This window comes from Aerococcus kribbianus (assembly GCF_026805545.1).
Lineage (GTDB): Bacteria > Bacillota > Bacilli > Lactobacillales > Aerococcaceae > Aerococcus > Aerococcus kribbianus.
On record NZ_JAPRFR010000001.1, the window covers coordinates 57,672 to 288,357 of the forward strand.

At 39.7% G+C, this 230,686-nt stretch carries 193 protein-coding genes, 2 tRNA genes, 1 riboswitch and 2 other annotated features (1 of these 198 running past the window's edge); of the genes, 93 read left to right on the top strand and 102 right to left on the bottom strand.

All coding sequences use genetic code 11. The features are described 5' to 3' along the window. The 5 genes from tig to rpoD all read left to right on the top strand — a co-directional run. Positions 1 to 956, top strand: partial view of a trigger factor gene (gene tig, locus OW157_RS00380; protein ID WP_268751346.1) — the 3' portion only. It extends 325 nt beyond the left edge of the window; only the last 956 of its 1,281 coding nucleotides appear in the window; the start codon falls outside the window, past its left edge; the stop codon is at positions 954 to 956. Between the two features lie 125 nt (positions 957 to 1,081). After that, positions 1,082 to 2,338, top strand: a complete 1,257-nt coding sequence (clpX, locus tag OW157_RS00385) for an ATP-dependent Clp protease ATP-binding subunit ClpX (protein ID WP_268751348.1) — start codon at positions 1,082 to 1,084, stop codon at positions 2,336 to 2,338. A 130-nt stretch (positions 2,339 to 2,468) separates the two neighbouring features. Beyond that, entirely contained in the window at positions 2,469 to 3,068 is a 600-nt protein-coding gene (yihA, locus tag OW157_RS00390; RefSeq protein ID WP_268751349.1) for a ribosome biogenesis GTP-binding protein YihA/YsxC, read from the top strand. A gap of 76 nt (positions 3,069 to 3,144) precedes the next feature. Next, positions 3,145 to 5,001 carry a DNA primase gene (gene dnaG / locus OW157_RS00395; protein ID WP_268751350.1) on the top strand — a complete coding sequence of 619 codons (1,857 nt, stop codon included), beginning with the start codon at positions 3,145 to 3,147 and terminating at the stop codon, positions 4,999 to 5,001. Between the two features lie 12 nt (positions 5,002 to 5,013). Then, positions 5,014 to 6,114 carry an RNA polymerase sigma factor RpoD gene (rpoD, locus tag OW157_RS00400; protein WP_268751351.1) on the top strand — a complete coding sequence of 367 codons (1,101 nt, stop codon included), beginning with the start codon at positions 5,014 to 5,016 and terminating at the stop codon, positions 6,112 to 6,114. A 40-nt stretch (positions 6,115 to 6,154) separates the two neighbouring features. Here the strand turns inward: rpoD and OW157_RS00405 are convergent, their stop codons facing one another. Then, positions 6,155 to 6,433, bottom strand: a complete 279-nt coding sequence (locus tag OW157_RS00405) for a hypothetical protein (RefSeq protein ID WP_268751352.1) — start codon at positions 6,431 to 6,433, stop codon at positions 6,155 to 6,157. A gap of 143 nt (positions 6,434 to 6,576) precedes the next feature. Between OW157_RS00405 and OW157_RS00410 the strand changes: the two genes are divergently transcribed. The 5 genes from OW157_RS00410 to OW157_RS00430 all read left to right on the top strand — a co-directional run bounded on the left by OW157_RS00410 (position 6,577) and on the right by OW157_RS00430 (position 9,700). Beyond that, positions 6,577 to 7,203, top strand: coding sequence for a deoxynucleoside kinase (locus OW157_RS00410; protein WP_268751353.1), 627 nt, complete (start codon positions 6,577 to 6,579; stop codon positions 7,201 to 7,203). 639 nt (positions 7,204 to 7,842) lie between these two features. After that, positions 7,843 to 8,361 (top strand): hypothetical protein, encoded by a 519-nt coding sequence (locus tag OW157_RS00415; RefSeq protein WP_268751354.1) that lies wholly within the window; start codon positions 7,843 to 7,845, stop codon positions 8,359 to 8,361. 20 nt (positions 8,362 to 8,381) lie between these two features. After that, positions 8,382 to 8,570, top strand: coding sequence for a hypothetical protein (locus tag OW157_RS00420; RefSeq protein ID WP_268751355.1), 189 nt, complete (start codon positions 8,382 to 8,384; stop codon positions 8,568 to 8,570). Positions 8,571 to 8,868: 298 nt separating this feature from the next. Then, complete coding sequence (locus tag OW157_RS00425) at positions 8,869 to 9,183, top strand: hypothetical protein (RefSeq protein ID WP_268751356.1); 315 nt, start codon at positions 8,869 to 8,871, stop codon at positions 9,181 to 9,183. A gap of 235 nt (positions 9,184 to 9,418) precedes the next feature. Then, positions 9,419 to 9,700 carry a hypothetical protein gene (locus OW157_RS00430; protein ID WP_268751358.1) on the top strand — a complete coding sequence of 94 codons (282 nt, stop codon included), beginning with the start codon at positions 9,419 to 9,421 and terminating at the stop codon, positions 9,698 to 9,700. Positions 9,701 to 10,284: 584 nt separating this feature from the next. Here the strand turns inward: OW157_RS00430 and OW157_RS00435 are convergent. Continuing rightward, positions 10,285 to 10,482 (bottom strand): hypothetical protein, encoded by a 198-nt coding sequence (locus OW157_RS00435; RefSeq protein ID WP_268751359.1) that lies wholly within the window; start codon positions 10,480 to 10,482, stop codon positions 10,285 to 10,287. A 526-nt stretch (positions 10,483 to 11,008) separates the two neighbouring features. After that, positions 11,009 to 11,081 (bottom strand) — tRNA-Thr (locus tag OW157_RS00440). Positions 11,082 to 11,223: 142 nt separating this feature from the next. Here OW157_RS00440 and OW157_RS00445 point away from each other — a divergent pair. The 31 genes from OW157_RS00445 to rbfA all read left to right on the top strand — a co-directional run bounded on the left by OW157_RS00445 (position 11,224) and on the right by rbfA (position 53,674). After that, positions 11,224 to 11,931, top strand: coding sequence for a tRNA (adenine(22)-N(1))-methyltransferase (locus OW157_RS00445; RefSeq protein WP_268751360.1), 708 nt, complete (start codon positions 11,224 to 11,226; stop codon positions 11,929 to 11,931). 2 nt (positions 11,932 to 11,933) lie between these two features. After that, positions 11,934 to 13,058, top strand: a complete 1,125-nt coding sequence (locus OW157_RS00450) for a Nif3-like dinuclear metal center hexameric protein (protein ID WP_268751361.1) — start codon at positions 11,934 to 11,936, stop codon at positions 13,056 to 13,058. A gap of 12 nt (positions 13,059 to 13,070) precedes the next feature. Then, the gene (gene pepT / locus OW157_RS00455) at positions 13,071 to 14,327 is read left to right on the top strand and encodes a peptidase T (protein ID WP_268751362.1); all 1,257 of its coding nucleotides are present in this window, start codon (positions 13,071 to 13,073) and stop codon (positions 14,325 to 14,327) included. 40 nt (positions 14,328 to 14,367) lie between these two features. After that, the gene (locus OW157_RS00460) at positions 14,368 to 17,925 is read left to right on the top strand and encodes a PD-(D/E)XK nuclease family protein (RefSeq protein ID WP_268752761.1); all 3,558 of its coding nucleotides are present in this window, start codon (positions 14,368 to 14,370) and stop codon (positions 17,923 to 17,925) included. Continuing rightward, the gene (addA, locus tag OW157_RS00465; protein ID WP_268751364.1) at positions 17,915 to 21,658 is read left to right on the top strand and encodes a helicase-exonuclease AddAB subunit AddA; all 3,744 of its coding nucleotides are present in this window, start codon (positions 17,915 to 17,917) and stop codon (positions 21,656 to 21,658) included. The genes OW157_RS00460 and addA overlap by 11 nt, the downstream gene beginning before the upstream one ends. 66 nt (positions 21,659 to 21,724) lie before the next feature. Further along, positions 21,725 to 21,795, top strand: a tRNA-Gly gene (locus tag OW157_RS00470). A gap of 72 nt (positions 21,796 to 21,867) precedes the next feature. After that, entirely contained in the window at positions 21,868 to 22,473 is a 606-nt protein-coding gene (locus OW157_RS00475) for a ribonuclease H family protein (protein ID WP_268751365.1), read from the top strand. A gap of 22 nt (positions 22,474 to 22,495) precedes the next feature. Continuing rightward, positions 22,496 to 22,948 carry a signal peptidase II gene (lspA, locus tag OW157_RS00480; RefSeq protein ID WP_268751366.1) on the top strand — a complete coding sequence of 151 codons (453 nt, stop codon included), beginning with the start codon at positions 22,496 to 22,498 and terminating at the stop codon, positions 22,946 to 22,948. An 11-nt stretch (positions 22,949 to 22,959) separates the two neighbouring features. Beyond that, positions 22,960 to 23,895 (top strand): RluA family pseudouridine synthase, encoded by a 936-nt coding sequence (locus tag OW157_RS00485; RefSeq protein ID WP_268751367.1) that lies wholly within the window; start codon positions 22,960 to 22,962, stop codon positions 23,893 to 23,895. Positions 23,896 to 23,963: 68 nt separating this feature from the next. Continuing rightward, positions 23,964 to 24,191: a YneF family protein gene (locus OW157_RS00490; RefSeq protein ID WP_268751368.1), complete on the top strand. Its 228-nt coding sequence runs from the start codon at positions 23,964 to 23,966 to the stop codon at positions 24,189 to 24,191. Between the two features lie 350 nt (positions 24,192 to 24,541). Beyond that, the gene (locus OW157_RS00495; protein WP_268751369.1) at positions 24,542 to 26,311 is read left to right on the top strand and encodes an ABC transporter ATP-binding protein; all 1,770 of its coding nucleotides are present in this window, start codon (positions 24,542 to 24,544) and stop codon (positions 26,309 to 26,311) included. Continuing rightward, complete coding sequence (locus OW157_RS00500) at positions 26,299 to 28,086, top strand: ABC transporter ATP-binding protein (protein ID WP_268751370.1); 1,788 nt, start codon at positions 26,299 to 26,301, stop codon at positions 28,084 to 28,086. The genes OW157_RS00495 and OW157_RS00500 overlap by 13 nt, the downstream gene beginning before the upstream one ends. Positions 28,087 to 28,093: 7 nt before the next feature. After that, positions 28,094 to 28,774, top strand: coding sequence for a lysophospholipid acyltransferase family protein (locus OW157_RS00505; RefSeq protein ID WP_268751371.1), 681 nt, complete (start codon positions 28,094 to 28,096; stop codon positions 28,772 to 28,774). Between the two features lie 71 nt (positions 28,775 to 28,845). After that, positions 28,846 to 31,608: an ABC transporter ATP-binding protein/permease gene (locus OW157_RS00510; protein WP_268751372.1), complete on the top strand. Its 2,763-nt coding sequence runs from the start codon at positions 28,846 to 28,848 to the stop codon at positions 31,606 to 31,608. A 350-nt stretch (positions 31,609 to 31,958) separates the two neighbouring features. After that, positions 31,959 to 35,138, top strand: coding sequence for an SNF2-related protein (locus OW157_RS00515; RefSeq protein WP_268751373.1), 3,180 nt, complete (start codon positions 31,959 to 31,961; stop codon positions 35,136 to 35,138). A gap of 155 nt (positions 35,139 to 35,293) precedes the next feature. After that, positions 35,294 to 36,058 (top strand): 30S ribosomal protein S2, encoded by a 765-nt coding sequence (gene rpsB, locus OW157_RS00520; protein WP_268751374.1) that lies wholly within the window; start codon positions 35,294 to 35,296, stop codon positions 36,056 to 36,058. A 147-nt stretch (positions 36,059 to 36,205) separates the two neighbouring features. After that, positions 36,206 to 37,081, top strand: a complete 876-nt coding sequence (gene tsf, locus OW157_RS00525) for a translation elongation factor Ts (protein WP_268751375.1) — start codon at positions 36,206 to 36,208, stop codon at positions 37,079 to 37,081. A gap of 94 nt (positions 37,082 to 37,175) precedes the next feature. Next, on the top strand, positions 37,176 to 37,904 hold the full coding sequence (pyrH, locus tag OW157_RS00530; RefSeq protein ID WP_268751376.1) for a UMP kinase: 729 nt from the start codon (positions 37,176 to 37,178) through the stop codon (positions 37,902 to 37,904). Positions 37,905 to 37,906: 2 nt separating this feature from the next. Further along, the gene (gene frr / locus OW157_RS00535; RefSeq protein ID WP_268751377.1) at positions 37,907 to 38,467 is read left to right on the top strand and encodes a ribosome recycling factor; all 561 of its coding nucleotides are present in this window, start codon (positions 37,907 to 37,909) and stop codon (positions 38,465 to 38,467) included. A gap of 132 nt (positions 38,468 to 38,599) precedes the next feature. Then, positions 38,600 to 39,358 carry an isoprenyl transferase gene (locus tag OW157_RS00540; protein ID WP_268751378.1) on the top strand — a complete coding sequence of 253 codons (759 nt, stop codon included), beginning with the start codon at positions 38,600 to 38,602 and terminating at the stop codon, positions 39,356 to 39,358. Positions 39,359 to 39,373: 15 nt separating this feature from the next. Then, positions 39,374 to 40,165, top strand: a complete 792-nt coding sequence (locus tag OW157_RS00545) for a phosphatidate cytidylyltransferase (RefSeq protein ID WP_268751379.1) — start codon at positions 39,374 to 39,376, stop codon at positions 40,163 to 40,165. A gap of 18 nt (positions 40,166 to 40,183) precedes the next feature. After that, entirely contained in the window at positions 40,184 to 41,449 is a 1,266-nt protein-coding gene (gene rseP, locus OW157_RS00550) for an RIP metalloprotease RseP (RefSeq protein ID WP_268751380.1), read from the top strand. 35 nt (positions 41,450 to 41,484) lie between these two features. Next, positions 41,485 to 45,810: a PolC-type DNA polymerase III gene (locus OW157_RS00555; RefSeq protein ID WP_268751381.1), complete on the top strand. Its 4,326-nt coding sequence runs from the start codon at positions 41,485 to 41,487 to the stop codon at positions 45,808 to 45,810. Between the two features lie 487 nt (positions 45,811 to 46,297). After that, positions 46,298 to 47,767 carry a DUF1538 domain-containing protein gene (locus OW157_RS00560; protein ID WP_268751382.1) on the top strand — a complete coding sequence of 490 codons (1,470 nt, stop codon included), beginning with the start codon at positions 46,298 to 46,300 and terminating at the stop codon, positions 47,765 to 47,767. A gap of 16 nt (positions 47,768 to 47,783) precedes the next feature. After that, the gene (locus OW157_RS00565; RefSeq protein ID WP_268751383.1) at positions 47,784 to 48,437 is read left to right on the top strand and encodes a P-II family nitrogen regulator; all 654 of its coding nucleotides are present in this window, start codon (positions 47,784 to 47,786) and stop codon (positions 48,435 to 48,437) included. Positions 48,438 to 48,582: 145 nt separating this feature from the next. Continuing rightward, positions 48,583 to 49,062, top strand: coding sequence for a ribosome maturation factor RimP (gene rimP / locus OW157_RS00570; RefSeq protein WP_268751384.1), 480 nt, complete (start codon positions 48,583 to 48,585; stop codon positions 49,060 to 49,062). Between the two features lie 14 nt (positions 49,063 to 49,076). Next, complete coding sequence (gene nusA / locus OW157_RS00575) at positions 49,077 to 50,456, top strand: transcription termination factor NusA (RefSeq protein WP_268751385.1); 1,380 nt, start codon at positions 49,077 to 49,079, stop codon at positions 50,454 to 50,456. A gap of 11 nt (positions 50,457 to 50,467) precedes the next feature. After that, positions 50,468 to 50,767 (top strand): RNase P modulator RnpM, encoded by a 300-nt coding sequence (gene rnpM, locus OW157_RS00580; RefSeq protein WP_268751386.1) that lies wholly within the window; start codon positions 50,468 to 50,470, stop codon positions 50,765 to 50,767. Beyond that, positions 50,757 to 51,041, top strand: coding sequence for a YlxQ-related RNA-binding protein (locus OW157_RS00585; RefSeq protein ID WP_268751387.1), 285 nt, complete (start codon positions 50,757 to 50,759; stop codon positions 51,039 to 51,041). Before rnpM ends, OW157_RS00585 begins: the two co-directional genes overlap by 11 nt. A 66-nt stretch (positions 51,042 to 51,107) precedes the next feature. Then, the gene (gene infB / locus OW157_RS00590; protein ID WP_268751388.1) at positions 51,108 to 53,300 is read left to right on the top strand and encodes a translation initiation factor IF-2; all 2,193 of its coding nucleotides are present in this window, start codon (positions 51,108 to 51,110) and stop codon (positions 53,298 to 53,300) included. Between the two features lie 14 nt (positions 53,301 to 53,314). Then, positions 53,315 to 53,674 (top strand): 30S ribosome-binding factor RbfA, encoded by a 360-nt coding sequence (gene rbfA / locus OW157_RS00595; protein ID WP_268751389.1) that lies wholly within the window; start codon positions 53,315 to 53,317, stop codon positions 53,672 to 53,674. A gap of 272 nt (positions 53,675 to 53,946) precedes the next feature. Here rbfA and OW157_RS00600 read toward each other — a convergent pair whose 3' ends face one another. Then, positions 53,947 to 54,948, bottom strand: coding sequence for an MsnO8 family LLM class oxidoreductase (locus tag OW157_RS00600; protein WP_268751390.1), 1,002 nt, complete (start codon positions 54,946 to 54,948; stop codon positions 53,947 to 53,949). Between the two features lie 145 nt (positions 54,949 to 55,093). Here OW157_RS00600 and truB point away from each other — a divergent pair, with 145 nt between their 5' ends. From truB to lepA, 7 genes are all read left to right on the top strand, one after another. Next, positions 55,094 to 56,005, top strand: a complete 912-nt coding sequence (gene truB, locus OW157_RS00605) for a tRNA pseudouridine(55) synthase TruB (RefSeq protein ID WP_268751391.1) — start codon at positions 55,094 to 55,096, stop codon at positions 56,003 to 56,005. A gap of 15 nt (positions 56,006 to 56,020) precedes the next feature. Beyond that, entirely contained in the window at positions 56,021 to 56,983 is a 963-nt protein-coding gene (gene ribF / locus OW157_RS00610) for a riboflavin biosynthesis protein RibF (protein WP_268751392.1), read from the top strand. A gap of 173 nt (positions 56,984 to 57,156) precedes the next feature. Further along, a complete protein-coding gene (hrcA, locus tag OW157_RS00615) occupies positions 57,157 to 58,191 on the top strand; it encodes a heat-inducible transcriptional repressor HrcA (protein WP_268751393.1) in 1,035 nt (344 codons plus the stop codon). 12 nt (positions 58,192 to 58,203) lie between these two features. Next, a complete protein-coding gene (grpE, locus tag OW157_RS00620) occupies positions 58,204 to 58,794 on the top strand; it encodes a nucleotide exchange factor GrpE (RefSeq protein WP_268751394.1) in 591 nt (196 codons plus the stop codon). Between the two features lie 66 nt (positions 58,795 to 58,860). Further along, positions 58,861 to 60,693 (top strand): molecular chaperone DnaK, encoded by a 1,833-nt coding sequence (dnaK, locus tag OW157_RS00625; protein WP_268751395.1) that lies wholly within the window; start codon positions 58,861 to 58,863, stop codon positions 60,691 to 60,693. A 130-nt stretch (positions 60,694 to 60,823) separates the two neighbouring features. Further along, positions 60,824 to 61,984, top strand: a complete 1,161-nt coding sequence (gene dnaJ, locus OW157_RS00630; RefSeq protein WP_268751396.1) for a molecular chaperone DnaJ — start codon at positions 60,824 to 60,826, stop codon at positions 61,982 to 61,984. Positions 61,985 to 62,258: 274 nt separating this feature from the next. Then, complete coding sequence (lepA, locus tag OW157_RS00635) at positions 62,259 to 64,085, top strand: translation elongation factor 4 (protein WP_268751397.1); 1,827 nt, start codon at positions 62,259 to 62,261, stop codon at positions 64,083 to 64,085. 186 nt (positions 64,086 to 64,271) lie between these two features. Here lepA and OW157_RS00640 read toward each other — a convergent pair whose 3' ends face one another. Next, complete coding sequence (locus tag OW157_RS00640) at positions 64,272 to 65,210, bottom strand: aldo/keto reductase (RefSeq protein ID WP_268751398.1); 939 nt, start codon at positions 65,208 to 65,210, stop codon at positions 64,272 to 64,274. 142 nt (positions 65,211 to 65,352) lie between these two features. Further along, positions 65,353 to 65,594, top strand: a binding site (T-box leader). Positions 65,595 to 65,645: 51 nt separating this feature from the next. Here OW157_RS00640 and serS point away from each other — a divergent pair. The 16 genes from serS (at position 65,646) to OW157_RS00720 (ending at position 81,629) form a co-directional block, all read left to right on the top strand. Beyond that, positions 65,646 to 66,941 carry a serine--tRNA ligase gene (gene serS / locus OW157_RS00645; protein WP_268752762.1) on the top strand — a complete coding sequence of 432 codons (1,296 nt, stop codon included), beginning with the start codon at positions 65,646 to 65,648 and terminating at the stop codon, positions 66,939 to 66,941. A gap of 36 nt (positions 66,942 to 66,977) precedes the next feature. Next, positions 66,978 to 67,496 carry a dCTP deaminase gene (dcd, locus tag OW157_RS00650; RefSeq protein WP_268751400.1) on the top strand — a complete coding sequence of 173 codons (519 nt, stop codon included), beginning with the start codon at positions 66,978 to 66,980 and terminating at the stop codon, positions 67,494 to 67,496. Positions 67,497 to 67,624: 128 nt separating this feature from the next. Then, the gene (locus OW157_RS00655; RefSeq protein WP_268751401.1) at positions 67,625 to 69,553 is read left to right on the top strand and encodes an ABC-F family ATP-binding cassette domain-containing protein; all 1,929 of its coding nucleotides are present in this window, start codon (positions 67,625 to 67,627) and stop codon (positions 69,551 to 69,553) included. Positions 69,554 to 69,562: 9 nt separating this feature from the next. Further along, the gene (locus OW157_RS00660; protein ID WP_268751402.1) at positions 69,563 to 70,510 is read left to right on the top strand and encodes a thymidylate synthase; all 948 of its coding nucleotides are present in this window, start codon (positions 69,563 to 69,565) and stop codon (positions 70,508 to 70,510) included. Positions 70,511 to 70,521: 11 nt separating this feature from the next. Continuing rightward, entirely contained in the window at positions 70,522 to 71,025 is a 504-nt protein-coding gene (locus tag OW157_RS00665) for a dihydrofolate reductase (RefSeq protein WP_268751403.1), read from the top strand. Beyond that, positions 71,026 to 71,637, top strand: coding sequence for a DUF2140 family protein (locus tag OW157_RS00670; protein WP_268751404.1), 612 nt, complete (start codon positions 71,026 to 71,028; stop codon positions 71,635 to 71,637). A 4-nt stretch (positions 71,638 to 71,641) separates the two neighbouring features. After that, positions 71,642 to 71,860 carry a YozE family protein gene (locus OW157_RS00675; RefSeq protein ID WP_268751405.1) on the top strand — a complete coding sequence of 73 codons (219 nt, stop codon included), beginning with the start codon at positions 71,642 to 71,644 and terminating at the stop codon, positions 71,858 to 71,860. A gap of 34 nt (positions 71,861 to 71,894) precedes the next feature. Then, the gene (locus OW157_RS00680) at positions 71,895 to 73,442 is read left to right on the top strand and encodes a S41 family peptidase (protein WP_268751406.1); all 1,548 of its coding nucleotides are present in this window, start codon (positions 71,895 to 71,897) and stop codon (positions 73,440 to 73,442) included. Between the two features lie 77 nt (positions 73,443 to 73,519). Then, on the top strand, positions 73,520 to 74,074 hold the full coding sequence (gene lepB / locus OW157_RS00685; RefSeq protein WP_268751408.1) for a signal peptidase I: 555 nt from the start codon (positions 73,520 to 73,522) through the stop codon (positions 74,072 to 74,074). A 134-nt stretch (positions 74,075 to 74,208) separates the two neighbouring features. Next, entirely contained in the window at positions 74,209 to 75,018 is an 810-nt protein-coding gene (locus OW157_RS00690) for a glycosyltransferase family 8 protein (protein WP_268751409.1), read from the top strand. 16 nt (positions 75,019 to 75,034) lie between these two features. Continuing rightward, positions 75,035 to 75,907 (top strand): ribosome biogenesis GTPase YlqF, encoded by an 873-nt coding sequence (gene ylqF, locus OW157_RS00695; protein ID WP_268751410.1) that lies wholly within the window; start codon positions 75,035 to 75,037, stop codon positions 75,905 to 75,907. Further along, on the top strand, positions 75,900 to 76,682 hold the full coding sequence (locus tag OW157_RS00700; RefSeq protein ID WP_268751411.1) for a ribonuclease HII: 783 nt from the start codon (positions 75,900 to 75,902) through the stop codon (positions 76,680 to 76,682). The genes ylqF and OW157_RS00700 overlap by 8 nt, the downstream gene beginning before the upstream one ends. Positions 76,683 to 76,737: 55 nt before the next feature. Continuing rightward, on the top strand, positions 76,738 to 77,598 hold the full coding sequence (dprA, locus tag OW157_RS00705) for a DNA-processing protein DprA (RefSeq protein WP_268751412.1): 861 nt from the start codon (positions 76,738 to 76,740) through the stop codon (positions 77,596 to 77,598). 104 nt (positions 77,599 to 77,702) lie between these two features. Continuing rightward, entirely contained in the window at positions 77,703 to 79,775 is a 2,073-nt protein-coding gene (topA, locus tag OW157_RS00710) for a type I DNA topoisomerase (RefSeq protein WP_268751413.1), read from the top strand. 116 nt (positions 79,776 to 79,891) lie between these two features. After that, positions 79,892 to 80,827 carry a tyrosine recombinase XerC gene (xerC, locus tag OW157_RS00715; protein ID WP_268751414.1) on the top strand — a complete coding sequence of 312 codons (936 nt, stop codon included), beginning with the start codon at positions 79,892 to 79,894 and terminating at the stop codon, positions 80,825 to 80,827. After that, entirely contained in the window at positions 80,817 to 81,629 is an 813-nt protein-coding gene (locus tag OW157_RS00720; protein ID WP_268751415.1) for an HTH domain-containing protein, read from the top strand. Before xerC ends, OW157_RS00720 begins: the two co-directional genes overlap by 11 nt. 157 nt (positions 81,630 to 81,786) lie before the next feature. Here OW157_RS00720 and plsY read toward each other — a convergent pair whose 3' ends face one another. After that, positions 81,787 to 82,383, bottom strand: a complete 597-nt coding sequence (plsY, locus tag OW157_RS00725) for a glycerol-3-phosphate 1-O-acyltransferase PlsY (protein WP_268751416.1) — start codon at positions 82,381 to 82,383, stop codon at positions 81,787 to 81,789. A 128-nt stretch (positions 82,384 to 82,511) separates the two neighbouring features. Here plsY and parE point away from each other — a divergent pair, with 128 nt between their 5' ends. The 10 genes from parE (at position 82,512) to OW157_RS00775 (ending at position 97,257) form a co-directional block, all read left to right on the top strand. After that, positions 82,512 to 84,578 (top strand): DNA topoisomerase IV subunit B, encoded by a 2,067-nt coding sequence (gene parE, locus OW157_RS00730; RefSeq protein WP_268751417.1) that lies wholly within the window; start codon positions 82,512 to 82,514, stop codon positions 84,576 to 84,578. After that, positions 84,572 to 87,028 (top strand): DNA topoisomerase IV subunit A, encoded by a 2,457-nt coding sequence (parC, locus tag OW157_RS00735; RefSeq protein WP_268751418.1) that lies wholly within the window; start codon positions 84,572 to 84,574, stop codon positions 87,026 to 87,028. Before parE ends, parC begins: the two co-directional genes overlap by 7 nt. 104 nt (positions 87,029 to 87,132) lie before the next feature. Continuing rightward, positions 87,133 to 87,984: an aldo/keto reductase gene (locus tag OW157_RS00740; protein WP_268751419.1), complete on the top strand. Its 852-nt coding sequence runs from the start codon at positions 87,133 to 87,135 to the stop codon at positions 87,982 to 87,984. Between the two features lie 56 nt (positions 87,985 to 88,040). After that, positions 88,041 to 88,979, top strand: a complete 939-nt coding sequence (locus tag OW157_RS00745) for a manganese-dependent inorganic pyrophosphatase (RefSeq protein ID WP_268751420.1) — start codon at positions 88,041 to 88,043, stop codon at positions 88,977 to 88,979. A 165-nt stretch (positions 88,980 to 89,144) separates the two neighbouring features. Beyond that, entirely contained in the window at positions 89,145 to 90,512 is a 1,368-nt protein-coding gene (gene trkA / locus OW157_RS00750; protein WP_268751421.1) for a Trk system potassium transporter TrkA, read from the top strand. Beyond that, positions 90,513 to 91,964 (top strand): TrkH family potassium uptake protein, encoded by a 1,452-nt coding sequence (locus OW157_RS00755; RefSeq protein ID WP_268751422.1) that lies wholly within the window; start codon positions 90,513 to 90,515, stop codon positions 91,962 to 91,964. 475 nt (positions 91,965 to 92,439) lie between these two features. After that, complete coding sequence (gene glpK, locus OW157_RS00760) at positions 92,440 to 93,966, top strand: glycerol kinase GlpK (protein ID WP_268752763.1); 1,527 nt, start codon at positions 92,440 to 92,442, stop codon at positions 93,964 to 93,966. A gap of 17 nt (positions 93,967 to 93,983) precedes the next feature. Then, on the top strand, positions 93,984 to 95,822 hold the full coding sequence (gene glpO, locus OW157_RS00765; protein WP_268751424.1) for a type 1 glycerol-3-phosphate oxidase: 1,839 nt from the start codon (positions 93,984 to 93,986) through the stop codon (positions 95,820 to 95,822). A gap of 19 nt (positions 95,823 to 95,841) precedes the next feature. After that, positions 95,842 to 96,546, top strand: a complete 705-nt coding sequence (locus OW157_RS00770) for an MIP/aquaporin family protein (RefSeq protein ID WP_268751425.1) — start codon at positions 95,842 to 95,844, stop codon at positions 96,544 to 96,546. Between the two features lie 78 nt (positions 96,547 to 96,624). Beyond that, positions 96,625 to 97,257 (top strand): DNA-3-methyladenine glycosylase, encoded by a 633-nt coding sequence (locus OW157_RS00775; RefSeq protein WP_268751426.1) that lies wholly within the window; start codon positions 96,625 to 96,627, stop codon positions 97,255 to 97,257. Between the two features lie 5 nt (positions 97,258 to 97,262). On the opposite strand, the gene OW157_RS00780 is transcribed toward OW157_RS00775, so the two are convergent. Then, positions 97,263 to 98,186: an AEC family transporter gene (locus OW157_RS00780; protein ID WP_268751427.1), complete on the bottom strand. Its 924-nt coding sequence runs from the start codon at positions 98,184 to 98,186 to the stop codon at positions 97,263 to 97,265. A 279-nt stretch (positions 98,187 to 98,465) separates the two neighbouring features. Between OW157_RS00780 and OW157_RS00785 the strand changes: the two genes are divergently transcribed. From OW157_RS00785 to OW157_RS00795, 3 genes are all read left to right on the top strand, one after another. Then, positions 98,466 to 99,875: a YfcC family protein gene (locus OW157_RS00785; RefSeq protein ID WP_268751428.1), complete on the top strand. Its 1,410-nt coding sequence runs from the start codon at positions 98,466 to 98,468 to the stop codon at positions 99,873 to 99,875. Positions 99,876 to 99,917: 42 nt separating this feature from the next. Continuing rightward, positions 99,918 to 100,907: an asparaginase gene (locus OW157_RS00790; RefSeq protein ID WP_268751429.1), complete on the top strand. Its 990-nt coding sequence runs from the start codon at positions 99,918 to 99,920 to the stop codon at positions 100,905 to 100,907. 126 nt (positions 100,908 to 101,033) lie between these two features. Next, positions 101,034 to 103,163: a copper-translocating P-type ATPase gene (locus OW157_RS00795; RefSeq protein WP_268751430.1), complete on the top strand. Its 2,130-nt coding sequence runs from the start codon at positions 101,034 to 101,036 to the stop codon at positions 103,161 to 103,163. Between the two features lie 162 nt (positions 103,164 to 103,325). Here the strand turns inward: OW157_RS00795 and OW157_RS00800 are convergent, their stop codons facing one another. The 8 genes from OW157_RS00800 to OW157_RS00835 all read right to left on the bottom strand — a co-directional run bounded on the left by OW157_RS00800 (position 103,326) and on the right by OW157_RS00835 (position 113,725). Then, positions 103,326 to 104,201 (bottom strand): hypothetical protein, encoded by an 876-nt coding sequence (locus OW157_RS00800; protein ID WP_268751431.1) that lies wholly within the window; start codon positions 104,199 to 104,201, stop codon positions 103,326 to 103,328. Positions 104,202 to 104,518: 317 nt separating this feature from the next. Then, entirely contained in the window at positions 104,519 to 105,484 is a 966-nt protein-coding gene (locus OW157_RS00805) for an exonuclease domain-containing protein (protein WP_268751432.1), read from the bottom strand. A gap of 20 nt (positions 105,485 to 105,504) precedes the next feature. Continuing rightward, positions 105,505 to 106,524 carry an Eco57I restriction-modification methylase domain-containing protein gene (locus OW157_RS00810; RefSeq protein WP_268752764.1) on the bottom strand — a complete coding sequence of 340 codons (1,020 nt, stop codon included), beginning with the start codon at positions 106,522 to 106,524 and terminating at the stop codon, positions 105,505 to 105,507. Continuing rightward, positions 106,524 to 109,967 (bottom strand): DEAD/DEAH box helicase, encoded by a 3,444-nt coding sequence (locus tag OW157_RS00815; protein WP_268751434.1) that lies wholly within the window; start codon positions 109,965 to 109,967, stop codon positions 106,524 to 106,526. The genes OW157_RS00810 and OW157_RS00815 overlap by 1 nt, the downstream gene beginning before the upstream one ends. Then, positions 109,957 to 110,703: an N-6 DNA methylase gene (locus OW157_RS00820; RefSeq protein ID WP_268751435.1), complete on the bottom strand. Its 747-nt coding sequence runs from the start codon at positions 110,701 to 110,703 to the stop codon at positions 109,957 to 109,959. The genes OW157_RS00815 and OW157_RS00820 overlap by 11 nt, the downstream gene beginning before the upstream one ends. A 255-nt stretch (positions 110,704 to 110,958) precedes the next feature. Then, on the bottom strand, positions 110,959 to 111,681 hold the full coding sequence (locus tag OW157_RS00825) for an SDR family NAD(P)-dependent oxidoreductase (RefSeq protein ID WP_268751436.1): 723 nt from the start codon (positions 111,679 to 111,681) through the stop codon (positions 110,959 to 110,961). A 161-nt stretch (positions 111,682 to 111,842) separates the two neighbouring features. Then, the gene (locus tag OW157_RS00830) at positions 111,843 to 112,883 is read right to left on the bottom strand and encodes an alpha/beta fold hydrolase (protein WP_268751437.1); all 1,041 of its coding nucleotides are present in this window, start codon (positions 112,881 to 112,883) and stop codon (positions 111,843 to 111,845) included. 308 nt (positions 112,884 to 113,191) lie between these two features. Further along, the gene (locus tag OW157_RS00835) at positions 113,192 to 113,725 is read right to left on the bottom strand and encodes a GNAT family N-acetyltransferase (RefSeq protein WP_268751438.1); all 534 of its coding nucleotides are present in this window, start codon (positions 113,723 to 113,725) and stop codon (positions 113,192 to 113,194) included. Positions 113,726 to 113,986: 261 nt separating this feature from the next. Between OW157_RS00835 and OW157_RS00840 the strand changes: the two genes are divergently transcribed. Further along, positions 113,987 to 115,456: a phosphate:AMP phosphotransferase gene (locus tag OW157_RS00840; RefSeq protein WP_268751439.1), complete on the top strand. Its 1,470-nt coding sequence runs from the start codon at positions 113,987 to 113,989 to the stop codon at positions 115,454 to 115,456. A 105-nt stretch (positions 115,457 to 115,561) separates the two neighbouring features. Here OW157_RS00840 and OW157_RS00845 read toward each other — a convergent pair whose 3' ends face one another. Further along, entirely contained in the window at positions 115,562 to 116,521 is a 960-nt protein-coding gene (locus tag OW157_RS00845) for a 2-keto-3-deoxygluconate permease (RefSeq protein ID WP_268751440.1), read from the bottom strand. Between the two features lie 328 nt (positions 116,522 to 116,849). Between OW157_RS00845 and OW157_RS00850 the strand changes: the two genes are divergently transcribed. Continuing rightward, the gene (locus OW157_RS00850) at positions 116,850 to 117,047 is read left to right on the top strand and encodes a hypothetical protein (RefSeq protein WP_268751441.1); all 198 of its coding nucleotides are present in this window, start codon (positions 116,850 to 116,852) and stop codon (positions 117,045 to 117,047) included. Beyond that, complete coding sequence (locus OW157_RS00855) at positions 117,047 to 118,384, top strand: FAD-dependent oxidoreductase (protein ID WP_268751442.1); 1,338 nt, start codon at positions 117,047 to 117,049, stop codon at positions 118,382 to 118,384. The genes OW157_RS00850 and OW157_RS00855 overlap by 1 nt, the downstream gene beginning before the upstream one ends. 247 nt (positions 118,385 to 118,631) lie before the next feature. Here OW157_RS00855 and codA read toward each other — a convergent pair whose 3' ends face one another. The 8 genes from codA to OW157_RS00895 all read right to left on the bottom strand — a co-directional run bounded on the left by codA (position 118,632) and on the right by OW157_RS00895 (position 125,842). Then, positions 118,632 to 119,867 (bottom strand): cytosine deaminase, encoded by a 1,236-nt coding sequence (gene codA, locus OW157_RS00860; RefSeq protein ID WP_268751443.1) that lies wholly within the window; start codon positions 119,865 to 119,867, stop codon positions 118,632 to 118,634. A gap of 6 nt (positions 119,868 to 119,873) precedes the next feature. Then, entirely contained in the window at positions 119,874 to 121,166 is a 1,293-nt protein-coding gene (gene codB / locus OW157_RS00865) for a cytosine permease (protein ID WP_268751444.1), read from the bottom strand. 183 nt (positions 121,167 to 121,349) lie between these two features. Then, a complete protein-coding gene (locus OW157_RS00870) occupies positions 121,350 to 122,471 on the bottom strand; it encodes a GerMN domain-containing protein (protein WP_268751445.1) in 1,122 nt (373 codons plus the stop codon). A 30-nt stretch (positions 122,472 to 122,501) separates the two neighbouring features. Next, positions 122,502 to 123,191 carry a DUF554 domain-containing protein gene (locus OW157_RS00875; protein ID WP_268751446.1) on the bottom strand — a complete coding sequence of 230 codons (690 nt, stop codon included), beginning with the start codon at positions 123,189 to 123,191 and terminating at the stop codon, positions 122,502 to 122,504. A 102-nt stretch (positions 123,192 to 123,293) separates the two neighbouring features. Next, positions 123,294 to 124,055 (bottom strand): SDR family NAD(P)-dependent oxidoreductase, encoded by a 762-nt coding sequence (locus OW157_RS00880; protein WP_268752765.1) that lies wholly within the window; start codon positions 124,053 to 124,055, stop codon positions 123,294 to 123,296. Positions 124,056 to 124,076: 21 nt separating this feature from the next. Then, complete coding sequence (locus OW157_RS00885; RefSeq protein WP_268751448.1) at positions 124,077 to 124,505, bottom strand: lipocalin-like domain-containing protein; 429 nt, start codon at positions 124,503 to 124,505, stop codon at positions 124,077 to 124,079. Between the two features lie 91 nt (positions 124,506 to 124,596). Continuing rightward, the gene (locus tag OW157_RS00890; protein WP_268751449.1) at positions 124,597 to 125,343 is read right to left on the bottom strand and encodes a TraX family protein; all 747 of its coding nucleotides are present in this window, start codon (positions 125,341 to 125,343) and stop codon (positions 124,597 to 124,599) included. A 154-nt stretch (positions 125,344 to 125,497) separates the two neighbouring features. Further along, positions 125,498 to 125,842, bottom strand: coding sequence for a nucleotide pyrophosphohydrolase (locus OW157_RS00895; RefSeq protein WP_268751450.1), 345 nt, complete (start codon positions 125,840 to 125,842; stop codon positions 125,498 to 125,500). Positions 125,843 to 126,015: 173 nt separating this feature from the next. On the opposite strand from OW157_RS00895, the gene OW157_RS00900 reads away from it, so the two are divergent. From OW157_RS00900 to OW157_RS00910, 3 genes are all read left to right on the top strand, one after another. Then, the gene (locus OW157_RS00900) at positions 126,016 to 126,996 is read left to right on the top strand and encodes a LacI family DNA-binding transcriptional regulator (protein WP_268751451.1); all 981 of its coding nucleotides are present in this window, start codon (positions 126,016 to 126,018) and stop codon (positions 126,994 to 126,996) included. Between the two features lie 70 nt (positions 126,997 to 127,066). After that, positions 127,067 to 128,758, top strand: coding sequence for an alpha-glucosidase (locus OW157_RS00905; RefSeq protein WP_268752766.1), 1,692 nt, complete (start codon positions 127,067 to 127,069; stop codon positions 128,756 to 128,758). Beyond that, positions 128,755 to 130,176: a PTS transporter subunit EIIC gene (locus OW157_RS00910; protein WP_268751453.1), complete on the top strand. Its 1,422-nt coding sequence runs from the start codon at positions 128,755 to 128,757 to the stop codon at positions 130,174 to 130,176. Before OW157_RS00905 ends, OW157_RS00910 begins: the two co-directional genes overlap by 4 nt. Before the next feature lie 44 nt (positions 130,177 to 130,220). Here the strand turns inward: OW157_RS00910 and OW157_RS00915 are convergent, their stop codons facing one another. The 8 genes from OW157_RS00915 to OW157_RS00950 form a co-directional block, all read right to left on the bottom strand. Continuing rightward, the gene (locus tag OW157_RS00915) at positions 130,221 to 130,844 is read right to left on the bottom strand and encodes a GNAT family N-acetyltransferase (protein WP_268751454.1); all 624 of its coding nucleotides are present in this window, start codon (positions 130,842 to 130,844) and stop codon (positions 130,221 to 130,223) included. A gap of 184 nt (positions 130,845 to 131,028) precedes the next feature. Beyond that, entirely contained in the window at positions 131,029 to 132,393 is a 1,365-nt protein-coding gene (gene mgtE, locus OW157_RS00920) for a magnesium transporter (protein WP_268751455.1), read from the bottom strand. 169 nt (positions 132,394 to 132,562) lie between these two features. Next, positions 132,563 to 132,718: riboswitch (M-box (ykoK) riboswitch) on the bottom strand. Between the two features lie 77 nt (positions 132,719 to 132,795). After that, entirely contained in the window at positions 132,796 to 134,346 is a 1,551-nt protein-coding gene (locus tag OW157_RS00925; RefSeq protein ID WP_268751456.1) for a bifunctional metallophosphatase/5'-nucleotidase, read from the bottom strand. Positions 134,347 to 134,419: 73 nt separating this feature from the next. Further along, positions 134,420 to 135,697: an MBL fold metallo-hydrolase gene (locus tag OW157_RS00930; RefSeq protein ID WP_268751457.1), complete on the bottom strand. Its 1,278-nt coding sequence runs from the start codon at positions 135,695 to 135,697 to the stop codon at positions 134,420 to 134,422. A gap of 79 nt (positions 135,698 to 135,776) precedes the next feature. Further along, a complete protein-coding gene (locus OW157_RS00935) occupies positions 135,777 to 137,123 on the bottom strand; it encodes an ABC transporter substrate-binding protein (protein ID WP_268751458.1) in 1,347 nt (448 codons plus the stop codon). Positions 137,124 to 137,129: 6 nt separating this feature from the next. Further along, positions 137,130 to 137,951, bottom strand: a complete 822-nt coding sequence (locus tag OW157_RS00940; RefSeq protein WP_268751459.1) for a carbohydrate ABC transporter permease — start codon at positions 137,949 to 137,951, stop codon at positions 137,130 to 137,132. A gap of 2 nt (positions 137,952 to 137,953) precedes the next feature. Then, on the bottom strand, positions 137,954 to 138,856 hold the full coding sequence (locus tag OW157_RS00945; protein WP_268751460.1) for a carbohydrate ABC transporter permease: 903 nt from the start codon (positions 138,854 to 138,856) through the stop codon (positions 137,954 to 137,956). After that, positions 138,846 to 139,898: an ABC transporter ATP-binding protein gene (locus OW157_RS00950; protein WP_268751461.1), complete on the bottom strand. Its 1,053-nt coding sequence runs from the start codon at positions 139,896 to 139,898 to the stop codon at positions 138,846 to 138,848. Before OW157_RS00950 ends, OW157_RS00945 begins: the two co-directional genes overlap by 11 nt. 422 nt (positions 139,899 to 140,320) lie before the next feature. Between OW157_RS00950 and OW157_RS00955 the strand changes: the two genes are divergently transcribed. After that, the gene (locus OW157_RS00955; protein WP_268751462.1) at positions 140,321 to 141,514 is read left to right on the top strand and encodes a coenzyme F420-0:L-glutamate ligase; all 1,194 of its coding nucleotides are present in this window, start codon (positions 140,321 to 140,323) and stop codon (positions 141,512 to 141,514) included. A 118-nt stretch (positions 141,515 to 141,632) separates the two neighbouring features. On the opposite strand, the gene OW157_RS00960 is transcribed toward OW157_RS00955, so the two are convergent. From OW157_RS00960 to OW157_RS00985, 6 genes are all read right to left on the bottom strand, one after another. Then, positions 141,633 to 143,705: a glycoside hydrolase family 3 protein gene (locus OW157_RS00960; protein WP_268751463.1), complete on the bottom strand. Its 2,073-nt coding sequence runs from the start codon at positions 143,703 to 143,705 to the stop codon at positions 141,633 to 141,635. Positions 143,706 to 144,101: 396 nt separating this feature from the next. Next, positions 144,102 to 145,196 (bottom strand): DUF871 domain-containing protein, encoded by a 1,095-nt coding sequence (locus OW157_RS00965; protein WP_268751464.1) that lies wholly within the window; start codon positions 145,194 to 145,196, stop codon positions 144,102 to 144,104. A gap of 18 nt (positions 145,197 to 145,214) precedes the next feature. Next, positions 145,215 to 146,561 carry a PTS sugar transporter subunit IIC gene (locus tag OW157_RS00970; RefSeq protein ID WP_268752230.1) on the bottom strand — a complete coding sequence of 449 codons (1,347 nt, stop codon included), beginning with the start codon at positions 146,559 to 146,561 and terminating at the stop codon, positions 145,215 to 145,217. Positions 146,562 to 146,576: 15 nt separating this feature from the next. Beyond that, positions 146,577 to 146,891 carry a PTS sugar transporter subunit IIB gene (locus OW157_RS00975; protein WP_268751465.1) on the bottom strand — a complete coding sequence of 105 codons (315 nt, stop codon included), beginning with the start codon at positions 146,889 to 146,891 and terminating at the stop codon, positions 146,577 to 146,579. 13 nt (positions 146,892 to 146,904) lie between these two features. After that, entirely contained in the window at positions 146,905 to 147,234 is a 330-nt protein-coding gene (locus tag OW157_RS00980; protein ID WP_268751466.1) for a PTS lactose/cellobiose transporter subunit IIA, read from the bottom strand. Positions 147,235 to 147,407: 173 nt separating this feature from the next. Next, positions 147,408 to 147,902, bottom strand: a complete 495-nt coding sequence (locus OW157_RS00985) for a nucleoside 2-deoxyribosyltransferase (protein WP_268751467.1) — start codon at positions 147,900 to 147,902, stop codon at positions 147,408 to 147,410. A 174-nt stretch (positions 147,903 to 148,076) separates the two neighbouring features. Between OW157_RS00985 and OW157_RS00990 the strand changes: the two genes are divergently transcribed. Further along, positions 148,077 to 149,579, top strand: coding sequence for an amidase family protein (locus OW157_RS00990; RefSeq protein ID WP_268751468.1), 1,503 nt, complete (start codon positions 148,077 to 148,079; stop codon positions 149,577 to 149,579). 111 nt (positions 149,580 to 149,690) lie between these two features. On the opposite strand, the gene OW157_RS00995 is transcribed toward OW157_RS00990, so the two are convergent. The 7 genes from OW157_RS00995 to OW157_RS01025 all read right to left on the bottom strand — a co-directional run bounded on the left by OW157_RS00995 (position 149,691) and on the right by OW157_RS01025 (position 158,465). Continuing rightward, positions 149,691 to 150,821, bottom strand: a complete 1,131-nt coding sequence (locus OW157_RS00995; RefSeq protein WP_268751469.1) for an ABC transporter substrate-binding protein — start codon at positions 150,819 to 150,821, stop codon at positions 149,691 to 149,693. A 31-nt stretch (positions 150,822 to 150,852) separates the two neighbouring features. Next, a complete protein-coding gene (locus tag OW157_RS01000) occupies positions 150,853 to 151,590 on the bottom strand; it encodes an ABC transporter ATP-binding protein (protein WP_268751470.1) in 738 nt (245 codons plus the stop codon). Beyond that, positions 151,590 to 152,618 carry an ABC transporter permease gene (locus tag OW157_RS01005; protein ID WP_268751471.1) on the bottom strand — a complete coding sequence of 343 codons (1,029 nt, stop codon included), beginning with the start codon at positions 152,616 to 152,618 and terminating at the stop codon, positions 151,590 to 151,592. The genes OW157_RS01000 and OW157_RS01005 overlap by 1 nt, the downstream gene beginning before the upstream one ends. 28 nt (positions 152,619 to 152,646) lie before the next feature. Then, entirely contained in the window at positions 152,647 to 153,414 is a 768-nt protein-coding gene (locus OW157_RS01010; RefSeq protein WP_268751472.1) for a gamma-glutamyl-gamma-aminobutyrate hydrolase family protein, read from the bottom strand. 61 nt (positions 153,415 to 153,475) lie between these two features. Continuing rightward, positions 153,476 to 153,705, bottom strand: a binding site (T-box leader). 279 nt (positions 153,706 to 153,984) lie between these two features. Continuing rightward, on the bottom strand, positions 153,985 to 155,760 hold the full coding sequence (gene spxB / locus OW157_RS01015; RefSeq protein ID WP_268751473.1) for a pyruvate oxidase: 1,776 nt from the start codon (positions 155,758 to 155,760) through the stop codon (positions 153,985 to 153,987). A 350-nt stretch (positions 155,761 to 156,110) separates the two neighbouring features. Continuing rightward, positions 156,111 to 157,586, bottom strand: a complete 1,476-nt coding sequence (locus OW157_RS01020; protein ID WP_268751474.1) for an amidase family protein — start codon at positions 157,584 to 157,586, stop codon at positions 156,111 to 156,113. Continuing rightward, positions 157,587 to 158,465 carry a MetQ/NlpA family ABC transporter substrate-binding protein gene (locus OW157_RS01025; RefSeq protein WP_268751475.1) on the bottom strand — a complete coding sequence of 293 codons (879 nt, stop codon included), beginning with the start codon at positions 158,463 to 158,465 and terminating at the stop codon, positions 157,587 to 157,589. It abuts the gene before it with no gap. A 260-nt stretch (positions 158,466 to 158,725) separates the two neighbouring features. Between OW157_RS01025 and OW157_RS01030 the strand changes: the two genes are divergently transcribed. Next, positions 158,726 to 159,628 carry a LysR family transcriptional regulator gene (locus OW157_RS01030; RefSeq protein WP_268751476.1) on the top strand — a complete coding sequence of 301 codons (903 nt, stop codon included), beginning with the start codon at positions 158,726 to 158,728 and terminating at the stop codon, positions 159,626 to 159,628. A 6-nt stretch (positions 159,629 to 159,634) separates the two neighbouring features. On the opposite strand, the gene pnuC is transcribed toward OW157_RS01030, so the two are convergent. The 20 genes from pnuC to OW157_RS01130 all read right to left on the bottom strand — a co-directional run bounded on the left by pnuC (position 159,635) and on the right by OW157_RS01130 (position 183,167). Further along, positions 159,635 to 160,327, bottom strand: a complete 693-nt coding sequence (pnuC, locus tag OW157_RS01035) for a nicotinamide riboside transporter PnuC (protein WP_268751477.1) — start codon at positions 160,325 to 160,327, stop codon at positions 159,635 to 159,637. Positions 160,328 to 160,458: 131 nt separating this feature from the next. Continuing rightward, positions 160,459 to 161,292, bottom strand: coding sequence for an endonuclease/exonuclease/phosphatase family protein (locus OW157_RS01040; RefSeq protein WP_268751478.1), 834 nt, complete (start codon positions 161,290 to 161,292; stop codon positions 160,459 to 160,461). Position 161,293: 1 nt separating this feature from the next. Continuing rightward, positions 161,294 to 163,480, bottom strand: coding sequence for a PTS transporter subunit IIBC (locus OW157_RS01045; RefSeq protein WP_268751479.1), 2,187 nt, complete (start codon positions 163,478 to 163,480; stop codon positions 161,294 to 161,296). Between the two features lie 12 nt (positions 163,481 to 163,492). Beyond that, positions 163,493 to 165,766, bottom strand: coding sequence for a glycogen/starch/alpha-glucan family phosphorylase (gene glgP / locus OW157_RS01050; protein ID WP_268751480.1), 2,274 nt, complete (start codon positions 165,764 to 165,766; stop codon positions 163,493 to 163,495). A gap of 19 nt (positions 165,767 to 165,785) precedes the next feature. Then, on the bottom strand, positions 165,786 to 167,288 hold the full coding sequence (gene malQ, locus OW157_RS01055; RefSeq protein WP_268751481.1) for a 4-alpha-glucanotransferase: 1,503 nt from the start codon (positions 167,286 to 167,288) through the stop codon (positions 165,786 to 165,788). 142 nt (positions 167,289 to 167,430) lie between these two features. Continuing rightward, a complete protein-coding gene (locus tag OW157_RS01060) occupies positions 167,431 to 168,843 on the bottom strand; it encodes an MFS transporter (protein ID WP_268751482.1) in 1,413 nt (470 codons plus the stop codon). Positions 168,844 to 169,263: 420 nt separating this feature from the next. Continuing rightward, entirely contained in the window at positions 169,264 to 169,443 is a 180-nt protein-coding gene (gene rpmF / locus OW157_RS01065) for a 50S ribosomal protein L32 (protein ID WP_268751483.1), read from the bottom strand. A 137-nt stretch (positions 169,444 to 169,580) separates the two neighbouring features. Then, complete coding sequence (locus OW157_RS01070) at positions 169,581 to 170,168, bottom strand: xanthine phosphoribosyltransferase (RefSeq protein WP_268751484.1); 588 nt, start codon at positions 170,166 to 170,168, stop codon at positions 169,581 to 169,583. Positions 170,169 to 170,264: 96 nt separating this feature from the next. Next, positions 170,265 to 171,581 carry a uracil-xanthine permease family protein gene (locus OW157_RS01075; RefSeq protein WP_268751485.1) on the bottom strand — a complete coding sequence of 439 codons (1,317 nt, stop codon included), beginning with the start codon at positions 171,579 to 171,581 and terminating at the stop codon, positions 170,265 to 170,267. Between the two features lie 121 nt (positions 171,582 to 171,702). Further along, complete coding sequence (locus OW157_RS01080) at positions 171,703 to 172,542, bottom strand: metal ABC transporter permease (protein ID WP_268751486.1); 840 nt, start codon at positions 172,540 to 172,542, stop codon at positions 171,703 to 171,705. Then, positions 172,536 to 173,477 carry a metal ABC transporter permease gene (locus OW157_RS01085; RefSeq protein WP_268751487.1) on the bottom strand — a complete coding sequence of 314 codons (942 nt, stop codon included), beginning with the start codon at positions 173,475 to 173,477 and terminating at the stop codon, positions 172,536 to 172,538. The genes OW157_RS01080 and OW157_RS01085 overlap by 7 nt, the downstream gene beginning before the upstream one ends. Continuing rightward, positions 173,474 to 174,241: a metal ABC transporter ATP-binding protein gene (locus OW157_RS01090; RefSeq protein ID WP_268751488.1), complete on the bottom strand. Its 768-nt coding sequence runs from the start codon at positions 174,239 to 174,241 to the stop codon at positions 173,474 to 173,476. Before OW157_RS01090 ends, OW157_RS01085 begins: the two co-directional genes overlap by 4 nt. Positions 174,242 to 174,257: 16 nt before the next feature. Continuing rightward, positions 174,258 to 175,205, bottom strand: a complete 948-nt coding sequence (locus OW157_RS01095) for a metal ABC transporter solute-binding protein, Zn/Mn family (RefSeq protein WP_268751489.1) — start codon at positions 175,203 to 175,205, stop codon at positions 174,258 to 174,260. Between the two features lie 179 nt (positions 175,206 to 175,384). Then, entirely contained in the window at positions 175,385 to 176,653 is a 1,269-nt protein-coding gene (gene uvsE / locus OW157_RS01100; RefSeq protein ID WP_268751490.1) for a UV DNA damage repair endonuclease UvsE, read from the bottom strand. A 13-nt stretch (positions 176,654 to 176,666) separates the two neighbouring features. Further along, the gene (locus OW157_RS01105) at positions 176,667 to 177,212 is read right to left on the bottom strand and encodes a DUF924 family protein (protein WP_268751491.1); all 546 of its coding nucleotides are present in this window, start codon (positions 177,210 to 177,212) and stop codon (positions 176,667 to 176,669) included. Positions 177,213 to 177,296: 84 nt separating this feature from the next. Beyond that, positions 177,297 to 179,732, bottom strand: a complete 2,436-nt coding sequence (locus OW157_RS01110) for a flavocytochrome c (protein WP_268751492.1) — start codon at positions 179,730 to 179,732, stop codon at positions 177,297 to 177,299. Continuing rightward, positions 179,732 to 180,361 (bottom strand): NADPH-dependent FMN reductase, encoded by a 630-nt coding sequence (locus OW157_RS01115; protein WP_268751493.1) that lies wholly within the window; start codon positions 180,359 to 180,361, stop codon positions 179,732 to 179,734. Before OW157_RS01115 ends, OW157_RS01110 begins: the two co-directional genes overlap by 1 nt. 133 nt (positions 180,362 to 180,494) lie before the next feature. Next, the gene (locus tag OW157_RS01120; RefSeq protein ID WP_268752231.1) at positions 180,495 to 181,460 is read right to left on the bottom strand and encodes a tRNA dihydrouridine synthase; all 966 of its coding nucleotides are present in this window, start codon (positions 181,458 to 181,460) and stop codon (positions 180,495 to 180,497) included. Positions 181,461 to 181,559: 99 nt separating this feature from the next. Next, positions 181,560 to 182,021: a CopY/TcrY family copper transport repressor gene (locus OW157_RS01125; RefSeq protein ID WP_268751494.1), complete on the bottom strand. Its 462-nt coding sequence runs from the start codon at positions 182,019 to 182,021 to the stop codon at positions 181,560 to 181,562. A 129-nt stretch (positions 182,022 to 182,150) separates the two neighbouring features. Then, entirely contained in the window at positions 182,151 to 183,167 is a 1,017-nt protein-coding gene (locus tag OW157_RS01130) for a LysM peptidoglycan-binding domain-containing protein (protein ID WP_268751495.1), read from the bottom strand. Between the two features lie 271 nt (positions 183,168 to 183,438). Here OW157_RS01130 and OW157_RS01135 point away from each other — a divergent pair, with 271 nt between their 5' ends. Then, a complete protein-coding gene (locus OW157_RS01135; protein ID WP_268751496.1) occupies positions 183,439 to 184,443 on the top strand; it encodes an ornithine cyclodeaminase family protein in 1,005 nt (334 codons plus the stop codon). Between the two features lie 64 nt (positions 184,444 to 184,507). On the opposite strand, the gene OW157_RS01140 is transcribed toward OW157_RS01135, so the two are convergent. From OW157_RS01140 to pyrF, 3 genes are all read right to left on the bottom strand, one after another. After that, a complete protein-coding gene (locus OW157_RS01140) occupies positions 184,508 to 185,722 on the bottom strand; it encodes an MFS transporter (RefSeq protein WP_268751497.1) in 1,215 nt (404 codons plus the stop codon). A 73-nt stretch (positions 185,723 to 185,795) separates the two neighbouring features. Next, complete coding sequence (pyrE, locus tag OW157_RS01145) at positions 185,796 to 186,413, bottom strand: orotate phosphoribosyltransferase (protein ID WP_326938040.1); 618 nt, start codon at positions 186,411 to 186,413, stop codon at positions 185,796 to 185,798. A gap of 32 nt (positions 186,414 to 186,445) precedes the next feature. Beyond that, on the bottom strand, positions 186,446 to 187,141 hold the full coding sequence (gene pyrF, locus OW157_RS01150) for an orotidine-5'-phosphate decarboxylase (RefSeq protein WP_268751499.1): 696 nt from the start codon (positions 187,139 to 187,141) through the stop codon (positions 186,446 to 186,448). A gap of 288 nt (positions 187,142 to 187,429) precedes the next feature. Here pyrF and OW157_RS01155 point away from each other — a divergent pair, with 288 nt between their 5' ends. Next, the gene (locus tag OW157_RS01155; RefSeq protein ID WP_268751500.1) at positions 187,430 to 188,032 is read left to right on the top strand and encodes a hypothetical protein; all 603 of its coding nucleotides are present in this window, start codon (positions 187,430 to 187,432) and stop codon (positions 188,030 to 188,032) included. A gap of 60 nt (positions 188,033 to 188,092) precedes the next feature. Here the strand turns inward: OW157_RS01155 and OW157_RS01160 are convergent, their stop codons facing one another. The 11 genes from OW157_RS01160 to ppdK all read right to left on the bottom strand — a co-directional run bounded on the left by OW157_RS01160 (position 188,093) and on the right by ppdK (position 201,901). Further along, positions 188,093 to 188,965, bottom strand: coding sequence for an ROK family protein (locus tag OW157_RS01160; protein WP_268751501.1), 873 nt, complete (start codon positions 188,963 to 188,965; stop codon positions 188,093 to 188,095). 2 nt (positions 188,966 to 188,967) lie between these two features. Continuing rightward, positions 188,968 to 190,389 (bottom strand): glycoside hydrolase family 32 protein, encoded by a 1,422-nt coding sequence (locus tag OW157_RS01165; protein ID WP_268751502.1) that lies wholly within the window; start codon positions 190,387 to 190,389, stop codon positions 188,968 to 188,970. A 9-nt stretch (positions 190,390 to 190,398) separates the two neighbouring features. Then, positions 190,399 to 191,823, bottom strand: a complete 1,425-nt coding sequence (locus tag OW157_RS01170) for a PTS transporter subunit EIIC (RefSeq protein WP_268751503.1) — start codon at positions 191,821 to 191,823, stop codon at positions 190,399 to 190,401. 107 nt (positions 191,824 to 191,930) lie between these two features. Further along, entirely contained in the window at positions 191,931 to 192,911 is a 981-nt protein-coding gene (locus OW157_RS01175) for a LacI family DNA-binding transcriptional regulator (RefSeq protein ID WP_268751504.1), read from the bottom strand. Positions 192,912 to 193,100: 189 nt separating this feature from the next. Then, positions 193,101 to 195,086, bottom strand: a complete 1,986-nt coding sequence (locus OW157_RS01180; RefSeq protein WP_268751505.1) for a PTS fructose transporter subunit IIABC — start codon at positions 195,084 to 195,086, stop codon at positions 193,101 to 193,103. A gap of 4 nt (positions 195,087 to 195,090) precedes the next feature. Then, positions 195,091 to 196,017, bottom strand: coding sequence for a 1-phosphofructokinase (gene pfkB, locus OW157_RS01185; protein ID WP_268751506.1), 927 nt, complete (start codon positions 196,015 to 196,017; stop codon positions 195,091 to 195,093). Continuing rightward, on the bottom strand, positions 196,017 to 196,766 hold the full coding sequence (locus tag OW157_RS01190) for a DeoR/GlpR family DNA-binding transcription regulator (RefSeq protein ID WP_268751507.1): 750 nt from the start codon (positions 196,764 to 196,766) through the stop codon (positions 196,017 to 196,019). Before OW157_RS01190 ends, pfkB begins: the two co-directional genes overlap by 1 nt. A gap of 127 nt (positions 196,767 to 196,893) precedes the next feature. Continuing rightward, positions 196,894 to 197,694, bottom strand: coding sequence for a purine-nucleoside phosphorylase (locus OW157_RS01195; protein ID WP_268752232.1), 801 nt, complete (start codon positions 197,692 to 197,694; stop codon positions 196,894 to 196,896). Between the two features lie 117 nt (positions 197,695 to 197,811). Then, positions 197,812 to 198,621, bottom strand: coding sequence for a pyruvate, water dikinase regulatory protein (locus tag OW157_RS01200; protein ID WP_268751508.1), 810 nt, complete (start codon positions 198,619 to 198,621; stop codon positions 197,812 to 197,814). 20 nt (positions 198,622 to 198,641) lie between these two features. Then, positions 198,642 to 199,259 (bottom strand): CBS domain-containing protein, encoded by a 618-nt coding sequence (locus OW157_RS01205; RefSeq protein WP_268751509.1) that lies wholly within the window; start codon positions 199,257 to 199,259, stop codon positions 198,642 to 198,644. Positions 199,260 to 199,279: 20 nt separating this feature from the next. Further along, a complete protein-coding gene (ppdK, locus tag OW157_RS01210; RefSeq protein WP_268751510.1) occupies positions 199,280 to 201,901 on the bottom strand; it encodes a pyruvate, phosphate dikinase in 2,622 nt (873 codons plus the stop codon). A 204-nt stretch (positions 201,902 to 202,105) separates the two neighbouring features. On the opposite strand from ppdK, the gene OW157_RS01215 reads away from it, so the two are divergent. Both OW157_RS01215 and OW157_RS01220 read left to right on the top strand, forming a co-directional pair. Further along, positions 202,106 to 203,068 carry a nucleoside hydrolase gene (locus OW157_RS01215; RefSeq protein WP_470207173.1) on the top strand — a complete coding sequence of 321 codons (963 nt, stop codon included), beginning with the start codon at positions 202,106 to 202,108 and terminating at the stop codon, positions 203,066 to 203,068. Then, a complete protein-coding gene (locus tag OW157_RS01220; protein ID WP_268751511.1) occupies positions 203,058 to 203,768 on the top strand; it encodes a CBS domain-containing protein in 711 nt (236 codons plus the stop codon). Before OW157_RS01215 ends, OW157_RS01220 begins: the two co-directional genes overlap by 11 nt. Positions 203,769 to 203,823: 55 nt before the next feature. Here the strand turns inward: OW157_RS01220 and OW157_RS01225 are convergent, their stop codons facing one another. From OW157_RS01225 to gdhA, 4 genes are all read right to left on the bottom strand, one after another. Beyond that, complete coding sequence (locus tag OW157_RS01225; protein ID WP_268751512.1) at positions 203,824 to 204,873, bottom strand: YkvI family membrane protein; 1,050 nt, start codon at positions 204,871 to 204,873, stop codon at positions 203,824 to 203,826. 2 nt (positions 204,874 to 204,875) lie between these two features. Beyond that, entirely contained in the window at positions 204,876 to 206,213 is a 1,338-nt protein-coding gene (locus OW157_RS01230) for an aspartate aminotransferase family protein (protein ID WP_268751513.1), read from the bottom strand. Positions 206,214 to 206,418: 205 nt separating this feature from the next. After that, positions 206,419 to 207,270, bottom strand: a complete 852-nt coding sequence (locus tag OW157_RS01235; protein WP_268751514.1) for an NAD(P)H-hydrate dehydratase — start codon at positions 207,268 to 207,270, stop codon at positions 206,419 to 206,421. A gap of 39 nt (positions 207,271 to 207,309) precedes the next feature. Further along, positions 207,310 to 208,656 (bottom strand): NADP-specific glutamate dehydrogenase, encoded by a 1,347-nt coding sequence (gene gdhA / locus OW157_RS01240; RefSeq protein ID WP_417882744.1) that lies wholly within the window; start codon positions 208,654 to 208,656, stop codon positions 207,310 to 207,312. Positions 208,657 to 208,864: 208 nt separating this feature from the next. On the opposite strand from gdhA, the gene nrdH reads away from it, so the two are divergent. Continuing rightward, entirely contained in the window at positions 208,865 to 209,086 is a 222-nt protein-coding gene (nrdH, locus tag OW157_RS01245) for a glutaredoxin-like protein NrdH (protein ID WP_268751516.1), read from the top strand. A 59-nt stretch (positions 209,087 to 209,145) separates the two neighbouring features. On the opposite strand, the gene OW157_RS01250 is transcribed toward nrdH, so the two are convergent. The 3 genes from OW157_RS01250 to trpX are packed head-to-tail and all read right to left on the bottom strand — an operon-like array spanning position 209,146 to position 211,851. Then, the gene (locus OW157_RS01250; RefSeq protein WP_268751517.1) at positions 209,146 to 209,910 is read right to left on the bottom strand and encodes an ABC transporter ATP-binding protein; all 765 of its coding nucleotides are present in this window, start codon (positions 209,908 to 209,910) and stop codon (positions 209,146 to 209,148) included. Next, entirely contained in the window at positions 209,910 to 210,800 is an 891-nt protein-coding gene (locus OW157_RS01255) for an ABC transporter permease (RefSeq protein ID WP_268751518.1), read from the bottom strand. The genes OW157_RS01250 and OW157_RS01255 overlap by 1 nt, the downstream gene beginning before the upstream one ends. Before the next feature lies 1 nt (position 210,801). Further along, complete coding sequence (trpX, locus tag OW157_RS01260) at positions 210,802 to 211,851, bottom strand: tryptophan ABC transporter substrate-binding protein (RefSeq protein ID WP_268751519.1); 1,050 nt, start codon at positions 211,849 to 211,851, stop codon at positions 210,802 to 210,804. A gap of 366 nt (positions 211,852 to 212,217) precedes the next feature. Here trpX and OW157_RS01265 point away from each other — a divergent pair, with 366 nt between their 5' ends. Then, positions 212,218 to 213,888: an Rqc2 family fibronectin-binding protein gene (locus OW157_RS01265; RefSeq protein ID WP_268751520.1), complete on the top strand. Its 1,671-nt coding sequence runs from the start codon at positions 212,218 to 212,220 to the stop codon at positions 213,886 to 213,888. 212 nt (positions 213,889 to 214,100) lie between these two features. On the opposite strand, the gene OW157_RS01270 is transcribed toward OW157_RS01265, so the two are convergent. Continuing rightward, positions 214,101 to 215,021: a diacylglycerol/lipid kinase family protein gene (locus OW157_RS01270; protein ID WP_268751521.1), complete on the bottom strand. Its 921-nt coding sequence runs from the start codon at positions 215,019 to 215,021 to the stop codon at positions 214,101 to 214,103. A gap of 115 nt (positions 215,022 to 215,136) precedes the next feature. On the opposite strand from OW157_RS01270, the gene lexA reads away from it, so the two are divergent. Further along, the gene (gene lexA / locus OW157_RS01275) at positions 215,137 to 215,748 is read left to right on the top strand and encodes a transcriptional repressor LexA (RefSeq protein WP_268751522.1); all 612 of its coding nucleotides are present in this window, start codon (positions 215,137 to 215,139) and stop codon (positions 215,746 to 215,748) included. 64 nt (positions 215,749 to 215,812) lie between these two features. Here lexA and OW157_RS01280 read toward each other — a convergent pair whose 3' ends face one another. From OW157_RS01280 to OW157_RS01350, 15 genes are all read right to left on the bottom strand, one after another. Further along, a complete protein-coding gene (locus tag OW157_RS01280; RefSeq protein WP_268751523.1) occupies positions 215,813 to 216,325 on the bottom strand; it encodes an adenine phosphoribosyltransferase in 513 nt (170 codons plus the stop codon). 2 nt (positions 216,326 to 216,327) lie between these two features. Next, complete coding sequence (gene recJ, locus OW157_RS01285; protein WP_268751524.1) at positions 216,328 to 218,646, bottom strand: single-stranded-DNA-specific exonuclease RecJ; 2,319 nt, start codon at positions 218,644 to 218,646, stop codon at positions 216,328 to 216,330. A gap of 64 nt (positions 218,647 to 218,710) precedes the next feature. Next, a complete protein-coding gene (locus OW157_RS01290; RefSeq protein WP_268751525.1) occupies positions 218,711 to 219,505 on the bottom strand; it encodes an SDR family NAD(P)-dependent oxidoreductase in 795 nt (264 codons plus the stop codon). 9 nt (positions 219,506 to 219,514) lie between these two features. Then, complete coding sequence (gene rnz, locus OW157_RS01295) at positions 219,515 to 220,435, bottom strand: ribonuclease Z (protein ID WP_268751526.1); 921 nt, start codon at positions 220,433 to 220,435, stop codon at positions 219,515 to 219,517. A 112-nt stretch (positions 220,436 to 220,547) separates the two neighbouring features. Then, positions 220,548 to 221,867, bottom strand: a complete 1,320-nt coding sequence (gene obgE / locus OW157_RS01300) for a GTPase ObgE (protein WP_268751527.1) — start codon at positions 221,865 to 221,867, stop codon at positions 220,548 to 220,550. A gap of 30 nt (positions 221,868 to 221,897) precedes the next feature. Then, positions 221,898 to 223,982, bottom strand: coding sequence for a glycine--tRNA ligase subunit beta (gene glyS, locus OW157_RS01305; RefSeq protein WP_268751528.1), 2,085 nt, complete (start codon positions 223,980 to 223,982; stop codon positions 221,898 to 221,900). Further along, on the bottom strand, positions 223,982 to 224,896 hold the full coding sequence (gene glyQ, locus OW157_RS01310) for a glycine--tRNA ligase subunit alpha (protein WP_268751529.1): 915 nt from the start codon (positions 224,894 to 224,896) through the stop codon (positions 223,982 to 223,984). Before glyQ ends, glyS begins: the two co-directional genes overlap by 1 nt. Before the next feature lie 242 nt (positions 224,897 to 225,138). After that, entirely contained in the window at positions 225,139 to 225,921 is a 783-nt protein-coding gene (gene recO / locus OW157_RS01315) for a DNA repair protein RecO (protein ID WP_268751530.1), read from the bottom strand. Positions 225,922 to 225,937: 16 nt separating this feature from the next. After that, entirely contained in the window at positions 225,938 to 226,846 is a 909-nt protein-coding gene (era, locus tag OW157_RS01320) for a GTPase Era (RefSeq protein WP_268751531.1), read from the bottom strand. Positions 226,847 to 226,855: 9 nt separating this feature from the next. Next, positions 226,856 to 227,257: a diacylglycerol kinase family protein gene (locus OW157_RS01325; protein WP_268751532.1), complete on the bottom strand. Its 402-nt coding sequence runs from the start codon at positions 227,255 to 227,257 to the stop codon at positions 226,856 to 226,858. Then, complete coding sequence (gene ybeY / locus OW157_RS01330; protein WP_268751533.1) at positions 227,232 to 227,708, bottom strand: rRNA maturation RNase YbeY; 477 nt, start codon at positions 227,706 to 227,708, stop codon at positions 227,232 to 227,234. Before ybeY ends, OW157_RS01325 begins: the two co-directional genes overlap by 26 nt. A gap of 3 nt (positions 227,709 to 227,711) precedes the next feature. Next, on the bottom strand, positions 227,712 to 228,677 hold the full coding sequence (locus tag OW157_RS01335) for a PhoH family protein (RefSeq protein WP_268751534.1): 966 nt from the start codon (positions 228,675 to 228,677) through the stop codon (positions 227,712 to 227,714). A 199-nt stretch (positions 228,678 to 228,876) separates the two neighbouring features. Beyond that, entirely contained in the window at positions 228,877 to 229,050 is a 174-nt protein-coding gene (rpsU, locus tag OW157_RS01340) for a 30S ribosomal protein S21 (RefSeq protein ID WP_268751535.1), read from the bottom strand. A gap of 99 nt (positions 229,051 to 229,149) precedes the next feature. Next, positions 229,150 to 229,575: a Fur family transcriptional regulator gene (locus tag OW157_RS01345; RefSeq protein ID WP_268751536.1), complete on the bottom strand. Its 426-nt coding sequence runs from the start codon at positions 229,573 to 229,575 to the stop codon at positions 229,150 to 229,152. A 64-nt stretch (positions 229,576 to 229,639) separates the two neighbouring features. Beyond that, complete coding sequence (locus OW157_RS01350) at positions 229,640 to 230,614, bottom strand: ring-cleaving dioxygenase (RefSeq protein WP_268751537.1); 975 nt, start codon at positions 230,612 to 230,614, stop codon at positions 229,640 to 229,642. Positions 230,615 to 230,686 lie beyond the last annotated feature (72 nt).

Sequence of the window (230,686 nt, forward strand, 5' to 3'; positions counted from 1 at the left end):
AAGTCGCCACTAAACCAGCTGTTAAATTAGGTCAATTTAAAGACCTAGAAGTTAGCAAACAAGACCGTGAAGTCACTGACGAAGAAGTGGACCAACGTTTAGCTGCTGCCCAAAATAAATTAAGTGAACTTGTCCTAAAAGAAGGACCAGCTGAAAAAGGTGACACTGTCGTTATCGACTTTGAAGGGTTTAAAGATGGCGAAGCCTTTGAAGGTGGCGCAGGCCAAAACCACTCACTTGAATTAGGTTCTGATTCCTTCATCCCAGGTTTTGAAGACCAATTAATTGGTGCTAAAGAAGACGATGAAGTTGAAGTTAAGGTGACCTTCCCAGAAGATTACCAAGCAGAAGACTTAGCTGGTCAAGATGCTATCTTCAAGGTTACTGTTCATGAAGTCAAAGCTAAAGAAGTCCCTGAATTGGACGATGAATTTGCTAAAGATGTTGACGAAGAGGTTGACACACTTGATGAATTAACAGCTAAATACCGCAAAGAATTAGAAGAAGCGAAAAACAAACAAGCGGATGAAGCAATGGAAGAAGAAGCTCTTCGTCAAGCGGTAGAAAATGCTGAAATCGATGACTTACCACATGCTATGGTGCATGAAGAAGTTCACCGTCAAATGGATCACTACCTTAACGAAATGCAACGCCAAGGCATTTCACCAGAACTTTACTACCAAATCACTGGAACTAGCGAAGCAGACCTTCACAAACAATTTGAAGAAGATGCGGACGTACGTGTGAAAACTAACTTGATTCTTGAACAAATCGTTAAAGACGAAGAAATCGAAGCAAGTGATGAAGACGTTGAAAACGAAATTCAATCATTGGCGGATAACTATAACATGGATGCTGACCAAGTCCGCAATATCATAACTGAAGATATGCTTAAAAACGATATTGCCTTGAAGAAAGCCATGGAAGTGATTACTGAATCTGCTAAGGAAGTATAAGATAGACCTTGTACCGCAAATAATTGGCACAAATGATTGCTTTACAGAGAACTTGAAGTATTAGAATTGACTTCAAGTTCTCTTTTTGTGAGAATAAGGTGACATGATGAAAGGAGATTGGACCTATGTACAATGATGAAAATAATACTATCCACTGTTCTTTCTGTGGGAAGTCACAAGATCAAGTGGAAAAGATAATCGCTGGTCCTGACGTCTATATCTGTAATGAGTGTGTAGCCTTATGCCAAGAAATTATCAATGAAGAGATTTCTGCTGATGCAGGTGGGAGCCATGAAATGGTGGAGCCCCCTAAACCAACGGAAATTCATCGCATTTTAAATGATTATGTCATTGGTCAAGATATGGCTAAACGGTCGCTTTCAGTAGCGGTCTACAACCATTACAAACGAGTAAACGCTAACCTTAATAAGGAAAGCGATGACCAGGTGGAACTTCAAAAATCGAATATTCTCTTACTAGGGCCGACCGGGTCAGGTAAGACTTACTTAGCCCAAACATTAGCTAAAATTATTGATGTCCCATTTGCTATTGCAGATGCCACAACCTTAACCGAAGCAGGTTATGTCGGGGAAGACGTTGAAAATATTTTAGTGAAATTGATGCAAGCTGCAGATTATGATGTGGAACGAGCTCAACGAGGCATTATTTACGTTGATGAAATTGATAAGATTGCTCGTAAGTCTGAGAATGTTTCTATTACCCGTGATGTTAGTGGTGAAGGGGTCCAACAAGCCCTCCTCAAAATATTAGAAGGAACGGAAGCCAATATTCCTCCTCAAGGGGGACGTAAACATCCTCACCAAGAATTTATTCAATTAAATACGGCAAATATTCTCTTTATCGTCGGTGGGGCCTTCGATGGTATTGAAGACATTATCAAGGAACGTCTAGGTGAACGGGTCATTGGTTTTGGCCAAAAAGCTAGCAATCGTCAATTCGATGATCAAGATGCCATTTTGAGTCAGGTGATTCCGCAAGACTTACAATCTTATGGTCTAATTCCTGAATTTATTGGCCGTTTACCAGTAATGGCAAACCTAAATAAATTAACTAAGGATGACCTTGTTCACATCCTAACAAAACCTAAGAATGCCTTGGTAAAACAATATCAAGAACTCTTAGCCATGGATGATGTGGAATTGGAATTCACTGAAACTGCCTTAGAAGCCATTGCACAAAAGGCTTTAGACTGTAAAACTGGCGCTCGTGGTTTACGCTCAATTATTGAGGAATCGATGTTAGATATCATGTTTGAAATTCCTGAGCGTGAAGACGTTTCTAAGGTAATTATTACCGAAGAAGTCGTTAACGAGAGTCAAGCACCTAATTTACTTGACCAGGATGGCGAGAAAATCGCTTAATTGCTCGATATCGCAATTGATTAAGTGAAAAATAAGTGATGTTAAAGTCATTACGAGTATTGAAGCTGGGGGTGGCCCCAGCTTCATCAGTCTTTATGCAATCGCTTCAGACAGTAAAAGGAGGCCAGTCATGCATATTCAAAATGTTGAATTTCTAATTTCTGCCGTTTCTCCCCAACAATATCCCGAACCCAATTTACCCGAAATTGCTTTGGCAGGACGGTCAAATGTAGGTAAATCATCCTTTATCAATACCATGGTGAATCGTAAGAAAATTGCCCGCACCTCATCAAAACCAGGTAAAACCCAACAACTAAACTACTATCAAGTAGAAGATTGGTTTTACTTGGTGGATGTTCCTGGCTATGGTTATGCTAAGGTTAGCAAAACTGAAAAAGCCAAATGGGCCCAAATGTTAGAAAGCTATTTTTCCGGGCGGTCGAATTTGACCTTAGCCTTACTGATTGTTGATTTCCGCCATGATCCGAGCAAGGATGACCAAGCCATGAAAGCTTTTTTTGACCACTACAATATTCCTTACTTTGTTATTGCGACAAAAACAGACAAAGTCAAAAAAAGCCAATGGAACAAACACCTATCAGCTATTTATAAGGGCTTAGATTTGGAAAGTATTGATCAGATTTTACCGTTCTCCGCCGAGACTAAAGAAGGTCGCGAAGAAGCATGGGAAATTATTGATGCTGTGTTGGCTGGAGAATACGATGAATAAAGGGAAAAACTTGCAAATAGAGGTCTTTTTTACTATAGTGTAAATTGAGTTTTTGTGTGAAAAAGTAGGTGGATAGATGGCAAGGATAATCCCGCAAGAAGTGATTAATGAGTTACAAGATAAGGTAAGTATTGTCGATGTTGTTTCTCCTTATGTCGATATCCAAAAGAAGGGGAAAAATTACTTTGGCCATTGCCCCTTCCATGAAGACAATACGCCGTCTTTTTCGGTGAATGATGAGAAGCAAATTTATCATTGTTTTTCATGTGGCCGGGGCGGAAATATTTATCAATTTTTAATGGATATGGAAGGGTATTCCTTTACCCAAGCGGTTGAAAAAGTCGCTGAATTATCAGGGCAGAATGTTGGCTTTGATTTTAGTGCCATCAACCAGAAGCAAGAGGATCGCTATTATAATGATCACCAAGAACGATTAATTGATCTTCATGAGTCGCTAACTGAACTCTACCATTATTTGCTGACGACAACTAAGTTGGGTCATGATGCCATGGATTATTTACAAGGGCGCGGTCTGGCTAAGGAAACAATCGAAGACTATCAAATTGGTTTAGCCCCTAATGATGGCAATATTGCTAGTCAGCATTTGTTTAATAAGGGTTTCGTTCAGGAAGAATTACTAGACTCTGGTGTCTTTACCGGTGCAAACGATGATTTAAGAGATCGCTTTCGTGGACGTATTATTTTCCCTTTGCGCGATAGGCGAGGCAAGGTAGTGGCCTTTTCTGGGCGTAAATTACCGGGAGCGAATGATGACCAAGCCAAATATTTAAATTCACCAGAAACAGAATTATTCAACAAAAGTCAATTTCTCTTCAACTTAGATATTGCCCAAAATGAGAGTCGTAGGGCCAAGGAATTGGTTCTCTATGAAGGGTTTATGGATGTTATTTCTGCAGCAAATATTGGCCTAAAAAATGGTGTTGCCTCTATGGGAACATCACTCACCCAAGACCAAGCCCATATAATAGGGCGTTACAGCAAACGGCTCTTGTTGGCCTATGATGGCGATAAGGCTGGCTTAGAAGCCATGAAACGCGCATTGGATAATATGCAGACTTGGTCTAGTCGCTTAGATATTGACTTACTCTTATTTCCTAACCAACTGGATCCAGATGAATTTATTCAGACTTATGGCGCTGATGCCTACCGTGAATTTGTTAGCAAGCAACGGGTTTCACCGATTCATTTCTATCGCTTCTATTATCGTCAACATTATTCGCTAAACGATGATCAGGGCAAGTTAAATTATATTCAAGCCATGGCTAAAATCATTAGCCAGACAGATACTGAAGTTGAACAAGCCATTTATATCAAAGAGCTGGCTGAAGACACTGGTTTGAGTCAAGAGGTTTTAACTCGTCAGATTAAACAAGTGCGTCAAACCGAAAAAAAGCAAAGAAGAAATGATAGCAGTGATTACGCACCTATAGGACAAGCAGCTGAAGGTCCTATTCGGTCAGTGCAAAAAGATTACTCGCGTTTGGAGTTGTCGGAAATGGCACTCTTTTATCATCTCTTATACAGCGAAGAAACGGCGATTATTCTACAAGAAGAAGCACCAGGTTTTCACTTTGAAACACCCTTAATGCAGAGTTTATATTTACTTTGGCAAAATTATTGCCAAGAAACAGCTAGTCGTGATACTAGTGGTTTCCTAGCTTCCCTCACTGGACAAGCAGCCCGTAATCAATTGGTTGAAATTATGGCCATGAATTTACCAGCAGAATTAGGTGAGGGGGAGTTAGATGATTTGGTCTTTAATATTTCAACCCAATCGCAACTCCAAGCCCAGATGGCAGCGATTGATGACCAACTCAGTGAAGCGAAATTGCGCGATGATCTCGCCCAAATCAATGACCTACACCGAAAAAAAATCGAAATTCTAAAACAATTAAAACACACTAAAAGATAAGGGGTCTTTTGTATGAGCAAAGAAAAAGTGGACGGCTTAACCTTAAACCAGGCAAGCAAAAAGTTAATTGCCGAGAAGAAAACTTTAGGGCAAATTAACTACAAAGAACTAAGTGATAAAATTGCCCATAAATATAGCCTAGATGATAAAGAAATTGATGATTTGATTGCGAAGTTTGAAGACAAAGGGGTCGCAGTGGTTGACGATGACGGGGGTCCAACCAAACGCCAATTAAATGTTGCCGCTGAGGAAGAAAAGGATGACACCCTCGTTCCATCCGATGTAAAGATTAACGACCCTGTGCGGATGTATCTCAAAGAAATCGGTCGGGTAGACTTATTAACAGCTGATGAAGAAGTGAACTTGGCCAAACGAATCGAAGAAGGCGACCCAGTGGCCAAACAAGAATTGGCAGAAGCTAACTTACGTTTGGTGGTTTCTATTGCTAAACGTTATGTAGGTCGCGGCATGTCTTTCTTAGACCTTATCCAAGAAGGGAATATGGGGCTAATGAAGGCAGTCGAAAAATTCGACTATACCAAGGGATTTAAGTTCTCAACTTATGCCACTTGGTGGATTCGTCAAGCCATTACCCGGGCCATTGCTGACCAAGCACGTACCATCCGGATTCCAGTCCATATGGTGGAAACCATTAATAAATTGGTTCGTATCCAGCGACAATTACTCCAAGACCTAGGTCGGGAACCAACACCAGAAGAAATTGGGGCTGAGATGGACCTACCAACTGAAAAGGTACGTAATATTCTAAAAATCGCCCAAGAACCAGTTTCCTTGGAAACCCCAATTGGAGAAGAAGATGATTCTCACTTAGGAGATTTCATCGAAGACCAAGAAGCGACCAGTCCTGCTGAATACACCTCTCAAGAGCTCTTGAAAGAGCAACTCAGTGAAGTCTTAGATACCTTAACTGATCGGGAAGAAAATGTCTTACGTTTACGCTTTGGACTAGAAGATGGCCAATCCAAAACCTTAGAACAAGTAGGCCAACAATTTGGCGTTACTAGAGAACGGATCCGGCAAATTGAAGCCAAAGCATTACGGAAATTACGCCACCCATCTCGTTCCAAACAATTGAAAGACTTTTTAGATTAAAAATAAAAATGGCCACCAGCTTGTTTCATCTGGGGCCATTTTATTTATCTAGATTAATGATTTGGTAGCCATAACTTGGAAGTGTAGTAAGAATAAGCTCTTTAATTTGAGCTTCGGAAAGAGTGTTTTCTAGACAATCTGTTAAACTAAGGTCCTTATAGTCTTTATTTAAGGCTTGGGCTAAGGCCATATCATAGTCATTTGCCTGGGGGTCAAGAATCCCCTGACTCAAGTCCTCTAATTGTAGCCAAAGGTGTTCATAATTTTTGCCAGTGAAACGAAGACGTTGACCAGCTTTTTCAATTTCTAACTGAGGCATGGACTCCCTCCTTTTTAGTTATTATGCCATAGCGCCATAATATAAACAAGATTTGAGAAATTTACTACCAAATGTAGTATTGAGACGAAAAATGTTATACAATATGATGGTGTGATTAAAATTAGAAAGGGGCGGTTCCTATCGTGATTATACTGGCAGGAATGATCGGTAGTGGCAAAACAACATATACCTTAAAATTATCAGAAGAATTAGGGACAGAACCTTTCTTCGAACCCGTTGATGAAAACCCAATTCTCGATAAGTATTATGAAGATCCCGACCGCTATGGCTTTGCCTTACAAATTTATTTCTTGAACAAGCGTTTCGCCTTGATTAAAGAGGCCTACGCTAATGATAATAATGTATTGGATCGGTCCATTTATGAAGATGCCTTATTTACCAAGGTCAATGTCGAAGATGGTAATATTACTGAAACAGAGTTCGCCATTTATTTGGATTTATTAGATAACATGATGAGTGAACTCGATAGTTTACAGAAATCTTCGCCAGATTTGATGGTTTACCTAGATGGTAGCTTCGACCATATTATGGATAATATCAAGAAGCGCGGCCGGGACTTTGAACAACCAACTGCTGAAAATGGGCTATTAGATTATTACCGACACCTCTATGATTCTTATGGTGATTGGTATGCTAACTATGACAAAGGCCCAAAGATGAGTATCTATACTGATCACTTCGATATCCATAAGGCAGAAGACTGGGAAACTGTTTTTGCCCAGATCAAGAAAGCTATTGAACGGCGGTAGTTAGGGGAGAAGTTTAGTTATTTATAGTTTATTTTTCTCTCTATAATATCAATAAAGATTAGCTTATAAAGCAAATAGGGCTGATGACTTAAAGTATAAATTCATCAGCCCTATTTTAATTATTCATTTTTTAAATGAATATCTAAAAGTGAAGTTTTACATTCCAAATTTAAAAGTTACCAAATTTGTTAGACTAAACAAACTTTTACTTCGAAATGATTAACATTTGTATTATTATCAAATAATTGTCCTTCTAGAAGGTATTGATTAACTCCAGTATTGTGAGTACTGGGTTAAAATAACTAGATTATCTTTTGGCTTCTTTTTATTTTTCTTATTCATTCTCTCCCTCTTTCTATATATCTATTGCACAGTAATGAGTATGTAAGGGTAATAGAATTAAGGGAATTTTTTATAAAAAAAGAGAGGTTAAAAAACCTCTCTTTTTGTGGCTCTACAATAAGAATACAGTAAAAATTTACTAAGAATACGGTGAAAACGGTTTATTAATATCTTTATAATTGTTAATGTAACGATAAGGAGGTAGATAAATATAATTATTTTGACAAAAAATATAGTGAATTTGTAGTATTTTAGAATAATAGAAAGGATTTATATCTCTAGTACAAACTATAAAAAATGATTATTAGTACAATTTCATTTTTAATTTTTGGTTTAGTAGTTATTTCTATAGCAAATATCGAAAGAGTTTCCGCTCAAGAAAACGAAGAAATAGAAACGGTTGTACAATATGATAATCCTTCCGAACATATCTTACATTTGCAATTGCCTCAAGACCACTCTGTAATTATTGACGAAAACGGATTAGCTGATCTCACTAATAACGTAAATGGACAGACACAACGTTTGCCTTATGAGACGACAGATAAAAATGATAATGATGTTACACTTATTTATTTTATACAAGATGACGAGTTATATGTATATGCACAATTAAAATCTGAAGAACGAGGTTGGGGTAAATGTGCTGTAGGGATAGCAGGCGGAGCTATTTCTGGTGGTACAGCTGCTGGACTAAAAGGAGCAGGCTTAGGAACGTTGACTTTACCTGGCATTGGAACTGTCGGTGGAGGTACTGTAGGAGCTGTTGCTGGTGCAGTTGGTGGAGGCCTAACCGGTGGAGCTACTTTTTGTTAAACTGTTAGGAGAAAGATTTTATGAAAAAGAAAATTTATAGTAAACCAGTTCTTACTCTAAGCGCTTTAATTGTTTTTGGATGGTTGGTTGCAGTTAATAAATTTAGTTCCTTAACTCTAGCTGAAGCATTGTTGGTTAATTTACCTATGTTAATATATTATTTTAGTTATATAAGCAAATATTTTGATTATGTTAATCAACAAAGATAATTAAGTGTATATATAATAAAAGAAGCCGGGTACCGCTCCTTTTATTGGACTCAATTTGAGCTTGGCAGTTATTATTAAGAGCAAAAAATAAGACTAATTATAGTTATGAAGATATTAAAAAAGATGATATATTAGTGTTTATAACTATATATTATTTATATTGTATATAGTGTGGGAACAAGTCCAACGTTACTTGGCCTATGAACAAGAAAGAAAACGTCGAGAAGAAGGCAGATGAACTGAAGAAGCAAGGGCATGAGACTTAAAAGTAGAGTATACATATTAGGATTAAAATATAGTGCTAAAAGGAACATCTATTATCCAGCAATATTTTTTGAAACAAAAGAGGATAAATATAATAATTTTCGCAAAACATCAATCAATAAGATTACCTGGTTATGAAAAGAAAAAAAGAGTTACTTCTTTAGATAAGCTACAATGTGAGTTGTTGTCTTTAAAACATAATCCTTCCTACATTCGTATCCATAAGCAGAGTACTGTTAATTCTAGAGATATACATAGTGATTATATTTCAGATTTAAAGAATACACTGCCTGGTTTATACGATGATATTAAGAGAATACATACATTATTTAGCGAGGGATTATTTTAATTTAATTAGTATTTGCGATACTACTTAATATAAGAAAAGAAAAAGGAGCTTAGATGCTCCCTTTTTTATGTATAAAATTAATTCTTGATAAGAATAATAAGAGTTCGCTAAGAATAGTTTGAAAACGGTTTACTTATTATAGTTGGTGTGTTAGGTTGAGTTTGTAGTTAGATTGTAAGAATTAATAAGGAAGACATAATGAAATTAAAAATTCATAATTGCCGGACTAGCTATTTTGACTTTAGCCCCAACAACATCTATAGCATTTGTTAACGAGACTGTACATGCAGCGGAAAGCAATAATGAATTATATTCCGATGAAATGCTTGATCAAAGCTATATTGCTAGTGATGGAACCGTTTATATGAATAATGAAAAAGTTGTACATATTGAAGAATATACACCGAGTCAAGACGTTTTTGATAAGCACAATCAAGTGGATAATAATGACTCTAATATCTCATTAAGAGCTATTACTACTTGGAAACTATTTAATATCGAAAGTTTTATAAATTGAGTGATATTAGGAGCGCACAAGGGTTAAGTATTTCGTTACTAGGATTGTTACTTTTAGCTATCCCACTTCAGTAGTCTTAGGTGTTGCGGGGATTTATCAGACTATTAGATCAATGGGACAAGACGAAGTTTACGTTAAATTAGAACAATTTACTGACGGAAGTAATAGAAGAGAAAAAATATCATTTATTATTATAGTGACGCAAATTATAGTAATAAAATAGATCAAGTAGAATCTATTGATAATTTAAATTAATAAATTTTGTAAGAAGGAATCATTATCATGAAGATTAATAAAAAGGAGTATATTATAAGAGTATTGTTAATTCTTTTCTTTATTTTTTCGATAGCGATTCAAAATAATCATATGATTATTTTAGCTTCGATTTTTCTTATAATTTTCTTCTTAATAGGGTTAATTATTAGAATTTGTAAAAAATAAATAATTATTATAAGGAGAAAAACGTAGTATTTAGAAGAAAAGGGCGCTTAATTGCGTCCCTTTTTTTATATTTAATTTTAAAATTCTAACCATCTACCGTTTTCTGATTTAATACTTCCTGATGTTAACCTAATGTAATTAACTTAAGATTCTTTGGTAGAATCAATGATTTTCATCAATTCCATTGCAGTCAGTAAAGGCATGCGGTCAAATTTGGATTGTTTTGTGCGGTACCTATCATACATCTGTTGTTTGATTTTTCCATTAGTTAGTTTTTCAACTCTGTACCCTGTAATATCAGAGTCAATGAGTTGCTTTATTTTAGCTGTATCAATAAGCATATTTATTCACCTATAAAAATTTTAGTATCATTTGAATGAGATTTAATACAATCAGAATATATAGAAGTATTTCTATTTTTTTATAATTTTCCATGATATAATGAATAAGAATAAGGGCTGAGCTGGTTGCCCAGCCCTATGTGTTATTTAAGAAGCTTTGAAGAAATGTCTAGTAAGGTATTGATTAGCTCCAGTATTGTGAGTACAGGGTTAAAATAACTAGATTATCTTCAGGCTTCTTTTTATTTTTCTTATTCATTCTTTCTCTTTCTATATATCTATTGCACACTAATTAGTGTATAAGCTTAATAGAATTTAGGAAGTATTTCATAACAAAAAGAGAGGTAAAAAAATCCTCTCTTTTTGTTAGCATATTCTGACTAAAAATTATGTGGTTCGTATCCCTCTTGGCACAATAGGGCACGAACTTTTTATTTTCTTTGATGTTGTTTACCTTTCCGTTTGGGAGAGGCGCTATAGTATCAAAGCTTTTGCTATTCTTTGAAGTTTTTATACGTTCTAAAAATGCCGGATGCAGGGATCGAACCTGTGACCTACGCGTTACGAGTGCGTTGCTCTACCAGCTGAGCTAAACCGGCGAATTGACAATGTGATTATTATACGCCTTGATTAAGAAATTGTAAACCGGCTAGTGAAGTTTTTTGTTCATGGTATTGGCTAACACAATAGGGTGACTTTTGTTATAATAATGTATAACTTAAGGAAAATTGGGGGCAAGTGATGAATTCAAAACATTTATCCAAACGTTTAAACAAAGTGGCTGATTACGTACAGGCTGGTGCACGCTTGGCTGATATTGGTTCTGACCATGCTTACCTTCCTGTTTACCTCGTGAAAGAGGGTAAGATTGACTTTGCCATTGCTGGTGAGGTCGTTGATGGGCCTTATCAGTCTGCCGTTCAAGAAGTTGCTAGAGAAGGGGTTGAAGACCAAGTGTTTCCTCGCTTTGGGGACGGGCTTGAAGTAGTTACAGAAGCTGATCAAATAGATACCCTTACTATTTGTGGGATGGGCGGCAAGCTAATCACAGAAATATTAGACCGAGGACTAACTAAGGCACGTTTCCCTAAGCCGCCACAATTGATTCTCCAAGCCAATGTCTATGAAGCGGGTTTGCGGCGGTATTTATTGTCACACCATTATGATATTGTGGCTGAAACTATTGTTGCTGAGGCAGGGAAGTTCTATGAAATTATGCTGGCCCAGTATCGAGACCAAGTGAGTGATTGGTCGGAACAAGAGTTACAATTTGGGCGCTATATTGCCCAGAACCAACCGGATGTCTTTAAGGCGAAATGGCAGAGTGTGCGCCAACGCCATCAAATGGTGCTGGCTGGCTTGGACCAGGCCCAAACGCAGGCAGCTAAGACCAAGCATAAAGAATTTTCCCGTCTGATAGCAGAGATTGATCAAGTATTGGAGGACTAAGCATGAACAAAGCATTGACTGTTGAAGACTTTATTGGTCGTTTTGAAGCCTATGCCCCAAAAACTTATGCCGTTGAGGGTGACCCCATCGGACTGCATTTTGGTTCGTTTAAGCAAGAAATTCATAAGATTATGGTGACTTTGGATGTGCGTCCAGAAGTAGTGGATGAAGCAATAGATGAGGGTGTGGATTTTATCTTTGCCCACCATCCGCCTATCTTCAAAGGGCCTAATGTTCTCACTGAAGACAATAAGCAACAAGCCATGTATGCTAAGATTATTCGCCATGGGATTGCGGTGTATGCGGCACATACCAACTTAGATGCTGCACCTAATGGCATGAATGATTGGTTGGCGGAATTATATGGGTTGGAAAACACCCAAGTACTGAGCCCTCATTACCAAATCAAGTATTACCGGGTGAATGTCTATATCCCTAAGGAAGATGTGGATAGCCTTCACCAAGCAATCGTAGATGAAGGTTTGGCTAGCCATGGGAATTATTCGGGAGTGAATTTCCAAGTCGCCGGCCATGGCCACTTTACTCCGAATGACCAAGCCTCACCACATATTGGTCAAGCAGGTCAAGCCGAAGAGGTTGAAGAAATTCTGTATTCGTTTATTTGTAGTGAAGAAGAAAAGGAAAAAGCCTTAGCTGTTACTAAGAACAATCATCCTTATGAAGTTCCAGTTATCGATGTCTATGCCTTAGATAACCTTAGCCAAGCCATTGGTTTAGGTCGTGTTGGTGACTTAGACCAAGCCATGCCGATAGAGGACTATATTGCGCTAGTCAAGGAGCGTACAGGGATTTCTGGTTTAAGAGCAGTTCTAACTGATTCCCAAGCCATGGTGAAACGGGTCGCTGTTTTGGGTGGCGATGGGGGTAAATTTTATCCAGATGCGCTTAAAGCCGGCGCTGACACCTATATTACGGGTGATATTTATTACCATGTGGGCCATGATATGTTGGCCGATGGGCTGAATGCTATCGATCCAGGGCACCATTTCGAGAGCATTTGTAAAGATAAACTATTGGCTATCTTCTCCCAATGGCAAGAGGAAGATCAGTGGCCTGTCACTATTATTAAGAGCCAACTCAACACTGACCCATTCACATTTTATTAAGGAGTGACCTAAATGACTTATCACATTGATCGTGAGTTTTTATTGGACCGTTTTTTAACTTATGTTAAGGAAGACACCCAGTCGGATGAAGCCTACGCCCACCAAGTGCCATCGACAGCCAAGCAAGTTGACTTTGCTAAGAAGCTCATAGCTTCCTTGGCAGATTTTCCGCTTGAGGATATTTTCTTCAATGACAAAGATGCCTATGTGACTGCGACTTTGCCAAGTAATGATCCGGAAGGCAACTATCCGACCATTGCTTTCTTTGCTCATGTGGACACGGCAGATTTCAATGGGTCTAATGTTTCTCCACAAATTATTGAGGACTATCAGGGGCAAGTGATTGATTTAGGGGAGTCTGGCTATCAGCTAGACCCCGAGGTGTTTCCTTCACTAAATAAATACCATGGCCAAACCTTGATTACGACTGATGGAACAACCCTATTAGGTGCTGATGATAAGGCTGGTATTGCTGAAATCGTGACGGCGATTGCTTATTTAGTGGACCATCCAGAGATCAAACATGGGGACATCAAAATTGCTTTTGGTCCTGATGAAGAAATTGGAGTGGGTGCCGATCGTTTTGATGTGGACCGTTTGGCTGCTGACTTTGCCTATACTATGGATGGGGGTCCTCTAGGTGAGTTGCAATACGAAACCTTTAATGCAGCTGCGGCCAAGGTTAAAATTGCCGGGAAAAATGTTCACCCTGGTACAGCTAAGGACACGATGATTAATGCCTTACAATTAGCTGTCGACTTCCACGCTGCCTTGCCAGAAGATCAACGTCCTGAAACGACTGATGGTCGTGACGGTTTTTATCATTTGATGGGCTTAACAGGTAAGGTCGATGAAGCAGAAATGTCTTATATTATTCGTGATCATGATCGTGAAATTTTTGAAGACCGTAAAGCACAAATGTTAGCTATTGCAGATAAGCTTAATGCTGAATGGGGACATCAAGTGGTTCAAGTTGAACTAAATGATCAATATTATAACATGGGTGATATTTTGCAAGACGACATGCGTCCAATTAAATTGGCCCAAAAAGCCTTCCAAAATGTTGGCATCGAAGCGGAAATTGAAGCCGTTCGTGGTGGGACTGACGGGTCAAAACTAACCTACATGGGTCTGCCAACACCTAATATTTTTGCAGGTGGGGAGAACATGCATGGGCGTTTTGAATATGTGAGTCTACAAACAATGGAAAAAGCCAGCCAAGTCATTGTGGCCATTGCTGCTTTGGCTGGTCAATACCACGACCTATAAAAGACCTGATAACTGAGCGTAAAGTCTTGGGGAGAGAGCGATGCAATTACAATTTACCTTATTAACTGAAAGCCAATCTGATAAAAAGGCAATTTACCAAGATATCGTCGCCTATTTAGCCGCTGACGAGCAAAATCGGGTATTTTATTTGACGCCAAACCATATGAAATTCGATATGGAGATGGCAGTTTTAGATGCTATTGGTCAAGTGACTGATAAGCATGACTATACAGCTATGATGCGACTCTCTGTCGTCAGCTTCCAGCGTTTAGCCTGGTTTCTTGATCAAAAACTTGAGCAAGCACCGCAAAATGACTTGTCCGAAGTAGCTAGGGTCATGTTAATCCAAGAAAGTCTATTAAATTTGTCAGACCAATTAACGATTTACAAAGGACAAGTCAAGCACATTGGTTTTGTGCGTAAACTGAGCCAGTTATTTGAAGAATTGGCTATTGGAAATATTTCCGCTGACGATTTGCTAACGATTGTATCAACAAGTGCCGATGAGTCGATGCTCGACCAAGACAAGGTCCTTGCTAATCAAGTGGCAAAGATAAAAGAACTTAGCCTCATCTATTCTACTTATCAAGATGTTCTGGCTAGTCAAGCGCTTACGACGACTAGTTTATATGATCAATTGCTGGGACAAATTGACAAACTTGATTTAAGTCATGTGCGAGTAGTCATTGATGGCTTTTATCGCTTTAATGCTGGAGAGAAGACGGTAATCACGGCCTTATTAGAGAAGAGTCAGGCTCTTAATGTCGTGATGAGTTTAGACCAGCCTTATCTCAAGCAAAAACCAGACGCTTTTGATCTCTTCTTAGTGACTGGGACGACTTATTATCATCTCTATCATTATGCCAAAGACCATGATATTCCTATCGCCATAGATCAATACGGGCAGGAATTAAAAAACCGCCATGTTGGTATGCCAATCTTAGACCAATATTTAAGACAATCCGACTATGGTCAAAGTGACAAAATCATTAGATCTGAAGACCAAGTAAGAGTCGGGCAATACTTACATCTTGCTAAAGCAGAAACACCTTATGTGGAGTCACAAGCTGTCGCTAACCATATTTATCGCTTAGTGGCTAGTGGGGATTACCGTTACAAGGATATTCAAATTCTAATTCGTGATCAGAAAAATTACCGAGAAAGCTTACTTCCCCAGCTTCAGCGCAATGAAATCCCATATTTTTGGGATGATTCTGATACCATGGAAAATCACCCCCTCTATCGGATGCTGATGGGACTTTACCATATTTACCGTTATCAATGGCGTTATGAAGATATCTTTGATTTTCTTCGTAGCGAACTATTTATTCCTCACTTTATTAGTGAGAGCACAGAAGATGATGAAGAGCAAGCCGCTTATTTCCGTCAGGTCGTTGACCGTACTGAGAATGTCGTCTTAAAGAATGGCTATACTGGACCAGCTTGGTGGCAAAAGCGACGGCATTGGTCCTATCTCTATGTGGATGAAGAAGGGAATAAGGAGGGAAGTGACCAGGATATTGAAACCGAACGTTTGGCTAATCTGCTTAAAAACTACTTGAGTGCGAGTCTAAGTGACTTATTTCAACTTTGGGACCAAGAAGCGACTAGTAAGGAAGTGTTAGCACACTTTTACCAATTTTTGGTGGATTATAAGGTCCAAGACCGTTTAATGATTTGGCGCGATCAGAGAATTGCCCAAGGGGACTTAGGTCAAGCACGCCACCATGAACAAGCCTGGCAAAGTTTTGTGCAAGTTTTAGAAGACTATGTGGCCTTGTTTGCTGATGAAAAATTTTCTCCTGATCGTTTCTTCCAAATTTTGGAAACTGCCTTTCAAGAGGCGTCTTATTCTATTGTGCCGCCAAGCATGGATTCAGTCACTATTACTGGTATTGATAGTCAGCGGGTCAAGCGACCTAAAATTTCTTTTGTGATGGGTTTGACCAAGGGAACATTGCCCAAGCAATACCATGAAGACTCTCTGTTAACCCAAGAAGACCGACAAATGATTAGCAAAGGCCTAAATTGGGATCAAGCTTTTGAGCCTTCTGTCGCCATGAAACAGTCTAATGAACGCTTTATTGCCTACAAGACCTTTTTATCGGCAACAGAAGGGGTCTATTTGTCCTATCCTTATAATGCAGATAAGGCACAAAGTCAGGGCTCACCTTATATCGAACAATTACAAGCAGCTTTTCAATTAAAGGTCAAGAAATATTCTAGCCAAGTAGACTTGGCCGACCTGGGGAATTGGCGCAGTCAATTAGCTGCCTTTATGACAAAAGCACGTACCGCTAGAGACCAAGAATTGCCCTTGGATAATTATTGGCGGCAAATCTATGATCGTTTGTTGGCTAGTGCCAGCATAAAAAGTGAGGTTAAGGGGATTCTCCCCGCTTTGAATGACCATAATTGGGTAGAAAACTTGTCCGAAGATTTGGCCAAACGCTTATATGGTCAACCCTTGGCCGTATCAGTATCACAAATTGAGCTCTATAACCGCGATCCTTTTTCTTATTTCTTGAAGTATGGCTTAAAACTGCGAGAAAGACCGGCCTTTGAACTGGATCCAATCCAAACGGGAAATTATTCCCATGCCTTTCTGGATCAGTTCCATAAAAAATTACATTATGAGGAATTGACCTTAGCGGATTTAGATGACGATCAAATGGCTTATGTTTTCAAGCAAATTAGCCAAGAATTCACTGATTTAGACCAATATCCTGAATTTACGGTTTTTGAGAGTTCTGCTGTTCATCGTCAAGGGAAGCTGCGTCTACAAGAGACGTTAAGAAAACTCTTACTGGCTATGCGCCAACAAGGCCAGCAAGCCGGATTTAAGGCTTATGCTAGTGAAAGTCATTTCAATGAAGACCGGGATAATTTCTTAATGCGGGGTAAAATCGACCGCTGGGATGCTTTCACATGGAAAGGACAGACTTATTATCAAATTATTGACTATAAATCGAGTCAGAGGAAGTTGGGCTTTCGGGAGATTTACTCAGGCCGGCAGTTACAATTACTGGCTTATTTGTCTGTCGCCTTGGATATCAGTAGAAGAGACTCTAGGACCCAGCGAGCCCAAAGCTTGGGGATATTCTATCAAAATATTAAACCCTCCCTACTTAAGATTGACAACCAAGAGGGTTTACAGGCTGATAAATTAGCAGCCAATATTCAAGCCCAATATCGCTTAGAAGGCTATTTCCGCGGGGATGTTGATTTAATGACAGCAATAGATACAGGCTTAGAAAGGGCTAAAAAATCTCAAGTTTACCCAGCCCAGTTAAAGAATGATGGTGGTTTTCATTCGAAAAGTAGTTTTCTAACAGCTGCCGAATGGGACTTGCTCTTAGCCTTTACCCAGAACAAGATTGCAGCCAGTGTTCAAGCGATTGAATCTGGGCGTATTCCCTTAGCGCCTTATGAAGATGATCGTTTCATCCCCTCATTGACTGATCCTTATCGGTCTGTTTCCTTATTTGATGCCACTGATCCGATTAATCGTTACCGAAAAGAAGACAAGAAAATTGATGAAAAGCAATTCTTTAATATGCTTGCTGCAGAGTTAGAAGAGGATGAGAATGATGAGTAAACTGCCCCTACAACCCCCAGAAAGTAAATACACGGTCAATCAATGGCAGGCGATTCATCAAGAAGGGAATAACTTGCTCCTATCTGCTTCTGCCGGTTCAGGTAAAACTAGTGTTCTAGTGCAGCGTATTATGCGTAAACTCCGTCAAGGTCAAAGCATAAAATCATTGCTTGTGGTTACCTTTACCGAGGCAGCTGCCCGGGAAATGAAGGAACGTATTGAGGCCGAATTATTAGTCCTGGTTAACCAAAGTGAGCCAGGCCCCGACCAACGTTTTTTCTTGCAACAAATTCAAGATTTACCTAGCGCCAACATTTCGACCATTGATGCCTTTTGTCGGCAAGTCATCCAACGCTATTATTACCTGATTGACCTGGACCCACTTTATCGTTTGTTGACTGATCAAACTGAACTAAATATGCATAATGAAACGGTTTGGCACGATTTGAAGGAAGGCTACTTGTCCAACCAGGACTCAGATTTTTTACGGGTTCAAGCAAACTTTGTGACTGGGACTTCTGATAAGGCCTTAGATGACATCATTTATCAGCTCTATAATAAGTCACGGTCGCATGCTGATCCAGAAGCTTGGTTGGACCAACTCTTAAGGGTTTATGACCAAGCCTTGCCTTTGGATGCGGATTCCGTTTTTTATCGTGACCACGTGGTAAGGCCAAGCCTAGCGATTGTTAATAACTTGCTTGCCCAATTGCAAACTATTGATAATGAAGCCGCTATGGGTAGTTTAAAAGGCCACAGCAAAGTCAGAGAAGACTTAGATTCGATTATAGCTTTCTATCGGTCGTTTATCGACAAGGCTGAGAACTCTTATCAAGCCGCTTTCGCTTGGGCCAGTCAAGGACCACCCAAACTACGCAATAGAGTAAAACGGGATTTTGAAGGCGATGATGAAGCCTACGAATGGCGTGATGGAGTTAAAACTAAAGTAAATGGTATAAAGGAACGCTTTGAGAAGGATGTGGTGAAGGCCTATTTTGCCTTTGATCTGGATACTCAGACCGCCTTTATGACTAACAGTGGAGCCATAGCGACTAGCCTAGTTAAAGTAGTGAAAGAATTCATTGCCGCTATGAAGCAATACAAAGAAGCCCACAATATTATGGATTTTGCAGATATTGAACTCTATAGTTATCAGATTCTTCAACAGCAGTCTGACCAAGCGGGGAATAACGAAGCGCGGTCTTATTATCAAGAGCGTTTTGCTGAGATTATGATTGATGAATACCAAGACGTCAATGCTCTCCAAGAAGCCATCCTACAAACGATTAGCCGTGAAGCGACTTCGGGCAACCGTTTTATGGTGGGAGATGTTAAACAAAGTATTTATCGTTTTCGTTTTGCTGAGCCGTCTTTATTTATCCGTAAATACCAAGATTATGCTGATGGTCAGTCGGGCCAGCGGATAATTTTAGCGGAAAATTTCCGCAGCCGGGCGAACGTCATCGATTTTACTAACTTTGTTTTCCAACAATTGATGGATAAGGAACTAGGGCAGATCAGTTATGACCGTGATGCCCAGTTAAAAAATGGCTTTAAAGATTTTATGGGTGAGGACCAAGATTTTATTACCGAATTACTTATTTATGATACGAGTGAAGAGCCCGAAGCTAATCTAGGCGATAATGGGGAAGAGACTCTTGATTTCGATGGTCACGGTGGTCAGGTCCATCTCTTAGCGCAGAGAATTCAAGACTTAATAAGTACAGGCTTTGAAATTTATGATAAGAAATTAAAGGCGATGCGACCTGTCCAATACAAAGACATGGTGGTATTAACCAAAAAAAGAAAAGACTATCCGCAGATTGAAACCATCTTTGCTAGTTATGGTATCCCCTTACAATTTGATAAGGCCACCAATTATTTTCAAAGAACTGAGATTATGATCATGATGAATGCCTTACGTTTGGTGGACAATCCTTACCAAGATATTGCCTTGGCTTCTGTTCTTCGTTCGCCTTTAGTCGGTTTATCAGAACCTGAAATGGCAGAAATCCGCTTGGCCAATAAATTCGCTACTTATTATGATGCTTTGTTAGCCTATGTCGATAATAATGATAGCGCAAGCATTTTATGGGATAAGGTTAACCACTTTAAAACTATGCTAGATACTTGGCGGGATTTTGCGCGAGATCATCAAATTGCTGAACTAATTTGGCAAATTTACATGGATACTGGCTACTTAGATTATGCTAGTGGTATGGTGAATGGGGACCAACGTTATCGTAATCTGCATGGACTTTATCAAGAAGCACGTAATTTTGAAGAAACAGCCTTCCGCGGTCTCTTCCAATTTATTCGTTTTATTGAATTAATTTACAAGCAAGATAATGACCTAGAAGCACCGCAAAGTATTGATGATGACCAAAATGCGGTAAGAATTATGACAGTCCATGGCTCTAAGGGCTTAGAGTTTCCCTTGGTCTTTTACTTAAATATCAGTGTCCAATTCAACTTACCGACGCGAAAACGTACTTATATTGCCAATGATGCTATGGGCTTAGGGATTAAGACTGCTGACACAGAGCGTGGGATTTCCCATACGGATTTGATTTACGAAACGGCGCTCACTGCTGATCAACAAGAAAGTCTGGCAGAAGAAATGCGTTTACTCTACGTGGCCTTGACGCGAGCGGAACAGAAGTTATTCCTTATCGGTCAGGTAAAAGATTGGAAAAAGGCCTTGGAATCTGCTGCTAAGGCAGTAGGGGAGGACCGACTCTTAATTACCAGTCAAAGAGAAGACGCAAATTCCATCTTGGATTGGTTGCTGGCTGCTCTAATTCGTCACCCTAATATGGAAGCAGTTAATACGAGTGTTCCTATTTCAAGTCATAGCTGGGAATATCCTGATCAATTATTTACAGTAAGACTTTATAAACAAACTGACATTGAACAAGGTATTTTACAAAGCAATAAACAGTTGCCGAGCCCAAATGATCAAGTGTTAACTTGGCAGGATGAGGCTAATGCACCTGCGCTAGATTTACCGCCTTTAGCGATTGACTATGCCTATCAAGATTCTGTTGTGACCACGTCTTACCAATCGGTGAGTGAATTAAAACGTTTGCAACAAGATCCGGATGAACGCGAACTCGGTCAGTGGCGTCAAGAGCAAGCTAATACAGGCTTTCGTTATACTGAAGATTCCTTTAAAGCACCGCGATTTATAACGACGGCAGCCGAAAACCGGGCCGCTGAATTGGGAACGGCTACCCATTTATTGATGCAAAAGGTTGATTTAAGACAAACACCTAAAAGTCATGATTTAGAGCAAGTCTTTACTGATTTAGCTAAAAAAGGCTTAGTTCAAGCAGATTTAGCTGAATTTATTGATTTCTCCCACTTAGCGGAATTCTTTGAAACAGATATAGGCCACTTATTGGTGCGCGATAGTCACTATGTTCAGCGAGAGGAATCCTTCTCCCTATCCCTACCAGCTCAGGAGGTCTTCCACTCCTTAACAGCGGATGACCGACTCTTGGTGCATGGAACGATTGATGGTTTCCTGCTCTATGATGACCATATTTTATTGTATGATTTTAAAACCGACCGGGTGTCTTACCTAAATGAAGGACAGCAAAAAGATTTATTGCTTGATCGTTACGGTAGTCAGCTTACTCTCTATGCTCAGGCCCTAGAAGCCATTTGGGACCGTCCTGTGCAAGCAAAAATTATTATTGCTTTAGAAAATAATCAAATTTTTTATATTTAGTCCTTGCATTTCATAAGATAAAGGTGTTATAATAGTTTTTGTCGTTAAGAAAACTATATAAGACCTGCGGGTGTAGTTTAGTGGTAAAACTACAGCCTTCCAAGCTGTTGTCGCGAGTTCGATTCTCGTCACCCGCTTATTATGAGACCTAGAAAGGGGTCGGGACGCTAGTCCTGACTCCTTTCTTTTTTTCGAAGGAGGATTAAAACATGGGTAAAATCTATGCTGTGCGTAAGGGCCGAAAAACGGGCTTGTTTCATTCTTGGCCAGAATGCCAAAAACAGGTTAGTGCCTTTCCGGGAGCTGAATTTAAATCGTTCAAGAATCGACAAGACGCGCAAACTTATTTAGACCAGGGGCAGACACAAGCGCCGCAATCGCAAAGCTTAGATCCTAATGTGATGCGGGTTTATGTGGATGGGTCGTTTGATAAGACTTCTCAACGTTATGGTTATGGGGGTGTGGTTCTATATCAAGACCAGGAAAAATATTTCCAAGGGTCAGGCAATTCTGCTGACTTGGCTAAAATGCGCAATGTCGCTGGAGAGATTATGGCTGCCATGCGGGCGGTAAAGGTCGCCCAGACCATGAATGCCAAAACCCTAGAAATATATTATGACTACGCTGGAATTGCTGCCTGGGCCCAAGGAGATTGGCAGGCCAAGCAAACTTATACCCAAGATTATCGAGATTATATGCAGGAACAAAGACAGAATTTAAAAATTTCTTTTCATAAGGTGGCTGCCCATACTGGAGACACCTATAATGAGAAGGCGGATCTATTAGCTAAAGAAGCAGTTGCTAAACAACTCTAAGTGCCTTGGAAAGGATGACATGATGCTAATCTATTATCTATTAATATTAATTTTGGTCATATTCGACCAATTGTCTAAATTTTGGGTGGTCAGTAATTTAGACCTACATGTAACCTATCCGATGGTTGATTCTGTCTTATCGTTGTTTTACCTACACAATGATGGAGCGGCCTGGGGCATCTTAAGTGGTCAAATGTGGCTGTTTTATTTGATTACCGTGGCTGTCTTAGTGGTTCTTGTTTATCTTTTGCATCATGATGGGCGTCAGCATCCTCTAGCAGCTTTGTCTTTTGCCTTAATCATAGCAGGTGCTATTGGTAATTTTATCGATCGCTTACGACTAGGCTATGTGGTTGATATGTTTAAATTAGAGTTTATTGATTTTCCTATTTTTAATTTGGCTGATACCTTTCTAACCATTGGTGTCATCTTATTAATCATCTATACTTTGTTTATCGCTGAAGACAAGCAATAGGGGGTAGCGTGATGAAAACATGGCAAGTGAATTCGACAGGGGAGAATCAGCGTTTGGATCGCTATCTTAGTCAAGAACTTAGTCAAATTAGTCGTACGCAATTAAAAGATTGGATTAAAGCGGGACATGTCTTAGTTAATGGTCAAGTAGAAAAGGCTTCTTATCGTTTACAAGCGGGGGATGCGATTCAAGTCCATCCGCCAGAAATCGAAGCCAAAGTGGTTCCCCCTCAAGCTCAGGCGCTAGCCTTAGATATTGTTTATGAGGATGAAGATCTTATTGTGGTCAATAAAGGCAAGGATATGGTGGTCCATCCTGGTGGCAAGCATAAAGACGGGACTTTAGTTAATGCGCTATTGGCTCATGTCGAAGAAAATGGTGAGTCTTTAGCTGCTAGTCCAGAAGTGTATCGGCCAGGCATTATTCATCGGATTGACAAGGATACTACGGGCTTATTGGTGGTTGCAAAATCTGACTTGGCTTTTGACCACTTGAGTCAACAAGCTTTAAATCATTCCATGGAGCGGATTTATACGGCCTTGGTCTATGGGCAAATTGTGGAAGACCAAGCAAGCATCAATGTTCCAATTCGTCGTCACCCTAAAGACCGTTTGCGCTATGAAGGGCATGAAGAGGGGCGACCTGCTGTGACTCATTTTAAAGTGTATACCCGTTTTCAAGACTACACTCATGTGGGCTTACGTTTGGAAACAGGCCGAACCCACCAAATTCGAGTTCATATGCAGTATATCGGTCACCCCGTAGTCGATGATCCTCTCTATGCTCGGGAACATAAAGACCAATTCTTTACTAAGCAAGGGCAGTTTTTGCACGCTGGGACCTTATCTTTTACTCATCCTAGGACGATGGAACGGTTGACTTTTACAGTGCCTTTACCTAAGCCTTATCAAGAAATTTTGGCTAATTTGCCGAAAAAACCACTATAAGTTTTTGCAAATTGAGCTAACATCTAGTAGAATAGAAAGGTGATAAAAAGAGAGGAGTTATTGTAGAAATGACGACTGGAGCATGGATTTTTGTTGTAGTGATTGCATTACTTGTGGGAATGGTGGCAGGCTTTTTCATCTCGCGGAAGTATATGGTGAAGTATTTTGAAGAAAACCCACCAATTTCTGAAGAAATGATCCGTACCATGATGGCGCAAATGGGGCAAAAGCCTTCTGCTAAGCGCGTACGCCAAATTTCACAATCAATGCGTGGCGCAACAAAAAAACGTAAATAATAATGAGAGCTGGGACCACGGTCCCAGCTTTATTGCTAAGTAGGCTACTTGCTTTGCACTTAGCTAGGAAGTGATTGCGATTGACTCGCATTCTGAGTTGGGGTTCAAAAGCCAGAACAGACTAGCTTTCCCAAAATCTCTCAGATGGCTGTTTGACATCTTTCATGTTTTGGTCCAAGATTCTGTTCTTAATGACTTTTGTCGCACCCTTTTAGTCGAGTTCACAATTGCAGGGCCGGTGTCAATTTCTGGATGAGTCATCAAAATGGGTCCGTCATTTTTTGTCTTCTCTATATGGTGCGTCCCTTACTGCGATTGACTCTCATCCTTTAAATCTTAGGAGGTTTGTTATGTTTTCAATTTTCAAAAAATTAGCATGGTTTTTTAAATTAAGATGGAAGTCCTATCTTTTTGGAGTTTTCGCTTTGATTACCTGTGCTATTTTGACGGCAGCTACGCCGCGAATTGTTGGTAATGTTATTGATCAAATTGCCAATGGCACACTTACGGCTGGCTTATTGTTTAGTCAAATTGCCTTAATTGTTGTGTTTGGCTTAATTATGTATGTGTTGCGTTTTGGTTGGCGGACTGCGATCTTTGGCAATTCTACCTTGTTGGAATCAATTATGCGTAACCGGCTTTTTAAACATTTTACTCAAATGGATGCTAATTTTTTCCATAAATATCGAACTGGGGATTTGATGGCCCATGCGACGAATGACTTAGCCGCCTTACGTTTTGTAGCAGGTGGGGGGATATTAACGCTAACCGATTCAATTTCCATTTCTGCAGTTACCATTTTTTCTATGGTATTTTTGATTGATTGGAAGTTAACCTTATTAACTATCTTGCCTTTTCCTTTGTTAATTATTACCTCTCGCGTCCTGGGCAAGAAGATGAATCAATCCTTCCGCTATTCATTGGAAGCTTTTTCTAAGTTAAATGATCAAGTGCAAGAAAGTATTTCTGGTGTTAAAGTGGTCAAGGCCTTTGGTGAGGAAAAAGACTTCTATCAAGACTACCAAGGCGCTGTTGACCATGTCGTAGAGACAAACCAAAAGGTGTATAAGATAGAGGCGGCTTATAGCCCGGTGATTGAAGTAATTATTGGATTGACCTATGTTTTGACTTTATTTGTGGGAACCTTCTTTGTTCAATCAGGACGGATTTCTATAGGTGATTTGGTGGCTTACTTTTCTTATTTGGCTAATATGACTTGGCCACTCTTGGCAGTGGGTAATTTGGTTAATACTTTAGAACGTGGGAATGCCTCTTGGGACCGAGTGGAAGCGCTCTTAGATGAAACGTCTCATATTGTAGAGAGTGATAAAACAACTTCTAAGCCTCTAGCAGGTCAAATTGATTTTGCTGTGGACGAATTTACCTATCCTGATGAAGACCAAGGGACTAATATTCGTAATGTGCATTTTCGCCTAGAAGATGGTCAAACCTTAGGGATTGCTGGTCGAACAGGTTCGGGTAAGACGACCTTGTTTAAACTCTTGTTGCGAGAATACGATCATTATAAGGGCCATATTCGTTTTAATGATGAAGATATTAAAAACTTCTCGCTTGATTCCTTGTCCCAAGCTTTTGGCTATGTCCCTCAGGATAACTTTTTATTTTCCGATACTATTAGAGAAAATATTCGTTTTGCCAATCCTAAATTAAGCCAAGAAGAAGTGGAAGAATATGCTAAATTGGCTGATATTCACGATGATATAATGTCCTTTCCACTGGGTTACGATACCCAGGTTGGAGAAAAGGGTGTTTCCTTATCAGGAGGGCAAAAGCAACGGATTTCTATTGCTCGCGCTTTGGCTGTTCAACCTGAATATCTTATCTTAGACGACTCCTTGTCTGCAGTCGATGCTCAGACAGAGGAACGTATACTTAATAATCTAAAAAGTTATCGCGCCCATAAAACAACCTTGATTGCGGCTCATCGGCTGTCTTCATTGATGCATGCAGACGAGATATTGGTGATGGATGATGGTCAAGTTATTGAACGTGGCCAGCATCAGCAACTTGTTGCTGCTGGTGGTTGGTATGCAGAAACTTATAGTAAGCAACAATTACAAGCTAAATTAACAGAGGAGGGTGACCAATGGAAAAAATAGCGAATCGTAAAACTTCCTTCTCTCTCAAAGAACAATGGCAAATTTTTACTGGGTTAATGGTTTTTACTAAACCTTATTTGGGTCAATTTGCTTTGGCCTTTATTGCTATGGCAGGGGTATCAGGAATTGCTGCTTACCTGCCTGTGGTCATCCAACAATATATGGACAATTATTTGGCCACACAATCAGTTACAATGACGATTACGATTAAGATGAGTGTTTTTTACTTTATTTTGACTGTTCTCAAAGCTTTATTGCAATACCTGCAACACTATAGTTTCCGAATGGCTTCTGAGAAAACGGTAGCTGATATTCGTAACCGTCTCTACCATCATGTGATTCATCTAGGCATGCGGTATTTTGACCAAGTGCCTAATGGAACAGTTGTGTCGCGGGTGACGAATGATACCGAAACCATTAAACAATTTTGGGATGTTTTCCTTAATCTCTTTAATGGGATTTTTAACCTAGTGGCTATTGGTGTAGCTATGTTTGCCTTAGATTGGCAATTAGCCCTATCATTTATTGCTTTTTTACCGATTCTTTTGTTGCTTGTTTACACCTATCAAAAATATTCGACTATTATTTATGGTCGAATGCGGGAAGCCTTGAGTCGTTTGAACGCGCGTTTGAGTGAATCCATCTCGGGAATTGAAATCATCCAATTATTTGGTCAAGAAGATCGGATGATGGCTGAATTTGATGCCGTCAACCAAGAGTACGTTGTTGCTCGTAAAGCAATGTTTAAAATGGACGCCCTATTATTGATGCCAGCCATTAATCTTATTGAAGCTCTGGCCTTGGCTTTAGTGCTCTATTTATTAGGAAAGCAATTCCTACAAGGTATAGCAGTTGATATTGGGGTAATCTATGCCTTTACTTCTTACTCCAAGTCATTCTTCCATCCATTAGGTCAAATGATTGATTCCTTATCAATCTTCCAAGATGGTATGGTGTCAGGATCTCGGGTCCAAAAACTTTTAGCCTATAATGAAATGGCGCCCCAATCGCTTGAAGGCGCTCAAGGACAAATCGAAGAAGGAGCGATTGAAGTAAACAACTTGTCGTTCTCCTACGATGGGGAAAATGAAGTACTCCATGATATCAACTTCCAATTACCAGCTGGCCAAACTTTGGCCTTAGTGGGACAGACAGGATCAGGCAAGTCGTCAATTATTAATGTCCTTATGCGTTTCTATGATTTTGATCAAGGACAGGTAAAAATTGACGGCCAAGATATCAAAGCAATTCCCATGGCAGAAATTAGAGACAAAATGGGCTTAGTCTTACAAGACAGTTTCATGTTTTATGGCGACATTGCTGATAACATTGCTCTCCATGGGGACTATGATCCTGCCTATGTCCAAGCTGCAGCTGAATTTGTGAAGGCAGATGATTTCATCAATCATTTGGATGGTCAATACCATGCCAAGGTCATTGAAGGAGGTGCAGCCTTCTCTACTGGGCAAAAACAATTATTAAGTTTTGCTCGGACCATTGTGAGGGAACCTAAAATTTTGATTCTAGATGAAGCAACAGCCAATATTGACACCGCTACTGAACAAAAAATCCAAGCTGGTTTGGCTAATATGCGGCGGGGTCGAACGACAATTATTATTGCTCATCGTCTGTCTACCATTAAAGATGCTGACCAAATTCTGGTCTTGCGTCATGGTCAAATTATTGAACGCGGCACCCATGATGAATTGATTGCTAAGGGTGGCACTTACTATGATATGTATCAATTACAAACATTTCAGGAAAGTGAGGTTTAACTAAGACATGCTTTATAGTTTACTAATTCGTCTCGTTTCTGGCTTATTACGTTTAGTGAATGGGAAAGGCCACTATGAGTATCATGAAGATTTCGATGCGGAAAAAACTTATATGGTGGTGGCCCCCCACCGGTCTTGGTTTGATCCTGTTGCGGTGGCTATCGCTCTCTACCCAAAAAAAGTTGCCTTTGTGGCTAAAGAGGAAGTATTTTCTAATGCCTTATTTTCTTGGTTGTTTAATCAATTAGGGGTTATTCCTATCAACCGAGATAAGCCCCAAGCCAAGTCCATCAAAGCAGCTGTCCGGGTCTTAAAGGGAGGAGAGAAACATTTAGGTATCTTTCCCACAGGGTCTCGCTATTCTGATGAAATCAAGCCAGGTGCAGTGGCCATCGCTAAAATGGCCAAAACCGATATTTTACCAGTGGTTTTCCAAGGCCCCATGACTTTAGGGCAAATCTTTAGTCGTAAGCCAGAAAATCGTATCCAGGTTCGAGTAGGGCAGACTATTCCCATGCCGGATGTGAAACGCTTATCTAAAGAACAAAGTCAGGCCTTAGAAACTGCTATGAAGGATGCTTTTACTGAAAATGATGCTATTTTAAATCCTGACTATTTTTATGACTTAGATGCAGCGAAACGTGACCATGATGAGCGCATAGCTAGACGTCAGCAAAAAAAACGTTAAAATAATTGCGAGTAAGCAAAATGTAATGATTTTTTTGGCAAAATATTAAAGAAAGAAGAAAAGGGGACAAGATGTTAGAACTCCAACATATTAATAAGTCATATACTACAGGTGAGTTTACCCAGCATGCCTTGGACGATATCTCACTGGCCTTTAGAGCAAATGAGTTTGTTTCAATATTAGGCGCCTCCGGATCAGGGAAAACGACCCTCTTAAATATTATTGGTGGTCTTGATCGTTATGATAGTGGAGATCTTAAGATTGATGGTCGGTCCACCAAGGATTATTCGGACCGTGATTGGGACACTTACCGTAATTATTCGATTGGTTTTGTCTTCCAATCCTATAATTTGATTGGCCACCAATCGGTATTAAATAATGTTCTCTTAGCATTGAAATTAGGGGGCTTATCCAAGGATGAGCAAGAAGATAAGGCTATCCAAGCCTTAGAAAAGGTGGGCTTAAAAGACCATATCCATAAGAAACCTAATCAGTTATCTGGTGGGCAGATGCAGCGGGTAGCCATTGCTCGGGCCTTGGTTAATGATCCTGAAATTATCCTAGCTGATGAACCCACAGGAGCTTTGGATTCCAAAACCTCTGTGGCTATAATGGATTTGCTCAAAGAAGTCGCCACAGATCGTTTAGTGATTATGGTGACCCATAATCCCGACTTGGCCGAAGAATATTCTAATCGAATTGTGCGTCTGACAGATGGGAAGATTACTTCAGATTCGCGTCCTTATGATATTTCTGAGGCGCAGCAAAGTGGTCAAGCCCCTGCTAAAAAGGCAGGCATGTCATTTTGGACCGCTATGGCCCTTTCCTTTAATAATCTTTGGGACAAGAAAGCCCGTACTTTATTAACTGCTTTTGCGGGGTCGATTGGGATTATTGGGATTGCTCTTATCCTAGCACTAGCAAATGGGGTGAGCGACTATATTAGCCAAGTTCAAGAAGATACTCTAGCATCTTACCCGATAACGATTCGCTCTGAAGAAATGGATTTGGCCAGCCTCTTTGAAATGGGCGAGTCTTTTTCTTCTGAAACTCAAGCAGCCATGGATGGCGACTTTGATGGTTTGAAATTGAATACCATGCAAATGGAAGCGGAAAATACCTTGACAGAAGGAGCCCAAGCCAATGACTTGACTGCTTTCAAAGAATTTTTAGAAAATAATGATCGAGCGCAATCCGCTATTGGTAAAAATGGGATTGACTATAAATACAATTTGAAATTCTCAGCCTATACTGAAGACAGTGAAGGTCAATGGATTAACACCGATGCTGTGGCTGAAGAGCACGACCAGCCAAGCTTTGGTGCCAACTTTTCGTTTTCAGGAGATGAGGATGAAACAGGAGAAAATTTCCAAGAAATGTTGACTGATGACAACCATGCGCCTAGTCCACTGATTAAAAATAATTATGATTTAGTGGCTGGTGACTGGCCTAATCAAGCCAATCAAGTGCTTCTAGTGACCAATCCCGATTATTCTCTGTTCCCTGAAGATGCCTTGTCACTAGGTTTGATTACTCAAGACCAATACGATGATATTCAATCAGCGGTTGAAGCAGGAGAGGAGACTATTGAAACCCCATTTACAGATGATCAAGTTTTAAACAAGACCTACCACCTCTTACCGACTGCTTATAACTATGAACAAGAAGATAATGATACTTTCACTTTATCTGAGGAAGAACCGAGTAAAGATAAGGTCAAAGACCAAGGCTATGAGATTGAGGTTGTGGGAATTATTACCCCAAATAATGAGCAAGCTACTTCTATTTTAAGGGGTCCACTTGTTTATACGGACCAGTTAACCAGTGAACTCGCTGATTTAACCGACCAGAGTCCAGTAGTCAAAGCGCAAAAAAATAACCCGGAAACTAATGTCTTAACGGGTACACCATTCCAAGCAGAAGGTGATGGGGAAAAGATTTCTCAAGCCCAAGACTATTTGAAAAACTTAGCCGATGACGAAAAAGCGATGGCCTTCTTTACTTATGTTGCTGATAATGACCAAAATCAAGCCGGTGCTGACAATGAAGCAGCCAGCGATGATAGCCAAGCCGCGATGCTAATGGGTGGACAAATACCTAATGTTTCAGCTAATGGGGATCAAGACACTAGCCCGATTGTCGGTTTATTTGATCAGTGGTTAGCTAATGATGCTAGCGACGAAGACTTCTTACAAGTTTATGATGATGCTTTAGCTGACTTTAATTATAATGATAATTTAGAAACATTTGGTTTGGTTGACTATGACCATCCAGAAGAAATTAATATTTATACGGATTCCTTTGATCAAAAAGATGAACTCAATCAGTTGATCACTGACTATAATAATGAAGTGGATGCTGAACAACAAATTACCTATACCGACTTTGTTGGCTTACTAACTTCATCAGTCGCTTCGATTATTAATGTAATTACCTATGTATTAGTCGGGTTTGTTTCAGTGTCATTGATTGTTTCGGCTATTATGATTGGAATTATCACCTACATTTCTGTTCAAGAGCGGACCAAGGAAATTGGTGTTTTACGCGCTTTAGGTGCTAGCAAGAACAATACTACAACCATGTTCATTGCAGAAAACTTACTAATTGGTCTAACATCAGGATTAGTGGGAATTGGCGTGTCGTACGCAATAATTCTTATCGCCAATTATGTGATCCATAATGTCTTTGACTGGCCAGATGTCTCTGCTTATCTATCATGGCCAGCTATCATGGCATTGATCCTCTTAGCGACTGTAATTACCGTCTTGGGTGGACTTTACCCAGCACGATCAGCAGCCAAAAAAGATCCAGTCACTGCTCTGCGTACGGAGTAGTGTCAGGATGAGAGGTATTTATGACAAGCTCAATTGCGACGTTAGATTATAAACAAAATAGCAATAGAGCCACTGTTTGAGAGGCTGGGATTTTTATCCCAGCCTTTTTGCTTTTCATCGCATCCTCATAGTCGAGCTCGCAATCGCAGGGCCGGCGTCCATTTCTGAATGAGCCATCAAAATGGCTGTTACCATTTTTTGTCTTTTTCGATATGGTCCGTCCCTTGTTGCGATTGACTTACATCCTGTTATTTCGTGATATTGTTGTGGAAACCCTTCACACTGCAGATTACTTGATTTAATGTTATAATTGAGAAATAGGAAATTGCGAATTCTGCGGGGTGTAAAGCATGAAATGGAGTATTGCTAGTAAAACAATGGAAGAAGGCCGTGAATTGGTCAACCAGGATCGTGTCATTAAACTGGTACCTGATGAAACGGAAACCGTGTGGCGAGCGGAAATCATTGACGACCAAACTTATAAGGTGATTCTAGATGGAACGGCCAAGGAAGAAGACTATTGTTCCTGTGATGCTTTTGCCAAGAAAGGTTATTGCAAGCATACAGTGGCCGCTGAATTATTCTTGCGCGAGTTAGGAATGACCCGGGTATTTAAATTTAATGATGAGTTAAGGCGCTATCCAGAAGTAGAAGATAGTGAGCCTTTGGTGGATACTTTGGTGGAAGAGTTTGACCAAGAATTTCAAGTGAGCAATAATCAGATGAATCAGCGGCCTAGTTTAACTCAACTTGCTATTACTATTGAAATATATAATGAAGCAGTTTCAGCCTTTCAAATTGATTATCATGATTTATTTTATTTACGGTTAAAAATAGGTCACCAAAGACAATATTACGTCACTGATTTGGAACAATTCTTTCACATTTTTAATGAACGAGGTCTATATACCTTGCCAAATCGTGAGCGAGAACAAGTTTTATTAAGTCCTTATTGTTTTGATAAAACGGCTTATGACTTTCTCAATCATTTGGCTAGAAACTATCAGTTTACTAATTTATTAGCCAGTAAGATGCTCCATGCGCCCGAGAGTAAAAACTTGAAACAGCGGTACTTCTTATCGGCTGATGAATTTACAGCATTAATCGCGCCAGATACAGCTAAGGCACTTGATATTAAGCTCATCATTGATCAAGAAGAATTACATCCTCACTTGAGTCAGGAAAAAGCTCAAGTCTTAGCAATCAATGATCAAGGAGAAAATTGGCAATTAAATTTTAACCCTAAAATTAAAATTTTCCAAAATTATGGCATTGCCGCCAGTGACCAAGGCATTATAGGGCTGAATTTATCTGCTAAAGAGTATAGTGCTTTGGATTTAGTTCACCAACAAATTGCTGAAAATGATTTCACCTTAGATTTAGATCAAGAAGATGCTCATGCCTTCCTTGCTTTGTTTGGCTATTTATTGACCAAATTAGGGACCATTAATGGTATAGCTGAGGATAAAATTTCAGCTTTAGCTGATCAACAAATTGTTGAATTAGTCTTTAATGCCCAAGCCAATGCCCTAGAGATTGCCGTCGTCTTTCATTATGGCGACTATCAAATAGGGAAGCGTTTGGGGGAGACAAAATTGCCTGATCAAGCCATTTTGTTTAGGGATTATCTCCAAGAAATCACGGTTGAAAATACTTTGATTTCTCTGGGCTTCTCTCCTCAAGGGGATATTTACCAGTCTGAATTTGCTTCAATCTCCCAAGCTATGGCTTATCTCAAGCGCTTATTGCATATGATGCCTGCTGATTGGGCTTATTCTTATACCGATAAATTAGCTGATTTAGACGCTGAAAATATCAACCCACGTTTACAGGTTAATAGCGATTCAGGGAACCGTTATTTGAGTATTGACTTCACTATTGATGATGTTGAGAGTGAGGAAGTGGACCGTATTCTAGCGGCCATTGTGAATGCCGAAGATTATTATCAAATGGATGATGGTCGAGTGCTCGATGTGCAAAATATTTTAGAAGACCAAGAAACGGACATGCTTAAACATCTCAATCAACAAAATGAGACTTGGCATAATGGGGATGTTGTTCCTATTTATCAAACCTTGCCATATGCCTCCGCCTTAAAAGGTCAAGAGCTCTTCCAACAATTTTATGATGAAGTGATTCATTCCAAAGACCACATGTCGGTTGATTTAAATGGCTTAAAAACCGACTTGGCCGATTACCAATTACAAGCGGTCAAATGGATGCAGGCTTTGGGTAAGTATCAATTAGGAGGGTTACTAGCCGATGAAATGGGGCTAGGGAAAACGGTGCAAACCATTGCCTTTATCTTATCTAGTTGGAACAACGACAAAGCGATACAAGGCTTAGTTTTAGCGCCAGCTTCTGTGCTTTATAACTGGGCCTATGAATTCCGTAAGTTTGCTCCTGACATCAAAGTGTTAGTGATTGATGGGTCAGCCCAAGAGCGAGAAGACTTACGGCAAACCGACCATACTGTGGCGATTACTTCTTATCAGAGTTACCGTAATGACAAGGACGCTTACCAAGAAACGATATACGATATCTTGGTCTTAGACGAAGCTCAGGCCATTAAAAATGAACGAACGATGCTTTATCAGTCTGTCGCAAAACAAGGCGCCTTAATGCGCTTGGCCTTATCAGGAACACCATTAGAAAATAATCTCAATGAATTTTGGGCCTTGATGCAGATTGTTTTACCTGGACTACTTCCAGAAGCTAAAAGCTACCAACAAATGGCTACGGAAGAAATCCGTCGTGTGGTCTCACCTTTCGTTTATCGTCGTACCAAGGAAGAGGTGGCCTTGGACCTACCTAATAAGGAAGTCACTGATCGTTATACCAAGTTGGAACGCGAGCAAAAAAATATCTACTTAGCTTATTTAGAAGATATTAAACATAAACTACAAGCCCATGATAAACAAGCCAATATGCATATGGATCTGTTGGCTGGAATTACCCGTTTGCGGCAAATTTGTTGTCATCCCAAATTGATTAATGCAGATTACCAAGGTGAATCTGGTAAGTTTGAATATTTCAAAGAGTCTTTAGATCGAGCATTAGATGCAGATAAATCGGTATTAGTTTTTTCTCAATTCACCTCTATGCTTAAATTAATGGAAGACCACTTACAAGCCATGGGCATTTCTTATTATTCAATTACCGGGAAGACCAAAAAGCAAGACCGTCAAGCTCAGGTGCAAGCCTTTAACCAAGGAGAGCGTAAAGTGTTCTTAATTTCCTTGCGGGCAGGGGGAGTCGGATTGAACCTAACGGGAGCAGATACTGTCTTCCTTTATGACTTATGGTGGAATCCAGCGGTTGAAGAACAAGCCATTGGTCGGGCCCACCGAATTGGTCAGACTCATGATGTAGAAGTTTATCGTTTTATTACTGAAGGGACCATCGAACAGCGAATTGCCGAATTACAAGAAGAGAAGCGTGTGCTTTTTGATGAACTCTTTGCTGAAGATGGATCAGCCAAACAATCACTTAGTCTTGAAGACTTACAATTCATCTTGGGGATTAATTAAATAACCCTTGTCATTAGAAGAGTAATTTGTTAGAATGATTTGGTGCCTATTGCACAGTAAATTCACACGCTATGGATGAAAACGCGTGGTGCTCAATAACGAGTGGCGTTTTTTAGAAGTAGCGGCGGAAAATAAACCAAATGGAGGAATTATTTATGTCAGTAGTAAGCATGAAACAATTATTAGAAGCTGGTGTACACTTTGGACACCAAACACGTCGTTGGGATCCTAAAATGGCCCCTTACATCTTCACTGAACGTAACGGCATTTACATTATCGATTTACAACAAACTGTGAAATTGATTGATGATGCCCATAACTTTGTACGTTCTGTTGCCCAAGATGATGGTGTGGTATTATTTGTCGGAACTAAGAAACAAGCACAAGATTCAATTGCCGATGAAGCCCAACGTGCAGGACAATACTATGTTAACCATCGTTGGTTAGGTGGTACCTTAACTAACTGGGAAACTATCCAAAAACGAATCGACTACCTAAAAAATATTGACCGTATGGAAGAAGACGGCACATTTGATGTTTTACCTAAGAAAGAAGTTGTTGGCCTTCTTAAAGAACGCGAACGTCTTGAAAAATTCTTGGGTGGTATCAAAGAAATGCCACGTATTCCAGACGTAATGTTTGTTGTTGACCCGCGTAAAGAAGCAATCGCTGTTGCGGAAGCACAAAAATTAAACATCCCTGTAGTAGCTATGGTTGATACTAACTGTGACCCAGATGATGTTGATTACGTAATCCCATCAAACGATGACGCTATCCGTGCCGTTAAATTAATTGCAGCAACTATGGCTGATGCTGTAATCGAAGGCCAACAAGGCGCTCAAGAAGAAGCTGAAGCAGAAATCACTGCTGAAGACTTTGAATCTGACGATGTTTTAGACAACGCTGAAGAAGTTGAATAAGCAAAGTCAAGTCTTGAAGTATCAAACATTATAGCGTAAAATAATGGTTAGAGTAGCTGGCTATCTTATAAGGTGCAAGCGGAAAAAGCTTCTCTTATAAGGTAGCCTTTTATTTAGACATAAATTACTTAGGAGGAATTTATTCAAATGGCAGTAACAGCTAAACAAGTAAAAGAATTACGTGACCGTACTGGTGTAGGTATGATGGATGCCAAGAAAGCATTGGTAGCCGTTGAAGGTGACATGGACAAGGCAGTTGACTACCTACGTGAAAACGGTCTTGCTAAAGCTGATAAAAAAGCAGACCGTATCGCCGCAGAAGGGTTAACTAAAGTTGTTGTTGATGGTAACGACGCTGCAATCGTTGAAGTTAACTCTGAAACAGACTTTGTTGCTAAAAATGACAAATTTATTGAAGTATTAAACAAAGTCGCTGAAAATATTTTAGCTAATAAACCTGCTGACCTTGATGCTGCTTTAAGCATTGATGTTGATGGGGAATCACTAGCAGACTACTTGCGTGAAGCAACTTCTGTCATTGGGGAAAAGATTTCTTTACGTCGTTTTGAAACAGTCACAAAATCCGATGACCAATCTTTCGGTACTTATGTTCACCAAGGTGGTCGTATTTCCGTATTAACCCTAGTTGAAGGTTCTGACCAATCTGTTGCTGAACAAGTAGCAATGCATGTTGGAGGAATGAAACCTCGCTTCCTTAACGAAGAAGACGTGCCTGCTGATGTTCGTGAACACGAAAAAGAAGTGTTAACTGAACAAGCCTTAAAAGAAGGAAAACCTGCTAATATCGTTGAAAAAATGATTGAAGGCCGCTTGAAGAAATTCTTCGCTGAAATTTGCTTAGTTGATCAAAAATTCTTACTAGATGATAGCCAAACTGTTAGCGAATTTGCAGCTGCCCATGATTCTAAAGTACTCTCCTTTGTTCGTTACGAAGTAGGGGAAGGTATGCAAAAACGTGAAGAAAACTTCGCTGATGAAGTAGCAAGCCAAATGGGTAAATAAGAATTCAGTAACGTGATAGAATGAGTTGGTTCATTCGAGAGACAAGGTTGGGAATGACAGCTCATTTCCAACCTTTTTTATAAGGAGCTAAATTATGGTAGAAGCAAAATATAAACGAATTGTTCTAAAACTGAGTGGGGAAGCCTTAGCTGGTAATGATCGTTTTGGCATTGATCCTGAAACAATGAAGAAAATTGCCCAGGAAATCAAAGAAGTACATGCACTGGGTATTGAAATTGCCATCGTTGTAGGTGGTGGTAATATCTGGCGTGGGATTACTGGTGAAGAAATGGGTATGGAACGCGCTCAAGCAGACTACATGGGGATGCTTGCCACAATTATGAATGCTTTAGGCTTACAAGATGTCCTAGAAAATATTGGTGTCCCTACTCGGGTACAAACCTCTATTGAAATGCGCCAAATTGCTGAACCTTACATCAGACGACGGGCTGAACGTCATTTAGAGAAAGGCCGGGTCGTTATCTTTGCGGCTGGAACAGGGAACCCTTACTTCTCAACGGATACTACCTCTGCATTAAGGGCGGCCGAAATCGATGCCGATGTCATCTTAATGGCCAAAAATGGTGTTGATGGGGTGTATTCAGCCGATCCTAAGAAAGACGCCTCAGCTGAAAAATATACCGAATTAACCCATTTAGAAATTATCAACAAGAACCTACAAGTAATGGATTCGACTGCTAGTTCATTAAGCATGGATAACCATATTCCTCTTGTCGTCTTTAACCTCAATGAAAGCGGAAATATTAAGCGCGTTGTTTTAGGCGAAGCCATTGGAACAACAATTTCAGATAAGGAGTCATAATTATGGCAATTGAAAATTTATTAAATGAAACCAAGAAGCGTATGCAGAAAAGTGAAGACTCCCTACAACGGGAACTGAACCGTATTCGGGCAGGTGTGGCTAACGCCTCATTGTTAGACGGGATTAATGTTGATTACTATGGAGCACCAACCCCTCTTAATCAATTAGCCACCATTTCGACTCCCGAGCCTCGGATGTTGATGATTACACCTTATGATAAATCCTCTCTAGGAGAAATCGATAAGGCGATTCAAATGTCAGATATTGGTATCCCGCCAACAAACGATGGTAATGTTATCCGCCTAACTATCCCAGCCTTGACCCAAGAACGTCGGCAAGAATTAGTGAAATTAGTAGGGCGTGACTTAGAGGATGGTAAGATTGCTGTCCGTAATATTCGTCGTGATGCCATGGATGAAGTTAAAAAAGCAGAAAAAAATAATGAACTCACTAAAGATGACGTTCGCAACTATGAAGATGACATTCAAAAATTAACTGATGCCAGTGTTAAAAATATGGAAACTATCGCTGAAAATAAAGAAAGCGAAATTCTTAATGTCTAGTTGGTCAGAATAGCCACTATTCAATGACTCCAGTAAAGTGCTTACACTTTTCTGGAGTTTTTTTAATAACATTTTAGTATTTTTTGTGCCCTATCTTTGATACAATGGGTTAAGTAAGTTCGGGGGGATAGTATGGACCAATTAAATGAAATCAAGGAAACATTACCAATTCCTAACCATGTTGCTGTTATTATGGATGGAAATGGACGTTGGGCCCAAGAGCGCGGTCAAAAACGCACAGAAGGCCATTATGAAGGGTTGATGGCTTTACGACGTGTCGTTATTGCAGCACATAAACTAGGCGTCAAGGTTTTAACGGCCTATGCTTTTTCAACTGAAAATTGGCGGCGTCCAGCCCAAGAGGTCAACTATCTGATGCAATTACCTAAAATATTAAATGATGAAATTTTACCTGATTTAATTAAAAATAATGTTCAGGTACGTTTGTCCGGCGATTTGAGTGCGGCTCCGAAATTGACCCAATCCTATATCAAGAATGCCTTAGAAAAAACCAAAAATAATACTGGTCTTATCTTGAATATCGCCTTTAATTATGGCTCACGTAATGAAATCACCCAAGCTGTCCAGACCATTGCTAAAGAGGTTGAAACTGGGGAACTTAAGCCTAAAGCTATTGATGAAACTGTCATTAGCCAACATTTGATGACGGCTCAATTAGGGGATTATGCTGATCCAGACTTCTTGATTCGTTCCAGCGGCGAAGTCCGGTTAAGTAATTATCTGCTATGGCAGCTAGCTTATGCTGAGCTTTATTTTGTTGATACTAAGTGGCCAGATTTTGATGAGGAAGTTTTTAAGGAGTGTATTCTTGAATACCAACGTCGGCATCGGCGCTTTGGTAAGACTTCAGAACAAATTAACAGTAAATAGGAAGGAGGCAGGGTGATGAGACAAAGAGTGATCACTGCCATCATTGCCTTGGCAGTGTTTTTACCCTTATTGATTATGGGTGGCTGGGCTTTTGAGTGCTTGGTTGTTTTTATGGGTATTGTGACAGTTAGCGAGTTGATCCATATGGCTAAGTTGCCCTTATGGACTATAGAATCTTTTTTGACCATACTGATTACTGTCCTATTGATTTTACCCAGTAAGTATATGGCCAGCTTGCCCAATGATATTGACCAAATGATTGTCTATTATGCGGGCACTGTGCTCTTATTGTATATTTCTGTTTTTGCACCACAAAGAGTCAACTTTCAGACGGTAGGGACCTTATCTTTGAGTGCTTTATATGTCGGTAGGGGCTATCATTTTCTTATCGAAACACGTCATTATGGCTTAATGCCCTTAATTTTTGTCATGGTTTTAGTGTGGGGAAATGATTCCTTTGCCTATATTGTGGGGCGTAAGTTAGGTCATACGCCATTAGCACCAGATATTTCACCTAATAAAACCGTGGAAGGATCTATTGGTGGTATTATTGGCGCCTTTGCCTTATCTTCCTTATTGTTGGCCTTTGATAATTTCTTTGGCATCACGATTTGGCAAAACCTGATTGTAGTGATTTTAATCGGTTTCATTGGTCAATTAGGTGATTTGGTAGAATCCGCGATTAAACGGTATTATGGCGTCAAGGATTCTGGCAAAATCCTTCCTGGTCATGGTGGACTATTAGACCGTTTTGATAATATGTTAATTTCTTTGCCAATGTTTTATTTTATAATTTCATTCTTTTAGTAAAAAGGGGTTAGTCTTATGCAATCTATAGTGGCATTTATTCTTATCTTCTCAATAATTGTCATTTTTCATGAGTTTGGTCATTTTTATTTTGCCAAACGTGCCAATATTTTAGTGAGAGAATTTTCAATTGGTATGGGGCCAAAAATTTACCATTATCAAGGTGATGAAACCACTTATACCTTAAGACTATTGCCTATTGGGGGCTATGTTCGGATGGCTGGTCTAGACGAAATGGCGGAAACAATTGAGCGTGGGATGCAATTAATTTTAGAAACAGATAGTGATGGTCAAGTAGAAACGATTTCTTTAGCCACTGACCAGCAAAACTATAATGGCTTACCGATCGAAGTATTTGCTAGCGATTTAGAGGATGAAATGTTTATCGAAGGAATTCCCTTTGGTCAAACAGACGTAAGACGTTTTCGAGTGAGTCGTACGGCCAATTTAGTTGAAGCAGATGGGACTATTATTAAGGTTGCTCCTAGCGATCGACAATTTCAATCGGCGTCAATTTGGCAACGTATGCTGACTAATTTTGCGGGGCCGATGAATAATTTTATTTTGGCTGTTTTAGCCTTTATTCTATTAGGTTTCTTCCAAGGAGGAGTGCCTACTAATGATCCTGTCATTGGCGATGTGGTTGATTCAAGTCCGGCTGCTGATGCTGGTCTGCAAGCAGGAGATCAAATTACAGAAATTGCTGGCCAATCGATTGATTCTTTTGCCGCGATTGGCGATGCTGTTTCCAATCACCCCAAAGAAGAATTAGACTTGACCTATCAACGCGATGGTAAGGAGCATAGCATTACTGTGACGCCAACAGCTGCTCAAGCTAGTGATGGAAGTCAGATAGGCCAACTGGGCGTGACCCCAAGTCAAAGTATGAACCCATTAACCATTATTGCTGCTGGTTTTCAACGGGCATGGGCTATAATCGCTATGGTGTTTGCTGTTATCGGCTCAATGGTCAAAAATGGCTTCGATATTAATAATTTTGGGGGGCCAGTTTATATGTACCAAGCGACTTCCCAGGTGGTTTCTATGGGATGGTTAGGTTTACTGTCCTGGTTAGGGGCATTGAGTGTTAACTTGGGTATTGTTAATCTCTTACCTATTCCAGCCTTAGATGGTGGGAAACTAGTTTTGAATCTTATTGAATTAGTCCGTGGTAAGCCACTTTCTCATAAGATAGAGGCTTATATCAATATAGTCGGTGTGGTTTTAGTTTTCTTATTAATGATTGCAGTGACTTGGAATGATATTATGCGCTTCTTCGGCTAAATAAGAGTGAAATCGTCAAGTAATGGGAGGCTATTATGACACAAGCAAATCAAGAAAAATTCCAAATTTTATTGAAACAATTAAATTGGTCCCCAACAGATGAAAACTTGCAAGCTGGCGCTATTGAGAATGTGACTCTACACACGCAATCTCGGGTTTGGCAGTTTGATTTAAAATTTCCCCAACGCTTAAGTGCTGGGGTTTTTAAATCCCTAAGCGACAAGCTTGCCAGTGATTTTACACCTGGCTTTGCCCATATGCGTATTAGTGTGGATAATGACCAAGAATACAGCCAAGAAGAGGTCTTGGATTATTGGCCCTTAGTTATTCAGCGGGCGAACATCTCAAATGGCTTAACTCGGCAAATATTCTCGGCCCAGTTGCCAAGTTTTGAAGATGGTCGGTTTATTATCCGTACTGATAATCGCCAGGTCAAAGACTTGGTCGAGGCCAATTACCTTGAAGTGGTTCAGCAAAATTATCGTTTGGTGGGTTTTCCTAAGCTTAGCTTTGCAGTGATTGTAGACCAAGACACTGCTAACGATCGTCAGGAAAATTTCCAATCCCGACAAGAAGCCATTATGCAAGAGCAACAAAAGATTGCTCAAGCGGCCAACAAACGGCAAAAAGAAATGGCGCAAAGTCAAGCGACTAATGATCAAGCAATTAAAGTAGATAAGATTGCCATCGGAAAGCCAGTCCCCGGTGACGATCGCTTACAGGCTATGAATACTTATGTTGAGGAACAACGCCAAGCCGTCATGGAAGGGGTTGTTTTTGCTGTTGAGATTAAGACCTTGAAAACGGGCCGACAAATTTTGAAGATGAAACTCTCTGATTATACTTCAGCCTTTATTGTCCAAATGTTCTCCAAAAATGATCAAGACAAAGCCATATTTGCGGCGATTAAGGAGGGCATGTGGATGCGGGTTCGCGGTGACATTCAAATGGATGACCGCTTCGAACGTGATTTTGTGGTGACGGCTAGAGATTTTGAAGAAGTAAAAAAATCTAAACGTCAGGATTCTGCGCCCGAAGACCAAAAACGGGTGGAACTCCACCTTCATACCAATATGTCGATGCTGGATGCCACTAATTCCATTTCTGATTTAGCTGAACAAGCCAAGGCCTGGGGACATGAAGCCATCGCAGTCACTGATCATTCCGCCTTACAAGCCTTTCCTGAAGCTTCAGCGGTGGCCAAGGAAACCGGTCTAAAAATGATCTATGGGGTGGAAGCCAATATTGTTGATGACGGAGTTCCTATTGCCTATAATCCGCAAGATATTGACCTAGGCGAAGCCACTTATGTTGTTTTTGACGTGGAAACGACTGGACTTTCTGCCGTTTATGACCAAATCATTGAATTAGCAGCAGTTAAAATGCACCGGGGTAATGTCATTGACCAGTTTGAAGAATTTATTAATCCTGGGCATCCCTTATCATCTACCACCATTAATTTAACAGGAATCACTGATGCTATGGTAGCTGATGCCAAGCCTGGACAAGAAGTGATGCAAGCCTTTAAGGACTGGTCAGAGGACACCATTTTAGTGGCGCACAATGCCAGTTTCGACATGGGCTTCTTAAATACGACTTACCGCCGTATGGGGATTGAAGAAGCAGAGAATGCGGTAATTGATACCTTAGAATTATCGCGCTTTTTACACCCACAAATGAAATCACACCGTTTAAATACCTTAGCCAAACACTATAATGTGGCCTTGGAACAACATCACCGCGCAGTTTATGACTCTGAAACGACGGGTGCTCTGTGTTGGATATTCTTGCAAGAAGCGAAGGATAATCATGATATTACTAACCACCAAGATTTAAACAAAAACGTGGGTAGTGGTGATGCTTATAAACGAGCGCGTCCTTTCCATGCCACCATACTGGCAAAAAATCAAACTGGTTTGAAAGATCTCTTCAAATTGATTTCCGCCGCTAATGTTAAATATTACTACCGGACGCCACGTATACCGCGGTCATTGTTAGCTGAACATAGGGAAAACTTGTTGATTGGTTCGGCTTGTTCAGAAGGGGAAGTCTTTGAAGCCATCATGCAAAAAGGTAAGAGTGAGGCTATTGATAAGGCCAAATTTTATGATTATTTAGAAATTATGCCTAAAGGAATTTATCAACCCCTAATCCAAGAAGAGCAAATCCGTGATGAAGCGACCTTAGAAGACATCATGAAAACCTTGCTTGAGGTTGGTCAAGAAGCTGAAAAGATGGTTGTGGCGACTGGCAATGTGCATTATTTGAATCCTGAAGACAAAAAATATCGGGAGATTTTAATTCATTCAGTGAAATCAAATCGGACCCGTTTCTTCCCAGAAGCCCATTTCCGGTCAACCGATGAAATGTTGGCAGACTTCGCCTTTTTAGGGGAAGATGTGGCCCAGCAAATTGTGGTTGAAAATTCCCAAGCCATTGCTGCTGAAATCGAACCGGTTGAACCCTTAAAAGATAAGCTCTATACGCCTTCAATCGAGGGAGCAGAACAACAAATTACCGAAATGTCTTACAACCAAGCCAAGGCTATTTACGGGGAGGATTTACCTGAGATTATCGAAAAACGTTTGGAAAAAGAACTTTCCTCAATTATTGGTAATGGTTTCTCAGTAATCTATTTGATTTCACAAAAATTAGTTAAAAAATCTAATGATGATGGTTATATTGTAGGGAGCCGGGGATCAGTAGGGTCTTCATTTGTGGCTACAATGATGGGAATCACTGAGGTTAATCCCTTATCACCACATTATGTATGCCCGGACTGCCATTACAGCTATTTCTTCACTGATGGGAGTGTAGGGTCAGGTTTTGATCTAGAGGATAAGGCCTGTCCTCAGTGTGGAGCCATGATGAAGAAGGATGGCCAGGATATTCCTTTTGAAACTTTCTTGGGCTTCAAGGGGGATAAGGTGCCTGATATCGATTTAAACTTCTCAGGAGAGTATCAATCGCGTGCCCATGCCTATACCAAGGTCCTTTTTGGGGAGGATAAGGTGTTCCGGGCAGGGACAATCGGTACAGTGGCAGAAAAAACAGCATTTGGTTATGTTTTAGGCTATGATCGGGATAACAATTTAAATCTTCGTAAAACCGAAAAAGAATTCTTTGCCCAAGGTGCTACTGGCGTCAAACGAACCACCGGACAGCACCCAGGTGGGATTATTGTTATTCCTGAATATATGGACGTCTTTGATTTTACACCTATCCAATACCCAGCTGATGACCAATCGGCTGAATGGCGTACCACACACTTTGACTTCCATTCCATTCATGATAATGTCCTCAAACTAGATATTCTAGGCCACGATGATCCGACTATGATTCGTAAACTCCAAGATTTATCAGGAATTGCGCCCACTGATATTCCTGTAGATGATCCTTCTGTTTATGAACTATTCAATGGGACAGAAATCTTAGGTGTGAGTCCAGAACAAATCTACTCTAAGACCGGCACATTAGGCATTCCGGAATTTGGGACCGGCTTTACTCGCCAAATGTTAGAAGCCACCAAACCTACTACCTTTGCGGAATTACTTCAAATTTCTGGTCTTTCTCATGGGACTGACGTATGGCTTGGTAATGCTGAGGTTCTCGTCCGTGAAAAGGGGCTTCCTTTATCAGAAGTGATTGGTTGCCGGGACGATATTATGGTTTATCTTCTACATAAAGGCTTGCCAGAATCTGATGCCTTCCAAATTATGGAAAAAGTGCGTAAAGGGAAAGGCTTATCTGATGAACATAAAGCCATTATGCGTGAGCACGATGTTCCTGAATGGTATTTGGAATCTTGTGAGAAAATTAAGTACATGTTCCCTAAAGCCCACGCTGCAGCTTACGTCTTAAATGCCATGCGAGTCGCTTGGTTTAAGGTCCACCATCCAATCTGGTACTATTGTGCCTTCTTATCTGTACGGGCTCATGACTTTGACTTAGTTGCAATGACTAATGGCTTACAAGCAACCAAGGCGCGTATTAAAGAAATTCACGATAAGGGCAATGAAGCTACTAATAAAGAAAAGGCCACTTTGGTTATTTTGGAAATCGTTAATGAAATGCAAGAGCGGGGCATAGAGATGAAAATGGTTGATATTGACAAATCTGATGCTATGGAATTTGTAATTCTCGATGACCATACCCTATTAGCTCCATTTAGAGCCGTTGATGGTCTAGGTAATAATGTCGCCCGCCAAATCGTTGCGGCCCGAGAAGAATCAGAATTTTTATCCAAAGAAGACCTACAAAAACGCGGTAAAGTTTCCAAAACTCTAATCGAGTACATGAGTGAAAACCACGTCCTCGACGCCTTACCCGACCAAAACCAACTTAGCCTCTTTGACTTTTAAACTAAGGATGTGAGCAAAAGCGGTAAGAGCGAGAGATTTGATCCAATAGGCAAAAGATATGAACTTAAATCTTTTAGCCTATTGGACAAATATCCGAAGCTCTTGCTTTTCAAAGCCCAACTAGCAAATAAAAAATCCTCTATTATAAAAAGGCTGGGAGTTGTCTTCCAGCCTTTTTGCTAAACTAAATTTTCCACTGTTATAAGTCAAATAATATCTGTATTAGGACAGAAAAAGTGAATAAATTCTGGTTTTTCATGCAAATTATTTTACAAGTATGCAAAAATTGTTATAAGATATAAGGTGAGGAGTTTATTTATTTAAAATATTGAGAATTGACCGATTATTCATAAGAGTAGTAAAGGTCAAAAAATGCATAGTCACTAACTTGCTAAATTGCTTTGCCAGTGTTTAGCAAGTTAGTATTATCGTGCTCAAATTTTTGATAAGTAAATATCACAAGAAATCATTTGTAAGGAGGAGTTTAATGGAGTTACTGGCTGATAAATTAAAAGAGATTTTATCATCGGTTTTACCCATTGTTGTTATCGTGGCCATTCTATCCTTGACACTTGTGGATGTGTCGGGAGAAATGATGGCACGTTTTATCATTGGGGCCGTGTTTTTAATCTTTGGATTAACCATTTTCTTATTTGGAGTCGACGTAGGGATGTCGCCAATTGGTGATTTGTTGGGACGTTTTATGACCCAACAATCATCTAACTATATCGCATTGTTTATTGCTTTTGTGATTGGTTTTGGGGTAACGGTCGCCGAACCAGACCTTCTAATATTAGGGAATCAAATTGCAGATGCTACTGGAGGAACTTTTTCTTCTAGTTTTATTGTTGGAATTGTCTCAATAGGTGTCGGGATTATGATAGCATTTGGTGTTTTACGGGTTATTAAATCTTTCTCAGTGAAGTATTTTTTCTTAATTGTCTATGCCGTCATTGCCATCTTGTCCTTATTCGCAACTAATGAATTTATGGCTATGGCTTTTGATGCTTCTGGAGCAACCACTGGGGCTTTAACCACTCCGTTTATTCTAGCAATCGGAGCTAGTGTTTCCCAACGTAAGGGTGGTGCTAAAGCAGAGAATGATTCCTTTGGTTTAGTTGGAGCAATGTCAACAGGACCAATTTTAGCTGTATTAATTTTATCGATTATCCAAGGTGGCCAGTTTGAAGGATCAGGTGAAGCTTACCAATACACAGAGGGAATCTTTGCTCCTTTCATTTATGCTTTTGGGCATACTTTCTTTGAATCGTTATTTGCGTTAATTCCTATTATTTTGGCTTTTGTTTTCATTAATTATCGTTATTTGAAAATCTCCAAGCAAAAATTAGCCGATATTTTCAAAGGGGTCGCCTATACTTTGATTGGTTTAACTCTATTCTTGATTGGGGTAAACCAAGGATTTATGGATATGGGACGTTTTATGGCGACTGACTTAGCTAACAATCACAGTAATCTCTTGCCATGGATTGGTTTAGTGATGGGATTAGTTGTTGTTTTAGCTGAACCAGCTGTCCATGTCTTAGGTGAGCAAGTTGAAGATGTCACTGGTGGTTACGTTAACTCTAATGTCTTATTACTAGCCCTATCAATTGGAGTTGGCCTAGCCCTTGCCTTCTCAATGCTAAGAATTATGTTACCTGCTGTGCAGTTATGGCACTTCCTCTTGCCAGGATTTGCTTTGGCAATTATTTTATCCTTTGTCGTTCCTGACCTCTTTACTGGTATTGCTTTCGATGCTGGCGGAGTGGCTTCAGGGCCTATGACGGCAACCTTTATCCTAGCCTTTTCCCAAGGGGTAGCGGATACTTTGCCACAGGCCAATGTCTTGGTGGATGGCTTCGGAATTATCGCTATGGTGGCTATGATTCCAGTTGTTATGATTCAAATATTAGGCTTGATATTTAAGCTTAGAACACGTAAAGTAGATGCGAACTAAGGGGAAGGAGATGCACATGCAATATCCAGTTGTATTACTAGGTATTTTAAAAGATGGCCAAGGCTCTAAAATGTTGACCGCTTCTAAAGAAGGTGGGTCAACAGGTGGGATTGTCATTCGTGCCCAAGGAACCTTGAGCAATAAAATTATGAATATGTTAGGCTTACATGATCGTAAAAAAGAAATGTTTTTTACGCTAATCCCTAAAGATATGGAAGATAAAATGCACCACTATTTAGATGAGCGTATGAATATGAGTAAAAAAGGACACGGTGTCTTGTTTTCCCTTGATACCTCTAGTGTCATAGGTAACCACGGTCAAGATTATGAATATGAGGAGAGTGAAAGCAATATGACAGGCCATCAATTAATTGTTACCATTGTTGATCGCGAATTTGGAGATGACGTTGTACAAGCAAGTCGTGAGGCTGGTGCTCATGGGGCAACTATTCTCCATGGACGAGGAACAGGTACTGGCGAATTTTCGAAATTATTTAATGCCCATATTGAACCCGAAAAAGAAGTGGTTGTTATGGTTGTAGATGGTGACAAATGTAAACAAATATCTGACAAGATTGTTGAAGAGTTAGATATTCGCGCCCAAGGTAAGGGCTTATTATTCTCAGTGAATGTTAGCCAAGCGACAGGCTTATTTGAAGCCGATGAGTGATAAAAGGCTTGAACTAGGCCTTCGCTTGTCAAGTAATGGAAATTATGTTATATTACTAGTGTAGTTTATTGACTAGTATTGGAGTGAGCGGGAACGCTCACTCTTTTTCATGAAATCATGATTTTCGCTGGAAATGGAGGATAAGATGGCAAAAATTACCGATCAAGTATCTAAATTAGCGCAACCGATTTTAGCAGACTTAGGTTTTGAATTATACGATGTTGAGTATGTTAAGGAAGGCAAAGCATGGTTCTTGCGTGTTTATATTGATAAGCCGGAAGAGGGAGGGATCTCTCTTGATGACTGTGTCTTAGCTAGTGAGCATCTTTCCCAAGCCATTGACCAAGAAGGCGATGATTTCATCAAAGGAACTTACTATCTAGAGGTATCTTCACCGGGTGCCGAGCGTCCTTTGAAAACTGAAGAACAAGTCAACCAAGCCATTGGTGAATGGGTATATGCGTCTTTCTATCAAGCCATTGATGGTGAAAAAGATATCCAAGGACGTCTCTTGGCCAATGAAGAAGACCATTATATCATTGAGAAAAAAGTTAAAACTAGACGCCAAGAAGTAAGCGTACCTAAAGACAAGGTCTCCTTGTTGCGTTTAGCCATCGAATTTTAGAAAGAGGGAAGATAATGAGTAAAGAATTACTAAATGCTCTATCTGTGCTTGAAGAAGAAAAAGGAATAAAACCTGAAGTAGTGATTGATGCCCTAGAAACGGCCTTAATTACTGCTTATAAACGAAACTACCAACAAGCGCAAAACGTGGAAGTCTCCTTCGATGAGAAGAAAGGGAACTTTAAGATTTATGCGATCAAAGAGGTCGTCGATATGGTCTTAGACTCTCAGTTAGAAGTTTCTTTAGAAGATGCCCATAAAATTAATACGGCTTATGAAGTGGGGGACACCATTAAATTTGAAGTGACCCCATCTGACTTTGGTCGTATTGCGGCCCAAACGGCGAAGCAAGTGGTTATGCAACGGGTTCGGGAAGCAGAACGTAGTATTATTTATGATGAATTTATTGATTATGAAGATGATTTAATTTCTGGTGTGGTGGAACGGCAGGATCGACGTTATGTCTATGTTAACTTGGATAAAATTGAAGCGGTCTTAACACCAGAAGGACAAATTCCTGGCGAAAGTTTCCAAGCTCATGACCGTATCCAAGTTTATATTGAACGGGTAGAAAATACGACTAAGGGACCGCAAATCTATGTGTCTCGCAGCCATCCCAACTTGTTGAAACGTTTGTTTGAACAAGAAGTACCAGAAATCTATGATGGCACTGTTGAAATCAAAGCCATTGCCCGTGAAGCGGGTGACCGGTCTAAATTAGCGGTTTACTCTGTTGATCCTAATATCGATCCAGTGGGAACTTGTGTAGGCCCTCGCGGACAACGGGTCCAAGCAGTGGTCAATGAACTTAAAAATGAGAACATGGATATCATCCAATGGAGTGAAGACCCGGCGGAATTTATTGCCAATGCTTTGAATCCATCTGAAGTCTTGGCTGTGCACTTTGTTCCTGGTGAGCAATCTTGTATCGTGGTTGTGCCTGATAATCACTTATCATTAGCTATTGGTAAACGTGGCCAAAATGCTCGTTTAGCGGCTAAATTAACCAACCATAAAATTGATATTAAGTCTGAAAGTGACTTTGCTGAATACGAACAAAGTGATGAATATCAAGAACGCTTCTTCCCAAAAACAAATGAAGCTGAAGATATTCTAGACGATGGGTCAGACCAGGGCATTGAACCAAGTGAAGAAGAATTAATCGCTGAAGCAGCTGATTTAGAGGCATTGAGCGATGAAGACTTAAGTGCGGATGACTTTTTAGAAGAACAAAATGTCGCAGAAGGTAATATGGGTCCTGAAGATGTGGAAGAGGCCATTGATGAAATCGACCATGATCCTGAGCAGTCTTATGATGATTTGTTAGACGCTCAAGACCAAGAAACACCTGCTGATGAAGCAGCCAAAGCCACTGACGACTTAGATTTAGAATAGGGGGCATAAGCATGAAACAAAGGAAAATTCCAATGCGTAAGTGTGTTGTTTCCAATGAAATGTTTCCTAAGAAAGAATTGGTGCGTATTGTTCGTACTCCTGACCAAGAAGTCGTCATTGACCCGACTGGTAAGCAAAATGGTCGTGGCGCTTATGTGTCATTAGGTCCAGAGATTGTGCAAAAAGCTTGGGACAAGCATCTCTTGGACCGCCATCTCAATGTTAAGGTGTCTGATGATTTCTATGCAGAATTAAAAGAATATGTGGCACACCAAAAGGCCCGTAAGGAATTATTTGCTGATGAATCCTAAACTCAATAGTTTGGGTTTGGCCCAAGTCGCTGGTAAACTAGTTTCTGGGGAAGCATTAGTCATTAAAGCAATCCAGAGACAGGAAGCCAAGCTGGTATTTTTGGCAAATGACTGTAGCCCAACGACCAAGAAAAAAATAAAGAATAAAAGTTCATATTATGACGTCCCACTCGTTGAAGAGTATACAACGATGGAAATTAGCCAGGCTTTAGGTAAAAAACGCTCATTGGTTGCTTTAACCGATCAGGGTTTTGCTAAACGTTTTATCCATTAAATATCAGACGATCAGGAGAGAAAAATGATATGAGAAATTAGAGAATAGATTAAGGACGGTGATGGCATGTCAAAAAAACGTGTCTATGAATTTGCGAAAGAATTAGAGCTTTCAAGTAAAGAAGTATTGGATATCGCTCAAGAGGCTGGATTAGATTTCTCTAGTCACATGGCTAGTATGGATGCTGACCAAGAAGCAAGCCTCAAAAATTATATGAAGAAAAAACAAGCTGACCAAGAAAAGTCTGCCGACCAAGCCAAGGCTGATAAAGACTCTGCTAACAAGCAAGCATCAGGCAAATCTGCTAAGGGTAAAGCCGATAAAGGGCAAAACCAACATAAAGCAGGCAAAAACTCAGACGAACATGCAGATAAAAAGGGCAAGAAAGCAGACAAGAATAAAAATAAAAAAGACAACAAAAAGCAAAAGGGAGCCAAAAATAAAAACAAAAACCACAATCAAAATAACCAAGCGCCAGCACGTCCTAAAAAAGAAAAGGCCTTGCCAGAAAAAGTGGTCTATAAAGAAGGTATCACCGTTGCAGAATTAGCTAAGAAATTACACCGTGAACCTGCTAAACTGGTAAAAGACCTCTTTATGATGGGGGTTCCTACCAATCAAAACCAATCACTTGGTAGTGATGAAGTTGAAATTATTCTTGCAGAATATGGTGTCGAGGCAGAACAAGAAGTGGTTGTTGACCCATCTGATTTTGACCATTATTTTGAAGAAGCAGAAGCAAGCCAAGATGGTTTAGTGAGTCGGCCACCAGTTGTCACGATTATGGGACACGTCGACCATGGTAAAACAACCTTATTAGACTACTTGCGTAAGGCTAATGTCACTGAAGGTGAAGCAGGCGGAATTACCCAACATATTGGTGCCTACCAAGTGAAGTCAGATGACCGCCTAGTGACCTTCCTTGACACACCAGGTCATGCGGCCTTTACAACCATGCGTGCGCGAGGTGCGGATGTTACTGATATTGTCGTGATTGTTGTAGCAGCTGATGATGGAGTAATGCCTCAAACAGTGGAAGCCATTAACCATGCTAAGGCTGCTGAAGTGCCAATTATTGTGGCAGTCAACAAGATTGATAAACCAACTGCAAATCCGCAACGGGTGATGCAAGAATTATCTGAATACGGTTTAATTTCTGAAGACTGGGGTGGCGACACTATCTTTGTCGAAATCTCAGCAAAATTCGGTCAAAACGTTGATGAACTATTAGAAATGATCTTGTTAGTGGCTGATGTTGAAGAATATCAGGCTAGCTCTGATCGCTTAGCTTTAGGTTCCGTTATTGAAGCACGTTTAGATTCTTCTAAAGGACCAATTGCTACATTGCTTGTTCAACATGGGACCTTACATACCGGTGATTCCTTAGTTGTAGGAGATACCCATGGCCGTGTACGGGTTATGGCTGATGACTCTGGACGCCGGATTAAAACAGCTGGACCATCTACGCCGGTGGAAATTACAGGTTTACAAGCCAGTCCAGAAGCTGGTGACCGTTTCGTTGTCTTTGAAGATGAAAAAACGGCTCGTGCGATTGGTGAAGAACGGGCTTCACGGGCTCAAGAACGTCGGCGTCAAGTCACCCATCATGTGACTCTAGACAACTTATTTGAAACTCTGCAAGAAGGCGAACTCAAATCCGTTTCGGTTATTATCAAAGCAGACGTACAAGGATCCGCAGAAGCCTTATCAGCTAGTTTACAAAAAATTGAAGTTGAAGGTGTTAAGGTAGACATCGTTCACTCTGCTGTTGGGGCTATCAATGAGGCTGATATTTCCTTGGCCCAAGCTTCAGGTGCCATTGTTGTTGGATTCAACGTCCGTCCTACCCCTCAAGCGCGTGAACAAGCGAGTCAAGATGGTGTTGATATTCGTCTACATAATGTGATTTACAATGCCATTGATGAAATTGAAACAGCCATGAAGGGCTTACTTGATCCAGAGTACGTTGAAGAAGTCACTGGTATGGTACAAATTCGTGAAACTTATAAAGTATCTAAAGTAGGGACCATTGGTGGGGCTTACGTAATGGACGGCTATATCGAACGGCATTCAGGTGTTCGTGTCATTCGTGATAACATCGTCATTTATGAAGGTGAACTTGCTTCCCTTAAACGTTTCAAAGACGATGCCAAACGCGTTGATAAAGGTTATGAATGTGGTTTAATGATTGAAAACTATAATGATATTCAAGTCGATGATATGATTGAAGCCTATCATATGGTTGAAGTAAAAGGATAAGGTGAAGAATTAGGATGCCAAAATTTAGAGCAGAGCGTGTCGCTCAAGAAATTTTACGAGATATCAATGATATCTTGCAAAAGAAAGTACGTGACCCTCGTGTGGAAGGCGTCACTATCACAGATGTTGAAGTAACTGGTGACTTACAACAAGCCACCATCTACTATTCTGTCTTATCTGATAAAGCCTCTGACCAAGAAGCCGCTCAAACCGGTCTTGAAAAAGCTTCTGGACTAATGCGGTCGGAAATTGGCAGTCGCTTACAGATTTATAAAACACCAGAATTATACTTCGAGCGTGATAAATCAATTGAATATGGTAATCGTATTGACGAATTAATTGCTCAACTCCATAAAGATGAGCAAGAACGTTAAAATTTGGTTCTATAAAATAGGACGATGACTTAAAATAAAAAGTCACCGTCCTGTTTTTATTTCTAATTTTGGAACCAAAAAAGAAGATTTCTCTTTTCATTAAGTCGACCGAAACAAAAAAGAAAGTAAATCCTCGCATGACTAATGTCATCAATATTACCCTGCAATAGCAAAATAAAATTATTGGTTTTATTAATAGTCGCGCTGATGTAGTGACAATTAAGTAGAAAAGCCAACCTTCCTATATCGGAAAGCTGGTCTTTAGTTTGTTTTTAGCTTAGTACTTCCATTAATAATTTATAGTTTCTAGCCCGCGCCTTATTATCAAAGATAGGCGCATAAATCATAAGTTCATCAAAGCCATATGCTTTTTCTTCGTTAGTTAATTGTTCAGCAACTTGGTCGGGTAGGCCCTTGACAAAGATACCGGCTGTTTTTTTCTCTTTAAGGAAGGCAAGCTGGCTATCAGTAAATTTAAAGTCTTTGACTGTTTCAGGATCTTCAATGGCTTTAAATTGACCAGCGGCTTGCCGTAATTGGGCAATTTCTAAAGGTTTAGCCAAATAATCTAATTCTTCTTGATTGTCAGCGGTAACCACTTGGTAGGTTGAAATCACGTGAGGCTGACTTAAAAATTGGCTAGGTTGGAAATAGCGTCGATAATCAGTAAAAATCTCTGGATCAGCACTAAGCCCAAAAAAGCGAGCAAAATTATAGCCGAGTCCCATGTTTCCAGCTTCCACTGCCGAATTTCCGCTAGAACCTAAGAGATAGGCCTGGGGAAGGGTAGCTAAATCTTTGGGTTGGGCAGAAACGCTTTGATGGTAGCTTTCCTGAGGACGGTCATCAGGTATTAAGGCTAAAATCTCTCGTATTTTTTTATATAGGTCGGAATAATCAGCCGCTTGATTTTGGGCTAAAGCGCGCATGGCATGGTGGTCACCACCTGGGGCCCGGCCTATACCGAAATCAATCCGATCTGGTGCTAAGGCTGCCATCGTTTTAAATTGTTCAGCAATTTTTAAGGGAGCGTAGTGCATAATCATCGTTCCCCCAGTGCCTAAACGTAAGGACTTAGTGTAAGCAGACATGTAAGTTGCTAAAATTTCTGGTGCTGAACTGGAATGGCTAGGGCTGTTATGGTGTTCAGCAAACCATAAGCGTTGGTAGCCCAGTCGATCTAAATTTTGTGCCAAATCCTTAGCTCGGATAAATGTGTCTTCCGTTGTTTCGCCTCGATTGCGGGTTAATAAATCTAATGCGGATAGTTTCATCTTTCAACCACCTTTCTCTTTTATAATAACAGATGTCTAACAAATTCCTATTGCCCGTGCTTATAAAATAATCTTGCGCTATCCGTGCGTTAAGACATGAAAAATGATATTCTATTAGGGAAAGTACGTAGAATTAGGTGATAAAATGGATGGAATCTTGCCATTATGGAAAGAAAAAGGGATGACCAGTCATGATTGTGTTTTTAAGTTAAGGAAAATTTTAGGAATGAAAAAAATTGGTCACACGGGTACTTTAGACCCCAATGTGGACGGAGTCTTACCAATATGTTTGGGTAAAGGGACCAAGCTAGTTGATCTGTTAATGGATAAAAGTAAATTATATACTGGTGAAATCACTTTGGGTTTTGCAACTGATACTGAAGATTTAGATGGACAAATTATTGATCAAGCGCCATTGACTAAGGAAATTTTAGCAGACAAAATTGACCAAGCGATGCTCACTTTGCAAGGAGATATTGAGCAAATTCCACCAATGTATTCAGCAGTTAAGGTGAATGGGCGCCGACTTTATGATTATGCCCGTAATAATGAAGAAGTTGAACGACCTGTCCGTCACGTACGAATCGACTACTTTAATCGAACATCAGCGGTCAATTTTGACAAAGACAGTGGTTATGAACGTTTTAATTTTGCAGTGAAATGTGGTAAAGGGACTTATATTCGCACCTTAGCCACTGATTTAGGTAGAAGCTTAGGCCTGCCAGCTACTATGACGCAATTGACTCGGCAGGGCTCAAGTCCTTTTGTTAGTGAAGACTGTTTGACCTTAGCCCAAGTGCAAGTGGCTTTTGATCAAGGTGATATAGATAAATATCTATGGTCGATTGACCAAGCCTTAAGTCAGTATCCTAAATGGGAAGTTAGCGAAAATCTTGTCCACCTTGTCGAAAATGGAGCGGTCCTGGCGGCTACACAATTTCCACTTGAATTACGAGATAGCCGGGCCTTTGTTTTAATGATAAAGGGTCAAGTCAAAGCGCTGTATGGGCCGCATCCTACTAAGACAGGCCAAATGAAACCAATAAAAATGTTTTAAAGAAGGGTAGAATTCATGGAAATTATTAACTTACATCATCCAATTGACACCAAAGCCATCCACCAAGGACCGATTGTTTTAGCCTTAGGGTTTTTTGATGGCGTTCATAAAGGTCATCAAAAAGTTCTTAAAGCCGCTCGTCAAGAGGCGAGTAAACGCAATATACCGCTAGCAGCGATGACCTTTAATATGTCTGCGCGCTTTATGTTCCAAGAAGAACACCCTAAAGAATTGCGTTATTTAACGACTTTGCCTGAAAAGAAACGCCTCATGCAACACTTTGGGGTGGAGATTTTGTATATTGTTCAAATGACTTCCGCCTTTGCTAAATTAGCCCCACAATTATTTGTCGACCAATACATTGTAGGCCTACAAGCAAAAACAGTAGTGGCTGGTTTTGATTATACTTATGGGAAAAAGGATATTGCCAATATGGCTAATCTTGGTGATTACGGACAAGGGCGCTTTCATATTATTGAAGTGCCGAAAGTTGAAGAAAATGGTGTTAAAGTGGGCACCACTGAAATTCGCCAAACCTTAGTGGAAACCGGCGATGTTGCTACGGCTAAAAAACAACTAGGGTATCCTTATTTCTTCACTGGTATTGTTATCCATGGAGAGAAAAGAGGACGCGAATTAGGCTATCCCACAGCTAACTTGATGATTGATGAAACCAATGTAGTCCCTAAAGTCGGTGTTTATGCAGTAGAATGTTTAATCAATGGTGACCTATATAAGGGTATGGCCTCTATTGGCTATAACATTACCTTTGGCGATAATCGTGAACGGACAGTGGAAATCTATCTACTTGATTACAGTTTGGATATTTATGGCGAAGAAATGACCGTTTACTGGCACAAATATTTACGTAATGAATTGAAATTTGACTCTGCAGATGAATTGATTGAGCAAATGAATAAAGATGAAGAAATGACCAGAGAATATTTTAAAGAAAATAGTCCTTATAAAGAGGGGTAAGCTCTCAATCGACCCAAACAAGTCACTACTTGTTTGGGCCTTTTTATGACTTAAAATAAAAACAAAATTAGTCAAAAAATACTTTGACTTTTCTTGACTTAACCTAAAGAAGGTGGTATTATAATAGATGTTAGCAGTCGAACTAATCAAGTGCTAAAAGCGAGGTGATTACTATGTTGACTGACCGACAAATGCTGATTTTACAGGCAATCATCGATCATTATACCCAACACGATGAGCCGATAGGGTCAAAAACCTTGGCTCAAAGGGCAAGTATTGATGCCTCATCAGCGACCATTCGTAATGAAATGGCTAAGCTAGAGCATATGAATTTAATTGGTAAAACCCATTCTTCCTCTGGGCGAGTTCCTATGGAGGCGGGCTATCGTTATTACATTAACTATATTATGCCGAAGTTTGGTGGTTTAATCGATTATGGTTTGTCTGATAGGGAACAGGAAATGTTGCATGAAATTTTCCGTAATCCTTATGCAGAAATTGATGAAATCATAGCTAAGTCGGCAGAAACATTGGCCATTCTCTCGCAAAACGTTGTGATTGCTTTGGGCCCTGCTTCTTTGACTCAGAAGTTAGCAGGCTTCAAGATTGTCCCACTCTCTGATGAGAAGGGAATGGCAATTCTAGTGACCGACGTTGGCACAGTTGAAACCCAAGTATTTACGCTAGCTAACAATATGTCATGGCAGATGCTTGATGACTTGGTTGATATTATGAATGATCAGCTTATCGGATTAGCCTTACCAAGTGTTCTTCAACGTTTGCAGACTGACTACATGGTATTTTATAAATACGACACAGATTCCTTAGTTGATCATTTGGTAAATAAAATTGATGGTGACCGTTTAATTGTAAGTGGTCGGCAAATTTTGTACCAACATCTTAGTGAAGCGGATGATATTGAACAAATTAATGCCGTGAATGCTATTCTTGATGATCATGACTTAATTATTGATTTAATCAATGAATTAGACCAAGGAATTCAAGTCCGTGTCGGGGGAGAATTAGCGCATCCCCAATTAAAAAATATGTCTCTAATGACATCGTCACTGGGACGACATAGTCAAGCTAATGACTTAGTGTTTGCTTTGTTAGGTCCGGAAAATATGCCTTACTTAAAAATGGCCCAGTTAATTCACGGTGTTAGACGAGAACTAAATGCTTATTTAGATAAAAATCAAAAAATATAGGAGGTTGTTCAGTTGGCCAAAGAAGAAAAAGAAAATTTGGAAAAAGTTGTTGACCAAGAAGCAACAAATGACCAAAACACTTCCCAATCAGAAACAGCTGACGCAGAAAATGAAGCAGTGGAAGATGATACTGGTGCTGAAGAAGAATCAACGAGTGAATTAGAAGCAGTAAAATTAACCTTAACTGAAAAAGAAAATCAAATTGCTCGTCTATCAGCCGAAATTCAAAATATGCGACGCCGTCATGAAAATGAACGCCAAGACATGGCTAAGTATCGGTCACAATCCTTGGCACAAGAAATTTTGCCAACCATTGATAATTTGGAACGTGCCTTAGCCATTGAAGTTGAAGGTGAAGCTAATCAAAACTTTAAGAAGGGTGTCGAAATGGTTCACCAAAGCTTGCTGAAAGCTTTGGAAGCTGAAGGGATTGAAGAAATTAATCCTTTAGGTGAAGTCTTTGACCCGAACTTCCATCAATCTGTTAGTTCTGTTCCTAAAACAGCTGATCAAGAAGATGAAGAAGTGGTTGAGGTATACCAAAAAGGTTATCTCTTGAAAGACCGGGTCTTACGCCCAGCAATGGTGATTATTGCGCAATAGATGAGCGCAATATAAAATAATGAACAACTTATAAACAACGATTGAATTGAAAGGATGAAATAAACTATGGCAAAAATTATTGGTATTGACTTAGGTACAACAAACTCTGCTGTTTCTGTCTTAGAAGGTGGAGAAGCAAAAATTATCCCAAACCCAGAAGGTAACCGCACCACGCCATCTGTTGTTTCCTTCAAAAATGGTGAACGTCAAGTCGGTGAAGTCGCTAAACGTTCAATGGTAACTAACCCAAATACAATTGCTTCAATTAAACGCCATATTGGTGAAGACAACTACAAAGTAGAAGCTGATGGTAAGTCCTATACTCCACAAGAAGTCTCTGCTATGATTCTTCAATACTTAAAATCTTATGCCGAAGATTACCTTGGTGAAGATGTCACAAATGCGGTCATTACAGTACCTGCTTACTTCAATGATGCTCAACGTCAAGCCACTAAAGACGCAGGTAAAATTGCTGGATTAGAAGTTGACCGGATTGTCAACGAACCAACTGCAGCTGCACTTGCTTATGGTCTTGATAAAACTGATTCTGAAGAAAATGTACTTGTTTTTGACCTTGGTGGTGGAACATTTGACGTGTCTATCCTTGAACTAGGTGACGGTGTCTTTGATGTGCTCTCTACTGCTGGTGATAATGAACTTGGTGGGGATGACTTCGATAACAAGATCGTTGATTACCTAGTATCCGAATTCAAGAAAGAAAATAGCATCGACTTGTCTAAAGACAAAATGGCTATGCAACGGTTGAAAGATGCCGCTGAAAAAGCTAAAAAAGACTTATCAGGTGTCACTTCAACTCAAATCAGCTTACCATTTATTACTGCCGGTGAAGATGGTCCATTGCACTTAGAAACAACTCTAAGCCGGGCCAAATTTGAAGAATTAACTGATGACCTTATCCAACGCACTAAGAAACCAGTTCAACAAGCTTTAGCCGATGCAGACCTTTCTAAATCTGACATTGATCAAGTAATCTTAGTTGGTGGTTCTACTCGGATTCCAGCTGTGGTTGAATTAGTGAAACGTGAAACTGGCAAAGAACCTAACCGTTCTGTAAACCCAGACGAAGTAGTTGCTATGGGCGCTGCTATCCAAGGTGGTGTTATCTCTGGTGATGTTAAAGACGTTGTTCTTTTAGACGTTACACCATTGACTTTAGGTATTGAAACTATGGGTGGTGTATCCACACCATTGATTGAACGGAATACGACTATTCCAACATCTAAATCTCAAGTCTTCTCAACTGCTGCTGATAACCAACCAGCTGTTGACATCCATGTCCTACAAGGTGAACGGTCTATGGCTGCCGACAACAAAACTCTTGGCCGTTTCCAATTAACTGATATTCCAGCTGCGCCTCGTGGTGTCCCTCAAATCGAAGTAACTTTCGATATTGACAAAAACGGTATCGTTAATGTTAAAGCCAAGGACTTAGGAACTGGTAAGGAACAAGCCATTACTATCCAATCTAACTCTGGATTATCTGATGATGAAATCGATCGTATGATGAAGGATGCTGAAGCTAACGCTGAAGAAGATAAGAAACGTAAAGAAGAAGCAGACCTTAAAAACGAAGTCGAACAATTAATCTTCCAAGTAGAAAAAACAACTGACGAACTTGATGGTAAAGTTGACCAAGCAGAACTTGATAAGGCTAATAACTTGAAAGATGAATTAAAACAAGCGCAAGAAGATAATGATTTTGACGCAATGAAAGCTAAGAAAGAAGAACTTAGTGAAGTTGTTCAAGCGTTAACTGTAAAACTTTACGAACAAGCGCAACAAGCACAAGAAGCCCAAGCTGACCAAGAATCAGATTCCGATGATGATGGGGTTGTTGATGCCGATTTTGAAGAAGTCGACGACGATAACAAAGACTAATCATTGACTGATTACCAATAGATTGGGACTTATAGATGAATCCCAAGTTGAATCTGAGATGAAAGTTGCTTTTGTCTCAGATTCTTTCTTATGATAGAATGACTAGGATTTCTATGGAAAGGAGCTTGTTATGGCAGATAAAAATCCATATGATGTGCTTGGTGTCAGCAAAGATGCCAGCCAAGCAGAAATCAAAAAAGCTTACCGCAAATTATCAAAAAAATATCACCCAGACTTGAATGATAGTCCTGAAGCCGAAACAAAGTTTAAAGAAGTATCGGATGCCTATGAAATTCTAGGTGATGAAAACAAACGTAAACAATATGATCAATTCGGAACAACTGGTGGCCCAGGTGGTGGCTTTGGTGGTTTCGGTGGCAGCCAAGGTGGTTACCAACAATATTCCGGTGGTTTCGAAGATATTTTCGATACCTTCTTTGGTGGCGGTTCTGGTGGCTTTGGTGGTTTCGGTGGTCAACAACGCCGTGATCCGAATGCACCTCGTCAAGGCGATGACTTGCAATACACCATGGACCTAAGCTTTGAAGAGGCTATTTTTGGGACCGAAGAAACCATTTCTTATAAACGTGAACAAGATTGTCATTATTGTCATGGATCTGGTGCTAAACCAGGAACTTCACCTAAAACCTGTTCTCAATGTGGGGGTCGTGGGGTAGTCAACCAAACCCGTAACACCCCATTAGGTCGGATGACAACGCAAACGACTTGCCCAAATTGTCATGGTAGTGGTCAGGAAATTGAACATGAATGTGAACATTGTCATGGTAAGGGCCGTGAAGTCGTTGACCATCGTGTCAAGGTTAAAGTCCCTGCAGGTGTTGAAGAAGGACAATCTATCCGTCTTTCTGAACAAGGAAATGCTGGTAAGAACAAGGGGCCTGCTGGTGACCTTTATGTCGTCTTCAGAGTGAAAAAATCCGATATTTTTGATCGTAAAGGCGCAGAAATTTACTTTACCTTGCCAATTAACTTTGCGCAGGCCGCTTTAGGAGATGAAGTGGAAGTTCCAACCGTTCACGGTAAGGTAAGTATGAAAATTCCAGCCGGAACGCAAACAGGCGAAAGTTTCCGCCTCCGTGGTAAGGGTGCCCCTCGCCTCAATGGCTCATCAAATGGGGACCAACGCGTCACTGTTAAGGTAATGACACCTAAGAAGATGAATGACGGACAACGGCAAGCCTTAAGAGACTTTGCTGACGCAACCGGTGATAATGTCACTGAAGAAGAACAAAACTTCTTTGATAAATTACGCAAAGCCTTTAAAGATTAGTATCTATGAGGAGATTGTGACAAAAGTCGTTAAGAACAGAGGCCTTGGACCAAAACCGAAAGATGACAAAGGGACATGTGAGATATTTTTGGAAAGGCAGTCTGTTTTGACTTTTGGAACTCAACCAAAAGATAAATGTTCTTATATTACCAAGAGGATGGGAGTTTTGTCCCATCCTCTTTGTATATCCTTTAGGGGATTGCTATCATTAATTGTTATTGGGCCTTGGCTTTGCTATAATAAGGGATGCAAAATGAAGAGGGAGTTTGAGTAAATGAACTTAGATGAAATGAAAAAACGCCAAGAAAGAATTCGCAATTTTTCGATTGTGGCGCATATCGATCATGGGAAGTCGACCTTAGCTGACCGGATTCTTCAAAATACCGGCACCGTTTCTGAACGCGAAATGCATGATCAATTGCTTGATTCTATGGATTTGGAACAGGAGCGAGGCATTACTATTAAATTAAATGCCATCGAACTTGAATATGAGGACAAGGATGGGGAAGACTATATTTTCCATCTCATTGATACGCCAGGTCACGTGGACTTTTCTTATGAAGTTTCTCGTTCCTTGGCTGCTTGTGAAGGGGCGGTTTTGATTGTTGATGCTGCTCAAGGTATTGAAGCCCAAACTTTGGCTAATGTTTATTTAGCTATTGAAAATGATTTGGAAATTTTACCGGTAATCAATAAAATTGACCTACCAGCTGCTGACCCTGAAAAAGTACGGACAGAAATAGAAGATGTTATTGGTATCGATGCCTCAGAAGCCGTCTTAGCTTCAGCTAAGGCTAATATTGGGATTGACGAATTGTTAGAGCAAATAGTGAGCAAGGTTCCTGCGCCGCAAGGTGATTTAGAGGGACCTGTTCAGGCATTGATTTTTGATTCTCTCTACGATGCTTACCGTGGGGTTGTCCTCAGTGTTCGGGTCCAAAACGGTGTTATCCGTCAAGGTGATACCATTCAAATCATGTCAAATGGCAAGACCTATGAAGTCACTGAATTAGGAATTATGTCACCTAAACCAATTCCAAGAGATTATTTGATGGCAGGAGATGTCGGTTATATCACTGCTTCTATCAAAAATATCCAAGACACCCGGGTAGGAGATACCATTACTTTAGCTGATAATCCAGCTGAGGAACCCTTGGAACAATACCGGCAGATGAATCCAATGGTTTATTGTGGGCTTTATCCTGTGGATTCTTCAGATTACGGCGATTTGCGTGAAGCCTTGGAAAAATTACAATTAAACGATGCCAGTTTAGAATTTGAAGCTGAGACCTCGCAAGCACTAGGCTTTGGTTACCGTTGTGGTTTCTTGGGACTCTTGCATATGGATGTCATTCAAGAACGTTTAGAACGCGAATTTAATCTTGATTTAATTGCTACAACGCCATCGGTTATTTATCATGTTCTTAAAACCGACGAAGAGTGGGTAGAAGTGTCTAACCCATCAGAGATGCCTGAGAATACCTTAGTGGAACGTATTGAAGAGCCTTATGTAAAAGCTGAAATTATGGTTCCCCAAGAATTCGTCGGCCCAGTGATGGAATTATCACAAAAGAAACGTGGAAACTTTGTCACAATGGAATACTTAGATGATATTCGTGTTAACGTCATCTATGAAATTCCTTTGTCTGAGATTGTTTTTGATTTCTTTGATCAATTGAAGTCATCAACAAAGGGCTATGCCTCACTGGACTATGAAATTATTGGCTACCGACCAAGTAATTTAGTTAAATTAGATATTCTCTTAAATAATGAAGTTGTGGATGCCCTATCAATTATCGTTCACCGCGACTTTGCTTATAATCGAGGGAAAAATCTAGTACAAAAGCTTAAAGAAGTTATTCCTCGCCAACAATTCGAGGTTCCTATTCAAGCAGCCATCGGTCAAAAAATCATTTCACGGTCTAATATCAAAGCCCTACGTAAAGACGTTACTGCCAAACTCTATGGTGGGGACGTGACGCGGCGGCAAAAACTATTGAACAAGCAAAAAGAAGGGAAAAAACGGATGAAAGCCATTGGATCCGTTGAAGTCCCACAAGAAGCCTTTATGGCTATCTTAGATATGGATGATGACTCTTAAGCAAAAAGCAGCTGAGACATAGGGCGTCTCAGCTGCTTTTTTTAGAGCGAATGGTGTCTGTAATGAATTCGATACTGGAGAGTTAGGTCAAATCAAATCATAATGGGGCAAGTGATTAAAAGAAGGCCCCAAATAAAATTAGATTTGCACCAATTCAAGCGGTCGTCAAATAAACTCCTTAAACAATTAAGGCAGTGGGTGACCGGCTGCTAGGTAGAGGTCATACCATTCTTGATTGCTGAGCTTAATATGGGCGGCTTGGGCGGAATCTTTAATATGGTCAGGTGTCATGGTACCAATAATAACCTGCATGTTAGCAGGATGTTTCAAAATCCAAGCTGCAGCGATAGCATTTTTTCCGACTTGGTGCCGGTCCGCTAGTTCAGCTAGCTTGGCATTTAATTCAGGAAAATCAGGATGATCAATAAAAGATCCTTGAATCATGCCAAATTGGAAAGGCGACCAGGCTTGGATAGTTATTTGTTTAAACCGGCAATACTCAATCAAGCCTGCGTTGCCATTTTCACTGGCCCCTTCATCGTAAGACATGTTTGTATTGACCCCTTGACTAATCATATCTGCATGCATTAATCCAAATTGGAGTTGGTTGGTTTGTAATTTATCTAACAAAGCGGACTGCAAGAACTCAATTTGACTAGGATTAAAGTTTGATACTCCAAAATGACGTACTTTCCCACTATGTTTTAAATAATAAAAGGCTTCAGCTACTTCTTCAACTTGCATCAGTGGATCTGGACGATGGAGTAAGAAGTTATCCAAGTAATCGATTCCCATCTTTTCTAAAGATTGGTCTACGGCGCTAATTAAATGGGCTTTGCTGAAGTCATAACGGGGACCACCAGCTTCTTTGATGACGATACCAGCTTTGTTTTGGATGATAAGGTCATCTCGGTTGAGCGAAGAAGCCTTTAAGGCTTGGCCAAAGCGGCTGTCGGCTTCTCCTTTGCCATAAATATCAGCGGAATCGATATGGTAGATACCATGGTCAAAAGCTGTTTCTAAGGCTACTGCCGCTTCCTTGGTTGATTTATCAGCCATCCGCATAATGCCTAAGATGAGGGGACTAGCATACAAGTCTGCATTACCAATTTGTCGTTTTGTCATCGTTATCACTCTTTCTCTAAGTCTTGTCTTAATTAAATCTGAAAACGTTTGCTGTGTCAATTTATTTTACATATAAATCTTAAATAAAAAGAGAATTAGGTTTGACAAATTCAAAAAAAAGGGTTACAATTAAGTTAATACTTCAATAGCGTACTTGTGAATAGTAGTTAAGGACTTTTTTTAGAGAGCTTATGGTTGGTGGAAATAAGCACAGAAATTAATGAATCCACACAAGGAGCTGACAACGAATATTTATCTGATACTAGTTGGGATAATTAAGTTGTTCCGGTATTCGCCGTTATGAATGAGTGTAAATCTTTTATGATTTAAATTAGGGTGGTACCGCGGATTAATTTGCTAATTAGAAACTATGTCGTCCCTTCCATGAAAATGGAAGGCTGACATAGTTTTTTTATTTTATAAGGAGGATGTCTTATGTTAGATATTAAGAGAATTCGTAATGATTTTGATCAAGTGGTTAAACAATTAGAGGTTCGTGGGGTTGATAAACAAGAATTAGATGATGTGCTAGCTTATGACCAAGAACGACGTGACAAAATTGCTAAAGCTGAAAAATTAAAAAACCAACGAAACACAGTGTCTAAAGAAATTGCTGAATTAAAACGTAATAAAGAAGACGCTGATGACAAAGTGGCCGAAATGAAAACTGTTGGGGAAGAAATTTCTCAAATTGATAACGATATTAAGGAATTAGATGACAAAATTCACTACATCATGGCACGCATTCCAAATATCGCTCATGAGTCTGTTCCGGTTGGAGAAGACGAAGATGAAAACGTTGAAGTTCGTCGCTGGGGACAAGCAGAAGATAAAGGCTTCACTCCTAAGGCCCACTATGAAATTGGTGAAGATTTAGGGATTCTTGATTTTGAACGTGGAGCTAAGGTTTCTGGTTCACGCTTCCTGTACTATGTAGGCCTAGGTGCTCGTTTGGAACGTGCAGTGTTTAACTTTATGTTGGACCAACACCAAAAAGAAGGCTACCAAGAAATGTTGACACCTTACCTGGTTAATGACAAAACCATGTATGGTACTGGTCAATACCCTAAATTCAAGGAAGATGTCTTCAAGATGGACGATGAAGAACGTGACTTCACCTTAATTCCTACTGCTGAGGTCCCATTAACTAACTATTATGCTGACGAAATTATCCCTGGTGAGAACCTACCTATTTACTTTACTGCTTTCTCTCCATGTTTCCGTTCTGAAGCTGGTTCAGCTGGACGTGATACTCGTGGTTTAATTCGTCTTCATCAATTCCACAAAGTTGAAATGGTGAAATTTGCTAATCCTGAAAATTCTTATGATGAATTAGAAAAGATGACGGCTAACGCTGAAAACATTTTGCAAGAATTGAACTTGCCATACCGTGTGATTACTCTATGTACAGGAGATATGGGCTTCTCAGCTGCTAAAACATATGATGTTGAGGTTTGGATTCCAGCCCAAGATACTTATCGTGAAATTTCTTCTTGTTCAAACACAGAAGACTTCCAAGCACGCCGCGCAAAAATTCGCTACCGTAACGCAGATGGCAAACCAGAATTAGTTCATACCTTAAACGGCTCTGGTTTAGCCGTTGGACGGACAGTAGCTGCCATTTTAGAAAACTATCAAAACGAAGATGGTTCTGTGACCATCCCTGAAGCCCTTGTGCCTTATATGGGTGGTGTGGCAGAAATCACGAAGGACAATGCGAAAGGCATCTAAGTCGCATTGATAGAAAGATAAAGTGAGGATCAGACCATGATATTATCTGGCAAGAAGATTGCCCAATTACAAGGTAAGGGGATTGAAATTACCCCTTTTAATCCCGATCAAGTTAATCCTAATTCTTATAATCTTACTTTGGCCAATGAACTGTTGGTCTACACTGATCATGAATTAGATATGAAAACGAAGGCAGATACACAACGAATTACTATTCCTGAAGAAGGTCTGGTCTTGGAACCAGGCAAACTGTACCTTGGTCGGACCCAGGAATATACGGCGACGGATACTTATGTTCCTATGTTAGAGGGTCGGTCCTCAGTGGGACGATTGGGCCTATACATCCATGTAACAGCAGGATTTGGAGATGTGGGCTTTAAGGGCTATTGGACGCTAGAAATTCATTGTATTCAGCCTATTCGCATCTATCCTGGTGTGGAGATTTGCCAGATCTATTATCATACGATTGATGGTGACTATGAACTTTATCAATCTGGTAAGTATGCCAATAACTCCGGTATACAAGCCAGTCAACTCTACAAAGATTTTCACTAAGGGAATCACATTTACTCAAATAGGCAATTTAAACCGAAATAAAGGAGCTGGGACAAAAGTCCTAGCTTCTTTTTAAATGGGTAAGTATATGCTAAAATAATGGGGACTGTAGATAGAGAGGGCTAATTATGAGAGATTATAAAATAGAACATGCATATAAAAGTTTTGGAATGAAAGACCTCATTAAAGACGTGTCTTTTCTTATTCGTGAAGGCGACCATATTGGTTTAATTGGCAATAATGGTTCTGGTAAATCAACCTTATTGCGTGTGATGGCTAGTAAAGATAGTTTTGACCAAGGGCAGGTAGAACATGCTAAAGATTTTTCCATTGCCTATGTGCCCCAAGAAGCGAATCTTGATGCTGATCAAAGCATTTTTGAAGCCTTATATGAGTCAGATAGCCCCTTGGTGGCTTTAGTTGGTAAATATGAGCAAGCCACTTTAGCCTTACAAATGGATCCGGAAAATCCTACTGCGATTAAAAATTTCCAGAAGTGGGAACAAGAAATGAATCAAGCAGATGGATGGAACTTAGACACTAAAATCCAAAGTATTTTAAATCGTCTAGGGATTACCAATCTTTATCAAAAGGTTGCTCAACTTAGTGGGGGACAACGGAAGCGAGTTAATTTAGCCAAGGCCTTAATCGATGAGCCTGACTTGCTTCTAATGGATGAGCCCACCAACCACCTTGATTTTGAGATGGTAGAATGGTTACAAAATTATATCCGTAATTACAAGCATTCCGTTTTAGTGGTGACTCATGACCGTTACTTTCTTGACCATATTTCTGACCGTATTTTTGCCCTTAAGCAAGGGGAGTTAAAAGAATACGAAGGAAATTATCAAGCCTATTTAGAAAAACGTGCTCATGAAGAAGAAATCGCTGCTGCCAGCCAAGCCAAACAAAAGAAACTTTATAAAAGTGAGCTCGCGTGGATGCGCAAGGGAGCGAAGGCTAGAACGACCAAACAACAAGCACGGATTAATCGTTTTGAAGATTTGAAGGCAGATGTTACTAAACCCCAAGTCAATCAAGCTGATGTCGATTTGGACTTTGATCAAGAGCGCTTAGGTAAAAAGGTTATCCTACTTGAAGACGTCACTGTGGGCTATCCAGATAAAGTCTTGTTGTCTAATATTAATCTCCTGGTACAAAATCGTGATCGTATCGGAATTATTGGAGATAATGGGGTAGGGAAAACGAGTTTATTGAATACCATTGCTGGTTTACAATCCCCCCTAGCAGGCTATGTATCTATTGGAGAAACGGTAAAAATTGCTTATTTTAGACAATTACCGGCTGATCTTCCAGATGATAAACGTTTAATCACCTACATCCAAGAAGTAGCTGATGAATATGTTTATAATGATGGTCGCAAGGCGTCAGCACCCCAAATGTTAGAAAAATTTCTCTTCCCTCGTCCTAGCCATGGCATGAAGATTGGCTCGCTTTCAGGTGGAGAGAAAAAACGACTCTACTTACTTAAATTGTTGATGGAAGGACCGAATGTTCTCTTCTTAGATGAACCAACCAATGATTTGGATATTGATACCTTGACCGTTTTGGAGGATTATTTGGAAACTTTCCCGGGCACTGTTTTAACTGTTAGCCACGACCGTTATTTCTTGGATAAAGTAGTGGATAAACTATTAATTGCCCATGGACATGACCAATCTGTCACAAGTTTTTATGGCAATTATAGTAACTATCAAGAACAGGTGAAAAAAGCAGAGAAAGCTCATAGTAGCTCCGTCACTAAAAACAATCAAAAAGAAAGTCATTCCGTCACTCCTCCTGAAGATTCTAAACAAGAATCAAAAGCTAACAATCAAAAACGGCGGATGACCTATCAAGAAAAGAAAGATTGGGAGACGATTGAAGACGATATTGCTAAATTAGAAACAGAAATTAGTAATATTGAAGAGGAAATGGTGGCTAATGGTTCAGATTTAGGAAAATTAAACGATTTGCAAAAAGAAAAAGAAAGCAAAGAAGTATCTTTGCTAGAGAAAATGGAGTACTGGGAATATTTATCAGATTTAAGAGTCTAGGAGGCAACTATGACACAACAATATCTTGATTTACTGAACACAATACTCACTGAAGGGGCTGACAAATCTGACCGTACGGGAGTGGGAACACGATCAATTTTTGGTTATCAAATGCGTTTTGACTTACAAGAAGGCTTTCCCTTATTAACCACTAAGAAAGTCCCTTTTTCCCTTATTAAGTCGGAATTGTTGTGGTTTTTACGAGGGGATTCTAATATCCGCTTTTTATTGGAGCACAATAACCATATTTGGGATGAGTGGGCCTTTGAAAAATGGGTGAATTCGTCAAATTACCAAGGGCCAGATATGACTGATTTTGGTTTACGTGCCGAGAGTGACCCTGAATTTAAAGCTGTCTACCTAGCTGAAAAGGAAAAATTCTGCCAAGCGATCTTAAATGATGATGATTTTGCCCAAGAATATGGTGACTTAGGCAATGTTTATGGAAAACAATGGCGACAATGGCAAGGACGTCAAGGTCAGACTATTGACCAAATTGCAAATATAATTGACCAATTAAAAAACACGCCGGATTCTCGGCGGATTATCTTATCGGCCTGGAATCCTGAAGATGTGCCTCATATGGCTCTACCACCATGCCATACTATGGCCCAATTTTATGTCCAAGATAATAAACTTTCCTGTCAACTCTACCAGCGTTCTGGCGACGCTTTTCTTGGGGTTCCCTTCAATATTGCTTCATATGCCTTATTGACCCATTTACTGGCGCGCGAAGTTGGCTTAGACCTAGGGGATTTTGTCCATACTTTTGGTGACCTTCATATTTACAATAATCATTTTGATCAGGTCAAAGAGCAATTAAGTCGTCAACCTGGTGACTTGCCAGAATTAGTCATTACAGGAGAAGGCAAGTCCCTGTTTGAATTAGATATGGCCGATATCAAGATTAAAAATTACCATCCACAAGCAGCTATTAAGGCACCTGTAGCAGTATAGGAGGAATGATTATGTTAATTGCCATTTGGGCCCATGCTAAGGACGGGCTAATCGGAAAAGATATGACCATGCCTTGGCACTTACCTAAGGATTTGGCTTTTTTTAAGCAACAAAGCCTAGGTAAGCCTGTGGTTATGGGGCGAAAGACTTATCAAGGTTTTGGCTACCGTCCCTTACCTAAGCGTGAAAATATTATTTTAACCCGACAAAAATCTCCTTTTGACTCAGACTACGATCAAAGCCAAGTCATATTGACTGACTCCATTCAGGCTATTATTGAGCGTGGGGAAAAAGAGGACGTCATTATTATGGGAGGGAGCCAAGTTTATCAACTTTTTTGGCCCTATCTAGATGAACTGCGCATCACGGAAATTGATGCGGAATTTTCTGGAGATACTTATTTTAATCCTGATCTATCTGATTTTGAAAAATACCAGGAAATTGAAGGGGAGACAGACGCTAAGAATCCTTACCCTTTTCGTTTTCATTTTTACCGTCGTAAGGGAGGAATTTAGATGAAACAAGTTTCTGTGTTTTGGCGGTGGGCTTGCTTGGTCTTACTTGCTGTGGTATTGTTGCCTATTATTTGGCTGTTTGCCTATTTAACTTTTTTCTATGAAGCAGGTGGCGCTCCGCAAGCAACATCTCCTGTTGGTCAGGAAAATATAGCAGCACAAACGGCTGTGTCAACGCAATCTTTTAATGCCTTATTAGAAGCGGCAATTGGAGGCGACCAAGTGCCTTACCAATTGCAAGTGACCGACGCTGTTTATTTTTCTGGTCAATTTAATCTCTATGGCCAGTCAGTAGACTATGAAATGGTGGGGCAACCGGAAGTTGATGACCAAGGGAATATTCGCCTTCAAGTCCAAAGAATTGATGTGGCAGGAATTGATCTTCCTATCCAGGTGTCCTTGGCTCTATTTGATTTGGCCCTATCAGATGATGTGCCATTAGAAACAGATGCTGACAATGAAGCTTTGCTTGTGCGTTTAGATCAGGTTTCAGACCAAGTGGGCTTAGCTATTAGGGCACAAAGTATCGACTTAGAACAGGACCATATTGAACTCGATATGGCAATACCCGTTGAATTGATCATCCAACAGATTGAAAAAAATCAGGAGTGAGAAAGTGAACCAATCCTTTTATCATTTTTCCCAGACCTTACGCAATTCTGCTAAAATCGGACAAGACCCTGAAGCGACCCTAGCAGAACTAATTTTTAAGGACAGCGACTTCCCAAAATATTCACAAGACTTTCAAGAAATAAGTGATTATATTGAGTTAAATAGTCGTTACAGTGACTATGTCGCCAGTTTTGACGCCATGTGGGAAAAATATCGCTATTAGAAAGAACAAGAGAATGAGAGAGAAGGCTGATATTATGTCAGAGAACACAGAAAAAGAAAGCCAGCAGCCGGATATTGATCAAAATATAGGTGGCCAAGAAAAGCAAGTGGCTGAATCAAAAACGAACACACATGACCAGAAGAAATCATTTGGTCAAGGCTGCCTTTTTATTGGTGTTTATCTGCTGAGTTTACTGTGTTTAGCGGCCCTAGTTTTTTTTGCTAGTCGTTTTTATTATACAGGTGCCATGCCTTGGGATGGCTTAATCAACCAAAATAGTGTCATGTCAGGGCAAGACATTCGCCGTATCCAACAAACCTACCAAACCATCCAGTCGTCTTATATTGAAGAGGTAGACCAGGATGCCTTAGTTAAGGGTGCCATCAATGGCATGACTCAAGCAATTGATGACCCATATTCCCAATTTCTTCAAGGAGAAGAAGCTAGTCAGTTAGAGTCAACCATTGAGGGGTCTTTCGATGGTATTGGAGCCGAAATCATGCAAAAAGATGGCAAAATCCAAGTTGTCTCACCAATCAAAGATTCACCAGCTGAAAAGGCAGGCATTCAAGCCAATGATGTGATTTTAGCAGTAGACGGCCAGTCATTAGAAGGTAAGACTGCCCAAGAAGCAGTCGCTTTGATTCGTGGCGAAGCAGGTACTGATGTCGTTTTAACGCTTGAGCGCCAAGGCCAAAGCCAGGAAGTCACTGTCACTCGAGGTGAAATCCCTATCCAAACGGTCCATAGTGAAATGATTGCGGGTACTGATGTTGGGCGTATTCAAATTACTAATTTCTCTAGCCCAACTTATGATGAAGTGGTCGAAGCGGTGAAAACATTACGCCAAGAAGGAGCAAAGCGCTTTGTGCTTGATGTGCGTTCCAATCCTGGTGGACTCCTACCCTCTGTTTTACAAATTGCGAATATGTTTCTAGATGATGGAGATACTATCCTGCAAATTCAAGAAAAATCAGGCCAGGCACAAAAAATGCTAGCCTCTAATGAAGACTATGGTGACTTTAAGGTGGATGAGCCGGTAGCTGTTCTTATTGATCAAGGATCTGCTTCCGCCTCAGAAATTTTAGCAGCTGCCTTACAAGAATCAGTTGGTGCACCAATTGTAGGTAGTCCAAGCTTTGGAAAAGGAACTGTACAGACGGTGATTCCCATGGATGAGAGTGCAGAACTCAAGTTAACGGTGGCAAAATGGTTGACACCTAATGGGAATTGGATCAATGAAAAAGGTGTCCAACCCGATGAAGAAGTGAAATTACCTGATTATGCGCAACTTACTTTGATTGATACCAGTCAGCGTTATCAACTTGGTCAAGAGTCTAAGGAAATCGAAAACATAAAGGCTATTTTGGCCGCTCTAGGTTATTTAAGCGATGACCAAGTCAATGAGCTTTATGACCAAACTACTAGCCAAGCAGTAGAAAACCTACAAAACGATGCAGGACTTGAAGTGACAGGTGAAATTAATTCAGATACTGCAAACTGGATGATTCAAGCGATTCAAGAGAAAATACAAGCCAACGATAAGCCTTTAGAAAGGGCAGTAGATATCCTTGAAGAATGAAATGGAGCCAGTTAATATGCTATAATAAGAGAAAACTGTCATGACAAGAACGATAAATCGGCAAGAAGGGCGAAAAGATGAAACGATTTTTTTCTGAAATACTTTCCATTGTTATCTCTATTGTGATAGCCTTAGGAATTTTTTGGGTCACTAAAACCTATTTCTTTTACCAAATTGAGGTGGATGGCGATTCTATGTACCCGACCATGCAAGATGGCGAACGCTATATCCTTAATGTTCAAGGCGATATTGACCGCTTCGATATTGTGGTATTTCCAGCGCCAGATGGGTCCAATGCTCAATATGTTAAACGGGTAATCGGAGTGCCTGGTGATGAAATTGAGTACCGAGATAATCAACTCTATGTCAACGGACAGGCGGTTGAAGAGGAGTACTTGAATGCTTTAGAAGCGGCTAATCCTGGTCAAAAGGTGACACCTGACTTTACTTTAGACGAAATTACCGGTGAACATACCGTACCAGAAGGTGAATATTTTGTCTTAGGCGATAACCGTCCCGTATCAAAAGATGGCCGTTACTTTGGTTTCATTGATGAAGAAACGATTGATGGGACAACCAATTTACGGATATGGCCATTCTCTAAATTTGGTCGTATTCAGTCGGAAAATTAAGTGGTGATTGTTAGACCTAGTCGTAAGTAATAGCTAGTGATTAAATGATAGGGGCTTTCTTGCTTGGACAAGAAGCCCTTATTTTCTGTAAAAACCACTGTAAGCCTAGCAGACAATAAGGAGGCTAGTTGCTGATGAATCTTTTGTTTTGTATCAACGATAATTATGTCGACCAATTTAAGGTGACTCTATACTCTTTGATTGCTAATACTTCTGTAAAAGATATTAAGGTCTTTATTATGCAGAACCCTGTTTTAGCAAGAAATGTAGAAATCAAGCAGTTTTGTCAAAAAATTGGTGCCACTTATCATCCTATTGTCGTGGATTCCGATAGTTTTCAAAATGTTCCCATTACAGATCGTTATCCGGAAACCATTTACTATCGTTTGTTGGCTCAAGATTACTTACCTGAAGACTTAGATCGGATCTTATATCTGGATGCGGATATTTTATGCATTAATGAGGTTAAGGCTCTCTATACCATTGATATGGGACAGGCCCCATATGCAGCAGCAAGTCACACCGATGATTCAGAGTTGACCACAGCGGTGAATCGTTGGCGATTGGGGAATTATGACTCCGCTTCTTACTATAATTCAGGCGTTTTATTGATGAATCTCAAGGTTTTGCGTGACTTGGTGTCCCACCAAGAAATTATGGCTTATATTAATGATATGGGTAATCGTTTATTCTTACCTGACCAAGATATTTTAACGGCGCTTTATGGCCATAATGTGATTAATATTCCTGATGAAATTTATAATTATGATACCCGTTACCAGCTCTATTATGCTGCCAAGAGCAAGGGGGAGTGGGATTTAGATTGGGTTATGGCCCATACCGTTTTTCTGCATTTCTGTGGCCGCATTAAACCTTGGAAAAGCAAAAATTCAGGTATCTACTCTAGCCTCTATAAACACTATGCCCATCTCGCCAATAACTAATGAAAGGAAGATGATAATGGCAACAATCCAATGGTATCCCGGACATATGGCCAAGGCCAAGAAAGAAGTTCAAGAAAATTTAAAAGCTGTTGATGTTGTAATTGAATTACGTGATGCCCGCATCCCTGAATCTAGCAAAAATCCTATGCTTGAAAAAATTATTCAGAATAAGGCTCACATCATTGTCTTGAATAAGTCTGACTTAGCTGATTCACGGCAAACCAAGGCTTGGCAAAACGCCTTAACTAACGATACGACAAGTGTAATGACCTTGAATAGTAAAAATCCCAAGGCCATGAAACAGTTTAAAAAGTCCCTCTATGACCATACGCAGTCACTTCGTGATAAGTGGTTACAAAAAGGACTTAAAGCCAAAGCAATTCGATTAATGATTATTGGTATACCCAATGTAGGGAAATCGACATTTATCAATCAATTTACCAAGCAGAAAAAAGCTAATGTTGGCAATAAACCAGGGGTTACCAAGGGCCAGCAATGGATTCGCATTGACAAAGACTTTGAATTGTTGGATACCCCAGGAATTTTATGGCCTAAGTTTGAGGATAAGGATGTGGCCATGCATCTTGCCTTAACTGGTGCCATTAAGGATACCCATTTTTATAAGGACGATGCTGCACTTTATGCTTTGGCCTTTCTATTGGATTATTATCCTGACTATTTAAGTAATAAGTACCCGATTAACCCTCAAGATTTTCATCCCCCATATCCAGAATTGTTAATGACTTTAACGCAGAAAATGGGCTTGTTGGAAGACTATGAACGGGCTAGTGAACGCCTGCTTCGCGACCTTAAGAATGGCCATTTGGGTCCTCTTAGCCTGGACCGAATTGAAGACTACTATGATCTAGAGGGTAATGCTGATGATTAACAAAAAACCTGCAACAATTGCTGACATTAAAGCTTATTTAAAACAAGATTTGTCTCTTATTGACCCAACTTATGTCAAAGCTTTGGCCCAGGATGACCGTAAAGGGGTAGCTAGTGCCTTAGCAGCTTATCATAAGCGTTGTGAAAAAGAAGCGGCCATTTTGCAAGCCATTGATCAGCTTAAGGCTAGAGAACGACAATTACGCCAAGCAGGTTACCAATTTATTGCCGGTGTTGATGAGGTAGGTCGTGGTCCCTTAGCTGGCCCAGTGGTGGCTGGGGCTGTTATTTTACCTGAAGATATGCCGGCCGTTTACTTCAATGATTCTAAGCAACTTTCTCATCAAAAACGTATGGCTCTAGTGGCTGATATTGAAAAATATGCGATAGCCTATGCGGTTGCTGGTCAATCAGCCCAGGTCATTGACCAGGTAAATATTCTTCAAGCCTCCAAACAAGCCATGGCCCTAGCCATTGATAAATTGACTCCTCAACCTGACTACCTGCTAGTGGATGCGGTTGCTTTAGACCAAGTATCTATTCCACAAAGCCATCCTATTAAAGGTGATGCAACAGTTTATGCCATTGCGGCAGCATCCATTTATGCCAAGGAGAAGCGGGATGCACTTATGCGCCAATATGACGACCAATTTCCTGGCTATGGATTTGGTCGTAATGCTGGTTATGGCACTAAAGACCACCTAGCGGCCTTAGAAAAAGGGGGACCAACGCCTATTCACCGCCGTACTTTTGCTCCAGTTAAGAAATATTTATAGTTAAAAGTCAATTCTTTTTCGTATTTATTAATAGAAGGAAAGGAGTTGACTTTTTATGTTGACTAAAACAGAAGAAGCTGATCGTGACCAAATATTAATCTATCTAAGTGAATACGGGGGTTTAACTTATGAGGACACGGTTTGGTGTTTTTCCGTTGAAGATGATGCTGTTTTTAGGACGCGTCTCCAGCATATTTTGACTAAGCAAGGAAACAAGTGGGTCAATTTTACCCGTAAGTATCCTTGGGAATTTTTTCTCGACTTATATGAGGAACATCAAATTGTGCCGATAACCATTAATGATCCCCGTTATCCCTTATATTTAAGTGAAATTTACCAACCGCCATTGGTCCTCTTTAGCCAAGGCAAGCTTACTTTGTTAGATCAGCCTGCCTTGTCTGTGGTGGGGAGCCGCCAGTTATCAACTTATGGTAAGAATCTCATCCATAAATTAGTCCCGGCTCTGGCCCAAAAATTAATCATAGTTTCGGGCATGGCAGCTGGTGCCGATAGCCAAGCACACTTGTCTACTATCCATGCCCATGGACAAACTATTGGTGTTATTGGTACAGGGCTGACCAATGTTTATCCTCGTCACAACGGCGATTTACAAGCCTATATGGGCAAGCATCAACTTTTAGTGAGTCCCTTGCCCAATCTAGCGGATGTACGTAAATGGCACTTTCCTTACCGAAATCGTGTGATTGCTGGCTTGAGTCAGGGCTGTTTAGTTGTCCAGGCAGCCAAACGGTCAGGCTCTTTGATTACAGCTAATTATGCCTTGCAAGAAAATCGGAATGTTTACGCTAGTCCAGCATCATTGTTTGCCCAAGAGTGCTTGGGGAACTTGGAATTAATTCAAGCAGGCGCTAAATTAGTCTGTCAGCCTAGCGATATTTTGGAGGATTATATATAGAAGGTTTGGCATTTTTTGGCCATTAAAATTTGACAAATAAGCTCCCTTAGAATATTATGTATAGCGATTTGACCTAAAGACAAATAGTAGAAAGGAGCTTATCGTTGGCATTTAAATATTTAGTTATCGTAGAGTCACCGACGAAAGCCAAAACCATTGAAAAATATCTCGGTAGAAATTACAAGGTCGTGGCCTCTAAGGGACATTTGCGTGATCTTCCCAAGAGTCGGATGGGTATTGACATTGATAATGACTACCAGCCAGATTATATTTCTATCCGTGGTAAGGGCCCCCTTATCAAAGAATTGAAGCGCTATGCAAAAAAAGCAGAAAAAGTCTATATCGCATCTGACCCGGACCGTGAAGGAGAAGCCATTGCTTGGCATTTGGCTCATTTACTGGGCTTGGATCCTACTGATAATATCCGGGTGACCTATAACGAAATTACCAAGGATGCTGTAAAAGCGGCTATCAAAAACCCACGTCCAGTGAATACAGACTTAGTGGATGCCCAACAAGCACGTCGTGTCTTAGACCGCTTAGTGGGTTATAACTTGTCACCAATGTTGTGGAAAAAGGTTAAAAAAGGCTTATCTGCAGGTCGGGTACAGTCAGTCGCCTTGCATATGATTATTGCTCGGGAAAAGGAAATTCGCGCCTTTAAGCCAGAAGAATATTGGTCAGTAGACGGGGTTTTTATGAAGGGGCGCAAGACCTTTAAGGCGGATGCCTCTAAATATAAGGGCCAAAAACTTGACTTAAAAAATGAAGATGATGTCAAAGAATTTATGCAAGAGATCACTACTAATGAATTCCAAGTACAAAATATCAAGGAAAAAGAACGGCGTCGTTTTCCAAGTAAACCCTTTACAACCTCATCTATGCAACAAGAAGCGGCTAAAAAGATTAATTTTCGTAGCCGTAAAACCATGATGATTGCCCAACAACTCTATGAAGGAATTAAATTAGGTAAAGGGCCAGCAGAAGGTTTGATTACTTACATGCGGACGGACTCTACCCGTATTTCAGAATCAGCGCAAAACCAGGCCAAGTCCTTCATTAAGAGTGAGTATGGCGACCAATATTTGGGGAAAGGCAGCAAAGGCAAACAAGCTGCTGGTAGCCAAGATGCCCACGAAGCTATCCGTCCTTCCAATGTAGAACGGACACCTAGTGAAGTAGAAGCTTACTTAAACAAGGACCAATTCAAACTCTACTCATTGATTTGGTCACGTTTTATGGCTAGTCAGATGGCACCAGCTATCTATGATACTGTAGCTTGTGACCTAGTTCAAAACCAAGCCACTTTTCGTGCCAATGGGTCTAAAATTAAGTTTCCAGGTTACCAAAAGGTTTATACCGAAGCGAATAACAAGGACAACTTCTTGCCTGACTTAGTTGAAGGTGAAATGGTCAAGAGCAAGGAAATTGAACCTAATCAACATTTCACCCAACCACCAGCTCGCTATACCGAAGCCTCACTTATTAAGACTTTGGAAGAAAAGGGTGTGGGCCGTCCGTCAACCTATTCACCAACCATCGAAACTTTGATAAAACGCTATTATGTTAAGTTAGAAGCTAAACGTTTTGAGCCTACCGAATTAGGAGAAATCGTCAATGACTTAATTAGTGATTTCTTCCCCGAAATTGTAGACACTCAGTTTACCGCTGATCTAGAGGCAGAACTAGATGCTATTGAAACTGACAAAAAGGAATGGGTTGAGGTGATTGACTCCTTCTACAAACCTTTCTCCAAAGAATTAGATAATGCCGAAGAGAAGATGGAAAAAATCGTCATCAAAGACGAACCTGCAGGCTTTAAATGTCCCGATTGTGGTCATGATATGGTGATTAAGTTAGGACGCTATGGTAAGTTTTATGCCTGTTCTAATTTTCCTGATTGTCGTCATACCGAAGCAATCGTCAAAGAAATTGGCGTAGAATGCCCAACTTGCCACAAGGGTCAAGTCGTAGAACGGAAATCGAAGAAAAATCGTATTTTCTATGGTTGCAGCCGTTATCCTGATTGTGACTTTGTGGACTGGAATAAACCAGTGGGTCGTCAGTGTCCTAAATGCGATCACTATCTAGTTGAGAAGAAGAAACGTGGTAGTAAGCAAGTTATTTGTTCCAATTGTGATTACAAGGAAGATGAAACCAAAGCCAGTCAACAATAGTGCTATTTGCTTATAGTAGCTGAATTGTCTTAAATAATCATAAAATTCTGACAAATTCGTTGTCAGCCTCCTCTAATTGTGGTAAATTAAAATAGCAAGTTAGAGGGGGCTTTTTTATGGCGCACGATAGCTATTATGATTATTTTGAGTCATTTTTAGCAGATGAGAAGCATTACAGTCCTGATACCATTAAGGCCTATCTGAATGATTTCGCTCAATTTCAAGACTTTATGCAAGAAGCGGGAATTTCAAATTATCAAGAGTTGACTTATCGAGACATCCGCATTTATCTAGGTCAATTGCAAAGGCAAGGCATGAGTCGCCAATCAGTGGCTCGCCACTTGTCGGCACTGAGAACCGCCTACCAAGTCTTTGTTAAGCTCAAACTGGTCAAGGAGAATCCGTTTCACTATGTCTCATCAGCCAAGCAAGGCCTAAAATTACCGGATTTTTTTTATGAAGAAGAGATGGAGGCTTTGTTTGCGGCGATTACAGGTAATGATCCAATGGCCTTGCGTGATCGGGCCTTGTTAGAGTTTTTATATGCGACAGGAGCTAGGGTAAGTGAGTGTCGTGATTTAACTTTAGATCAAATTGATTTCGATACGGATATCGTTTTGCTCCATGGGAAGGGTAATAAGGACCGCTATGTGCCTTTTGGGCGTTTTTGTCGCACAGCCCTCAAGGATTATCTGAGTCAAGGGCGTGACAACTTAATAGCTAAGAGTCAAGCTGACCATGATAAGGTCTTTGTTAACCACCGTGGTCAGCCACTTACCAGCGCTGGAATTAGCTATATTTTAGACCAAATTGTCAAAAAATCAGCTAGTCATTTAGCTATCCACCCCCATAAACTACGGCATTCTTTTGCTAGCCATTTATTGAATCATGGAGCAGATATCCGTACTGTACAGGAATTATTGGGGCATTCATCCTTGTCCTCAACGCAAATCTATACCCACATTTCCAAAGAAAATTTACGCCAAAATTATTTAAAGTTTCACCCGCGGGCCCATCGTGATAAAAGTAAGGAGTCAAATTATGGAAAATGATATTTTAGCTAAAATTCGACAAATCAAAGAGATTGTTAAAAGAGAAGATATCGTCGTCAATGATACGATTGATGAGTTTCCCTTCCAACTTTTGATTAAGGTCTTGGGAGAAATTCTCAATGCCAATACGTATTTGGTGAGTGATTCTGGGGAGCTTTTAGGTTTTTTATCTGTTTATGATCTGATTAATAGTGACCGAACCAACCAAATGATGGCTGACCGGCAATTAGATGGGGCCTATATGGAGGGCTTGTTGGGGGTTAATAAAACCCTAGACAATATATCTGTGACCGATGATAAGACCATTATTGCCACTGAAAATCGCAAGGAATTTCCTGAGGGTAAAACAGCGATTATTCCTATTTTTGCTGCTAATATTAAAGTCGGTTACTTGATTTTGGCTCGGCCAGACGCTAGCTTTGAAACTTCTGACTTAATTTTAGCCGAATATATCGCTTCATTATTAGCCTTAGAAATGGATTATTTAAATCGTGATCGCCAAGCTGAAAATAACCGACGCAAACATTTGATGGAATTAGCTGTGAAGTCATTATCTTATTCTGAATTAATGGCGATGCGGACAATCTTCGCTGACCAAAAAGAAGCTACCTTCCGTATCACAGCTTCTAAAATTGCCGAAGAGGTTGGTATTACTCGGTCAGTCATCGTTAATGCCTTGCGTAAATTAGAATCAGCCGGCGTAATTCAGTCGCGGTCCCTAGGAATGAAGGGGACCCATATTGATGTCAACAATGACCGCAACTTAAAACTTCTCCAAGAAGAATTGCACAAGGACTTTTAGAGCTAATCTAAGGCATAAGAAAAAGCCTGAGACTGTGTATGACTCGTAGAAATTAGAATGTAAATTCTAACTTTTGTTGGTCACATCACTGGTGTCCAGGCTTTTTATGTGCGGTAATTCTTTAGCTTAAAATCAAGTAGCTTGTATTTGGTTAAGATTATTTTTTTCCAAAGCCAAAGGGCACCTTGCTCTCTGTCCCACTTTGAATACGACGAATATTTTCTTGGTGACGGATTAAGACAATTAACCAAATGAGGCAAGTCATCCCAGTCAACATCCAGTCTCCTTGAATGATGCTTAGGATAATTACGAAAAAGACAGCCACAATTGCTGACAAGCTTACCATACGGAAAAAATATAAAACAATAGCAAAACATATGATAGCCAGCAAAGCAAACAAAGGATTATAGGCGGTAATCAAGCCTAAGCTAGTGGCGATGGCCTTGCCTCCTTTAAATTTCAGATAGATAGGATAGGCATGGCCTAAAACAGCAAAAAAACCAAAAATTAAGGGATGCCAAGTCACACCAGTTAAATTAGCCGCTAGTAATACAGGTAGAAAGCCTTTTGCCATATCACAGAGAAAAACAATAACCCCACCTTTCTTACCTAAACCACGAAAGGCGTTGGTGGTGCCAATATTACCTGACCCGATTTGTCTGATATCCGTGTGAAAAAAATACTTACCTACTAGTAATCCAAAGGGGATAGACCCCAAGAGGTAAGCAAAGATGATTAGCAGAAAATTAAGCATGTTAGAACTCCTCTCTTAGCATGTTAGAGCTATTATAGCATTATTCCACTTATTTGGTTACTAGTTTAAGTTGTGAAAAGGCAAAAATTCCAGTATGATAATTAAGATTGAAAAAAGGGGTTGAAACAATGACCAGCAATAAACGAGAAGAATATAATGAACAATCGATTCAGGTCTTAGAAGGCTTAGAAGCGGTGAGAAAACGGCCCGGAATGTATATCGGTTCAACGGATGCTCATGGACTCCATCATTTAGTTTATGAAATCGTAGATAATTCTATTGATGAAGCTTTATCAGGCTACTGTGATGAAATTACTGTCACCCTGCATAAGGATGGGTCGGTTACAGTTTTAGATAATGGTCGAGGGATGCCAATTGGACAACACGCTTCAGGACGTCCCACTGTGGAAGTTATTTTAACCGTCTTGCATGCTGGTGGGAAATTTGGTGGTTCTGGGTATAAAACATCTGGTGGTCTGCATGGTGTGGGATCATCAGTGGTTAATGCTTTATCTGATTGGTTGGAAGTCACTGTTCATCGAGACAAGACGTCCTATCAACAGCGTTTTGTCGATGGTGGGCAAGCGCAAAAGCCATCTACTAAGGCCATCCGTTCCAAAGAAACCGGCACTAAAATTTCCTTCAAGCCTAGTGAAGCTACCTTTGGCCAAGCCAAGCTAGATCCTCAAGTCATTCGAGAACACTTACGTGAATCAGCCTTCCTCTTAAAAGATTTAACGATTAATTTTACTGATGAGAATACTGGCGAAACAGATCAGTTTCATTATGAAGAGGGAATCGTCGCTTTTGTTAATTATTTGAATGAAGACAAGGATGCCTTAACTGAGCCAGTTTATTTCAAAGGTGTGGAAAATGACATTGAAATTGAATTGGCCTTCCAATACAACGATGGTTATTCTGAGACAGTCTTATCCTTTGTTAACAATGTGCGGACAGCAGATGGGGGAAGTCATGAATCCGGTATGCGGACAGGATTAACCAAAGCCTTTAATGAATATGCCCGTAAGGTAAACCTACTCAAGGCTAAGGAAAAAAATTTAGAAGGTTCTGATGTGAGAGAAGGCTACACTGCGGTCTTATCCGTGCGAATTCCTGAAGAAATTCTCCAATTTGAAGGACAAACCAAGTCTAAACTAGGGACAGCTCAAGCACGCCAAGCCACTGAAGCCCTAATTAATAGTCGGATGTCGGTTTACCTCTTAGAAAACGGAGAAACCGCGCAAATGCTGGTTCGAAAGGCCTTAAAAGCCCGTGAAGCCCGTGATGCTGCTCGAAAAGCTCGCGAAGATAGCCGGTCTGGCTCAAAGAAAAAAGGTAAGGAAAAACTCTTGTCTGGAAAACTGACTCCTGCCCAAGGACGCAATGCCAAGAAAAATGAACTTTTCTTAGTAGAGGGGGATTCAGCTGGTGGGTCAGCCAAACAAGGGCGTGATCGTAAGTTCCAAGCTATCTTGCCTTTACGAGGCAAAGTCTTAAATACCGAAAAAGCCAATATCCAAGATATTCTAAAAAATGAAGAATTAAATACCATTATTTATACGATTGGTGCTGGCGTGGGTCCTGAATTTGCTCTAGAAGAAGCGAATTACGATAAGATTATTATTATGACCGATGCGGATACTGATGGCGCCCATATTCAAGTGCTCTTGCTAACCTTCTTCTACCGTTATATGCGACCTTTAGTCGAAGCTGGCAAGGTCTATTTAGCCATGCCTCCACTCTACAAGGTATCTAAGGGCAAAGGCAAAAAAGAAGTTATCCGTTATGCCTGGACTGATGAAGAACTGGCGCAAGTCACTAAAGAAGTCGGCAAGGGTTATATTCTCCAACGCTATAAGGGTCTAGGGGAAATGAATGCGGATCAATTATGGGAAACGACGATGAACCCTGATTCGCGGACCCTAGTCCGTGTAACCCTGAATGACTTGGGTGTGGCAGAGAAACGGGTATCTGTCTTAATGGGCAACAAAGTACCACCTCGACGAAAATGGATTGAAAATCATGTGGCCTTTACTATGGCTGACCAGGACAATCTGTTAGAGAGTGCTGGGGATGAAGGCTCTGACCTAGAGATGGAAGGCCAAGCAGCGGACATGGTCAAGGAGCAAAATGACCAAGCGAAAAATGAGCAAATGTCTTTATTTGCTGAGGAAGGTGAAGAAGAAACATGGTAGACATTCAAGAATTAAGTTTAGAAGATGTCATGGGAGACCGTTTTGGCCGCTATTCCAAATACATTATTCAAGACCGGGCCTTACCGGATATTCGCGATGGGTTGAAACCTGTTCAACGACGGATTCTCTACGCTATGTACCAAGATGGGAATACAGCTGACCATAACTTTAGAAAGTCTGCTAAAACAGTAGGGAATGTGATTGGTAACTACCATCCTCATGGGGATTCATCGGTTTATGAAGCCATGGTGCGGATGAGTCAGGACTGGAAGAACCGTGAAGTTTTGATTGAAATGCACGGTAATAACGGATCTATGGACGGGGATTCGGCGGCCGCCATGCGGTATACTGAAGCCCGTTTAAGTAAAATTGCTGGGGAACTCCTCAAAGATTTGGATAAAGACACGGTCGCCACCATGCTTAACTTTGATGATACTACGGAAGAACCAACTGTCTTACCAGCTGCTTATCCTAATCTCTTGGTCAATGGTGCCAGTGGGATTTCGGCGGGTTATGCCACAGAAATTCCTACCCACAACCTAGGAGAGGTTATTGATGCCACAGTCTATTTGATTGACCATCCTAAGGCGACTTTGAATAAACTGATGGATTTTGTATCTGGACCTGATTTTCCAACTGGTGGCATTATTCAAGGTAAAGACGGTATTGAAAAGGCCTACCGTGATGGCCGAGGCAAAATCGTGGTGCGGGCTCGTTATAGTATTGAGAAAATTCGCGGTGGGAAACAAGAAATTGTTATTACTGAGATCCCTTTTGAGGTTAATAAGGCGAACTTAGTCCGGCGTATGGATGAAATTCGCTTGAATAAGAGTATCGATGGTATGGCAGAGGTCCGTGATGAATCGGACCGGAATGGCTTACGTATTGTGGTGGAATTGAAACGTGATGCTAATGCCGACGCTATTATCCAATATTTGTTTAAGAATTCTGATTTACAGGTGAATTATAATTTCAATATGGTAGCCATCCATGAGCAGCGCCCAGAACAATTAGGCTTAAAGGCCATTCTCCAAGCCTATATTGACCACCGCCAAGACATTATTCAACGGCGGACACGCTTTGACCTGGATAAGGCCCAGTCCCGTCTCCATATTGTTGATGGTTTAGTTAAGGCCTTATCTATCCTAGATGAAGTCATTCAAACCATCCGCCAATCGAAAAATAAACGTGATGCTAAGGAAAACTTAGTGACTAACTATGATTTTACTGATCGACAAGCTGAAGCAATCGTAAGCTTGCAACTCTATCGTTTAACTAATACTGATGTGACAGCACTCAAGGACGAACGATTAGATTTAAATGAAGCCATTGCCCATTACCAAGCCATTTTATCTGATGATAAGGTACTTTTCTCGGTAATGAAAAACGAATTGCGGGCCATTAAAAAAGCTTATGCTAGCCCACGTTTAAGTGAAATCCAAGATCAAGTCGATAAGATTGTTATTGATAAGGAATTACTGATTGCCGAAGAAACTGTAATGACAGTCGTTACCCAACTAGGCTATGTAAAACGCACCAGCTTACGATCTGTTAAGTCATCTGGTTTTGCAGAATTAGGCTTACGGGAAGGAGACCAAGTCCTCTATGTTAACCAACATTCAACCTTGGATAATTTAGTGATTTTAACGAGCAAGGGGAATTATATCTTCCAACCTGTTTATGAACTCCAAGATATTCGTTGGAAAGACTTAGGCGAACACTTATCGCAAAGAATTCCCTTAGCCAACGATGAAAATATTATTGCCGTTTATCCTTATGACCAAGACAGTCAAGCCACCGTTTTACTAGCAACTTCTGCGGGAATGATTAAGCAAAGTCGACTGGCTGACTTTAGTCAATTTAGAGGACATAAGTCCAAAGCATCAGTGGCAATGAAGTTGAGCCATGAAAATGACCAAGTTCTAGCTGCTTATCTCATGCCCCAAGCAGACCAGGGTCAAGTGCTAATTTTCACGGAATTAGGTTTTGCCTTACGTTACGCCGTTGATGAGGTAAACACTGTGGGCCCACGGGCTAAAGGGGTCAAATCTGTCAACTTAAAGAAAAATGATCAAGTCGTTGCCGTTCTCTATCAAGACCATGTGGATGATAAAGCACAAATGCTACTGGCTAGCCAAAGAGGGCACATGAAACGCCTTCGCTGGGAAGATATTAATGTCTTAGGCCGTGCCAAGCGTGGTTTGGCAAGTCTTAAGGAATTGAAGACGAACCCCCATCGTTTAGTGGCTGCCTTTATGTTGACTAGTCCACAAGACAAGTTTGAAGTTTTTGGGAGTCAAGGCACTAAAGACCAAATCAAAGCCGGTGACATCCCATTGGCTGAACGTTATGGCAACGGGTCTAAGCTATTAGATGAAGGAGAATTTGGCCAAGTCACTCGCATGCGTCGACTTTTAGGAGCCGATGATTTTGAAGTGGCCCTTGATTAAATGGGAATTTTCTTAGCAATAAATGTTATCAAGAAATTTGCATCATTTATTTTTCGTCGTAATCCTGTGTTATACTGAAATTAAACGATTTGAGGAGGTATTTGATGTCAATTCCAAAATATACTGCCTACAACGGCTATCAAGTTCCCCAGTTGGGTTTAGGGACTTATAAATTAAAGGGACAAAGTGGCGTTCAAGCAATTAAAGCCGCTCTAGAAATGGGTTACTCTTATATTGATACAGCCTATAATTATGAAAATGAAGCAACGGTGGGTGAAGCCATTCGTCAATCAGGAGTCAACCGGCAAGATTTGCAAGTAGCCTCTAAACTACCTGGCCGTTATCATGCCTATAATGATGCCTTGGTGACCATTGAAGAATCTTTGTTACGAGCCAATTTGGATTATTATGATCTTTACTTAATTCATTGGCCAAACCCCAAGGAAGACAAGTATGTGGAAGCCTGGCAAGCCTTGATAGAGGCGAAAAAACGCGGTTATGTCAAAGAAATCGGGGTATCGAACTTTTTACCGCATCATATTGACCGTTTAGTTGCTGAAACTGGGGTTAAACCAGTGGTTAATCAGGTAGAATTACATCCCTTATTTGACCAAGCTGACCAACGGGCTTATGATGACCAAAATGGGATTATCACCCAGTCATGGAGCCCTTTAGGTCGTGCCAATGAAAAAGGGCAAGAAAATGTCATGGAACTGCCAGGTGTTCTTGAAGTCGCCGAAAAACATGGCAAATCTGCCGGACAAGTAGTCTTACGTTGGCATCTACAATTAGGCGCAATGCCGATTCCTAAATCATCCAAGGCTAATCGTTTACAAGAAAACTTTGACGTTTTTGATTTTGAGCTAGACGAAGATGACATGGCAAAAATATCACAATACAGTCGCGAAGATGGACGTTTAAGTGATCAAAATCCTGATGAGTATCAAGAATTTTAGTAAGGCTTAACGACTTGTGATAAAATAAAAGAAAAATCCAGAAAGAGGGTATTTAAGTGAGTAAAATTTTAGTTTTTGGTCATAAGAATCCGGATACCGATGCCATCACATCTGCCATTGCTTATGCCTACTATTTAGAACAAAAGGGTGAAGAAGCAGAAGCAGTGGCCTTGGGTGAGGTTAATGAAGAAACTCAATTTGCCTTAGATAAGTTTGGCTACCAAGCGCCACGTGTGGTAGATAAAGTGGCTAATGAAACCGATACAGTCGCCTTAGTAGACCATAATGAGGCGCAACAATCGGTTGATGATCGTGATTTAGTTTCTATTCATTCCGTAGTTGACCACCATCGAATTGCCAATTTTGAAACAGCCGACCCTATTTTCTATTTAGCTCGGCCCTATGGATGCTCACAAACAATCATTTATAGTCTCTTCCAAGAAGCTGATATTGCCATTCCTGAGAACTTGGCTGGTTTAATGTTGTCCGCTATTATCTCTGATACCTTGTTATTTAAATCACCTACCACCACTGCAGCCGATGAAAAAGTGGGTCAAGCCTTAGCAGAAATCGCTGGTGTTGATTTACAGGCTTATGGTTTAGAACTATTGAAATCTGGTACTAATGTGGCAGATAAATCTGCAGAAGAAATTGCTGATGGCGATGCCAAATCCTTTGAAATGGGTAATCATACAATTCGCATCGGTCAAATCAATGTGGTGGAAGTGTCCGATGTGCTTGACCGTAAAGAAGAAATCTTAGCGGAAATGCAACGCTTGAGTGTGGACAATGACTATGAAGCTTTCCTATTGATTGTAACCAACATCCTAAGCAATGATTCCGAAGGCTTAGTGGTTGGTAAGGAAGACCTTGTCCCTGCCTTCCAAACGGCCTTTAATGGTCAGGTTACTGACAAGCAAATTGCCTTGCCAGGAGTCGTTTCTCGTAAGAAACAAGTCGTTCCATCATTAACAACAGAAATTGAAAGCTTATAAAATTAAGCGCAATCCCCCTAAAGCAATGACATATGGTCTTGTTTTAGGGGGATTTTTTATGCGAATCCAGTGAAAATTAAGACAAGAAAAAGGCGCTTGGTATTGCCTTAACATGATGGTATAATGTGTGAGCTTAGGCAAAAAAATGAGGAGGGAACTAGCGTCATGGAGATTGTAGTCGTTGGCGGTGGAAAACTGGGCCAAAAGATTATTCAAGACTTAGACAAGGAAGGGCACCAGTTGACCCTCATTGATAAAGATCGTGATGTCCTTAATCATTTGGTTGATGAAATTGATATCAAGGGTGTTCAGGGTATTGGAACCGATATCAAGGTCCAAATTGATGCCGGGGTCAAACAAGCTAAAGTATTCATCACAGCGACCCCTGACGATGAGGCCAATGTGCTGTCCGCTATGATGGCAGAAAAATTAGGAGCCGATTACACGATTGTTCGCGCTCGTAATCCAGAATTCACTGATAATGAGAACTTTATCAAGCGCGAGTTTGGGATTAACCTAATCATCAACCAAGATAGGGAAGCGGCCAATGATATTATGCACGTGATTGACTTTCCTCAAGCAGCCTACGTGGAACCCTTTTACCATAACCGGGTGCAATTAAAAAAAGTTCGTGTCCATGAAAATTCGACCATGGATGGCATGCCGATTGCGGAAATTAGAAGTCGACTACAAGATTTGGTTATCGCAGTGATTGAGCGAGGTGACCAGTCCATTATTCCGACTGGGGATACCCAGATTAAGGCCAATGATCAGATAAACCTCTTTGCACAACGTAAAACCTTTAATAAGTTTTGTCAGCTAGCTGGGCACAAGGCTCATCTTCGTTATAAATCCGCCTTAGTTATTGGTGGCAGTCGAGTTAATCATTATTTAATTCCAGCCCTACATGCCCGTGGTATCCGTACCCGTATCATTGAAAAAAATGAGAAACGCGCTCAAAGTCTAGCAGACCGTTTCCCTATGGCAGAAGTCATTGTGGGGGATGGGACGGACCAGTCCTTTTTAAGGGAACAGCGAATTTTTAACTTTGACTTGCTATTAACCTTAACCAATAGCGACGAGGTGAACATTATGACTTCACTGTTTGGGCACAAGGAAGGGGTCTATAAGACGATTACCAAGGTCAACCGACCAGGTTTGACAGCGCTTTTGGATTCAAGTCATTTAGATGTGATTTTATCTCCGCGGATATCAATTTCTGATGCGGTGATTCGTGGGGTTCGCTCAATTATGAAAGAGCGGGGCGCTTATTTAGAAAATTATGCCCGCTTAGGTAACGAGCAAACTGAAGCTTTGGAGTTTCGATTGGCAGATGATGGGCCAATTTGTGGCGTACCTATCAAGGACCTACCGCTTAAAGATAATATCGTTATCGGAATTATCATCCGTGACGGTGAGGCCTTATTCCCGAGTGGGGATGATATTTTACAAGCCGGTGACCATGTCTTAATTATTAATAATCAAGCCAATGTCTTTGAGATTAAAGATATTTTAGAGAAGAAGGTGAAGTAGATGAACTGGCCCTTTACGCGTTTTCTCATTGGGCGTCTTCTATTTGTGCTGGCGGGTCTCATGCTAGTGCCAATCATTGTAGCTTTAATTTATCAAAATGATTGGCAGGTTATCCGTTCTTTTTTAGTGAGTATTATCGCCTGCTTAGTCGTGGGTGGCGCCTTGTCCTATAAATCCCCTCAAAATACCTTATTTTTTGCACGGGAAGGCTATATTTTAGTGGCTCTTTCTTGGATTGTTTATGGCTTTTTTGGGGCCTTGCCATTTTATTTTTCTGGCTATGTGACCTCACCAGTGGATGCTTTTTTCGAATCAGTTTCTGGTTTTACCACCACTGGAGCATCGGTTTTGAGTGAACATTTACATGTCCTTCCCGAAGCCTTGATGTTTTGGCGTTCCTTTACCTTACTGATTGGGGGGATGGGGATGTTGATCTTCCTCATGTATATTATCCCTAATTTTGGTGCTAAAGGGGTTTACGTCATGCGTGCTGAATTACCAGGCCCCAACCAAGGCAAGATTGAATCCCGGGTGTCCCATTCGATTTTGATTCTCTATGGAATTTATATCTTTTTAACAATTTTGGTGACAGTCTTGTTGGTTGTTGGTCATGTTCCCGTGTTTGAGGCAATGTTGCTGGCTATGGGGGTGGCTGGTACGGGAGGTTTTAATATCTATCCTTCTTCAATTGGTCATTATAATTCTCAGTACGTCGAAACTGTCCTAGCCATTGCCATGTTTACTTTTGGGATGAACTTCAACTTTTTCTATCTCATTTTCATTGGGCGGATTAAAGAAGTCTTGAAGGATGAGGAGTTGAAATGGTATGTACAGATTATTTTGGCTTCCTGTGCTGTAATTGCCTTTACCTTGTGGCCATCTTATGATGATTTCTCGCACTTATTATCAGACGTCTTTTTCAATGTGACTTCGGTCATTTCGACTACTGCTTATACCAACCTAGACTTATTGTCTTGGCCTTTGACTACCCATATCATTATTCTAGTATTAATGTTCTCAGGGGCCATGTCAGGGTCTACTACCTCAGGATTAAAGGTTATTCGCATTGGGATATTTTTAAAATCAATCCGCCAAGAAATTCGCTCCATGGTGTCTCCTGACCGCGTCGTACCTGTCACCTTTAATGGACGGGCTTTAACGCCTAAAATGCAGCGAGGGATTGCTTTTTACTTAATGACTTATCTCTTTATGTTCGTGGTGCTGCTGATTATATTATCTTTTGATACGGTTAATTTCTCTTCTGCCTTTTCAGCAACAATCGCTACTTTATCCAATATCGGTGGAAGTCTAAACTTGCTTGGCCCATCGCAAGATTATGTCCAACTTAGTGATTTCTCCAAAGTTATTATGAGTTTTGCCATGATTATGGGCCGTTTAGAAATTTATCCGATGCTAGTTTTACTCTCCCCAGCCTCCTGGCGAAAAATATAAGAATGTGTCGAAAAGCGCTAGGACTGGGACTAAGTATTACATAATTTAAACTATTGATAGAGAGTCGAAGTGATTCAGCTAGAATGAATTGCTTCGACTTTTTTAATAATTAGAATCGTTTTCAATGCTATATCTGAAGAGAAAATAAGAACAAATAATGTACTTTTTCTATCGTGTTGGATAATTGAATCAATTATATTCAAGTAGGGAAGGTCCATAAAATGTTGCCTTTCTAAATTAGATCAATCAAATTGCTAATACAAATTTTGTATAGTTATTACCCCCATCAGCCTGATTAGTGAAAAAGGTCATGGTTAAGAAAGGCCGAGAATTCAAGGCTTTATATAACTTTTAATAAATTGTGAAAAAGCTTACAAATACTCACTTATCTATAATAATTGAAAACGGTTTAATTAAATGCTAAAGTAAGATTGTCTTATAGATTGAAGCGCGACCAAAACTAAGGAGGTACTTTATGAGCGAAGAAAAGAAATACATTATGGCCATTGACCAGGGAACGACAAGTTCTCGTGCGGTGATTTACGATAAGAGCGGAAATACGATCGCGTCTAGCCAAAAAGAATTTGAACAAATTTTCCCTAAATCAGGTTGGGTAGAACATAACGCCAATGATATTTGGATTTCGGTCCAGTCTGTGATTGCGGGTGCCTTTATCCAAGGTAATATTAATCCTAAGAGTATTGCCGGGATTGGGATTACTAACCAACGGGAAACGACAGTGATCTGGGACAAGGAAACTGGAAAACCAATTTATAATGCTATTGTTTGGCAGTCCCGCCAATCCGCACCGATTATTGATTCCCTACGAGAAAAAGGTCATGAGGAAATGATTCGCCAAAAAACAGGTTTGGTGCTTGACCCTTACTTCTCCGCATCTAAAATTCGCTGGATTTTGGACCGCGTGGACGGTGCTCAAGAACGTGCTGAAAATGGGGAATTGCTTTTCGGGACTATTGAGACCTGGTTGGTTTGGAAATTAACTGGTGGCGAACGTCATATTACAGATTATTCCAATGCATCACGGACCATGTTACTGAATTTGGAAAGCTTGGAATGGGACGAAGAAATTTTAGACTTACTTGACATTCCTAAAGTGATGTTACCAGAACTGGTGTCTAACTCAGAAAATTATGGCGAAACCAAGTCTTACCACTTCTTTGGTCATGAGGTTCCAATCACTGGTTTAGCTGGTGACCAACAAGCTGCCTTGTTTGGCCAATTAGCTACTGAAAAAGGGATGGTAAAATCTACTTATGGTACCGGATCATTTATCGTAATGAATGCCGGCCAAGAGTTACAATTTTCAAAAAATAACTTGCTGACGACAGTGGGTTATGTAATTGGCGATCAGGTGACTTATGCCTTAGAAGGGTCTGTCTTTATCGCGGGTTCAGCCATTCAATGGGTGCGTGACGGTCTAGATATGATTCAAGATGCTGCTGAGAGTGAGGATTTAGCAAACAAATCTGAAAATGAGGATGAGGTTTATATTGTTCCGGCCTTTACTGGTTTAGGAGCGCCTTATTGGGATTCAAATGCCCGCGGATCAATCTTTGGATTAACACGAGGCACCAATCGCGCTGATTTTGTGAAGGCTACCTTACAATCGATTGCTTACCAAGTTCGTGATGTGACAGATACTATGGTTAGAGATACCGGTGTAGAAATTCCGCTATTGAAAGTTGATGGGGGTGCTGCCATGAATGATTACCTCATGCAGTTCCAATCAGATATTACCGGGATTGAAATCGAGCGGGCTGCTAACTTAGAAACAACCGCCCTTGGTGCCGCATACTTAGCGGGCTTGGCAGTTGGCTTCTGGAAAGATATTGACGAAATTAAAACCATGCAAAAAGATGGTAAAGCCTATCAACCACAAATGAACGAATCACGTAAAGAGATGCTTTATCGCGGTTGGAAGCAAGCAGTAAAAGCAACACAAGTTTATGCAGAAACTAATCGTGAAGACTCAGAAGAATAAGGAAGAAAGGTGAAAAAATGACAAATTTTTCATTTAAAGCACGAAACGAAATCAAGGATAAATTGAAATCAGAAGATTATGAACTCGTCATTATTGGTGGTGGGATCACTGGAGCAGGTGTAGCCATCCAAGCAGCTGCCTCAGGGATTAAAACAGCCTTAATCGAAATGCAAGACTTCTCAGAAGGAACATCAAGTCGGTCCACTAAATTAGTCCATGGTGGGATTCGTTATTTGAAACAATTCGACATCGAAGTGGTGGCTGACACTGTCACTGAACGCGCTGTGGTCCAACAAATCGCTCCCCATATTCCGCAACCTGACCCAATGTTGATGCCCTTATATGATGAAGAAGGGGTTACTTTTAATCCTTTCCGGCTACAAGTGGCTATGGACCTTTATGATTCCTTGGCTGGGGTTAAAGACTCTAAATTTGCCAACAAAATGTTAACTCGCGAAGAAGTGATTAACCTCCAACCTGGTATTATGCAAGAGGGCTTATTATGTGGTGGACTCTATCTCGACTTTTATAATAATGATTCACGCTTAACCATCGAAAATATTAAGCAAGCACAGACAGATGGTGCCGATATTTTATCTCATGTGAAGGCCACTGGCTTTGACTATACAGATGGTAAGATTTCTGCTGTCCAAGTGGAAGATACCTTAACTGGTGAAGAATTCGCTATTAAGACCCAACTAGTCATCAATACTACGGGCCCTTGGTCTGATACAATCCGTGAAATGGACGAAGCAGTCGATTATCCAACGCAAATGCGTCCAACCAAAGGGGTTCACTTTGTGATTGATAACTCTAAACTCAAAGTAGGACAACCGACTTACTTTGATACCGGTGAACAAGATGGTCGGATGGTCTTCGTGATTCCACGCGAAAACAAAACTTACTTTGGAACCACTGACACAGACTATGATGGCGACTTTGAGAACCCAGTAGCGACTCAGGAAGACTTGGACTACTTACTAACTGTGGTTAACCGTCGCTTCCCTGATGCAAATATCACATTAGACGATATTGAAACCTCCTGGGCTGGCTTACGTCCTTTAATCGATGGCAACAATGCCTCTGACTATAACGGTGGGGATAGTGGACGTTTGTCTAATCAAACTTTCGACCAATTAGCCAATGCCTTTAATCAATATAATAATGGCCAAACAGATCGTGATACGGTAGAGGACTTACTAGCTGATGTCCAAAGTAATACCTCTGAACGTGGTGATGGTAGTCCATCTTCAGTTTCTCGTGGATCTGATTTATCAGTAGGAGAATCTGGCTTGATTACCCTTGCTGGTGGAAAAATCACTGATTATCGTAAGATGGCAGAAGGCGCGTTAAAAGCTATTATTTCTCGTCTACAAGAATTGACTGGTAAAAACTATACTTTAGTTAAATCAAAAACTTATCCAGTTTCAGGAGGGCAGTTTGACCCTACTCGGGTAGAGGAAGCTATTGATACCTTTGCTAACTTAGGGGTGTCTCGTGGCCTTAAGTATAGTGAAGCCAAGCGTTTAGCTAAGGTTTATGGCTCTAACATGACCAATGTCTTACGTTACTTACCAGATGCTGAAGCCTATGCTGAGAAATATGACTTACCGGTATCTATTGCTCTTGGTTTAGTCTATGCCTTAGAAGAAGAGATGGTTTATTCTCCATTAGACTTCTTTGAACGTCGGACGACTTTCTTGCTCTTCCAATTCGACCGTATGTTAGAAGTTAAAGATGCCGTAAGCAAGATTATCGCTGAACATTTAGACTTATCTGATGAAGAAGTGGCTAAACAAGCTGATGAATTAGCTGCCCAAATTAAAGAAACTAGCTTGGCTGACTTGAAAAACTAGTTAAGAAGGAGGTGCTTGTATGCAAGGATTTATTGGAGAATTAATCGGTACTTTTGTCCTAGTTCTCTTAGGAGATGGGGTCGTTGCTGGAGTTAGTCTTAACAAATCAAAGGCCCAAGACACGGGCTGGCTGTTAATTACACTTGGTTGGGGCTTGGCCGTAACTATGGGGGTTTATACCTCTGGATTCCTATCCGATGCCCATTTGAACCCAGCCATTACGATTGCTTTTGCCATTAACGGGACATTTCCTTGGGCTGAAGTGATTCCATACATTGCCGGTCAAATGATTGGTGCCTTCCTAGGTGCGGTAGTAGTTTGGTTGAACTACTTTAAACACTTTGAAGCGACACCAGACCCAGAAGCTATTCTGGGAACGTTTGCTACTGGTCCAGCAATACGATCAACAGGCTGGAACCTCTTGTCTGAAATTGTGGGTACAGCAATTTTAGCCATGGGTGTAATGGCTATGGGTCCTAATAATATTGTTGATGGTGTCGGCCCAATTGTCGTCGGAATTATCGTAACTTCTATTGGTATGTCCTTAGGGGGAACGACTGGTTATGCTATTAACCCTGCTCGTGACCTGGGACCGCGGATTGCCCATCAAATCTTACCAATTGCTAATAAAGGAGACTCTGATTGGGGCTATGCATGGATTCCAATTGTTGGACCAATTATCGGTGCCACAATTGCTGCAGTACTCTACATCATGGTTTTATAAGCAAGTGAATTGAGATATAATATATAAGAGTCGTTACCCATGGGTGACGACTCTTTATCACTTAGGAAGGAAGAAAAAATGTCGTTTATTACTGATCCTCAATTTTCAACAGCAGAAATCGCCCGCCAATTTTTAGGTTGTTTATTGGTCCATGAACAAGATGGTCAACGTCTAAGTGGTTGGATCGTGGAAACTGAAGCTTACTTGGGAGAGGAAGATCAAGCTGCTCATACCTATAACAAGCACTACTCTGACCGTGTCAAGGCTTTGTATGGTCCTGCTGGTACCTTTTATATTCACCAGATGATGCAGCATACTATGATTAATATCTCCACCCAAGCTGAAGGAGTTGGGGAGGGCGTGTTGATTCGCGCCATCCAACCCTACCAAGGGATAGACGAAATGGCTGCAAACCGTCCCAATAAAAGCGGTTATGAACTCACTAATGGTCCAGGTAAGTTAGTCCAAGCCTTAGGAGTAGGTATGGAAGCTTATGGGACCTCTTACCGTGACAAACCCTTGTTTATTGATTTGAAACTGCCAAAATTACAAGTCGCTGAAATTAAATCCAGCCCCCGTATTGGCATTCCTAATAAAGGAAAATGGACGGAGGCTGAATTGCGTTATTATGTAGGAGGTAACCCTTATGTGTCACGAAAACGTGGCAAAATTAGAAAAGATTGGGGTTGGTTGACTAGTCCGCCCAATTAAAAGGATTAAATAAAGGCCATCAAGAGTGGGATAGTAATAATGGACATTAGGATGGAGACAAAAGTAATCTTAGCTGCAAATTGAATATCTAAATCATAATTGGCGGCTAGAATAGTTGTTGTTGATCCAGCCGGCATACCAGCCATGATGGTCACGACACCAATTAAAGTGGGGTCAAGACTCATAGCCTTCATAATTTGTAAGGTGATAAACGGAATGGCTAAAAGGCGGATAAAACAATAGTAGAGAACCCCTTCTTCTAAAAGTCCCTTAAGATCAACCGTCGCGATAATGGAACCAATGACAATCATCACCAGAGGAGATACTGTACCAGCAATTCCTGCTAAACCTCGGTCCAAAAAACTAGGAAAAGGGATTTCTAAAAGGCCGCGTAATAAACCAAGAAAAACTGCAACAATCGAAGGGTTACGCAAAAGTTTCAATAGAATATCTCGAAAGGATACTTGTTGGGGGTAATCGCCACGTTCCAAAATATTGATTCCTACTGTCCACATGTAGATACGATGAGGAAATAGATAAATAGATGCAATGATTCCCCCTGCTTGCCCATACATTGATTCTGATAGAGGCAAACCGGCAAAGCCAGCATTGTTTACTAGAGTAGCATATTCCAATAACTTGGCTTTCTTATTAGGGTAGGCCCGATAGATAAAAGGAACAGCTAGAGCGATAATTCCATATATAATGCTAGCTGCAATAATGGCTTGGAAAGATAACTTCAATAAATCATAAGTAATATTTTTAAATGAGTTAAAGACCATAATTGGTAATAAGACATTCAATAATAAGGTCATAAAAGCAGGGCGATTCTCATCAGTGATTAGTTTTAAACGATAAGCCACGTAGCCAAAGACAATGTAAACAAGTAGAGTGAGTTGTAAATCAAGCATTTGTAGAAATTGGTCCATAATAGCCTCCTTTGTCAATACTTTCTAGCTTATCACAAAGGAACAAAAAAGGTCTAGAGGCAATTGATGTCAATAAAATCATTTTCTTTTAATTCTATAAAGAAAATAGTTTTATTAGCGTTAAACATTTATGTTTTCGGTATTTATTATGGAGTATTGCTCCCCGTATTTCTCCTTTACTATTGAATTGTCAGAATATAAAAAGAATTCTTTTTCAATGCATTAAAATTAGGTATAATAAGTAGAGTGTAAATTTTTAAATTAGAGAGGAAGACAGCGATGTCTGAAGAGAAGAAGAAAAGGTTCAAGATGCCCAGTGCCTTAGTTATCTTGTTCTTTTTAATGTTGTTCGTTACTATTTTGACCTATTTTGTTCCGGCGGGAGAGTTCGGTACACTTACCCTTGAAACGGGACAAGAGGTTGCTGATCCCAACCAATTCCAATTTGTAGATGCGAATCCGGTAGGTTTTATTGGATTTTGGGCTGCTTTTCCAAAAGGGATGGTTGAAGCAGCTACCGTTATCGCCTTCACATTGATTATTTCTGGTGCCCTAGAGGTCATTAAACAAACTGGAGTTATCGATATAGCGATTTATCGTTTGTCACAACGTTTTGCAGACAATGGGATTTGGGTTATTCCTATCTTAATGTTTGTTTTAGGAACAATTGCGACCTTTATTGGGACTGAAGAGTTATCCATGGTTTATATCCCAATCATCTTACCACTTATGATTAGTTTAGGTTTTGATAACTTAACAGCTACAGCGGTAGTTATTCTATCGACCCATATTGTTGGGGTAATGTCATCAATGACTAACCCATTTAATGTGGGAGTTTCCCACGAAATTGCTGGCTTACCTATGTTTTCTGGGCTCTGGTTACGAGGAGTTTTATTTATTGTCTTATTCTTTATTTGTGTGATTTATACCATGCGCTATGCTAGATCAATTCACACTGATGTTGAAAAAGCAACCCAAGAAGCTATCCGAATCGGAGCGATCAAAGAAGACGAAGGAAAACAAGAGGTCAACGATAAAATGACTTCTAAGCAAATTGGGGTTGGCCTAGTGTCTATTGCCTTGTTTGCAGTGATTCTAGCCTTAGTTATTATTCAAGGTTGGGGTATGATTGAAATGGCTGGGGCCTTTGTCTTACTTGGTGTTGTGGCTGGTCTAATCGGTGGCATGGGTGGCGACCGAATCGTTGATGGTTTCGTTAATGGTGCCATTGGTGTCATGTCCGGTTCGATTTTGATTGGTGTAGCTACAGGTATTTCAGTTATCATGCAAGAAGCCAAAATCCTTGATACCATCGTTTATTACTTTGGTAACTTTTTACAAAGTTTACCTTTACTATTATCCGCTTTGGCGATCTTTATTTTTATTGCTTTGTTTGCCTTTTTCGTACCATCTGGATCTGGTAAGGCAGTGGTTACCATGCCAATTATCTCCCCACTAGCTCGTATGGTTGGTTTAAACCAACAAGTTTCTGTTTTAGCCTATGTTTTAGGTGATGGGGTGGCCAAACCATTCTATCCAACTTCTGGTACCTTTATGGCAACCTTAGATGTATCCAAGGTAAAATGGCAAGATTGGGCCAAGTTCTACCTACCATTGATGGCAATCTTAGCCATTGTCAGCATTATCTTTATTATCTTTGCCCAATTTATTAATTATGGCCCATTTTAGAAGCTGACCCAGTTAGTATATTTAATAGAGAAGGAGACGCTTATGACGAAAAAAATTGCCTTAATCAATCTTGGTGGCACCATTATGTCGATTCATGACCCTGAAACTGGCCGTTTGAAGGCTGGCGCTATGACCGGTGATGAATTGTTAGAAAATGCCAATTTAGATCATTTAGATGTGGACATTGATGTTATTGAAGTAAAAAGCATCGATTCTTCCGAAATGACCCTAGAAGATTTACGAGATATTGCCAATGCAATTCAATCAAGTCTTGATGCTGGAGTTGATGGGATTGTTCTAACCCATGGGACTGATACTATGGAAGAAACAGCCTATATGATGGATCTTATTTTTGCGACTGAGGTTCCAATTGTCTTCACCGGTAGCCAGCTAAGCATTGAAGACCTTGGTTTTGATGGTCACTCTAATATTCGTGACGCTGTCTTAACCGCAAGTTCAGATGAGAGTCGTGGTCAAGGAGTTTTAATTGTGTTTGACCAAAGTATTATTGCTGCTCATGGGGCCATCAAACAAAATAGTATTGGCCTCCACGCCTTTACTTCTTACTTAGGTGGTGAACTCGGGATTCTCTATGATGGCCGTGTGACTTACTATAATTTGAAAAACAAACGCCCACATTTTACAGTAGATTTGTCACAAGCCTTTACGCGTAATGTCCATTTGGTTCGCATGGCCCTAGACTTTAATGCGGATTATCTCAACTATTTGGTTGACCATGATTGCGACGGGCTAATTATCGAATCTTTAGGGGCAGGGCAAATCTTCCCCGATGCTGTTCCCGCAGTGCATAAGGCCTTAGATAAGAATATCCCAGTAATTGTCGTTTCACGGTCCTATACCGGTGGGGTAGTTAGCCTCTATGATGGCGAAGGAGGCGGGGCTGCCTTAGAACAAGCAGGCTGTACCTTTGATCAAGGAAGTCTTAATGGTACCCAAGCCCGAATCAAATTGATTGCGATGCTAAATAGTGATCTAAAAGAAGATATTCAAGCGAATTGGAATCTGTATTAATAAGCAGATGCAATAGGCCAGAAATGTTCTGGTCTATTTTTGTGACCTTTATGGTTTACAATTGTAAACGAAAAAGCTATAATAGTATTGTCTACAACCGTAGTTTTAAAAAAGGGAGGAATTATAATGGTCAAAGAACATGAACATCATCATCATGACCATCATCATAAGCAAAACAAGCCCAAGAATGATTTGCAGGAGAACGAACACTGTCATCACTATGAACATGGTGAACATCATCATGTTCATCACCACGATCATAGTAGCCATTCTGGTCACGACCACCATGATCATTGTGGGCATGGTGGACATGGTCACCACCATCACCATGGTAATTTCAAGAAAATGTTCTGGCAATCCTTACCAATTGGTTTAATTATTATGTTGATTTCACCAATGGGAGAATTGACACTACCAGGACAATTTACCTTTCCGTATTCAGATATTATCGCTTTAGTCTTAGCAACCTTACTGATATTTGTCGGTGGTAAGCCTTTCTTCCAAGGTGGATTAGCTGAAATCAAGGAAGGGCAACCGTCCATGATGGCTTTGATTGGATTAGGGCTTAGTGTGGCTTACCTTTATTCTGCTTATGCTATTTTAGCTGACTATTTCACTAATAATGGTGGAGGAATGAACTTCTTATTTGAATTTGCTTCTCTTATCCTTATCATGCTGTTAGGTCATTGGATTGAAATGCAGTCAGTAGCCAAAGCAGGAGACGCTCAAGAATCCTTGGCTGCCTTGTTACCCAAAGAAGCTCGCCGCAAAGAAGCTGATGGCAATTATACATTAGTCCCTATTAGCAACTTAGTAGTGGGGGACTTAATTCAAGTACAAGCAGGTGAAAACGTGCCAGCAGATGGCCGAATCATTAAAGGACAAAGTCAAGTCAATGAGTCCTTACTAACTGGTGAGAGTAAGGCCGTTGAAAAAGAAATCAATGACCAAGTAATTGGTGGCTCAACAAATGGTGACTCAGTAATAGAAATTGAAGTCGAACGTTTGGGATCTGACTCCTTTATTTCGCAGGTACAAGAATTAGTTGATACCGCGCAAAATCAAGCGTCACGTGCGGAAAACTTAGCCAATAAAGTGGCTTCTTATCTTTTCTATATTGCTTTGACAGCAGCAATCATTGCCTTAATTGCTTGGTTGCTTATTGCAGACTTGCCAACTGCCTTGATGTATGTGGTAACAACCTTGGTTATTGCTTGTCCGCATGCCTTAGGATTAGCCATTCCTCTAGTTGTGGCTCGATCAACCTCTATAGGCGCTCACTACGGTATCTTAACTAAGGACCGTCAAGCCTATGAATTAGCAGATAAGGCAGACGTTATTGTTCTCGACAAGACAGGCACCTTAACAAAAGGACAGTTCGACGTTTTAACAATTAAATCATTAAATAGCAACTTCAATGAAGCCGAAATCACTGGCTTATTAGCTGGTATTGAATCTGGATCCACCCATCCTATCGCCCAATCCTTAGTCCAATACGCAAAAGATCAAAACATTTCACCAGTAGAATTCACCGAAAATAAAGTTATTTCTGGTCAAGGTGTGGCTGGTAACTATGAAGGTCATTCTTATCAACTAATTAGTGAGGCTGCTTATGGGGAGAATTTGGACTTTGACCGCCCAACTGGTGCGACAGTATCAGTTTTAGTGAAAGATGGCGAAGCGATTGCAGCAGTAGCCTTAGGAGATGAATTAAAAGACTCTAGTCAAGATCTTATCCAACAACTTAAAGAAGCAGGTAAAGAAGTGATTATGGCTACAGGTGACAATGAAAACTCTGCTTCCATAGTTGCTAAGGAATTAGGGATTGAGTATTATGCCAATCAATCACCTGAAGACAAATATGAATTGGTTAAAGAGCTAAAAGCCCAAGACAAACATGTGATCATGGTTGGTGATGGTGTTAACGATGCGCCATCCTTAGCCTTAGCTGATGTGGGTATGGCCATTGGTGCTGGAACCCAAGTGGCATTAGACTCAGCTGATGTGATCCTAACACAATCTGAACCTAGCGACATTCAAGCATTCCTAACATTAGCACGTAAAACAAATCGTAAAATGAAGGAAAACTTAGCATGGGGAGCTGGCTATAACTTCATAGCTATCCCATTAGCAGCAGGATTATTAGCACCAATCGGAATCACCATTAGCCCAGCCTTAGGAGCAATTCTAATGTCATTATCAACAGTGATTGTGGCAGTAAATGCCATGACTCTAAGAGTAAAAGAAGACGACTAAGTTTATATAAGATAAAAAACCGACTCAACAAGTATCTGTTGGGTCGGTTTTATTTATGTATATAAATGGGGAGGGAAGTTATTTTTGAATAGCGTTTACTTTCGATAATATATATTATGTAAACTAGACTATTAATTTTCTAGCTTGGAATAATAAAAACTATTAAATGATAATTCTTCTATTATTAATAATCTTTTCAATCTCTGGATCATCTATAATGTAATTTCCTACTCTTTCCATATGACCACAATGCTGACAGGCAAAAAGATTTTTTGTTAAAATTTCTTCTAGAAGAAATTGGTTGTTATATATTGATGCACACTTATCACAATAAAATTCAGTATGTTCAAGTATGTATTTATATGCTGATTTAATATCATCATCTTCAATACCAATAATCTCTAGATATTTAATATCGAGAATAACTTGATTAATTACACGATAGTTTTCACTAATTTTAAATATATCTTGAAAGATTTTAATAGCCACCCTCATTGCTATGTGATAAATATGTAGGAAAACCGAGTAATAATAACCCCATAAATTATTCCATATATCATTATTCGCAAAGACAAAGTTTAGATTTTTGGGATTTGTAGTATGGTTTTTGTCGTTTGTAATTATATGTAAAGATTTATTCCAAACAGAAGCTAAATCACTTTTATCTTTTGTGTATAATAATTCATATAATTCTTTACCATTCCAAGGACAAATAACTTCATCAATTGCATTAGATAAGGTTGTAATAATAAAATCAGACTTTCCTCTTTTAAATTCACTAATATCATAATCTTTCGCCTTATTAGAATATTGAATTTTATTTAACAAGTCGTCGCCCGAAGATAATAACCAGCACAAATAAAAGAATGTGTCATGTATTGGTTTTCTTGAAGTAGCAAAAGCTACAGAGACCCTTCCCTCTTCAATAGAGCGTAAGGAGTCTCCCATATACATATTAAAATCAGATAACAGAGAGAACAGTAAGTGAGGTTTAAGTATATAGTTAGCTTCTGAGGAATAATTATTTTTTCTAGCCATTCAATTAAATTATTATTATTAGATTTACCTTCTTTATTTTGGAATTCAATTTCAGGTTGTGATAAATTATGTTCATCAGCTAGCACTAATAGATTTGTAATTATATCTTGTAAATATAGCATGTAGGCGTGCTGTTTTTGCAGTTCATGTGGTATTTTTTTCAACTGATTAGCCAAATTCTACCTCCTTGTATTATTCAGAAGCTTTTTAGGAACAGTTTAGTCATTATTATTAGTATTAATAATAAAATTGAAAGATTTATGAATCTATACGCTCACTCTTATAGTTTCTAAATTGAGATTAATTATATCATCATCTTATTCCAAATTGGTCGTATCAATTATTTCTAGAAATTCATCACCTGAATAAAAAGTTATGTCATTACCGTTATCAAATAACTCATGAGCTTTTCGATATTTATTTGATTTACAATCTATTAAATTATGGGCAGTTGGTTTGCCTTCAATAAAAATATCAGTATCTTTATTGATAGTGTTTTTTGGATGTCCACCAACGGCAATAATTGCTAATTTACATTGATTTCTTGATAAGTCATCGGCAATTTTACCTGTAATAGCAATTACTTTATTATAAAATATGTGGTTTTTGTCTAATTTGGAATGATCAACTTCATTAACTAAATTGTCTATTTCTTTCTGAGTTAGGCTTTTATTATCGACTTTCTTTTTTAAGTTTGTGGTTATTTTTTTTGAATTGTCGCTTCCATGAGATGTTAAGGTTCCATAGCCATTATAACCGGCTTTTAATTGAAGGTCTAAAAGAGAGTCAGATTTAGTATACTTAATTAATTCTTCAATAATAAATGCTGAAGCTTTGGCATCGTCTAATGCATCATGATGCATGAAGTTAAACCCTAACTCTTGCGCAAGTGGTTTAAGACCAAGTTTAAAATATTTACCCTTCCAAATGGCCCTGGCAAGCACAAGACTATCCATAAATTTAACTTCATCAAATTGATAGTTGTGTTTATTGGTTGCTGATATAATCACTCCACGATCAAACCCCGAATGACTTATAATTGGGAGTCCATTACAGAATTCAAGAAAATGAGCAAATACTTCGACAAAATTTGGTTTATCTTCAACATCCTGACTTGTAATACCATGTATATTTATATTTCGTTGTTCGAAGTCTTCTTCAGGATTAATCAAAGATTCAAATTGATCTACTATCTTTCCATCAGAAACTTTTACTGCACCTAAAGAGCAAGCTGATGAACGATTCCTGTTTGCTGTCTCAAAATCATAAGTCACGTACTCCATAATCTTTCTCCTTCTATAGTTTAATTCATTTCTTGGACATTGTTTTCTATGAAACTAATCTCTGTATCAGACAAGTTATATTTTTTGTATAACTGTTGATCTATATTAGCAATACTTTGGGTCCAATCAATATCAGATTTATTTGTAAAGTTTTGAATAGGAATATTTTCCCAGGTTGATTTTGGATTGTCTTGTGTGACTTTTAAAGTTCCTAATAGCACTCTTGTGAATTTAGTTTTAATATATTTTAATAAATTATTCGCTTCATTTTCATTATCCAATATACCAATACTTATAAATGATTGGGTATGCCCAATCATGGGCTGCCCAATCATGGGCGTGCTTAATACTTCTCCTAAAGCACCTGATCCATTTGATTTGGGAACAAAAACTTTAAACTTGTTTAGATTTGGACTTTTAGCAATATATTTATTTTTTATATACCTATATGTCCTTTTGTTTTTAATTAAACCAATAATTTTGTAATCATCATCACATAAATTAGTTTTCGTAAAAACATTTAATCTTTCAAAAGCATTTGTTCTTAGCCTTCTGTCTTTACCATTACTTCCTATGATAGATTTTAATTCTGGATAATCGTTATACAGCTCATTTAAATTATACTTATCTTGAGGATAAATATAATTTGAAATTGAAATTTCGTGAATTTTTTTAACTTTTTGTAATATAGAATTTAATTCACTGAAAGGAGTAAATGTATTTATTGGTCCAAAGTTCTTTTTTGCATCTTTATATGAAACTACAATTCCGCCTTTTATATCAGTATTAGGAAATATGTTATTTGATTTTGGCTCATAATAGATTATTTTAAAATGAGTGTCGTTTAACATTTTTTGATTAAATAATTTCGGAGTGCTGCCAGCGTTAAAAAGAAAACGTGCTGGTGTGATGAGTAACACTTTATTGGAAATAATATAAGACTGTTCCATAAATTTATGATATAAAGGAGCAGTAAATTTATTCTTTCCTTTTGCTTCTTCTTGGTATGGAGGATTACCTATAATTACATCAAACTTCATTAAAAATCTCCTTTCTTGAATAATCGATTAATTGTCTCTTCCATTTTTCCTGCTTTACTTACTTCAGTTAAGTCATATTCGATAATATTTCTATTAGATATTCCTTCTAAACCATCAAAAATATGGTTTAGAAGAATATTATAAGTAATATTAGTAGGTGCAATTGCATAGAGTTGGTGTTCGTAAATATGTTTAAGTCGCTCTTGTTCATTAGGAAATTCTTCCTTTAAACCATCAAATAGTCTACGTGCGATTTCTGATAGGAATAGACCAGATTTAGCATAAGGATCCAAGAATGTTTTACTGGAATCACTAAAAATACCAGGATTTTCTTCTTCCAAAGCATCTACCATTTTTATAACCATTGATACTGGAGTAAATTGTTGGTTAGTCTTTTGCAGTGGAATATAATCAAAAATTGTTTCAGTATCATTACGTTCGTAGTAATTAGAAAGCTCTTCTTTTTTATTGAAAAATTCTTGTATAGAAGCATTGAAAACAGCCTTGTTGAAGAAACCATCGTATCGTTGAATATTTCCGAGTTGATCTGTTTGGGGTTCACCATCTTCTTTTGTTTTTACCCATCCATCTCTTAATAACTGGAATTGATGTTTGGTGATAGAGGTTAATTCGAGGAATGTTTCATCAGATATATTAACTTCAAAGTTATCCACTGTTGTATTTTTGTTACCATATGCCATTAGCGCTGAAGGAATTGTCCGAGTGAAGCCTCTAAGTCGATCACGGACCTCCATTTCTTCAGTATTTTTTTTAGTGGTTTCTTGTTTTTCAATACGTTCTTTAATGATTTCTTCTTGGCTATTTCTTAAATCGGTTTCTAAAGATTGGGTAAACTCAGTTTTTACCTGATTTAATAATTCTTCATTTTGTCGAGCAGTATTTAATTTTTCTTTATTATATTTTTCGTCAATTAGTTCTTTGTCTTTTTGAGTTAAAGTGTTATCGAGTTCAATTTTTTGTCTTTTTTCAATTTCATTATTTTGACGATTAAAATCATTTTGAATTTGATTATATTTACTCGATAATTCATCTTTTCTAAAAGTAATTTTCTCTTGTGCGTTTCTTTCTTGTTGGTTGATATCATCTTTTGCCTGAGTTTTAGTAGTATTCATATTACTACTATATAATTCAGTTGCTGTTGCTTTGTTAGTGTGGGTATTAAAATCATTATAATATTGTTTAGGCGATTTTTTTAATAGTTCTTCAATCGTTGAATTTTTGTATAATTTCTTACCAAATGGCGATTCTTGCACCTGGAAAATATTATTGGTTTTGTCTGTAATAATATTATCTGGTACATCTATCTCTCCGTAATCATCCACCATAGGGTTCTGCTTAGTAATTTCTTCAGTTGTTTCAATAGATTTCCACCCTTTTTCCTCAGGCAATTGGTTTAACGCATCGCGAATTTCTTGCGGTGCATTAAAAATATTTCCAATGTTTTTAAACAAAAGATTACTCATAAAACCATTACGAACAACTTCTCTTGAACGAATGCGATTAGGGAGAATCATAATATCCTCAGCAGAAAATTCTATCATTTTACCAGATTCATCTTCCCCAATCACAGGGAAAAAGTTAATAAGCTCTTTAACATTTTCTTTTCTTTCATCATCAGATAATCGTTTAGAATTTTCATATAAGTTATTAGCATAATCATCATATAACTGAAGTGTACGATCAGGACTGAAATCAAAAACATAAGCTCTTTCCTTAAGAATTAAATTGCCTTTGCTGTCAGTATACGAGTGCGGATTTTGTGCCCTGAATGCAGCTTGGAAATAGAGTGCGGGACTCACAATATTGTTTAACATAAAGACTGCTGTCCATTCAGGAATAGTGACACCAGTTGTTAATTGTCCAACTGATAAAGTAATCGTTTTATTGTGCTTTTTAATTGCTGTTTTAACGCGATTATAACTTTTCGCTACTCGACGGGTATCTATAGCTTCTTGATTAAGAATTGAATCATTAACCTCATCTTCCTGGTTATTTTCTAAAGGTTTACCATCTCCAGCTGCGATAATGATTTCATAATCTTTAAATATAGGATGTTTTTTCAATAGTTTTTCAAGTGCTTTTACTGAGTCAACTCGAGATAGTAGCCAGAAGGTGTGGTTCAATTCATTACGGTATTTATTCTGCGAGAATGGCATTTCACCTTCACAGAGATTATCTAAAAATCTTTTTATGTCTTCTTCGTATTCGAATTTACCATTTTCATTTGTTTTAAAGAATTCATTCAAATCAAAGGCAAAATCAATATTGGTGTCTTCTGATACTTGTATTCCTTTTTCAACTCTTTCTTGAATCAGTTCACTCATCTGGTAAGTGAACATGCTTAATTCAGGAAGATTTGCATAAGGATTAGTTTCAGGTGTGTTGGCATCCCATTCATGTTTGGCTGCCTGCTCATCTACATAAGTCCAGTTATAGATTTGATTTTGCTTAAATTTGCCATCCGACAAAGCTTTAAATGGTGTCCCTGATAAATGCAAGGTGAATTTACGGTTGAGATTATCAAAGGCTTTATCGGTTTTTAATGTATCTACTCCTTCATGTGCTTCATCAATAACTAGAAGATCCCAGTTTTCATTAGCAATCCAACCTAATTTTTCAAATCCACCACCAAAATGTACTGACCCCTTTAGATCTTGTAAAGAAACAAATGCTACTAACTTGGCTTCTTCGTCATCAATAAGAACCTCTTTTACAAATTCTTCTCGAGTTCGAGCTTTTCCTTTTAATGAATCAGTATCTGAAACAAAATAAAAGCCTTCTTCTTTACGCCACCTTATAAAACGATTAAAGTCATCTAACCATGAATTTGCAATAGCTGGGCGATTGGTAACAATTAGAGTTCGATAAGATTCTATTTTTCTCATAAAATCATAAGTCGTTAAAGTTTTTCCAAACCGTGGTTTGGCATTCCATAAAAATTCGCGTTGATCATTTTGATTCTTTGACTGGTAGAAATAAGCCATTGTTTGATTAATGGCATCTTCTTGTTCTGGTCGTAAATGATATTCTGAATGCTCTGAATGTGGAATATCATTCTTAGGGATGACGATATAATTATCGACCATTTCCTCAGAATGTTCTGGATGCCCCTTAAAATCAAACCATTCAGTCGCTGAGCCAAATTGTGCTTGTTCAATTCCTTGTTCCCTGAAATAACGATGCAAATCTTTATCTGAAAACCAAGTACCATCAGTTCGTTGAGCTATTTTATCCCATAATAAATTATATTTGACCCCTAGAGTTCCTGTTTGTTGGTGAATTCTTTGATTGACATCTTCATGGGTTGTCTCTCCTACTTTGACAAAACCAGGGTCCCTATCTATTAACTGATCGGTGTTATAGCCGTAAACTTTATTCTTTCTTGAAAAATAAGGTTTGATTATGGTTTTATCAGTTGTCATAGTACTCAATCTCCTCTTTATAAACTTTGCTAATCACAACCTCAGCATATCCGTATTTATCAAAAGACACATCTATTTCTTCGCCAAAATCATAATCAGCAAATAAGTCATATTCTTCGTAGAACTTCGGATAGTCATTCATAGTTCCCTTTTGATGGTCTGCATTATCGTAAATTTCATCAAGCGTATAATCAGTTTGACTCACAACTAATTCGCCTAAGGGTGTTACTTCACAAACTTCCCATTCTGTAAAAGTAATAGGATCTCCAATACGATCTTTTCGTGTCAAAAAGTTACCATTAACTATATTTTTACTGATGATATAATTTGCACTTTTTATAACGTCATCATTAGCTTCACCATGGAATAATTGGACGACTTCTAGGTATTCTTTCTGAAAGGTGGTCGCAAGATTCATGGCACACATTTGAGCATTATCTTCTAAGAGTTCAATGCCATATAATGTTGATAAGGCATATAAGGCATGACTTTCGTATTCTATGAGTGTTTTATTGAGGAACTCTTTTTTTACACTGGCAAGTTTCCTCTCTAAGATAGCTACTAAAAAGTTTCCATCACCAGCAGCAGGTTCAAGAAAGGTTTTGGTATAAGATTCTGTCGCATTTTTAATTTCAGGAATATCCAACATTTTTTGAACCATCCAGTCCGGAGTGAATACTTCTCCATGTTGTTTAACGCGATCGTTACTTTTAATTAACTTTTTAATTTTATTCACCCCGTTTTAAATAACTAATAAGTGATTTACTTTTTATATGAAATTAATATTTTAGCGATTATTTATTAACAATATCGGTTTTTACTAACACGCTCTTTATACGGATTATATCATATTATAAGAAGAAAATTTTTTATTCATAGTCAACAAGGTGGTAAAAATTTAATTTCTAAAGATAAAAACCTCTAAAGTTGATTAAGAATTTAACTTTAGAGGTTTTTATATTCAATTTTTTTAGAATTATTTAGTAATTTTTTATTTAGCCGTATACCCACCATCAGCGGTAAAAGCTGCGCCAGTTGAGAATGTGGATTCGTCAGAAATGAGGTATAAAACAAGATAGGCAATTTCTTCTGCCTTACCAACACGTTTCATTGGTGTGGTCTCAACTACTTCCTCGAACAGTCGTATTTCTGTTTCTACGACCCCGGGATGGACTGAGTTCACACGGATATGATCATCTACTAATTCTAAGGCAGCTGATTGAGTTAAGCCACGCACGGCAAATTTGCTAGCGCCATACGCCGCAGCATCTGGTGTCCCTACTAAACCTGATGTTGATGAGATATTGACGATTGAACCCTTACCAGCCTCACGCATTAATGGAATTGCAACTTGCATGCCTTTATATACTGAATAAATATTAGTATCAATAATTTGGTAGAAAGTTTCGTCGGTGAGGTCTTCAATGCTACCTTCTTCAGGACCTGTAATACCTGCGTTATTCACTAAGCCATCTAAGTGACCGTACTTTTCTTTAATCTCTGTAATTACTCGGTCCCAGTCTTCTGCCTTAGTGACATCTTGTTGGATGGTATGAATTTGGTCATTATCAGCCTTGACGTTATCTAATTTTTCTTGGGTACGTCCGGTAATGATGACTTGAGCCCCTTCTTTGGCCAAGAGTTTAGCGCTAGCTGCACCGATTCCAGAACCGCCACCAGTAATTAAAACAACTTTATCTTGTACACGTCCCATATGAAATCCTCCTTAATTTGCCCTATTTTGATAATACTTACCTATAGTTTATAGGAAAGTAATGTGTCTTGCTAGTTAGATAACTTCGTTTTGTAAGCCCTTAACAAAAAATCCTGAAGAAAAGGCATTGCGTGCTCTTTTTTAGGATTTTTTATTAATTTTTATTCTCCATGCCACTCTGCTAATTTCTCCATTAACAACTTTTCACTTGCCTCAGCTGCTGCTTGGTTAGCTTCTGAGCTACCCCCTACTGCTAGTAGGCTGGATTGGTTGCCGATGATATCACCTGGATTATAGAAGAGATGGCCTGCTTCAGGATAAATTTCTAGCTGAATTCGGTCATTGTGGTTGGCGAGGTCTTTTGCCATCGCTTTACTGGGCCACATTTGATCATCACCACCTGCGAATAAGAGAATCTCTCCAGAATAGTCCTCCACTTTGATTCGACTGGCTTCTAAGTCTTCAACAGCACTCCTTTCTAAGACACTAGCATAGGTCGCTGTAAAGTGAACTGGTGTCAGAAAAACAAAACCACTGATCATTTTGATGAAGGAGGAGAAGGATGCGACAGTTTGCTTCAAGTAAGGCAGTGGCTTGCCTTGATAGGCCCATGAAGATTGCTTCATGTTTTTAGTATCGAGAGCGAAAAAGCTATGAGAGGTTGGTGCAAAGGCCACTACTTGATCAATGGCATCAGGATAAATGGTAGCTAAATTAAGGGCTAATTCGGCCCCTTTGGAAGAACCAACTAGGGTCAAGGGTTGGTCTTCATCAATTAATTCTAGAAAATCACCAAAAAAGTCAAGTGGCACTTCAGCTAATGTTTGCGGTTGCTTAGGCATACCAAAATAAAATAAGGCATATACTTCATAGCCGGCTTGAGCGATTTGTATGGCACGATCGTAATCAGGGCTCCCTTCTGACCCGCCAAAGGTCACGACTACTCCTTGAGACGTTTTATCTTCGGGTAGTAAATGAAAGCCTTGAATGGCATCTTGGTTAATGCGGTCAACATTTACCTCGTCGATACTTGTTTGGTATCGACTCAGGTCAGTGGGATTATTGTAGGTCGAACTTGTTTGATCACTGGGAAGTTGATCCTTATAGCGACGCCAATTCACCCAACGAATCAGGCTAATCATCAGAAAAATTACTAAAGCGATAAGCAATACTCTAAGCAGGAATTTTCCTAATACTTTCATGAGTTAACCTCCTTTATTACTGGCTGATAGTTTATATTCTCCTTCCTATGGCGAGCGCGTATTTCTTCTCATTAACTTTTTAGGACGTCATGTGGCCCCCTACCCTATTTATGATGACCGTCTCTTGCTACTATAATTATACTATTAATGGTTCCATTATTACTATAAAAACCATTAATTTACACAAAATTTACATTAATTGATTGCAATAAAAAGAATTTGTTCTGATTTTTGGATCCTAACTAAAAACAGGTGACTCATTAGTAAGTCACCTGTTGCTTAGATTCTTATTTACTTGTAGTAGAAGGTTATTCTTCATCCAGACTATAATCATAAACTTTGGCATAGAGGTTTTTTCGGGTAGCGATAAACTGCTCTTCTGTCATTGCTTCTGGATAGGACATTAGCCGTAGTGGTAATTCTGGGTGGTCAATAGATAATTTGGGTTGGAAGTAGGCATAGTCATTGTAGTGAAATTCATACCGTTTATAGAAGCCAATCCGCCGTTTTGCCCACTCATCTTGAGGAGGTTCGACTTCTAAGATAATCGTTTTATCGGCTTGGTTAGCAAATTCGTCTAAAATTTTACCCCCTAATCCGAGATTACGGTATTGCCCACTCACTGCAAAGTGTTCCACATAGAGAAAGTCATCCAAGTCCCAAATCGCAATAAAGGCTTGAACCTGGTCTTTATCGTCATCACGGAAGACATAGATATGGTAATAATCTAAGTCTAACAAGGCTTTCTCACCTGCATAGTCACGGCGCTCACTCTCAGGGAAACTGGCCACCATAATTTCGAAGACTTGGCTAAATTCATCGGGACGCATTTTTTTCAGCATTATATTCCTCCTCTGTTAAATGGTATGTACTCTATTGGTACTTATCAGTCTATTCTAGCATGAAGTCAATAAGAAGCAAACTCAGAATAAGTGTGGCATTCTTTTTGAGACTAGAACAAAGGCGCTCATCTTTTAGTTTTATTGCAACAGTTAGTATTATTAATTTAAATAAGTGTTATCTAGGTAGTCTGACTTTATCATTGGCTCTACCTTCGCTATAATGAAAGAAAAGCGCTGTCAAGCCGAGAAAAAGGTGGGTTTATGTTACCAAGTAAGAAAGTGAAACGTTATGAAATTTCTGAAGAATTATCCGATAAGAAGCGGTCTGAATTGGGTGAAGCATTTGCTAAAGTGCATCGCCAATTACAAGAGACTGACAAATCTATGTTAGTGATTGTTGATGGTTGGGAGTCTAGTGGTAAGGGGTTCTTACTGAAAGACCTAACTCGTGAGTTGGATCCGAAATATTTTGAAGTAGAAGTTTTCGAAGAATCCGGTGTGGACGATTCCAAGTTCCCCTACCTGAGACGGTTTTTCCGTCGGGCACCGCGTAAGGGTCAGATTATGTTTTTTGATCGGTCCTTTTACTATGACCTTTTCCACTCCTTAGATTTGTCAGGTAAACGTTTAGAACATATTATTAATGATATTTCCTTTGTGGAACGTGCCTTGCATGATGACGATACCTTGATTGTGAAATTCTTTATCCATCAAAGTAAAAGCGAAATGGCTAACCGAATTGCGTCATTAGAACAGGATGACTACCGTGATGTCTTACTGGATGACAGTGATTATGACCAATTAAAACACTATAAGGACTACTTTAAGCATTTTTCTGAGATTTTAAATCGTACCAATTTTGCCCACAGTCCATGGCATATCCTCTATACTGATGGCAAAAAAGACCAATCCCGTTTGGCCCTAGCTACTTGTATAGATGAACTAGAAAAGTGGTTGGCCGCTGACTTAGAGCGTCCCCTCCCCCAATTAGAAGATCTCTCTAAACAAACCCCTCCCCTATCCACACTGGATTTAAGTTTGACAATTTCTGAATCAGACTACCATGATATCAAGGATGCCCTCCAAGAAGAAGCCGCTGACTTGCTCTACCAGGCTTATCGTGAAGATAAGGGTGTCATTATTGCCTATGAAGGCACGGATGCTGCAGGTAAAGGGGGTAATATCGAACGGCTGACTCGGTTGATGGATCCCCGGGGTTATGATGTGGCAACAGTGGCGGCGCCTAATGAAGAGGAAGATAGCCACCATTATTTATGGCGTTTTTATCGTGACTTCCCCAGTCAAGGTCGGATGACCATTTTTGACCGGTCTTGGTATGGCCGCGTTTTAGTGGAAGCCATTGAGGGTTTTACACCTGATTATCGGACCCAAGAAGCTTATGCTGAAATCAACCAAATGGAACACAATTTGACCCACCAAGGCTACTTAGTTTTGAAATATTTAATTATTATTGACGAAGACGAGCAATATGACCGGTTCATGGGTCGGGAGAAAAATCCTGATAAACAATACAAGATTACCGATGAAGACTGGCGTAACCGGGAAAAATTCTCCGACTATGTGGAAGCTATGAACGAAATGTTCTTACGCACTTCAACTGACCATGCCCCCTGGCTTTTAGTGCCAGGTAACGATAAACGCTATGCTAGGATTATGGTCTTAAAAGACTTCATCAAACGCATGCGTGATTTCTTAGCTGAAGAGGAGTAAGTTAATATCGTATCGCCCGTTTTTGTCCCCCATTAGATTATACAAAAAAGCGCAACCCCATTCTTATTTTGTAGAGGTTGCGCTTTTTTATATTACTTTGTTTGTTTAGGCTTTTTGTTGGTTTTTCTTTTTATCATCTTGGCCATGGGCTTTTTCATAGAGTTTATTGACTATGATAGGTGTCACTAAAATTGTGATAATCGCTGTGGCAAGAATTTGTGCAGTGGCATCACTAACATAAGGTTGAGCCGCTGGGACTGAAGCAGCAATCATCGCTGGGAAGGCAGAAGAGGCATTAGCGACCCCTAACATGGATCCGGCTGCTACTCCGTCGTTTTTAAGAACTAAAGTATCTGTTACTACCATTAGTGACATAATCACGTAGAAGATAATGACTAAGACAATTCCCACTAATGAGGCTTGTAAGGCATCAAGTAGGTTTAAGCCATAGCCGACTTTCCAACCTAGAAGTGGGACAACCGCAGCAATTCCGCCCTTGAAGATATCATTGAAATCCTTATCAATATTTCCTAAGAACATTCCAACAAAGAAAGGAATCAAGGTAGAAAGGATTGGCATCCAATCAAATTCGCCCCCGCCTTGGAAGGAATAGATGAATAACGGTAGGACTGGAATAGCGAAAATTGAAGTAATTCCAAATGCGCCGGTATCGATATCTTCACCATAACTTCCCACTAGGGATAAGTATAAGGCCGGGTTTATTGAGGACATTACAATGGTAAAGGCCATCGCATTTATTCCTAAAATCCCCTCTTGGCCAAAGAGCGTCATGTATAAGAAACTCAAGCCAATTGCTAAAATCAGTTTAACGATGAAGAGCACACCGTGACGTTTAAATAATTTTCCTAAGCCCTTCACATCTAGTCCGATACCAGAGAAAAATGTAATCATTGCGATTAGGAAGGTGGTATGGTCGCCACCCAGAAAAGCTTCTGTTACCCCTCCGATATTAAATACACCTGGGAAAAAGGTATAGATAAGCGCGCTAAGTAACATTGGAAACAGGAAAGTACCCGCTGGCACTTTTTGCATAAATTTTACCATTGTAAAACTCCTTCATTTTTGTTTTTTGCAAATGGTAACGCATGTAAAATTCAATAAAATGAGTTAATTATCTCACTGCCTATGAAAAAACACTAAGATAGAAACGATTATCTCGAAATTATGCATTTTTTGCTATTATATATAATAACCGAAAATGAGTGGGAATACAATAATTAAGCTTACATTTAAAATCCATGTGAAAAATATAATTAATCCCCTAGTGCTCAAATATTTGGTATGTTAAAATTATATAAAGCACATGTGAACGGTTACTTAGGTTTTAATGTGTTTATAAAATGATTATGAAAAATTTCAGGGAGGGATTTCTGTGAAGAAAGGTTTGTTTATATACACCTTACAAATGCTAGTGGCCACGGTTGCGGTATTTGCTTTGATATTATGGCTATTTTCTGACTACTACAGTTTTGAAGAATGGTCAGGCGAAGAAGAAACGGCTTTAAATATTGAAGGCTATTCTAGTGACTTACTTTATGATGCATTGATTGAAAAGGAAGGTGTCGGCTAATGAAGATATTTATGGAGAGATGGCTATTACCCTTAATTTCATTTGTTATCGGTGGTGGATTATTTGCCCTCTATCTGGTTTCTATCGGCGAATCGAATGGTTTTACTTGGTTGATTACGGTTTATTCTGCCATTATGGCCCATACATTTATGGTGGTTGGTTTATTTATTGCGTCTCGTCCCCGTTTTCTGGAGAAACATATCGGGATGCCTAAGATGTATGAAACCCACGCGGTTATGACGCTACTGGCTTGTTTGATTATTCTCTTCCATATTATCCACTTCTGGTCTGGTGTGGGAGCAATGTTTAGAAGTTTGACGACTATTTTTGGTTACCTCGCTTTTATCTGTATGTTATGTGGTCTCCTATCTGGGATGCTATCATTATCAGGTATGTTTATTCAAAAATTCCCTGCCCTCTTGAAAATCAAAGAAGGCCTCAACCGGGAAGTGATGCTTTGGGTGCACCGGATTACTGGTATAGGTGCCATTGTTTTTGCTTACTTGCAACAGTTCTTTACCTTCACCCGGTTCGTACAACCTTACTTCACTGCCTTAACCATTGTGACATTTGGGACGATTGCCTATTACTTGATTTGGAAGTTAAGCATCGCGATGTCTTCTAAATTTGAGGTGGTTCGCATTGAAAAGGAAACTCCAACACTTTGGGCTTTGGAATTGAAACCAGTTAATGGGAAATTACCAACCTATCGTCCGGGTGACTACTTCTCAATTTACTTAAAAGATGTGGATGGCGTGGGTAGCGAAGCCCATCCCTTCTCAGTGTCAAGCGCCATCACTGAAGAATTTCCTGATCGTATCCAATTTATGATCAAAGAGTCAGGGGATTGGTCAGGGTCCTTAGACAAGGTGCAAGTTGGTGACAAGGCAAAACTTGATGGTCCTTATGGCGATTACTATCAGCCTGCCATCGAAGCCAGTGACAAGCCTTTCGTGCTCCTAGCCGGTGGGATTGGCTTGACCCCTAACCTCGCCATTATTCGTCATGAAATTGAAGAAAGCACCCAACGTCGGATTCATTTGATTTGGGCCCTATCCTTGAAGGAGGATACCTTTATGCTAGATGACCTAGAAGCCTTCAAGAAGGACAATCCTAATTTTGACTATGATTTGATTTATAGTGTGGATGAAGTTGAAAATTATGACCATGGTTTTATTTCAGATAAGTTTCTCGAGAAAATTGGTGTTCATGAATTATATGGTGATGCGGAATTCTTTATCTGTGGACCAGGCGTGATGATTAATGCAACTAAGGATTTACTATTAAATAATGAAGTGGAACAAGAGCGAATCCACATTGATGAATTTGACTTCTAAATTGATTTGTAAGCGATAATTGCGGACCATGTATGCGATTGAGCATACATGGTTTTTTGTTTAATAGTTATCCCTATTATTGATTTACCGATTTTTGTCAGCCTCTATGCCCCCTTTTACCTACGCATGTAATAAGCTAACGTTATATGACAGCAGTCTATTGTTTGGCAAAATAAAAACTCCCGTATAGTTGACTAATGACTCAGCTATTATACGGGAGTGTCTTATTCAATGTAAATGTATTTGATTAAAATAAGACGTCTTTTACTTTGGGTTGGGTTTTGGCTAAGATGCGGCCTTCTTTGATGGAATACAGTACTTCGGAACGTTGGTTAAGGGCATTATAGAAATTATTGTTATTCATAATGATAAGATTAGCTGGTTTGCCGACCTCAATGCCATAGCGGTCTTGGATGTTGAGGCAACGAGCAGCAGAATGGGTTGAGAAGTGGTAAGAATCCATAATCTCTTGGTAACCCATTAATTGTCCAACGTGGAGGCCCATATGGATGACCTCGAGTGGATTCCCATCGCCTAGTGGATACCAAGGGTCAAAAACATCATCATGACCAAATGCAACGGTGTTTCCATTGGCAATGAGTTCTTTGACACGGGTGAGACCACGACGTTTAGGGTAAGAATCCAACCGTCCTTGTAAGTGGATATTGACTAAGGGGTTAGCGATAAAGTTTAAATCAGCTAGCCCTAATAGGCGCATTAGTTTTCTAACATAAGCATCGTTATAAGATCCCATCGCAGTGGTATGGGAAGCTGTCACCCGTTCTTTAAGCCCACTCTCATAAGCAAGTGTAGCTAGTGTTTCTAAGCCTCGCGATTGGTCATCATCAATTTCATCACAGTGGACATCAACTAATTTGTCGTATTTTTCAGCCAGATCAACGGCGAAGCGTAAGGAATCAACACTATATTCTCGGTTGAATTCATAGTGGGGAATGGCGCCAACAACGTCAGCCCCCATTTTCACTGCTTCTTCTAACAATTGTTTACCATTAGGGAAGGAATGAATGCCCTCTTGAGGAAAGGCAGTGATTTGAATTTCGATAGTGTCTTTCAAGTCTTCTTGTAATTCAAGTAAAGCTTCCATGGCTAAGAGTTTGGGGTCAGTGACATCGACATGGGTACGGACATATTGAATGCCATTGGCTGCTTGCATTCGAACAAGGCGGTTGACCCGGTCTTTGATATCAGCCTTGGTGAGTGATTGTTTGCGGAGCGCCCAGGTTTCAATTCCTTCAAATAAGGTCCCTGATTCGTTCCATTTTGGTTGGCCAGCAGTTAGGCAGGTGTCTAGGTGGATGTGAGGTTCAATAAATGGTGGTAAGGCTAAGTGTCCAGCCCCGTCAATAACCTCTTCACCTGGACCCGCTTCAATGTGAGCAGCGATTTCAGTGAACTTGCCGTTTTCAATACGGATATCTTGTGCTGTTTCGGCATTTTCAATTAAAAGATTTTTGATTAACATAAGCCTCTAACCTTTCTTATTTACTAAATTGATTACAACATAGACAAGGATGGTTATAAATAAACTATTCAAGCAAGCAATCCCCCAAGTCATCAAGCTACCGATTAAAACACCTGCTAGGAGGGCAATAATTGCTGAATAGTCAATAGTTTTACTGATTGCCTGTGATTGATAAGATTCACGGTACATAAAATAATGGGCAATAATAATGCCACCAATTGGGGGAATCATGGCCCCTAAAAATGACAGATAGGCAGTAAAATTATTATAGAGAAAGATCGCTAAACAGGTGGCTAAAACCCCCATAATAATTGTGGCTTTCTTGAATGATAGCTTGCTGACATTAGCAAATGATAAGCCTGCGGTATATAGTGAATTATTGTTAGTGGTCCAAATATTGAACCCTAGTGACAAGATACCGGGAATGGCTAAGCCTTGTAGGATTAGAACATCAAAGATATCTGCCTTGCCGAAAGCAGCTGCTCCTGAAGCACCAAAAACAAACATTAAGATATTACCTATAAAGAAAGCAATCCCTGTGGCCAGTAAGGTTGAGGTCGCGTTTTTACCGTATCGGGTAAAGTTTGGAGTCGCTGTTCCTCCAGAAATAAAGTTACCAATAACGATTGCTAAGGCCGCTGACATGGTCAAGGGCTGGGCAGGTGACTCAGAAAATAATTGACTCACGCCCCCTACTGCTTGGATAGAGACTTGGGTGGAATATAGCCCCAGGATTAAAATAGCGGGTACTGCCACGGAACCGAGTACGGCTAGCCCTTTGACACCGTATAAGGTAGTTGCTAGTACTAAAACGCCAAAGATTAAAACTAAAAGATAAGGATTAAAACTCAAAAAGTTGGCGACAGGCAAGGCGAACATTGCTAAACCCACTCCAGTCCAACCCATTTGCGTCATCCCAATAATGATTGAAGGAATATAGGACCCCTTACGACCAAAAGATTTCATGGCTAAAGCGTCCAGTGACATCCCAGTTTTTTGGCCAATATAGCCGAGTAAACCGGTGTAAAGGCACAAAAAGAGATTACCCACGACTAAGGCAATCACAAAGTTTTTCATGTTAAGGCCAAGGCCTAATTGTCCCCCAGCAATCATTGATGGCGAGAAGAAAGTAAAGCCCATCATAATCACAAACATTTGCCAAAAGCCTTGGTATTGTTGTGATTGGCTGACATAATTGTCATGACTTAAAGCAGTGACAGTGGCCTCTTCTTGTTTAAGTAAACGTCCGGAGCGGGCACCTAGTTCAGCTTGATAGTACGGGGATTTATTTTTTTGCATACAAAAACCTCCTAATATGATGTATTCTACGACTCTCTCGATAGAGACGGATCCAAGCATACAAGGAGGTCCTTGGGCTTATAAACGTGTTCTCTATCTTGTCCATCTCACGGGATGGAATTAAAGATATCGCTGTTAGACAGTATAGCGAGTAAAAGAAAAAATGTAAACCCCTATTGGTATTTAATTTTGGCTAATAATATAAGGTTGTGGCAAAGGCCCTACCTGGTCAATTTCAATGGGTTCATTATTGACCGTGGCTACGATTTGATCCGCATGGTAATAATCGGCTAAAGTTTTGAAGATGGCATGGTAAGACGTTTGGCTAGCTGTACTTCCCTTGATTGTTTCAATTTCTGGAGAGAAGTCTACATAAACAGTGGAATGGTCCAAATTATTGGTATGTAGGGCATTGATTTTGGTGCCTTCAGGAAGTAAGGCTTGTAAATCATTAGCGCCTGATAAGAGTTTTTGGAATTCATCACGCATGCGAGTGTTGGTTTCTATAGGAACGTCTACGTTTTCTTCATAGTAATCATCCCCTTGGTCGTTGACTTGGGTGACCGTGATGGTTTCTTCCCAACCATCAGTGGTCATCGTTTCTAAACGCGAGCTAGCAATCGGTGCGTCTTCTCCATCCATCACGGTTTCTTCATAAACTAAACCGTAATCTTTAGCATAGTATTCCTTGCTCACCATGCCCTCACCCGTCACCGTGACTTCGATACTAGGCACACTGTCACCGTTGGCTAGTTTAATGTCTTGATCAAGCGCAGTAATCTCACGGTGCTCATCTGAATTATCCCAATTCGTTCCTACTTCTAGAGGCGCCTTGAGTAAGGTCTTTTCAGCGGCTTGGTCTTTGAAACGCGGAATATAGTTTTCACGAATATAAAATTCTGGCTGGGTGGTGATTAAATCAACACGATCCTCACCTACCCGCACAATTTCCATGACACTTGTCCCCGAATTATCTGTTCGTGATTGGACGTAGTTGTCCTCGATGAAGTCATAAACGCGGTCAAAGGATGAAAACTCATTGCCCTCACCTTGAAAATGGGCCTGATAATTTGCAGTTAAAGGGTAATAATCAGATACTTTACTTTCTTCTTGGGAAGGCTTGTCCTGACTCTCAGTCGCCGCTTGGCTAGTAGTCGTCTCATTTTGATTTGTTAAGGAGCGCTCTTGACTTTGGCTTTGACTAGTGGGTTGACTGTTGGCTTCGGTATTAGAAGCATGGGAATTTTCTGTTTGGCAAGCAGTTAAAAGTAGTAAGCTGCAAGAGATAAGTAACAGGTGTTTCATTATCATCACTCCTTTGGTCGTGTAAGCAAATTAAGCAAAAAATGCGTGCAAGAGTGGCAACAAAATTACTGGGAAAATAATTGCAGGCGTATAATTCATGACCCGAAACTTAGTGGCTCCAGATAGGTTTAATCCTAAAGCTAGCAATAATAAGGATCCCACGGCAACAATTTCTGTAATCACCGCTTCCGATAAGATGGGGGCTAATAAGCGGGAAAAGATAATGATGCCCCCTTCAATCACCAAGACCGAAATAGCCGCTAATCCTACCCCTACACCAAATGATGCCGTTAAAAAGATAGCTGAAATGGCATCTAAGACACTTTTAGTCAATAAGGTAGTAGGATCACCCAACAAACCATTCTCCAAGGAGCCTACGATGACTAAGGACCCCACACAAAACAACGAAGTTCCTGCAATAAAGCCTTCCGCTAGATTGGTCTTACCGGGTTTAGAAAATCGTGTCTGCAAGCTAACAGCAGCCCGATTGATGCTTTGGTCAATCCCAAGACTCTCACCAACAACCGCCCCTAAAGCAATTGACACCACTAAGATAATAGGATTTGAGCTAGCTAATGCCCCGTGAATACCTAATATAATGGCGACTAGACCTAGTCCCGATTGGACAGTATCAGCAACTCGGTCAGGTATCCCCTGCCGAAATAACAAACCAATGCCTGTTCCTATAATTACCATAATCGCGTCAATTACCGCACCCAAATATGTCACTCCTAAACTTATTACTACCATTATTATAGCAGATAAAAAGCCAACACTCACTCCTAAAGAGAATGTTGGCTAAGTATTTATCTAATTTATGAATTAAGATTCGCCACCAGTGATACCGAGGTCTTCACCAGTGATTTTGGCTGCACCGTCAGAGGCTAGAAAGACAGCTGTTGCGCCGATTTCTTCGGGTTCAATGAGCTGCTTCATCCATTGGGCGCCTAGGATATGTGTTTCTAGGGCTTCTTGTTCACTACTGCCATCACGTTCGGCAAGATCCGCTAATTGATTTTGAATCAATGAGGTGTTGGTGGCACCTGGTAGGATACTATTGGCCGTGATGCCTTTTTGCGCGTTTTCCATAGCGACAGTCTTGGTGAAACCAAGTTGGGCAAATTTTGCGGCCACGTAAGCGGACTTGAATTTGTCAGGACGACGGCCATGACCAGAAGAAATGGTAATGATACGACCATATTCTTGGTCTTGCATATAAGGCAAGGCATGTTTAGTCATTAAGAAGCTTCCTTTTAGGATAGTATCAATGACTTGATCCCATTTTTCTTCGGGAAATTCTTCAACTGCTGAAATATACTGCATTCCAGCGTTATTAACCAGGACGTCTGCCCCACCCCGTTCAGCTTCTAAATTTTTAAAAAAGTCTTTAATCGAGTCAGAATCAGTGACGTCTACTGAGTAACCTTTAGCATTGCCTAATTCTTCTGCAGTTTCTTGTGCTTTTTCACCGTTGCGTCCAAGGATAGCAACAAAGTCTCCATTGTCAACAAAGGCTTGGGCAATGGCCTTACCAATACCACGCGAGCCACCAGTGACGATAACAGTACGATTATCTTTTGTCATAATTAGACCTCCTAAAAATGCTTAGTGATTTTCTTCAACGCGTTGCCAAATGAGCTTGTCTTCAGGGCGTTCACCATTTATAACAGTTAATTTGTCGCCTTCAATAGTCGCTAAACGTGGTTGAGCTTGTCCTTCCCAGGTGGGATTCATAGAAACATCCATATGATGAGTGACTTCGCCCTTTTCTTCATCGAGTTCGAAGCGGCCAGAATAAGCCATGTAACCATGAGCGGCGGTAGCCATTTCTTCGGTGGTACCCGTATGAATATCACCAGAAGCGTAAGCAGGCCGACCAACTTTGGTCAATTGAGCAGACATGTAACCATCAGGGTTATACATAATAAACCCTCTCGCATCTTCACCAAAAGGATAGATGGTATTTCCTGATTCATCCTCTGATTGATAAGAGATTAATTTCCAAGTGCCAATCATTTGTTCACGTAAACTCATCCAAAACACTCCTTTGTTTAATCGTTCGATAATTTAACTATAGGTGAAAATTGGTCAAAACACAAATATCTTGCTTTTATTGTCATTGTTTTTATACTCCAAGAATTTGGCGAATGATACCAATGAGAAGTAAGTGAGCTGGGTAAAAGCAATAGGCCAGCCATTTATTTTGCTGACCCCGTTCCCCGTTGTAGGATAAAACCGCTAAAAAGCCAAGGAAAGACCACCTTTCCTTGTAAAGGATTCCTAGACCAAATACTGAAGCAATCCAAACTTGGTTATAAAATAAATAGAAGGCAAAGATAATGAGGACGCCATAGTGTTCATAATCGGTTGAAGCAAGCATCGCTATTAAACAGCTAATGGCTAGTAAGATTGCAATAATTATTCCAGCTCCTATTTTAAGCCAAGTTGTCTTAGCAGTTTTGATCAGGCAATCACTCAGCCAAATTAAGCCAAAGCCAATAATAAAGGTCCACAATACATTATTCGCATTGGGATTCCACAACTGATAAGACATGAATAAGTCATAGGGAATCTCTGAAATAGCGGCAAATAGTAAGAGTCGCAACAAATATTTCAGACGATTATGGGTTTTGAAAAAGCCCTCTACAATAAAAAATGCAAACAAAGGAAAGGCAATCCGCCCTAGGATATCAAATAAGCTAGAAACAAAGGCCAATATACCTGCCTGGCCTGTTAAATAAGGCCCGATTAAGACTTTATTGACATGGTCAATAAGCATAGAAAGCATGGCCAGGGATTTTAGTTGGCTAGCATTGAATGATGGTAGCCACTCGAGATAGTTTTTATGTGCTGATTTGAGATGATATGACATTATAGACGTCCTCTCGATACAGATTTTTTCTGAAAGATTGTCTTATTATAAGCTATTTTAATTGAGAAAAGAAGCAAAATTATAGCAAAGATGCCCTTATTAACTGTAAACAAAAAGGCAAGCTGCATTATTGGCTGCAGCTTGCTTAGCGTTTTTATTCGGAGAGTTCGGTGTATTTTTTGGCAGAACCCTTGGCCTTTTCAATAGGATATTTTTGCCGATTTTTCTCCAATTTAGCCATAATAATCTCTTCTAAATCAAAGTCCAGATTATCAGCCAACATTAAGGCATAAATTAAAACATCGGCTAGTTCATCCCTTAAGCTCTCTTGCTTATTCGCAAGAACTGTTTCAGAGTCTTTCCATTGAAAGAGTTCTAGTAATTCATTAGCTTCCAATGAAATAGAGATGGCTAAGTCTTTTTCCTTATGAAATTGTCGCCAGTCACGTTCATCACGGAATTGGTTAACAGCCTGACTTAGGGTTTCAATGTGAGTCATATTGAGCCTTCTTTCTTTGTTTAATATTATAAATTTAAGTGAAAACAATAGCTAATATCTGTTTTAAGAATAATATATTATAAAAAAGCATTTGACAATGATAAAAGAAAGCATTATCATATTTATGAAATCGATATCATAAATGAGGTGAGCTTATAGCTACAATAAAAGAAGTGGCAAAAGAAGCAGGCGTTTCAGTTACAACTGTTTCTCGTTTTTTAAATAATCATCCTTATATTACGGATAGTAAAAAACAAGCAATTGAAATTGCCATGGAAAAACTTAATTATGTTCAAAACTCTGCTGCAACTCAATTGAGATCTAAGAAATCAAATTTTATAGGTGTATTAGTTTCTAGGCTAAGTAATCCATTTTTTACATCTTTAGTTGATAAAATTGAAGCAGAAGCAAAGATATCAGGGTTTCAAATTATCGTCTTACAATCATATGATGATAAAAATGCTGAAAGTAGAATTTTAAAGCTACTCCAACAAGGAGTCTTAGCAGGGATAATAATGTGTTCTATCGAGAGTGGCCCAAACGATATTGAACAGTATACAGAATATGGACCAATTATTTTATGCAATATTGCAAATTCTGAATCAAAACTCCCCCAAGTATACAGTAATCAAGAACAAGGTACTTACGATGCATTAACTTACTTATTTAACCAAGGCTACAGAAAGTTTGCATATTGTACTGGCGGGAGTTTATCAAGACATAGTCATGGTGGCGCCAGAACACGAGCATTTGAAAAAGCTATTAATGATTATAATCTTAAAATTAATAAAAATTGGATATTTTATCAATCACACACTATTGAGGATGGTAAATATATTGGCGAAAAAATTCTAAAGTTAAATATTAAAGAATGGCCAGATGTTATCTTTTCAAATAGTGATGAAATTGCTGCTGGCTTATTAAAGACTTTTTCAATACATAATATTAAAGTACCTGAAGATATAGCTATTATTGGTTTCGATGACCAAAAATACAGTGAGCTTTTATCCACCCCATTGACTACCATTCGTCAGCCTATAGATGCGTTAGCGATGCATTCCGTTAACTACCTTATATCATTATTAAAGAACGAAGAGTATGAATTCAGTGCTGAAGACTTACAATTGGAGTTAGTAATAAGAGAATCCACTTAAGAACATGGTTACATAACCATGTTCAAGTTTACAATAATATGATATCGATACCATAAATAAGGAGGATAAAATGAATTTAAGAGAATTACAAGATAATTGGTGGAAAGAAGAAGTTATTTATCAAATTTACCCACAAAGTTTTAAGGACAGTAATGGAGATGGAATTGGTGATATTCAAGGAATAATAAATGAACTTAATTATTTACACCAACTAGGCATTACAACAATATGGATATCCCCTATTTTCAGCTCACCGCTAATCGATAACGGATATGATATCTCTGATTATGAAGATATTAATCCAGTATTTGGAACTAATGATGACCTTGATCGATTAATTGCTAAAGCTGATGAATTGAATATTAAAATAATATTGGATTTGGTTGTTAACCATTCGTCTGATGAACATATATGGTTTAAGAAGGCATTAGAAAATAAAAATAGTAAGTATCGTAATTATTATATTATTAAAGAAAGTCAAGATGGTACTCCTCCAAACAATTGGCGTTCTATATTTGGAGGCAGTGCCTGGGAACCAATTGATGGAGAGAAAAATACTTATTATCTACATACTTTCCATAAAAAACAACCTGATTTAAATTGGGAAAATGATGAATTACGTAATGAAATATATAACATGATTAATCGCTGGCTAGAACGTGGAATTGCAGGCTTTAGGATTGATTCAATTACTTTTATTAAAAAAGATCAAGATTTTAATAATCTTCCATCGGATGGCGCTGACAACCTAGCTAACATCAAACATAAAACAAGAAATCGACCAGGAATATCAAGCTTTCTATCTGAATTAAATGAAAAAACTTTTAAAAAGTATAATGTGATGACTGTGGGAGAAGCACCTGGTGTTCCATATTCGCAATTCAATGATTACATTGGCAAAAATGGTTATTTTAATATGATTTTCGATTTTAAACCAGCTGATATCGATGTCGAAAACGGAAGCGAATGGTTTCGAGAAAGTAACTGGACTTATGATGAATACATTAATTTGGTTAAAATTTCTCAAGAAGCTCTTCAAAGTAACGGTTGGGGTGCTAATTTTATTGAAAATCATGATCAACCCCGCGCAGTATCTAAATTAATAAAAGATTCAAATTTTAAAAACGATATAGGTGCGAAAGCTTTAGCAGCATCATATTTTTTCCTACGTGGAACGCCATTTATATACCAAGGGCAAGAATTAGGAATGACAAATGTTGAGTGGGATGATATTAGTTTGTTTAATGATATATCTAGCCACGATAATTATGAGCGTGCTTTGCTTGAAGGATTTACTAGTGAACAATCTATAGAATTCGTTCAAAATCGTAGTCGTGACAATGGGCGTACCCCCTTCCCTTGGACAAATGAAGAATATGGAGGGTTTTCATCGTCTAAACCTTGGATTGCAATGAAAGAAAAATATCCAAGAATAAACACTACTAATAATACAGTATTAAAATTTTACCAGGAAATGATTAACTTACGCCAACATAGCCATTATCGTAATGTTTTAATTTTTGGTGAAATAAAATTTATCAGTAATGTTCCAAATGCTGTAATGGCTTACACTCGTGAAGATGGTAATAAGGTAATTGCATCATTAACTAATTTTAATAGTAAAAAAGTTGAAATAACAATTAATAATACTATTGATGAAATAATATTAAATACACATGAGGGAATTAGCATCGAAGAAAATATTATTTCTTTAGAACCAATGCAATCAGTTTTAGTTGAATTAGGAGGAAATTGGTCATGACAACAGACTACAAAAAAATTGGGCAAGCGATTGTCAAAGAAATCGGAATTGAAAACATCAATTCTATTACACATTGCGCTACTAGATTAAGACTTGAACTAGAAGATAGAGACCTAGTCTCAGATGAAGCGGTTGAAGAAATTGATGAGGTCAAAGGTGTTTTTTATAATTCTGGTCAATATCAAATAATCTTAGGAACAGGAACTGTTAATAAGGTATACCAGTCTATCATAAATGATTATAAGGAATTATCTGATAAAGAAGCTGATGTTGATGATATAAGAGAAAGAAATGAAGGTTCCATAAAGAAATTTGTTCGAAATTTATCTGATGTATTTTTACCAATAATCCCAGCCATTGTTGCAACAGGTTTGTTTATGGGATTAAAGGGAGTAATTTTGAATGAAACGATCTTATCTTGGTTTGGTGCTACTCCAGAAATTATTCCAGAAGAATTGTCTCTTTTTATATCTATTTTAACTGATACTGTATTTCAATTTCTGCCAGCTTTAATTACTTGGTCTGCATTTAAGAAATTTGGTGGGACACCAGTTCTAGGATTTGTAGCTGGAGTTATGTTAGTTTCGCCAATGTTACCTAACGCTTATGATATAGCAAATATTGGAAGCGGTGTCGAACCTATATATCTTTTTAATTCCATACCCTTGATGGGATACCAAGGTAGCGTATTAGTTGCCTTAGTAGTAGGGTATTTAGGCGCTAAAATTGAAGTTTTTTCACGCAAGAGGATGCCAAATTCATTAGATTTGATGTTTACACCATTTGTTGTGCTGCTATCTACAGCAGTATTGGGATTGTTAATATTAGGACCAGTCTTGCATATTATCGAAGGTTGGTTAATTACTTTGATTGAAGGTCTTATTCACCTACCGTTTGGTATTGGTGGATTGATTATTGGTTTTATTTACCCACTTTCAGTTATGGTTGGAATGCATCATTTATTTATTACTATTGAAACAACTTTGTTGGCAGCTACAGGTTTTAATCCTTTAATTACTGTATGTGCCATGTATGGATTTGCTAATGCAGCAGTTGCTTTTGCTATTAGCCTTCGGAGCAATAAAAAAACAGTCAAAGTTGTAGGAACTAGTGCAGGGTTAACCCAATTATTAGGAGTTAGTGAACCGGCTTTATTTGGGATTACTTTACGATATGGAATACGTCCTCTATCAGTTATGTTAGCAGGTTCAGCAATCGGTGGTGCGGTGCTTTCACTATTGGGTGTGCAAGCTAATTCATATGGTTTGGCTGTTATACTATCACCTATGATGTATGTTTATGATAGTTACCAATTTATAACATATATCGTTGTAGGGATAGCTACATTTGTTATTACATTTATCGTAGCCTATCTGTTTGCTGTTCCTAAAAATTTATTATTAGATGTTGAGGAATAAGATTAGAGTTCTCAGTTGGCATTGCCAATTGAGAACTCTAATTTTTATTTTGAATACACCAACTGATAGACATTTAAGCCGTGACTGCTTTTTTCCTCAACGAGTTGAAAGCCAAAACTTTGGTAAAAGTCAGCGGTTTTTGCATTTCCAGTGGTTAGGTAAAGGCCCTGACTGTTTTTAAGTTTGTGGTCTTTGATGTGATTTATGAGTCCACTCCCTATCCTCTTGCCTTGTGCCTTTGAAGAGACGGCTAATATCTCTAAAGTAGCATGGTCGTCACGCCAACCACTTTTTAGCGGGTAAGTTTTAACTAATCTTGGCAAATTTCTATAACGAATCATTTTTAGAAACTTAGCCTGCTCTTTGAGGGTCTTTAGTTTGTCTTGGCTGCTGACTTGTTCTTGGTTTTCAGGATTAGGATAGGATAAAATGGCTAGTCCTAATACCTTACCGTCTATACAAGCCAGGACACATTCATGGCCTGCTTTGAGCATTTGTTTTAAGGTGGCTGCTAAGGCGTCTTGATAGTCCCCTACTGTTTCTTCATTGATATCTAGTAATGTATTGACGATTTCTTCTCTTTGAAAGGAATCGATGTAAACGGCTAAGGCTTGGTCTAATAAATAGTCGTGGTCTGCAAGTGAATAGTAATTAATTTTTTGCCCCATTGTATACTCCCTCGATTAAGATCACTTGGCTGTATTCTAACATAATAGCAAGAGGGTGTGACAAAAACCACTGCTTCTAAATGGCTATACTATTGAAAGCGAGTTTTATAAGTCACTCTAGTGGTCAACAATTGGAATATGGTTAAGTTAATCAAGAATCTTCCCAACTCTTGCAAAATTAAATTTAAAATAGATGAAGCAAGGATGTGGCAATTGAAAAATAAGTTGTTAAAGCCACTGCATCATTAATCGTGGTGATAAAGGGCCCAGATGCCACAGCGGGATCAATGCCGAATTTATCGAATAGTATGGGGACGATATACCCTACCACTGCTGACACAGAGACGGTCAAAAACATGGCACTGGCGACAATGACCACCAAAATAGGATTACCATGTAAAAAGTAGGCCACTGCTGAAATGGTAAGAGCGGCCCCTAGTCCCATAAGTAGCCCAGCGCCAAATTCCCGCCCTAATAGAGTGAAGAAGCTATGGGAATTATTTTTGGTGGTTAAACGCCGTACGGAAACGGCCAAGGCTTGAGTGCCAATGTTACCCGCTGTATCCATCATTATAGGGATAAAGGCTGCTAATAAAACCACTTGACTCAAGGTTTCTTCAAAAAAGGCAATAAGATTAGCAGAAATTAATCCCATAAATATCAGAATAATGATCCACGGCAGCCGGTCTTTGGTAATTTTTAAAACGCCTTCTGCTTGGTCACTTTCCTCCTTATTGGAATCAGTAATACCAGCCATCTTGTGAAAGTCTTCGGTGGCCTCGTTTTCGACGACATCCATAATATCATCAATCGTGATGATTCCTACCAAAACGCCGTCACGAGTCGTTACTGGAGCAGCCAATAAGTCATAATCTTGCATCATTTTTGCCACTTGTTCTTGATCTTCATCTACGCTGACACTAACTAGTTGACTGTTCATAATATCTGCCAATGTTTCTTCAGGATCAGCTAAAATCAATTCTCTTAATGACAATACCCCTTGTAGATAGGCATTTTGATCAATTACGTATAAATAATAAATTAATTCAGCAGAAAACCCTTGTTGGCGGACCGATTTAATGGCTTCTCCTACAGTATCCCTTATAGATAGGGTTACCATGTTAGTGGTCATAATGGCCCCAGCAGTTTCATGGTCGTATTGTAGTAGTTTTTCAATGATTTGGCGTTGGTCAGCTGGCATGTCTTCTAACATTTTTTGCCGCATTTTTTCATCCATGCCTTGTAGAAAATCAACCACATTATCGTTAGCCGCATAGGTAAAGACTTGGTTGAGATAATGACGCGGAAGGTAATCGATGCTTGCTTTTTGATCTTCAACGCCTAATTGATCAAATAGCTGGGCGAATTCTTTGGGCGTAATAAAATCAATGATTTTACGTTTCTTTTCGGGATAGAGACGGTGAAAAACATCTACCTGATCTTTGCTATGTAATTTCAAGAATAGTTGTCGGAAATTGTCCCGGTCATTTCTTTTAGTTGCATGATAAATTTTGTCATAGTAAGCTTTTTTGTTGAATAATTTGGCCATAATGTTGCCTCCTTTATAGTGATAATAATGTTCCAGCTATCGAGTCAATGAATCATTTCAGCGGTCATATTATCTCTCCTTCCTCACAATTTTTAAGAAAGGTAAACAAAAGACATGGTATAAGCCTAGGAAAAATAAAAAGGTCCCCACAAATAGGTGGAGACCTTAAACCGTTAACTTCCTGTCTGAGTTTTAGCACTTTACAACGTCACTAGCTACATTAGGTTCTACCTTAGCGATAGAGCCAGCTAACCCATTGGCATCTCTCGATGTTTCTGGGCAGTAGCGTATATTTGTAAAGGAGCCTCCCTTAACAACTGTCTATTTGATTGCATGTCTAGGTTATCATTTGTCATTTTATAAGGCAAGCCTTTTTTACAAAAATGGTAATATTTTACTGTTTTATTTATCCTGACAACCGTAAACGTGGTAGTGAGGCGTAAAGTTCAAGTTGATTTGATTTTCTTTTTCGATATAATCCATAATTAAATTTGGCATTGTAGTACTGTCAGCGGTGACTGCCTTATCCATAGAAAAATGTGGGAAGTCGCCCCCACCTACTGCCCGATAATTATTTACGGTTACGGTAATCTCATCATCAGGTCCAATAGTTTGGTCGTCCTTCTTGATTTCTCCTATACGTTGTCCAATGGCTTGACTAATATCCATGTTGTAATGAATCCCATAATAAAAATCGAAATTATAAACCCGCATTTTAGGACGTAATTCATCTTCTGAGATGACGACTTGACCTTGGTCATCAAGGTCAAAATAAGCGGCATTCTTCTCAAGGATATCCCTGAGTTCACTACCTTTTAAACGTACGTTAACTAAGGTATTAGGGAAGGGATAATTATTTAAGACATCACGGCGGCGAATTTGGCCATGGAATCCTTTGACATCAGGTCCAAAGAAAACAGTCGCTGAGACGTCATTATTCATATATTGGCAAGCAATCTGGTTAAGTAATTGGGCAAAAGGATGATCATTGATTTGCGCTGAAGCAATATTATTTACTCTAAAGTCACTTTCGGCCCCACCTAGGACTTGGTCCAACCAGATGTTCACTTGGTTCATTTCATCTTGGAAACTGTTGCTGATGGTATCCGATTCTGGTGAATCAGCTGTAACGAGCAATTCTGCTTGGGCGTCTTTAACTTGTTTATCTTCGACTTCTAGGGTTATTTTTCCCACAAATTCGCCTCGACTACCTGGCTGGATAGTAGGAATTCCATTTTTAACCCCTGCAATTTGTCGGTGTTGGTGACCAGTAATTAAGGCATCAATTGGCAAAGCCGAATTTAATAATTTCCAGCCTTCATTTTCGCCTGTGTCCTCTTCACTTTTTTGGTCAGTCTCCAAGTCACGTTCAAAACCACCATGATAGGAAATTACTACCAGGTCACAAGCAAGGTTATTTTTTAGATGAGGGACCCATTTTTGGGCAGCTTCTAAGGCAGATTGAAAGCTTAAGCCGACAATATTCTCAGCTTGTTCCCAATGAGGAATATAGGCTGTAGTTAATCCTAAGACCCCTATTTTGACATGGTCGAAATCGTAAATTTTGTAGGGCTGGCCTAGGGGTTGACCGTTTCTAAGGATATTGGCGCATAAAATGGGATATTGAGCCGCTTCTATGGCCTGGTCGAGGCGTTCCAAACCGTAATTAAATTCATGGTTACCGATAACAGCCAAGTCTGCCTGACCTAAGTTGGCAGCGGAAATCAAACGGTCTACACTAGCTTGGTCATGATAATAAGCAGCTAATGGTGAGCCTTGGATAAAGTCTCCATTGTCAATATAAAGTACCGGGCCTGGTGCTTTTTCACGTTCGGCTTCAATCACACTGATTGCACGAGAATAACCTTGTCCTAATTTCACTCCTGGCTCTTGGAAGGAGTCAGCTGTGATATAACCATGGACATCGGATGTGGCTAGTAAAGTAATCTGCATTAATCGTATCCTCCTCTTTAAGCATCTGTATTCCCTTTATCATAGCATAAGACTTTAATTTAATTACATTCCCCTAATCTAAAGGCGCTTCAATATCATAGACAGCACCAATTTCGGGAACAAAGGTCGTTAAACCAAGCTGCTCTAAGGCAGAAGCTAAACGTTTAGGATGGAAACTATGCCAAGGGATGGTGATATCTGCTTGCATTTCGCTGGCAAAATAGACAAGATCTTCCTTATTCGCATGGCCAGAAACGCCCATATTTACTAAGTCGTAGCCATGAGACGCAATTTGGTCAAGAAAAGTTTGATAACGTGGATCAAAATCACCTAAAGGTTCGCCATTCATATGCAAGTATAAACCAGGGCCAATATGGTCTAGTTGGTCAATATCTTGATAGGCAATTTGGTAAGCATAGTGATTGCGTTGATTAAATTCTACCACTTGGCTATAGGAATCAGCTGCTGGATCCCAAGAATAGACAGGGTCTTGAGTGAATTCATGCAACAAGTAGGCAAAGTTTTTATCCCAAGCAATCGGACGTTTAACACGCAGGCTCATTTCGTTTAGGGCCATTAAACGATCAAGGTTACGAGGATAGGGATTAATTACAATGGCTTGGTCTCTTTGACTAAACAAAGCTTGGGTTTTTACTAATAGTTCATGCTCACTTTGTAGACGATCGCCATTGTCCCCTTCTCCTACTTCTTCATCAAAGGAAAAAGCCGTTCCCTCACACAACAATATATCAATTGGCAGTTTTTCCTTAATTAAATTTTCCATGCGATCACTGGTAAAACCAGTGAAACGAAAGTCTCCTGAATACAAAACGTGGGTATGGTCATGAGAAATATAAATGGCTGAGCTCCCAGGAATATCATGGTCAGTAGGAATAAATTTCACCATATACTTGCCAATGCTTAATGACTGATTATAGGGAACAGGAATAACTTGGGCAGCGATGGGGAATTCGTCACCAATAGCAATCAAATTCTGATACAGTTGATAGGAAGCTTCGGTCATATAGACTTGGTAGCGATCAGGTAGATATTTTAACCCTTGCATGTGGTCAAGATGGAGATGAGAAATGAAAACGGCCTCCTGACTAAAGGGGGTTGATGTATTGGCAGCTAAGTTAGAATCTTCTAGGTCCTCTTCATTATAGAGATAGGGAATCCCAGGTAACTTGTCTTCTGCAATTAGGCCGGCAATCTTGGAATGATAATTTCGCCCTTCCAATTGATCATTTGCCATACCAAAATCCATTATCAAACGGCTTTCTTGGTCATGTAAGGTCATGATATTGCAGCCAATAGTGGTTAAGCCACTCCAAACAGTTAATTGATTCATTTCTTTGGCTCCTTTACTTTAAATAATAAGAGGCTGGGACTTTTGCCCAACCCCATAAAGTATTTTTGATATTAATTTATTAGTTATTTTCAACAGTGACATCGTTGTTTTCTTCAATAATTGAGATGGTTTGCTCTTCTAAGTCAGCCATGACTTGGTCAACGTCTTCACCATTAACAACAATCTTATCTAAGGCATCGACCATGGCATTGAAGTATTCACCCCCACCAACAAACATTGGCGATTGTTTCGCATATTCTGCTTCTTTGGAGGCCGCAACAGCTAATGGATTTTCTTCCAGGTAAGATTGATAAGTATCACTATTTAAACCAGATTGGGTGATTGGTAAATAACCCGTCTTAATAGCCCAATCAGCTGTTTGTTCTTCTTGAAGTAGGAAGGACATGAAGGCAACGGCACCTGCTTTTTCTTCATCAGAAGCGGAAGAGAATACGGATAGATCATTTCCGGCTAATAGGGTTAGTTTGTCGCCATCATCATAAACTGGGATTTCAGCAGTGGTCCAATTGATACCATTTTCTTCGGCTACAGGTTCAACGTGGGCTAAACCAGCTGAAGATCCCAAATAGACAGCCACTTCGCCACGACCAAATGGCCCAGACATGAAGCCATCTTCACCAGCCGTTCGTGCCCAGCCGGCGTCTAAACCATCATTGATGAACTGCATTGGTTCAGTAGCTTCGTCGGAAGCAATATCTACAGTTGATAGGTCATCAGACACCCAATCAGCACCGTTTTGACGTGCCATGGTTTCTAATTCCATAGCAAAGCCGTTTTCTAATCCTAAGGCAAAACGGTCATCGCCATTTTCTTGCATTTTTTCGCCTAGTTCTTGGACATCTTCCCAAGTCGTTGGGGTTTCCATTTCATATTCATCAAGAATATCTTGGTTGAGATACATTACGCGTACAGATTTAGAGAATGGTATCGCATAAAGATCGTCGCCCATCTTACTTCCTTCTAAGAAACCAGGGAAAATATCGTCAATTTGCTCTTGGCTAAAGCCATCTTCTCCAGTTAAAAGTTCTTCATCTAGGACTTGGATTAAGCCCGCATCAGAGTAATCAGGAATGTTTGAAGCAGTGACCTGGGCCATAGTTGGGCCATCTTGGGCGGCAGCAGATGCCATAATCTTTTGTTGTAAGGTATCATAGTCACCTTGGTTTTGTTCCACCACTTTATATTTATCCTGGGACTCGTTGAATTGATTAACTAGCTCAGTAGTTGCTTCTTGGTGAGGACCATTCATGGCGTGCCAGTAAGTCACTTCAACTGTTTCCCCTTCACCGGATTGTTTGCTCCCCTCTTGGATTTCATCATTGCTTGAGCCACCATTACCACAGGCAGCTAATAATAAGGCGGCAGTCCCTGCTAAAAAGGGGCGTAAATACTTTTTCATTGTCATAATAATCTATCCTTTCGTTCCAGTATTGGAAATTCCTTTGATAATATGCTTTTGCAATAAGAGATAAATGATAATCATTGGTAAGACCACAAAACTAGCGGCTGCCATCAAGAGCTCGAAACGTGTTCCAGCTTCAGTTGTAAAGGCTTGTAATCCAACTGGCATGGTCCGCATAACGGTATCGTTAGTTACAATTAATGGCCACAAGAAAGCATTCCATGACCCAATGACCTTGAGAATCACGACCGTAATGACCGCTGACCGGCACATAGGAACCAGTACTTGCCAGAGAAATTTCCAGTCGGAACAGCCATCAATCTTAGCTGAATAATAAAGCGCGTCAGATACTGATTCAAAGTTTTGCTTGAGAACAAACATGGAGAATACACTAGCTATCCATGGAACAATTAAGGCCAAATAGGTATTAATCCAACCCAAATTTGAAATGGTCACATAATTAGAAATAATGAGAAGTTCGCCAGGTACCATCATAGTGGCAATGAGAAAGGTAAATAATACGTTCTTGCCCCAAAATTTCAACTTAGCAAAGGCGAAAGCGGCTAATATAGATGTAAACACCTCCCCTAGAGTGGTTAAGCTAGTAACAATTAGTGAGTTTTTTAGGTAAGTATCAAAAGGCGCAAAGGTAAAGGCGGTAGCGTAGTTTTCCCATTGGGCTGGATCTGGAAACCACACCGGTGGCATGGCAACGGCCTGACCAGCTGTTTTTAAAGAAGTGGAGAGCATCCAATAGAAAGGTAAGACCATAGATAAGGCGCCAACTGTCAATAGAATATAAATAATAACTTGGCTGACTTTATTTTTCATGCTTATCTCCCCTCCTGGTAATCAGTTTTTTGTCGGATGACCATCTGAATCAAGGTAAACACTAAGATCACCAAGAAGAGGAAGACCCCTGCAGCAGAAGCGACTCCATAGTTAAATTCTTCATAGAATTTTTCGTAGAGGTAATAAACCACTGTCAAGGTTGATTTCCCTGGACCTGGTTGACCTGAGAATAAGGCATAGACTTCATCAAAAACTTTGAAGTTATTGATTAACGCATTAATGGATACCAAGAAGATTGTCGGTCCTAACAGAGGAACCGTAATATTTTTAAATCGTTGCCAACTGGAGGCCCCATCAATCTTGGCTGCCTTGTAATAGGTGTCGTTGAGTGCATTTAATCCTACTAGAAATAGGAGAATATTTAGTCCTAAGCTCTTCCAGATTGACATGATAATAATGGCTGGCATGGCATAATCGGGATTACCCAACCAAGATATACTATCAATTCCCAGTAGGTTTAAAGCGTAATTGATTAAACCGTATTGAGAATGGTAAAGCCATGACCACACAATGGAAACGGCCACTGTTGAGGTCACAAAAGGAAGAAAATAAACGGATTGGAAAAAGCCTTGCAGAAATTTAATTTTGTTGATCATCATAGCAATAATTAAGGATAAAACAATTGATATTGGCACCACGAAAGCGACAAAAACAAAGGTATTCTTCATAGCTAAGTGAAAATCGGTATCTGCAAATATGTATTGAAAATTATCCAATCCTAGGCCATCACTCTCTCCAGTAAAGAGATTATAGTCCAGGTAAAATGACATAATAAAAGCTTTGATGGCAGGATAAATACTAAAAGTTCCTACAATCACTAACATGGGCGCCAAATACAACAAAGCCTGCAAAGTGGATTTAAGACTGGTTTTCTCATTCATCATCAGCAAGCACCACCCGATCACCTTGGTCATTGAAGAAAAGGAAGTGGCGCTCTTGGCAAGTCAGACCAATAGTGTCCCCTTTTTCGAAATCAATTGGTAGGTCAGCCACCCGTATTTCTTGACCTGTTTCAGTTTTTAAGAGGGCTAATCGGTCCTTGGCGATAATTTCAATGGCTTCCACCTTGCCTTGAATAAGACTTTGGTCGAATTCTTGGCGGTAAAGGTGTTCAGGACGAATGCCGACCCAGCTGATATTTTTTTCGCGAGCTGTCTGAAGGAGTTTGCTCTCTGCTGTCTGCTCGAAATCATTTAAGGCAATCAGATTAATTTCTGGGTCCCCAATAAATTGCGCCACAAATTGGTTGGCTGGATTTTCATATAAGTCCTGGGCTTGAGATTTTTGTTGGATAATTCCCTTGTTAAGGACCATGACGGAGTCCGATATAGACAAGGCCTCGGCCTGGTCATGGGTGACGAAAATGGTGGTAATTCCTGTTTCTCTTTGGATACGTCGAATTTCTTCACGCATTTCTACCCGTAACTTGGCGTCTAGATTGGATAAGGGCTCATCCATTAAGAGAATATCAGGCTCTTTAGCCAAGGCTCTTGCAATGGCTACTCGTTGTTGCTGCCCTCCCGATAAGGCACCGGGTTTTTTCTCTAAATGGTCATCAATATGGACCAAGCGAGCCAGTTCCTCGGCGCGTTGATGACGTTCTTTTTTATTCTTACCCGCCATTTTCAGTGGAAAAGCAATATTATCCTTGACTGATAGGTGGGGATATAGGGCATAGTTTTGGAAGACCATACCAATATTACGGTTGACAGCATCTAATTTAGTCACATCTTTGTCATCGAAATAAATCTTTCCCGAGCTTACTCTGAGTAAACCGGCGATTAAAAATAAAGTGGTCGATTTCCCACATCCAGAAGGGCCTAGTATTGAAACCAAATGGTGGGAGTCCAAGGTAAAGGTTAAATGGTCTAAGACATTTTTTTGGCCATCATAGGACAAACTAACATCTTCGAAGCGGACCTGCATAGTTTTCACTCCTTTAATGTCGATACATTAAGGATAGCAATTGGATATTTATTTTCAGTAAATTTTAGGTAAATTTTAATTTTTTATTGTAAATTTTGCGATTCTTAGGTATACTATAATGCTGTTCTTATATAGATTTTTACAGAATAGAGTGGTCAATCCTCTTATCAATCGACTAATTCGTTTGTTTTACTGGGTGAATTAGTCGGAATCTTTGTAAATTTTATGTAAACCAATCAAATTTCTCTAAAAATTTTCTTAACAAAGTAAACGAAGTAACTTGAGGAATTTGAACAAAAATTTTCTTTTATTTAGGCTAAGATTATGGTAAAATAGCGTGCGTGATTTGTGGAAGACTTGTCTTTCTGGTCACGCGTTTTTTGTTACTAATAGTTTTACAAAATAGAAGGGATAATCATACTATGGTTAGAACAGTTGGAACAGTTGTACGTGGCTTACGCGCCCCAATTATTAATGAAGGTGACGATTTAGCCCAAATTTTAGTGGACACCGTGTTAAATGCGGCTGAAAACGAACCCTTTGCTATTGAAGACAAGGATATCTTAACTGTCACTGAATCAATTGCTGCTCGTTCCCAAGGTAACTATGCTTCAATTGATGCCATTGCTAAAGATGTTGAAAACAAAGTCCAATCCAAAAAAATTGGTGTTGTTTTCCCAATTACTTCTCGTAATCGTTTCAACTCTATGTTAAAAGCGATTGCTCGTGCTGCTGATGAGGTTATTATTCAATTAAGCTACCCTTCTGATGAGGTAGGAAATCCTCTTATGTTGATCGAACAACTAGATGAATTAGGGATTAATCCTTGGTCTGATGTTTTATCAGAAGCAGAAGCTTACGAAAAATTCGGCGATTTAAAACACCCATTCACTGGAACGGATTATCTCAGTGTCTATCGTAAAACTGTTGAAGGCGAAGGTGCTAAATGTACAATTATCCTAGCCAATCAACCTAAGGCAATCTTGGGTTACACTGATCATGTCATTGCAGCTGATATTCATACCCGTAAACGGACCAAGCGTCGCTTAGAAGCTGCTGGTGCCAAAGTTGCTATCAGTCTAGATGAAATTATGACTGCACCTGTTGATGGTTCTGGTTTTAATCCTGACTTTGGTCTATTAGGTTCTAACCTATCTTCTGATGAACGGATTAAGCTCTTCCCTACTAACGGTGAAGAACTCGTTAACAAGGTACAAAAAATGTTAAAAGACGCCACTGGTAAAGATGTCGAAGTGATGATTTATGGTGACGGAGCCTTCAAAGACCCACAAAGTCATATTTGGGAATTAGCTGACCCAATTGTTTCTCCAGCCTACACTGCTGGTTTAGAAGGCACACCAGAAGAAGTGAAATTAAAATACTTAGCTGACTCTAAGTTTGACGATTTACGTGGCCAAGAATTACAAGATGCCATTTCTGAATACATTGCTAGTCACAAACGTGATAGCCAAGATGAAGCAGATGGTATTGGTACGACTCCACGACAAATTACTGATCTCTTAGGTTCTCTATCTGACCTTACTTCTGGTTCTGGAGACAAAGGAACACCAGTAATTTACATTAAAGGATACTTCGATAAGTATTCCGACCAATAATTAATATAAAAAAGCTCTGAGCAGCGTATCTATTGATACACTGCTCAGAGCTTTATTTTATGACAGGGTCTTGTCAAAGTTTCTTCCACCTGGCAACTTTATCCTTTATTTTTTGCTCTTATAAGCCAAAGTTTAATTCATAAACATTATCTTGGCTGTCTTGGTAGGCGTAAGACATCCCTTCGCGGAGGTAGTTATCTTTAGCATAACCTGGGACGTCATTGCGACTAATACATTTGAAGTCCTCGTCAACACCAATCACTTTAGCGTTCTTAGGTAGGGTTAATGGTAATTTCCCTTGGGCGGTGAAGTCACCTTTGACCACTTCTAGGATGGCTTTTTCCCAGGTATCGTAACCTGCAATTAGGACATCAGACACCGCTTCAACATTGCCTAAAATCCATGGCAAGGTAATATTAATTACAGTGATGACCTTCCCGCCGTTTTGGTGAACTTTGTCGGCAATAGCAAAGTAACGGTCTAGATTTGTAATAGTGGTTTCTCGGTAAGAATCACCATTTAAGGCAATGTTTTCCTTGTTTTCACAAATCTCTAACTCTAACAATCCAGGAGTAGAAGTAAAGTAATCTCCAGAAACTGGACGCAAGAAGAGCACGGCCACATCAGCTTGTGAATAGTCATAGCTTAGGTCAAAATCAAGTGCTTGGCCAGCTTTCCGTGCCTTGTCAGTATATTTATCGGCCTTATCTGCTTCTTTATGGAAGGCTTCAATATATACTTTTTGATTTTTTACAGGTAGAACTTGTTGATCTTTTAGTAAGGTAACTGATTTTAAGTGAGCTTGGTAAGCAGCCTCTTGGCGATCAGCATTGTTGTTAACAAAGTCACGGGCCGCTTGTTCGTCAACATAAGTATGGCTGTCAAAAATGCCTAATTTAAACATTTCTTCTAATAAAACTTGGTTGGATTGGTCAATTCGTTGTATAGGCACATAACCCTTTTCAACAGCAGCTTTTAGACTAGCAACATCAGTATTACCAGCAATGATATTGGTTCCAGCATTGATAGCCTTAGCAAATTTTCCAGGTTTAGATAGCGATTCAACGCCCCAATCCATATTGTCCACGATACCGGTATCAGAATTAATATAGCCAGTGAAGCCCATCTTATCACGGAGAATATCGTTCAATAAATATTCATTGAAGGCAAAACCAACTTCTTCAAAAGGAATCACATCACCTTCATAAGATTGGTAATGGGATTTTTCAATACTTGGTGCAGAATAATAAGGCATCATTGAAGAAACATTGTGTTGGGCAGCCACCTTGAAGGCTGGTAGGTGGTAGTCTTCTAAGGAGTTAGCTGTTCGGTAAATGTTCCATTTTCCTTCTTTGTAATGGGGGTCAAAACCATTTTCGCGCGCACCGCCACCTGGGAAATGCTTCATGGTTAGGGCAATCCCCCATTCATTAAGCGACTGGCCTTGGAAGCCATCGATTAAACGTCCCGTAATTTCACTGATAAAGAGCGGATCTTCACCAAAAGTTTGTTGGATACGTTGCCAGCGGGGATCAGTGACAGTATCAATCATGTACATGTAACCCTTACGTAGACCTGCATGCCACCATTCTTGACGACTATTGTCGGCAAAGTTTTCAATTAATTCGTAGTCAGCCCCTTTGGCTAAATCCCCTTTTTGGGCTGCGGAAATTCCTAAAGTACCTGGATAAAGTGACCAGGAGTCCGCTGCGGGATCACCATCAATATAGGTATCGCCATTCACCTCATTACGAGAATTAGAAGCAATAATAACAGGAATACCGAGCCGTGATGCTTCTGCTTGGGCTTGTAAAGCGTTGACCCATTCGACTTGGTCAGAAATGGGAAGTAAATCACGGGCAATAAAATGACGCATATGGTAGTCAGTAATTAGCTTCTTGGTATCCGGAATGTGTTTAAAGATTGGTGCATCCTCAATTTCACCAGTCAGCACCCCATCTTCTGAGGCCCATTCTGGGTGACCCTTCCCACTAAGTAAGCTATTGATGAGCATCATGCCCACCTTCTCATCCAAGTTCATTTGTTGGACTAAATCTTGCGCGCGTTCTTCAGCTGTTAAACGCCAGTCTTCATAAGGATCAAGTTTTCCATTGTTATTTAAGTCTTTAAATTCTAAACCATCAACATTGATAATCTCTTTATGTCGGGTTTCTAAAGGAATTTGTTGCATATCATCGCCCTCTTTCATAAATTTAGCATAGTAGAGAAATCGCTTACTTTCAATGAGCAAAAATTGCAATTTGTTTATTAAACAACAGTTTTTAATTTTTGTTGTTTAAGCCTACCCTAATGGTTGGACCAATCACTTCATGATTCGAAGTCATTTTACTACTTTAGTCAGCTAGTGAGACTCTTATCTAAGGCCTTATAATGCGCTACGGCTGTCAACCAATTCTTAACTATATTTTAACGGGATCATTGGATGATGTTGCTATCTGTAATCACTTGACTTCCCCATTTCATCGATTAACACCCTTACTAAGAAAAAAATGACAAAATTTTTAATTCAAAGTCAATAAAAGCAGCCGATTTATTAAAATCAGCTGCTTATGTTCAGTTTAAATTCCTATTCGGCAGGTATGAAACGGAATTTTTGCCAAGGTTTGATATCATCAATAATGAAGACCTGGTCGGGACGAATCCGACCCACTACATTGGATTTTCCGGAATTCTTCATATCTTGTAAAGCAATTTGCAATTCTCCAGCATAATGGCCATAGTCGCTAGACTCAATAATGATATCACCACGATGAATCGTTTCTGGGGCATTAATAATAGCAAAGTGATGCCCTTTATGTTTTACCCTGCTTTGTGAAGAGCGAATCATATACTTAGAAATATCACCACGATTGAAATGTAAGCCGTCAAAAATAATTGAGCGTTCGATTTCAGGTAAATCTGCAATGCATTCGACCGTAAAACTTGGTTGAGTAAGATTACTTTTTCCTAAACTATGAATTTCTTGCTGGGTAGCAAAGCAATTAGAAATAATAATATCATCAACCGCATTTAAAATTAAATGATGGAGTAATTGGGTGTCAATAGGCAAGTGACGATGGCTTTCTAAGGTTGGTAAACCATCAGTCACTGGCCAAGGACCAAAAGTATCTGGCGCTTGACTAGTGATAAAGGCAGCTGTCCGCAGACCATATTTTTTGAAGTTTTGAGTGCACTTTAGGAAATAATCTTGGCCCAGGCCTGTGTAAGCATGCGGATAAAAGTTATGGCAAGCCATTAAATTATAGGTGTTTGGCTGATAATCCATAATGGTATCAATAGTATGAACATCATTAGACATATTGATTTCAATCTTAAGCCCTTGCGGATTATAGGTCATCAAAGCCTCTTCTGCCCCAGAAAAGCCCATGTCTAGTCGCAAACCATCAGCGCCAATTTCGGCAAAAAAACTTAAATCGTCATAAGAAATTCCTAAGGCAGAAAAGACACGTGGGGCCACATCCACTATCACTTCAAACCCTAAAAATTTGGCATAGTGATTGATTTCTCGGAACTCGTTGACTAAGTGATCTTTGTCCTTGTTAACCGATAAGAGGCAAGAAAAAATTCGCGTAAAGCCTGCTTCGGCTGCAGTATCAAGGTAGTGAATAATCGCTTCTTTGTCACTTTTTTCAGGATAGATGGATAAACCCAGTTGACGCATTATAGTCTCCTTTCCACTTTATTCAATGGTATTTTCTTCTGATTCTTGTTTAAGCAGCTGTTGGTCATACTTCTTAACAAATGGGTAATAAATGATAACTGATAAGATAATCAATAAAACATTTAGCACCAAGGCTCGCCAGTCGGAATTGGTGGCTAAGAAAGCACCAATTGGCCCTGGTAAAGTCCAAGGTGCAGAAGCAACCACTGGGTTTACAAAGCCTAAACTGGTGGCAAACCAGGCAATGACGGCATTGAGTAAAGGAACAAAAATAAATGGAATCATTAAAACGGGGTTCATGATGATGGGGGCTCCAAACACAATCGGCTCATTAATATTAAAAAGTGTCGGAATAATGGTGGTTTTTCCTAAGGTTTTACCATATTTTGACCGCGTCAATAAGAAACATATTGCTAAACCGATTGTCGCACCAGAGCCACCAATATAGATAAACCATTGGTAGAAAGGCTCTGCTGCAATATTAGTGACCGCATTACCAGATACAAGTGCAGTGGCATTCTCCTCCAGTAAAACCAACCATAAGGGACGAGCGATGGAACCAACAATGGATGCTCCATGAATCCCAAAAACCCAGAAAAAAGAATTCAAGAAGGTTAATAGCAGTACAGAAGGCAAAGAATCTGATGCCGTAATTAATGGGGTAATCAAATTAGCAATGAGACCATGAACATCAATTTCTAACCACATGGTGATGGCAGATACTAGCAATAATACAATAGCAGTAGGTGTTAACGCTTCAAATGAGCGTGCCACTGAAGCAGGGACTTGGTCAGGCATAGAAATCTTGAAACCTGATTTTTGTGTTAGGCGATAAACTTCGACAGCAAAGAATGAAGCCAAAATACCGATAAACATGCCCCCTGCTCCTAAGTTAAGCATAGGCATTTGAAATCCTAGTGGCACTTGATCTAGGTATTCTGCCAATTCTGGATGCTGGCTAGCTAATTGTAAAAGTTCTTCACTTGGTTCAGCGACCATAGATGGCACTATTGTTAATAGGTAAGCTAATTCAGCAAGGATACCTCCGGATAAACCATCCAAGTCATATGATTTAGCCAAAGAGTTTCCAATGCCAAAAACCGCATACAGGGTCATAATATACATAGACATCCGGTATGGTAATAAAATTTTATCTTGGTTGGTGATTACCCATTGAGTAAATCCCCAAGATTCTGGCAAGGAATTAGGTAAAAAAGCAATCACCATAAACATGGACGCCACAATAATAATTGGTAGAGTTGAAATAATCCCATCACGAATGGCCTTCAAATGGCGTTGTTCGGCCATTTTAGCCATAGGAGTGGATAGGTGTTTATCTAAGAAATCAGTGATGTTATCCATAATACGATTCCTCCTTAGCTAGAATAGCTCACTAGCTTCACTTTTAATTTGCTTGAGTAAGAATGGCCCTCCAATTGGAGTATAACCTTGGGGTTTGATAAGTAAAACAGGGACCTCAGCTTTATCCCCTATTTTTTTCAGATCATCATAACGATGTCGAATTTGTGGCGCGATTAAGGCTAGATCATAATCTTTCGCAATCTCATTTTCAAATGCTGATGAGGAAGATTCGTGGACCTCAAAATCTAAGCCTTCTTTGGCAGCGGCTTCCTTTAATGATTTGGCCGCAATAGCAGACGACATTCCTCCTGCACAAGCGAGTAGTATTTTCATAAAAGACACTCCTTTATTGATTTTGTTGTATTTTAATTTCTAAGCTTGCTAATCGCCGGTTTTGTTTAATTAAAATTTTTGCTAAATCATTAACTTCAAGGGCGGTCATTAAATGGTCTTGGGCATGAACCATCAAAAGACTTAATGCAACCGGCTTTTCGTTCATTTCATCGGTAATCAACTTGGTTTGGGCCTTATGGGCTTTAAGTAGGTAGTCATGGCCTTCTTCCAACAAGCTTTCGGCCTTGTCAAAGTCGCCTTCTTCTGAGGCGTGAATTGCCTCATAGGCTAATGACTTGGCCGTACCACCATTAGCGATTAATTCAAAAATTATCTCTTCCATGGCTAACCTCCTTTCTTGCGATTGTAATCGTTTACAAAAACATTTTACCACAATTCATTTCTTTGTGGAATAGTATTTCTATTATCTTAAATATTTTAAGAAATTATATTTCAGTGTAAAGAAAAAAAGCTGGAGCGATGAGCTCCAACTTTATGACTGAGTTTTAACATGGCTTAAATGACTAAGAAATTTTCGCCTAAGTCTTCTATGGTGTTAGATTTTAAGCAATCAAAGTTGTAAGTGGCTAGGCTAGCAATATCAGAATTAATGAAATAAGTACCGGCTTGGGCCACCATAAGATTGACATGGAAGTCTTTTTCTAGGGTATCTTGTTCTGATAGAAAAACTAAAATGGCAGGTTTATGACAGGCTGACATAAAACCAAGCTCCATATTAACGCCCTCGTCTTTTTGGTCAACATCAACTAGAAACACTCCGATATCAGCTGTACCCATAGCATTTTTATCATTTTGATAGGTTTTCATTTGCCATTCCAAGGAGCCAAACATTCCTGTGGTATCGTCAAAGGACGCGTCCTTGTATTGGTTGTCCCAAGGATTGTGAACCACATCAACTGTGGGGTTTTGTGCCAAGGCTTCTTTTGCAGCATCCACCCATTGCGATTGTTGGTCATTATAGTTTGAGGAAGCCAAGTAAATTTTTGTCATGGTAAAACTCCTTTATTTTTTACTGTCTTCATTATAAAAGTCTGATGGCAAGGATTCAATGCCATTTTATTATTTATGGGCCTCACTTGATACTCTTTATATTATTACTAGCTGTTTCATGGTAAAATCGAAACAAAGATAGGAATACTTTTTATATTGAAAGGAAGTCTTTTCATGTTATTTAACCAAGATGCCCGCTATTATGCCCAGAAAATAAAGGATGGTCATTACTTACCTAGTGACTTGGTGGCAATGGCTATTGAAAATATCGAAACCTTAAACCCTCAATTAAATGCCGTTAACCATTATTTTTTTGATTATGCTCGGCAATTAGCGAAGGATTATGATAAAAAACTTGAGAATTTAAGTGCCATTGAGCGTCAAAAGCTACCGCCCTTTTTTGGTGTCCCCTTCTTATTAAAAGACTTGGGGCAAAATTTAGCCGGCTTTCCTAGCACTGATGGTGCGCAAATTACGCATGACAATTTGGCTGCAGCCACTGTTCCTTATACTAAGAAGGTTTTAGCAGCCGGTTTTATCATTGTTGGTCGGACTAATGTTCCTGAGTTTGGCTTAAAAACTGTCTCTGATTCATCTTACTATGGAACGGTTCGTCATCCTTTAAAAGCTAACTATAATCCTGGTGGGTCGTCAGGCGGTGCTGCAGCCGCTGTTAAGTCTGGTATGGTTCCCATTGCTGGGGCATCTGACGCGGGTGGTTCCATTCGCGTTCCTGCCTCAGATTGTGGGTTGATTGGTCTTAAGCCAAGTCAAGGCCGCATTGCTGATGGCCAAACCTTATACCACTCATTAAACAATTTAGGGGTTAATTTTGTCTTAAGCAAATCTATTGAAGATAGTTTTGCCTTCTTAAAGGCGTGTCAAGGCCGGGGTGAAGATGGCGATAAGGCCTTAATCCCTATTAGTGAGTCAGCTCTCACCCTTCCAGACAAACCTCTTCGTGTGGCTTATTTAGACCAGGATTTATTTGGGAAAAATCTAGACCAAGCAAGTAAAGACTTAATTGATAAAGGCATAAGTGGTTTGCAAAATCTTGGGGCCCAAGTGGATAAAGTGACTTTAGACTTAGATGGCAGAGAAATTTTAACTCGTTATTACCACTGTTTATTAGTCGAAACTGGCTACGCTCTAACCCATTTCATCGCTCACCCAGAAAAAATTTCCTTTGATTCAGTGGATCCTCTAACCTGGTTGGCCTATAAACTTGGGCCCCAACTCCCTGCCTTTACCTATGTAGAATTAAGGCAAAGTGCCAATGAAATTTATAAAGCGCTTGAAGAACTCTTTGGACATTATGATGTCTTACTCACACCAAGCACAGCTGGCTCAGCTATGGCTAATGAAGATTTACCACTTTCAAATGCTCTCCTAGCTAAGATTAGGGATATCGATGATCTTTCAATCACCGACCAAAAACAAGTCGTGCAAGCGGCCTTTGACCATTATTATTTACGAACCCCTTATAGCCAGTGGTTAAATATTTCTGGTCATCCGGCCATCTCCTTACCCATAAAACCACAAACTGGACAAATGAGTCGCGGTCTTCAAGTCATTGGGAAAATGGGAGCTGACTATGAGCTCCTACAAGTAGGCAAATTATTTGCCGAAAATAACCTTTTAGAGGATCAAAGTCTTCAAGCGATAAAAGAAAATTAATATATAAACATTTGTAGACATAGAAACTCCCCCTAAGCTAGCTACTTAAGGGGAGTTTTTATTGTCTATTTAGCAAGGTAAGGATTAATTTAGCCCCCGCCCTTTACAGTCTTAAGCGCCTTCTGTAAAGTCGCTAATTTCAAGACCTACTGGAGCATATAATTGCTCATATAAGGTATTAACATCGACGCTATCATCAACAATCCCTAGTGCTTGGTAGTCAGCAGTAATTTCCTTGACTGTAGCGGACATTTGATCTTGGCTTGGATGGTAATTTAATTTATCAATAAAATTGAAACCAATGTCATAATCACCGGTTAAGAAGTCTTGTTCATAGAGATAATCAATATAAGATTTAGAATCTTCTTCTGCCCAAGCATTAGCGCGATAGATGGCCCGGGTTAATTTCTTAGTAGTAATTGGGTTTTCACGGGCAAAATCCTTGTTGACATAGTAGGCACAGCATACTTCATCTTTGAAGTCTTCAGAAGTTGTGGTTGATTCAATTTTCTTCAAGCTACCATCTTTGACGTAAGGGTCGGCCATGTTTTCGTCATAGATTCCTCCGTCAAGTTCACCATTAGCAATGGCTTGTGGTGAAGCAGAAACATCGGTGGAGACCCAATTAATTGAATCTGTATCTACACCCGCATTTTCAAAGAAACGTAAACCAACATTATGATCACTCTCTCCTAAGCCACCGTGGATACCGATTTTAGCTCCTTCCAAGTCAGCAGAGCTTTCAACATCGGAGTCAGCGGCAACATAAAGTGCCTTACATCCTGTGTGGGCAGGGCCTAAGTATTGAGCATTGACACCGTTAATCATAGGGATTAAGGTTGGGGCGATTAAACCAATTCCGATAGCGGCTTGACCCGTTCCAACGGCATCAATTGAAGTTTGTGGGGTTTCAACGGTTTCTACCTTAAGTCCCTCATCTTCATAGAAGCCCATAGTTTCTGCCACGTTGATTGGCGCAGTACAACCTGTTGACGACACTAATTGAATACTTTGTCCATATGCGGGTTCTTTTTTCCAAGCTTCGTCATCGTCTACATCATAATCAGCTAAGGCGACAGCTTTTGTACCTCCAGCTGATTCTTGCTCGCCGGTTTCTACTTGTTCCTGCGTATTATTTTGACTGGCCCCTTGGTCTTGGCTTTTTTGGATTGATGTATTACATGCCGCTAAGACAAAGGCTGCTGAACCCAAAAATAAATACTTACCCAATCTATTCTTCATTACTATTCCTCCTATATAATATTAAATTAAATTAAAAATTTAATTCCTCAATAATTTCGCGTCGGTAATCAGAAAAGGCTTGGCTGGTGCGACGACGGGGATAGTCCATGTCGATATCAACCACTCGACTGATGCGACCTGGATGTGGTTTCATAACTACAACCTTACTAGCCATATAGACAGCTTCTTCCACATCATGGGTCACCATTATCATCAAATTACGGTTGTTTTGCCAGAGTTCTAATAGGGAGTCCTGTAGATTGGCACGAGTAAAGGCATCCAAGGCACCTAAGGGTTCGTCTAATAAGAAAACTTCTGGTTGGTTAATCATAGTACGGGCCAAACTCACCCGTTGAGCCATCCCCCCTGACAACTGCCGCGGATAATAGTCTTCATAACCTGATAAATTAATCAAATCAATAAGGTCATTAACGGCTTGGTCATCATGGTTTTTGTTCATATCTTGGCTATAAGCAATATTATCTCTAACCGTCCGCCAAGGAAACAATGTGGCATTCTGAAATACCAAACCAATATTTGCAGAAGGTTCAAGAATTTCTTGTCCGTTAAGTGTAATATCTCCTCGGGTTTGAGGAATTAAACCAGCAATCATTCGTAAAATTGTTGATTTCCCACATCCCGATGGTCCCACTATACAAATAAACTCATTTTCTTGGGCTGATAAAGAGATATCTTCTAGAGCCCAATTGATTTTATTGTCACTCGTGGGAAAAGCTTTGTAGACTTGATTTAAATTAAGCTTTGTCATTAGGCATCCTTCCATTTCAATAAATGTGATTCAATTAATTTCAACACAAAGTGAACAGCTAGAAACATGATACAGATTACTAATATGCCACCATACATCTTATCGTATTGGGCCCAATTTTTTTGCCAGGTAATATAGAATCCCAAACCAGACTCTACACCCATCATTTCAGCTACGATTAATGAGGTACAGGCGGTAGACATTCCTTGGATAAGTCCTGTGAATACATTGGGCAAAATAGCAGGAATCGTAATTGAAGTCATCAATTGCCTTTGCTCGGCGCCTAAGGTTTTGGCGACTTCATAGTATTCACGGTCAATGGAACGGACACCAGCAAAACTAGCATTATGTAAAGCAAAGAAAACCCCTAAAGAAATGACAAACAATGCCCCATTTCTGAGTGAGGCGGCTAGGACCATGACGATAGGAATCCAAGTTGTGGTTGGAATTGACCCAATTACCGTAACAAAGGGAGAGATCCAATAATTTGTCTTTTCAAAATAACCACATAGAATTCCTGATAGTAAACCAACAATTGCCCCCAATATAAAACCTTGAAATAAAAGGGATAGGGACGATGTCGTTGATTCCATTAGAAATGACCAATCGGATAGAATCGCGTTAATTAATTGATCTACCCAGGGAAAATAGGGTAATAAAAGGGTTGCTGTCTTTAAGGTCAAAATATCATAAACCATTAATAAAAAGAAAATCAAAGTTTGTAGGGGTGCCTTATAGCGCCAACGTTTGAACTGCTTGTTATTAAACATGGCCAATAATCCGCGAATGAGGTAATAAATGGCGAATGCCCCAAGAAAATAAACATAGGTAAAGGTATTTTGATTACCAGGATAATTAGGAATATAGAGATACTCCAATAAATGAATAATTGTCATCAAAAATGGGAGAAAACAAATGACTTTGTCTAATTGTTTTTCCAAAGGAGTTTTTTCCTTTTTCTCCAATTCTTGTAGATCGGCAGAGCTAAGATCTAGCTTTGCTTCTGACTTTTGTTGTTTTGTGACCATTGCTAAGCTCCTTTTTCATTATAGATAACTATGAATAAATAAATTTATGACTAACTTGATTAGTCTTATGTTGCATGGCACGTGCCATCAAATCAGTAAAAATGGCTAAATGATCTGGATAAGTCTCTACTAAGCTTTCAGGATGGTATTGAACCCCTAAGAAATCAAGTTCTTCAGAAGTTGATTCGACTGCTTCAATCACTTGGTCAGAGGACCAGGCGGTAACCTCAAGACTTTGTCCTAGTTGGTCAATTGCTTGGTGGTGAATGGAATTCACTCTAGAACTTTGGCCCAATAAGTGATGCATTTGAGAGTGACGATCTAATGTCAAATCATGAACCAAATCTCCCATTCTCTCAATTTGATTGTGAGAGAGTACCTTATTTGAACTTTCAGATAGATCCTGATAGAGGCTACCTCCCAAATAAACATTCATAATTTGCAAACCACGGCAGATACCAAGAATGGGAAGATGTTGGTCAATAGCAGCTTCAATCAAGGCTAGCTCACGTTGGTCACGCGCCTGATCGACAGTGCCTAATTTACTGGATTGACTTTGGCCATACCATGAGGGACACACATCTGCTCCTCCCGCCAATAATAAGCCGTCAACTGAGGCAATATAATGGCTAGAAAGCTGGGGGTCATGGATTGGAATAATCACAGGTATACCGCCCGCCTTCAATATGGCATCGGTTACATTAGTTAAAGTATATGAGGAATTACTTCCCTTAAAGGTGTCAGTCGTGAACAGGGTATTTTCACCACTTGTGACACCGATAATTGGTTTTGTCATATCAAGCGCTCCTTTCTATAAAATAAAAAACCTCCGTTCCTTTGATAACACTGGATGTTATCAAAGGGACGAAGGTTGTCGTGTTTCCACCCTTATTCACCCTACCCTCACGGGTAGAGTCTCATGAGTTATGATTACTAACTCAATGGTTTAACGGTTATTAACCGATCGACTTGCTTGCACAAGTCGATAGCTCCGAGTGCACTTTCACCTAACTGTTCTTGTCTGTTCTCAGCTTGCAGACTTTCTGTAAAGATTGGCTATGGTTACTCTTCTCATCTCAGCTTTTAGTTCGTTATGTGAATACTTTAATATATTTTTAATAGAAAAGCAACGCAATTGCTCAAGAAATTTCAAGATTAATTATTTCAAAGCTTAATCGTGACACAATTTTCTAAAATAGTTAAATGTGAAATGGCTTAAGTGCAAGCATGCGAATATGACTCAACGGAAAAATAACGGTGTTAGCAGTCATACTTATCATTGGGTAAAATTAAAAAACCCTGCAAATAAGCCTTACAGCCTATTTACAGGGTTTTATTTGTTTTTCAAGCAGGAAAGCTACTTATTTTATTTAATTGCGCGTGATTCTAATCCTTCTTCTTCTAAGTAGAAGCGGAATGGGACTAAATCTTCAGCTTCGTATTTTTCTTTGAAAGCTTTGATTTCTTCTTCAGAAGCTGCTTTCGGATCAAGACGCAATTCTTCTACTGGAATTGGACGGTCATGAGTGATTTTAGCATCAATAACAACTGTCTTACCGTTCTTATTGTCTTCAACTGCTTGACGCATCACGTCATCCATGTCCTCGATACGAGTTACAGTGTAGCCAACAGCACCTTGAGCTTCCCCAATCTTAGCGTAGTCCACATCAATAAAGTCAGTACCGAATAAGTGTTTGTTAGTGTCTTCATATTTGTTCTTAATGAAGGCATATTCAGTGTTTGAGAAGACCACATTGATTACTGGTAAGTCATATTGGACGTTAGTCACTACGTCTGGGTAGGTCATATTGAAGGCACCATCACCCATGATGTTCCATACTTGACGGTCTGGATTATCCTTCTTGGCTGCAATACCACCTGGTAGAGCAATCCCCATTGTTGCGAATAATGGAGAAGTTCGCCACATATTCTTAGGATTCATGTGCAAGTGACGAATTGAAGTTTGTGTTGAGTTACCAACATCAATAGAGTAAATGGCATCGTCATCCGCATACTTGTTGATTGCATTATAAACTTGGTATAACTGTAATTCTCCTTCAGTTTTACCTTCAAGTTTATTCATGTAGTCACGCCAGTTTTGATTGTTCTTAATGCTGGCATTCCACCAAGCAGATTCTTCTACTGGGTCAACCTTATCCAAGATTGCTTGGGCAGCTTCCTTAGCGTCACCTAAGATTGCAGCATCTAAGGCATGACGTTTACCTAATTTATGTGGGTCAGAATCAACTTGGATGAACTTGTCAACATTCTTGAAGGTTGAATAAGTTTCAGAGAATGGGAAGTTAGAGCCAAGGAATAGAACAGTGTCTGCTTCAAAGACTACTTCATTGGCTGGTTTCCAACCCACACGGTAAGCAGATCCTGTTAAGGCCTCTTCATCCCACTCGAAGGCATCAAAGTTCTTACCAGTTGTGATGATTGGTGCTTTAATTTTGTGAGCTAATTCAGTTACGATGTCACCAGCACCATTAGCACCAAATCCAGAATAGATGACTGGACGTTCAGCCTTGTTCAATAAATCAACAGCTTGGTTGATATCTTCGTCATTCAAGGCAGATGGAATATATGGACGTTGGTAAGATCCAGAACCATAGTAAGAGTCTTCAGGGATTTCTACCCAACCAAAGTTAACAGGCACTTCAATCACAGCAGGTCCCTTGTTAGCAATGGCAGCACGCGCCGCTTCGTCTACAACCTTAGGCAATTGTTCAGGGTAAGCTACACGCTTGTTATATACAGCGATACCTGAGTACATTGGGTTTTGGTTTAATTCTTGGAAAGCATCTAGGTTTAGCTCTTCATTTGGACGAGAACCTTGGATAGCTAAGAATGGCGTGTTATCCATCGCTGCATCATAAACCCCATTAATTAAGTGAGTGGCACCTGGTCCACCAGAACCAACTGCAACCCCTAGAGGGCCTCCAAACTTATGTTGCATGACAGCAGCAAGAGCACCAATTTCTTCATGGCGAACTTGTAGGAATTGAATATCCTTGTCTTCTGCAAGAGCATCCATTAAAGAACCTAGTGTACCAGAAGGGATACCATAAATTGTATCCACACCCCAAGTTTTAAGTACGTTTAAGGCCGCTGCAGAAGCAGGAATTGTCTTTTGACTCATTAGTAAGTCGTCCTCCTTATAGACATTTATTGTAATTCACATCGATAAAATCGTAACATATTTTAAGTTTTTTGCAAACGAAATAGCCATAAAATTACTATAACAGATTGCGAATTAGACTAGCACAGGTTAAACAAGAACAAAAAATGTATTAATTTTATTTTCTTATTTCTTCAATATCTAGTTCTTAAATATGATAACCCCTTGATACCAAAGGGTTTTTATCAAATACCTAAGTCTTTTACCTCATTTTTAGTTTGAAAAATTGATAAAAACAAAGCTTAAAGTCGCGTATTTTTACATACAATTTTTGTATTAGAGATTGCTTTATAACAGCTGTAGACAGCTGTTTATATGGAGTAGTCACCCATAAAGTAATTGTGACACTCTAAATAATCAGCTATAGCTAACAGGTCAGCCTCCCCTTCTCTCCTGGCTGAAAACATGAGTCCAAATGGTAGACCTGCTTTCGTTTTATGTAGAGGTAAGGAGATGGCTGGTTGTCCTGTCAAATTATAAATATAGGCATAGGGGGCATAATAGGTTCCTGGTAATAAGGCTTGGAGAATTAATTCTTCTAATTCTTCTCTTCCCAAAACAGAAAAGTCCTTGCACTGGGCCAATAAGTCTTCCCTTATAGTGGTTTGACCTATTTTAGGAGCCGCTTTAGCTGTGGCTGGTTGGAGCAAGAAGTCAAATTTTTCATGGAAGGCTTGAAACTTAGCCGCCAAGTGGTCCCATTGATCAAAAACCTGTGAATATTCCCAAGCAGGGATATATTTACCGTACTCAGCTAATAGATAAGCCGTATCTTCCACCTCTCCTCGTTTAATTTGGTGCCCCCTTGCTTGGCCGAGTTGGTGGAAAGCCTTACTTTGTTCCACTGCATTCATGACATAATAACCTCTGATTAAGTCATTCCCAGAAATTGTCAAATGAACTTTTTCTACATTAAAACCAGCTGCTTTAAGGTGTTCGGCAGTTGTTTCCACGGCTTGGATGGCTTCTTGGGAAAGAGCATCGTCAATAAAATTATCTGTCGTGTAAGCGATACGTAAGTCTTTTACCCCCTGCTTCGCTGTTATCAACTCGTCTTGGCTTAGCGCTGGGAGTCGAAACGGCATGGCATCATGGTCTTGACTCTGCATGGCCATGAGAAAATTTGCTGTGTCTCTAACCGACTGGGTTAAGGCGAAATCAATTGCTGCGCCAGCCCAAGACCGATACGAAGCCGGTCCTGATGCGGTGCGACCGCGACTAGGTTTTAAACCAATTAAACCTGAAAATGAAGCAGGAATGCGAATAGAGCCGCCCCCATCAGATGCAGCAGCAATAGGGACCATGCCTAATCCAAGGGCCGTAGCTGCTCCACCACTAGACCCACCTGCATGGTAGTCCCTGTTTCGTGGGTTAGGAACCGTGCCACGATAATGAGAATCTGAGATAAACTTCAAAGCAAATTCAGGCGCATTAGTATGGCCGATAATGATAAATCCTGCCTTAATAATATCATCGACAAAATGCGAGTTGACTGCAGCTAAGTGATCCTTTAATAAGCTTGAACTCAAGGTAGACGGATGGTCAGCATAGTCTTGACCGGCATCTTTAAGCAAGATAGGAACACCTGCAAATGGTGGTGAAAAATCTGTCATCATCTTCGCTTGGGATAAGGCTTCTTCCTTATAGAGAAAAGAAACAGCATTATAGTCCTTATTTAAGCGCTCAACCTGGTCAATGGCAGCTTTTACCGCTTCATAGGGAGTGATTTGTCCTGCTTTGATGGCTTGGGCAGTAGCAGTAGCATCCCAATTTCGGTAATCAATCATTTAATCCTCCTTGTCCTTTGAATTGACGTAATCAATATAAGTTTGCATGTCTTGGCTAGGGATATCATCGTTATTCCAGGCGGGATAAAAGTCTCCTGCTCCAGTTTCATTAGCAAATTCCACGACTTCAGGGCGTTGGTAGGCAGCTAAAATTTCCTTTAGGTCTTCATTTTCCTTATCTTCATCACGAACGACAAAGTTTAACCGTAAGTTAGAGCTAGAATTCTCCATGTCTTGGAAGTATAAGGCGTCTGAATTTTTCAATCCATATTCAGTCGTTGCCGTTGCCCCACTTAAAATTAAAGGTACATCACCCAAGGCTCTAGGGATGGCACCTGCTTCCATGGGGACTATTTCCAAGTTTTTGTAGGTTGATTCAATATCGTTTTCACTTGGAACGAGAGGAGCGTCTTCCTTTAGAGTGAGCAAACCAACATCAGCCAGCATAATTAAGGCATTTCCATAATTAACTGGGTCATTGATGACCGCGATTTGCGCATTTTCAGGAATGTCTTCCTTACTTTGAATGGCATCTGTTGACCAAATTCCCAAGGGTTCAGCAGACAGGTAACCCAAGGGATAAAGGTCGTCCCCAGAAGACTGCATATAATCATAGAGGAAGGTGTAATATTGATAACCATTCGCATCAATCGATCCCTCTGATAGAGCCACATTAGGCTGAACATAATCGGAAAATTGGACAATTTCTACATCATAGTCGGCTTCTTCCAATAAGTCTTCCAAGGCAAAATCCCAAATTTCTTCTGCCCGGTCAGATACCACGCCAATTTTATAAACTTTTTCTTCTTTTTGGCAAGCAGATAAGGCCATCAGTAAAACAATAAGTAATACTAAATATTTTTTTGATAATTTCTTCATAAAATCCTCCCTTAAATTTCTTTATGGTCTCTTTCTAGTGTAAGCCCAATGCCCAATAATTAATAGCCCCAATTGTATACAAATATATGCTAATAATGAATTATGTCTCCATACCCCTTAAACACCAAAGTGTGGGCTACAAATATGCCTTAGGAGCTCCCGTATTTCATCCAAGACTTGGTCCAAGGCTTCTGTTCTTAAAGACTTTGTCGCACCCTTTTTATGGTAAACTAGATTCAACAAAGCAAAGGAGGCTTTCCATGCGCATCGATGATTTACAATATTTTTTGGTGGTCGCCCAAGAGAATTCACTAACCCGGGCAGCCGAAAAACTATTTATTTCCCAACCTTCCTTATCCAATGCCATGAAAAAATTAGAAGAAAGTTTAGGGGTCATTCTCTTTACCCGAACCTCAACGGGAATTAGTTTAACCAGTGATGGTGAAGAGTTTTTACAGTATGCCAACCAAGTTTTAGAACAGATGGCCTTGCTCCAACGTCGCTATTCCCATAAAGATCAGCCTAAACAAATTTTTTCCGTGGCCTCGCAACATTATCCTTTTGTGGTTGATGCCTTTATCAATATGCTCAAGAAAAATGCTAGTGACAAATATCAGGCCACCCTAAAAGAAATGCGGACCTTTGAGGTGATTGAGGATGTGGCTAATCTGAAATCAGAAGTGGGAATTCTCTATAAATCTAACTATAATAAACGAGTGATTGAAAACAATATTGCAGACAATGATCTGACCTTTCATTCGATGGTTGTGACCCAACCCCATGTTTTTATTTGGTATAAACACCCCCTAGTCAATAAAGAAAAAATCACCTTAGAGGATTTAAAACCCTATCCAAGATTAAACTTTGAACAGGGTCGACATAATTCATTCTACTATTGGGAAGAGGTCCTTGGTGACTTTGATACTGATAAATCGATTATCGTTTCAGACCGAGGGACAATTTTCAACCTGATTATTGGTTTAAATGGTTATACCATTTCTTCTGGGATTATTAATCAAGATTTGAATGGTGCGGAGATTGTGGCCCGGCCAATTGAGTCTGAGGAGCAAATTGAAATTGGCTATATCACCAATAATCACCACATCCTTAACCCCATTGCCGAAGACTTTATAGTTGAATTGGAGAAAATTGTTATTGGCTGATACCCTTTAATTTTCTTGACGGTAACGTTGTCGTTGCCGCATACGGGCCCAAGATAAATAAGAGTACATATCATTGACAAAGAAAACCAGAAAACATATCACAACAGAGAGGTAAGCACGATTACTTAAACTGGCTAAGGCCCATAGACAAATTAAGACTAAATCATTGGAAGCATAAGCCAAGGGAAAGTATTCACTTCGCCGATAAGTAAGGAAAACCGCTAAGAAACTTGTTAGCACCGAGATTGTTGAGGGAATTAAATTCTCGGTGTTGAAAAAAGCGAGGATAGGATAAAATATTAAGGCAACCACAGCAGATAGGAGTAGAATGAATATGAGCTCTCGTTTGGATAGTTGATTGACTCGGACTTCAACTTTGCCCTCTTCAAAAGGATTCTTAAGCCAAGTGTATAAGGCAAAAGCTTCCATAGGACCAGTCATGCCTAGATAGGTAATCATTTCCCCATAATAGTCAAAGGTCCAAGAAATATAGCCATAAAACAAAGAAAAAATAATCATTAATACCTTAGATAAAGGATTGCCTTTAGCCCCAGTGATAATAGCGGTCACACCAATTACTGCAGCAATGACAGTTAGCGGGTGCTGACCAGGGAAGATTATCGCTGAGCCAATAATTAAAGCTAAGGATCCCAACCATAGAAATAGCTCAAAACGTGTAAAATAGTTTTTCAACTTCATCTTATCTCCCCCAAATAAAGCGTTTTATCTCCTTTATTCTATCAAGTTCTTATCAGTAAGGCAAAGCCAATTTATACAAGAATAAAAGCCTAGAAAACGACACTGAGTCGATTTCTAGGCTTATTTATTACTTAATTGTCGTTATAATCAAAGGTCAAATAAATACCAAAGTGATCAGACACAATCGGCTCTTCTTGACCAGTAAAAACAACACGATGTTCATGAGCTGCGAGTTTTTGACTCAACCAGATATAGTCGATTCGCTTATTATCCTGGTTACCATCCCATCCAGCAATGTCACCGGGGGCGGTAATGTTTCCCTTAGTTCTAGAGCTAATATAGTAAGAATCTTTTAGATAAGGCAAGGTCTTTTGGATGAAGTCATAGCCTTGGTCTTTGACTTGACTATCATTATTAAAATCACCTGCTAGAATAGTTAGCCGCTCAGAATCTAAGTGATCTTTGAATCCTAACCATTCGCCTTTAAAGGAAGTGTCTTCCCATTGGTCATCCCAACGTGAGAAGTGAACACTATAAATATCTAAATCGTCGAAACGGGCTCTTAAGACACGACGGGTATGGAAGTCACGATAATCGACCAAAGTAGATGTGGGGACTTCATGGGCAAGGAAGGGTTCTTTAGCAAGAACCCCTACCCCTTCGTCCATTTTTCCATAAGATAAATGGGCAGGTACCCACGACCAATAATAGTCATGTCCTCTTTGAGCTAAGTCTTTAACTAGGGTCAAGATAAAATTATCTTCTCGGATTGGTACATCAAAATAGTTATCCACTGGCATATAATGTAAGGGATCTTTTTCGACGGGACTCGTTAAATTTTGGTTGACTTCTTGCAAGCAAACAAAATCAATCTCCTGATCCAAGATAAAATCAAGTAAGACCTTTATTTTATCTTCTTGTTGATCTTCCAACCAAGAATGAGCATTTAAAGTTAATAGTTTCATACTATCCCTCAAATTCCCCTAAGTTTTGGCCTTTTTCTACCTGTCCTTTATGCTCAAGGCGAATGGCATCCTTGTTGTCATTATTGGTTAAAGCGACCACAATCGTAGTAGCTTTGCCAGCTTCTTCAATCGCTTTTAAGTCCATCTTAGCAATTGGTTGACCACCATCAACGATATCACCCTCGGAAACTAGAATTTCAAATGGTTTGCCTTCAAGTTCGACTGTATCCAAGCCCATATGCACTAGAATATCAGTACCACCATCTGTTTTGATACCAATCGCATGTTTAGTATGGAAGACTTGAATAATTTCACCTTTAACTGGAGAAACAATTTCATTATCGCTAGGTTGGACAGCATAACCGTCACCCATCATTTTTTGTGAGAAGACGTCATCTTTGACTTCTGAAATCGCCATAGCTTGACCTTGAGCAGGACTATAAAACTCTTCAACAATAGTTTGGTCACTTTCATCGGCTAGTGTGGCTTCTTGACTGCTACCCGCTTGAGGTAAGTCTAAAGGTGGAATGGCTTGGCCAGTATCTAAAACATCATTGATATCTGATTTTAGAATATCTGCCTTAGGACCATACACGGCTTGAACCCCACCATTTTTTACTAATAAGGATTTGGCACCAACTTTCTGCCATTGTTCTTTTGTTCCTACTAGTTGTGGATCTTTCACATCAACACGGAGACGTGTCATACAAGCATCTACTGCATCAATATTATCTGGTCCACCTAGTAGGTTAATAATATTAGTCACTTGTTTATCGGCATCAACGGTTTCATTGCTAGCAGCAGCTTCGCCGGTATTAGCCATATTGAAATCATCGTAGTTTCCATTACGTCCAGGAGTACCGTAGTTGAAATGACGAATCATCCAATTGGCAATGAAATAAGAAACGATACCAAAAACAATAGTTACTAAGACAAAGTTAATCAAATCTTGGCCTAAGCCTGCATTTAAAGATAATGGAATCCGAGACAAGAATTCAATTGTACCGAATGAATGCACGCGGATAGGAATCAGGTCAACTACGGCAAAGGCTAAACCTTGAATAACGGCATAAACGAGGTAAAGTGGCATCGCCACAAACATAAACATAAATTCTAAAGGTTCAGATACCCCCGTTAAAATAACTGATGCTGCAGTAGAAATAAACATTGATTTATAGGCAGATTTTTTATCTTCATCGACATTGCGGTACATGGCATAAGCAACACCCATTAAGATACCCGTTGTACCAATCATTTGCCCTACCTTAAAACGAGCAGGTGTAACTGTACTTAATAAGTTTTCATAAGCAGACATATCGCCAGCATTTCTGAAGTTCGCTAAGTCTTGAGCCCAAGCCAACCATAATGGATCTTGGCCGTAAACAGTCGTTCCCATATCTGCGCCTGTTTGAATGACATAAGTAGCTCCCATGGCCGTGTAGTTTACTGGGATAGTTAACATATGGTGCAATCCAAATGGTAATAGCAAACGTTCCAAGAAACCATATAAGAACGGTGCTAAGAATGGAGCTTGGTCTTGGGAATTGGCCAACCAAACCCCAAAGCTATTAATTCCACCTTGGATAAATGGCCATACGATAGATAAAACAATAGCCGCAATAAAGGACCATAAAATGACTACGAAAGGCACAAAACGTTTCCCATTAAAGAATGATAAGACTTCCGGTAACTTCCGATAATTGTAGTATTTGTTGTAGGCTAAGGCCCCTAGGAAACCAGCAATGATCCCAACAAATACCCCCATGTTTAAGGCAGGTGCTTCTAATACAGAGATAAAGTAAGTAGACACATTTAACTCTTGTCCAAAGAGACTATGGACGACAGCTGAGTTGTCAGCCAACATATCTTGAGAAATACCAAAGAAAGCACCGGTTAAACGGTTAATTAAAATAAATGAAATCAAAGCAGCAAAAGCCCCACCAGCACGGTCTTTGGCCCAAGAGCCACCAATAGCAACGGCAAATAAAATATGCAAGTTACCAATAATTGCCCAACCAATTTGAGAAATAATATCCCCAATTTGAGCTAAAAGTGCCATATCTGGCGCAATCAAAGGAATGGCTGAACCAAGACTTATCATAATCCCGGCTGCGGGCATAACCGCAATCACACTCATTAAAGCCTTCCCAAATTTTTGCCAAAATTCAAAATTGAACAGTTTCTTCATTTCTTTCTCCTCCTAATCATCGACTTGGACATGCCAAATTTGATCATTATATTCATTAATTACCCGATCAGAAGAGAAGAAACCGGCTTGGGCTGTATTAATTAAGCCTTTCTTACGCCAAGCTTTTTCGTCTTGATAATCGGCATACATTTTTTCTTTGATGGCAATAAATTCTTCTAGATCAATTAAGGCCATAAAGTAATCCTTATTAATCATATCTTGGTGTAGACGATTAAGGCGTTCAGAATTTCCAATAGCTAATAATTCATCGCTAACAATAAAGTCGACTAATGGTTTAATTGCTGCTTGTTCATAGTAGTCACGAGCAACATAATCTTCTTCATCATATAGACGCACAATTTCTTGCGCTTCTTTACCAAAGATATAGACATTGTCTTGACCTACACGGTCTGCAATCTCTACATTAGCGCCATCTAAAGTCATTAGGGTAACGGCTCCGTTGACCATAAATTTCATATTTCCAGTCCCAGAAGCTTCTTTAGATGCCAAGGAAATTTGTTCCGAAATATCAGCCGCGGTAAATAAATAACGAGCTGCCGTCACATTATAGTTTTCAACAAAGACCACTTGTAAGTAGTCGCTAACCTCAGGGTCATTAGCAATTAATTCGGACAAGGATAAAATTAAATGAATGATATCTTGGGCGATAGTATAAGCAGGAGCTGCTTTACCTCCGAAAATAATAGTAATTGGTGTTTCTGGTTTATTACCAGCCTTTATATCATGATATTTGTGGATGATATAAAGGGCCAGCATTTGTTGGCGTTTATACTCGTGAATCCTTTTCACTTGCACATCAACAATAGAATCAGTATTGATGCTCACTCCTTGGTGGTCTTGTAAGAAATGAGCCAAGGCTTCTTTGTTGGCATGTTTGACTTGGCTAAATTCGGATAAAACTTGGTCGTCTTCTTGGTAATTCATTAATTCAGATAAATCAGAATCTTGTCGCCATTCCTCACCAATGACGCGGTCTAATAATGCACTTAATTCAGGATTAGCATCCATTAACCAACGTCGGAAAGTAATGCCGTTAGTTAAGCCATGGAACTCATCAGGGTAAAGTTCATAAAAGTCCTTAAGAGTAGATTGTTTAAGGATATCTGTATGTAGTTGTGACACCCCATTAGTTGAGAACCCAAAATGGATAGCAATGGAAGCCATATGAGCCGTATCATTCTCATCAATAATTTGCACACTGGCTTGGTTTGGATAGGATTCTTTGATAATGCTATCTAATTTACGAATGATATCGGCAATTTCTGGACTCACAGATTCTAAATAATTCATTGGCCATGTTTCTAAGGCTTCTGCCAAAATTGTATGGTTGGTAAAAGCAACCATTTGACTGGTAATTTTTACTGCTTCCATAAAATCTAAACCATGGTCAGTGGTTAAAAGACGAATCAACTCAGGTATGATTAGAGTGGGATGGGTATCATTAATTTGTACCACAGCATAATCAGCGAGGTCATGAATATTAGAGCCACGTTCGATTGCTTCTTGAATCAATAATTGGGCGCCGTTAGAAACCATGAAGTATTGTTGGTAAATCCGTAATTTTTCACCATCCGCATCGGAATCATCAGGGTATAAAAATAAGGTAAGATTCTTCTCGATATCAGTTTTATCAAAAGAAATACTACCGTCTTCAATAATACTGGAATCGACAGTATCTAAATCAAAAAGACGTAAACGATTATGCTTGTCTTGTTGGTAACCCAAAACAGCAATATCATATAAGGAAGATGTCAGCGTGAAATCTTTAAAAGGGACTTGGAAATGCTTATCAGATTTCTTTAAGAAATTCTCTTGGTCCAACCAAGTATCTGGACGATATTGTTGTTGGTTGTCTTCAAAGTACTGTTGGAATAGTCCAAAATGATAATTTAAACCAACGCCATCACCTGGAAGACCTAAACTCGCAATAGAATCAATGAAGCAAGCGGCTAATCGACCTAGTCCCCCATTTCCTAGGGAAGGTTCATTTTCTTCATCTTCAATTTCTTCTATGTTGAAGCCTGCTTGGTCGAGTTCAGCCTTGACTTGGTCATAAATACCCAAGTTTAATAAATTATTAGATAATAATTTACCTATTAAAAACTCAGCTGAAAAATAATAAATCTTTTTCTTTCCAGAAAAAAGTGGCATTTGGTCCACCTTTTTGGCAATTAAATCGAGTAAAAGTTTATAAACTTCCGGTTGTTCTAAATCAGCCAAGTCGCGATTAAATTTGTCTTGCGCTAAAGTATCTAATTGTGTCATAGAATCCTCCTATACTATTTTATTGGTCTTCTGGCTTACGGCAATAAATTTCTGTTAATTGTTTTAGATAATCTACAAGTTCTTGGTCAATTGCTCCTGGTCGCATCCGCCACTTCCAATTTTGGCCAATAGTAGATGGGGTATTCATTCGCGCTTCGTTACCGAGGCCAAGTAAATCTTGCATTTGATAGATGGCAACATCAGATACTGATGCTGCTATACCACGATTTAAAGCCTGAGAAGCTGTTTCATTCGAACGACGGTTGAGATAAGCATCCACTTGGTCACGTTCCGCTTGACTAGCTGTGTCTTGGTACCACCCCTCAGCTGTTTCATTATCGTGGGTTCCGACATAAGCAACAGTATTGTGACTATAATGATGAGGCAAATCTTGGTTGTTTGGGTCATTATTAAAGCCAAATTGCAAGATTTTCATACCAGGATAGCACGTTGCCTCTCGCATATCGATGACTTCTTGGGTCATATAACCTAAGTCTTCAGCTATAATATTTAATTCACCAAGAGCCGCTTCAACATGGTCAAAAAGATCATTGCCTGGGCCCTTTTCCCAACGGCCATAAGCTGCTGTTGGCGATCCAAATGGCACTGACCAGAATGATTCAAAACCGCGGAAATGATCAATTCTTACCACATCATAAAGTTTAAAACTTTCAGAGATGCGTTGAATCCACCATTGATAACCCGTTTTCTGCATATATTCCCAATCATAAATTGGGTTGCCCCAGTATTGACCATCTGCTGTAAAAGCATCAGGTGGAACACCAGACACATCAATAGGGTTAAAGGCATCATCTACCCTAAACAATTCTGGTGTCTGCCACATTTCGACACTATCAGCAGCCACGTAAATCGGGATATCGCCGATGATTTGAATGCCCTTTTGATTGGCATAAGATTTTAAGGCTTGCCATTGTTGGAAAAACCAAAATTGGGTGACATAATGGTAGTCTGCTTGGTCTTGATGTTCAGCCATAAAGTCATTAATAATGGCTTCTTGGTAATACTTATACTTGTCAGGCCATTCATACCACGCATTAAGATCAAAATTTTCCTTAACAGTCATATATTCGACAAAAGGATCCAACCAGTTTGCATTATCGGATATAAAAGTTTTAAATTCTAAGCTTTCTGTACCTTCCTGGTCACGGAAATTGGCGACTGCCTTTTCTAAAACAGGACGGCGTTTGTAGAAGATAAAGGCATAATCTACTTGATCGAGGTCATCATAAGCAGCTAGGTCCCTAAGATCGTCTTCATGCAAATAGCCTTGAGAAACGAGTAAATCTAAATCAATCAAATGCGTATTGCCTGCAAAGGCGGAAAATGATTGATAAGGAGAGTCCCCATAAGATGTCGTCGTTAGGGGCAGGATTTGCCAGTAACTCTGTTTACTTGCTTGCAGAAAATCAACAAAATGATAAGCTTCCTGACCAAATGAGCCAATGCCATAGTCATTAGGAAGCGAAGTTATGTGCATTAATACACCACTTGTTCGTTGCATAAGTTCCTCCTTTTATTCATTCTCGTTTATTATAGCGGATATATTACCATACTGCAATCGGTTGCAGTTTATTTATCAATAAAAAAGAAAAGACCAGAACAAAAGTCCCGGCCTCTTCATTATAATTTTCACTTTTTGATTATTAGTTTTCTTCTGCTTGAATTTTAGCAATTGTTTCCACGTTTTCGTTAACACGTTTTTTATTTAATGGATACATAAAGGCTAAGATTAAACCAGCGATTAAGAATAATCCACCTGGTAATAAGGTACCAACATTATAGATACTTTGAGTTACTTCTGGTGTTTGAGTAACATTTTGACCAGAAACATAGCCAATCCATTGTAACATGTTACCAGCAAGTACCCCTGCCAAAGCTTGTCCTACCTTACGTGTAAAGGAATAAACCGCATAGATTGTTCCGTCCTTACGTTCATGGTATTTGATTTGGAAATCATCGATAACGTCAGTAACGTATGAGTACATTGCCATCATGTAGTAACCTAAAACAATACCTGCTAAAATAACGATTAGGGAGAAGATAAATGGATCTTCAATGTTTAGGAAATTAGTCACAATGTAAATTAATCCAGTACCAATCAACGAAGCAGCTCCTGCTTCTTTTTTACCAAAACGACGCGTTAAAGTTGAAACAAATGGTGCAGCCACTAGACCAGCAATTGTTAATCCAGCTGTCGCTAATTTTAGGTAGTTAGTGTTTTGGAAGTAATCCAAGAACATGTATTGCATCAACTGGCTAAGAGAAATCATACCTGCCAAGACAAACATTGTAGAGAACATAAGGGCTAGGAATCCACGGTCTTTAATTAGTTGAGCAAGTTCACCGAAGAATTCACTCAATGAAAATCCTTCGTCATTTTGCGGTAATTGTACCCGTTCTTGAACCATATTATAACAAATTAGGTAAGCGACAGCCGCTAGTAAACCTAAGACAATAGCTAACATAGTAAAGTGAGAACCCATTACTTCCCCGCTAGTGGTATAAGTAACAGCTGGCACCAAAACACCAAGTAAGAATTGGATTAGAGTTGAACCGATTGAACGGAAAGTTGATAAGCTCGCCCGATCTTCTGATTTACCAGAGATTACTGAAGCCAATGATCCGTAAGGAATGTTAATTGAAGTATAGAAGATTGACCCCCATAGTAGGTAAGTTATGGACATATAAACGATTTTAGCGGACATGTTCCAATCAGAAATAAAGTAGTTATACATTAGAGCAGAAATAATCCCAACTGGGAATGCCATCCGTTTTAACCAAGGTTTGAATTTACCCACTGGTGTGGTTTTACTATTATCAGCGATAGCCCCCATCGAAACATCAGTAAAAGCATCGACAAGACGTGCAATACCAAATAAGTTACCAACGATAGCTGCTGATACCCCAATGACATTTGTATAGAAAACCATAAAGAAGTTTGAGGCCAAGAAGAAGGTTAAATCGTTACCGATATTCCCTATCATATAACCTAATTGGTCCTTAATCCCAAAAGGACGGGTCACCTTTAATTTATTTTTCCCCGCTTGTTCACTCATTATTTTTTCCTCCTTAGAATATATAAAATATAGCTACAATTGCAAACGTTTGAATAGTACAGCTACTACTATAATACATTTTTCACAAAAAGGAAACCGGTTTCTAGTAATTTTTTTTGTAAATTTTGCTTTTATTTAAAAATAGTTGAAATAAAAGGGATTTTATCCATTTTACCAACTTAAATTTTGACAAATTTAAGTAATTTCTCTCATTTTTGTGTTACTCAAGACTAGAAACAAGGCTTTTTAATGAGAAGTCGCAAATATTGCACACAACAATTATTGCAAATAATGATTTAGCTTTTTGCTCGCCCTCTATTTCTTGGTAAAAAAAACCTGTGCACAAAAAAAGACTGGGACTAGCCCAGTCTCACTTAGGATGTAAGCAATAAATGCTCACCATCACTTAATAAAATTAATTTATTCTTCTTCTTTATTGATCACTTGACGACCTTTATAAGTTCCGTCTGCTGCCACATGGTGACGACGACGAAATTCGCCAGTTTCAGGATCTCTATAAATAGGAGCTTTACCTAATTTATAATGGGTTAAACCTTTACGCTTTCTTGTTTTAGATGTTCTACGTTTTGGTACTGCCATTCCTATACCCTCCTTACTCTATCGCTTATCAGCGAAATGTCCATTATCTAATATAACTTCTACACTAGTATTTGTCAATAAGAAATTCAGATAAATGGCGGAAATATTATCATTATATAAGAACTAAATTAAAATGTCTAGTCCTTGTCTTCTTCTCCGGCAAAAATGACTTGGTCATCGGTAAAACCGACAATTACGGCTTGTGAGTATATGTCAAAACCAGCTTGACGGAACTTTTCGCCTCCCGCTTGAAAAGATTTTTCAATGGCAATGCCAATACCAGCTACTTCAGCCCCAGCTTGTTGGCAAAGATCAACTAAACCTGATAAAGCTTCTCCGTTAGCTAAGAAATCATCAATAATTAATACCTTATCATCAGCAGAGAGAAAGTCCTTACTCACTCTTAAATTAAAGTGTTGTTCCTTGGTATAAGAATAAATCCGACTGGTATAAACATTCCCACCCAAGGTTAAGGATTGGGATTTTTTGGCAAAAAGCATAGGAACTTTGAAACGCTTGGCCACTGGTGTTGCAATTGCAATACCAGAAACTTCAGCCGTAAGTACCTTGGTCACTTCTTTGTCATGGAAATGTTGGTAAAAATCCTCACCCATTTCTTCCATTAATTCTGGATCAACCATATGATTAATAAAGTTATCGACTTTGAGAATTTCACCAGGAAAGACGGTCCCATCAGATTTTATTCGTTCTACTAGCTTATCCAAATTGAATCCCCCATTTATTATTAATTTACTTTGAGTAGCCCACTCTTAATTACTATTATTATAATAGTAGAAAAAGTCTAGGCATTCAAATCTTTTTTAGTTGTGCTTTTCTTTCAATAGCAGATTTAAGATAATCGCAATAATCGTCCCTGCTGAAATTCCTGATGAGAACAGGCCGGCAAAGAAAGTAGGTAATTGCGCAGTAATTTCTGGACGGAAGGCAATCCCCAAGCCCACACCCACTGAAGATGCAATAATAATCAAATTTCTTGTATCGATATTAACTTGACCTAGGGATTGGATACCAGAGGCCATTACGGTACCAAACATTAGAATACCTGCCCCACCTAAAACAGGTAGTGGCATCACTGAAATAACGGTCGCTAATTTAGGACTCATTGATAAGGCAATCATTATGACTCCAGCGTAAATCGCCACTTTACGCGATGCATTACGAGTTAAGGGAATCAATCCAGCATTTTGTGAAAAAGTCGCCGCTGCTCCTGAGCCAAAGATGGGACCTAGGAAAGAAGAAAATCCATCTGCCCTTACCCCGGCAGCAATTTGACCATCTTCTAAGTCAGTTTCTGTAACCTGTCCAATCGTTTGCACTACCCCAATGGATTCAATTACTGTCACCAGGTAGCCAGACAAGAATGGCAAGGCATAAGTCCAGTTAAAATCAATGCCAATTTTATTGAAACTTGGAAGTGAGAACCAATCTGCCGCCACAATTTGCCCTAAGTCGACCTGGCCTAAGAAGATACAGATAATATAACCAATAAACATCCCGATTAAAATTGCGTAGCGGGCAATGTTATCCGGCGCATAATAATTTAAAATGACAATTAATAGAAAAACAATACCAGCGATTAATAGGTTTAATGGTACCCCATAGTTTTCAGCCCCGGCACCACCGGCAATCCAATCCATGGCAGTTGACATAAGTGTTGCTCCCATCAGTGTAATCACAGACCCTGTCACTACTGGTGGGAAAATTTTCATTAAGGGCTTAATGAAATATGACATAAAAATTTCTAGTAGTGAGCCCAACATAATGCCACCAAAATAGGCTGGTAAGCCTCCCAAGGCAATGACACTTTGAGCAGGACCAATAAAGGCAAAGTCAGTTCCCATAATAATTGGTAAGCCGGAGCCTACTCTAAATGTCTTTGGACCGAAACCTTTTGATTGGATAATTGACGCGATGCCTGAAACAAGTAAGGCTGCCGAAATCAAATATGCTGTTTCCTCGACGCTTGATCCTGCCATGCCTGCAATTACTAAAGGCACAGCAACTAAGCCACCAAAAGCCGTGACCACATTCTGTAAGCCTAATAATGCCGATTCTTGAAACTTGGGACTATCTTCTACACCATAGCGCAAGGATAGTTGATTAGTATTCTCTTCCATCTTTACCTCCAAAACATTTATTTTACCTAATGATTTTAACCTAAACGTTCGTTAAAATAAAGAACTATTTATACTTATATTAAAAAAAGTTCGTGTTTATACTCTAAACACGAACTTTTATCTAAGCTTTATTTAATAAATGCCTTATTAAGTAAGCCAGCAAAAAGCTCAAGCCTGTCATTAGCGCAATGGTCCCTGCAAAGGAGATATCCCAGTAATAAGCAACAAGTACCCCTATAGATGCATTCCAAGCCGCCAACAGTAAACTAAACAGGAACATTTTTTTCAAACTATGCGTCAGTAAATAAGCTGTCAAAGCTGGTCCAACAATGACCCCTACGACCAGTACAGATCCAAAAACTTCAAAGGCCGCTACCGCAGAAATAGACAATAGCGTCATTAGAAGATAATGTATCTTAGCTACCGATAAGCCGATACTTTTAGCAAAATCACTATCAAAAGTCACTAATTGGAATTCTTTATAAAAGACTTTTATGATGATGGCATTGACTAAAAGAATCGCCAAACCATTCCATAAAGCCTTAGGACCAATATCTAAACCAGCTATTTGATACCGTTCAAAAATAGTAAAGCCTAATTGCCCCATAAAAACGGTGTCCGTATCCAAATGAACATCAGATGCGTAACGGGTCAGTAATAAAACCGCTAGCGAAAACAACAAAGGAAAGACAATCCCTATAGCTGTATCTTGTCGTAAATGTAATTGATTTTGTAGAAGCTGGATTAGTCCAGCGGTTAGTAATCCTACTATAGCTGCCCCAATAAGCAAAAGTGGCGATTCTAGCGACTGAGCAATGAAATAACCCAAGACGATTCCTAAGAGCACAGTATGGGAAATGGCATCAGCAATCATGGTCTTCCCTTGCAACACTAAGAATACCCCAATTACAGCGAGAGAAAGTGATACTACCACTGCAATCGCAATAATTTCCATTAGCATGATTCATTCCCCCCTTGCTTAGCTGATCTCGTTAAATCTTTTAATAAGCGTTTTTGATTACGATGGTGGCGAACAAGCTTTGCTAATAAGCCATTCTTCGGCGCAAAAATAAGAGAAAAGAAAGCAATCCCACTAATCACTAGAACAATAGCGGGTCCAGTTGGTATTTGTTGACCCATAGACGACAGTAGCGTTCCCACAAAAGCCGAAACTCCCCCAAAAACGGCAGCTAAAAGTACAACGATGCTAAGTTTATCAGACCACTGTCTGCTAGCCACAGCTGGATTGATTAGTAAAGCAGAAATTAAGACCACACCAACTGATTCCAAGCCGAGAACAATGGCAAAAACCATCAATAAAAACAAGAGGCTTTCCAGATACGCATATTTTTTACCTTGCATTTTGGCGAATATTGCATCAAAAGATAATAACTTAAATTCCTTCCATAAAAAAGCAACCAAGATAAAGGCTAAGATTGTAAAAATCCCAATCAGATACAAATCTCGTCGTAACATTCCAGAAGCCTGACCGAAAATAAAGTTCTTAATTCCTGCTTGGCTAGCATTAGGGAAACGTTGGATGTAGGTAATTAAGATAGTCCCCAGACCAAAGAAAGATGATAACACTAATGCCAAGGCAGCATCTTGTTTGATGCCGCTTGGGCTGTTACTTAATAATTGGATGATACCAGTAGCTAGTAAGGCAGCTATCCCACCACCAATTAATAACAGTAAAAAATTTTTATCTTGGATAATGATAAAGGCAATGGCAATCCCTGGTAAGGCAGAATGACCTAGCGCATCACCCAACAAGCTTTGCCGTTTTAGGGTTAAAAACACGCCTAAAACACCATTAACAAGACCCAATAAAACTGTAGCCAGAGCAACTATTTGAAAGGTGTGGTCCGTTAAAACTCGGCTAAATGTATCAATCATAAGTCCACACTTCCTTCTCTGCTTTGAACTGGTCCTTGAGATTGACTATATGCAGACTGAATTGTTTCAGGGGTGAGACATTGGTCGACGGGACCAGATGCGATTAATTCACGATTCATCATTAAGACCCGATCAAAATACTGGCTAACTGTGTTTAAATCATGGTGAACCGCGATAATAGCTTTACCCGTTTTTGCTTCTTGGGATAGTAAGTCCATAATAATTTCTTCAGTCTTAATATCTACCCCAGCTAAAGGCTCATCAAGAATGATAATATCAGCTTCTTGGCAAAAAGCTCGAGCAAGGAAGACCCGTTGCCTTTGCCCACCTGATAGTTGAGCAATTTGCCGGTCTTTAAAGTCAGTTAACCCAACTTTTTCTAAGTTCTTAGTAGCAATGTCCTTATCAGCTTTTCTAGGACGCTTACCTAAACCCAGATGACCATAACGACCCATCAAGACGACATCAAAGACGCTGGCTGGAAAGGTCCAATCCACACTTTGAGCTTGAGGGACAAAGGCGATATGCTTATAGGCTTGATCAATGTTAAGTGCTTTACCTTGGATATAAAAATTCGCTTGTCCAGTCAAGGACTTAGTAAGCCCTAAAGAAGCCTTCAATAAAGTCGACTTCCCAGCGCCATTAGGGCCTACAATGGCTGTGCGGTTGCCATAGTAAAATTCTGTAGAGATATTATAAAGTACGGGGTCACCATGGTAAGCCACGGTCAAATCCTTAATTTTTATTGCGGTTTCTGCTAGCATTATCATCATCCTATTTCTATTTTAGTGCATCAACAATTGTATCCACATTATGTTTGTACATAGCAATATAAGTATCTGTTCCCTCATCGTCTGAACCAAGAGAATCAGAATAGAGTTCTCCACCAATTTCTGCCGAGTGTCCCCGAGCAGACGCTGCTTCTAGTAAGGCATTAACGTTCCGGTCAGAAACTGAACTTTCTACAAAGACAGCCTTGACATTATTATCTGCCATTAAGTCAGCGACTTGGCTGATATCACCTGTCCCTGCTTCAGTTTGTGAGTTCAAGCCTTGAATCCCTACAACCTCAAAATCATATTCTTGGCCAAAATAGTTAAAGGCATCATGGGCAGTGACTAGGTAGCGAGATTGTTCAGGGATTTCTTCTATTCTCTGACTAATGTAGTCATCTAAATCATCTAATTTGGCAATGTATTCTTTGGCATTGGCTTGGTAATCATCCTTGTGATCTGGATCGATTTCGCTGAGTTGGTCAGCAGCGTGTTGGGCTGCTTGTCTCCAAATAGAGACAGAAAACCAGATGTGAGGGTCATGAGTTAGTCCTTCCTCTTTACTAGCTAAAGCTTGACTATCCTTTACTGCATCAGACATATTGATAGTAGCTTTACCTTCTTTTCCTAAGGATTCCAATAGGTCAGTAAACATTGCCTCTAAATGGAAACCACTATAAGCAACAACATCGGCATTTTGTAGGGCTTTAGTATCTGAGGGACTGGGTTCATAACCGTGTGGATCTACCCCTGGTCCCATCAAGCCTTGAACCTCAACATGGTCGCCGCCAATTTGCTTCATAAGGTCATCTACTTGAGTTGTCGTTGCAACTACTTGCAATTTTGAATTACTATCATTTGCTTTCTGTCCGCCTGTTTGCCCGCAGGCCACCAGGAGAAAAGCTGCCATGGCCAATAATAAGCCCCGGCAAATGTACTTCATAATCTTTGTCATTTTTATTCACTCACTCTCTATATAATAATCCGCGGACGTCATTGTTAGGGTACCCTAAATATTATAACAAGTCAACCCTTTGTTATTTAAAAAGGAAATCCTTTTAGATAACAAAAGAGAGTGTGACTTTTGTCACACCCTCCTACAAATTAGTAAATTAGTAAATCACTAACAACTATTTAATTGTCTAAGAAAAAATATAAACTTTGGAGTAAATAAGCTTCTTTATATTTCAGCGCTAAACGATACAAGAATTTTTTCAAGCGTTGCTTAGAGAATTGCCCCGCTAACCATTTCGCTTTATCACGTTTATATTTGCTTAATTCTTTATCAGTGGCTTGATTTTTGAAGTAGCCCCAAATATGGTCCATAGTATTCGCTTCTTGACCTTGGTCCAAGTCTGTATCTAAGGCTTCTTCAATCAGAGTGTAGAATTTTACAACTGGATAGCTTCCTTTATCCTTTAACAATTCTCGGACGGCTTGATAATGGCTTTGCGAGTGGGCAAGAACGGCATACTTATAACGTTGCCATTCCTTTTCCAAATATTTGATATGCCGGTCTTGTTGGGTAGCTAGTTGGCACTTCACTGCTGACAAGTTCTTATCCTTAACTTCTAACATAATGTCAACGTCTAAATCTTGAATACTATAATAAAAGTCTAGAAATTCTTTTAAGTATATTGTTGGGGTATGAGCGCCTAAACGTCCTGGTCTTTTCTGTTGGGAATAGTGAATCTTAGGCTGACCATCTGATTTCGACCATGTTTTCATTGCTTGGCTAATCCAGTAGTGATCCGTTTTACTTGCATCACTAGGATGGCACGCATTGTGTAAGTTATCATAAACGACTGGAGCACCAGTTTTTTCACTCAAGGACAAGACCTCGCTAATCGTATAGAGACGGTCGTCGTTTTCAATAATCAAACGATTTTTAACCCTATCTGGTAAATGCTTATAATTAATTACAAAACGCTCCATGGCGGATTCTTTGTCCCCATAAACGCCACCAATATGGAGTATAATTTTGTGGCTTTTATCCACTCCTAGCGCATCCAGAAATGTTGTATGATACTCTAAGTCTAAAATAGCACGATCAACGACTTCAGGACGTGGTGAATTTAAAACAGTATATTGGCCTGGATGCATGGAAACTCGAATGTCATGGTCATGAATTTTTTGACCAAGTTGTATAAATGTTTCAGAAAATTCTGTGACCCAATCTAGGTCATTAGTCGCTAAATCTGATCCGAATGGAATGATATCAGATGATATCCGATACATCTTGATGGCATTTGCAATATTGTAATCAATCATTTTATCCATAGCTGCCAGGTTATTAGTAATCAAATCCCTTAATTTATCCGGACTGGCATTGGATTTACGACAGGTACGCATCTGGCTGTCAGCTAAACCCAGATTTAAACAGGCATAACCAATTCGCTTCACTAAACCCTCCTCCTTAGAAAGCATCATTATTCGCCATAAAATCTAATTCTTCTGTTGTTGATTGTCGACCCAAGGCTGCATTTCTAAACGGGTAACGACCAAAGCGTTCAATTTGAGCTTTATGGGCCTCTTCAAATGATAAGGACTCAGGAAATTCCGCCTTGAAAATTGGATAAGCCCACTTTTCGTGGATAATTAACGACTCTGAATGCATGAAGGGCATGCAGAGGAAATGTTGTTGTTTTTTGTCTAAAGTCTGATAATCTGGCTTTAAATAGGCAGATTGAGCTAAAACCAAGGCCATATCATCACTGGAAAAAGCCTGGGCTTGGTCACGGTAAATATTACGAGAAAATTGATCGAGAAGAATAATTTCTGCTAAGCAACCGAAAATATCATGTCGCCATTCCCATAATTCTCCAGCTTTAGCTGCTTGAAGAGTGATTAGAAAACGGTCACTAATTTCTTGGTCAAGACTAGGATCCTTGATAAAATGCTGGTTTTCATCCAATTCGTGAAACCAGAAGTCTAAAATATCTTGCGATTTAACTCGTGTCATACACTCATCTCTTTCTATCATTTTCTCCCATTTTATCATAAAGAATCCTAGTTTAAGCCTTCTTAAAATCAGTGGCAACTTGTCTTAATTTTTATCAGCTTTATTACGGGCAATTTCCTTACCAGCAATATGACCATAAGTGAAAATGTCCGCTAAGGCATTACCTCCCAAACGGTTACCGGCGTGAATACCACCAGCTACTTCACCAACTGCATAAAGACCAGGTATTACTTGGCCCTCTTCATTTAGAACTTGTGTCTTAGGGTTAATCCGTAATCCGCCCATTGTATGATGAACGGCCGGTTTCCGTGGTGTAGCATAAAATGGTGAGTTAATAATCTTCAGATCAAAGACATTTTTGCCAAATTCAGGATCATAACCCTCATCAACATAATGATTATACTTAGCTACTTCTTCTTCCAATACTTGGCCAGGTACACCAATTAGTTTAGCCAATTCAGCTAGGCTTTCTGCCTTGTAGAGAGTACCTTCTGCCACTTGCTTGTCAATCGATTCTTGACTAGTATTCATGGCAGTATCTTTGATGTTTTCGTCTGCAATTAAATAGAACAAGGACCCATTAGCAATGGCAGCTTTTGAGATTTCATCTCGACTACCATATTCGTTGACAAAGCGTTTGCCTTCTTGGTTAACCATCATAAAGTTTGCGGGTGGTACTTGTAAGCCGGTGAAGAGTGCTCCAGTAACGGGATCAGATGTTGGAAGCATTTGAATAAGTCCCATATCTACTAGATCAGCCCCAACTGCTTGACCTAATTCAATCCCATCTCCAGTAATTGCCGGTGAATTGGTTGTTGCAATATCGTCATCAATACGTTCCCAGTAATTATTATATTTTTGGAGCATTTTGGTGTTGGCACCGAAACCACCAGAAGCCAGTACCACCGCTTGGGCAGTAATCGTTAACTTTTTATCTTTTCCTTTGCTGGCTTCTAATCCTTTGACTTGACCGTCTTTAGTGATTAACTTCTTAACCTTGCAATCAGTAATAATTTGGCCACCCAAGCCTTCTATATATTTAGACAAGGCTTCTACATAAGCGTAGCCTTGGTTTTTCGTTGGCTTATGACCGCGTCGCCAGTTAGCACCTACTGGCATTTGTACGTGGTCACGGTCAAATTCCACACCGACCACCTTTTCTAACCAGTCGACGGCCATATTAGCTTTACTTACTAGCGTTTTTACTAGGTCATAATTTCCATAGACTTCAGTACCTTGGTTGTCAGTCCGTTTACCGCCCAAGTAAGTTTGAATTTCATGCCACAAGATGGAATCAAAGAGATAATCCTTGCCAGCTTCATAGTCATCTTTATAAGTACGAATTTCATCCTGAAGCATTAGGAAATCTGACCGATATTCTTCATGTATTTCTTCTAGATCCATTGTAAGAATAGCTTCTAAACTTGCTTCTTCACCTGGTAAAGCCTTAAATTTTTTCTGCCAGTCAGGGTCAGCCGCATTCATTGGGCCACCAGTACGAGAAGTATTCCCCCCAATCATAGGGAATTTTTCCAAAACAGTCACTGATAAACCTTCTTCTAAAGCAGAAGCAGCTGTCGCTAAACCTGCCCCACCAGCACCGACAATCACAAGATCAGTTTCGAATGTTTCTTCCTTGTCCTTTTCATTAGCCGTTTGTGCGGAACGTTGTTTAAGTATATTGGGATCAGCACCTGCCAGACGCACGGCTTCACTCACACCATCAATAATACCTTGAGAAGTAACACTAGCTCCCGAAACAGCATCGACATCTAAGGTTTGCCCATTAAGAATATCTTCAGGAGTGCGTTGAAAGGCAACATTAGCAATCCCTTCTGTTTCACCACTATGATCAATAGAAATATCAATTATTTCATCATCTGAAAAGGTGACTGTCATTGGCAAGTCTCCATTGTGACCTATAGCTGTTACTTCATAAGTTCCAGCTTGATAATGAATAGCTTCCGGAATTTTCATGGCTGATAGGGCTTGAATATAACGAGAGAATTTATGTAATATCCCACTTAAAAATTGAACAGTGTTGCAATTCTTAATCTTACCTTCTTCATCAAAAGCGGTTTTAGCATTGCCCAATAGAAACTCATTACCAGGTAAGGGATAGGCGTTGACACCTGGAGCTTCTAAAACCTGACGTAAATGGAGTTGGGCCCGTGATGTGCCTTGATCTAAGTAAGACGCTCCCAAAACCAATACCGGTTTTTCATTGAAAGGATGAACATCAGTAGACAACCATTCCAATAAACTCTTCAAGGCAGGTGGAATAGTGCGTGAATGTTCACCTGTAGCAATGATTACTCCATCAGCTTGACGAATTTTTTCAGAGAAAGCCACTAACTCTGGATATGATTCAATCGATTCAAAAGTAGTAAATAGAGGAAAACCAAGCGGACTCACAATCTCATAGTCCCAATCAGTACTGATATCACTTCCTATAAATTCAAGAAGACGTTTATTATAGGAATTTTCGTTCGAAGAGCCTACGATTGCAACTATTTTCATTAGGCATCAACCTCCTTATTAAAAGTATAATCTAAGTCATATTTATGCGCTCTTTGTTTAGCTGCATTTTTCTCCTGATCCAAATTATTATTCCATTGGATGAAATCATCAAAACGTATCATTAAATCGTCTAATCTTGCTTTATATTCATTGTCCACTAACCTGCCTTGGTCATCAAAATCTTGCAAGGCGTACGATAAAAGAAATGCTTCTCCCGGCATGACTGCAGCATGAATTTGTGGTGCCTGTAAAGCTTGATGGAGATGAGTTTGAGCCCGTGATGATCCCAAACGACCATAGGATGTCCCCATAGTTAAGACCGGCTTATTGACTAAGGGGTAATGTGTGAAGGATAACCAAGCCAAAGCATTAGATAAAACTGCAGCAATACTATGGTCATATTCAGCAGCAGAAATAATAACGCCATCTGCTGTTTCAATGGCTTTAGCAGCTGCTAAAACCGAATTAGGCAGATCTTTTTCAAAATTTTTATCAAAGACTGGCCAATCTTTAGGAAACAAAATATCAATATCAAACTTCTCTTGATAATTTTCCTTAATCACTTTAATAAGTTTTTCGTTGGTCGACCCCTTAGAGCCGGATCCAACAATTCCAATAATTTTTTTCATAAGTCCACTTCCTATTGATGAAATTTGTTCGAACACACTCATTATAGGGCTGAAAAAAACAAAAGTAAACCGTTTACATATTTGTGGTCAAAAAAACGCCCCTACAAAAAATTTGTAAGGACGGTGGGTTAACTTATAAATAGTCTCTTTGGAATTCATCTAAAAATTCTCTTGCTTGATCAGAAGTTTCTGCAGTCATTAAGGCTTGACGTAGTTTTGAGGCTCCTTTTATATTACGTATATAAATTTTGAAGGACCGTCGTAAAGACTTGAATGGCCGCTGAATGACATCTTCATATTGATCAAAAAGATCTAAATGACGTCTAAACAAAGCGATGTGTTCTTCTGGGCTGTGGTCTTGAGCTTCTTTTTCAAAGGCAAAAGGATTGTGGAAAATTCCGCGACCTATCATGATGCCGTCGACACCATATTTATCAACTAATTCCTCACCAACTTGACGGTTAGGAATATCTCCGTTAATAGTCAGTAAGGTTTGAGGGGCAATGGCATCACGCATGGCTACAATTTCAGGAATTAAGTCCCAATGGGCATCATAGTTAGACATTTCTTTACGGGTCCTTAAGTGAATCGAAAGATTGACAATATCTTGTTCAAATACTTTGGGTAACCATTGATCCATTTCTGCAATATCATTGAAGCCTAAACGCGTTTTAACGGATACTGGTAAAGGCGCTTCCTTGGTGGCTTGAATCAGTTGGATGGCCTTATCTTGATGATTGATTAATCCCGAACCTCGACCATGGCGAACGACATTTTGCACCGGACAGCCCATATTTAAATCCATACCAGAGAATCCTCTATCTGCCATATCAAAAGCCATTTTCTTGAAATGGTCAGGATTGTCACCCCAAATATGGGCGACGATAGGTTTCTCGTCTTCAGTAAAGGCTAGACGACCACGAACTGAGATTTGGCCCTCTGGGTGGTTATAAGATTCTGCATTAGTAAATTCAGTAAAGAAAACATCGGGTGCCGCCGCCTCTTGAACAACATGACGAAAGGCAACATCTGTAACATCTTCCATGGGCGCTAGTACAAAGAAAGGCTTGGGTAATTCTTGCCAAAAGTTAGGCATAATTTTTATCTTCCCTTCTTTTTTGATTTTTAACCCTAGCATAATAACAAAATTTAGCAAGCGAAGCAAGTTTAAAAAATTGTTGCAGCCAATTAAGGCTGGTTAATCCTTTTGTTTAGTCCAAGGGTTCTGACAACGGCATTGACCAGGTTGGCAGCAACACGCGATGGTCTCTGGGGCACCTTTTTGCCGCTGATTGAGCTGACTACTGAGTTGGTCAATATCTGACTGGGATAATTGGGCCTGGTCCATCATTAATGCTAACAAGGAACCATGATCTTTTTGACAGATTTTAGCTAATAAATGGGCACTTTCCTGGCTAAGTAATTCTCTTTCACTTAAATTGGCATCATAGGCATATTTACGACCTTCTTTTTTTGTTCGGACTGCATCTTTGTTGACCAAACGCCCCAACAAGGTTTTGACTGTAGATTCTTTCCAGTTAAACTTATCGGCAAGGACAATACTGATATCCTTACTATGGATTCCAGGGTGAGCCCACAATACACGCATAACTTCCCATTCAGCATCAGAAATAGGCAGATTCTGATCAAATTTTTGCATAGTAATCCCCCTTCCGTTTACAATTGTAGTTTATCCGCTCATTATATAAATGTCAATAAAAAGCCTCTTCCTAAGCAAAGACTGCTTGCTATAGGAAGAGGCTAAGTTATTTAAAACTTATAACTAGTTTTATTTATTGGTGTAGTGAATCTGATAACCTTTTTCCGTCCAGTCCACCCGCCAATTAGAGTATTTATCGGTATCAAAACCAGCTTTGGCTTTGGCGATTGCTTCATTTAAATTTTGGTAATATTTGGGCTCTTGATTTTGGTCAGTTGGGGCTTCATCTTCTTTTTGCAGGGCTTTTACTATCAGCTTGTCACCAATCGCTAAATTATAGTCATTTGTCTTGTTCCAGGCTTGCAAATCCTCAATACTTACGCCAAATTTTTGGGCAATCTTCCAATAAGAATCGCCAGCTTGAACGGTGTAAATACTATCGACTTGCTCAGGTTTTTCATCTTCTTCGGATTTTTTAGGTGGGTCTTGTTTTTTTAGCGTATAAGTAATTACATAACCATCTTTAGTCCAATCAACGCGCCAGTTAGAGTATTTATCATTATTATAACCCTTCTTGGCTGCTGCAATAGCTTGGTCTAAGTTTTGATAATACTGGTCAGTGGTGACTGTGTTGCCACTATTATCTTCGTTATCTTCTTCGTCTTGACCAGCCTCTTCAGCAGTGATTGGGGTAAATTTCACCATATAGCCGTCCTCAACCCAAACAATTTGCCAAAGGGAATGTTTTTTAGGGTTGAAAAATTTTCGAGCAGCATCCTTAGCCCCTTCATTGGTCTTAAAGACGATAGCTTCAACATTATCAGCGGTTACCTTTTCTTCTGGCTCAGACTGATCATTCGAATCCCCAGGCTCGGCGGTTTTGATTACTAATTTTTCGTTAATGGCTAAGAAATCATTGGTCTTATCATTCCACTCTTTTAACTGGTCAACGGTAACCCCATAATTTTGGGCAATTTTATATAGCGAGTCTCCAGCTTGAACCTTATAAGTTATAGTCGTCACTTGATCAGTATCGACTGTGTCTTCAGCTTGTACTGGTACATCCGATAAGGCAAGAGCCGCAACTGTCATTAGTCCAGCTGATGCGGTTAGTAGTTTGACTTTCTTATTGATTTGGGTTTTCATGAGAATCCCTCCTAAATATGATGAAAGCATTTTCTTTTTCCTTACACTCTTATTATACCGCAGCTAAAATCAGAGACAAGGAATCCCACTCTATCTTAAATGTTTCTTAAGTGTTTCTTTAATATTACAAATATATGACAAAAACTATTCATATTAAATTCATAAGTTCGCCTTCAATGCAGATGAAATGGCTTTATCAAATTAAATTTGCACGTTTTTCTCATTTTTATAGTATAATAATTTTACATAATTATATAAAGGGGATGAATTCATGCAAGAAAAGCCGACGTTATTGATTAATGAAAGCACAATTCGCGAATTAATGACGATGGAGGACTATATCCATATTGCTGACCACGTTTATCGTGGCATGGATGATGGTACAGTCATTAATCCTACCAAATTAACCTTAGACTTAGGTGAAACAGGGAATTATCCCAATTATTCAGGATTTGCAAATGCGATGCCAGCTTATATTGGTTGGCAAGACTCAGCTGGTTTGAAATGGGTCACTGGTTTTAATGGTAAGCGTAAGGAAGCAGGTTTACCTTTTATCAATGGTCTAATTACCCTTTTAGATCCCCAAATGGGAAGCTTTTTGGCCGTGATGGACGGCACTGATATTACTAATGTGAGAACAGGCGCTCAAACTGCTACTGCCTTAACCTACTTGCTGGACCAAGAGTCGGTGACACTAGGAATATATGGCGCTGGTATGCAAGCCTATATGAACACGCAAGCCATTAATGAACGATTCGACATTGATGAAATTCTTATCTGGAATCGTACTAAATCTAAGGCTGAAGACTTTAAAGAGAATGTTGAGCCTAAAATCAAAGGAAAGGTAACGGTTGTTGATGAGCCCAAAGAAGTGGCAAAAGCCCAGGTTTTGATTACTGTAACCTCTGCCAATGAACCACTTGTTCATTCCGAATGGGTCCAACCAGGAACAATTATTTTTCCATTGGGTTCTTTCCAAGAAATTTCTGATAATGTCGCCTTGGCAGCTGACAAATTAATCGTTGACCACCCTGGTCAAGCCTTACACCGTGGTGCTTTGAAACATCTTAACAAAGCAGGTAAAATCACTGAGGATGATGTTTTTGCGACTTTAGGTGAACTTGCTAATGGCAAGAAGGAAGTCGGTGACTTATCTAATGACATTGTGCTTTGTATTCCAATTGGAATTGGTGCTATTGATGTCGCCGTAGCTAGTGAAATTTATGATCGTGCCCGCGAACAAGGATTGGGGCAAACATTCGATTTTAAATCGTAATTATAATAAGTAAAAAGCGCCTGACCTTTAGTAGTCAGGCGCTTTTACGTATCAGCCTTTGAAATTATAAGTAGGCAAAGTAATTCTTTGCTTTAAAATCAGATAAGGTTAGCATGAGAACAAAACTACAGAGATAGAGACCTGCTAGGAAGGTCATAACAGTAGCCACACCGTGACTTTCTAAGATAATTCCAATGATCACAGAAGAGAAGCCCCCTACTGCCCGACCAACATTAAGAATCAAGTTATTCGCCAAACTGTGCACTCGAGCTTCATAAAGCCGAGAAACAACTGCTCCATAACCGGGAAACATCCCATTAACAAAGAAACCCATTACACTACCAGCGATTAATAAAGCTAAGTTAGAATTTGCTAAGGTAAAGACATAAACTGAGACAGCAGAAGCCAGTAAGTAAATAGTAAACATCAATCGTGGGCCAAAAATATCCAAACAACGACCGAAAACTAGCATTCCTAAGGACATTCCTAATATAGTGGCAATCATCCACCATGACGATCCTGAGATAGATAAACCCGCTTGGGCTTGCATCATAGTTGGCAACCAGTTCATCATGCCAAAATATCCAGCAATTTGTACTGTACACATAAGCATTAAAACGACGGTATGATAAGCTTTTTTCGGACTATCAAAAAGGTCAGACAAACTGGCTCTGTTTTTGTTTTTAGTGTCTAAGTCGGCATTGACGAAGGCTGGTTCATCATCTACCATAAATTGAAGATACAATACAATGGCTAAAGGTGCTAATCCAAAGAGAAATAGCCCTCGCCAACCAAAGACACTAGTAAATAAACCGGCGATAGCCGCTGCCAAAATCGAACCGATTTGACCAGCAACACCATTTAAAGAAGCTGCTTGACCAATTTTAACGGGTGGTACCAGACGAGCGATAATTGATAAGGCAATCCCATATTCACCACCCACACCAATTCCAGCTATAAAGCGCAAAAGGTAGAGGATAGTAATATTAGGTGCTAGGAAAATTGATCCGGTCGCTAAGGAGAAAATCAATAGCGTTAGTTTAAGCATCGTCATCTTGTTATGACGATCACCTAGATAGCCAAAAATCAAGCCACCTACTAACATCCCTAAGTTGGTAATTGATGCAATTAATCCGGCTTGCCCACCTGACAAGGCAAATTCAGCAGTAATACTGGATAAGGTAAAAGACAGAAACATTAAGTTTAAATCATCAGTCCCAGAAGCAATTATTGCGGCTGAAACCGCTCGTTTTTGGTTTTTAGTCATTACATTGGTCATTATTTATACTCCTCACTAAAGTCGACTCACGGGAAGACTTATTTAATTCGGTGGTGATCATTAGACAATTGATTTACTTGAAGTCGTTTTGCCGCCACTCTTTAATCATTTCCAGTTCGCTATCAGTCACATAGTTACTAGCTTCAGCAATTTCTAATAATTCTGAAAAATTCGTTAATATATGCAAAGGGATTTTAGCCGCTTCAAAATTATCATGGGCTGCCTGTAATTCATAAGTGAAGATAGCTACAACTCCTACGACACTAGCGACTTGATTAACAGCATCGGCAGCTTTTAAAACTGAGCCTCCAGTTGAAATCAAATCATCGATGAGGACAACATTATCCGTGGCTGAGATTACCCCTTCGATTTGACTCTTACGGCCGTGGTCTTTGGCTTGGCTACGTACATAAACCATTGGTAAGCCTAATATATCAGCCACCCATGCTGCATGCGGAATACCTGCTGTTGCTGTCCCAGCTATTAGCGTGGCATTAGGATAGTATTTGGCAATTTTTTTAGCCAAAGCTTGGGCCACATAATGTCTTTCTTCAGGATAAGCGAGTAGCTGACGGTTATCACAATAAATGGGACTCTTAATACCTGATGCCCAAGTAAAGGGATCATTGGGTCTTAAGATAACTGCTTCCTTATCAATTAAAATATTCGCCACTTTTTTCGAAATCGTCAATTCATTATTTTCAGAAAAAATTTTATTCATGATTATTCTCCTTGCCATTCTTTGAGATAGTTCTGATAAGCTGCTAAAGGATCTTTTGCTTGCGTAATTGGACGACCAACAACGATGTAGTCAGCACCATTTGCCTTAGCCTGGCTTGGACTAGCGACTCGGCTTTGGTCGTCGCTAGTGTCCTCAGCCAAACGAATGCCTGGTGTTAGGGCTAATAATTCACCATTGGTAGCTGCTTTAATTTTTTTTACTTCTAAGGCTGAAGAGACAACCCCATCGAGACCGGTCTTCTGGGCCATTTGTGCCAGGTCAAGGACTGACTCTTCCACACTTTGTTGGATATGGAGGTCTTCGGTTAACATGTTTTGATCAGTGGAAGTCAATTGAGTAATACCTAAAACCTTAGGCTGGTAAGGCCCTTCTTTTGCCCCTTTGACAGCTGCTTTCAACATAGCCGGTCCCCCTAAAGTGTGAACCGTAATCAGTTCAACCGGTAATTGACTGAGTTGACGCATGGCCAAGTAAACCGTATTAGGTATATCATGACATTTTAAGTCGAGAAAAACCTTGTGACCCATGGCAGCTAACTTCCATACAATCTCAGGTCCGGACATATAGAATTGCGACATGCCTACTTTGAACGCTGCTGATTGGTCTTGAAAATTTTCCATAAAATCCCATAACTCTGGTTCGGTTTTAAAGTCTAAAGCAATGTATAGATCGCGCATAAGCTTCCTTTCTCTATAAAAAAACCACTAGCTCTTTGTCTAGTGGTTACATAAGTGTCTATTAAGCAATAATATTGCATGAATTTATCAACTTACTTGCCTCACTGGACAAATTTAAAATTACTATGAGGACTGCCAACAATTATCCTAGGTTGTCCTAATCATTGTTAATGTCTCGCATTAATCCTTAAAAATAATAATGCAAAATGGTTGACTTGTCAAGAAATTCATTAGATTATTTGCTTACTGTTTATAAATTTTAAATAAAACCGTTTAAAGGAGACTGCTATGGCTCTAATGGATTTTCACCAATCAAATATCGAATTTGACCATTCTCAAGCTGACTTAAAGGCCTATAAAGAAATCTACGCTGACTATGAAGAAATCCCCTATCTTTCCAAACATCGTGATTTGCCCCTTTGGTTAGAAACAGTAGCAGAAGAAAGGCAATATATTGTTTCAAAATCACAAATGGTCCGTTTTTCTGATGGTCTCTTGCCCGGCCATATTATTTTGCTGTGGCGGGTAGGTTTTAATACCTTATCCAACCAATCCATCCTACCTCTTTACTTTGAATATAATTATGGTATCAATCCCTATTTAGAATTAGACCACTTGCTTGCCGATAATTATGTGGCCAAATTAAGTGTCCATGAAAATCTGGATTGGCACAAAGCCAGTCAACTCAAACAATTACTCAAAGAAAAAAAGGTTAAAGGCTTGTCTAAAGCCAAAAAAGCTGACTTGGTTGCCTTGGCCAAAGCCCATTTTACTGATGCAGAACTTGATGAGAAATTAACTATTTGTGGGTTCCGACTCACCGATAAAGGGAAAAGTGCTTTAAAAGCGCACCAAGATGTTGTTGACAAACACCCCAAGAAAAAATTATAAATGAATCAAAAAATCTGGACTAGTAGTCCATATTTTTTGATTTTAAATAATATGTAGCTTTTAATAGTTTTCTAAGCTAGCCTTAGCGAGGCATAAACAACCTAGTAAACCAGCATCGTCGCCTAAGCCTGGTTTTTGAATATATTCTGTTGCTTCTGGTAAGGCAGCCACGTAATCATTAACCAATTCTTGGAATTTGATTTGGATACGTTCTAATAAACTGTCTTGGTGTAAAACACCACCACCGATAATAATGCGATTTGGCATGAGTGTCAGCATATAATTATTTAACGCTTGAGCAATATAGTCAGCCACTACATCCCATATTAGATCTGTTTGCGGAATATCTTTGGCCTTAGTCCCTTTCGGAAAACGATCTTCAATAGCCGGACCACAAACTAAGCCTTCTAAGCAATCATTATGAAAGGGACAATGACCTGCATAATGATCATCAGTATGTCTTTTGACATAGATATGACCCATTTCTAAGTGAGACATACCCGTATGAATCTTCCCATCCTTAACGAATCCGCCACCAACACCTGTTCCGAAGGTGAGGTAAAGGCAGGAGGCTTGATCTTGAGCTACTCCCAGCTCGTATTCTCCGACTGCTGAAGCATTGACATCAGTGGTCCAAAAAATTGGCACATTATATTGTGCTTTCACCGTATCTAAGAAGGCAAAATTCTGCCAAGCAATTTTAGGTGTATTAGTAATATAACCATATGTTGGTGAATCCACATTAACATCAATCGGTCCAAACGAGCCAATCCCTATGGCTTCAATATCATAGTTGGAAAAAAACTCAAAGACATTTGCCATAGTTTCTTCTGGAGTGGTAGTGGGAAATTGACTTTGCCCTAAAATATTTAGGTCATGGTCGGAAACGATACAATTAAATTTGGTACCGCCTGCTTCAATTCCTGCTAACATAATTATTTGTCTCCTTTACTTGATTTCAAATCCCATAAATCGATATCACAAGGACTATCAGTTTGTAAGTGAATTGTATCTTGACCCTTATCTGGATAAACTCGCGTCGACATCACTTGCTGTCCATCATTAATAAAAATTTCTAAGCTAGACCAATCAGAATAGATGTGTAAGTGATCCAGCTGTTTCAGTTTCAGACAACGTTTACGACGACCACAGCCAGATGGTCCGTGTGCTAAAACAAATTCTTGGCTATCAGCATGGTAGCTAATCTTAGTGTCTTGACGTAGATCAAGGCTCAAATCTCTTATGTTTTCCCCTTTTATTTCTAGTTCATAGACCTGGCCAGCCAACTTCCCTTGACTATCCTTACATGCGAGTATTTGTTGGTGGTGGGCACGTAATTTTTGATAATCACTGACCACCCTTTGCTTCAATTGCCCCTCTTCATAAAAGAGTTGCCGAGGTAGCGTCATGGCATGTTGCCAACCATAAGCCACAGTTGGATTAGAATATTCTGGACTAATATCTGGCAAACCAAACCACGCCCACATAATTCGCCGCCCTTGTTCGTCTACAAAGCTTTGTGGGGCGTAGAAATCAAAACCTTGGTCAAGTTCATAGAATGGGGATTGAACGTCAAACTGTTCCTTTTCCCAATCAAATTGACCCAGTAAATAGCCCGCATTATGAGTATTTTGAAAATGATAACGGTCCCCAATAACTCCTTGAGGCGAAAACATCAAAACATCTTGGCCATCCACAGTAAAAGTATCTGGGCACTCCCACATATACCCTTGGTCATCATCTCCAGATAAGAAATAACCACGGTAAGTCCAATCTGAAAGATTAGTCGACCGATAAAGTAGGATTGCCCCTTTATTGGTCCGTAGCCTTCCCCCTAAAATCATGTAAAAGTAGTCCTCATGTTGGAAAAGCTTAGGGTCACGAATATGGTCAGTAAATTCATCGGGAAAATCTTTATGCGGGATTACCACTTCTCGTTGGTTAATCTGATAACCATCGGGACTGACGACATGAATAACATTTTGCTGGCGACCAGAGAAAGTATAGTCATGGAAGCCAGCTTCTTTGACATTACCCGTATAAAAATAATGAATATCATCGCCTACCTGGATTGCTGAACCTGAGTAAACACCGTCACGATCAAACGCTTGATCAGGGGAGAGAAAAATTGGCTCATCACAAAAGTGAACAAGATCAGTAGACGTTTTATGTCCCCAATGAGTAGCTCCACCATTAGCTGAATTCGGTTGATACTGGTAATAGAGATGATAGGTTCCATCGACTTGAATACTACCATTAGGATCATTCATCCAACCAGACACAGGCATTTGATGGTAGGCGAGCTGCCATTTATCATCATAACTCATCAATGCCAGTAAATCTTCATTTGCTAACATAGACGCCTCCTAAACGATTTCTTGACGGATTTGTTTGCTTTGCACCTTGACCACAACAAAGCCGACCACAAAAGCCACTAAAATCACGATAAAATAGTGCATTAGAGTAGCAAAGCTTGAGGTATAGAGCAAGAGACCTGGTAAGAAAGTGATGCCCATACCAGAAGCGGATAATGAGAATAAATAAGAAGTCAATCCACCTAAGGCTCCACCCGCAATGCCTGATAATAAAATCCGTAATGAACGCATATTCACTCCGAAAAGTAAGGGTTCAGTAATACCGAATAAAGTTGGTAAAGCTGACGAAATCATTTGACTCCGTTTTACTTTGTCTTTCATTAATAGCGCCGCAGAAATTGCCGCCCCAAATTGTCCAGCCATTGAAGCAGTCATCAATGGGTTTAAGATATTTGCATCTGAATGGTCTAATAAGGAAATTTCAATGATTGATAAGGAGTGATGCAGACCAGTGACTACTAATAGCTGTTGCAAACCTCCAAAAATAATATATCCAATACCTAGAGGCGCATTGATTACGTTAACAATAAAACCAATAACAGCGGATTCAATCACTTGAATAATTGGTCCTAAAATAAATAACATAATAGCTAAAGTAATTGTAATAGTGAAGAATGGTGTCACAATCAAGTCAATCACAGATGGAACAAATTTTCTAAACCAAGATTCAATCTTAGCAATCAACCACCCAGCGATAATGGCAGGGAAAATCGTCCCTTGATAACCAAAAATTTCAATCCCCATTACTTGAAGTGGCTCACTAGCCCCTGACGCCACGTCATAGGCATTAGGAAGCTGAGGTGCGACTAACATTAATCCAACTGCTATCCCCAGAATAGGGTTGCCATTAAATTTCTTGACAGCAGAATAGGTAATAAAGACTGGCAAGAAAGCAAAAGCTGTATCAGTTAGTAAGGTAAAAATAGCATTGATATCATCTGATAAAGTAAAACCTAATTCTGTCAGTAGTCCACGAATCCCCATTAAGAGACCAGTCGTCACTAGAACAGGAATTAAAGGCACCAAAATATCCGCTAACACCCGAACAACTCTTTGCGCTGGATTCATGTTGTCCTTGTCTTTCTTCTTGTCCTTGTTTTGGTTTGCTTCCCCATCATGACTCATTTCATCTGCTTCAGTTGAATTAATCGCAGAATCTCCCTGGCCAGAATTGATTTCTGATTCCACAGCCTGATACACTTGATTGACACGGCCGGTGCCAAAAACAAATTGATGTTGACCAGTGGAATAGAAATATCCTTTTAAATCATCGATCGTATCAACATGGTCTTTGTCAACTAAAGAATTATCCTTCAATACAATTCGCAAACGAGTCGCACAGTGGCTATAATTTTCAATATTATCAGGGCCACCGATTGTTTTTAATATTTCTTGGGCAATTTGCTTGTCACTCATAGCACTTCCTCCTTATAAAATGTAAACGCTTATTGTGGGAACGTTCCCAGTTTACCACATAATTAAAGACCAGACAATGGTCTTTTAAATCTGGTCATATAAAACGATTAAATTGGGCCCAAAGACTGACCGGGAATCAATTCTACATCTAATACTTTCTGATAAATTGTTTGAGAATGTCTCTGTAAACCTGACAAAATAACTGACATTGCAAGTTTTCCTGCTTGTCGGTAAGGGTAAGCTACCGATGTTAATTTAGGTGCGAGAATCTGTCCTTCCCGATACCCCCCAAATCCAGATATAGACAAGTCTTCAGGCACCCTAAATCCTAAGTCATTGGCCACACTTAAAAAGGCCAAAGCAATTTGGTCAGTAGCACAGGCGATATAGGTTTCTGTGCCCGCTTGTAAAAGTTGATCTGCCAAAGCAAAATTTTCTGATTGTGAGAAATGGGACCGTATCACCTGAACAGAAATCCCCTGCTTTTCAAAATAATCAATAAAACCTGCTTGACGAATTTGTCCCACAGCTAAGTCGTTAGGATCAACTCCAATAAAACTAATCTTTCGGTGTCCTAGATTATAAGCTTTTTGGGCAAGAATTTGTCCAGCTTTATAATCATCATAACTAATATAATTTAACTTTTTGTAGGACTGACCGATAATTAATAAGGGGATATCTAGGGTTTGAGCCGCTTCAAGTAAATAATCTTCATTATTATGAGTCATAGTGATTAAGGCATCCACTCGTTGCTGTTGCAATGTTCTTATAGCAGTCAGTTCGCGTTGACTATCCCGATTGGTATTAGCAATTAATAATTGTTGGTTATTTTCATAGGCGATGTCATCAGCACCAGCCATAACTAGGCTAGCAGAAGGCGATTCAAAGCGCGGAATAACTAAACCCACCATCCCAGATGATTGAGCCTTTAAGCTACGTGCCATTCGATTAGGACTATAATCCGTTGCTTTAATCGCAGCTTCAATTTGTATGCGGGCCTGGTCACTGACATAGCCCTGGTTGAAATACCGAGACACTGTGCTCTTGGAAACACCTGCCAATTTTGCTACTTCAATTAAGGTTGTCATAAAATCGCTACTTTCTTATGCTTATTTTAAGGATTCTAATTATATACAATTGTTCACTTACTCTGAACGATAAGTTATTGAGTTAAAGTTTGTCAATAATCATTTTAGCAGTTCTATAGTGTTAATGTCTTCTAAAACACTAAAAAGAGAGTGTGACTATTGTTACACCCTCTGAGTGAATACTATCAATTATTCTGCTTTTTCTGCAATTTCTTTTTTCTCATGTAGTAAAACATTAAGCATAATCGCTCCAACTAAACCACCAATAATCCAAGATAGTAAATATAACCATGGATTAGAAATACCACCAGCAATCATAGCAAAGACACCACCATGAGGAACATAGGAGATACAGCCAAATAACATAGACAAGGCACCAGCAACACCAGAACCAACAGCTAGAGAAGGAATAACCTTCAATGGGTTAGTTGCTGCAAATGGAATAGCACCTTCAGTAATAAAGGCTGCACCCATAACATAGTTAATTAAAGCTGAATTCCGTTGAGCTTCTGGCCATAATTTTTTGTTGATTGTCGCTGACATCGCGATGGCAAGTGGTGGCACCATACCACCAATCATTACTGCTGCCATCACATTTGATCCAGAACCAGCGGCTTGGGTAACCAAGGCTGTCCCAGTCACATAAGATGCCTTATTAATTGGACCACCCATATCAATAGACATCATAGCCGCCACAATAAAGCCAAGGACAACATTCCACTCTCTTGGAATAGAAGCCAAGAAATTAGTTAAACCAACCGTTACAGCACCTAGTGGTTTGTTGATTACGAAGAGCATCACTAGGCCCATAATTAACACACCAAAAACGGGATAAATAAAGATTGGTTTCATTCCTTCTAAAGATTTTGGTAACCAAGCAAAGGCTTTTTTGAGCACCCAAACGATACCACCCGCTAAGAAACCAGCGACCAATGCACCAAGGAAACCAGAAGCAGTCATATCGGTAAAGACCCCGGTATCAGAGAAGGCAGATAATTTAGAAGGATCCGCAAAAACTCCACCCATCATACCAATAACCAATCCTGGGGTATCAGCAATTGAGCGACCAATAAAACCAGCTAAGACGGGTAGCATCATCGCAAAGGATAAATCCCCAATCATCTTGAAGACATGGGCAATTTGGTTATAGGATTCATGATCAACTTCTGCAGAATGAATTCCCCAGAAGAAGGAAATAGCAATCAACAAGCCCCCTGCCACTACAAAAGGTAACATGTGAGAAATACCATTCATCAAGTGTTTATAAATCACTCGACCCAATGATTCGTTGTCTTCTTTATCATCATCTTGTTCGGCATCAAGTTGACCATGATAGGTCTTAGTTTGGCCATTGACTGCGCGGTCAATTAATTGGTCAGCCTTATTAATCCCATCAGCTACTGGAACAATAATTAATTCCTTACCGTCAAAACGATTCATTTCAACTTTACGGTCAGCAGCCACGATAATAGCGTCTGCTCTTTCAATATCCGCTTTAGTTAAACGGTTTCCAACGCCACTTTGACCATTAGTTTCTACTTTAATTGGAACTCCAGCGGCATTAGCTGCTTGTTTTAGTTTTTCTTCTGCCATATAAGTATGCGCAATTCCAGTTGGACAAGCAGTGACGGCTAACAAGTATTTTTCATTTTCGTCACTAGCTTCAGTACTAGTAGCTTCTGCCGTAGCAGGTGCTGCTTCCTCTTTAGCCTCTTGACGGTCAGGATCGTATTGATCAATTGCCGCAATAACTTCTGCTGGGTTGTTAGCGGCTAGGATGGCTGCTTTAGCTTCTGGGTTCATCAATACAGACGATAATTTTGCTAAAGCTGACAGGTGTTCGTCCGAGCCTCCTTTAGGTGCTGCAATCATAAAAATCAATTTCGCTGGTTGACCATCAAATGATTCCCATTCAATACCGTCTTTTGACCGTCCAAAAATAATTGCTGCTTCGGTAATTGATTCATCCTGGGCATGAGGCATGGCGATTTCGTCCCCAACACCAGTGGTCGATTGAGCTTCCCGAGCTTGTAAAGCATCAACATAACTCTCTTTGTCAGCTAAACGATTAGAAGCAGTCATTAAACTAGCCAAATGATTTAGCGTCGCATCTTTGGATTCAGTAGTTAAGGATAAATCCATTAATTCTTCATGAAATAATTCTGATAAATGCATAATTTTACTCCCCAATTTCTGTAATTTTTATTTGTGCTTTTAATTGTTCTACTGCTTTCGCCCCAGCAATACCAGTCGAAAAGGCTGTTGCCGAACCCGAAGCGGCCCCTTGGCGTAAACTATCTTCTAAACTACCATTATCTAAGTATTGGCCAATAAATCCTGCCAGCATAGAATCGCCCGCACCAGTGGAATTAATGACTTGCCCTTTAGGAGCATTGGCTGCAAGAATTTGACCTTGTTCAGTTACTAGAATTGAACCTTTTCCTCCCAAAGAAACTAAAACGTGTTTAGCGCCCATATCTTGTAAACGTTTAGCGTAATGAATGACATCGCTTTGGCTAGAAACTTGACAGTCAAAGATCTCATTAAGTTCATCTTGATTTGGCTTAATGATAAAGGGATGGTATTCCAAGCAAGAAGTCAATAAGTCCGCATTAGAGTCTAAAACTAATTTAGCCCCCACCTGGTGACTTAATTGGGCAATGGCCACATAATCTGCCTGACTCATACCCAAGCCCTTATTTCCGGCTAGAAAAACGACATCATCGCTAGTCAACTCAGCCTGTAAATAATCAATTAAAGCTTGAACATTTTCAGGATGAATTTCTGGTCCAGCCCCATTGATTTCTGTTTCATCCTGACCCTTGACTTTGGCATTAATACGCGTCGTTCCTTCAACTGTAATAAAGTAAGGTTTAATACCTAAGCGAGTCAATTCTTGCTTGATAAAGTCACCAGTGAAACCAGCCAAGAACCCGGTTGCCACAGTGTCATGGCCTAATCGCTTCAATAATAATGAGGCATTTAACCCCTTCCCTCCCATAATATAATCTTCATTCTGTGATCGGTTTAATTGACCAGGATAAAGGTCATCTTGTAACCGGTATATGAGATCAATGGCAGGATTAAAAGTAATTGTGTAAATCATTAATTCGTCACCACTTTCATTGCAAGTTCATTATGATAGCGTTGATAAAGTGCATCCGGCAAGTCAACAGTAATTAAGCTCCCTACATCTAAAGGATTCACGGCAGCAAAAGTCACTTGGTCAAATTTGGAAGCATCAGCTAAGTGATAAATGCGCAAGCTTTGTTGCATCGCTTGCTGTTTAATCGCAGCTTCCTGACTATCTGGTGTTGTCATGCCAAACTTGAGATCAATGGCATTAACGCCCATAAAAGCCTTAGAAAAATGGTAGTCTTCCAACTGTTTCAAGGCTTGATGACCCACAATAGCATCGGTTGCTTGCTTGACTTTGCCACCAATTATGATTGTTTCAATCATATGCTGAACTAATTGATTAGCAATTGACAAAGAATTAGTAACCACCAGAATATCCTGGGGTAAATGAGTAATCATTTGCCGAGTCGTCGTTCCGGCATCTAAATAAATCGTTTCACCCGAGCTAACGAGACTGGCTGCAAAGGCACCAATTCGCGCCTTAGCTTCCGCATTTCTGGTCAACTTATCACTGAAGAAGTCTTCACCTGATAAATTCTGCTTGGCTATGGCACCACCATGCACCCGAGTAATTTGTTTATCTTCTTCTAGCTGTTTTAAGTCACGTCTAATTGTCGCTTCTGAAGAATCAAAAACCTGAACCAAGTCTTGGACAGTCACTGTTTTATAGTCTTGAACGTACTGAGCAATTTTTTGTCTTCTTGTCTGAGAAAGCACTTCCACCACCTCGTTAATAGTTTAACAAAGGCTCATGATTATTTCAATCATTTTCTTTCAAAAACAATCATTTTAACGCAAAAAATAAGGCTGGGACATTTGTCACAGCCTCACCTTGATTATACAATTAAAATTTAGCAACTAAAGACTTAACTAATCGACGGAATTTTTCATTGGCGTCTTGGGTGGCTACTACTACTTCTTCATGATTTAAGCTCGCTTGCATACCAGCTGCTTTATTAGTGATACAAGTAATACCTGCTACTTCCATGCCACAATGTTTGGCAACAATAGTTTCCGGTACGGTTGACATCCCACAAGCGTCACCGCCAATTGTCCTAGCGAAACGAATTTCTGCTGGTGTTTCATAAGTTGGCCCTGAAAACCAAGTATAAACACCCTCTTGTAGTGCGATACCTTCCTCCTGGCCTATCGATTTTAAGAGCTCATAAGCCCGTTTACTATAGGCTTCTGACATATCAACAAAGCGTGGCCCGTGATCATCAATATTAGGTCCAATTAGGGGATTAGCACCAGCTAAATTAATATGATCAGTAATAATCATCAAGTCCCCTACATTGAAGTCAGGATTAATACCTCCTGCTGCATTAGTGATGATAATTTTTTTAACACCTAATTCTTTAAAAACACGGACTGGATAAGTTACCGTCTGTAAATCATAACCTTCATAGTAGTGGAAACGGCCTTGTAAAGCCACTACTGACCGACCAGCTAATTTACCGAAAACAAGTTTTCCCTCATGACCAACCACCGTTGATTCAGGAAAGTTGGGAATATCCTTATAAGGGATAGCCTGGCTATCAGTGAATTCTTCTACCATACCACCTAAACCTGAGCCAAGTATCAGAGCAATTTCCGGTTTTTCAACGCCTTGTTTTTCTAGGTAGTCCACGGTTTCCGCTAACATCATAAACGTTCTCCTTTCGTGAATGCACCATTTTAATATTAAATTAAATATACCCTAAGCCATGAAAAAATTCCAGTGACCTAATAAGATTTACCTACTGATCACTGGAAAAATTTTTTAATTTTGATAGGCTTGCTCGATGATTTGCGCTGTCTCTTCAATTGAGCGGTCTTCTACATTAATGACTTGAGCATGTAGCCGATGATAAACTTCTTCCGCATAGGAGAGTTCCTGACGTATCCGCTCAAGATTGGCGTAACATGATCTTTGGTCCAGACCCATTAATTTAATGCGATTATAACGAATATTGGCAATATATTCCGGACTCGCTGTAAGACCAAATAGACGCCTTGATTCAACTTGATAAAGCGCCTTTGCTAGAGGGACTTCTGGAACTAGGGGTAAGTTAGCGACCTTATAAGATTTATTGGCAAGGTACATACTTAAAGGCGTCTTAGATGTTCGTGAGACCCCTAGAATAACAAGGTCTGCAGCCAAAAAGCCCTTGCTTGACTTACCATCATCATATTTAACGGCAAACTCAATAGCAGCTATACGGTTGAAATAGTCTTTGTCTAAGTCATGAATGACCCCACTTTGATAACGGGGTGTTAGTTGACTCTTTTTGCTAAGTAACTGCAAAGCATCCGTCATATAATCTAAATAATCTAGTTTATTTTCCTCACAATAAGTAGCGACATAGTGATTAAGCTTAGGATCAACAATTGTGGTCACAAGTAAGGCGTCTTCCTTAACTGCTAATTTTAAAATGGGCTCTAATTCACTTTCTTGACTAATAAAGGGATAACGTTTAACCACACTTTGCGATAAATCAGGGAATTGGGCCAAGGCAGCATTGACTATGCGCTGACCAGTGTCCCCAATAGCATCAGAAATAATATAGATTGGAAATGAATGTCTTGGCATGTTATCCTCCCTAAACTTTATTAACGCTCATAAATATCAATGAAGAAATCAAGCAAAGAGGTCTTAGAAACCTTTCCAATAATTTTTAATGGGTCATCGGTTGCCATGATAGGTAAGGAATCTACTTGATGTCGGCGAATAAGCTTGGCTGCTTCAAAGGCGGTTTCTTCACTACCAATACGATAGATATTGGGCATCCGAGTCATTACAATTGCTAGTGACGCTTGCCCCTGGTCAGCGATTAAGGCGCTGCGCAAGAGATCTTTTCGCGACACTAAACCCAACAAAGCCTGACTGTCTTCATCAATAACATAAAGGGACCCAACATCATACATAAATAAGTGAGTGATAGCGTCTTTGATAGAAAGACTGGGTCCGACTAGAACAGGAGGCACCATGACATCAGTGACCGGTGTATTATAGAGTTTGTCAGTAACCAAACTGGGTAAGTCAAAGCCAGCATAGTAGTAACCAACCTTGGGCTTAGCATCTAAAATTCCCGTCATGGTTAAGATAGAAAAATCAGAACGTAGGGTTGATTTCGCGAGTCCTAATCGCTTAGCAATGGCTTCGCCTGAAATCGGTTGATTATTTTTTACTATGGTTATTATTTCGTTTTGCCGGTCCGATAAATTCATCGTTTCCTCCAAAATAAGTCTTATTTGAATTGGATGGCTGCTTGAGCAGCAGCTAATTGGGCGATAGGCACTCTAAAAGGAGAACATGATACATAGTCTAAGCCAATCTTATGGAAGAAAGCAATCGATCTAGGATCCCCACCTAATTCCCCACAGACCCCTAGCTTCATTTCTGGCTTAGCTTGCCGAGCTTTGTTAACTGCAATTTCAATAAGTTTACCAACGCCAACTTCGTCTAAAGTCTGGAAAGGATCTAGTTTTAAGACTTTACGATTGACATATTCATTGATAAACTTTCCAGCATCATCACGGGAAAAACCATAAGTCAACTGAGTAAGATCATTAGTTCCAAAGCTAAAGAAATCAGCAGATTCTGCTAGGTCATCAGCAATAAAACAAGCCCGAGGTATTTCTAACATCGCTCCTACACTATAGTCAATATAGGTTTTATTTTCAATTAATAAGGCCTCTATATGGGCAACAATTTCGGCTCTTATGCTTGTTAATTCTTCCTTTATACCAACTAAGGGAATCATAATTTCTGGTTTGACTCTTAAGCCCTTTTCTTTCATTATGATTGCTGATTTTATAATTGCTTCGGCCTGCATCTTATATAAGTTGGGATAAGAAATGGCCAAACGACAACCACGATGACCTAACATCGGATTAACTTCGGCTAATTCATCCATCCGATTCTCCAACTGAGAAATGGTTAAATGCAACTGCTTAGCAAGCTGACTAATTTCTTGATTATTATGTGGTAAAAATTCATGTAAAGGAGGATCTAAAAGACGAATAACAACAGGACGGTCTTGCATTTCTTCATAAATCGTCTTAAAATCTTCCAATTGATAATTAAGAATCCGCTTAAGCGCTGCATCTTGGTCATAAGCATTCTTTGAAAAGATAAATCGGCGCATTTCCCGTAAACGTTCAGGGGCAAAAAACATATGCTCAGTTCGTACTAGACCTATTCCCGCTGGATTAAAACTTAATCCCATACGAATATCAGACTTGCTTTCCGCATTCATCCGTACATCTAGTTTCGCTTTTTCACGTGCCCAGTCCATAATTGTATGGAAAGCCTCTTGCCCCGTTGAAGGAACCATTGCTATCTGACCAGCATAGATCTTAGCTTCAGTGCCATCTACAGAAATATAATCACCAGCATGTAAAGTTTGGCTATTCATCCTAGCCAATTCCGCTACTTCATCAATTTCTAAATCAGAACAACCCACTACACAACAGCACCCCATACCTCGTGCTACTACAGCAGCATGGGAAGTCATCCCTCCACGACTAGTAACAATGGCCTGACTTACTACCATACCATTAATATCTTCAGGAGAAGTTTCTTGGCGGAGCAAAATCACTTTTTCTCCGGCTTGCGCTTTTTCCTGAGCGGTTGCCGCGTCGAAATACACACGACCAGAAGCAGCACCAGGACTAGCTGGTAAACCCTCATCTGTTAATAATTTGGCAGCCCCGAGTGCTTCAGCTGAGAAAGTAGGATGGAGGACTTGATCAACCGACTTCGCCTCAATTTGCATTAGAGCTTGTTCCTTGGAAATTAAGCCCTCATTAACCAAACTAACGGCGATATTAAAGGCCGCCTTAGCAGTCCTTTTCCCATTCCGGGTTTGTAATATGAATAATTTGCCGTTTTCAATAGTAAATTCGATATCTTGCATGTCACAATAATGTTTTTCCAAGAGATCACTAAGACGCACTAAGTCCTCATAGCACTGAGGCAGGTCAGTCGCCAATTTGTCGATACTAGCAGGGGTCCTCACCCCAGCAACAACATCTTCGCCTTGAGCATTAATTAAATACTCGCCGAAAAGGCCATTTTCTCCTGTCGATGGATTACGAGTAAAGGCAACTCCTGTTCCTGATTGATTACCAGTATTCCCATAAACCATCTCTTGAATATTAACAGCCGTACCTAAGTTATCAGGAATGTCATTTAACTCGCGGTAAACTTGCGCACGCTCATTATTCCACGAAGAGAATACCGCTGCAATAGCTCCAAAAAGTTGTTGCATTGGTTCTTGAGGAAAACTAGCTTGGCAATGTTTGTAGTAGATTGCTTTAAAATCCGTTATAATTCCTTGCCAGTCTTCACAATTTAAGTCAGTATCATTTTTATAGCCTTTAGCTGTTTTGACTTTATCCAGACACCTTTCAAAATAATGACTTGGGATACCAGCCACCACATTCCCATACATTTGAATCAAGCGACGGTAACAATCCAAGGTGAACACCCAGTTACCAGTTTCTTCGGCAAGAACCGATAAATTACCATCATTAAGTCCTAGGTTTAAAATGGTATCCATCATACCCGGCATAGATTGCTTAGCACCAGAACGCACCGATACCAAAAGAAGCTGAGTACTATCATTAAAGCTTTTCCCAGTAGCTAGTTGTAAAGACTTGACGTGACTTTTAATTTCTTGAATTAAGTCCTCAGAAAAGTCCTCTTTCTGATTGAGATAAGACATACATGCTTGAGTGGAAATAGTAAAACCTTTAGGTATTGGTAAACCTAACTTAGTCATTTCAGCTAAGTTAGCACCTTTCCCCCCAAGAATATCTTTCATTTTAGCATTGCCCTCATTAAAATCATAGACCTGTTTATTCACAAATAACGCACTCCTTTATTGCAATATTTCATAACTGCATTATATAGTGCAGCACATTTAATTACAATAGTGCATCTTATTCGAAGAAATGGAAATCTTGTTGAAAACGCTATCTAAAGCTTATCTGCCAATTTATTAAGTTTTCTTAATGAACTTTATCCAGCTTTTAGCTATAATAGCCTTAGAAATCTAAGGAGGTTCATTATGCGCAAAGTTTATTATAATCACGATGGTGGCGTTGATGATTTAGTTGGACTCTTCCTCTTACTCCAAATGCCGGATATCGATTTAGTGGGCGTTGGTGTAGTCAATGCTGATTGTTATGTGGAACCAGCAACTTCTGCCAGTCAAAAAATCATTCAAGTCTTTGGTAAAGGTAAAGATATCCCCATAGCTATGTCTAATGCAAGACCACGCAATCCCTTCCCTTCTTCATGGCGTGAGCATGCCTTTACAATTGATGCTATGCCTATGTTAAATCAAGACATGACTGACCAAAATAAACTATTAGACCAATCAGCTGACCAACATTTAAGCCAAATTCTAAGGGAAAGTGACCAAGCCATTGACCTAGTATTTGTTGGCCCCCTTACCGATTTAGCGACAGTATTAACCCACAATCCAAAACTAAGTCAAAAAATTAATGGACTATATTGGATGGGAGGCACATTCTTAGCCAACGGTAATGTGCAAGAACCTCACCATGATGGAACAGCAGAATGGAATGCCTTCTGGGATCCTGAAGCTGTTAAAGTAGTTTGGGATGCTGATATAGACATTCATATGGTTGGTTTAGAGTCCACCAACAAAGTCCCCTTGACCAATGCTATCCGTCAAACTTGGGCACAAGACCATCATATTCCAGGCATCGATTTTTTAGGACAAGCTTATGCTTTAGTGCCACCTATGAGTTTTATTCATACTAATTCAACTTATTTCTTATGGGATGTATTAACCGTAGCCTATTTTGCTGATCCCTCCTTGGCCTCTAGTCAAGTTCTGACCAGCGATGTGATGGTTTATGGTGTTTCTCAAGGACGCACTATTATCTCTGACCAAGGTCGACCTATTCAACTCGTTTATGATGTAGACCATGATCGCTTCTTTGACTATATTACTAACTTAGCCCGACAAGCTCCTTACCAAGGAGGCCAAAATGAAAAATAACGTCGACCAATTTTTAGCTGACTTTAATACCCTACACCGGCTCATGAAGGCAGAATTAAATGATAAGGATTTGAGTTTTGCTTCTGCTGTTCAACAGTTAAGCCAGAAACACCCTGTCATCAAAAAGCATCATCTTGATCTTGATGCTATTCGGGAATTACGCAATCTTTTAGTGCATGAAAAATTAGCCTCCGATGAAGACTTGGCTAATCCTAGTGATTCTACAGTGGCCGTTTTGCAAGAAATCATTAACAAAATGACTATGGATAGTCGTGTGGGACACTATCAAAAAGATGTCATTTCCCTCACAGCGAATCAAAGCTTGGCCAAGGTACTGAACTTAATGTCAAAAGAAAAGTATTCCCAATACCCAGTTTTCAAGGATACCCAACTTATAGGCATACTCTCTGCCGAAGTCATCACCCATTGGTTGGCCCAAGAGAATTTAAAGCAAGTCGATTTCAATCAGACTCAATGTCAGGATTTGTTACGTCACCAGAAAAATAAGCAGCTTAGTGATAAAAACTTTGTCACCCCTGATTTTTCTTGCTTCAAACTGGATGATCGTTTCCTAGACCTTTTGCAAGACAATCGATACCCCATCGTTTTAATTATTGAACCAAATAAAGAACCTAGTCCTAAATCCTTAAAAGGAATCCTCACCCCTTGGGATCTGCCTAAAATATTAGAGAACGCTTAAATGCAAAAAAATAGACTCAGATGTTCCTCTTTAGAACATCTGAGTCTCCTTTTTATTACGACTGGCGTCTCATCTTAAACCAAGCGATGACAAAGAGACTTAAAATAATAAAGCCTCCATAGCCAACTGCTGGATAAACGAAACCAATCACATCCTTAAAACCACCAAAACTGAGAACAAATGCCACACAGATTACCGTAATAAATAGCATGTTAAATTGTTTTTTACTAGGGTTTACATAGGAGGTTACAAAGGAATATAGAACACTCATGGCTGTATTCCAAATCTCTAGAAAAATTAATACTGACATGATTACACCAACTATAGGGGATAAGAGTGCTGCCATTTGTAACATAGGCATATCATAGGCCGCTACTTGGTCGGAAACGATAAACAAGGTGAAATTAATGAAGACAATCAATAAACCTGTAATTATTCCGCCCAATAGGCCTCCTTGTCTAGCCACTTGACCATCTTCTTCCTGACCACCAATAAGAAATGAGGTGGCGGCTGCTGTAGTCAAGTTAACAGACGCATAATTTAAGGTAGAAATAAACCAATTAGGTAGTGGTGTTTCCAAAGAACGAGCAGCTGTATTCAAGACTTGCCAATCAATAGGATTGGTCCAAATTGTTGTGGCTGCAATTATAACTACCAAAGCAATTAAAAACGGAGCCATAGCCCCAATGGCATCGATAACCCGTTTAGTTCCTAGTAAACCAACAATAATCACTAACAAAGATACGATAGCGGCCCCTAACCAGAGAGGAAGACCAAATTGTTGGTTAAGGTTAGACCCTGCTCCGGCAATCATTACCACCCCGATACCAAACAAAGTTAATAAGAGAAAAATATCGATTAAAGCACCCACTATAGGGGGAACAATTTTTTCTAAAACATCGCGGTGAGATACTGCCTTAAATTGGTGGCCTAAATCAATTAAACTGTAACCGAAAAAGGCAAAAATAAAAACAGAAAGTAAACTACCAATAATTCCCCAAATACCAAAGGCGGTAAAATATTGCAGCATTTCTTGTCCGGAAGCAAAGCCAGCCCCAATTAATACCCCCACAAAAGCCATTGCAATTCTAAATTTTTTCATCATAACTACCATCCTTGTCCCGATACATCATAGTTAGCCAGTTGGCCGTTTGCTAATTCAGTAAAAACTTCGTCTAAAATAGTGAAAGTTTGATCCAATTCTTCATATGAAATAACCAATGGCGGTTGGAAGCGTAATACTGAGCCAGCTACAGCAATCATAAGTAACCCTTTTTCATATGCTCGATTACAAATCTTTAAAGCTGCTTGGCTATCTTTACTCTTGCTCTGCCGGTCGGAAACAATATCCACTCCGATAGATAAGCCTATTCCACGGACATCACCGATAAAGTCATATTTATTTACCAAGTCGGTAAAAGCCTTTTTAGCATAGGCCCCTTTATCGGTTGAGGCTTGTAATAAATTATCTTCTTCAATGGTTTGAATCGTGGCCAATGCGGCTTGACAGCAGACTGGATTAGCAGCTGTTGTGAAGACATGACCAGGAATTTGTAAGCCGTCCATTATTTCTGCACGTCCCACAACAGCTGATAATGGCAGACCTCCCGCTAAGGATTTTCCATATATAATTAGATCAGCCTCTACATCAAAATGTTCAATTGATGACCAGGTTCCAGTACGACCTAGGCCTTGTTGGACATCATCCACGGCAAATAAAATCCCATTAGCATGACAAAAATCAGCTAAGGCTCTAAAATAACCTGGAACAGGTTCCAACAATCCCCCATCCCCTTGAATAGTTTCGACAACTACTGCCGCAATTTCTTCTTTGGGTAAATAGTTTTCGGTCATTGATTTAAAAACCTGTAAGTAGCCTTCTGCGGACCGCGGTTCTGTTTCTCCATATAAGCCTCGGTAAGCGTCTGGATAAGGAATATGGTAAATCCCCGGTAATAAAGGACCAATTTTTTGCCGCATTCCCAATGAGATAGCTGACATAGACAAAGATCCAAAAGTAGAACCATGATAGGCCTGTTCAAAGCTGACAATATTTTGTCGTCCAGTGTAGGCACGAGCAAATTTTATGATAGCATCATTGGCATCTGAGCCGCTGAGTCCAAAGGCAACCTTTTTGGTAAAGTTTCCGGGACTAATTTCTGCTAATTTTTCTGCTAAATCAGCCACTGGTTGGTGATACATGTAGGCTGGCGTATAGTGGATCATCTTATCGGTTTGCTCTTTAATAGCAGCCACAACTCGGTCAGGTGCATGTCCTACATTCAATGCTGAAGCGGATGCCAGTAAATCAATGTATTTTTTTCCATCAGCGTCAATAATTTGAGCTCCCTTGGCGTGGTCAATTACTAAGGGGTAATAAGGAATCCGCCCACTTGTCGCATAGTATTGTTTATCCTTAGCAATAATTTCTTTACTCTTTGACATGTAATCACCTTTTCTTGAATTTTCTAAATTGTCTGACAATTCAGTTTATATATTATCAGACTCCAAAACGTTTAGCAAGGCAATTGACATAAAAAACTCATTATTGTTTTATTTTTTAGCAGATAGTATCAAAAGACCCGTTCAAGTCTGCTTTTGGGTCTTCTTGAACGGGTAAATTAATATATGTCTATTTTTCTCTTTAAAGCTAATTTGCTAATTCATGCATGACAAGAGGTAGTTTTTGGGCAAGTTGACTGGGCCTAACAACATAATGCTTTTGGGCTAACTTATCCCCTGTATAAGAATGCAAGCCCATTGCCAAGGCTATAGCATCTGCAATGCTGGCTACTTGTCCCAAACAAGCTGTCACTAAACCAGCCAAACAGTCTCCCATTCCTCCAGTTGCCATGGCAGGATTACCAAATGTATTTTGGTAATAAAAATTAGACTGAGGCATAAAAATGCGGCTACGACTTGATTTTAACAGTAGAAAAACTCCCTCTTGGTCAACCCATTTCTGGATGCTATCATTATCTTCACTAGAAATTTTTTCTTGACAAAGACGCCGCCACTCGCCTAAGTGAGGTGTCATAATCAAAGGATGCATCTTAAACACTGCTTGAATGCTAGACCCAGCCTGGCTATAAAAGGTAATCGCATCAGCATCTAATACTAATGGTATTTTGGCATCCACACTTTTAATTAGGTCAACTAGCCTTGCCCAATCCTCTTGGTCCTGACCCAAGCCAGGACCAATTAAAATATGATCAGCGCTTTGTAACTGAGCTTTCAAATAAGCAAGATTATTGGAATTCGAAATCACCATTGTTTCAGGTAATTGACTATGAATAGCAGGTAAGTTGATAGAGTCAGTTACGACTGTCGTTAACCCTGAACCAGCATTCACGCAAGCCGAAGCAGCAATTTGCCCTGCCCCACCCATTTCCTGATTGCCAGCAATAATAAAGGAATGACCAAAATTATTTTTATAGGACTGCCTTGAACGTTGGGGTAGGAGGGTCCGTAAGACGTTTTCATTAATTTCTTTGCTTAACATTACATCACCTTCATTAGCAAAAATAATTTTATTAGCAGATCAGTGAACCCCTTGCATGATCATGGCATCGGCGACTTTGATAAAAGCAGCAATATTTGCTCCTTTAATCAGGTTACCAGGGAAACCATATTCTTCAGCAGCACTAGAGACATTAGCATAGATAGCATCCATTATATCATGGAGCTCTTGGTCAACATCGTCAAAAGACCAGCGTAAACGTGCTGAATTTTGTGCCATTTCAAGGGCAGATACAGCAACCCCGCCAGCATTGGCCGCCTTAGCTGGGCCAATATAAACGTCTTTAGCTAGTAATTCATCAGTAGCAGCCTTAGTTAAGGGCATGTTAGCTCCCTCAGAAATGAATTTAACCCCATTGGCAACAATTTGTTGCGCTTCTTGTTCATCAATTTCATTTTGAGTGGCACAAGGTAAGGCAATATCAGCAGTTAATTCTGCGTGCCAAACTGACCCTTCATAGTAACGAGCGGATTCACGTTGGTCCGCATAGGCAGTTAATCGTTGACGTTTAACTTCTTTAACTTCTTTTAGTAAAGCAACATCGATTCCTTCTTCATCAACAACATAACCATTGGAATCCGAAGCAGTTAATGCTTTAGCCCCTAGTTCTTCTAATTTTTCAATCGCATAAATGGCAACATTACCAGCGCCAGAAACAATAGCCCGTTTATCTGCTAATTCTTGACCTTTATCGGCTAGCATCTTATCGATAAAGTAAACTGCTCCATAACCAGTGGCTTGTGTACGGGCTTGGCTCCCACCTATTGGCAATGGTTTACCTGTGATGACGCCATTTTCGAACCCTCTTAGACGTTTATATTGGCCATAAAGATAACCAATTTCCCGCGCCCCAACGCCAATGTCCCCAGCCGGAACATCTAAATCAGGCCCAATATGCTTCTGTAATTCTGTCATTAAACTTTGGCAAAAACGCATAATCTCGCCATCGGATTTACCTTTAAGATCAAAATCAGACCCTCCCTTGCCACCACCGATTGGTAAACTGGTTAAAGCATTCTTGAAAATTTGTTCAAAACCTAAGAATTTTAAAATTGATAAGTTAACACTAGGATGGAAGCGTAAACCACCCTTATAAGGCCCTAAATCTGAATTAAACTGTACCCGGTAAGCAGTATTAACTTGAACCGAGCCATCATCAGCAGTCCAAGCCACGCGGAAAGTAATAATTCGATCCGGAATAGCTATGACTTGTAGCACATTATGGTCAATATATTGAGGATGACGTTCTAAAACAGGCACAATCGAATCAACAAATTCATCTAAAGTTTGCATAAATTCTGGTTCGTTAACATACTTTTCTTGCCAGATTCGCTTAGTTTCTTCGATATAAGTTTTGGCATCCATAATGGTCCCTCTTTCTTTTGTCAGTTAATAAATGAAGCTTTATATGTTTGAAAGTATAGCAAATTTTTTTCGCAATTAAAACTATTACTAGCAGTCAAGCTGAGGAGAGACATGAAAACTTTTATCTTGACAAATACTATAAAACGCTATATATTGTGTATGTTAATAATTTATTCACCGCATATGGTAGAATAAAGAGGAGGAAATGAAAATGGTTACAGTATATTCTAAACCTAATTGCAGCCAATGCAACTTTACCAAACGTTTTTTAAATGATAAGAATGTGACTTTTCAAGTCAAAGATATTACCGAATCGGATGAAGCACTCAACGAAGTAAAGGCTTTAGGCTTCCAATCCCTACCAGTGGTTGTGGCTGACGGCCAAGAACCTTTCAACGGTTTCCGCCCTGATAAGTTGCAACAATTAGCCTAATATGATTACTTACCCACTATAAAAGACTGCAAGTGATATTACTTGCAGTCTTTTATGGTTTATACGCCTTCCATCAACTGATAAAGTTGGATAGCAGTTAGATTCGCTTTGTCTTCTTGTTTAATATCATAAAGGATCGACCCGTGAGATAGAACCAAGATGCGGTTACCATAATCAATGGCATCTTGGAGGTTATGAGTGATCATTAAGGTACTTAACTTATCATTTCTCACTATTTGATTCGTTAATTCTAATATCAGTTTTGAAGTTTTAGGATCTAAGGCGGCAGTATGCTCATCTAAAAGCAAGATTTCTGGACGATTGATTGTTGCCATCAACAAGGAAATCGTTTGTCTCTGTCCCCCTGACAGCGAACCAATTTCTGTATCTAAACGGTCTTCCAAACCTAGATTTAACCGACTTAACATTTCAGCAAATTCTTGGCGGTCATCCTCTTTCACTGATCGCCGTAAACGTCTTTTATGACCACGGCGTTTAGCTAGCGCCAGATTTTCCGCTACCGTCATTCGCGGAGCAGTTCCCATCGCAGGGTTTTGAAATACTCGCCCCACAAACGCAGCCCGTTCTTCCTCATCCAAGTGACTAATAGACTCACCATCTAAATAAATGTCACCACTATCAATAGGAAAGTGACCAGCGATACTATTAAGCAAGGTTGATTTCCCAGCACCATTCCCCCCTACAAGCGTAATAAAGTCACCATCAGCAATATCTAAATTAATCTGATCTAGGGCAGTAAAGGCATCAGGAGTATGGCGTTTAAAGCCTTTTGATACCGCCTTTAATTGCAGCTTACTAGTCATTATTTTGCTCCTTTCCGAAAGGCACGTACTGATTGAAAAAGCCCTTGAATACTAGGAATAGCTAAACATAAGGCCACAATCAGGGCTGAGAATAGTTTAAAATCATTGGCATCGAAATTTAACAAGAGTACCAGCATTAATAAAATACGGTAAACAATAGACCCCAAGACGATAGTGATTAAACGTTTATAGAGTTTAACATTGGGGATGAGCACCTCACCAATAATAATGGCGGCTAAGGCAATAACTGTCGATCCGATTCCCATTGAGATATCAGCAAAACCATTATCGGTAGCCACTAAATAACCTGACACAGCGATTAAACCATTAGCTAACATATAAGCTAAAATAACCATATCTTTGGTGGCAATCCCCATCGACTTAGCCATCTGATAGTTATCTCCCGTTGCAATCATGGCTTGGCCCATTTCAGTTTGCAAGAAATAATGCAAGCTGGCAATTATTATCAAACAAATTATAGATCCAATAACAATTGTATCTAAGTTTCGCGGTAGATTTAATGGCGCGAGGAGATCTTTTAGGGATTGAGTGCCTGTGAGCGAAATATTGGCAGAACCCATAATTTTTAAGTTCACTGAATACAATCCGGTCATAGTAATAATTCCCGCTAATAGTGAATTAATCTTTAACTTGCTAACTAATAGTCCAGTAATTGCACCACCAGCCATACCTGCAAAAAAGCTTAAGAGTAAGGCGATTAGGGGATGGAGACCAAAATGCAACATTTGCACTCCCATGGCCGCTCCCAAAGTAAAAGACCCTTCCGCAGTTAAATCGGCCCGATTGAGAATACGGAAACTAATAAAAATTCCTAAGCCCATCACGGCCCAAACCATGGCTTGAGAAATCGCACTGATAATCATATCCATATTAATTTTCCTCTCTTTGACTCATGTCTTTGGCTTTAGTCACAATTTCTTGGGGAATAGGAATTCCCAATTCTTCTGCCTTATCTAAATTCACGATAGTTTCCATTTTGGAACTGTACTTAATAGGATATTGACTAGGATCGGCCCCTTCGATAATATCAGCAATTACTGTGGCAGTGTCACGTCCAATTTGGTATTGGTTGAGACCTACTGTCAGCAACCCTCCATCACGAACCATGGTATCTACAACAGGAAAAACGGGCACATTATAGGCATCAGTTACATCTATCAGAGTTGCCATAGAACCCGCGATAGAATTATCATTAGGAATAAAAATAGCTTGGTTGTCTTGGGCTACTTGTTCTGCCACTTGGGCAAGGTCATTGGTCGAAGAAATTGTCTTAACATCCACTTCAATACCACGTGATTCGGCTTCTACCACGGCATCCTTAACCATAGCCTCAGCATTTGTTTCAGAGCTATTATAAATCATACCCAATTGAGTCAAGTCTGGCATCACTGCTTGCATCAGGTCAAATTGTTGATCTAATGGCGACACATCAGTCGTTCCCGTCGCATTAACACCGGGAGCCTCTTCATCCTTAACTAAGCCTGCCCCAACCGGATCGGAAACTGCTCCTAAGACCACAGGAATATGATTTTGTGAGGCATTAGTTAACGACTGACCAGCTGGTGTCGCAATTCCTACAAGTAAATCCTTTTCAGCACTAACAAAACTATCCGCAATCATTTTTAAGTTAGCTTGGTCAGCTTGGCCATTTTGATAATCAATATTAATATTTTCACCATCAACATAGCCACGTTCAGCTAAACCGTCATAAATTCCTTGTCTGATTTGATCCAAAGCCGGATGATCCATATATTGTAAAAGGCCAATGTCAATAACCTGATCAGTTTCTTGTAAATCAACTGTTTCTGGATCGACCTGACTTTCCGCTCCCGTTTGTGCTTGACGCAAGCTTGGAATAGTGAAAAACAATATAGCCAGTGCCAGCACCAAAGTATAAGCAAGTGCGCGTATTTTTTTCATGATTTTCCTCCTAAACAAAAAAGCCTACCGTATGCCAAAGAGCTGTCGGAAGGCTAATAAAGAAAAAGCCCCCATAGATTGATATAGAATCATCGTCTATGTGGGCGTAGTATATGTTAAAGTCCACATAGATACAGCTCAGAAAACTGACGTTGTATCTATGCTTAATGCATACACACAACTAATCCATGCGGCTTTGCCAGTAACGTTTTTGTGTGTTTATAGCCATGACTTTAACTCCTTTCATGTGTAAGAAATTAATTTTATTCTAACACTGCTTTAATTTTACTGCAAGTGTAAATTCCTTACTATTTTGTCACTATCGGTAATTTGTTATAATTAATGTTGAGAAAGGTGGCGCTATAAATGTCATTTGATGGAATGTTTACCCACGCCCTAGTTGCAGAATTAAATGAAAACTTTGCTGGGGCGCGTATCAATAAAATTCACCAACCCTATAACAACGAGATAATTCTAACCCTAAGAGCTAAGCGTAAAAATATCAAGGTCTTAGTCTCTGCCCATCCTAATTTTGCGCGTGTTCAAGTGTCCGACCAAGATTATGTCAATCCTGATACTCCACCTAATTTCTGTATGGTATTACGAAAATTTATCGAAGGTAGTCGGATCAGACAAGTCAGCCAATTTGAAAATGATCGGATCATTATCTTTGCCTTAGAAGGTAAGGATGAATTAGCTGACACGGTACAACAAGAATTAGTGGTAGAAATGATGGGACGGCATTCTAATATCCTTTTAATTGATCAAGACAAGAAAATACTTGACTGTATTAAACATATTCCTGTTTACCAAAATACCTACCGTACCCTACTACCAGGAGCAAGTTATGTTCTGCCTCCCCAAGCAGGAAAGCTCAATCCCTTTAAGCAACTTGACGAAAGTCACTTAGCAACCATGTCTATTCAAGACATTAGTCCAAAACTACTCCAAGAACATTTTATGGGACTCGGCAAGGACTCTGCCCAAGAAGTTTCCCACTTAATTGACAAACATGGCGATTTTAAGACGGGCTGGCAAGCTTATTTAGCTCACTTTGACCAGGTAAAACCTAGTTTAATAGAGACTCAGGACAATAAACGTTTCTTCCTTCCCTTCCCTTATCAAAGTCTTCCTGGTGACTACACATTTTATCCTAGTTTGAGTGAGCTTTTAGCTGGCTACTATGATTTAATGGCTCAGCAAGACCATATTAAACAGATTGGTAATCAGCTGGTCCAGGTCGTTAGCAAAGAGCTGAAAAAAAATAAGCGTAAATTACAAAAGCTACAAGCTGATTGGGACAGGAGTCAAGAAGCTGATGCCTATAAATTGCAGGGTGAATTATTGACAACTTACCTCTACCAAGTAGAAAAAGGCGCAGATTCAGTGACCTTAGCTAATTATTATGACAATGACAAGGCAATGACGATCGAATTAGATCCTTCCTTAACTCCTTCTCAAAATGCTCAAAAATATTACCAACGCTACAACAAACTTACTGAGTCACTAAGCCATATTGAAGAACAACTAGCACATACTCGGGCTGAAAATGACTATTTAGAAAGTGTAGAAACACAAATCAAGTGGTCTGAACCCAACGAATTAGCTGCTATCAAGGAAGAGTTGGAACAACAAGGCTATCTGAAAAAGCAAAAGCAAAAACGTAAAAAGAAAAACCAAAAACTCCCCCCACGACACTATCAAAGCTCTGCTGGCCATAGCATTCTAGTGGGACGTAATAACCGGCAAAATGATGAGCTTAGCCTGCGTCAGGCCAATAAAAATCATTACTGGTTCCATACCAAGGATATTCCCGGCTCCCACGTGATATTACAAACCGACCAACCAAGCGACCAAGAAATCGTCGAAGCTGCCCAATTAGCGGCCCATTATTCCAAATATCGCTTGGCCAATAATGTTCCCGTAGATTATACCCAAGTCAAAAATGTTAAAAAACCCAATGGCAGTCGGCCCGGTTTTGTTAATTACTTTAACCAACAAACCGTCTTTGTGTCGCCCGCTCAAATTAAAGAATAAAATTCCAAGGTTCTGCCACAACTTGCTAAAAAAATCCTGAAACAAAATAACTCTGATGGCAAATTGCCATCAGAGTTATTTTGATATGTCTTTTTCCAGACCCTCCGATATTTTTATACTATCATTCAAATTTTTGTCCAACAATCCAGCCCTAAGCGACCTTTATCATACCCTCTATTTTTCTTATAAAACTAGTCAAAATAATCACTAGATTATTTAATACGGCGATATTTTTTAGGTGCTATCCTAAGGGTTAATTGATCGAGTTCATAAAGTTCGCCATCCAAGGAAAACAAGAGTGGGTCAGTTTTTCTCTGGTAACGTACCCAATCAACGCTTTCATGGTAAACACCAGTTGCGGTAATTATTTTCCCGGCAAATATTTTGTAAATCAACTCCATGACGCGGTGAGCCTTAACTTCAGGGATATAAATTAATTCCAACTTGCCATCATTGACGTCAAACAGTGGATTGACATTGAATCCTGACCCATAATAGCCGCCATTACACGTCACTCCAACAGCATATGGTCCTGCCTTGATGGTAAGTTTTTGGTCATGGTAGCCCGCTTCAATCTTATAATCACGAAATAAGCCGGTTTTTAAGACAGCGGGAATGCCTAACATATAAGAATATTTCCGCAAGTGAGGATGGGCTTGACGAATTTTTTCAGCCTGGGCAACTACTTCGGCATCCAAGCCAATATTGACGATATTCAAGGAATACAGGTCGAGTTCCTCACAATAGATCGCATCAGTCCAAACACTGTGACCTGAGAATATGGCTTTTAATTGGTGTTTGTGGGACCGATTCTGGTACAAAGACCGATAGAGATCATTCCCTGTGCCTAGAGGCAAGATAGAGAATACAATATCCTTATCCATCACTAGATTAGCCAAGGCAAAAACTGTTCCATCACCGCCACAAGCCACTAAAATCAAGTGTTCATAATTGGCATAAAACTTTTCAATCAAATGCTCAGCCATGGTCAAAGATGAGGAAAAAATGATATGGATGCATTCGCTTGGGATTTGGTTTACCTTGCCTTGTTTTTCAATATACTTTGCAATATCTTTGTGGGATGAAGTCCCAGCATCCTCATTTAAAATGAATAAAAAATGTGTTGTCATCATAGCTCCTTTACTAGGGTATGCCCGATAAATTCACATCAAAACCGAACATTTGTTTGTCTAATTAGTTGAATCATGTTATAATGAACTAAAGATTATCAGAAAGAGGAGTTGGCCCATGAAAGCAAGACAAATGGAAATTCTACAATTTATTTATGAGAGCGTTGCTAGTCAAGGCTACCCTCCAACCGTCCGTGAAATTTGCGAACAGGTTAATTTATCATCCACTTCAACAGTGCACGGTCATATTGCTCGCTTGCAAAATAATGGCTATCTGTTTAAAGACCCTTCCAAACCACGCGCTATGGAAATCACACAAAAAGGACTTGAAGCTTTAGAAATCAAACCCAAGGGTATCCCTATCGTAGGGACAGTCACTGCTGGTCAGCCTATTACTGCCGTGGAAAACATTGAAGATTCCTTCCCCATTCCACCTTCCCTTGCCAATCAATCCGATGATTTATTTATGCTGCGGATTCGCGGAGAATCGATGATTAATGTTGGTATCCTTGACGGTGACTATGTGATTGTTAAACAACAATCTTCAGCCGTCAACGGTGAAATTGTCATTGCTATGACCGAAGAAGATGAAGCCACCTGTAAAACCTTTTACAAAGAAGAGGGTTACTATCGTTTACAACCCGAAAATGATACCATGTCGGCAATTATCCTAGATCAAGTACACATTCTCGGTAAGGTGGTAAGCTTGTTCCGTGACCATATCTTCTAATCACAATAAAAAGCTAAGCTGGGACCTAGGCCCCAGCTTTTTTCTTATCTCATTGCCAATAACATTAGTATTTTAACAATGTAAAGACTTCATATTCAGAAATTTTTTCGCGGGCAGCAAACTCTTCTAGTTCGATTAAGAAGGCAGCTCCCACCACTTCAGCGCCGAATGATTCGACTAAATCAATGGTTGCTTTGATGGTACCTCCAGTAGCTAATAAATCATCGACAATCAATACACGTTGGCCGGGTTTAATGGCATCCTTATGAATTTGTAAGGTAGATTTTCCATATTCTAAGCCATAATCAATTGTGGCGGTTTCTCTTGGTAACTTGCCTTTCTTACGGGCAGGAACAAAACCAACCTCTAAATCAAAGGCGACAGGACAACCAACAATGAAGCCTCGTGCTTCTGGCCCAACAATAATATCAACTTCTTTTTGACGGGCAAATTCAGAAATTTCGCTAATAGCCGCTCTAAATGCGGGTCCATCAGCCATCAAAGGAGTGATATCACGAAAAGTCACCCCTTCTTCAGGGAAGTTCTCCACCGCAGCAATATAATGTTCAAAATTCATGACTAATCCTCCTGAAAATAGTAATCTTTAATGTCTTTACTTTCATTATACAATAGAAAACGTTCAGCTTTCATCTGTGCCTGTAAATTTCTCCAAGTTTTACTGGCTTTTAAGTCTACTTTTTGTTCACTGCCTAGAACTCGACACTGACCATCTTGCCATTCGAGTAACTGTAATTCTGTCAAGAGCTGAATAATTACCTTGAAATGGAACAAGGACAAGTTAAGATACTTGGCCACGCCCGCCTCGGCACCTTTAAGCGGAATATTGGGATGTTGACTGAGGTAGCGATAAACTTTGGCAAAATTAGCCTTACTAGGATAACCATGCAGGTAGGCCTGATCTTTAGAATAGGCGAACAAGTATAGATTATTGATGTCTTGCTGATTAATGAATATCTTAACAGCATCGTAGTCCTGAATGCAGTCAAATATCACCAATTTATCCTTGCCTAACTTAGGCAAATTGGTCATATCTCTGGCCAATACTGCCTGCGAGGATTCAGGTAAGTCATCTTGATAGGCTTGGGCAAATTTCTCTGCTTGAAATAGGTAAATAGCATTTTTGACCTTGAACACTTCTTGTCGAGATTGGGCCCGGCGAAAATCAAAAACAGATGCCTGCTTTTGAGCGATATCAACCACTAAGGCTTGTGGTGTATCAAGGCCGTTCCAATGATTAATGGTTAATTCTACTACCATATCTAGTTTTTGATCAGGATCGATAGCTTCAGCCCAGTCACCCTTTTTAAAACCTATTGCTGGTAAGGTTCCTTTTGTGCCTTCTTTGACACTTAATTTTAGCGTGTTCTTATCCTTCCCTAATTGTTGGACTTGTTTCAACTCCACATCTTTGAGTAAGAAACGTGGCTTTGGATTATCCGTACCAAAAGGTGCCAAACGTTTTAACTCATGAATGGTATTAAGGCTAACATCACTAGGCGTAATTGTTTGAGCAATATTAAGTGTCGCTTTTTCAAGGATATCTTTTTCTTGCTCCTTAGCTAATTCTTCTAAGCGTTCCTTCCAGTTGGGATAATCGGCCAAGCTAATGGTCATACCCGCTGCCATCTCATGCCCCCCAAAAGCTTGGGCATATTCCTTCGCCCCTCTTAGCAGCTGGAAAATATCCAAACCTGGCACAGACCGAGCAGATCCTTTTAAAACGTGATTGTCACTGTCTTGAGCTAAAAGTATGGTTGGACGTTGGTATTTTTCAACTACCCGGCTAGCTACTATTCCTAGTACCCCTTGATGCCAGTTTTCTTGCGCCAAAATAATAATAGCCGGCAAGTAATCGAGACTAGTTAATTTTTGATCCACTTCTTCGGCCATGTCAGCAACAACTTCTTTACGCTTAGAATTAGTATCTTCCACCAATTCTAGACGATCAGCAATAAGATCAGGGTCAAAGGCAGTCAAAAGCTCCAAGCCTGGGCTAGGGTCTCCCATCCGTCCTAGAGCATTTAAGCGTGGACCGATGACAAAACCAATACTTTCTTCATTAATGGTCCTAGGATCGATTCCTTCACGTTCATAAAATTCTTGCAAGCCTAAACGGTCCGTCTGTTGAAGTTGTTTAATCCCCATTTTTACTAATGAGCGATTTTCATCCCGCAAACTCACCAAGTCAGCCACGGTTCCAATGGCCACTAGGTCTAAAAATTCACTAGGCAAATCTTCCATTAAAGCTTGCGCCAACTTAAAAGCGACGCCAACACCTGCTAAATCAGGAAATGGGTACTGTCCTTTAGGGTGGCGAGGATGGATAACAGCATAAGCATCAGGTAAGCTATCACCAATTTCATGGTGGTCAGTGACGATAACGTCAACACCTGCTGCCTGGGCATTAGCAATGGCTTCAAAGCCAGCTACCCCATTATCCACCGTAATAATGAGTTGGATACCTTGCTTAATATAGTAGTTATAAACTTGGGTATTAGGGCCATAGCCGTCCTCAAAACGATTCGGCAAATAATAAGTCACATTTGCCCCCATAGACTCTAGACACTCATAAAGTAAGCTAGTTGAGGTAATTCCGTCTGCATCATAATCCCCGTAAATCAAAATGGGCTCACTAACCATAATCGCCGCTTGGATACGGGCAATAGCTCTTTCCATATCATATAAGAGGAAGGGATCATGCAGTTTCGCTTGATCAGACATAAAGTCCTCAATTGTCTTTTGAGAGTGGTAACCATTGGCTTTCAATACTGACAACAACAATGAAGGTAAGCCCGTCTCTTCTGCTAATTGATCAAGCTGATTCTGATCTTGGTCGGACAAATTTGCCATTTGCCAATTATATCTAGAGTTAAACATTACTTGTCCTTTCCATTGTCTCTCATATAAGTGGGTCTTGAAACTAATCTATCAACCCTGAAGCTTATCTAAATTCACCCATTTGATAAGCATAGTGAATAATACGAGCGGATATTTCGGGGAAAGCATGACTAAAACGAGCTAAAATATCATAGTAAAATGGGACAGTTACTTCTGTCTTATTCTTTTTGATTGCTTTTTCCATCCTTACAGCTACTTTTTCAGGAGTCGTTGAAAAAGCCTTTACCTTGTCAAAATAATCACCATCTGCATCCGCAACAGTAAAGAAATTAGTGTCAGTAGGACCAGGTAGAACACAGGTTACATTAACCGGAGTCTCCCATAAATCTTGACTCATTCCTTTAGCAAAGGCATATATTCCAGCTTTTGAAGCCGCATAAACGGCTGTACTAGGCGTATAAATTTTCCCGGCAATAGAGCTCACTATGGCTATGTTGGCTTGATCTAAGTCTTGATCCAACATGATTAAGGCCATTTCCTTGCACAATAACATGGTCGCCATTAAATTAACCTTAACTATTTGGAACATATTCGCAGTGTCATGGGTTTGAATAGGGGTAAACAATCCAAAACCAGCACAAGCAACAAATTCTTCAATAATACCAATTTCTTGGTGGAAACCGACAAAGTCACCGATATCCGCTAGATTATTCAAATCACAAAGCAAAGTCTCTACCCGATTTGCGCCTGCTTGTAAGCAACGTGACTTGGTTTCAGACAAACGTGCTTCATTACGTCCAGAAAGAATTAAATTTTTGCCTTCTCTAGCTTTCCTTAAGGCATAAGCCTGACCAATACCACTAGAGGCACCGGTTATTGATAGCCATGTTTCTGTCATCTTTATCACCTACTCAATTATATATTCATCAAAATCATGGACTAATTGGGAATTAGGGAAGATTAATTGGGCATCTTTTTGTAATTGTTTTGCCTTCTTGCCGACATAACGGGCAGAAATATGGGTTAAGAAAACTTGTTTAGCACCAGCGGCTTGGGCGACTTGGGCAGCTTGGGCAGCTGTAGAGTGGCCGTAACGTCGCGCCATTTCCTCTTCTCCTGCTTCAAAAGTAGCTTCATGAACTAGGGCATGGGCATCTCTAGCCAAGTCGATTGCTTGGGAGCAGTAACGAGTATCCCCTAAGATGGTCACAATCTTCCCTTCTTTATCAGGTCCGATAAAATCTTTGCCATCTAAGATGCGTCCGTCTGCTAATTCAACACTTTGGCCATTCTTCAATTGGCCTAACATAGGACCCTTAGGTACACCTGCAGCTAAGGCCTTATCAACCAATAGTTGGCCAGGCTGGTCAGCTTCTTCGATCCGAAAACCATAACATGGTATGACATGTTGTAAGGTCTTATAGGTCACCTTAAATTGTTTGTTTTCAACAGCAATCCCTTCTTGGTCGAGTTCAATAATTGATAAGGGGTAAGCTAAACGAGTGCCTGTGACGGATAAACAGGTTTCAATATAACGTTTGATTCCTTTGGGGCCATAGACAGTGAGTTCATCTTCTCCACCTTGGAAGTTGCGTGAACTCAAGAAACCTGGCAAGCCAAAAATGTGATCACCATGCAAATGACTGATAAAAATTTTACTGACTTTACGCGGTTTTAATGTTGTTCTTAATATTTGCTGCTGGGTGGCTTCACCACAATCAAACATCCACATTTCATTATTTTCATCTAATAATTTTAACATAATGCTAGTGACATTACGTGGTTTGCTTGGTACACCAGCACCTGTTCCTAAAAAATGTAATTTCATGTGCTTGTTCCTTACTATTTTTCACCAAAAGGAAAGCGAGCCAAATGCTCTAGCTCGCCTTCCACTAACATTCTCTTACTATGGGCTTAGTTACTTCACTAATTGTCAATAACTAAAGCTTAAACTCAAATTCATAATCTAGAATACGAACAATGTCGCCTTCTTGAGCCCCTTTTTCAGTTAGGGCCTGGTCAACGCCCATGGCTTTCAACTGACGAGCAAAGCGTAAGGCTGACTCATCATACTCAAGATTGGCCATTTTAAACATTTTTTCAATCTTCTTACCTGATAAGACAAAGGTCCCATCAGCTTCTCGGTTGAGATAGAAGTCCGCTTCCTCTTCCGGTAATTCGTAAATGACTTCTTGACTTTGGCTAGGAGCTTCAGCCTGCAAGCGTTCTTCTTCTTGGGCAATTAAAACTGCTGTCTTTTCCATTAGTTTATCTAGGCCTTGCTTAGTATAGGCAGATATAGGGTAGATTTCTGGCACTTCCATGTTTGGATAGTGGTCAGCAAAATGTCGACGCAATTTATCGCTAAATTCCTCAATATATAACTCTGCTTCGGGAATATCCATCTTGTTAGCAACAATAATAGTTGGCCGGTACAATAGGTTTTCATCATAGGCCATTAGTTCTTCATTAATTTTTAGATAATCTTCAAAAGGATCACGATTCTCGAATCCTCCCATATCAATAACATGCAAGATGACCTTGGTTCGCTCCACATGGCGTAAAAATTGGAAACCTAAACCTACCCCAGTGGCTGCTCCCTCGATTAAGCCAGGCAGGTCAGCCAGAACAAAGGAAGAATGTTCCCGGGTATCTACTACCCCCAGATTAGGGGTAATTGTAGTGAAGTGATAGTCACCGATTTTAGGTTGAGCAGCGGTTACAATTGATAGCAGGGTTGATTTCCCTACCGATGGAAAACCAACCAGACCTGCGTCAGCAATTAATTTTAATTCTAGTTGCAAGGTCCGTTCTTGTCCAGGTTCTCCATTTTCAGCAATTTCAGGGGCAGGGTTACGGTGGGTAGCAAATTTAATGTTTCCACGGCCACCACGCCCCCCCTTAGCAACCACGACTTCATCATCGGGGGTCACTAAATCTGCAATCAATTGTTGGGTATCGAAGTCTCTAACCACTGTTCCTGGGGGCACAGAAACCACTAAATCTTCTGCACCACGACCGTACATTCCCTTGGGCATACCATTTTGTCCAGCTTTGGCCTTAAAATGGCGATTGTAACGGAAATCCATTAGCGTTCGTAAACCTTCATCAACCTTGAAGATTATGGATCCTCCTTGACCACCGTCACCTCCAGCAGGACCGCCATCGGGACGATATTTTTCTCGTAAGAAGGCAACCATACCGTCGCCTCCTTTTCCAGCTTTTACCCATATTTTAGCGTAGTCAAAAAATGTTTGCATCACTGCCCTCCTTTCTTAAAATCTGCTTGCTTATTTAATTTGCAAACGATTTGTATCTCCTAAACGACGTACAAAATGAGCCAGTTGGGCCAATAGTGCTAAACGGTTGTTACGCACCGCTTGATCATCAGTAAAGACCATATTATGGTCAAAGAAATTTGCAATTTCAGACGTCAATTCTGCTAATTGATCATAATTTTCTTGAGCATTTACTGGTTCTTGTAATTGGTTGACTGCATTGTAGAGGTTTTTTTCACTATCTGATGATAACACATCTGGATCAACTTTTGCATCTGTTAGCCCTAGTTCTAAAGCTTTGACACGTAAGTTTAATACTCGGTTCCAGGCTTCGATAATAGACCGGTAATCCGCAGTTTCAGCAGCTTTAGTTAAAACTTGACTCGCTGCATACTTATCATTGATATCTTTGGCATCAGAAGCAAGAACAGCGTCAATAATATCATAATGGATATTATCCCCTTGTAGCACTTGCTTCAACCGATCATTTACGAAAGACAAGATTTCATTGCTTAATTGGTCACGATCCGCTAAAGGTGAATAGACTTTGGCCAAGATAGCCTGCAAGTCTGTTTCCCAATCAAATGGGAGTTGGTAGGCTTTTAATATAGATACAATACCAATCATTTGACGACGTAAAGCAAATGGGTCATTGGACCCTGATGGGATACGGTTAATATTGAAAAAGGAAATAACAGTATCTAATTTATCCGCCACCGCAAATAAAATTCCCAAGGCGGATTCTGGTAAATCAGAAGCTTGGCCACTTGGTAAATAGTGCTCACGAATAGCTTGGGCTACCTCTTTGTCCTCACCAGCTGCAAGGGCATATTTCTCACCCATAATTCCTTGTAATTCGGAAAACTCATCAACAATCCCTGTTACTAGATCAAATTTATAAATTTCAGCTGTACGCTTAATTTTAGCTTGAGCTTGACTTAACTGGCTAAAAATTTTGGTGTTTTGCCACTGAGTATAAAGGTATGAAGCAATCGCACCCGTGCGTTGCATCTTTTCCGCCAGACTTCCAATTTCTGAATGGAAAGTGACTTTTTCGAGTTTCTTAGCATAGTCATCAATGTCAAGCTTTTTGTCTTCATTGACAAAGAACCAGGCATCTTCTAAACGAGCAGTTAATACCTTTTGATTACCCAAGCGCACTGCGTCTAAATGCTTGTCATTACCATTACGTACAGAGATGAATTTAGCTTGGAGGTCACCAGCTTGATTGCTAACATAGAAGTAACGTTGGTGGTTTTTCATTGAAGTAATTAAAACATCATCAGGAAGCTCTAAGTACTTAGGATCAAAGTCACCCAAGAAAGCAGTAGGATACTCAACGATTTGAGTAACTTCTTCTAATAAGTCAGCATCTAAATCAATCTTATAGTCATGTTGGTTGGCAAGATCTTTAATTTGTTGAGCAATCAATTCTTTGCGTTGGTCTTGGTCCACTAAAACATGAGCCTCTTCAAGAGCAGAAACATAGTCATTGGCGTGGTTTAAATTAACTGCTTTATTGGCCAAATAACGATGACCACGACTCTCACGGCCCACTGGTATAGACAAGAAGTCAAATGGAATCACCTGATCATTAAATAGAGAAACAAACCAATGAATAGGACGAATAAACTTAAAGTGGTGGTCGCCCCAATGCATAGACACCGGGAAGGTCATTTTCTCGATTACATGATAAAGCTCACCTAAGACTAGCTCACTGGCTTGGCCAGGAGTATGGACCTTGATATGGGCATATGGTTCTCCCTTAACCTCAGCAAAATATATATCATCTACTGATGCCCCTTGGCCCCGAGCGAAACCTTGGGCAGCCTTGGTCCAATTTCCTTGATCATCTTGGGCAATGCGTTGGGCAGGACCCTTAGCGATTTGAGAGAGGTCACTTTGTTTTCCAGCTAGACCATTTACCTTAACCGCTAAACGTCGCGGTGTCGCATAAGTCGTTATAGTGTCATAATCCAGACGCTTGTCTGCAAGAAAATTTGCCACTAAGTTTTTAAGTTGTTGGCTAGCTGGTCGTACATATTGAGCCGGAACTTCTTCTAACCCAATTTCAAAAAGATATGTATTTTCAGACATTATGCTTCCTCCTTCAATAAGGTTTGTGCGGTTTGACGATCCAGTAAAGGATAGCCCATTTCTTGGCGCTTTTGAACAAACATCTTAGCCACACGCCGGGCCATATTTCGGATTCGAGCCAAGTAAGCTGCGCGATCAGTCACAGAAATTACCCCACGAGCATCCAAAAGATTAAAACTATGAGAACATTTCAAAATATAATCATAGGCAGGATGGACCAAACCATTGTCAATTTGTTTCAAAGCTTCGGCTTCATACTGGTTAAAGGCTGCTAAGAGCATGTCTGCATTTGATTTTTCAAAGGAGTAAACAGAGTGCTCATATTCTGGCTGGCTAAAGATTTCACCATATTTTACGCCATTAACCCATTCCAAATCATAGACTGAATCAATATTTTGCAGATAAGACGCCAAGCGTTCAATTCCATATGTGAGCTCAGATGTTACCGGTGAGCAGTCTAAACCACCCACTTGTTGGAAATAAGTAAATTGGGTGATTTCCATTCCATCCAACCAGACTTCCCAACCTAAACCGGCACATCCCAAGGAAGGATTTTCCCAGTTATCTTCCACAAAACGAATATCATGGGCTAAGGGATCAATCCCTAATTCCTTAAGACTTTCGATATAAAGTTCTTGAATATTATCTGGATTTGGTTTCATTACGACTTGAAATTGGTGGTGTTGGTAGAGACGGTTAGGGTTATCACCATAACGACCATCGGCTGGACGTCGAGAAGGCTCAACATAGCAAGCATTCCAAGGTTCTGGTCCAATCGCCCGTAAGAAAGTATAAGGAGACATCGTCCCTGCCCCTTTTTCCGTATCATAAGCATTTAAAACTAGGCAGCCTTGTTTGGCCCAAAATTGTTGTAAGGTCATTATCATATCCTGTAAGGTTTTTTTCGTGGTCATTGTTTACACTCCTTTAAAAGATTAAAAGCCGTCCCTATGCCTATGAACTATCATAAGCATAGGGACGACTTTTACATCGCGGTTCCACCCTATTTCTAGATTGCTCTAGCCCTTTTTCTGTGCTCCGGTCTGCCTTCATTAGCAATTTTTATGACTGCTTTCACCCAACCAGTCTCGCTAGAAAAAAATTTACCAATTACTACTTACCATCTGTGCACTTATCAAGGAATACTATACCGATTTTATCCCTTTTCGTCAAGCGGATGATTTATTTTTTCTAATTGGTCAATAAAACGTCGACTCTTCAAATGAATCCCAACATATTCTTCATAGAGAGAGTCAATCGCTTGTCTAATAAAGGCCTTATTTTCTTGTGAAATACGAATTGAATGAATAGCTCCAATATCTATACCAGAAAAAAGGCGAATATAGTGGGCAGCACGAAGGTGCCAATGGAGGCGACGTTCATCACGGTAAAAATGACGCTGACAAAGTAAGCCTCCATATTGCATAGAATAATCAAATTGCCCTTGATTTTGACCACAAACGACACAAGATTTTAAGTGGGGACTCACGCCAAACTTAGCTAAAATTTTAATTTCAAAAATATTAGTCATTATAACAGGATCAAGACCTGCTTCCATCTTGTCGAGAATTTGGGCATAGAGGGCATATAAGTGAGTATCGACCTCACCATCTTCCATAGAGGCATCCAATAGGTGAGTCACATAAGTGGCATAGGCGACTCTTTCAATATCACTATGGATATGTTTGGGGTAATGGACTTGTCCATAGTCATTAAGAAAAGATAATCCGTTTTGGTTCAATTTACCCACAAAATCTGCTTGCAAAAAGGGAAAAGCAATCGCCCGCATGGCATGATTGTTACGATTGCCGTTGCGAACAAAAAACATCCGCTTACCATAATCTCGGGTAAAAATTTTAACCAATAAGTCATGATCGCGATGTTGTCTAGTAAACAAAACAATGCCGTTAAATTTTTGATAATAAGTGGTTTTTGCCAAGCAAATCCCTCATTTTTTAATAATCTTCACTACGATAGCCAAAGTTTTGTAAGGACCGGGAGTGGTCACGCCAATCTTTTTCAATTTTAACCCAAAGTTCTAGGTAAACCTTGGATCCTAATAAGCGTTCAATCTCGCGGCGGGCACCAACGCCTATACTTTTAAGCATTTTGCCTCCCTTACCAATAATGATGCCCTTTTGGCTCTTACGTTCTACTATAATGTTGGCATAAACATGGACCTTGTCGTGGTCATCTACCTGCATAGAGTCAATGGTCACAGCAATGGAGTGGGGAACTTCTTCGCGGGTCCGTAACAAAATTTGTTCGCGAATGAGTTCAGAAACTACAAAATATTCCGGATGGTCGGAAATTTGCTGACTAGGGTAATATTGTGGCCCTAAAGGCATATGATCAGCAAGGTCAGCCACTAATTTGTTGACATTATTGCCTTGCAAGGCAGAAATCGGATAAATGGCTGTAAACAATTCTTGATTGGGTACAGTGGCCAAAAATTCAGCCAGTTCTTCAGGTGCCACTTGATCAATTTTATTGATTGCCAAATATTTGGGGGTTTGGTAGTGGCTAATTTTTTCCATGACAAATTTATCGCCAGGTCCAATTGCTTCTGTCACGTTCACTAACATCACTATAGCTTCTACTTCATCAAGGGCTTGATAGGCTGACTTCACCATAAATTCACCCAATTCATGGTGGGGCTTATGAATTCCTGGTGTATCAATAAAGACAATTTGCATGTCATCAGTAGTATAGACCGCTTGGATTTTATTTCGGGTGGTTTGTGCTTTGTCCGACATAATGGCTACTTTTTGCCCTACGATTTGGTTAAGTAAGGTTGACTTCCCGACATTTGGCCGGCCTACAATAGCCACAAAACCAGATTTAAATTCTTTGTTTTCTTCCACATTGTCTCCTTAAAATAATGCAATAATTTTCGGTACAAAAATAATAGCGCCTACAAGTATGGCCAATAGTGCTGCAATCAAAACCCCACCGGCTGCCACATCTTTGACATGTTTAGCAATAGGATGGTAGCTGTTATTAGTCACTAAATCAATCGTCCACTCGGCAATCGTATTGACAAATTCCATTAAAATCACCAATGCGTAAATTAGGATTAGAATCAACCACTCAACGGCAGAAACTCCCAATAAATAAGCCAAGCCACTCGCAACTATGGCAGCCAACACTTGGAAGCGCAGATTACGTTCATTCTTAATGGCAAATTGAATTCCCTCCAAGGCATAAGACAAGGATTCAAAAAAAGAATGGTTTTTATCTGTTTTTTCTTTAGTCTCTCTTGAGTCCATAAGCATCTAAAATCTCTTTCTGTAAGGAAAACATTACGTGCTCATCTTCGGGGGTCATATGATCATAGCCATTTAAATGAAGAAAACCATGTAAGGCTAAAAAGCCTAGTTCCCGTTGCAAACTATGACCATAATCCTTTGCTTGGGCCTTAGCCGTATCTAAAGAAATAAAAATATCGCCTAATTCAACAGGCATATCTTCAAAGCCAACTATCGGCAATTCCCCTGCTACTTGGTCCTGAATAGCAAAGGAAATCACATCAGTACTTTGATCTTTATCACGGTAATCACGATTAATCGCTTGGATACGTGCATCATCCACAATGGTCACTGACACAGTATGCAAGCGGTCATAGTGCAAATAGTCGCCCGCAAAAACCAATAACTTTTCGATCAAAGCTTGATTATCTGTAGATAAGTCATGGCTTTCATCAAAAAAATTTAATTCAACATTCATGCCTTATTCCCCTCCATCATCAGCATAAGCATTAATAATTGCCGATACTACCGGGTGACGAACCACATCATCCGCATCAAAGGTAATCATAGCAATATCATCTACTGACTGTAACTTGGTCATAGCATCTTTTAATCCTGAACGCGCATTATGAGGGAGGTCAATCTGAGTAACGTCCCCATTGACAATCATTTTAGACCCGAAACCTAAACGGGTTAAAAACATCTTCATTTGAGCGATTGTTGTATTTTGGGCCTCATCCAAAATGACAAAAGCTTCTTCTAAGGTCCGCCCCCGCATATAAGCTAAAGGAGCAATCTCGATCACATTCCGTTCAATTAAACGTTCCGTGTGTTCTCGTCCATAAATACTATAAAGGGCATCATAAATAGGCCGTAAATAAGGATCAACCTTTTCTTTGAGGTCACCTGGTAAGAAACCTAAGCTCTCCCCTGCTTCTACTGCAGGACGGGTGAGGATAATTCGACTCACTTGTCCTTTTTTTAAGGCCTGGACAGCCATTACTACAGCTAAAAAGGTTTTTCCCGTTCCAGCTGGACCTACGCCAAATGTAACAGCATTTTTTTTGACTGCATTAAGATATTGCTTTTGTCCGAAATTTTTGGCGCGTATGGCCTTGCCATCATAGGTACGCCCAATTTCTTCTTCATACAAGTTAAGAAAATAATCTAGGGTGTCATTTTTAGCCATTTTGATTGCTGTGACAATATCACGTTCACCAATGCTAATCCCAGTGAGTAAGAGTGCCTCTAACTCCTGATAGAGTTTAATCACCTGGTTAACAGCTTCTTCATTACCGATTACAGAAATACCCATTGACCGCGTGTGAATGGTCACATCAAAAGATTTTTCAATTAATGTAATGTGGCGGTCTTGGGTACCGAATAATTGAATGGTATTTTCTGGGTTAGCAAACTGATAGTCTTTGGTATGCACTGTATCCGTCAAATGCTCATATCCCCCTTCTTAATCTAAGCTAAGTATAGCAAAAATCAATTAAAAACACGAATCAAATTAAATAGACCTAACCTTTTCGTCTGGCAAAACAAAAAGTGCTGGTCATTAAGACCAACACTTTTTAAGTTAATAGATGCAGCTAGCTCACATCTGCTCGACGTTTGCGTAGAAAAGGCTAGCTAGCATGAAATTAGTATTTACGTTTACGCGCAGCTTCAGATTTCTTCTTACGTCTAACTGAAGGCTTTTCGTAGAATTCACGTTTACGTGCTTCTTGCATAGTACCTGATTTCGACACAGAACGTTTGAAGCGACGAAGAGCATCATCTAACGATTCGTTTTTACGAACAACTGTTTTAGACATGGAATTTCCCTCCCCTCGTAACTACAAATCATTCTTTCATCTCTGAAAAAATGTTCCTAACAATTATACCTATAAATGGATAAACCGTCAAACATTATTTTAGGAATTTTCTTGGCAATCTGCACAAAGGCCTTGCAATTCAAAGGTATGGCCTTCAATCTTATAACCAGGTAATTGGTCGGTAAAATAGTCTAAAGGACACATTTTGAGGGGAACTGTTTTACCACAGTTACGACAGATAAAATGATGGTGGTGACCCATTTCGGGATTGCAGTGTTGCCGAAATACACGCTCACCATTCACTTCACTAGTCTCGATAAGATTATAATCCACAAACAATCTTAGATTACGGTAAATGGTATCAAATGACATCCCTGGGTACAAGTCAGCCATTCGTTCTTGAACGGTTTTGGCTTTGATGAAATGGGTCTCATTGGCAAAAATATCTAGCATATCCGCACGTCGTTTCGTGTACTTATACCCAGCTTCATTCAATTTTGCCATTGATTCTTCAACATAGGACATTGTTCTCACCTCACATATAGCTATAGTTTACCAAATTTCATTGCAAATGGTAAGGTATACGCTTTTAGTGGGGTTGGCTGGTATCAAAATGACGAATCTCTTGTTCGATTTCTTGACGTTTAGCTTCTAGGAAAGGTGGTAAGGACAAAGTTTCACCCAAATATTCATAGTCTTCATCACCCATGAAACCAGGTCCATCTGTCGATAATTCAATTAAGATGTGTCCAATACGAGCGTATAAAGCTTCAAAGAAGAAACGATCCACAAGGCCAGAATTAGGTACACCAATCCGTTGGTAATCTGCTAACCATTGGGACAAAGCTTCGTGATCAGCTACCCTAAAGGACACATGGTGAACTTCACCATAACCCTGGAAGACAAGCTGGTCTAAGTCAGAATGATTAAGCAAGATTTGTCCGCCATTACCACCCTCAGCCACTTCTAACAAGCTTTGTTTATCATTGGAATCAACGACTTTAAAGCCATAAATCTCTTGGAGCAATTGTTTGAATTCTGTGTAGTAAGATACTGTCATTTCGATCGGACCTAAACCATAGATTGCCTTGTCAGTGGGGATTGGGCCGTTTTGCCAAGGCTGACCAGCAGCGATGCCTTGATTGTTTTCATCAGAGAAAATCCGGTAACGTTGACCATCAAAATATTCGAAAGCTAAAGTTTTCTTCCCATAAAGGGTCTCTTCCCCTTCAATTTTAATATCAAATTCATCTTGAAACTCTGCCAACCGATTGGTATAGTAAGCCAAGGCGGCATCATCAGGTACCCTTAAGCCAATCCGTGTAATTGAATTATTGGCATGCTGGCCTTGAGGGATCCCTGGAAAATCAAAGAAAGTTAAGTCTGTCCCTGGACTCCCCAAATCATCTGCAAAGAAAGTATGGTAAGTATGGATATCATCTTGATTGACAGTTTTCTTCACCAAACGCATACCTAAAACCTTTGTCATGAAGGCATAGTTACGTTCAGCTGATGAAGTAATGGCAGTCACATGATGAATCCCTAATAAGTTTTTATTGGTCATAATTTAGCTCCTTATCTAGCTATTATTTCGAATCCGTAATAAATATAGCATATTTTTTTCCTTCTGCCAATC

Bases quoted from the DNA above. Each gene is read 5' to 3' on its own strand.
- dcd (WP_268751400.1), top strand. From the start codon at position 66,978: ATGATATTATCTGGCAAGAAGATTGCCCAATTACAAGGTAAGGGGATT.
- OW157_RS01040 (WP_268751478.1), bottom strand. From the start codon at position 161,292: ATGAAACTATTAACTTTAAATGCTCATTCTTGGTTGGAAGATCAACAA.
- OW157_RS01205 (WP_268751509.1), bottom strand. From the start codon at position 199,259: ATGAATTTATCGGACCGGCAAAACGAAATAATAACCATAGTAAAAAAT.
- mgtE (WP_268751455.1), bottom strand. From the start codon at position 132,393: ATGGCCAAATTATTCAACAAAAAAGCTTACTATGACAAAATTTATCAT.
- OW157_RS00450 (WP_268751361.1), top strand. From the start codon at position 11,934: ATGAACAAAGCATTGACTGTTGAAGACTTTATTGGTCGTTTTGAAGCC.
- clpX (WP_268751348.1), top strand. From the start codon at position 1,082: ATGTACAATGATGAAAATAATACTATCCACTGTTCTTTCTGTGGGAAG.
- OW157_RS00950 (WP_268751461.1), bottom strand. From the start codon at position 139,898: ATGCAGGTCCGCTTCGAAGATGTTAGTTTGTCCTATGATGGCCAAAAA.
- OW157_RS00545 (WP_268751379.1), top strand. From the start codon at position 39,374: ATGAGACAAAGAGTGATCACTGCCATCATTGCCTTGGCAGTGTTTTTA.
- OW157_RS00835 (WP_268751438.1), bottom strand. From the start codon at position 113,725: ATGCTGAAAAAAATGCGTCCCGATGAATTTAGCCAAGTCTTCGAAATT.
- glgP (WP_268751480.1), bottom strand. From the start codon at position 165,766: ATGACACAATTAGATACTTTAGCGCAAGACAAATTTAATCGCGACTTG.
- OW157_RS01000 (WP_268751470.1), bottom strand. From the start codon at position 151,590: ATGACAAAGCTTAATTTAAATCAAGTCTACAAAGCTTTTCCCACGAGT.
- OW157_RS00890 (WP_268751449.1), bottom strand. From the start codon at position 125,343: ATGTCATATCATCTCAAATCAGCACATAAAAACTATCTCGAGTGGCTA.
- lepA (WP_268751397.1), top strand. From the start codon at position 62,259: ATGAACTTAGATGAAATGAAAAAACGCCAAGAAAGAATTCGCAATTTT.
- OW157_RS01115 (WP_268751493.1), bottom strand. From the start codon at position 180,361: ATGAAAAAAATTATTGGAATTGTTGGATCCGGCTCTAAGGGGTCGACC.
- pfkB (WP_268751506.1), bottom strand. From the start codon at position 196,017: ATGATTTACACAATTACTTTTAATCCTGCCATTGATCTCATATACCGG.
- parC (WP_268751418.1), top strand. From the start codon at position 84,572: ATGGTAGACATTCAAGAATTAAGTTTAGAAGATGTCATGGGAGACCGT.
- OW157_RS00655 (WP_268751401.1), top strand. From the start codon at position 67,625: ATGAGAGATTATAAAATAGAACATGCATATAAAAGTTTTGGAATGAAA.
- lepB (WP_268751408.1), top strand. From the start codon at position 73,520: ATGAAACGATTTTTTTCTGAAATACTTTCCATTGTTATCTCTATTGTG.
- OW157_RS01265 (WP_268751520.1), top strand. From the start codon at position 212,218: ATGTCATTTGATGGAATGTTTACCCACGCCCTAGTTGCAGAATTAAAT.
- OW157_RS01250 (WP_268751517.1), bottom strand. From the start codon at position 209,910: ATGACTAGTAAGCTGCAATTAAAGGCGGTATCAAAAGGCTTTAAACGC.
- OW157_RS00755 (WP_268751422.1), top strand. From the start codon at position 90,513: ATGAACTGGCCCTTTACGCGTTTTCTCATTGGGCGTCTTCTATTTGTG.
- nusA (WP_268751385.1), top strand. From the start codon at position 49,077: ATGAGTAAAGAATTACTAAATGCTCTATCTGTGCTTGAAGAAGAAAAA.
- addA (WP_268751364.1), top strand. From the start codon at position 17,915: ATGATGAGTAAACTGCCCCTACAACCCCCAGAAAGTAAATACACGGTC.
- rpoD (WP_268751351.1), top strand. From the start codon at position 5,014: ATGAGCAAAGAAAAAGTGGACGGCTTAACCTTAAACCAGGCAAGCAAA.
- OW157_RS00560 (WP_268751382.1), top strand. From the start codon at position 46,298: ATGGAGTTACTGGCTGATAAATTAAAAGAGATTTTATCATCGGTTTTA.
- OW157_RS00600 (WP_268751390.1), bottom strand. From the start codon at position 54,948: ATGAAACTATCCGCATTAGATTTATTAACCCGCAATCGAGGCGAAACA.
- OW157_RS00485 (WP_268751367.1), top strand. From the start codon at position 22,960: ATGAAAACATGGCAAGTGAATTCGACAGGGGAGAATCAGCGTTTGGAT.
- OW157_RS00670 (WP_268751404.1), top strand. From the start codon at position 71,026: ATGAAACAAGTTTCTGTGTTTTGGCGGTGGGCTTGCTTGGTCTTACTT.
- OW157_RS00405 (WP_268751352.1), bottom strand. From the start codon at position 6,433: ATGCCTCAGTTAGAAATTGAAAAAGCTGGTCAACGTCTTCGTTTCACT.
- OW157_RS01025 (WP_268751475.1), bottom strand. From the start codon at position 158,465: ATGAAGAAATTATCAAAAAAATATTTAGTATTACTTATTGTTTTACTG.
- OW157_RS00945 (WP_268751460.1), bottom strand. From the start codon at position 138,856: ATGATGAATGAGAAAACCAGTCTTAAATCCACTTTGCAGGCTTTGTTG.
- OW157_RS00700 (WP_268751411.1), top strand. From the start codon at position 75,900: ATGATTAACAAAAAACCTGCAACAATTGCTGACATTAAAGCTTATTTA.
- OW157_RS00420 (WP_268751355.1), top strand. From the start codon at position 8,382: ATGAAAAAGAAAATTTATAGTAAACCAGTTCTTACTCTAAGCGCTTTA.
- OW157_RS00885 (WP_268751448.1), bottom strand. From the start codon at position 124,505: ATGAGTTTACGTGAACAAATGATTGGCACTTGGAAATTAATCTCTTAT.
- OW157_RS01170 (WP_268751503.1), bottom strand. From the start codon at position 191,823: ATGAGTGACAAGCAAATTGCCCAAGAAATATTAAAAACAATCGGTGGC.
- OW157_RS01060 (WP_268751482.1), bottom strand. From the start codon at position 168,843: ATGAGTGAACAAGCGGGGAAAAATAAATTAAAGGTGACCCGTCCTTTT.
- rpmF (WP_268751483.1), bottom strand. From the start codon at position 169,443: ATGGCAGTACCAAAACGTAGAACATCTAAAACAAGAAAGCGTAAAGGT.
- OW157_RS00955 (WP_268751462.1), top strand. From the start codon at position 140,321: ATGGTTAGAACAGTTGGAACAGTTGTACGTGGCTTACGCGCCCCAATT.
- OW157_RS00640 (WP_268751398.1), bottom strand. From the start codon at position 65,210: ATGACAAAACGACAAATTGGTAATGCAGACTTGTATGCTAGTCCCCTC.
- OW157_RS00780 (WP_268751427.1), bottom strand. From the start codon at position 98,186: ATGGACCAATTTCTACAAATGCTTGATTTACAACTCACTCTACTTGTT.
- OW157_RS00690 (WP_268751409.1), top strand. From the start codon at position 74,209: ATGAATCTTTTGTTTTGTATCAACGATAATTATGTCGACCAATTTAAG.
- OW157_RS01045 (WP_268751479.1), bottom strand. From the start codon at position 163,480: ATGAAGAAACTGTTCAATTTTGAATTTTGGCAAAAATTTGGGAAGGCT.
- OW157_RS00740 (WP_268751419.1), top strand. From the start codon at position 87,133: ATGTCAATTCCAAAATATACTGCCTACAACGGCTATCAAGTTCCCCAG.
- infB (WP_268751388.1), top strand. From the start codon at position 51,108: ATGTCAAAAAAACGTGTCTATGAATTTGCGAAAGAATTAGAGCTTTCA.
- OW157_RS01220 (WP_268751511.1), top strand. From the start codon at position 203,058: ATGAAAAATAACGTCGACCAATTTTTAGCTGACTTTAATACCCTACAC.
- OW157_RS00980 (WP_268751466.1), bottom strand. From the start codon at position 147,234: ATGGAAGAGATAATTTTTGAATTAATCGCTAATGGTGGTACGGCCAAG.
- ribF (WP_268751392.1), top strand. From the start codon at position 56,021: ATGGAAATTATTAACTTACATCATCCAATTGACACCAAAGCCATCCAC.
- OW157_RS01110 (WP_268751492.1), bottom strand. From the start codon at position 179,732: ATGAAAATAGTTGCAATCGTAGGCTCTTCGAACGAAAATTCCTATAAT.
- OW157_RS00975 (WP_268751465.1), bottom strand. From the start codon at position 146,891: ATGAAAATACTACTCGCTTGTGCAGGAGGAATGTCGTCTGCTATTGCG.
- OW157_RS00500 (WP_268751370.1), top strand. From the start codon at position 26,299: ATGGAAAAAATAGCGAATCGTAAAACTTCCTTCTCTCTCAAAGAACAA.
- OW157_RS01325 (WP_268751532.1), bottom strand. From the start codon at position 227,257: ATGCTTATGGACTCAAGAGAGACTAAAGAAAAAACAGATAAAAACCAT.
- OW157_RS01125 (WP_268751494.1), bottom strand. From the start codon at position 182,021: ATGCAAAAATTTGATCAGAATCTGCCTATTTCTGATGCTGAATGGGAA.
- lexA (WP_268751522.1), top strand. From the start codon at position 215,137: ATGAAAGCAAGACAAATGGAAATTCTACAATTTATTTATGAGAGCGTT.
- truB (WP_268751391.1), top strand. From the start codon at position 55,094: ATGGATGGAATCTTGCCATTATGGAAAGAAAAAGGGATGACCAGTCAT.
- rpsB (WP_268751374.1), top strand. From the start codon at position 35,294: ATGTCAGTAGTAAGCATGAAACAATTATTAGAAGCTGGTGTACACTTT.
- OW157_RS01350 (WP_268751537.1), bottom strand. From the start codon at position 230,614: ATGACCAATAAAAACTTATTAGGGATTCATCATGTGACTGCCATTACT.
- dnaJ (WP_268751396.1), top strand. From the start codon at position 60,824: ATGGCAGATAAAAATCCATATGATGTGCTTGGTGTCAGCAAAGATGCC.
- OW157_RS00930 (WP_268751457.1), bottom strand. From the start codon at position 135,697: ATGAATCAATTAACTGTTTGGAGTGGCTTAACCACTATTGGCTGCAAT.
- obgE (WP_268751527.1), bottom strand. From the start codon at position 221,867: ATGCAAACATTTTTTGACTACGCTAAAATATGGGTAAAAGCTGGAAAA.
- OW157_RS00960 (WP_268751463.1), bottom strand. From the start codon at position 143,705: ATGCAACAAATTCCTTTAGAAACCCGACATAAAGAGATTATCAATGTT.
- OW157_RS00585 (WP_268751387.1), top strand. From the start codon at position 50,757: ATGAATCCTAAACTCAATAGTTTGGGTTTGGCCCAAGTCGCTGGTAAA.
- OW157_RS01075 (WP_268751485.1), bottom strand. From the start codon at position 171,581: ATGGAAGAGAATACTAATCAACTATCCTTGCGCTATGGTGTAGAAGAT.
- OW157_RS00815 (WP_268751434.1), bottom strand. From the start codon at position 109,967: ATGACAACTGATAAAACCATAATCAAACCTTATTTTTCAAGAAAGAAT.
- OW157_RS00880 (WP_268752765.1), bottom strand. From the start codon at position 124,055: ATGACAAAAGATAATCGTACTGTTATCGTCACTGGTGGCTCGCGTGGT.
- OW157_RS00490 (WP_268751368.1), top strand. From the start codon at position 23,964: ATGACGACTGGAGCATGGATTTTTGTTGTAGTGATTGCATTACTTGTG.
- OW157_RS00825 (WP_268751436.1), bottom strand. From the start codon at position 111,681: ATGGGACGTGTACAAGATAAAGTTGTTTTAATTACTGGTGGCGGTTCT.
- OW157_RS00870 (WP_268751445.1), bottom strand. From the start codon at position 122,471: ATGAAACACCTGTTACTTATCTCTTGCAGCTTACTACTTTTAACTGCT.
- spxB (WP_268751473.1), bottom strand. From the start codon at position 155,760: ATGAGTCAAAAGACAATTCCTGCTTCTGCAGCGGCCTTAAACGTACTT.
- OW157_RS01030 (WP_268751476.1), top strand. From the start codon at position 158,726: ATGCGCATCGATGATTTACAATATTTTTTGGTGGTCGCCCAAGAGAAT.
- OW157_RS01140 (WP_268751497.1), bottom strand. From the start codon at position 185,722: ATGACCAATGTAATGACTAAAAACCAAAAACGAGCGGTTTCAGCCGCA.
- OW157_RS00940 (WP_268751459.1), bottom strand. From the start codon at position 137,951: ATGAAAAATAAAGTCAGCCAAGTTATTATTTATATTCTATTGACAGTT.
- OW157_RS00515 (WP_268751373.1), top strand. From the start codon at position 31,959: ATGAAATGGAGTATTGCTAGTAAAACAATGGAAGAAGGCCGTGAATTG.
- OW157_RS00665 (WP_268751403.1), top strand. From the start codon at position 70,522: ATGTTAATTGCCATTTGGGCCCATGCTAAGGACGGGCTAATCGGAAAA.
- OW157_RS00785 (WP_268751428.1), top strand. From the start codon at position 98,466: ATGTCTGAAGAGAAGAAGAAAAGGTTCAAGATGCCCAGTGCCTTAGTT.
- rimP (WP_268751384.1), top strand. From the start codon at position 48,583: ATGGCAAAAATTACCGATCAAGTATCTAAATTAGCGCAACCGATTTTA.
- OW157_RS00505 (WP_268751371.1), top strand. From the start codon at position 28,094: ATGCTTTATAGTTTACTAATTCGTCTCGTTTCTGGCTTATTACGTTTA.
- OW157_RS00435 (WP_268751359.1), bottom strand. From the start codon at position 10,482: ATGCTTATTGATACAGCTAAAATAAAGCAACTCATTGACTCTGATATT.
- trpX (WP_268751519.1), bottom strand. From the start codon at position 211,851: ATGAAAAAAATACGCGCACTTGCTTATACTTTGGTGCTGGCACTGGCT.
- OW157_RS00995 (WP_268751469.1), bottom strand. From the start codon at position 150,821: ATGAAGAATAGATTGGGTAAGTATTTATTTTTGGGTTCAGCAGCCTTT.
- OW157_RS01200 (WP_268751508.1), bottom strand. From the start codon at position 198,621: ATGCCAAGACATTCATTTCCAATCTATATTATTTCTGATGCTATTGGG.
- hrcA (WP_268751393.1), top strand. From the start codon at position 57,157: ATGTTGACTGACCGACAAATGCTGATTTTACAGGCAATCATCGATCAT.
- OW157_RS00540 (WP_268751378.1), top strand. From the start codon at position 38,600: ATGGACCAATTAAATGAAATCAAGGAAACATTACCAATTCCTAACCAT.
- OW157_RS01235 (WP_268751514.1), bottom strand. From the start codon at position 207,270: ATGTTAAGCAAAGAAATTAATGAAAACGTCTTACGGACCCTCCTACCC.
- recJ (WP_268751524.1), bottom strand. From the start codon at position 218,646: ATGTTTAACTCTAGATATAATTGGCAAATGGCAAATTTGTCCGACCAA.
- glpO (WP_268751424.1), top strand. From the start codon at position 93,984: ATGACAAATTTTTCATTTAAAGCACGAAACGAAATCAAGGATAAATTG.
- OW157_RS00795 (WP_268751430.1), top strand. From the start codon at position 101,034: ATGGTCAAAGAACATGAACATCATCATCATGACCATCATCATAAGCAA.
- OW157_RS00935 (WP_268751458.1), bottom strand. From the start codon at position 137,123: ATGACAATGAAAAAGTATTTACGCCCCTTTTTAGCAGGGACTGCCGCC.
- OW157_RS00660 (WP_268751402.1), top strand. From the start codon at position 69,563: ATGACACAACAATATCTTGATTTACTGAACACAATACTCACTGAAGGG.
- OW157_RS01195 (WP_268752232.1), bottom strand. From the start codon at position 197,694: ATGTTAGCGGAAACCGTGGACTACCTAGAAAAACAAGGCGTTGAAAAA.
- pyrH (WP_268751376.1), top strand. From the start codon at position 37,176: ATGGTAGAAGCAAAATATAAACGAATTGTTCTAAAACTGAGTGGGGAA.
- OW157_RS01165 (WP_268751502.1), bottom strand. From the start codon at position 190,389: ATGTTAGCAAATGAAGATTTACTGGCATTGATGAGTTATGATGATAAA.
- OW157_RS00720 (WP_268751415.1), top strand. From the start codon at position 80,817: ATGGAAAATGATATTTTAGCTAAAATTCGACAAATCAAAGAGATTGTT.
- OW157_RS00770 (WP_268751425.1), top strand. From the start codon at position 95,842: ATGCAAGGATTTATTGGAGAATTAATCGGTACTTTTGTCCTAGTTCTC.
- OW157_RS00460 (WP_268752761.1), top strand. From the start codon at position 14,368: ATGCAATTACAATTTACCTTATTAACTGAAAGCCAATCTGATAAAAAG.
- OW157_RS01270 (WP_268751521.1), bottom strand. From the start codon at position 215,021: ATGATGACAACACATTTTTTATTCATTTTAAATGAGGATGCTGGGACT.
- OW157_RS00895 (WP_268751450.1), bottom strand. From the start codon at position 125,842: ATGACTCACATTGAAACCCTAAGTCAGGCTGTTAACCAATTCCGTGAT.
- rnz (WP_268751526.1), bottom strand. From the start codon at position 220,435: ATGAAATTACATTTTTTAGGAACAGGTGCTGGTGTACCAAGCAAACCA.
- glpK (WP_268752763.1), top strand. From the start codon at position 92,440: ATGAGCGAAGAAAAGAAATACATTATGGCCATTGACCAGGGAACGACA.
- OW157_RS00805 (WP_268751432.1), bottom strand. From the start codon at position 105,484: ATGGAGTACGTGACTTATGATTTTGAGACAGCAAACAGGAATCGTTCA.
- pnuC (WP_268751477.1), bottom strand. From the start codon at position 160,327: ATGAAGTTGAAAAACTATTTTACACGTTTTGAGCTATTTCTATGGTTG.
- OW157_RS01010 (WP_268751472.1), bottom strand. From the start codon at position 153,414: ATGACAAAACCAATTATCGGTGTCACAAGTGGTGAAAATACCCTGTTC.
- OW157_RS01215 (WP_470207173.1), top strand. From the start codon at position 202,106: ATGCGCAAAGTTTATTATAATCACGATGGTGGCGTTGATGATTTAGTT.
- OW157_RS01085 (WP_268751487.1), bottom strand. From the start codon at position 173,477: ATGATTGATACATTTAGCCGAGTTTTAACGGACCACACCTTTCAAATA.
- OW157_RS00905 (WP_268752766.1), top strand. From the start codon at position 127,067: ATGAATTTAAGAGAATTACAAGATAATTGGTGGAAAGAAGAAGTTATT.
- OW157_RS01225 (WP_268751512.1), bottom strand. From the start codon at position 204,873: ATGATGAAAAAATTTAGAATTGCAATGGCTTTTGTGGGGGTATTAATT.
- OW157_RS00445 (WP_268751360.1), top strand. From the start codon at position 11,224: ATGAATTCAAAACATTTATCCAAACGTTTAAACAAAGTGGCTGATTAC.
- OW157_RS00565 (WP_268751383.1), top strand. From the start codon at position 47,784: ATGCAATATCCAGTTGTATTACTAGGTATTTTAAAAGATGGCCAAGGC.
- OW157_RS01175 (WP_268751504.1), bottom strand. From the start codon at position 192,911: ATGACAACCTTAATTGAAGTAGCAAAATTGGCAGGTGTTTCCAAGAGC.
- OW157_RS00800 (WP_268751431.1), bottom strand. From the start codon at position 104,201: ATGGCTAGAAAAAATAATTATTCCTCAGAAGCTAACTATATACTTAAA.
- pepT (WP_268751362.1), top strand. From the start codon at position 13,071: ATGACTTATCACATTGATCGTGAGTTTTTATTGGACCGTTTTTTAACT.
- OW157_RS00510 (WP_268751372.1), top strand. From the start codon at position 28,846: ATGTTAGAACTCCAACATATTAATAAGTCATATACTACAGGTGAGTTT.
- malQ (WP_268751481.1), bottom strand. From the start codon at position 167,288: ATGCAACGAACAAGTGGTGTATTAATGCACATAACTTCGCTTCCTAAT.
- rnpM (WP_268751386.1), top strand. From the start codon at position 50,468: ATGAAACAAAGGAAAATTCCAATGCGTAAGTGTGTTGTTTCCAATGAA.
- OW157_RS00775 (WP_268751426.1), top strand. From the start codon at position 96,625: ATGTCGTTTATTACTGATCCTCAATTTTCAACAGCAGAAATCGCCCGC.
- OW157_RS00475 (WP_268751365.1), top strand. From the start codon at position 21,868: ATGGGTAAAATCTATGCTGTGCGTAAGGGCCGAAAAACGGGCTTGTTT.
- parE (WP_268751417.1), top strand. From the start codon at position 82,512: ATGACCAGCAATAAACGAGAAGAATATAATGAACAATCGATTCAGGTC.
- OW157_RS00990 (WP_268751468.1), top strand. From the start codon at position 148,077: ATGTTATTTAACCAAGATGCCCGCTATTATGCCCAGAAAATAAAGGAT.
- dnaG (WP_268751350.1), top strand. From the start codon at position 3,145: ATGGCAAGGATAATCCCGCAAGAAGTGATTAATGAGTTACAAGATAAG.
- OW157_RS00915 (WP_268751454.1), bottom strand. From the start codon at position 130,844: ATGGGGCAAAAAATTAATTACTATTCACTTGCAGACCACGACTATTTA.
- frr (WP_268751377.1), top strand. From the start codon at position 37,907: ATGGCAATTGAAAATTTATTAAATGAAACCAAGAAGCGTATGCAGAAA.
- ybeY (WP_268751533.1), bottom strand. From the start codon at position 227,708: ATGAATGTTGAATTAAATTTTTTTGATGAAAGCCATGACTTATCTACA.
- OW157_RS01105 (WP_268751491.1), bottom strand. From the start codon at position 177,212: ATGACACGAGTTAAATCGCAAGATATTTTAGACTTCTGGTTTCACGAA.
- OW157_RS01130 (WP_268751495.1), bottom strand. From the start codon at position 183,167: ATGAAAACCCAAATCAATAAGAAAGTCAAACTACTAACCGCATCAGCT.
- OW157_RS01155 (WP_268751500.1), top strand. From the start codon at position 187,430: ATGGCTCTAATGGATTTTCACCAATCAAATATCGAATTTGACCATTCT.
- rpsU (WP_268751535.1), bottom strand. From the start codon at position 229,050: ATGTCTAAAACAGTTGTTCGTAAAAACGAATCGTTAGATGATGCTCTT.
- OW157_RS01090 (WP_268751488.1), bottom strand. From the start codon at position 174,241: ATGCTAGCAGAAACCGCAATAAAAATTAAGGATTTGACCGTGGCTTAC.
- OW157_RS01290 (WP_268751525.1), bottom strand. From the start codon at position 219,505: ATGACAGAAACATGGCTATCAATAACCGGTGCCTCTAGTGGTATTGGT.
- OW157_RS00680 (WP_268751406.1), top strand. From the start codon at position 71,895: ATGTCAGAGAACACAGAAAAAGAAAGCCAGCAGCCGGATATTGATCAA.
- OW157_RS01135 (WP_268751496.1), top strand. From the start codon at position 183,439: ATGCAAGAAAAGCCGACGTTATTGATTAATGAAAGCACAATTCGCGAA.
- pyrF (WP_268751499.1), bottom strand. From the start codon at position 187,141: ATGCGCGATCTATACATTGCTTTAGACTTTAAAACCGAACCAGAGTTA.
- rseP (WP_268751380.1), top strand. From the start codon at position 40,184: ATGCAATCTATAGTGGCATTTATTCTTATCTTCTCAATAATTGTCATT.
- ylqF (WP_268751410.1), top strand. From the start codon at position 75,035: ATGGCAACAATCCAATGGTATCCCGGACATATGGCCAAGGCCAAGAAA.
- OW157_RS00495 (WP_268751369.1), top strand. From the start codon at position 24,542: ATGTTTTCAATTTTCAAAAAATTAGCATGGTTTTTTAAATTAAGATGG.
- OW157_RS01180 (WP_268751505.1), bottom strand. From the start codon at position 195,086: ATGCATTTATCAGAATTATTTCATGAAGAATTAATGGATTTATCCTTA.
- OW157_RS00965 (WP_268751464.1), bottom strand. From the start codon at position 145,196: ATGCGTCAACTGGGTTTATCCATCTATCCTGAAAAAAGTGACAAAGAA.
- OW157_RS00415 (WP_268751354.1), top strand. From the start codon at position 7,843: ATGATTATTAGTACAATTTCATTTTTAATTTTTGGTTTAGTAGTTATT.
- codA (WP_268751443.1), bottom strand. From the start codon at position 119,867: ATGTTAATCAAAAATCTTTTAATTGAAAATGCCGAAACAGCACAAGAT.
- OW157_RS00830 (WP_268751437.1), bottom strand. From the start codon at position 112,883: ATGAAAGTATTAGGAAAATTCCTGCTTAGAGTATTGCTTATCGCTTTA.
- OW157_RS00790 (WP_268751429.1), top strand. From the start codon at position 99,918: ATGACGAAAAAAATTGCCTTAATCAATCTTGGTGGCACCATTATGTCG.
- OW157_RS01005 (WP_268751471.1), bottom strand. From the start codon at position 152,618: ATGGTCACAAAACAACAAAAGTCAGAAGCAAAGCTAGATCTTAGCTCT.
- OW157_RS01255 (WP_268751518.1), bottom strand. From the start codon at position 210,800: ATGGATATGATTATCAGTGCGATTTCTCAAGCCATGGTTTGGGCCGTG.
- rbfA (WP_268751389.1), top strand. From the start codon at position 53,315: ATGCCAAAATTTAGAGCAGAGCGTGTCGCTCAAGAAATTTTACGAGAT.
- OW157_RS01160 (WP_268751501.1), bottom strand. From the start codon at position 188,965: ATGTTAGCAGGAATTGAAGCAGGCGGTACCAAATTTAATTGTATCGTT.
- glyQ (WP_268751529.1), bottom strand. From the start codon at position 224,896: ATGACCACGAAAAAAACCTTACAGGATATGATAATGACCTTACAACAA.
- serS (WP_268752762.1), top strand. From the start codon at position 65,646: ATGTTAGATATTAAGAGAATTCGTAATGATTTTGATCAAGTGGTTAAA.
- codB (WP_268751444.1), bottom strand. From the start codon at position 121,166: ATGCAAAAAAATAAATCCCCGTACTATCAAGCTGAACTAGGTGCCCGC.
- OW157_RS01080 (WP_268751486.1), bottom strand. From the start codon at position 172,542: ATGCTAATGGAAATTATTGCGATTGCAGTGGTAGTATCACTTTCTCTC.
- OW157_RS01345 (WP_268751536.1), bottom strand. From the start codon at position 229,575: ATGTCCTATGTTGAAGAATCAATGGCAAAATTGAATGAAGCTGGGTAT.
- trkA (WP_268751421.1), top strand. From the start codon at position 89,145: ATGGAGATTGTAGTCGTTGGCGGTGGAAAACTGGGCCAAAAGATTATT.
- OW157_RS01095 (WP_268751489.1), bottom strand. From the start codon at position 175,205: ATGACAAAGATTATGAAGTACATTTGCCGGGGCTTATTATTGGCCATG.
- OW157_RS01230 (WP_268751513.1), bottom strand. From the start codon at position 206,213: ATGTCAAAGAGTAAAGAAATTATTGCTAAGGATAAACAATACTATGCG.
- OW157_RS01020 (WP_268751474.1), bottom strand. From the start codon at position 157,586: ATGATTGATTACCGAAATTGGGATGCTACTGCTACTGCCCAAGCCATC.
- glyS (WP_268751528.1), bottom strand. From the start codon at position 223,982: ATGTCTGAAAATACATATCTTTTTGAAATTGGGTTAGAAGAAGTTCCG.
- OW157_RS00925 (WP_268751456.1), bottom strand. From the start codon at position 134,346: ATGCAGATTACTTTACTAGCCACATCCGATGTCCATGGTTATATCACA.
- OW157_RS00810 (WP_268752764.1), bottom strand. From the start codon at position 106,524: ATGAAGTTTGATGTAATTATAGGTAATCCTCCATACCAAGAAGAAGCA.
- OW157_RS00910 (WP_268751453.1), top strand. From the start codon at position 128,755: ATGACAACAGACTACAAAAAAATTGGGCAAGCGATTGTCAAAGAAATC.
- dnaK (WP_268751395.1), top strand. From the start codon at position 58,861: ATGGCAAAAATTATTGGTATTGACTTAGGTACAACAAACTCTGCTGTT.
- OW157_RS00555 (WP_268751381.1), top strand. From the start codon at position 41,485: ATGACACAAGCAAATCAAGAAAAATTCCAAATTTTATTGAAACAATTA.
- yihA (WP_268751349.1), top strand. From the start codon at position 2,469: ATGCATATTCAAAATGTTGAATTTCTAATTTCTGCCGTTTCTCCCCAA.
- OW157_RS00845 (WP_268751440.1), bottom strand. From the start codon at position 116,521: ATGGTAAAATTTATGCAAAAAGTGCCAGCGGGTACTTTCCTGTTTCCA.
- OW157_RS00855 (WP_268751442.1), top strand. From the start codon at position 117,047: ATGAAGATATTTATGGAGAGATGGCTATTACCCTTAATTTCATTTGTT.
- OW157_RS00840 (WP_268751439.1), top strand. From the start codon at position 113,987: ATGTTACCAAGTAAGAAAGTGAAACGTTATGAAATTTCTGAAGAATTA.
- dprA (WP_268751412.1), top strand. From the start codon at position 76,738: ATGTTGACTAAAACAGAAGAAGCTGATCGTGACCAAATATTAATCTAT.
- plsY (WP_268751416.1), bottom strand. From the start codon at position 82,383: ATGCTTAATTTTCTGCTAATCATCTTTGCTTACCTCTTGGGGTCTATC.
- OW157_RS00985 (WP_268751467.1), bottom strand. From the start codon at position 147,902: ATGACAAAAATTTACTTGGCTTCCTCAAACTATAATGACCAACAATCG.
- OW157_RS01280 (WP_268751523.1), bottom strand. From the start codon at position 216,325: ATGAATTTTGAACATTATATTGCTGCGGTGGAGAACTTCCCTGAAGAA.
- nrdH (WP_268751516.1), top strand. From the start codon at position 208,865: ATGGTTACAGTATATTCTAAACCTAATTGCAGCCAATGCAACTTTACC.
- xerC (WP_268751414.1), top strand. From the start codon at position 79,892: ATGGCGCACGATAGCTATTATGATTATTTTGAGTCATTTTTAGCAGAT.
- lspA (WP_268751366.1), top strand. From the start codon at position 22,496: ATGCTAATCTATTATCTATTAATATTAATTTTGGTCATATTCGACCAA.
- tsf (WP_268751375.1), top strand. From the start codon at position 36,206: ATGGCAGTAACAGCTAAACAAGTAAAAGAATTACGTGACCGTACTGGT.